Genomic DNA, 225,051 nt, shown 5'->3' on the forward strand with positions numbered 1-225,051 from the left:
GCCACGCCGTGGCCGCTGGCCTCCGCCGAGGACCTGCGCGAGCAGTCGCGCGACCTGTCCCGCGACCTCGGCCACAACCGCCTGGCCACGCTGCCCAGCACGGCGCCGCGCACCGGCAAGAGCCGGCGCAGGCCCGACGAGGACGACGGGATGTGGGTGCGCCGCGGGCGGCCGACGCCGCTCACGATCATCAGCGTGATCGTGGCGGTGGCCGCCGTCGTGGGCGCCGTCATGTTCCTCATGCCGGGCGGGTCGCCGCCCCCGCAGACGGCCACGTCGCAGGCCGCGACGTCCTCACCCGCCAAACCCGGGAACGCCGAGCCCTCGGCGATACCGTCGGGCTACACCGAGCACGGCACGGCCGGGTTCGCCGCCGCCGTGCCCGGGAGCTGGAAGCCGGCGACGTCGGGCGGGGTGACCACGTTCAGCGGGCCGAAGGACTCCGGCATGCGGATCATGGTGCAGAAGGTGAGCCCGCAGACCGACGGAGGGCTGTCCGAGCTGGGCCGCCAGGAGGCCAAGGGCGGCGTGGAGGGCTACATCCAGGTGCAGCTCCAGGCCGTCGACTACCGCGGCTGGCAGGCCGCCGACTGGGAGTACACCTACACCACGGCAAGTGGCGTCCCCATGCACGCGCTCACCCGGTACGTCTCGATCGACGACATCACCGCGTACAAGATTACCTTCGACCTGCCCGAGCTCAAGTGGGACGACCAGGCGGAGACCCGCAAGGTGTTCCTGGACACGTTCCGGCGGGATGGCTGACGTATTGCACCGTTCAGTCCAAAACGGGTAATGTTCGACATATGGGGCGACCGAGGAAGTTCGAGGAGGAACGCGCCGTCGAGGCCGCGATGCGCGCGTTCTGGTCCGCGGGCTTCGAGGCCACCTCGACGGCGGACCTGTGCGCGGCCACCGGGCTCGGGCGCAGCAGCATCTACAACACCTTCGCCAGCAAGCACGACCTGTTCGTGAAGGCCCTGACCCGCTACATGGACCAGCGCAACGCCACGCTCGCCGAGACGCTGGACGCCGACCTGCCGCTCAAGGAGAAGATCAGGACCGTCCTGTGGTGGGCCGTCGACCCCGAGCCCGGCGAGCCGCCCGGCTGCCTGGTGGTCAACTCGATGACCGAGCTGGCCCCGCACGACCCGGAGATCGCCGAGCTGCTGCGGCGCGACAACGACAGGCGCCGGCAGATGGTCCGGGCCGCCATCGAGACCGGCCGCTCGCGGGGCGAGATCGCCCCGGACAGGGACCCGCTCGCGCTGGCGCACTTCGTCTTCGCCACCGTCAGCGGCCTGCGCGTGGCCGCGCGGGGCGGGACGGACCGGGACGGGCTCGAGTCGATCGCGAAAACCGCCCTGGGCGTTTTCTGATCTTTTTTACGCCCTCATTTTGAACCGAACAATCCAAAAAGGAGAAGCACCATGCCCTTGGCCATCTACATATTGGGCCTTTCGATCTTCGCCCAAGGCACTTCGGAGCTCATGCTGGCCGGGCTGATCCCGGAGATGGCCGCCGACCTGCGGGTGTCCGTGCCGGAGGCGGGGCTGCTGATCTCGGCGTTCGCCATGGGGATGCTGGTGGGGGCGCCGGTGCTGGCCGTCCTCACGCTGCGCTGGCCACGGCGTACGGCGCTGCTGACGTTCATGGCGGTCTTCGTCCTGTCGCACGTCGCGGGCGCGCTGACGTCGAGCTACACCGTGGTGTTCGCCACCCGCGTCGTGGGCGCGTTCGTGTACGCGGGCTTCTGGGCCGTGGCGGCGAGCACGGCGATCGGCCTGGTACCCGCCAACGCCCGCGGCAAGGCGATGAGCGTGCTCGCCGGCGGCCTGACGGTCGCCACCATCGTCGGGCTGTCCCTGGGCACGGTCATCGGCCAGCACCTCGGCTGGCGGGCCGCGTTCTGGGCGGTCGCGGCGCTGTCGGCGCTGGCCGGGGCGGGCGTGCTCAGCACCATCCCGGGCGGCCGCCCGGAGGCCGGCGCGACCCCGCGCATGTCCGACGAGCTGCGCTCCATGATCAACCCCAGGCTCTGGCTCGCGTACGGCACGACCGCGCTGACCACGGGAGCCCTGCTGGCCTCCTTCAGCTACCTGAGCGTGCTGCTGGTCGACACCACGGGCCTGGCACCCGCCTGGGTGCCCGCGGTCCTGGCGCTCTACGGCGTCGGCTCGCTGATCGGGATCACCATCGGCGGCCGGACCGCCGACGCGCGGCCGTTCCCGTCCCTCTACCTCGGCGTCGCCGGCCTGATCGTCTGCTCGGTGGCGCTGGCCCTGACCGCGTCCGTCCCCGTGGCGGCCATCGCGCTGATCTTCCTGCTCGGCGCGTTCGGCTTCGGCATGAACCCCGCCCTGAACACCCGCGTCTTCTCCCTGGCCAAGGACGCCCCCACCCTGGCCGCCGCGGTGAACGTCTCCTCCTTCAACGTCGGCATCACCGTCGGCCCCTGGCTCGGCGGGCTGGCCATCGGCGCGGGCCTCGGCTACCCGTCCGTCGCCTGGATCGGGGCCGCGATCGGCGTGCTCGCCCTGGCCACCGTGACCGTGGCGGGTGCTCTGCACCGCTCGCCGGCGCCGGAGCGCAGTGGGGTACCTTCGGCCGTGTCAACGACCACCGGTTGAGGCCGGTGGCTTGCTCTCACGGTCCCGTCTGGCTGAAGGGAGGCCGGTAGCGTGTGGCTGGTTGACAGCAGCCCAGCCCGCAGCGCCGCGTGCGGCGATGTTGCGGGCCGCGATGTGATCGGCGTGCCCAGCGAGGCCACACCCAGTGCAGACGAACCGACCCCGCGTCGGCCTATTCGCCTTACTCATACACCCGCACTCTGGACAGCGCTGAGAGGTGTGTGCGGGGTCGACCAGTACGAAAGCGACCCCGGCCCGCGCGGCTTTGTAACGGGTGAATGCCATCTGCTGAGCAAACGCCCAGCTGTGCAGGGTGCGCCGCTGGAACCGATGAGCCCTTACCCGCCCGCGGATGCCCTGCAGATCCTCCAAGCCGATCCCGCGGCCGGTGCGTTCGGCTTCGCGCACCACGTGTTTCGAAAGCTGATGGTTGAGGTCGGTCATCATCCGATGCTCACGCCCGGCCAAGCGACGCAGGACCCGCCGCGCCGCACTCGTGCCCTTCCTCTGCAACCGTTGGCGTTGCCGATGCCGCCGCTCCCGCAGCGTACGGACGTGGCCGTTGCCGGTGATCGGCCCGGCCAGGGCGGAGCCGGGGAGCACGGCCCCGTCTGACGTGACCGCCAGGTTCGCCACCCCTTGATCCACCCCTAGAAAGCCGTGAACCGGCTCACGCGTCCGGGGCTTGGGCAAGGTGATGGCAACTTGCAGCAGCCATACGCCGCGCCGACAGATCAGGTCGGCCTCCCCGAGAGGCAGCGCGTTGACAGCCTGGAGGTCCTCTGGCCGACCTGTGTATGGCACGGCCACACGTCCCGTGGAGGTCCACAGCGACACGGTCCGGGCTTCACGGGACCAGCTCATCAGGCGCGCGTCGTACGGGATGGCGCCGTGCTGGCGGAAGGTGTGGGCCCGTTTCTTGGTGGCTCGCCGGTTGCCGTAGGCACCGGCCACCCGGGCTATCGCCCGCACCGCCGCCTGCGCGCCCAGCCCGGCGAACTGCGCACGCGCGGAATGGTAGGCCAGCCGATGCAACTGGAGGACGGTGAAGGTACGGTGCTGCCAAGCCAGACGGGAAACAAAGGTGGCCGCCTGATTACAGACCAGCACCGTCGCAGTCAGGGCGTCAGCCTGAGCAGGTGTAGGCATGAGCCGCAACCGCACCACCGACGGCAGGCCTGCCAGCTTGGCCGTGGAGCGGCGGATCGCCATTACACACTCCCTGTCGTGGAAGAGTCACTCACCACGAACACTATCGAGCGTTACTAAGGCTTTCCATACTGTTTTCGAAAGGAGGAGTGGCGCTCCCTCCCCATCCTGAAAGACCAGGGTGTCCGCGCCACAGCTCAGATGAATTTGGCGAGCATCCACTTTTACCCCGTCAAGTCCACCGCGGGACACCAGGTCCACGAGGCCGAGGTGCAGCCGTGGGGGCTCGCCGACGACCGCCGCTACCTGATCACCGACGAGCACGGCGAGCTCCTGACCGCCCGTCAGGAGCCCCGCCTGCTGGCCTGCGTGGCCCGGGTCGACGGCGGCTCGCTCACGCTGACCGGCCCGCACGCCGTCCCGCTGCGGGTCACGCCGACCGCCGTCATGTCCACGGTCAGCGTGGGCCGCACCCCCGTGGAGCTCACCGACTGCGGCGACGACGCGGCGGACTGGCTGTCCGGGCTGGTGGGCCGGCCCGTGCGGCTCAAGTGGCTCGACGACCCGACCCGCCGGCCGGTCAATCCCGAGTACGGGCGGCCGGACGACCGGGTGAGCCTGGCCGACGGCTATCCGCTGCTGCTCACGTCCAGCGCCTCGCTCGCCCTGCTGAACGACTGGATCGTGGAGACCGCGCTGGAGCGCGGCGAGGAAGCGCCGGAGCCGCTGCCCATGCACCGGTTCCGGCCGAACGTGGTGATCGACGGCGTCGGCACGCCGTTCGCGGAGGACGAGTGGAAGCGGGTACGCATCGGCGAGGTCGACTTCCGGGTGAGCAAGCGGTGCGACCGGTGCGTGCTGACCACGATCGACACGTCCACGTACACGAAGGGCAAGGAGCCCATCAGGACGCTTTCGCGGCACCGCAGGTGGGACGGCAAGGTGTGGTTCGGCATCAACCTGATCCCGGACATGCCCGGACGCATCGCCCAGGGAGATTCAGTCACCATTCACTGAAATATCGCCCTTTGGGGTGATGTCAGGGGCTATGCGAGACTTCACGAGTGACCAGTGCCCCCACAACGCCCACTGTCTCGTCCTCTGACCGAATTCGCGGCGTCCAGCGCCGCACCTTGACCGTCCTGTCCGCGACGCAGATCGTGAGCGGGGTGGGGGTCGCCGTCGGGCTCGCGCTGAGCTCGGTGGTCGTGGACGAGCTCTCGGGCTCCACGGTGATCAGCGGCTTCGCGGGCACCGCGACCGTGCTCGGCGCGGCGCTGCTGGCCCTGCCCACGGCCAAGGCGTCGGGCAGCGGCGGCCGCCGGGCGGGCCTGTCGCTGGCGTACGCGGCGGCGCTGGCGGGCTGCCTGATCTCGGCGCTCGCGATCAGCCTGCGTACGTGGCCGCTGCTGCTGGCGGGCCTGGTGCTGGTGGGCGGCGGGAGCGCGGGCAGCCTGGCCGCGCGTTACTCGGCCACGGACCTGTCGCCCAAGGGCCGCTCGGCCAGGCACCTGTCACTGGTCGTCTGGGCCTCCACGATCGGCTCCGTGGCCGGCCCGAACCTGGCCAGGCCCACCGACCAGATCGGCATGCGGCTGGGGCTGGTGGAGAAGGCGGGGCCGTTCGTGTTCGCGGCGCTGGCGTTCGCGGTGGCGCTGGCCCTGATCTTCTGCCTGCTGCGCCCCGACCCGCTCACGCTGGCCCGCTCCCTGAACGAGGGCCCGGACACCGGCCGCGGCCCCAAGGGGACGATCCGCACCGCCTGGCAGACCCTCCGCACCACCCCGACGGCCCGCCGCGCCCTCGTCATGATCGCGGTGAGCCACACGGCGATGGTGTCCGTCATGTCCATGACCCCGGTCAAACTCCACCACGACGGCTCGAACCTGGACGTCATCGGCCTCGTGATCAGCCTGCACATCGCGGGCATGTACGTGCTGTCGCCGGTGGTGGGCTGGCTGGCAGACAAGGCGGGCAAGGTGCCGGTGCTCGTGCTCGGCATGGCCCTGCTGCTGAGCGCCGCCACCCTCGCCGGCACGGCCGGGCATGCGATCTGGCAGGTGACGGCCGCGCTGGTGCTGCTCGGCCTCGGCTGGTCGTGTGGCCTGGTGGCGGGCTCCGCCCTGGTCACGGAGTCCGTCCCGCTCGAACGCCGCCCCGCCGTCCAGGGGCTCTCGGACCTGCTGATGAACGTCTGCGGCGCCACGGGCACGATCGTCGCGGGCGCCATCGTGGGGATGCTCGGCTACGGCGTGCTCGGCCTGGTCGTGGGCATCATGGTGGCGCTCGCGGGCATCTGGCTGACCATCACCTGGCGCGCCGACCGCCCTTAGGCACTCGACGCGGCCGTCACTTCGCCTCGGCGTAGGACGACACCGCCACCGCCTCCATGGGAAAGCGCACCGGCGTCGCCCCGAACAGCAGCCGGGTGGCCTCGACCGCGGCCGACGACACCGCGGCGATCACCTCCTCCGCCTGCTCCGCCGGGCAGTGCACCATCACCTCGTCGTGCTGGAAGAACACCAGCCGCGCCGGCTCCGGCAACAGCCCGCGCAGCACCGCCATCAGCGCCAGCGCCCACTCGGCCGCCGTGGCCTGCACCACGAAGTTGCGCGTGAACCGCCCCCGGTCCCGGGCCGCCCGCGTGCCCTCGGGCCCCGACACCAGCTCCTTCCACCGCGGCGAGGGCGGCGGGCTGGTGCGCCCGAGCCAGGAGCGCACGAGCCGCCCCTCCTCCCCGTCCTTGGCCGCGTCCTCCACGAACTGGTACGCCCTGGGGAAGCGCTGCCGCATCACCGCCAGCAGCTTGGGCGCGTCACCGCTGGTGCCGCCGTACATGGCGGACAGCATCGCGATCTTGGCATTGTCACGCTCGCCGCCGAACGACTGCGCCAGCGCCGAGTACAGGTCGATCTCCCCGGCGGCCCTGGCCAGCCCCACGTCGCCGGCCATCGCGGCCAGCACCCGCGGCTCCAGCTGGGCGGCGTCGGCGACGACCAGCACCCACCCCTCGTCGGCCACCACCACCCGCCGCATCACCTTGGGGATCTGCAGCGCCCCGCCGCCGCTGGTGGCCCAGCGCCCGGACACCACGCCGCCCACCACGTACTCGGGCCGGAAACGCCCGCCCCGCACCCACTGGTCGGCCCACACCCACCCGTGGAAGCTGTACAGCCGGGCCAGCTCCTTGTAGGCCAGCAGCGGCTTCACGGCGGGGTGGTCGATCTGCTTGAGCTCCCACGACCGGGTGGTCTTCAACGCCACCCCCGCCCCCTTGAACGCCTTGACGAGCTGCTGCACCGAGTCGGGGTTGACCGGCTGGCCGAGGGCCGCGGTCACCTCGTCGGCCAGCGCCTGCAGCTTGGCCGGGCGCATGCCGTGGACGGGCCGCGGCCCGAGCAGCTCGGTCAGCAGCTCGTCGTGCACGTCGCGCCGCCAGGGCATGCCGTCGTACGACATCTCGGCCGCGATGAGCGCCCCCGCCGACTCGGCCGCCACCAGCAGCCGGAACCTCCCCGGCTCGGGCAGCGCCTCGATCCGGCGCAGCTGGTCGGCCAGCACCTCCGCCACGGCCTCGGGCGCGAGCGGCTCGGGCGCGAACAGCGTGCCGGGCGCGTTCGGCTGCTCCTCCGGCACCGGCAGCCCGTGCAGCCGGGCGTGGGCGGCCCGGGCCGAGCGGCTCTCGCCGTAGCGGCCCTCGTACGCGAGCAGCAGCCCCTCGGTGAGCGCGACGTCGTGGCAGCGCGAGACTCGCGTGCCCGCGCTCAGCAGGTCGGGGTAGACCTCCCGCGCGTCGGCCCACACCCACCGCGGGCGCTCGGCCTCCTCCAGCTCGCGTACGGCCCCCGCCAGGTCGGCGGGACGCCGAGCCGAGCCGCCCACGGGCAGCAGCGTCTCTCCGGCGACCACGACATGCACGTGGTCAAGAGTGCCAAACGGCTACGACAAAGCGATGCGCACCTCGTCCTCCAGCGGCGGATCGACCTCCTGGGCCCGGCAGCCCGTGGCGGCGAAGCACCGCACGGTCAGCTCCTCGGGCGTGACCGACAGGTGCAGGAACTGCTTGAAGAACGGCGGCGTGTCCCAGTCGGACAGCTCCGACAGGTAGCGGTGGAACACCTTGTCCACCGGCAGCCTGAGCGGCCACGGCCACGCCCCGAGCAGCCGCGCCGCCCACCGCATCCTGCGGGTGATCGTGACCGGGCCCTGGGGGGTTCGGACGGGCTCGTTCTTGATCTGGTCCGACATGACGCACAGGGCCTCGGAGGGCGTCAGGTAGATCCACTTCATCCTCAGGCGGTGCGCGTACAGCTGGCTGTAGAAGGACAGGGAGTCGCCGCGCAGCGGGTAGCACCTGAAGTCGTCCTCGTGCACGCCCTTGACGTCGACCCTCTGGATCGTGTGCGTGGCGTGCATGAAGGCGCCGCCGCCGCCGGACACGATGTACTGGATCACCCGGTCGCCCACTTTGACCGGGTAGCGCTGGTAGTTGTGCACGTCTCCGCCGATGGCCGCGACGTACCGGTTCGCCGGATCGCGCACGATGTCGTCGATCGTGCCGCCTTCCTCCAGCGGTGAGGGCTTGTAGACGTTCCCGGTGTAGATGGGCTTGCCCGTGACGAGGATCTTCGGCCGCGGATCGCGCGAGACGCGCCGCAGCCACGCGGTCTGCCCCTTGTCGATGATGTTCTTGATGCCGGTGTCGACCCCGACGATCAGCAGGCTGTCGCTCTCGATCACCCAGTACGGCCCCGGCTGCGTGACCTGCTGGGACGGCTTGCCCCTGAGCTCGCGCGCCTGCGCCAGCCCCTCTTCGTCGATGGCCTCCGGCTTGCGCCACAGCAGGCCGCGCAGCCACCGGTCCGGCTTCGGCTTGAGCGCCGGCGCGTCGCAGAAGACCCGCATGAAACCGCCGAGCCCGTCGTACCAGTCGTGGTTGCCGGGGACGGCGTAGATCGGGGCGTCATAGTCCTTGTACGGACGGAAGAACTTGTCCCCGTACTCGTTTCCCGATCCCGTCGGATAGATCACATCACTCGCAATGACGGCGAACGACGTGTCTTCCCCCACTTTCAACATCCCCGGAACAACGGCGTACTGGGACGCGTCTCCCTCGCCGGTATCACCGAGCAGGAGGAAACTGAAATTTCCCCCGACCGGGGGCTTAATGCGAAATTCCGGATCAATCCCCCGCGCTTCCTGAGCCTCCACCCATCGCGCCCGAACCTCTCCCGACGGATCCCCGAACAACCCCGCGAGGATGTCGTTACGCGATCTCCACAGCGTCACCAAATTCAGCCAGGTAAACCCGTGATCGTTAGGTCTGAGCTGCGCGAACGTCCCCGTCTGTGTGCAGGCCCATCCTGCTCCCTCCTCTGACACCCTTGAGGAAAGTTGCTTTCCCCGCTCGGCCGCGACTTCCACCATGACCACATACTTACCGCGATCACCCATTCGTGCACCCGGAACGCTCCGTACCGTAAGGAACACAGAAGGTTCGCAATGGTGTACCCTCAACCCCCCAAGCAAGCGGTAGGGACGTCGAGGGGAGTGCTCCATGAGCCGTAACGGCCCTGATGACACGACCCGGAGCGGCACTTCCGACGTTGAGGCCATCGAGGGTCTGCTGGCATACGCGCAAACCCGGTCATCCCGCTGGAGCGGGGCGGCACTCAAACGGGTCAGCGAAGCGGTCGCGCGCAGCCGGGCCCTCGACGCGCGTGCTCCCGGCACGCACACGACCCTGCTGGCCCGCAGCCTGCTCGCCAAGGCGAAACTCCTGCTCAAGCGGGACCGGGCAGCGGAGGCGCTCCCCCTGGCGCAGGAGGCGGTGGCGCTCACCCGGCTGACGGGCGGCGCCCCGCTGGTGGTGGCCCTGAACTGCCTCGCCACCACCCTCGAGTCCCTCCACCGCTACAGCGAAGCCGCCGCCGCGATCGCGGAAGCCGACCGGATCCTCCCCCCGGACGAACCCTGACCCATCCGAGCCAACGGCGGCGGGTGGGTGGGAGTGGGCCGGGCTACGCGGGTGGGGGTGGGACGAGGGCACCGGGGTTGAGGATTCCGGCGGGGTCGAGCCGGTCCTTGACCGCCCGCAGGATGCCCATCCCCACCGGCCCCACCTCGGCCGCATAAGCGTCCCGGTGGTCGCGTCCGACCCCGTGATGGTGGGTGATCGTGCCGCCGGCCGCCACGATGGCCGCGTTCACCGCCTCCTTGGCGTGCTCCCACTGCGCCACCGGGTCCCCCTCCTGCGCGACGACGACCGTGAAGTACAGCGAGGCGCCGGTCTCGTACACGTGGGAGACGTGGCACATGACGAGCGGCGAGCCGAACGCGCCCGCCAGGGCAAGCCGCACCGCGTCGTAGAGCTGTGGCAGGTTCGCCCAGAAGCCGGCCGTCTCCAGCGTCTCGACGGTGGCCCCGGCCCCGAGCAGCGAGTCGCGGAGGTACGGCGCGGAGAAGCGCCCGTGCTCCCACGCCTCCCCCGGCCCGGCGCCCAGCGGCTCGCCTCCCATCCGGGTCAGCACGGCGGCGGCCCCGGCCTGCCGGGCGGCCGCCGAGCCCCATCCGGAGACCGAGGCGGGGGTGCTCTCGTAGCCGGCGATCAGGAGGCAGCCCGAGCCGCCCGACCCGATGGCGTCCGGCTTGGCGAGGCCGATCATGGTCTCGGTCTCGTCCGAGAGCCGGAGCACCGTCGGGAGCGGCCCCTCCTGGGCGAGTGCGCGCACCGCCGCCGTCCCCTCCGCGAACGTCCCGAACCGCCACCCCTCGTACCGCCGCTCGTCAGGAGCCCGCCGCACCCTCAGCCGCAGGGACGTGATGACCCCGAAGGCGCCCTCGGAGCCCAGCACGAGCTGGCGCAGATCGGGCCCGGCCGCCGACTTGGGGGCGCGCCCGAGGTCCAGGGTGCCGGTGGGCGTGGCCACCGTGAGGCCCACGACCATGTCGTCGAAGCGCCCGTACCCGGCGGAGGCCTGGCCGCTGGAGCGGGCCGCCGCGAAGCCGCCGAGGGTGGCGTACTCGAAGGACTGGGGGAAGTGGCCCAGCGTGAGGCCGTGCGCGGCGAGCAGCCGCTCGGCCTCGGGGGCGCGTACGCCGGGCTCGAAGGAGGCCACGAGGGACTCCGGGTCCACGGAGAGCAGGCGGTCGAGCCGGCCCAGGTCGAGGGCGATCAGCCCCGTGAAGCCCGAGCCGGAGCCGGTGAGGCCGCCCACCACGGAGGTGCCGCCGCCGAAGGGGATCACGGCGACGCGTTCGGCGGAGCACAACCGCAGCAGCTCGGCCACCTCCTCGTGCGAGCCGGGCAGCACCACCGCGTCCGGCGCGGCCGAGCCGTCCCCCGCGCGCATCCGCAGCAGGTCGGGGGTGGACTTGCCGCGCGTGTGGCGGACGCGGGCCTCGTGCGAGGTCAGCACGTACGCGGAGCCGACCACCCCGGCCAGCGCGCCGAGCAGCGGCTCGGGCAGGGCGACCGGCGGCAGGCGCACCGATTCGAGGCCGACGGCGGGGACGTCCGGGGCGCGGACGCCGAGGAAGTCGCGCAGGAGCGCGCGGACCTGCTCGGGCAGTTCGCGGGCGAGAGCCGGGTCGCCCCAGCCGGACCACAGCATCGGTTCTCCAGTCACGCTTACACTGTGACACATGACGTCGATTCGTCACAATGATGGGGTGCTGGACGCGGCCCGCGACTGCGTGCTGGCCTATGGCGTGCGCAGGACGACGCTCACCGACGTGGCGCGCCGGGCGGGGGTGTCGCGGATGACGATCTACCGCCGCTGGCCCGACGTGCGCACGCTGGTCGCGGACCTGATGACCAGGGAATGGGTGCGGGTGGTCGAGGAGCTCGACCTGGCGGACCCCGTGCGCGCGGTCGTCGAGGGGGTCAGGGGGCTGCGCGCCCACCCGCTGTGGCGGAAGATCGTGGAAGCGGATCCGGAGCTGCTGCTGCCCTACCTGCTCGACCGGCGCGGCGCCAGCCACGAGGCGATACTCGAGGTCCTGGAGCGCGCCGTCGGGGATCCGGGCAGGGCGCGGGCGGTGCTGCTGGTGGCGCAGTCGTTCCTGCTGTCGGCGCCCACGATGCTCGGCCCGGTGACCATGGACGAGCTCGACGGCGAGCTCACCGCCCTGCTGGAGGCCTATCTTGGATAGCTCGCATGGAGGCACCTTGGACAACGGCTCGCTGAACGCCCGCAGAAGATCCCGTGAGCTGCGCCGCGTCGCGGAGGAACGGCTCGACGTGCTGGTGGTCGGGCTCGGCGCGACCGGCGCCGGCGCCGCGCTGGACGCGGCTTCCCGGGGGCTCAGCGTAGCGGCGATCGACGCGCACGACCTGGCTTTCGGGACCTCCAGGTGGAGTTCCAAGATGATCCACGGCGGCCTGCGGTATCTGGCCAAGGGGCAGGTGGACGTCGCCTACGAGAGCGCCGTCGAGCGCGGCATCCTGCTCCGCACGACGGCTCCGCACCTGGTCGCGGCCCACCCGTACCTGCTGCCGCTGACGAAGGCGGTCTCGCGGCGGCAGGCGGCGCTCGTGATGAGCGGCTACCGGCTCGGCGACGGCCTGCGGGCCGCCGCTCGCACGCCGCGCCGGCTGCTGCCCGGCCCGACGCGGCTGAGCGCGGCCCGCACGCGCACGCTGGCGCCCGTGCTCGACGGCGACGGCCTGCGCGGCGCGCTCCTGTCGTGGGACGGCCGGCTGCTGGACGACGCGCGCCTGGTCGTGGCGATCGCCAGGACCGCCGCCGCGCACGGCGCCCGCGTGCTGACCCGCTGCCGCGCGCTGCGGCTCACGGACGGGCCCACGGACCGGGGCGCGCTGGTACGCGACGAGCTGACGGGCGAGGAGTTCGACGTCCGCGCCAGAGTGGTGATCAACGCGGCCGGGGTGTGGGCGGGCGGGCTGGATCCCGAGGTGAAGCTGCGTCCCTCGCGCGGCACCCACCTCGTGCTGACCCAGGGGACGCTGCCCGGGCTGATCGCCGGCATGCATGTGCCCATTCCCGGAGAGACCAACCGATTCGCGCTCGTACTCCCCCAGCGCGACGGCCGCGTGTACGTCGGCCTCACCGACGAACCGGTGGACGGGCCCGTCCCCGATGTTCCGGAAGTGCCCGAGGAAGACGTCAGAACGCTCCTGGAGGTGCTGAACGGGGTTCTTGAGACTCAGGTGACCCGGGGGGCGGTCGCGGGCGCGTACGCGGGCCTCAGGCCCCTTCTGGCGGCCGACGGCCACACGGCCGACATCTCGCGTAGACACGCCGTTCTCGCGCATGACGGGATCGTCACGGTCGTCGGCGGCAAGCTCACGACATATCGGCGGATGGCCGAGGACGCGGTGGATGAAGCGGTCTCGTCCGGGAAACTCCGGGCGCGCCGGAGTCGTACCAGAAAGATCCCGCTCGCCGGGGCGGGCCCGCGACCGTCCGGAGTGCCGCACCGGCTGGCCGAGCGGTACGGCAGCGAGGCCGGCGCCGTGCACGAGCTCGTCAAGGCGCACCCGGAGGAGGTCGGGCTCGGCATCACCGAGGGCGAGCTGGTCTGGTCGGTCCTACACGAGGGCGCGCTCGACGAGGGCGACCTGCTGGACAGGAGGACCAGGATCGGCCTGGTCAAGCAGGACAGGGACCGCGCACTGCCCGCGACACGGGACGTGTTGGACCGAACCGCCCGCGACTGACCCCACCAATCCGTTAGGTTAGTCTTACCTAATTCGGGTTGGAGAGGGAGAACAGGCGTTGGCAAGGGGCTGCGAGCATCCGAACGGGTGCCACACCGGAGGGGTTCCGACGTTGGCCAGCGCCACCGTGGGAGCCCGGCTGTGGCTGCTCGTCGAATACACCGGCGCCTGGCCGTCACACCTGGAAAACTTCGAACTTCCTGAAAAATTCTCCGAACTGGTCCGCCGGGCGCTCGAGCGCGGTATCAGGCCCCAGTTGATCCGCCGGCCGGGAAAGCGAACCCGCCCACAGGAGCAGGGGATCCGTGTGCTACTCGCGTACGCGGTAGGAGACCGGCCCTGGTTGGCGAGCGGTGTCGTCGCAGGTCCCGACGATCTTGACCTCGACGCGCTCGTGGCGGGAGTGGTCCCGGAGTCCTGCATACTTGAAGACGAGCCGGTATTTCTGGTCTGCACGCACGCCAAGCGCAATGCGTGCTGCGCCCGCATTGGACTACCCCTCGCTCGCACGCTGGCCGATTCTTTGCCGGACAGAGTGTGGGAAACGTCACACGTTGGCGGCGATCGCTACGCCGCCAACCTGGTGTGCTTGCCACACGGAATTTTCTACGGCAGCATGTCTCAGGCTGCTGCACTGGCAGCGGCTAACGCGTACCGGTCGGGCGAGGTCATTCTCGACCGCTACCGGGGACGCGCAGGCATCCCTGAGCCATTGCAAGCCGTGGAGCACTTCGCCCGAGCCCATACGGGAGAGTGTTCTGTCGGCGCGGTGGCCGTGGAATCCTCCAGGTCGGACGGTGACGTCACCGAAGCGCTCGTACGCTGCGGGGACGTCCGGTTCCAGGTTGTGGTTGAGCCATCGGCGTTCACAGCGCCGTGTGGTACGGCTTGCGCCGAGACGATCACCACCTACCGGCTGGTTTCGCTGGACAGGCTCACGCCTGTGCGGTACGCCACGCCCGCTCTCGCCTGAACAGGGAACATCGCGGCCCAACGTTGCGTTGGAACAGTGACGCCATAAGCGTCCAATGCGGCCCAATTACCGAAATACCTCTCACGAAGGTGGTTTTCTCATGTCTCAGGTACGTCGGCAGCTCGCCCGCCCGCGCCCCAGCTGGGGTTGGCAGGATGATGCCGCGTGCCGGGGTGAGGACCTCGTGCTCTTCTTCGGCCCCGACGGGGAGCGGCAGCCCGAGCGTGACGTACGTGAGCGGAAGGCCAAGGCGATCTGCGCCCAGTGCCCCGTTCGCAACGAGTGCCTTGACTACGCGCTGTCCCGTCCGGAGAAGTACGGCACGTGGGGCGGTCTCAACGAAGACGAGCGCGCCTCCGAGCGTCGTCGTCGCATGCGCCGCGCGGCCAGCGCCGGCATCTCCGCCGCCTGACATACCCGGCAGCGTCACCATCATCGCGTGATCAAGCAGTTGTCCCGATGAACCGGAGCCTGGCCCTCCATGCACAGGCTCCGGCGAACCCGGTCGGGACAACTGCCTGATCAGGCAGCACCTCCGAGAACACCGGCCCGCACGAGCAGCGGCACCACCTGGTCGCGCACGGCAGGCGCGAGACGCGGCACATAAGCGTCACGCCCGTCCGTCCACCCCAGCGCCGCCAGCTCCGCGGCCGGTCTCGGATCCCCCGAAACCCTGGCGGTGAAGACCGTCATGCGCATGGGCACGCCCTCCAGCGCCGCCACGTCCTCCACGTGGTCGAGCAGGGCCAGGTCGTGCGGGGTCACCCCGAGCTCCTCGGCCAGCTCGCGCGCGAGCGTCTCCTCCGGCTCCTCCCCCGCCTCGGGCTTGCCCCCCGGCAGGTAGAAGACGTCCGGAGCGGCCTGCTTGCTCACGACGAGCAGCCGCCCCCGGTCCACGACCGCCGCGGCGACCACGCGCAACACATCCATGCCCGACAGCATCCCACGCGCCACCGACAAACCGGGCTCTCCGGAGATTGTCGCACCCGGCCGATAGGGTGCCCGGCATGACAGAATCCGAGCTCTCCCCCGTGACGGCCGACGACCTCGACGAGGCCGTCCGGCTGGCCGTCGCCGCCCTCCGCGGGGCGCCCGAGACCGCGTGGGACCGCAAGGCCGGCACGCTGGAGTGGACGTGCTGGGAGACGGTCGAGCACCTGGCCGACGACCTGTTCGCCTATGCCGCCCAGCTCGGGCTCAGGATGCCGCCGCTGGACACGTACGTCCCGTTCATCCTGGAAAGTCGCAGGCCGGAAGGCCCCGCCAACACCATCCACGCCGATCCCAAGGCCGGTCCCGTCGGGCTGCTGCAGGTGCTGGAGTCGTGCGGCGCGATGCTGTCCGCCATGGTGCGGACCACGCCGCCGGAGGTCCGCGCCCACCACGGCTTCGGCGCGGCCGACCCCGAGGGCTCGGCGGCGATGGGCATCGTGGAGACGCTCGTCCACACCCACGACCTGGCCGACGGGCTCGGGCTCGGGTGGGCGCCGCCGGCCGGGATGTGCGCCCGGGTGCTGGGGCGGCTGTTCCCCGACGCCCCGCGCGACACGGATCCGTGGACGACCATGCTGTGGGTCACCGGGCGCGCCGACCTACCCGGCCGTGAGCGCCCGGTGAAATGGCGCTGGTACAGCGCGCCGCGGTCCTGAGCGGCGTGTGCTCCCCTAAACGTCAGACCTCAGACGATCAGATCGTCGAATTCGCCGTCCTTGGCCCCCAGGACGAACGCGGTGATCTCCGCCTGGGTGTAGACCAGCGCGGGACCTTCGGGAAAACGTGAGTTACGCATGGCTATCTCCCCCGTGGGCAGGTTCGCGACTTCGACGCAGTTGCCGTTGGGGTTGCTCCGCTTGCTCTTGCGCCAGACGACAGGAAGGCGGCCGGCGGACGTTCCGTTCCGGAACTCATGCATGGGGGCAGCTCCTCGCGATCTTACGGATGCACGTGCATCCGCGTTTGCGAGGAGACAATACGGTAACGCGTCGGTCTCCATATAGCGGACGACCAAAAAGCCAGATATGGGGTGGGTCACAGGGATATCAGCAGCTCATCGGGAAAGCAGGCGTTCCAGGAAGCGCCTGGTCTCCTTGGGCTCCTCGGCCTGGATGCTGAGCCGGTCCATGACTTCCATGTAGTTGTCGGAGTCGGCGGGTTTGTCCAGGTAGAGGGCGCTGGTGAGCTGCTCCATGTAGACGACGTCGGGCAGCTCGGGCTCGGGGAAGCGCAGGATGCTGAACGGGCCCCCGGCCGCCGCGTGGCCGCCGCGGTCGAACGGCATGATCTGCACGGTGACGTTGCGCTCGGCGGTGAGGTCGAGGAGATGGGCGAGCTGCGCGCGCATGATCTCGGAGCCGCCGATCGTACGGCGCACGACGGCCTCGTCGATCACCGCCCAGACCGTCAGCCCGCTCTCCAGCCGCCCCTGCCGGGTGGTGCGCACCGCCACGCGGCGGTCGAGCTCCACCCTCGGGGCCTTCTCGTGGGCCAGTTCGATCACGGCCCTGGCGTAGTCGGGGGTCTGGAGGAGGCCGGGCACGAACTGGTTCTCGTACGTACGGATGCTGGAGGCCGCGCCTTCGAGGCCGATGTAGACCTCGAACCAGGGCGGCAGCACGTCGCCGTACTTGTGCCACCAGCCGGGGGCGTTGGCCTGCTTGGCCAGGGCGAGCAGCGGCTCGCGCTCGGCGGGGTCGGTGACGCCGTACAGGGTCAGCAGGTCGGCCACGTCGCGCTGCTTGAAGCTGACCTGGCCGAGCTCCAGCCGGCTGATCTTGGCGTGAGATGCGCGAATCGAGTACCCGGCGTCCTCGCGCGAGATACCCTTCTCCGTGCGGAGCCTGCGCAGCTGAGTGCCCAGCAGGATCCGCAGCACCGTCGGGCTTCCCGGCGAATGGTTGAGAAGCTTCCCTTCCGCGCTCTCTGCGCTCACTCTGCCGCTCCTTGGTCATCTGCACGTGCAGATGCGATTCGCATCCGTAAACGACGAAAAGTCTTGCATCGGTCAGCACTCCCCGTAAAGATGGGCATTGGATCACCAGACCGCGCTTCGGGGGCCAGAATGACGACTTTCGACGCTCGGCCGCAAGCCGCCATCGGTTCCCGGCCACCAGGATGGCTTTTTTCCATTCTGGTCGAGGGGCATGCCTGGGAGTGCGACGCGGTGTTCCCCTTCCATCAGCGGGTCGCGCTCGAGCCCGCCTGCGTGGGGACGGCACGGCGGTTCGTCGACCAGACGCTGACCACGTGGGGGGTTCCGGGGCCGGCCTTCGAAGCTCAGCTGGTGGTGTCGGAGCTGGTGACCAACGCGATGCGGCACGGCGGCGGGGCGGCGCAGCTCCGGCTGCTGTCGCACGGGGCGGAGCTGGCGTGCGTGGTGACCGACCACAGCCGGACCGTGCCGGTGGCGACGGCTCCCGACGTGTTCTCCGAGTTCGGGCGGGGGCTGCGGCTGATCGACGCCCTCTGCACCGCCTGGGGCTGGTTGTCGCCCGGCGGCGCCCGCAAGCTCGTCTGGGCCGTGCTCGCCGCCTGACCCCCCGTACGTCCTCATCGCCGCGCCCGGTCGAGCAGTTCGAGCACGTCGGCGTCAGTGAGCTGGTCGAAGTGCTCGTACCACTGGCCGACCGCCCTGAAGTCGATCGGCGTCAGCAGGACCACCACCTCGTCGGCCTCCCGCCGCAGCGAGCCGACGGTCTCGCGGGCCCCGACCGGCACGGCCAGCGTCACCCTGGCGGGCTTGGCCGTGCGGACCGCCCTGAGCGCGGCGCGCGCGGTGCCGCCGGTGGCCAGGCCGTCGTCCACCACGATGACCTCGCGTCCCTCCAGCGAGGGCAGCGGGCGGTCGCCGCGGTAGGCGAGCACCCTGCGGGCCAGCTCGCGCCGCTCCTTCTCCACCACGTCCGCCACTGACTCGGGCGTCATGCCGAGGCGGCGCAGCAGCGTGTGGTCGAACACGGGTTCGCCGCCCTCGGCTATCGCGCCCACACCCAGCTCCGGGGTGGGCGGATAGCCGATCTTCCTCGTCACGAGGACGTCGAGGGGGGCGCCGAGCCTGCGCGCGATCGGCAGGGCCACCGCCACGCCGCCGCGGGGCAGGGCGAGCACGACGGGGTCGCGCACGTCCTCCAGGCGCTCGGCCAGCAGCTCCCCGGCCTGGGCACGGTCTGCGAAGAGCTCCATGACCAGTGCCCTACCCGCTCAAACGCGCTCCTCGCCTCACCCGCGGCGGCCGGGCCGCTAGGGCCGGCTGCGGCCCGAGCGGCGCATCTCCTTGGTGATGAGCTTCCACTTGCTCAGCTGCTCCTTGCGCAGGCGGGCATCGGTCCTGGAGGCCATCCAGGCCGCCTCCCGCTGCAGCTTGCGCCAGCTGTCCAGCCGCCGCTCCGGCAGCTCACCGGTCTCCAGGGCGGCCAGCACCGCGCAGCCCGGCTCGCCGGAGTGCCCGCAGTCGCCGAAGCGGCAGAGCCCGGCCAGCGCCTCGATGTCGGAGAAGACCAGGTCGACGCCGTCGGCGATGTCGTACAGGCCGATCCGCCGGATCCCGGGCGTGTCGATGACCAGCCCGCCGCCGGACAGCGGGATGAGCTCCCGGTGCACGGTGGTGTGCCGGCCCCGCCCGTCGGCGGCGCGCACCTGCTGGGTCTCCATGACGCTCTCCCCGGCCAGCGCGTTGACCAGGGTGGACTTGCCGGCTCCCGACGGGCCGAGGATCACGGCCGTACGGGACCCCTCCAGGTAGCCGGCGACCAGCGGGACCCCGTCGCCGTGCAGGGACGAGACCGCGTGCACGTCCACGCCGGGCGCGGCCACCCGGACGTCGTCGAGCAACTGGTCGAGACCGTCCTCGAACAGGTCGGACTTGGTGATGAGCACCACGGGCGTGCCGCCGGACTCCCAGGCCAGCGCGACGAGGCGCTCGATGCGGCCGAGGTCGGCGAAGTCCGTGGAGTGCATGGACGGCTCGGCCACGAAGACGACGTCGACGTTCGCGGCGAGCACCTGGCCCTGGCCGTCGCCGGACAGGCCGCCCACCGAGTCGCGGCTCACGCCGCCCCTGATGAACGCGGTCGTCCGCGGCAGGACTTCATCGAGCTCGTAGCGGCCCTCAGGGAGCAGCCTGAGCGCGACCCAGTCGCCCACGCACGGCAGCGCGACCGGGTCGGCGGCCGCCGCCCTGCGGACGCGGGCGCCGTACTTGACCTGAAGCTGACCCTCGGCCGCGATCACCTCGGCGGCGCCGCGGTCGACGCGGGCCACGCGGGCGGGGACGGTGTCAGCGGGCAGCTCGGCGGCGCGGAGAGCGGTCCAGCCGAGCAGGGAAAGATCGTGATTCAACGCAGTGAAACCTTTGATCGAGAAGGGAAACCCGGCAGCTCAGCGGAGCCCGGGGAGGTGGACGAAGGGCACACGGAACGCGATGACCCGCATAGTCCTCACCTCCTCGATCAGTTGCCGCAGACTCTACGCACCTCTCCGCAGGGACGCAATCGGATTAAGTATGGCGATCTGTTGAACCCTGCCTGGGCGGCTGGCCGTACCACCTGCCGACGGACCCGAGAAAGGGGAATGATGCACACCAGCACTTATCCCCCGCCCTCGGCCGAGGGAGCCGCCCCCATGGGGAAGCCGCGTTTTCGACACTGGATCCGCCGCGTACGGCCGGATGACGGGGTGCCAAATGACGGGGTGTCAAATGACGAGGCGGCAGTGTCCGCGCTCTACCGGGAGTATCACAGGCCGCTGCTGGCCTTCGTGATCAGGTTGACGGCGGGCGATCGGCAGTGGGCGGAAGACGTGGTGCAGGAGACCATGATCCGGGCTTGGCGCAGTGCGGAGCAGCTCGATCCCGAGTCGGTCTCGCTGATGCCCTGGCTGGCGACGGTCGCCAGACGTATCGTGATCGATGACCGGCGGCGCCGGGACGCCCGCCCTCGGGAGTCGGGTGACGGGCCGCTGGAGACGATGCCCGTGCCTGACGAGATGGAGGGCCTGCTGCACCAGGTGGTCGTGTCAGAGGCACTGAAGACGTTGTCGCCGGCACACCGCGAGATCCTCAACGAGACGATCTTGCGAGACCGGTCGGTCAACGACGCCGCCGAGGCGCTTGGCATCCCGGTCGGCACTGTGAAGTCCCGGGTCTATTACGCCGTTCGCGCGCTGCGGATCGCACTTGAGGAGAGGGGGGTGACGGCGTGACTTCGAGAGTCGAGCACACAGACGTGGGCGCGTACGCGCTCGGTCTGCTGGAGGAGGACGACAGGCACGCCTTCGAGGCCCATCTCCTGGGCTGCGCCCCCTGTCGCGCCGAGCTGTCCGATCTGTCCGGCATGGCCAGCGTGCTGAGCGGGATCGGCCCGGTGGAGGACTACGGGGCGCCGTCCCCCGAACCGGTGATCGACCTGCTCCAGCGCAAGAAGAGGACGGACAGGAAGACCCGCAGGGGGACGTTCGTGATCGGGATGGCGGCGGCGGTCACGCTGGTGGCCGGCGGCCTGACGGTCGGCACGCAGCTCTCCGTCGGCGACGTCCCCCCGATGGCCGCCCAGGGGCACGGCAGCCACATGGGCCCCGCCGAGCAGTTCTTCGCCGACGGCACGCCCATCGAGGGGAAGGGCGTCGACGGGGTCACCGGCGGGCTGGTGGTCGAGTCGAAGGCCTGGGGCACGCACGCCGCGCTCAAGCTGGCCGGGGTGAAGGGGCCGCTCGAGTGCGAGCTGGTCTCGGTCGGCAAGTCGGGTGAGCGCCGGGTGATGACCGGGTGGTCCGTACCTCCAGCCGGGTACGGAGTGCCGGGTTCGCCCGATCCGCTCTACATGCATGGCGGCAGCGCGACGCCGCTGAAGGACATCGATCATTTCGAGGTGGTCACTTCGGCAGGCAAGAAGCTGCTCACCATCACCGCCTGACCCGACAGGCGCTCCAAGCCCTCCCGCCGCTGGTGGGAGGGCTTTTTCATGCCTTCGGGCCTGTGTGCAAAATTACGGATTCGCGGGTTGAACCTCCCCCGATACCCGGCGCGTACTGCCTGCCGTACCAACCGGAATATCAAACCGTTTAAGAGGTTTAGCCATGTTCATCCGAAAGTTCGCGATTCCTGGCACGCTGCTCGCCGCCGCCCTGCTCGCCTCCCCCGCTTCGCCGGCGAACGCCTCCGGTGACGACGTCTATCTCGCCGCCGGCCTGCGCGGCGACAACGAGGTGGGTGTCAAGGGCGACGCCGACGGGCGTTCGACGGTCGTGATCAGGATCAGCGGGAACGAGGTCACGTTCGCGGCCCGCTGGAACAAGATCGGCACGCCCACCGCCGGCCACGTCCACCTGGGCGCGAAGGGCGTCAACGGGGACGTCAGGCTCGAGTTCTTCACCAAGCCGCTGCCCGCCGGCGTGCTCGGCGTCACCGGCACCGTCAGGGCCGACAACGAGCTGGTCAAGGCGCTCATCGACAACCCCGGCGGCTTCTACGCCAACCTGCACGACGCCGACCACCCCAAGGGCGCGGTCCGCGGCCAGTTCCACCGGCTGAACAAGCCGATCGACCTCAACGGCGTGCTGCAGGGCAGCAACCAGGCCACGCTCTCCACGCGCGCCGACGGGGCGCAGGAGGTGCCGGAGAACGACGGCAAGAAGCGCGGCGACCAGGACGGCCAGGCCGGCTGGTGGCTGCGTCCCGGCGGCTCGTCCATCGCGTACACGGCCTTCTGGTCGGGCCTCGGCGCGGTCACCAACGGCCACCTGCACAAGGGTTCCGCAGGCGGGAACGGTCCAGTGGTCGCCGACCTGTTCGCGGGCGCCCTGCCGGAGAACCTCACCGGCGTCGCGGGCGAGGCCCCGGTCGCCGCCGGCGTCGTCAAGCGCATCGCCGCCCACCCCGACCGCTACTACGCGAACCTGCACACCTCCGACTTCGACGGCGGTGCCGTGCGCGGCCAGCTGTCCGACCGGCCGTTCACCCACCCGCGCGCGCTCACCGCCGACGTGCTGCGCGGCGCGCAGATCTACTCCTGCACGGCGCAGCCGAGCGGCGGGTACGCCTTCACCCAGCTCGGCGTCTCGGCCAAGCTGCGGCGCGGGATCGACCACTCGTTCGTGACGCCCGCCGCCGGACCGCCGCAGTGGATAGCTCCAGACGGGAGCGCGGTGCGCGGTGCGGTCGTCACCAAGACGCCCAACGGCGACGGCAACATCCCCGAGCTCGTGCTGGACGCCACCCAGGCGGGCAAGGACAGCGGGCTCCTCGCGCACGCCACCCAGATCCTGCGCCTGAACACCACCGGCGGCGTCGCGCCGTCCGGCGCCTGCACGCCGGGCTCCGAGGCCCGGGTCCCGTACGGGGCCGACTACCTGTTCCTGGGCTGAGGCTTCCGGGGGACGATTCGGTCCCGTCCCCTGGAACGCCTTCCCCGGTCGATCCGGCCCACGTCCCCCGGGCCGCCGGTCGGCCGACCGCGAGCGGGGCACTCCGGCCCGCCCCGCTCGCACCGAACGCCCCGCCGCACTCCGGGAGCCCGTGCGGCGGGGCGTTCGCGTCTGCCCGCAGCCGCCCCTGGCACCGCCGTCCGCACATGGTCGCCCCGCAGCGCCGTCCGCACACCGCCGCCCACGCCGACGTCCCGCAGCGGGCTCCCCACATCGCCATCTCCACGGGGCGATTCGGGGGCAGCCGCCGATCGACGCGCACTGACGGCGCATCACGGGCCGACGGCGGATGGCGGGCCGACGGCGAGGAAGCCGCGAGGGCGCGGGCCGAGGAGCGAGATCGGGACCGACGAACCCCAGCCGTCCCTTCAGCACGCCGCGGTGGTGGAGCATAGGGCGGCTGGGTCGGCGGCGACTCGGAGGCGGTGCACCGAGTCGCCGGCGACCCCCGGAAGCCGTGCGCCGGGCCGGTGGCGTCGCCCCGGAGGAGACGCCGGCCCGGAGCGGCCGGGTGGGCCCGGCGGGAGGTGGGTCGGTTACAGGCCCGGGGCCGGGAACTGGGCGGTGAGCTCGCTGACCTCGTGGTGCACGCGCGTGATGACGTCCTCCGCGTCCCCCTTGGCCAGGGCCGTGACGACCTCGTCCATCCAGGCGCCGATCTGGCGCATCTCGGCCTCGCCCATGCCCCGGGAGGTGACGGACGGGGTGCCGATGCGGATGCCCGACGGGTCGAACGGCTTGCGGGGGTCGAAGGGGACCGTGTTGTAGTTGGTCTCCAGCCCCGCCCGGTCGAGCGCCTGGGCGGCGGGCTTGCCGCCGATGCCCTTGGGCGTGAGGTCGAGCAGGATCAGGTGGTTGTCGGTGCCGCCGGAGACCAGGTCGAACCCGCGGGAGGCGAGCTCGTCGGCCAGGGTCCTGGCGTTGGCGACGACCTGGTGGGCGTAGTCGCGGAACGACGGCTGGGCGGCCTCGTGGAGCGCGACGGCGATGGCGGCGGTGGTGTGGTTGTGCGGGCCGCCCTGCAGGCCGGGGAAGACGGCCTTGTTGAGCGCCGTGGCGTGCTCGTCGGCCGTGGCCATCAGCATGGCGCCGCGCGGCCCGCGCAGCGTCTTGTGCGTGGTCGTGGAGATCACGTCGGCGTGGCCCACCGGGGACGGGTGCGCGCCGCCCGCCACCAGGCCGGCGATGTGGGCGATGTCGGCGGCCAGCACGGCCCCGACCTCGCGGGCGATCGAGGCGAAGCCCTCGAAGTCGATGGTGCGCGGGATCGCGGTGCCGCCACAGAAGATCAGCTTCGGCCGGTGCTCGAGGGCGAGCCGGCGCACCTCGTCGAGGTCGATGCGGCCGGTGTCCTTGCGTACGCCGTAGCGGACCGGGTTGAACCACTTGCCGGTCGCGGAGACGGACCAGCCGTGGGTGAGGTGGCCGCCGAACGGCAGGCCCATGCCCATGACGGTGTCGCCCGGCTGCAGGAACGCCATGTAGATGGCGAGGTTGGCGGGCGAGCCGGAGTAGGGCTGGACGTTGGCGTGGTTGACGCCGAACAGCGACTTGGCCCGCTCGATGGCCACGGTCTCGATCTGGTCGATGACCTGCTGGCCCTCGTAGTAGCGCTTGCCCGCGTAGCCCTCGGAGTATTTGTTGGTGAGGACGGTGCCGGTGGCCTCGAGCACGGCCTTGGACACGTAGTTTTCGGACGCGATGAGCTTGACGGTGTCGGCCTGGCGGCGCTCTTCCGCCTTGATGAGTTCGGCGATCTGCGGGTCGACGCTCGCGAGAGAACTCATGATTCTCCTGTCATCGTTGACAATTGCGAAGACCCAGGCGCACGGCCTCCGCTCCTTTCGCTCCCCGGTGGTCGATCCCACCAAAATGCGCCAGTCGCGTCTCCTCGTAGACGATAGCGGATGTCACGGGGCCCATCCGTCGTGTCACGATGAGCTGACCGCCACGTTCCTGATGACCCCGAGCAGCACCAGATCGACGTCGACCCGGTCGGAGTCCTGCGGCACGCCCTCGAAGATCGCGTACATCCGGAGCCGCGCTCCCGCGGGGAACGACGCCATCGGCAGGTCCGTGCACGCGCAGGTCTTGTCCTTCCAGGCGGGGTAGATCGGCCGGCCGACGCCGGGCGGGATGAGGTTCACCCGCGAGACGGTGGAGTCGAGGGCGCTCCGGGCGGCCGGGGTCCCGGCGTCGTTGCCCGGCGGCTCCCACGGGCGCGTGGATGGCGGCCGGCGCGGTGGCCACGCCGACGGCCGGCGCCTCCAGGTTGGCGCCGGTCAGCGGGGCCTGCCTGACCACGGCGGCCAGGTCGGGGCCCTCGACGTATTCGGTGACCAGGTACGCGGTGCCGCCGTCGAACCCGGCGTCCAGCACGGGCGCGGTGCAGAACCTGGCGACCCGCCGCGCGGCCTCGGCTTCCTTGCCGAACCTGCTCCTGAACTCCTCCCGCGCGGCCGGCTCGGGCCGCATCGTCTTCACGGCGACCGCTGCGCCTCCATATCGGGGGGACTCTATTTGGTACGGCTGACGCCCGGCCAGAGCCGGTCCACCTCGGCGTTCAGGATGGCCCCGATGAGCACGGCCAGGGCGGTGATGTAGAGCCAGAGGAGCACGGCGATGGGCGCGGCCAGGGACCCGTAGACGGAGACGGGCGAGAACCAGGCGGCCAGCACGGCCCGCAGCACCGCCGCGCACACGATCCACAGGAAGAGCGCCAGGATCGCGCCGGGCAGCTCCCGGTACCACTTGGTCCGCACCGGCACGCTGACGTGGTAGAGCACGGTCAGGAACAGGACCGAGCCGATGATCACGACCGGCCAGTAGAGGATGTCGATGAGGACGCCGTACTGGGCGGGCAGGGCGTCCCTGAGCAGGGTCGGCCCGATGACCAGGATCGGCATGACGATGATGCCGATGATCAGGCCGACGACGTAGAGGCCGAACGACATCAGCCTGGTGCGGATGATGCCGCGCTCCTCGCCGAGCCCGTAGGCCACGGAGATGAGGTCGACGTACACGTAAAGAGCTCGGGAGCCGGACCAGAGCGACAGCAGGAAGCCGACCGAGATGATCGACACCTTGCTGGCGTCGTCGCTGAGGACGTCGGTGAGGAGCGGGTTGATCACCTTGTTCACGGCCTCTTCCGTGAACAGCACCCCCGCCTGCGCGATCACCCACGCCTTGACCTGAGCGACCACGCTGGAGCCCAGCCAGGTGCCGAGCTTGGCCAGCACGCCGATGAGGCCCAGCACGAACGGCGGCAGCGACAGCAGCGCGAAGAACGCCGCCTCACCTGCCAGGCCGGTGACCCGGTAGGTGACGCCGGCGTTGGTGGCCGCGCGGACGATCGCCCACGACTTCGTGTCGAGCACCCAGCTCAGCCTGGCCCTGGCGTTGGAGACGAGCCCTCTCTTCGGCCGGGGAGGCGCATCGGTGGACGTCATGGCACCCAACGGTATTCGCAGTGACTCTTCGGGACAGCTTACGTCCCGGAGACTGCCCTAGTCGTTGTCAACGATGCGTGCGCCCAGCGGAAGCAGGGAAACGGGGACGAGCTTGAGGTTCGCGATGCCCATCGGGATGCCGATGATCGACAGGAACAGCGGGATCGACGTCACGACGTGCCCGATGGCCAGCCAGACGCCGGCGACCACGCACCAGATGACGTTGCCGATCAGGGAGAACGCGCCCGCGTCGGGGTCGCGCACCACGGTCCTGCCGAACGGCCACAGCGCGTACGCCGCGATCCGGAACGACGCGACGCCGAACGGGATCGTGACGATCAGGATGCAGCAGATGATCCCGGCCAGCGCGTAGCCGGCGGCCAGCCAGAGTCCCGCGAAGATCAGCCAGATGACGTTCAGAATCGTGCGCATACCTGAAGGATCTCACCGGCCGGTCCGCCCGCGTCATCCGGCAAGACCCTGACTTCACCCTGACCTGGGCGCCCGCCCCTTGCCGGGCGGCCCGGCGAATGCCTGCGCGATCTCCATCCAGGCCCGCGCGGGCTCGCCGGTCAGCTCCAGCGCGGTGTCGGACAGGTGGACGCGCTGGGTGACGGCCAGGCAGAAGTCGAGGACGGTGCCGCGGACGAGGCCGTCGGCTCCCTCGGGCCCCGCCGTCCACGTGGTCCCGTCCGGCATGGCCAGCTCGGCGCGTACGGTCTCCTCGGGCACCGGCAGGCCGCGCACGGCGAAGCTGAAGGGCCGGGCGCGGAAGCCCATCATGGCCACGTGGCGCAGCCGGGCCGTCGGCTCACGGGTGACGCCGAGCGCGTCGGCCACGTCCTGGCCGTGCGCCCACGTCTCCATCAGCCGCGCGGTCACGAAGGAGGCGGCCGACATGGCGGGGCCGAACCACGGCACCCGTTCGCGCGCGTCCAGCCTCGCGAAGACCTCCAGGCTGCGGGAGCGGGCCGCGCGGAACCACGCGCGCAGCTCGGCCGGCGGCATCCCGCGCGACTCGAGGGCGAGGTCGTCCACGGACGTGAAGCCCGCCAGCGAGGCCTGGAAGCCGCCGGGGTCGGTGGCCGCGCGCACGGCGGCCTCGTCGAACCAGGCCAGATGGCTCACCTGGTCACGGATCGCCCAGCCCTCGGCGGGTGTGGGCCGCTCCCAGTCCTCGTCCCTCAGAGGATCGAGCAGGGCTTCGAGGGACGCGGTCTCGGCACGCAGGTCGTCGAGCAGCTCGGCCATGAGATCCACGCCCGCCAGCCTAACCCGAACAACGTTCTAGGAGAATAATCGTCATGTGATCTGTGAGAGCTGCAAGGACAAACGCCACGAGGACTGCCGCGGGGGCTCCTGGTGCGATTGCCAGCACCAGGTCCAGGAGAAGCCCCATGAGCCCGACCTCAGCTGGAAGAGCCAGGGCTGAGCGAGCTGGACAGTCCCACACTCTGGACCCTGTCTTGGACAAACGGGACGGCCAGAGTATCTTCTAGGTATGCCAGCGGACCCCATGCTCGTCGGTCGACGCCACGTCGATCTTCAGCGTGTCCGCAGTGCCATCTGTTGCGACGCCCGCCTGTAACCCCATCCTTTTCACCGCTGAGCGCGTCGCACACCTCCTCTCCACCCCTGCCCTCGATGACGAGGCAGGAGGAACCCTGCGCGCGCCCATGAACCGAAGGACGCGCAATGAGCACCCCTGCCAGCCGCACTCCTGCCAGCCGGCACCACAAACGCCCGCGCGGCGAAGGCCAGTGGGCTCTCGGTTACCGTGAGCCGCTCAACAAGAACGAAGAGAACAAGAAGAACGACGACGGCCTCAACGTCCGCCAGCGCATCATCGACATCTACTCCAAGCGGGGCTTCGACTCGATCGACCCGGCCGACCTGCGCGGCCGCATGCGCTGGTACGGCCTCTACACCCAGCGCAAGCCCGGCATCGACGGCGGCAAGACCGCCATCCTGGAGCCGGAGGAGCTCGACGACCGCTACTTCATGCTGCGGGTGCGCATCGACGGCGGCCAGCTCGACCTCGCCCAGCTGCGCACGATCGCCGACATCTCCAACGAGTACGGCCGCGGGACCGCCGACCTGACCGACCGCCAGAACATCCAGCTCCACTGGATCGAGATCGAGTCGGTGCCGGACATCTGGGAGCGCCTGGAGGCCGTGGGCCTGTCCACCACCGAGGCGTGCGGCGACACCCCCCGCGTGATCCTGGGCTGCCCGCTGGCCGGGATCGACGCCGACGAGGTGCTCGACGCGACCGAGCAGATCCACGAGGTGCAGGACCGGATCGTGGGCAACCCGGCGTACTCCAACCTGCCCCGCAAGTTCAAGTCGGCGCTGAGCGGCTGCACCGCCCACTGCACGGTGCACGAGATCAACGACATCGCGTTCGTCGGCGTGGTCAACGAGCAGGGTGAGGTCGGCTACGACCTGTGGGTGGGCGGCGGCCTGTCGACCAACCCGATGCTGGGCAAGCGGATCGGCGTGTTCGTCCGGCCGGAGCAGGCGGTCGACGTCTTCGAGGGCGTGGTCGGGATCTTCCGCGACTACGGCTACCGGCGGCTGCGGCACCGGGCCCGCATCAAGTTCCTGGTCAACGACTGGGGAGTCGAGAAGTTCCGCGAAGTTCTCGAACAGGAGTACCTCAAGGAGCCGCTGCCCGACGGGCCCGCCCCCGCGCTGCCGCGCGGCAGCCGCCGCGATCACGTGGGCGTCTTCCCGCAGAAGGACGGCAACTTCTACGTCGGCTTCGCGCCCAAGGTGGGCCGGCTCGACGGCGACAGGCTGCACCTGATCGCCGACATCGCCGAGCGGCACGGCTCCGGCCGGGTCCGCACGACCGTCGAGCAGAAGATGGTCATCCTCGACGTCGCGCCCGACCAGGTCGACTCGATCGTGGCCGAGCTGGAGGCCAACGACCTGCGGGTCCGGCCGTCCACGTTCCGCCGCCAGACGATGGCCTGCACCGGCATCGAGTACTGCAAGCTGGCCATCGTCGAGACCAAGGCCGCGGCCGCCGACCTGATCGACGAGCTGGAGCGGCGGCTGCCGGCGTTCGAGGAGCCGCTGACGATCAACGTCAACGGCTGCCCCAACTCCTGCGCCCGCATCCAGGTCGCCGACATCGGCCTCAAGGGCCAGCTCGTGGTGGACGAGAACGGCGACCAGGTCGAGGGCTTCCAGATCCACCTGGGCGGCTCCCTCGGCGTCAACGCCGGCTTCGGGCGCAAGGTGCGCGGCCTCAAGACCACCGCCAAGGCGCTGCCCGACTACGTGGAGCGCGTCGTCAAGCACTTCGACGCCCAGAAGAAGGAAGGCGAGTCGTTCGCCGACTGGGTGCAGCGGGCCGACGAGGCGGACCTCAAATGAGCGAGCGAGCGGTCCCGTTCCACTGCCCGTACTGCGGCGACGAGGACCTCGAACCCTACGAGGGGGACGGCGGCTGGTACTGCCGCGCCTGCGCCCGCGCCTTCAAGCTCAAGTTTCTCGGGATCGGAGTGAAGATATGACGCTCGTGGACATCGAGGTCGGCCTGAAACAGCAGCGCGGCGCCCTTGACCTGCAGGACATCGTCGAGTCCGCCGCGACGTTCCTCGAGGGCGCCCCCGCCCGCGAGATCATCCGCTGGGCGGCGGCGACGTTCGGCGACCGGCTGTGCCTGACCTCCTCGATGAGCGACGCCCTCCTGATCGACCTGGTGAGCAGGGTCAAGCCCGGCGTGGACGTGCTGTTCATCGACACCGGCTACCACTTCGCCGAGACGATCGGCACGCGTGACGCGGTGCGCCAGGTCTATGACGTCAACGTGATCGACATCAAGCCGTCACGGACGGTCGAGGAGCAGGATCGCGATCTCGGCCCGCGCCTGTTCGGCCGCAACCCCGACCTGTGCTGCTTCCTGCGCAAGGTCGAGCCGCTCAACCGGGCGCTGGAGCCGTACCTGGCGTGGATCTCCGGCATCCGCCGCGACGAGTCCTCCAGCCGCGCCGGCTCCAAGGTCGTCGAGTGGGACGCCAAGCGGCAGATGGTCAAGGTCAACCCGATCGCGGCCTGGACCCAGGAGGACGTCGACAACTACATCGCCGACAACGGGGTGCTGATCAACCCGTTGCACTACGACAACTACCCCTCGATCGGCTGCGCGCCGTGCACGCGGCAGGTCGCGGAGGGAGAGGATCCGCGCAGCGGACGCTGGGCGGGCCTGGGGAAGGTCGAATGCGGCATTCACCTGTGATCCCCAGCAGGGGACCCGTCCCGTTGGCAGGCGGGGCGGCCCCCGGCCGCGTGCCACTGGTGGCGGTGGCGCACGGGTCGCGAGATCCGCGTGCCGCCGCCACCGTGGCCGCGCTGCTCGACCGGGTACGCCTGGCGCGCCCTGAGGTGCCCGTACGGGTGGCGTACCTCGACCACTGCACTCCCGCACTGGGACAGGCGCTGAGCGGCCTCCAGGAGGCCGTTGTGCTGCCGCTGCTGCTCACCGAGGCCTACCACAGCCGGGTGGACCTGCCGGCGGCGCTGAACGAGGTCCGGGCGCGCGAGCCGCGCCTGCGCGTGCACTACGGCAGCACGCTGGGGCCGCACCCGCTGCTGCTGACGGCGCTGGAGCGGCGCCTGGCCGAGGCGGGCGTGCGCGCCGGGGACCCGGAGACCGCGGTCGTGCTGGTGTCGGCGGGTTCGAGCGACGCCAGGGCCAACGCGGTGATCGCGGGGCAGGCGCGGGCGTGGCGGCGTTCCGGCTGGTGGACGGTGTCCGCCGGCTACGCGTCGGCCGCCGATCCGTCGCCCGCCGAGGCCGTGGCCGCGCTCAGGCGGGCGGGCGCGCCGAAGGTCGTCGTCGCCCCGTACCTGCTGGCGCCCGGCTACTTCGCGGACAAGGTACGGCAGACGAGCCTGGAGGCCGGGGCCGCGGTCGTGTCGGACGTGCTCGGCCCGGCGCCGGAGCTGGTGGAGGTGCTCCTGGAGCGTTACGAGGCGGCCCAGCGGCAGCCGGTGTCCTCCCTGGTCGGCTGAGCCGGGGTCAGTAGCCCCACCGGTCGCCGCGGTCCCCGCGCGCCTGCCTGCCCAGCTCGCGGGCCTGCCGGTTCAGCTCGCGGGTCTCCTCCCGCATCTGCCGGCCCAGCGCCCGCCAGTCCTCGCCGTGCAGCCGCCGCCAGTGCTCCCGCCAGGCCGCGAACGCGCGCTGCACCGGCTGCGCCCGCGAGTCGCCGATCACCTTGACGTCCCCCATCACGGCGTACGCGCGCACGCGCACGACCGGGACGTTCATGCCGGGGGCCGCCTGGAGGACGTCCACCCGCTTGTCGCCCATGACGGCCACGCCGTCGAGGTCCACGTTCACGCCGTCGGGGACGATGATCTTGACGTCGCCCATCACGGAGACGGCCATGATGTCCACCATGTCCGTGCGCACCTCGGCCTCGCGCAGGTCGAGCACCACGTCGCCCATCACGGCGACCGCGCCGAGCTCCTGGTCGATCCGCCAGGTCCCGCGCCGCTTGGAGTCGCCCATGAAGCCCACGAACCACCGCCGCTTCCTGCCCGCGGGCACCGGGGCGGGCGCCGGCGCAGGCGCGGGCGTGGCTCCCCCCGGCAGGTCCTGGGTGAGCAGGGCCAGCTCGGCGTGCGTGGTCGCGGAATAGGCGGCCTCGGTACGGTCGGTCAGCTCGGCGAGCGTCAGCCTGCCCTCCACCGATGCGACACGCAGCTGCTCGACGACGGCCTCGCGCTCGGCGTCCGAGGCGCGGAGCCCACCGGGATCAGTCATACTCGCAACATATCGCGTCTTGCCGGGAATGCGACTCCTCCCCGAGAAGGAAAACATGTCATCCCTTGTAGGTGTTTGAACCTAGACGCCGCTTTGGCGCGTACCAAGCGATGACACGGGGCTCTGGCTTGGCCCGGGGCGCGGCCGGACCAGGCTAGGGTCCCTGTCATGCATGAGGAACAGCTCTACCGCGCGGCGTTGAACGGCGAGACCGAGACCGTGGGCAAGCTGCTCACCGGCGGCGCCGATCCCAACAGCCCAGGTGAGGAGGGGTTGCCGCTGTGCGCGGCCGCCGCCTGGGACCGCGTGGAGGTGGCCGGCGCGCTCCTGACGGCCGGCGCCGACGTGAACGGCCGGGAGGAGGGCGGCTGGACGGCGCTGCACTGGGCGGCCTCCAACGGCCACGCCGCCACCGCCAAGGCGTTGATCGAGGCTGGCGCGGAGGTCGACGCGGCCAATGAGTCCGGCGACACCCCGCTCACGCTGGCCGTCCGGCGCGGCGCGCTGGGCGTGGTGCAGGTGCTGCTCGAAGCGGGCGCCGATGCCGAGAAGTACGACGGCGACGGCGACACGCCGCTCGAGATCGCCGCCTCCTGGGTGGGCGTGCACCTGGAGAGCGCGCTGCTCGACCAGATCGAGAAGGAGGGCTGGGAGTACGTCGTGGCCCGCCAGTACGCCAAGGACGGCACCGAGCTGGTCACGGTGGCCGGACGCGCGGCCGACGGCTCGGAGAGCGAGCAGGTGCAGGCGCAGCGCGGCCACGCCGCCGTCGCGACCCTGCTGGAGGACGCGACGGGCACGTACACGCCGGTGGAGCAGCTCGTGGCGCGGGCCGTGGCGCACCGCGACATCGACGAGGACGCCGAGACCTGGTGGATCGTGGCCGACTCGCTGGGCAGGCGGGCGGACGACGAGACGTACGAGGCGCTGGTCCGGCTGTGCGGGAGCGAGGACGCCAGGGAGCGGGAGTTCGGGGTCGACGCGATCGCCCAGTTCGGGTTCGCGGAGGGGGAGAAGCCCTACCTCGACACGACGCTGCCGCTGCTGCAGAAGATGGTCACCACGGAGGGAAACCCGCAGGTGCTGCGGTCGGTCCTGGCCGCGCTCGGGCACCAGGGGGACGCCCGCGCGCTGCCGTACGTGCTGGACGTCATCGGGCGTCCGGGGCACAAGCGCACGATGACGGACGCGATCGCGCTGGCCGACGTGCTGCCGCCGGGCCACGAGGAGGGCCTGGCGCTGCTGATCGCGATGACGGAGGACGAGGACACGGAGGTGCGCGACTGGGCCACCGCCGGGCTCGCCGGGCTGTCCGAGGACACGCCCGTCATCCGTGAGGCCCTGGCCGCCCGCCTCGCCGACGCCGACCTGCGCACGGTGGCCGAGGCCACGCGCGGGCTGCTGACGCGGGGCGACGAGCGCGCTTCGCGGGGGGTGGAGCGGGTGCTGGCGGAGAGCGACGACGAGTACGAGCGGGACCTCGTCACCCAGCCCGTCACCGGCTGACCCGCACCCTCCCGCCGGACCGGGGAGCGCTCAGTCGCCGTTGAGCACGCGCGTCACCCACTCCAGAGTGCCGGTGCGCAGGGCCTCCTCGGCCAGCCGTTTCCCGGTCGGGGTCGTCAGGGCGTCCAGGGAGCTGTCGATCCAGCCCTGGACGTTCTGGTGCCCCTGCTCCCGGTATTCGAGCGCCTGGATGAGGCATTCCAGCTTGTCCGCGTCCCGGGCGCAGACGGCTTCGAGGCTGGCCTTCTCCTCGTACTCCCCCACCGCGTCGGCGACCATGTCCGCCACCTCCGCGGGCAGGCCGCGCATCTGGTCGGCGGTGACGTCCTCGTTGGAGGCCGCCTTGAGGTAGCGCTTGCCGATGTACGGGATGTCGGTGATGCGGGTCTCCTGGGTGTCGTGGAAGAGACTCATGAACGCGGCCCGCTCCGGATTCGCGCCTTCGAGCCTCGCGATCACGCCGGCTATGACGGCCGCGCGGAACGAGTGCTCGGCGATGCTCTCCGGGTCCCGTACGCCCGCCACCAGCCACCCGGTCCGCTTGTAGCGCTTGAGCAGCCCGAACTCGTACAGCAGCCCCGCCAGTCCCGTCGCGTCGTCCATCACGGGGACCCTCCTCTCCTACGGCAAATGCCGTGGCCGTTTCGCCGGCCACGGCATTTGTCATCGACCGTTTCTCCAAAAACGGGAGCTGTTTCAGCTCACCGGTTAATTCTCGGGCCCGAAGATATCCCGCCAGTCGTCCCCGTTGGGCCACCAGCTGTCGTTCTGGCCCGTCTCCTGGCCCGTCTCTTCGGGGGCCTCGTACTGGTCGTCGTCCTTGATCGGCTGCTTGACCGGCGTCTCCTTGACGGGAGGCGTCTGCACCGTCGGCGGCGTGTGGTGCACCGGACGGTGGTGCTCGCGGCGCGGTGTGCGGATGCGGATGATCTCGTCGTCATCACGGTGGTGGTGACGACGTCCCCAGCCGCCCCAGCCCCAGGGGCCACACCAGGGGCGCCAGCAGCCGCCTCCCCATCCGCGACGGCCGCAGTGCTTCCCACAGAGCGGCGGCTTCTCGTTCGAGATGACCCCGACGCCCGCGGCGCTGCTCGGCACCGCGCTCGCCGCGGCCGCCAGACCCGTGGGAAGGAGCAGGGAGCCGACGATGGCGCCGGCCAGCGTTAGTGTCGCGGCCCGCCCATGGCGAGGCGTCCGCGATTGCCGACTTTCAGTGTTCACGTGCATTCGTTTCCGTTCATGGGTAGATCGGCCCGAAATCCAGTGCCCACTATCTCCGCAGGCACTCAGACAGGGGCAGACGTACCCATGTGAATATTCTCGCCTAACTATGTAAACCCAAATAACCTGTCAAAACCATGCGGGGTCATTAAACGATGGTTTTGCGAGTTACTTAAAGGACCTCGCGCTATATCCCAGGGCATTTCCCGCCCAATTCCCCCAGAATGGACAGCGCCGCCGGTCAGGGGCCGGAAAGCGCCGGGGCCGCGGTCAGGACGTCCCTGGCCAGCGGCAGGTCGCCGGCCAGCTCGGCCGGGAACTCGGCGGGCTCTCCCCTGCCGCCCAGCAGGAAGCAGAACGCGACCACGTCCGCCGTGATGTGGGCGTCCGGCGGGCCGGGCCGGGTGTCCTCCACGCCCAGCGGCACCTGCCACTCGCCCCCGCCCGCGCCCGTCAGCGTGAGGTGGAGGGTGCGGCCGGAGCCGTCCATGCCCGACAGGAGCATCGTCCAGGGCAGCAGGCGCGCGCACAGGTCGGCGGTCGGGTGGATGTGCTCGGCGATGGGGTCGGGCAGGCGCAGCCGGGCGGTCCGGGCGGCGTCGGCCGTGTGGATCCAGGTCTCCAGGCAGCGCGCCAGGAGCTGGTCGCGGACCGGGACCTCCATGCCGTCCAGGGTGGCCGGGGTCGTGGGCGGCAGGTCGGCGAGGTGGCGGCAGAGGGCGTCGGCCTGGGCCCGCCAGTCCCTTCTGGTCTGCTCGGGGCTGCGGGTGCGCTCGTACGCCTGAACGTCGCTCGTCCGTCCCGTCGAATCGGTCGCGCCCATGGGCGGCCCCAGCACGGGGGCGCCGACGGAGGCGGCCAGGAGGCCGTCCTTGGCGGCCAGGTGGGCGACGAGCTCCTGGAGGGTCCAGCCCTCGACGATCACGCGTGACCAGTCGTCGTCCACGGCCGAGGCCAGCAGCGCGTCCATCGCGGCCACCCGGCCCGCGTACGGCTCCGCCCAGGTCGCGGTGGGGGCCGCGGGCCTGCGCCGGGCCCTGGCCCCGGCCAGGAGCTGGGGCCGCAACGAACGGGCCGGCACCTCCGGGTCCTCCATCATCGCGTCCAGATAGAGGCGCTCGATGGGGTCCATTACACCTCTTCCTCCGCAAGCGCGTCCGCCAGGCGTCTCAGCGCCAGCCGGATGCGCGATTTGGCCGTGCCCTCGGGCACGCCCAGCTCCTCGCTCACCTGCCGATAGGTCCTGCCGCCGAAGTAGGCGAGCTCCACCGCCTCCCGGAGGCCGTCGGGCAGCGAGGTCACCGCCTGCCGCACCCGTTTGGCCTCGTCCGAGGCCAGGACCGTGTCCTCCAGTCTGTCAGGTTCGCGCTCGAACAGCCTGGGTCCGAGTGCCGACACCCGCCGCCGCTCCTCGGCGCGCACGTGGTCGACCGCGCGGCGGTGCGCGATCGTCGCGAGCCAGGCGCGTAAGGTGCCGCGCTCCGGGTCATAGGACAGGGGGCGCTCCCAGAAGACCAGGAACACCTCCTGAGTGATGTCCTCGGCGATCACCCGGTCCCTGGTGACCCGCAGCGCGAGCCCGAAGATCAGCGAGGAGAGCCGATCGTAGACCTCGCCCAGCGCGGACTCATCGCCGCCGACCACCCGCTGGTGCAGCAGGCGGTCGTCGTACGGTGCCTCCACTGGCACCACACTCCCGTGTAATCCGGACCAAGGCGGCGGGTGCGCCGCGACCCGAGCATGTCATTATTCGCCGGAAAAGTAGAGCTGGATGACCGAGAGGCAGGGAGTTTGCCGGCGCGCGATAAGGTCGGAGGACCAATACGGAGGGAGCACGTCATGGCCACCACTCGCACCGCCACCACCCAGTGGAAGGGCAACCTGATCAACGGTTCGGGCACCGTGTCGCTCGACACCTCGGGCGTGGGCACGTTCGAGGTCTCCTGGCCGTCCAGGTCCCAGGAGGCCGGCGGCAAGACGTCCCCGGAGGAGCTCATCGCGGCCGCCCACTCCTCCTGCTTCTCGATGGCGCTCTCGCACGGGCTGGCCGGCGCCGGCACCCCGCCGGAGTCGCTGGAGACCAGCGCCGACGTGACGTTCCAGCCGGGTGAGGGCATCACGGGCATCGTGCTCACGGTGAAGGGCCACGTTCCCGGCATCTCGGCCGAGCAGTTCGCGGAGGCCGCCGAGACGGCCAAGGCCAACTGCCCGGTCAGCAAGGCCCTGACGGGCACCATGATCACGCTCAACGCCGAGCTGCTCTGACGGTCTCCGCGACCTGCCCGGCCCGGAGGCCGGGCACGTGGAGACCCCGGTACGGAGGGCGATCGGCGCATTGAGAGACCAAGAGCGTGTTCGCGTGCGACAATTGGGCCACATGCGCGAGGTCTGGCCGGGCGAGCCCTATCCACTCGGCGGCACCTGGGATGGCGTTGGCACCAGCTTTGCGGTGTTCTCCGAGGTCGCCGAGCGAGTCGAGCTGTGCCTTTTTCATGACGACGGCACCGAGGAGCGCGTCGACCTGCCCGAGGTCGACGGGTTCGTCTGGCACGGCTACCTGCCGGGCATCCAGCCGGGCCAGCGCTACGGCTACCGCGTCCACGGCCCGCACGACCCGTCGCAGGGCCACCGGTGCAACCCGGCCAAGCTGCTCCTCGATCCCTACGCCAAGGCCATCGACGGCGAGCTGACCTGGAACCAGGCGCTGTTCCCCTATTACTTCACCGATCCGACCCGGCGCAACACCGAGGACAGCGCCCCCTACATGCCGAAGAACGTGGTCATCAACCCGTTCTTCGAGTGGGGCAACGACCGGCCGCCGCGCATCCCGTACCACCAGACCGTGATCTACGAGGCCCACGTGCGCGGGCTCACCATGCGCCACCCCGACGTGCCGCCGGACCTGCGCGGCACGTACGCGGGCGTGGGGCATCCGGCGATCATCGACCACCTGCTGTCGCTGGGGGTGACGGCGGTCGAGCTGATGCCGGTCCACCACTACATCCCCGAGCACTTCCTGGTCGCCCGCGGGCTGACCAACTACTGGGGCTACAACACCATGGCCTACCTGGCTCCCCACGGCGGCTACTCCAGCGCGGGGACGCGGGGGCAGCAGGTGCTGGAGTTCAAGGCGATGGTGCGGGCGCTGCACGAGGCGGGCATCGAGGTCATCCTCGACGTCGTCTACAACCACACGGCCGAGGGCGACCACATGGGGCCCACGCTGGGGTTCCGGGGGATCGACAACGCCGCCTACTACCGGCTGCACGACGGCGACCGGCGCTACTACCTCGACTACACCGGGTGCGGAAACTCCCTCAACGTACGCTCGCCGCACGCGCTGCAGCTGATCATGGACTCGCTGCGTTACTGGGTCCTCGACATGCACGTGGACGGGTTCCGGTTCGACCTGGCCTCGGCGCTGGCCAGGGAGCTGCACGACGTCGACCGGCTGAGCGCGTTCTTCGACCTGATCCAGCAGGATCCGGTGATCTCGCAGGTCAAGCTGATCGCCGAGCCGTGGGACGTGGGGCCCGGCGGCTACCAGGTCGGGAATTTCCCGCCTTTGTGGACGGAGTGGAACGGCAAATATCGCGACATCGTGCGCGATTTCTGGAGAGGCACGCATTCCGCGCTCCCCGAGTTCGCCTCCCGCCTGACCGGCTCCGCCGACCTGTACGAGTCCTCCGGCCGCCGCCCGGTCGCCTCGATCAACTTCGTGACCTGCCACGACGGTTTCACCCTCAGCGACCTGGTCTCGTACGACCACAAGCACAACGAGGCCAACGGCGAGGACAACCGCGACGGCACCAACGACAACCGCTCCTGGAACTGCGGCGCCGAGGGCCCCGTGGAGGACCCCGGCATCGTCCAGCTCCGCCACCGCCAGCGCCGCAACTTCCTGGTCACCCTGTTCCTGTCGCAGGGGGTGCCCATGCTCTCCCACGGCGACGAGCTCGGCCGCACCCAGCGCGGCAACAACAACGCCTACTGCCAGGACAACGAGCTGGCCTGGGTCGACTGGTCGATGCTGCACACGGAGCCGGAGCTGCTGGAGTTCGTCAGGGCGCTGTCGAAGCTGCGCCGCGAGCACCCGGTCTTCCAGCGCCGCCGCTTCTTCCACGGCCGCCATCCCAAGGACGGCAAGCGCGACCTGGTCTGGCTCACCCCGGGCGGCACGGAGATGACGGCGAGCGACTGGCACATCGGCTACGCCAAGTCGCTCATGGTCTACCTCAACGGCGAGGCCATCACCGAGCCCGGGCCGCGCGGCGAGCGGATCGTGGACGACTCGTTCCTGCTGCTCATCAACGCCCACCACGAGAACATGTCGTTCACGCTGCCGGGCGAGGAGTGCGGCACCGGATGGGTGCCCGTGCTCGACACCAGCCACGAGACGATGGAGGACGCGTTCGTGGACGAGGGCTGGCAGGCCGGCGACCTGGTCGCCGTCACGGCCCGTTCCCTCCAGGTCCTGCGCCAGCCGCGCTCGCGGTGAGCAGCATCAGCGCGAACGTCGCCACCCCCGCCAGGCCGTGCAGCGTCACCGCCAGCACCGGGAACCGGCGCCCGCCTGTCGTGTGCCGCCCGGCCCCGAGCCAGCGCGTGGACATCGTGAACCCCAGCAGCGCGGCCACCGCCAGCCCTCCGAACGCGGCCCACGCCAGCGCCCTGCTCCCCGTGACCAGCCCGCCCACCCAGCACACCAGCGCCGACACGGCCAGCGTCGGGTGGGAGAACACCAGCGCGGCCGGGAAGCGGGTGACCTTGGCCCGGCGCAGCCCGTCCCCGGAGAGCCAGAAGTAGAGCAGGTACACTCCGGCCAGCGCGGCGATCGCCCATGCCACAGCGGTGATCAGACCCACAGGGCCTCCCTCCCCCGATCCCCTTCCGCCACGTAAGCACGTGAACGCCCGCGCGTCCTTGGATACACAAAAGTGCTATACGCCCCATATCCCGAAATGCCCGCTCGCATCTGCTAGCTTTACCTTTCCGGTCGGATGTTGATTCCGGCCGGAACGTGTTTGTATGACCATTTCTCAGGCAACCGTGCGGCCCGTATGCGCCGCCGACCACCCCACCGTCGAACGGCTCTGGCTCATGTTCCGCCACGACATGGCGGAGTTCCAGGGCGGGCTGCCCAACCCCGACGCCACCTATCACAGCGACCGGCTGCGCTCGGCGCTCGAGGACGACGACTGGGCGGCCTACCTGTTCACCAGCGACGACCGGCCCGTCGGGTTCTCGTTCGTGCGCGCGCTGTCCGGCCCGGCGCGCGTGCTGAACAGCTTCTTCGTGGTACGCGGCGCGCGCCGGTCCGGGATCGGGATGGAGGTCGTACGGGAGGTGATCTCCCGGCACCCCGGCCCCTGGAAGATCGCCTTCCAGGACTCGAACGCGGCGGCCGTCGCGTTCTGGCGGCGCGTCGCCATCGAGATCGCCGGTGAGGCGTGGACGGAGGAGCGCCTGGCCGTGCCGAACCGGCCCGACGTTCCCCCGGACGCGTGGATCTCCTTCACCACCGCCTGACCAGCCCAGGAACCGGGCGGGGCCCGCGACGAGCGGGCCCCGCCCCAGCGCGAGCTCCCGCGTGGGCCAACTGTCGGTGGGGTGTGCCAAGGTAGAGGAGTGCGGCGCATCTATCCCGACATACAGGACAACCCGGACATCGTGCAGGCGTACGCCTACCCCGAGGGGCGGCCGTGGCTGCGGCTCAACATGGTGGCCAGCGCCGACGGCGCGGCGTGGCTGAAGGGCCGCTCGGGCGGGCTGTCGAGCGCGGGTGACAAGCGGATCTTCCAGACCCTGCGCGGCCTGGCCGACGTCGTCCTCGCGGGCGCCGCGACCGTGCGCAAGGAGGGATACGGTCCCGTCCCCCCGCGTGACTGGTGGGGCGAGATCCGCGCGGGCAGGCCGGAGGTGCCGCCCATCGCGGTCATCACCCGCAGCCTGGACTTCGACCTCGACGACGAGCTGTTCACCGAGGCGCCCAGCCGGACGATCGTGATCACCTGCGAGGCCGCCCCGCAGGAGCGGCGCAAGGCGGCGGCCAGGCACGCCGACGTCATCGTGGCCGGGGGCGAGAGCGTCGACCTGGCGCCGGCCGTCACGGAGCTGCACGCGCGCGGGCTGACCAGGATCCTGTGCGAGGGCGGCCCCAGGATCAACGCCCAGCTCGCGGCCCACGACCTGGTCGACGAGATGTGCCTGTCCATCAGCCCGCTGCTGGTGGGGGGCGGCGCGGCGCGCATACTCAACGGCGAGCCCTCGGAGGTCTCGCTGCGCCTCAGCCAGGTGCTGGAGGAGGAGGGGGTCCTCTTCTGCAAATACGACAGGGAGCAGAGCCATGACCGAGCCGACTGAGCCCACGGAGCCGACCGGGCTCGCGGAGCCCGCCGAAGAGCAGCCGGTGCCCAACCTGCCGGTGCGCCCGCCGGTGCCGCCCATGCTGGCCAAGCCGGTCAAGGCCATGCCCAAGCAGAACGGCTCGCTGTTCTACGAGCCGAAGTGGGACGGTTTCCGGTGCATCGTGTTCCGTGACGGCGACGAGGTCTATCTGGGCAGCCGCAACGAGCGGCCGTTCACGCGCTACTTCCCGGAGCTGGTCGAGGCGGTCAGGGCGGAGCTGCCGGACAGGTGCGTGGTGGACGGCGAGATCGTGCTGCCGAGGGGGTCGCAGCTCGACTTCGACGCGCTGCAGCAGCGCATCCATCCGGCGGCCTCGCGGGTGAAGCTGCTGTCGGAGCAGACGCCGGCCCAGTTCGTCGCGTTCGACCTGCTGGCGCTGGGCGACGAGTCGCTGATGGAGACGCCGTTCTCGGAGCGCCGCGCGCGACTTGAGGGGATATTTTCGGAAAAGGGCGAGTCCATTCGGCTGACCCCGGTCACGATCGACGACGAGCAGGCGGCCGAGTGGTTCGAGATGTTCGAGGGCGCGGGGCTCGACGGCATCATCGTCAAGCCGGGCGACCAGCCGTACATCCCCGACAAGCGCACGATGTTCAAGGTCAAGCACGAGCGCACGGCCGACGTGGTGATCTGCGGCTACCGCGAGCACAAGTCGGGCCCGATCGTGGGATCGCTGCTGCTCGGCCTCTACGGTGACGACGGCCGGCTGCACCACGTGGGCGTGGCGGCCTCGTTCCCGATGGCGCGCAGGGCCGAGCTGGTCGAGGAGATCAAGCCGTACCTCGCGGAGCTGAGCGAGCACCCCTGGGGCCACTGGGCCCAGCAGGCGGCGGCCAACGTCGGCCAGCCCGCCGCCGGGCCCGCGACGGGCGGGCAGCGGGTGCCCGGCGCGGTGTCGCGGTGGAACGCCAAGAAGGACCTGTCGTTCATCCCGCTCAGGCCGGAGCTGGTGATCGAGGTGGCCTACGACCAGATGGAAGGCGACCGGTTCCGGCACACGGCGCAGTGGCGGCGCTGGCGGCCCGACCGCACGCCGGAGTCATGCACGTACGAGCAGCTCGAACGTCCCGTGAGTTACAACCTGGACGACATCCTTGCCCGGTAGCCATGCCACCCGTTATATCTCGACATATGAGTACAGGGGATGAGTTAAAGGCAGCTGTGTCCGCCCGCCGGGACCTCGGGCCGGAGTTCGAGGACGCCGTGGTCGAGTCCTTCCTCGACAAGATGGGGCAGGAGGTCGACCGGCGGGTGGACGAGCGCATCGCGCAGCGGGCGTCGAAGGCGCCGGCACGCGACCGGGCGCCCGACGGGCAGCGGCTCGCCCTGGCGATCGTCTCGCTCAGCCTCGGCACCATCTCCACCCTCCTGCTGGTCCTGCTGGGGGACGACAAGGCGGGCTACCTGGTGCCGATCTGGCTCGGGATCATCATCATCAACGCGATCTTCAACTCGGGGAGGTCGAACGACAAGAGCGGCTGACTCCGGCGGCCCGCGCCTGATCCCTCACTCCGGGGAGGCGTCGGTCTCCACCGACCAGCTCCGGCGTGCGTTCAGCGTGGCGGGCTCGAAGCCGGCCAGCTGCTTGTAGCGCAGGGCGATCTCCTCGCGCTCGGCCAGCGGCAGGACGTCCTCGACGTCGGCGAAACCTCGCGGGGCGCGCTGGTGGGCCAGCTTCAGGACGACCTCGGGCCCGTCCTTGCGGTTGGCCAGCACGACGTTGTTCGTGACGGGCCGGCGCTGCTCCTCGTAGAACTCCAGCCCCCGGCCGGTCGCCAGCGCGTAGGCCAGGACGCGGGCGTCGATGATGGCCTGGGTGCCGCCGTTGGAGCCGGTGGGGTACATCGGATGCGCGGCGTCGCCCATCAGCGTCACCTTCTTCGTCGACCAGGACGGTAACGGGTCCCGGTCCACCAGCGGATACTCGAACACCTTCTCCGCCGCCGCCATGAGCCCGGGGATGTCGAGCTCGTCGCAGTGCCAGTCCGCCACGTGCGGGAGGACCTTCTCCAGGCTCACCGGCCGGTTCCAGTCGCCCCGGTGCGTGGCCTCCGTGGCCCTGTGCTGGATGCCCCAGTTGATCAGCTGCCTGCCGTCGGGGTCCGGCGGCGCGATGGGATAGATGACGATCTTCTGTGCGCCGTCACCCGCCATGATCATGGACTTGCCGGTCATGAACGGCGTGCTGTACGAGGTGCCGCGCCACAGCACGTCGCCGCTCCATAACGGCTCGCCCTCCTCGGGGAACAGCGCCTGCCGGACGCCGGAGCGGATGCCGTCGGCGCCGATGAGCAGGTCCGCGTCGTGGTCGAGCTCGGTGACGGGCGACCCGGTCACCACCGCCTCCGCGCCGAGGCGCTCCTGGACCGCCCGCAGGAGCATGAACTGCAGCCGGCCCCGGTGTATCGAGTACTGGGGCCATTTGTAGCCGGCCGTCAGCCCGCGCGGTTCGGACCAGATGCGCTGGCCGTACCGGTTGACGAAGGTGAGGTCGGCGGTCTCAACGCCGATCTCCGCCAGGCGGTCGGCCAGGCCGAGTTCGATGAGCTCGCGTACGGCGTGGGGCAGGATGTTGATGCCCACGCCCAGCGGCCGGAGCTCGTCGACCGCCTCGTGGATGACCACATCGGTGACTCCCGCGGCGTGCAGGCTCAGGGCCGCGGTCAGCCCGGCGATGCCCGCCCCCGCGATGACGACGCGCATGGAGCGACATTAACCGAAGAAATGCGGAAAAAGGAGCCTATGTGAGCCAGATGAGCCCGGCGAAACGACCGCCCGGCTGCTCCCTGCGGTGCGAGTAGAGCTCCGCCGACTCGATCGTGCAGCGGGCGTCATGGCGTACGTCCTGGACCCCCGCGGCACGGAGCTGGGCCTCGATCCCGGCCCGCAGGTCGAGCGCGGGCGTCTCCCACGACGTCGTGGACCACGTCTCGGGGACGCGGGAGGCCACCCGCTCGCGCAGGTCGGCGGGCACCTCGTAGCAGCGGCCGCACGCGCCGGGCCCGACCAGCGCGACCATCCGGCCCGGCGCCGCGCCCTTGGCCGCCATGGCCGCCACCAGGGTGCTCGCGATGCCCGCCTCGGTGCCGGGGCGGCCGGAGTGCGCGGCGCCCACCATGCGGGCCACCGGGTCGGCCACCAGCACCGCCGGGCAGTCGGCCCCGAGCGAGGCCAGCGCCAGCCCCGGCTCGGTGGTGAACACGCCGTCGAGCGCGGGCGGATCGTCCCCGAAGGGCTCGCTCACGTACGCGACGTCGGCACTGTGGACCTGGCGCATGAACACGACGCCTCGCACGCCCAGCTCGGCGGCCACCCCCGCCCGGTTGGCCCGCACGGCCTCCGGGTCGTCGCCGACCATCCCGCCGAGGTTGCGCGACCCGAACGGCGGGACGCTGATCCCTCCGTGGCGATCGGTGACGGCGACACGCACTCCAGGGGCCAGCTCCATGGCTCGATCTTAGAGCGCGAGGCTCACCGGCCCTGCCAGGTGGCCCGCTCCTTGGCGAGGAAGGCGGGCACGGCGGCGTGGAAGTCGGTGCTGCCGAAGACCGTGGCCACGATGTCGTCGCCGTCCGGCAGGCCGGCCACGCGCAGCCGCCTGACCGCCTCCTTGGCCGCCCACATCGACAGCGGCGCGTGGGAGAGCAGCCGCTCCTCCACCTCCGCCTGCCGCGCGGGCAGGTCGTCGGGAGCGCACAGCTCGGCCACGAACCCGGCGGCGTGCGCCTCCTCGGCCGTGTACATGCGGGCCCGCAGCAGCATGTCCAGCGTGCGGGCGGGGCCGAGGTGGTGGACGAGCAGCGAGTACGTGTTCATCGACAGGCAGTTGCCCAGCGTCCTGGCGATGGGAGCCCCGAACCGGGCATCCGGCACGGCCAGCCGCAGGTCGCAGGCGGCGGCCACGACGAGGCCCCCGCCCACGCAGTAGCCCTGGACGACGGCCACGGTGGGCACCTTGACGCGTTCGAGCCGGTCGATGATCCGCTGGACCTTGCGCTCGTACGCGATCCCGTCGTCCCCATCGACAAAGGTGGAAAACTGCGAAATATCGGTGCCCGCCACGAAGGCCCGACCACCGGCCCCCGACAACACGAGCAGCTTGATGGCGGGATCCGCGTCGGCCCGCTCGCAGGCGTCGTAAAGGCCGTCCCACATCGCCCAGGTCAGCGCGTTGTGCTGCTCCGGCCGGTTGAACGTGACCCGCAGCACGGGCCCGTCGGCGACGACGACAAGCTCGGTCACACCGTCTCCTTGACTCTTCGTGGGATGAGCTTCAGCAGCGAGGGCCCGGCCGCCAGCAGGGCGGCCGACACGAGCACCGCCAGCGCGATCGGCCGGGTGAGGATGATCGTCAGATCGCCGTCCCCCATCGCGGACGTCTGCACGAGCGCCTTCTCGAACAGCGCCCCGATCACCAGCCCGAGCACGAGCGGCGCCATCGGCAGATCAAATTTTTTCATGAAATATCCGATCAGTCCGGAAGCGAACACGATCCACACGCTGAACATGTTGTTGTCGATCGAATAGGCCCCGACGAAGCTGGTGACCAGGATGAGCGGATACAAATACCCGTACGGGATCCGCAACATCTGCGCGAACAGCGGCGCCAGCGGCAGGTTCAGCACCAGCAGCAGCACGTTCCCGATGAAGAACGAGGCCAGCAGCCCCCACACCAGCTCCGGCTGCTCGTCGAAGAGCAGCGGCCCCGGCTGGATCCCGTACATCGTGAACGCCCCCAGCAGCACGGCCGTGGTCGCGCCGCCCGGGATGCCCAGCGCGAGGGTGGGCACGAAGTTGGCGTTCGCGGCGGCGTTGTTGGCGCTCTCCGGCGCCGCGACGCCCTCGATCGCACCCTGCCCGAACTCGTCCCGGTGCCGCGAGACCCGCTTCTCCACCCCGTACGCGAGGAAGGACGCCAGCGTGGACCCGGCGCCGGGCAGGCAGCCGAGCAGGTAGCCGATCACGCTCCCCCGGGCGATCGCCCCCTTGGAGCGGGACAGCTCCTCCCGGGTGATCACCAGGTCCCTGAAGCGGGCCCGGATGGGCTCGGCCGCACCCTGCCTGATCTGGTAGAGCACCTCCCCCACCGCGAACAGCCCGATCATCACCTGGACGAACGGCAGCCCGGACAGCAGGTCCACGTCCCCGAAGGTGTAGCGGGGCAGCCCGGTGGCCGCGTCCACGCCGACGGTCGCGAGCAGGACGCCGAGCACGGCCATGGCCAGGCCGCGCAGCCGCGCCCCGCCGGAGAAGCTCACGATGGTGGCCAGGCCGAGGATCATGACGGCGAGGTTCTCGGGCGGGCCGAAGTCGAGCGCCAGCTTGGCGAACGGCGGCGCCATCGCGACCAGCAGCACCAGCGAGACGATCGCGGCGGCGAACGACCCGATGGCCGCGATCGCCAGCGCCGCCCCGGCCCGTCCCTTGCGGGCCATCTGGTAGCCGTCGATCGCGGTCACCACGCTGGCCGCCTCGCCGGGCGTGGAGATCAGCACGGAGGTGATCGTGCCGCCGTACTGGGCGCCGTAGTAGATCCCGGCGAGCATGATGAGCGCGGTCAGCGGCTCGAACGACAGCGTCAGCGGCAGCAGCACGGCCACGCCGGTCGTCGAGCCCAGCCCCGGCAGCAGGCCGATGACGGTCCCGGCGAGCACGCCGACGAAGCACCACAGCAGGTTGGCGGGCGTGAGGGCCGCGCCGAAGCCCATGACCAGGTTGTCCAGCATCACCCGTCACCTCCGACGCCCAGCAGCCCGCCGGGCAGCGGGACGGCCAGGAACAGCACGAACACCGCGTAGATCACCACCGTGGCGGCCACGGCCACGCCCGCCGCCGGCACGACCCGCTGCTTCTCCACGAACGCCGACACGGCGAAGACCAGCAGCCCGAACGCCACCAGGAACCCGGTCAGCGGCACCAGCAGCAGCGCGACCAGCAGCATGGCGAACACGGTCCACAGAGTCCTGACGCGCCGCGGGTCGTCCGCCTCGGTGGCGGGCGCGGCACGGCGTACGGACTGCAGGAGGCAGGCGGCCGAGAGCACGGCCAGCGCCACGCCGCTCACCAGCGGCAGGAACCCGGGCCCCACCTGCCCGCCGTCCTTGGTGATGCCGTAGCCGAACGAGCCGGCGGCCATGGCCGTCGCCAGGCAGACCAGCACCGCCCAGACGACGGCCTCGCCGCGGAGCAGTTGCCTCATGACGACTTCTTCAGCACCGGCGCGAGCGCCGTGTCGAGCTGTTCGAGGTATTCGCCGAAGTCGGCGCCGTACAGCTCGGCCTGCTGCAGGTAGTTGTCCTTGAGCCACTTCTGGAACTCGGCGGTCTTGGCCACACCCCTGGCCGCCTGCTCCCAGTACGCCTTCTCCCGCGCGTCCAGCCCGCCCGGCCCGATGAAGCCTCTGAACTGCACGTACGAGACGTCGATGCCCTGTTCCTTGGCCGTACCCAGGGAGGCGAACTCGGGGTAGGTGTAGCGCTTGTCCGTGGTGACGCACAGGCCCCGGAGGTCGCCGGACCTGAACTGGCCGATCACCTCGCCCGGGTTGAGCAGGGCGACCTGGATCTGGCCGCCGAGCACGGCCGGCACCAGCTCGCCGCCCGACTCGAACGGCACCCGCTGGAACTTCACGCCGGTCTTCTGCTCGATCATCGTGAAGATCACGTTGTCCACGCCGTACGCACCCGACATGCCCACGCTCACCCGGCCGCTCCTGGCCGCGCCGACCACGTCGGCGCACGTCTTGAGCGGCGAGTCCTTCCTGACCACGACGATGCCGCCATCCTCGGCCAGCTTGGCGACCGGCGTGAAGTCCTGCCGGGTGAAGGACACCTGGCCGCTGAGCGGCAGCGACAGGATGGCGTTCTCGGTGGCGAGCAGGTACTTGCCGTCACCCTTCTTGCCGAGCAGGGCCGAGTAGCCGACCGCGCCCGAGCCGCCCTCGCGGTTCTCCACGGTGACCTTCAGCCCGGGCTGGGCCTTCTCCAGGGCGGCGGCGATGGCGCGGCCCGCCAGGTCGCTACCGCCGCCCGCCGAGAACGGCACGATCATGCGGACGTCGCCGCGCGGCTTCCACGCGCCGCCCCCGGCGTCGGCGTTCGTGCCGCAGGCGGCGACCCCGAGCAGGAGCACGGCGACCCACGCCCCCCTCATGACGCCTGCTCCGCGAGCTTGGCGGCGAACTTGTCCAGGTTGATGATGAAGCGTTCGTGAGTACCCTCGCCGACCTTCCCGTTGGCGTCCTCGGCGACCACGGCGAACACGACGCGCCGCCGGTCCACCTCGGTCACCGTGGCGGTCGCGGTCACCTCGCCCCCTTTGAGCGTGGGCGCCACGTGCGCGATCTCGACCTTGCTGCCGACGCTGCCCTCGCCGTCGGCCAGGTACGGGGCCAGCGCCTCGATGGCGGCGTCCTCGATCAGGTGGACCAGGTTGGGGGTCGAAAAGATGTCGTGGTCGCCGCGGCGGGTGCAGTGCCGCTCCGTCACGACCCAGGTGAGGCCGGCGCTCACACCCGGGGTCAGCTGGTCGCTCATGAACTCTCCAAGGGGGTGGGGGATTGGGCCGCCGCGCCTTCGGCGAGCAGCCGGTCGATCTCCTGCTCGGTCAGACCGCACTCGCGCAGCACCTCCACGGTGTCCGCGCCGAGCGACGGTCCGGCGGGGCCGCGTCTCGTCGGCGTGTCCGAGAAACGCATGGCCGAGCCGAGCTGGCGTACGGGGCCCATCTCGGGATGCTCGGCATCCCAGAAGAACCCGCGCTGGTTCAGGTGCTCGTCCTCGAACACCTGGGAGTAGTCGGAAATGGGGGCGCACGGCACGCCGTGCTCGTCGAGCGCGGCCACGACCTCGGCCGTGGTGCGCCGGGTGGTGGCCGCCTCGATGGCAGGGATCAGCTCGTGGCGCAGGCCGTGCCGATCGTGCGCGTCGGTGTAGCGCTCGTCGTCGAGCAGGGCGGTCAGGCCGAGCGCCACGCAGAAGCCGCGCCAGGTCTTGGGGGTGACGGCGCCGACCGTGCACCAGCCGTCGGAGGTGCGGACGGCCTGGTACGGCGCCGTGCTCTGGTGCGCGGACCCGAGCGGCCCGCCCACCTCGCCGGTGGCGAAATACTTGCCCGCCTCCCAGATGGCGAACGACACGGCCGACTCCAGCAGCGACACGTCCACGTGCTGGCCCTGGCCGGTCAGCGCGCGGGCGTGCAGTGCGGAGATCGCTCCGAGCGCGCCGTAGAGCCCGCACACCAGGTCCGCGATGGGCACGCCGACCTTGACCGGGTCGCCGCCCGGCATGCCGGTGACGCTCATCAGGCCGCCCCTGGCCTGGGCCATGATGTCCAGGCCGGGCAGGTCCGCGAGCGGGCCGTCCTGGCCCCAGCCGGAGGCGGAGACGTACACGAGGCCGGGGTTGAGCTCCTTCAGGTCGGCGAAGCCGAGCCCGAGCCGGCGCATGGCGCCGGGGCGGAGGTTCTCCACCAGGACGTCGGCGTCCTCGACGAGGCGGCGGAAGGCCGCCACGCCGAGCTCGGACTTCAGGTCCAGCGCGACCGACCGCTTGTTCCTGTTGAGCCGGGCGAACGGGGAGCTGTGCCCGGCCGCGAACGGGCCGACGGCGCGCACTCCGTCGCCTCCGTCGGGGTTCTCGACCTTGATGACGGTGGCGCCGAGGTCGGCGAGCTGCATGGCCGCGAAGGGGGCCGCCATGAACGCGCCGACCTCGACGACCCGGATGCCGGACAGTGGAGTGGTCATGTGTTACGAAAACCTCACTTCGGGCCGGATTGGTCTATTGTCTACAGAAGACAAGTGAGCTAGACAAGGGTTCTGCCGGAAGTTCTTCGGCACTATGGCGGCAGACGATGATCGCCTACGACAAGAGAGACCACGATGCGCATCGAGGCACCCCCCAGCATGGTTCAGCTCGCCACCGAGGCGCTGATGCGCATGCTGCTCAGCGGCAAGCTGCAGCCGGGCGACCGGGTCGTGGAGAACCAGCTCACCCAGGAGCTGGGCGTCAGCAGGCCGCCGCTGCGCGAGGCCATGCGCGTGCTGGAGCAGCAGGGGCTGATCACCCAGCAGCCGCGGCGGGGCGCGTTCGTCACGCAGCTCACGCTGCACGACATCTACGAGATCGTCACGCTGCGGCGGGAGCTGGAGCGGATGGCCGTGGACCTCGGCGTCCCGGTACGCGAGCCCGCCCGGCTCCGGCGCTGCCACGCCGCGCTCGACCGGCACGAGGCCGCCGCGCGATCCGGCGACTGGCTGGGGGTGCTGGAGCAGGCCGTCGAGTTCCACAGCTCGGTCATCGGGCTGTCCGGGCACCGGCGGCTGGAGGAGGCCTACCGGTCGATCCAGCTCCAGATGCTGCTCTGCATGGGCATGAACCGGCAGGTCAGGGCGTCCGGCGAGTCGCTCGTCGACGACTGGGAGCGGCATCGGCGGCTGCTGGAGGTGATCGAGGCCGGCTCGCCCGAGGCCGTGCACCGGGAGCTGGCCGGGCACGGTGACATGGCGTTCCTCGACGGCATCGAGGACCGGGTCGGCGGACACTCCCCCGAGTCGCTGGCCTGGCTGAAGCGGGTCAGGGAAGGAAACACATGATCGAGGCTCTCCAGGAGGCGGTGGGCTGGACGGGGCCGCCGCGCGAGGACGTCGTCGAGCGGCGGCACCTGGCTTTCTACCTGCGCGCCGTCGGGGCGTCGGGCGACGAGGTGCCGCCCACGTTCACGGCGTGCTTCCTCGACGAGCCGCCGTCGCTGCCGGCCGCCTCGTCGTACGGGTCCGGCTGGCTGAACGGCGGCGACCGGTTCGAGTACCACGCGCCGCTGCGCGTGGGCGACGTGATCGTGTCGCGGCCCCGGTTCACCGGGGTCGTCGAGAAGAACGGGTCGGCGGGGCCGATGGCGCTGCTGACGTTCGAGACGGAGTTCCGCCGGCCGGACGGCGAGCTGGTGGTCAGGCACATCGGCACCAGGATCAGGAAATGACCGACATTCCCCCACTGACGGAGACGACCACGCTGCGGAGGCTCGTCGAGTACGCCGGAGCGTCGGGCGACTTCTACGAGATGCACTACGACCTCGGCTTCGCCCGCTCGCTCGGCCACCCCGAGCTGGCCGTGCACGGGCTGCTCAAGGCCGCCTACCTGGGCAGGCTCGTCACCGGCTGGCTCGGCGGACGGGGGCGGCTGGCCGTGCTGGAGGTCAGCTACCGCGGCATGGACTTCCGCGACCGCGCCCACACGTGCCGGGGCCGGGTGGTGTCGACCGACGGCAACCGGGCGGAGCTGGAGCTGTGGGGCGAGGACGACACGGGCCGCCGCACCACGCTCGGACGCGCGGAAGTGGTCTACGACGAGGAGGTCAACGGCTGAGGCGGTGGACGGCGAGCGGGCCGCCGCCCCAGCGGCCGATCGCCTCGTCGTCGGCGAAGGCCAGCACGCGCATCATGTTGCCGCCGTCGCTGAGGTCCACGCTGCGGCGCAGCCTCCGCCGCAGCGGGCGGGGCAGGGCGGTCGTGCCGGCCTCGACCGTGTCGCCGTAGTGCGGGGCGAAGGAGACGCCCGCGAAGCCGGTACGGCTCAGCAGCCTGCGCACGGTCCACGGGGAGTAGAACATCAGGTGGTTCCTGGTGAAGCCGCTCCACGCCGGCCCGTACGCCTTGAGCAGGAGCGACTGGGCGTTCACGGTCAGGATGAGCAGCACGCCGCCGGGCGCCAGCAGGCGGCGGAAGCTTCGGAAGTCGTCCAGCGGCCTGGGCAGGTGCGCGAGCACCGACCAGAGCGTGATCACGTCGAACCCGCCCGCGGCGATCTCCGGGACGTCCTCGGGGGCGCCCAGATACGCGCGTGCCCTGCTCAGCCGCTCGTTGGCCTGGACGACGGACTCCGGCGACAGGTCCACGCCCCAGGCGTCGAACCCGCGCCGCTCGGCCAGCTCCAGGAACAGCCCGGTCCCAGACCCGAAGTCGAGCAGTCGGCGCTCCTTGCCCTCGTCGAACACCGGCGAGAACGCGTCCATGGTCAGCTCGTACCGGCGCTGCCGTTTTGCGGCGTACGAGCCGGTCAGGAAGGTGTTGTAGCCGGTGGCGTACAGGTCGCCGAGGCGTTCGGGCAGGATGTTGGGGTTGCGGTAGAGGAAGCCGCACGAGGGGCAGCGGACGACGTGATAGTGCCAGCCGTTGCCGGAGGGCTCGAACATCGGCTGCTGGCGCGACTCCCCGCACATCATGCAGGCCAGGAACTCCTCGTTCGCCTTCAGCGGCCTGAGCCTGCGGTAGTCCGTCAGCTCCATGACCGGGGCCCGCGTGGTCAGCAGCTGCCACTGCGCCTCGCGCACCAGGCGTTCCCCCGGACGGACGTACACGCGCTGCGCCCAGGGAATGCGGTCGTATCGGGAGCCATACACCAACCGGCTCAACAGTCGATATGCCATGCGAAGCGTCTTCCCCGACGCCAAGGACCGCTATGCGTGAAGATCCGGGCACTTTACGTGATCTTAGGGCTTCATGGCGAATGATGACAAGCAAGCATATGCTTGGTCCGTGTCTGACTATCGCAATCTCGTCGGCGGCGAGCTGGTCCCCGCAAGCGACGGCAGAACCCTCGACTCGGTCAACCCGGCGACCGGGGAGGTGTGGGCGCGGATCCCGGCGAGCGGGGCGCCCGACGCCGAGGCGGCCGTGGCGGCGGCCCGGCGCGCCTTCCCCGCCTGGTCGGCGCTGCCCGCCCTGGCCAGAGCGGGTTACCTGCGCAAGGTGTCGGAGGTGTTCGCCCGCAACGCCGAGGAGCTGGCCAGGCTGGAGACGCGCGACAACGGCCGCATCCTGCGCGACACGCTGAAGAAGGACCTGCCCGGGATGGCGTACCTGTGGCAGCTGGCCGCCGGGCAGTGCCTGGACGCGGCCAAGGGCGACACGGTCATCCTCGGCCCGGACACGCTCGGGCTGACGCGGCGGGAGCCGTACGGGGTGGCGGTCTGCATCATCCCGTGGAACTCACCTATCTCCACGTTCTCGGCCAAGGCGGCGTACGCGCTGGCGGCCGGCAACACGGTGATCGTCAAGCCGGCCGAGCAGGCGAGCGCGTCGGTGCTGCGGCTGGGCGAGCTGCTGGCGGAGGTGTTCCCGCCCGGGGTGCTGAACATCGTCAGCGGCCTGGGCGAGGAGGTGGGGGACGCGCTCGTACGGCACCGCGACGTCGCCAAGATCAGCCTCACCGGCTCGACGGCCACCGGCCAGGCCATCACCCGGGCGTCGGCGGACGCGCTGAAGCCGCTGACGTTCGAGCTCGGGGGCAAGTCCCCGAACATCGTCTTCCCCGACGCCGACCTGGACGCGGCCGCCCAGGGCGTCACCGTGAACTCCGTCTACACCGGCAACGCCGGGCAGGTCTGCGTGGCGGGCTCCCGCATCCTCATCCACCACTCGATCTGGGACGAGCTGCTGGAGCGCATCGCGCGCATCTGCGCCGAGCTGGTCCTGGACGACCCGCTCGACCTGCGGACGACCATGGGCCCGATCGTCTCCTCGGCCCAGTACGAGCACGTGAGGTCGTACCTGGAGCTGGCCGAGAAGGAGGGGGCGAGCCTGCTCTTCGGCGGACGGACGGGGGCGGAGGTCGTGCCCGGCCTGCCGGGCGGCTACTGGGTCTCCCCCACCCTCTACACGACCACGGACAACTCGCTCCGGCTCTGCCAGGAGGAGATCTTCGGCCCGGTGGCGGTGGCCATGCCGTTCTCCTCCGACGAGGAGGCCCTGGAGATCGCGAACGACTCCCGCTACGGCCTGGCGGCCGGCGTCTGGACGCGTGACCTGGGGCGGGCGCACCGTTTCGTGCGCGATCTGCAGAGCGGGACGGTGTGGGTGAACACGTTCCGGCAGATGCCGCCCGGCCTCCCGTTCGGGGGCGTCAAGGACAGCGGGTACGGGCACGATTCGGTCCTCGAGTACACCCGCGAAAAGGCGGCCATAATCCAGATTTAGTCGGATAGATTTACGCCTCATGAGCGAGGGGATCAAGGACGAATCCGAGCTGCCGGACGCAGCCGCGCAGTCCCGTGCGTCCGTACTACGCAGTCGCGCCGAATCGTACATCGCCCTGTCGAGGTATGACGCCGCGATCGCGGATCTGACGGAATCGATCGCGTTAGTACCGGACAACGCCCGCGCCTGGCGGCTGCGCGGCGAGAGCCATCGCGTCATCGAACGCTACGAGACCGCCCTGGAGGACTTCGACGAGGCGCTCAAGCTGGAGCCGGACAGCGCGTACGCGCTGGGCTCCCGGGGCCAGACGTACGCCGCGATGGGCCGCCTGGACGAGGCCATGACCGACTTCGAGCACGCCCTCACCCTCTCCCCCGACTCCCTGTGGATCCTGGAGGCGAAGGCCGACGTCCTGGTGGACCTGGACCGCCTGGACGAGGCCCTGGAGGAACACGCCAAGATCATCGCTCTGAACGCGGACCTGCCCTACTCCTGGGCCGCCCGGGGCGACCTGTACCAGCGCATGCACCTCTACGCCGAGGCCATCGATGACTACACGAAGGCGCTGGAGGCGAACCCGGAGTACGTGCGCGCGCTGAGCCGGCGGGGTGAGGCGTACCGCATGATCGACCGGTACGAGGAGGCGCTGGCGGACCTGAGCCGCGCGGTGGAGCTCGACCCCGAGAACGACCGGGCCTATGGCAGCCGGGGGGCGGTGCTGAGCGAGCTGGGCGACAACGAGGCGGCGCTGAGCGATCTGAACCGGGCGATCGAGCTGGATCCCGAGTACATCTGGGCGTTCCGCGTACGCGGGGAGATCCTGCAGGAGGCGGACCGCCACGAGGAGGCGATCTCCGACTTCACCCGGGCCCTGCACCTGGAGTTCGGGGACTGACCTCGCGGGCGGGAGTGGCGGCCAGGTGCGAGACCTGGCCGCGCCCCCGTCTATGCGTTGCGGGTCTCCAGCAACCGGTCGAGCCTGCGGCCGAGGTCGACCATGTCGTGCCGCAGGGAGTCGAATACCCCGAGGATCTCCGCGCGGGCGGAGATGAATTGATCGTTGGTCTGCCGTCGAAGACCTGTCAGTTCGTCGCCCAGGGCCGCGAAGTCCTGGGAGATCTCCAGCTGAACATCCGCGATCTCGGCCCGCATCTCGGCGACGGCGATGTCCGCCGAGGTGATCTTCGAGCCTTTCGCGCGTGTACGTCTCCCCGTTCGCAGGTGGGCATGGCTGTAGTCGTCAGAATCTGCGTCACCGGAACGCACGATCGCTTCGAACGCGTCGATGCGGAGCTTCAAAGCGCGGATCTCCGCCTCAATGTCCACGTACTCCTGCCTTTGCATGTACTCGGAAGGGATTCCGTGCCCCGATGACGCGAATCTCCGCTTCCCCTGAGACATCGTCGCAGGTAGCGCGAGATTGCGAGGCTCGGCGAGAACGCGCTGGGTGTGGTTTTCTCTGTCTCGGGAGTGCCAGAGATCTCTGCGGGGATGACGTATGTAAGCCGCGCGGTCGCAGGAAATGACCAACCATCCGATGACTCTCCAAGGAGGATAAATGCGGATGGATATGTGCATGATGGTCGGCATGATTGACAAGATCGCGTGGATCCACCTGGCGGACGGCAAGATCCTCAGTACCCGGTCACGGGGCAAGACCGTCTACTACCTCCCCGGCGGCAAGCGCGAACCCGGCGAGAGCGACCTCGACACCCTCGTCCGCGAGATCGACGAGGAGCTGTCGGTCGCCATCGTCCCCTCCACCGCCGTCCACCTGGGCACGTACCAGGCTCAGGCGGACAGCCACGCCGACGGCGTGATCGTGAAGATGACCTGCTACACCGCCGACCACGAGGGGACGCCGACGCCCAGCAGTGAGATCGAGGAGGTGGTCTGGCTCACCTACGCCGACCGCGACCGCGTGGCGCCCGTGGACCAGATCATCTTCGACGACCTCCACCAGGACGGCCGCCTGCGCTGACCCGATGTCCGTCCGGGGCACATCGGGCCGTCCGGGGGTCACCCCGGACGGCCGTCGGGTCGCCTACCCCGCCCAGGCGGGCAGGGGGAGGCGGGGCGCGGACAGGGGGCGCATGGCGACGCGGAGCAGGGCCAGCGCGTTGTCGTCGCCCGCGATGCGGTTGGCGCTGAGCTCGTCGCAGGACTGGCAGTGGTGGATGATCAGCCACTCCCCGTCCGGCCGGACGGTGATGCTCAGCGCCGCCATCCTGCCCCGGCAGGCCGCGCGGCGATCCCCCGGGATCCGGTGGTCGACGTGCAGGCTCGTCAGGCAGTGCGGGCAGTGGTTACGGTGGGCGGTGCCCGGCGCGATCATCGGGACGTCCAGCCTGCAGGAGACACAGCGGAACGCGTCCGGGTGATGCGCTTTCTTGCGTTGCCGGGCCCTGTCCCGGACCGGATTCCTCCTGGGCATGTCACAGACCGCCGAACGCCTCGAGCGGGAACGGCGGCTGCGCCAGCGGCCGTACGGCCATGCGCATGAGGATGAGCTGGTTGTCGTCCCCGCAGATGGGGTTGGACGTCAGCTCACCGCACCGGGTGCAGCGATGGATGAGCATCCAGTCGCCGGTGCGCAGGACCGCGATCGAGATCGGGATCATCCGCGCCCCGCACTCCGAGGGGCCGCCTTCCGCACGGTCGAGCACGTGCTGCGAGTGCAGGCAACTCGGACAGTGGTTGCGGCGGGTCCCGTCCGGCGCGGTCACGGCCACGGTCAGGCCGCAGCGCACGCACGGGAAGGTGTCGGTGTTCACGATGGAACGAGGTTTGCCGTTGGTGGACAACCTGGGTACTCCTTGCCGGAATGACTTTGTCGAAAGGCAGCAAGAGAGCGCCGAGCGAGCCTCGCGGTGTATGCGGGCATGCTGGTACGGCAGGCGGTCCGGCCGGTCAGAGGTGGTGTTTCAGAGGCAGGATCCGCCCACGGCACGACGAGGCGCGCAAGGCGCGGTGCCAGGCATTAATCCACCCCTCCCCAGATCATGAGTTCCATCGTCAGGACATCAGGGAGATTAGCGGGGCGAGTCCGGCGGCCGCCAATGGTTTTCCTGGCCGTCTGGTTTTCCTGGTCGTCTGGTTTCCTGGCCATCGACCGAATGATCTTCTAGGTTCGGACGTATGGGCATCGGGACCACCGAGGAACACCAGGCGCTGGCCGACTCCGTACGGGGGCTCGCCACGCGCACGACCGAGCACGCGGCTCTGGCGGGGCAGGGGATTCTGGGGCTGCATCTGCCCGAGGAGTGCGGCGGGCAGGGGTATGGGCTGCTGGAGCTGTGCGTCGCGCTGGAGGCGCTGGGTGAGCGGCGGGTCCCGGGCGCGTACCTGCCGACCGTCCTGACCTCGGCCGCGCTCACCTGGCCCGGACCGGCCCACCCGACCGCGCTCCCTCAGCCGGGAACGGGCCGCCCGGCCGGAGGCGCTGCGGTCGCCGGGCCGGGGGGCCAGTCGTCCGCAGTCGGAGCGTCGCTGATCGCGGGGCTCGCCGACGGGTCCATGACCGCAGCCGTCGCGTTCCCCGCCGAGGATGGCGCTCCGGGACGCGTCCTGGCGCTGGGCTCTCCGGAGGCCGACCTCTTCCTCGTGCCGGTGGACGCCCGGGGATGGGCGGTGCTCGACCGTGCCGACGTCGTCGCCGAACCCGCCGACGGCGTCGACCTCGACCGGCCGCTCTGCTCCGTCATAGCGCGCACCGTGCCCGCCGACCGGGTCCTCGGCGAGGTGCCGGTACGGGAGCTCGCCGCCGTACTGCTCGGGGCGGACGTGTGCGGCGTGGCGGCGTGGGCCGTGCGGACGGCGGCCGAGTACGCCAAGGTACGCGAGCAGTTCGGGCGGCCGATCGGGCAGTTCCAAGGGGTCAAGCATCGGGTGGCTGCCGCGCTCGTGACCCTCGAACAGGCACGCGCCGCCGTATGGGACGCCGCCAGAGCCCTGGACGCCACACCCGGGGGCGGGCTCGGGGGCGAGGTCAGGCTGGCGGTGGGGGTGGCCGGGGTGCTGGGGACCGAGGCGGCCGTGCGGTGCGCGGCGGACGCGATCCAGGTGCTCGGCGGCATCGGCTACACCTTCGAGCACGACGCCCACCGCTACTACCGCCGGGCCCTGTCCGACCGCATGCTGGCCGGCGACCCGGGACCGTGGGCCGAGGAGGTGGCCGGGCTGGCGGTGGCCGGGGTGCGGCGGGCGATGGAGCCGGACCTGCCCGAGGAGGCGGCCGCCGTCAGGGACGCCATCAGGGCGGAGGCCGAGTCGCTGCGGGCCGAGGAGCCGCTGGCGCGACTGGGCAGGTTCGCGAGGGAGGGGTGGATCATGCCGTACCTGCCCAGGCCCTGGGGCAGGGACGCCTCGCCGCTGGAGCAGGTGATCATCCACCAGGAGTTCCGCGACCTCAAGCGGCCGAACCTGGGCATCGCGGCCTGGGCCGTCCCCTCCATCGTCCGGTACGGCACGCGGGAGCAGCAGGAGCGGTTCCTGCCGAGGACGTTCACCGGGGAGATCGTGTGGTGCCAGCTGTTCAGCGAGCCCGGCGCCGGGTCGGACCTGGCCGGGCTGGCGACGAAGGCCACGAGGGTGGAGGGCGGCTGGTCGCTGACGGGTCAGAAGATCTGGACGTCCCTCGCGCAGTTCGCCCATTGGGGCATCTGCCTCGCCAGGACTTCTCCCGAAAAAGCGAAACATAACGGGATCACGTACTTCCTGGTGGACATGGCGTCCCCGGGAGTCACCGTCAGGCCGCTCAAGGAGATCAACGGGGACGAGGTGTTCAACGAGGTCTTCCTCGACGACGTCTTCGTACCGGACGACCTGGTCGTCGGTGCGGTGGACGAGGGCTGGCGGGTGGCCCGCGACACGCTCTCCCACGAACGCGTCGCGCTCGGCGACTCCTGGGGCCCCGGCTCGCAGCACACCGACATGGCCGAGCTGATCGCGACGCTGCCCCCGCTCCGGCAGTCGCAACGCGAGCAGGCCGGTCGGCTGTGGGCCGAGGGCCAGGCCATCTCGGCGCTCGGCCTGCGCGTGACGCTCTCCAAGCTGTCCGGCGTGGACGCCGCGACCGCGTCCAGCGTGCGGAAGTTGCTCGGTATGCGGCACGCTCAGGCAATCTCGGAGTTCTGCTGGTCGCTGGCCCCGGCGAGCCGCCGCTGGAACCGCATGATCCTCGCGACGCGGGCGTTCACGATCGGCGGCGGCACCACGGAGGTGCAGCTCAACATCATCGCCGAACGCGCCCTCGGCCTGCCGCGCGACCCGTGATCAGCTCTTGGGGTAGTACGGCGCCGCCAGGTGCGCGTACACGATCGTGTTGTCCCGATAGCTGTGCGCCTGCCGGTCGAACGTCCCGCCGCAGGTCACCAGCCGCAGCCCGGGATAGGCGAGCCTGCCGTACACCTTCTTGACGGGGAAGCTGCGCTTCGGCGTGTGCTCGACCTTGTCGACGACGAACACGGCCACCGATCGGTCGGCACGCAGCACCTGCACCTGGTCGCCGCGCTTGACGTTCTTGAGGTTGGCGAAGACGGCGGGGCCGGATCTGGTGTCCAGGTGGCCGGTGATCACGGCGGCGCCGCGCTGGCCGGGCACAGGGCCGTAGCGGTACCAGCCGGCCAGGTCCGGAGGGTCGAACGGCGGGTTCTCGATGGCTCCCGCCGCGTCCAGACCCAGCTCCATGAGCGAGGCGGCCACGCCGATGGACGGGATGTAGACGGCGGTCGGCTTGGCGGCCCGCATGGGCGCGGCCACCTTGCCGAGCGGCAGGCCGGTGACCGGGGCAGCACCCTCGACGGGTCCGCGCCGCGTGGCGGCGACGGGCTCCGGCTCGGGCTCCCCACCCACGATGCCGCTCAGCCCGAGCCCGACCAGCAACGCCCCGGCCAACGACACCGCACCGGCCACGACCAGCATCCCCCGCTGCCCGGACCTCCGGCCACCGCCCAGGTCCCGGCGCGCGGATGGGTCCCGGCTCGGGGTTTCCGCTGTGGCCAAGCTAGGCGACACCTCTGCGGCGTCGTACCGCGGCTCCGGCCAGCCCCGCGCCCGTCAGCAGCGCCACCCCGCCCAGCGCGAACGGCCACATCGGGTCGTCCGGGGCGAGCCCGCCGCCACCGGTCTCCGGGTGCCCCCTCGGCACTCGGTGCTCGTTCTCGGCCGCGGGCCGCCACGGCTGGGCGGACTCCTCCGGCCCCGGCCAGGATTCGCCGGGACCGGGCTCGGCGGAGGGCGGCGGGCTCGGCTCCTCAGGCTCGGGTTCGGGCTGCTCGTCGCAGAGCAGCGGCAGCGGAAGCAGGCAGGTCGGCAGATCGACCGGTAGGTCAACCGGCAGGTCGGGACCGGTGCGGGCGGAGGCATGGGACGGGCCCGCCGCCAGGGTCACTCCTCCGACCACGAAGACGGCCACCAGCGCCGCGAGATGTCGCGCTTTTGCCATGAGAGAAGGCTCCAGAATCGGTTGTCGCCCCCGATACACAAGAGAGCCTTGCGAATTATTAGATAACGAGTCAAGTAATGTGATCGAAGTGAAACCAGCCAGACACGGAGGGTTTAAGCACGTCCCCATGTGGCAGGACATAACCGCATAAAGGGGGACAAATGCCATGAGCAATCCACAGCAGCCCGAGATTCGCAGATCAGGCAAATCGCCCACCGAGTTCAAGTCCACCCACCTCGTCTCCGACAAGCAGCGCGGCGCCAGGCGCGCCGACAACCCGCACTCCACGGACAAGGGCAACAAAGGGGGCGGCAAGGGCGGAGGCGTGCCTCCCGACCAGCGCTCACCGTACCCGGGGTGAGCCGAGGTGAAAGGCAGCCTGCAGTTCATCGGCAACGCGACCACGCTGATCCGCTACAACGGCCTCACGCTGCTGACCGATCCCAACTTCCTGCACCGGGGCCAGCGGGCGTACCTGGGCTACGGCCTGTCCTCATGCCGCCTCACCGACCCGGCCCTGGAGATCGAGGACCTGCCGCCGCTCGACGGGGTGGTGCTGTCGCACCTGCACGGTGACCACTGGGACCGGGTCGCCCGCAGGAAACTGGACAAGGGCACGGTGATCGTCACGACGACCGCGGCGGCCCGCAGACTCCGGCTCCAGGGCTTCCGCCGCAGCGTGGGGCTGGAGGAATGGCACACGCACGAGCTACGCGGCCCGCACGGCACGGTCAGGATCACCGCGCTGCCCGCCAAGCACGCGCCGGGCCCGGCCGAGGCGCTGCTGCCGCCCGTGATCGGCACGATGCTGGAGTTCCGCAACCTGGACGAACGGCTGGAGCTGACCGTGCACGTCAGCGGCGACACGCTGCTCGACCGCCGCCTGGACGCGATCCCGCGCCGCTTCCCCGACATCGACCTGGCCATCGTGCACCTGGGCGGCACCCGGCTGCTCGGCCTCCTGCTCGTCACGATGGACGGCGAGCAGGGCGCGTCGTGGTGCGACCTGATCAACCCGCACGCGGTCGTACCGGTGCATTACGACGACTACGCCGCCTTCAGCTCACCGCTGGAGGACTTCCGCCACCACATCGAGCAGAACGGCCTGGCCGACCGGGTGGTCTACATGCGGCGAGGCGAGATCCGCGAACTCGCCCCGCACCACCTCGTCCGCTAGTCGGCGTTCCGGGCCCGGCTCGGCTGCACGCGCATGGGCTCGCCCGGCATCTTCGGGTAGTTGGGCGGGTACGGCATGTCGCCCCGGTCGTCCTTGGCGTAGAGCTCCAGCAGCGGCTCGATCGAGTACGCCACGTCGTCGATGGCCGCGTGCACGTCGCCCACCTCGGCGAACCGGGCCGGCACCGTACGGATGTCGAAGTCACGCGGGTCGGCGTCGACCAGCTCGTCCCAGGTCAGCGGGGCCGAGACGGGGGCGTGCGGCTGGGCCCTGACGGAGTAGGCGCTGGCGATCGTACGGTCCCGGGCGTTCTGGTTGAAGTCGATGAACACCCGCTCCCCGCGCTCCTCCTTCCACCACGCCGTGGTCACCAGCTCCGGGTCCCGGTCCTCGACGGCCCTGGCCAGGGCGATGCCGGCGTGACGTACCTGGATGAAGTCCCAGTGCGGCTCGATGCGTACGGCGATGTGCACGCCGCGGTTGCCCGACGTCTTCACGAACCCGGTCATCCCCAGCTCCCCCAGCACCTCCCTGGTGAGCAGCGCGGCCTTGCGGGCGGCGTCGAAGTCCAGGCCCGGCTGCGGGTCCAGGTCGACGCGCAGCTCGTCGGGATGCTCGACGTCGGAGGCCCGCACCTGCCAGGGGTGGAAGTCGATGGTGCCGAGGTTCGCGCCCCAGGCGATGGCAGCCACCTCGGTGACCCGCAGCGACTGCGCCGTACGGCCGCTCGGGAACCGCACCGTCACCGACTGGAGCCAGTCGGGGTGCTTGGGCGGCATCCGCTTCTGATAGATCGCCTCGGTCTGTACGCCGTCGGGGTGGCGCTTGAGGTTGGTGGGCCGGTCCTTGAGCGCGCGCAGGGCGCCCTCGCCGACGCTCACGTAGTACTCGACCAGCTCCCGCTTGGTGGCGCCGATCTCCGGGAAGTAGACCTTGTCGGGGTTGGTGACCTTGACGGTCCGCTCCCCCACCTGCAGCTCGATGTACGGCGATGCCATGCACCGAACATACTCTCCACTCGTGGAGGAGCGCTCGCGTGCCATGGCCGAGGTGGGCCCGTCCCGGAGCCGCCTCGGTGGCGGGACCGAGGGCTCGACGGGACGGGCCGCTAGATCACCCGCCGCCGTTCCGGGCGCTGGCGCGCCACCCGGCCGGCCGTGGCGATCCCCAGCGGCTCCAGCACGGGCGTGGGCTGTGCCGCCTGGCGGGATCTGCGGATGATCTCACCCCTGACAGGAGGCGATGACACCCCCTTGCCTACAAAGACGCGAATTCACCCCAGAACAGATGCTTCAGCCTGCGAAGATCTCTTTTTGCCTGATCTCTCATCGCCTCCGATCTCGTACGCTGGACGCATGGAGAAGGTGGTCAAGAGCGAGGCCGAGTGGCGGGTCCAGCTCTCGCCTGAGGAGTTCCACGTCCTCAGGGAGGCCGGGACCGAGCGCCCGTTCACGGGCGAATACGTGGACACCAAGGCGGAGGGCGTCTACTCGTGCCGCGCGTGCGGGGCGGAGCTGTTCCGGTCGGACACGAAGTTCGAGTCGCACTGCGGGTGGCCGAGCTTCTTCGCGCCGGGCGACTCCGACGCGGTCCGGCTGATCGAGGATCACAGCCATGGAATGGTGCGTACGGAGGTGCGGTGCGCGCGGTGCGACTCGCATCTGGGGCACGTGTTCCACGGAGAGGGATATCCCACTCCGACCGACGATCGTTACTGCATCAACTCGATCTCCCTTAGGCTTGAACCCAAGGGGTGATCGGCCAGCGACAGCGCGTACTGATCACCTGCCTCGGGTAGGAGTTTTGTGTGCGCTTTGTCCATCTGCGCCATCGCTGGGTGACGATTGAGGCCATCGGGCGGGTCGTGACGCAACGGTGTGAGGTGTGCGCCAAGACCCGCGTCCGGGTCCGTTAGTCAGGGGCGGGGTGGGTGACGCGACAGCTGGTGTCGGACGGGCCGAGGATGTTGGCGAGCACGGGATTGCCGTTCTCGCCGAACTCGGCCTGTACGAACACGACCGGATTGGCCGCGCCCCTCGCGCGCAGGTACGCCAGACCGCGCTCGCACAGCGTGATCGCCTGGGACGAGTTCCCCGCCGTTTCCGGTAGATCCGTGTAAATGCGCAAATATCCGCCGACCGTGCGGATGTCCTTGAGGCGTTTCAGCGCCTTGTCGTCCGGGCCCCAGTGCGTACGGAAATACTCGGCCGCCTGCTGATCGGTGTGCCGCGACGGGCCGTTCGCCTTGTACCCCTCCGCCTCGCCGGGGTCGGGACCGCCCGCCAGCAGGTCCTCCGCGTCGGTGGTGCCCGGCACCAGCCCCTGCTCGACCGTGCCGGGAGAAGCCGCACCCGGGCTCGGAGCGGCCTGGGACGGCGGCTCCGGCTTCGGCAGCTCACGCGTCCTGACCTCCGCGCTCACCTCCGCGCTGGTGGTGCCGCCGCCCTTTCCTGGCAGTGCCGCGGAGCCGTTCTCCGGCTCCACCCGAGCCTGCGGCGCCGCTCGCGCCTGCTGGGACGAGGCGGCGGTCATCGCCCCGCCGAAGGTCCCGTTCGCGCCGAGCACCGCGGCCACGCCGCCGGCCAGCGCCATGGCCCCGACCGCCCCGACCGCCCACCGCCGGCCCAGACCGCGCCGCCGCGAGCGCGTCGCCACATGACGGCCTGCCCCGCGCCGCCGGCTCCCCCGTTTTCCCGATCCACCCATCACCCCGCCCTCCCCGCCACCGTGGGACGCCGCCATCAAGCGCCTGGAGCGCCTTGGAACGTGCCACCGCAAGCCGCCCGTACGAACAGAGGATTTCCCTGATTGTGACAAAGCGGATAGATCAAGTCGCCTGGATCGCCAACTTCGGCCTCGCTCTTTCTGCCGTTATCCGGACAGCCCCGGGGGCAGCAAGGAAGAGCAGGGACAGTCCAGGCCGCTGGATGGGCAGGGGGTGGGCCCGTGGCTGAGGCAACTGGCAGGGTGGCGTTGGTGACGGGGGCCGGCAGCGGAATCGGCGCGGCCACCGCACGCCTTCTGGCCGAGCGAGGGATGCGCGTGGTGGTCAACTACCTCCGCAGCGCCAGGGCGGCCGAGGAGGTCGTGGCCGGCATCGAGGCCGCAGGCGGCCGGGCCATGGCCGCACAGGCCGACGTACGCGAGGCGACGGCGGTCGGGCGCATGATCCGGCAGGTCGAGGCGGCATGGGGCGGCATCGACGTGCTCGTGCACAACGCGCTCACCCCATATGTGATCAAGCATTTCCAGGACATGACATGGGAGGAGCTGGGCGGGAAGCTCGACGACGAGATGCGTGCGGCGTTCACGATCACCAAGGCCGTCCTGCCCGCCATGACCGAACGGAGCTGGGGACGCATCATCTATCTCGGCACCGGCCTCAGCCGCCGGCCCCGGGAGGGCATGGTCGCGCTGGGCACGGCCAAGGCGGCACTGGCGCAGTTCGCCCGCTACCTCGCCCAGGAACTGGGCCCGCGTGGCATCACGGTCAACGTCGTCGAGCCCGGCCCGGTCGCGGACACCCGGATGGCGAACGTGCTCGACGAGGAGCTCGTACGGCGGCAGGTGGCCGCCACCCCGCTGGGCCGCCTGGCGCACCCGGGCGACGTCGCCCAAGTGGTCGCCTTCTACGCGAGCGAGGACAACGCCTTCATGACCGGCACCACGGCCGCGGTCAACGGCGGGATGGCCATGTACTGATGTACACGATCGATCTCGCCTACGTCGGGCGCGGCCTGCACGAGGAACTGGTCGCCTACATCGCCGACCAGCAGGACTACTACGCCGACGAGGGCGTCCACGTCGCGCTGCACGACGGCTGCTCCTGGGACGAGGAGCGGCTGCGCCACGTCGCCACCATCGGGCTCGGCCGGGCGCTGCTGTCCCGGCTGGCCGACGGCGTGCCCTGGGTCGCGCTCAACGTCAACACCCACCGCCCGCTGTTCTGGTTCCTCGCCCGCGCCGGTCTGACCTCCCTGGCCGATCTGGCCGGCCGGCGGGTCGCGGTGCATGCCCCGCAGACCGCACCGGGGTGCTTCGCCCGGATCGTGCTGCGCCGGGCCGGCCTCGACCCGGACCTCGACATCCGCGCCATCGTCCGCCAGCCCGGCGACTACGGCATGGACCTGCGCCGGCTGCACGAGGGCAGGATCGACGCCGCCCTGGTCGGCAGCACCATGGCGCCGGAGGCGGTGGCCGCCGAGAACGGCTGGCGGGTGCCGGCCTGGGTCGGCGACCATTTCCAGATCCCCACCGTCGGGGTGGCCGTCGATCCCACCCACATCCCTCCGGACGACCCCGCGGTCCAGGCCGTCGTACGAGCCCACCGGCGCGCCCTGCGGGTGATCCACGACGAACCCGGCACCGCGGTGCGGCACCTCCGGACGTTCCTCGGCCGGCACACCGCGGACGAGGCCCGAGCCCACTACGAGACGTTCATCGCCCCGTATTTCACCACCGAGGGCCAAGCCGACCTCGCCGTCGGCGCCACCGCGATCACCGCGGTCGCCGCCGAACTCGGCGTCCCCGCCACCGTCACCGCGGCGGAGTTCTACCGCACCGCGACCACCGCACCTTAGGGCAGGGCCGCGATCAGCTCCCGCACCGGCTTGCGGGCGCCCGTGTAGAACGGGATCTCCACGCGCGTGTGGCGGCGGGCCTGGGCGCCCCGCAGCGTACGCATCAGGTCGACGATCCTGTGCAGCTCGTCGGCCTCGAACGCCAGCATCCACTCGTAGTCGTTGAGCGAGAAGCACGCCACCGTGTTGGCCCGCACGTCGGGGTAGTCGCGCGCCATCCTGCCGTGCTCGGCCAGCATGGCCCGGCGCTCGGAGTCCTCGAGCAGATACCACTCATACGACCGCACGAACGGATAGACGCTCACGTAGGCGCGCGGCTCCTCCTCCGCGAGGAAGGCCGGGATGTGCGACTTGTTGAACTCGGCCGGCCGGTGCAGCGCCATGGCCGACCAGACGGGCCTGCTGTGGCGGCCCAGCTCGGTGCGCCGGAACCTGGAGTAGACGTCCTGCAGGTCCTCGGCGGTGGGCGCGTGCCACCAGAACATGAAGTCGGCGTCGGCCCGCAGCCCGGCCACGTCGTAGACCCCCCTGGTCACGACGCCCTTGCCGGCGGCCTGGTCCAGCAGCTCCTCGACCTCACCCGCCAGGCCCTCGCGGTCGGTGGGACACGGCTCGGTCACCTGGAAGACCGACCACATCGTGTAACGGATCACCTGGTTGAGATCGCGGGCCTTGGGCCGCGGGGCTGCCTCTGTCATAGCCTCTATTGTCCTCTCGGGGACAGGTGGTCCAGAATCCGGGCCGCGGCCGTACGCGCCGTGCCGATGCAGGCCGGGATGCCGATCCCGTCGTACGCGGCGCCGCAGACGGCCAGCCCGGGCTGCACGGCCACCGCCGCGTGCACCCTGGCCACCCGGTCGAGGTGACCCACGTTGTACTGCGGCAGCGCGCCGCCCCAGCGCGTGACCCGGGTGTCCAGCGGCAGCCCGCTGGTGCCCATCACGTCGGCCATCTCGGCGGAGGCCAGCGACACCAGCTCGGTGTCGTCCCGCTGGAGCAGGTGCTCCTCGCCGACCCTGCCGATCGAGCAGCGCAGGATCACCATGTCCTTGGCCAGGTGCGGCCACTTGACCGAGCTGAACGTGACCGCCTTGACCGCCCGTCCCTCCACGGGCGGCACCAGGTAGCCGCTGGAGGCGGGCGGCTCGGGGAAGGCGTCGATCGGGTACGCGAGCGTGACGATGGCCATGCTGGCGTACTCGATCCTGGCCAGCTCGCTCGCCGCCTTGGGCACCTCGGCCTTGAGCAGCCGGGAGGCCGCGGGCCCCGGCGTGGCCACGATCACCGCGTCCGCCTCGATGACCTCGGGCCTCGGGACCGGGCCGGTGACGAGCTGCCAGCCGTCGCCGGTCCTGCGCAGCTCGCGTACGGTGACGCCGGTCCTGATGTCCGCGCCCGACGCCTTGGCGACCGCCTCCGCGAGGCTGCCGACGCCGTTCTTGAGGGTCGTGAAGACCGGCCCCGCGTCCTTCGGCGCCTCCTCGACGAGCTGCCTGGCCCCGGTCAGCAGCGAGCGCTCGGAGCGTGCCACCGCCGCCACCCGCGGCATCGTGGCCTCCAGCGACAACATGTCGGACCGGCCCGCGTAGACGCCGCCGAGCAGCGGCTCGACCAGCCGCTCCACGACCTCGGCGCCCATCCTGGCCCGGATGTACGCGGCCACGGACACGTCGGTGCGGACGAGCGTCGCCGGCAGGATCTGGTCGAGCGGCACGCGCAGCAGGCCGCCGGGCGAGACGATGCCGGACTTGGCCAGCTCGGTCAGGTCGGCGGGCACGCCCATGACCTGGCCCTTCGGCATCGGCCGCAGCGTGCCCCTGCTGTAGATGGCCGAGCCGGCGGTGCCGGGGAAGACCAGGTCGTCGCCGAGCCCCACCGCTCCGGCCAGCTCCTTGCCCTCGGGCCGCCTGGCCAGCATGGCCTCCGCGCCCGCGTCCACGCTCACCCCGGCGACCTCCGAGGCGTACAGCTTGCCGCCGATGCGCGAGGCGCCCTCCAGCACGGTCACCTTGACCCGCTTGCCCCCGCTCTGGCGGAGATACCACGCGGCGGCGAGACCGGAGATCCCCCCGCCGATGACGACCACGTGGGCCCGATTCCCTTCCACGCCTCCTGACGCTACCGCCTCAGCGCCCTGCCTCCCCCCTTGGGTGCGAGGGAGCGCCGTCTCCACGGAGTGGAGACCATAAGCAGGGTGACCGTAACGTGATTCATCCGCTCAAACCGGGGTTATCTCGCGTCCGTCTTATGGGCATGAGGAGAATCCGGTACGGAATCGCACTCGCGACCGCCTGCTCAGCCCTGCTCCTGGCCGGCTGCGGCGGCGGCAGCCGCTCGAACGTCCTCACCAGCGACGCGGGCGGCGGGGCGGCCGCACCCGCCGTGGCCTCCGCGGCGCCGGATCAGGCACAGGAGCAGGACGTCGGCAAGCAGCCGAGACCCCAGCGCAAGGACGACGGCGGGCTGGTCTCGAACGTCAAGCTCACCCAGCAGGACCGCCAGGTCATCTACACCGGCAGCATGACCGTGCGGGCCAAGCAGGTCACCGCCGCCGTGCAGCAGGCCAAGCAGATCGTGACGTCGGCGGGCGGCTACCTGTCCAAGGAGGAGACCAGCTCGGCCAGTGACAGCGAGGACACGGCCATGCTGGAGTTCAAGGTCCCGCCGGACAAGTACGCCGAGGTGCTCGGCCGGCTCGGCAAGGACCTGGGCAAGCAGCTGTCCATGAACCAGGGCACCCAGGACGTCACCATGCAGATGGCCGACGTCAACAGCCGGCTCAAGTCGGCGCAGCAGTCGCTGGACTCGCTGCGTACGCTGCTGAAGAAGGCCGACACGATCGGGCAGGTCCTGCAGGTGGAGCGGGAGATCTCCACGCGCGAGGCGGACCTGGAGTCGCTGCAGGCGCAGCAGAAGGAGCTGACCACGCAGGTGGCCATGGCCACGCTGACGCTCCGGCTGGTCGGGCCGGTCACCGAGGTCCAGGATCCCGAGGAGGAGCCCGCGGGCTTCCTGGGCGGGCTGAAGGCGGGCTGGAAGGCGCTGGTGTCGTTCACGAAGATCGCACTGACGGTGCTCGGCGCGCTGCTGCCGTGGCTGATCGCGTCGCTGCCCCTGATCGCGCTGGTGATCTACCTGGCGCGGCGCAATCGCGTCAGGCGTCCCACCGTCCCCACGCCCCCGCCGGGCCCCGGCCCCGAAGCGGCCTGACCGCCCAGAGACCGGGTACTGAGGCCTGAGGCTGGATACGCCGTCCGGGCCGGCCCGGCGTGGGCCGACCCGGACGTCGATCATCAGACCAGGTCGAACCGGTCGAGGTTCATGACCTTGTCCCACGCCGCGACGAAGTCCGTCACGAACTTCTCCTTCGCGTCGTCGCTCGCGTAGACCTCCGCGACCGCGCGCAGCTCGGAGTTGGACCCGAAGACGAGGTCGGCCCGGCTGCCGGTCCACTTGACCGCACCGGTGACGTCGTCCTTGGCCTCGAACGTGTTCGCGTCCTCGGACGTCGCCGTCCACGTCGTGCCCAGGTCGAGCAGGTTGACGAAGAAGTCGTTGGTCAGCGCCCCGGGGGTCGCGGTGAGGACGCCGAGCTGCGACTGCTGGTAGTTCGCGCCCAGGACGCGCAGGCCGCCGACGAGGACCGTCAGCTCGGGAGCGCTCAGGGTCAGCAGGTTGGCCCGGTCGATGAGCAGGTACTCGGCCGGCAGCCGGTTGCCCTTCCCGAGGTAGTTGCGGAACCCGTCGGCGGCCGGCTCGAGCGCGGCGAACGACTCGACGTCGGTCTGCTCCTGCGTGGCGTCCACGCGGCCCGGCGTGAAGGGCACCTGGACGTCGAAGCCGGCGTCCTTGGCGGCCTTCTCCACGGCCGCGGCACCGGCCAGCACGATCACGTCGGCCAGCGAGACCTGCTTGCCGCCGGTCTGGGCGCCGTTGAACGCCTTCTGGATCCCCTCAAGGGTGCCCAGCACCGCCGCCAGCTGGTCGGGGTCGTTGACCTCCCACCCGCTCTGCGGCTGCAGGCGGATGCGCGCGCCGTTGGCGCCGCCGCGCTTGTCGCTGCCGCGGAAGGACGCGGCCGACGCCCAAGCGGTGGAGACGAGCTGCGACACCGACAGGCCCGAGGCCAGGACCTGGTCCTTGAGGGCGGCGATGTCGGCGGCGTCGACGAGCTCGTGCGTCACCGCGGGCAGCGGGTCCTGCCACAGCAGCGTCTCGGACGGGACCTCCGGGCCGAGGTAGCGCACGATCGGGCCCATGTCGCGGTGGGTCAGCTTGTACCACGCGCGGGCGAAGGCGTCCGCGAACTCGGCGGGGTTCTCCAGGAAGCGCCGCGAGATCGGCTCGTAGACCGGGTCGAACCGGAGCGAGAGGTCCGTGGTCAGCATCGTCGGAGCGTGGCTCTTCGACGAGTCGTGGGCGTCGGGGACGGTGTCCGCGCCCGCGCCGTCCTTCGGCCGCCACTGGTTGGCGCCGGCAGGGCTCTGGAACAGCTCCCACTCGTAGCCGAACAGGATCTCGAAGAAGCTGTTGTCCCAGGTGATCGGGGTGTTCGTCCAGATGCCCTCGAGACCGCTGGTGATCGTGTCGCCACCCTTGCCGGTGCCGAAGCTGTTCTTCCAGCCGAAGCCCTGCGCCTCGATCGGGGCGGCCTCGGGGTCGGCGCCGACGCTGTCGGCCGGGCCGGCGCCGTGGGTCTTGCCGAAGGTGTGACCGCCGGCGATCAGGGCGACCGTCTCCTCGTCGTTCATCGCCATCCGGCGGAACGTCTCACGGATGTCGCGGGCCGCGGCCAGCGGGTCGGGGTTGCCGTTCGGGCCCTCCGGGTTGACGTAGATGAGGCCCATCTGGACCGCGCCCAGCGGGTTCTCCAGCTCGCGGTCGCCGGTGTAGCGCTCGTCGCCGAGCCAGGTGGTCTCCGGGCCCCAGTAGACGTCCTCGTCAGGCTCCCAGACGTCCGCGCGGCCGCCGGCGAAGCCGAAGGTCTCGAAGCCCATCGTCTCCAGGGCGACGTTGCCGGCGAGGATCATGAGGTCGGCCCACGAGAGCTTCTGGCCGTACTTCTTCTTGACCGGCCAGAGCAGGCGGCGGGCCTTGTCGAGGTTGCCGTTGTCGGGCCAGCTGTTGAGCGGGGCGAAGCGCTGCTGCCCGGCCCCGGCGCCGCCGCGGCCGTCGCTGATCCGGTACGTGCCCGCGCTGTGCCAGGCCATCCGGATGATGAACGGGCCGTAGTGACCGAAGTCGGCCGGCCACCAGTCCTGCGAGGTCGTCAGCACCTCCGCGATGTCCCGCTTGACGGCCGGGAGGTCCAGGCTCTTGAACGCCTCGGCGTAGTCGAACTCCTGGCCGAGGGGGTTGGTCTCGGCGGGGTTCTTGGCGAGGATCCTCAGGTTGAGCCGCTCCGGCCACCACTGGCGGTTTCCGCCGCCCTGAGTCGGATGCGGGGCGCGCTGGTGCGCGACCGGGCAGCCTGCGCCTTCCGCCTTCGCATCAGTGACGATTGCATCATGGTTCTCAGACATGGGAATCCTTCCGGACTAGATCACGGTGCTCAGGCACTGCGGGCGGTGGAACATTCGGGGCACAGGCCCCAGTAGATGACCTCGGCCTCGTCGATCGTGAAGCCGTGGGCGTCGGACGCGGTCAGGCAGGGCACCTCGCCCACCGCGCAGTCGACGTCGGCGACGACACCGCACGAGCGGCACACGACGTGGTGGTGGTTGTCGCCGATGCGCCCCTCGAACCGGGCCGGGCTGCCGGCCGGTTCGATGCGACGTACGAGTCCCGCTGCGGTGAGCGCGTGCAGGGCCTCGTACACGGCTTGAAGGGAGACATGGCCGACACGGTCGCGCACCCCGGAGGCGATCGCCTCGACATCGAGGTGATCGCCCTCCCGGACGGTCTCGAGCAGCGCGACGCGGGCGGCCGTCACTCTCAGGCCTACACCGCGCAGCTCCTCGGCGGTGGTCTTCATAAACACGAACTATACAAGATAACGAACGATCCAAGTCTAGTGACGCGCCGGGAAACATTCCGTGACATGCGAAAAGGCCTGCCCCGCGCGCTGCGGGACAGGCCTCGAATCTGCGGCCGGGTGTCAGCCGGTGACGCTCGCCTCGTGGACCAGGTCGGTGAGGCGAGTGAGCTGGTCGGGGTCGGTCGAGGGCAGCACGCCGTGCCCCAGGTTGAACACGTGCCCCTCGGCCGCCCGGCCCTGGCGCAGCACCTCGCGTGCCTTGCGCTCGACGACCTCCCAGGGTGCCAGGAGCACGGCCGGGTCGAGGTTGCCCTGGAGGGCCCTGCCGGGGCCGACCCGGCGGGCCGCCTCGTCGAGCGGCACCCGCCAGTCCACGCCCACCACGTCGGCCCCGGCCTCGCCGAGCACGCCGAGCAGCTCGCCCGTGCCGACGCCGAAGTGGATGCGCGGCACGTCCGTCACTCCCTCGAAGATCCGCCGCGTGTACGGCAGGACGAACTCCCGGTAGTCGGCCGGCGCCACCGCCCCCACCCAGGAGTCGAAGAGCTGCACCGCCGAGGCCCCTGCCGCGATCTGGATGCGCAGGTGCTCCAGCACGATCGTGGACAGCCGCTCCATGAGCGCGTGCCACAGCTTCGGCTCGCCGTACATCATGGCCTTGGTGTGGTCGTGGTTCTTGGACGGGCCGCCCTCGATCAGGTAGGAGCCGAGCGTGAACGGCGCCCCGGCGAAGCCGATCAGCGGCGTGCCGCCCAGCTCGCCGGTCAGCGCGCGGATGGCCTCGGTGACGTACGGCACGTCGTCCGGCTCCAGCGGGCGCAGCGCGTCGACGCCCTTGGCGTCGCGGATCGGGTCGGCCACGACGGGGCCGACACCCGGCTTGATGTCGAGGTCCACGCCGATGGCCTTGAGCGGGACGACGATGTCGCTGAAGAAGACGGCCGCGTCCACGCCGTAGCGGCGCACGGGCTGCATGGTGATCTCGACGATCAGATCGGGCCTCGCGCAGGCGGTGAGCATCGGCACGCCCCCGCGGACCTTATGGTATTCCGGCAGCGCCCGCCCGGCCTGGCGCATGTACCAGACCGGGGTGTGCGGGACGGGCTGGCGGCGGCAGGCACGCAGGAACGCTGAGTCGGCGAGGTTCACTCCACAAGGGTGCCATGACCGGGCGGCGGTCCCGACACTGGTGCGAGGTGTCGGAAAAACATCGATCGAACACCCCAAGTCATGATCAGATAGCCAGATGAAGGTTTACCGGTCTGCTCGGCATCGGCATCGCACGAGGGTCGAACACACCCCATGCCCGGCCAGAGTGCCGGTCTCGACTGGGCCAAATGTTCACCAACCCCCCGCGCGGCATCGATTCAGAGACCACTTTCGGGACACGCCGAGCGCGTTGCGGGGAAATGTCAGCGGCTCGTGCCAACGTCGGAGCCACGACCCGAAGAAAGGCCCCGGTTCGATGACTCGTGCGACTACCGCGTTGTGGACTTCCCCAGAGCGCCGCAATGAGCGCTGCCTGTCCTGTGCCGGCGAGCGGCTGTTCGAGCAGCCGCCGTGCCTCGACGGGCACGAGCCCGGCCACTGCCCGGAGTGGGCCTGCGTCGAGTGCGGTCACGCGATCGTCATCGGCACCGCCGAGTCCGTCCGACAGGTTCGCCAGCTGGTTACGGCAGCGGCTTGATCACGAAGGATGAGCACCCCTGTGGTCCCCTTCCGTCCGACTTCGACCTACGCTTCCGCTATGACACTCAGTGACCAGCCTCCTCCGCCCGCGGCGTTCACGCGCGCGGCGGAGAGCATGCGGTTGACCGAGGTCAGGCCGGAGATCGAGCTGGAGGAGCTGCCCGCGCCGCAGCGGCTGGCCCCCTACTCGTCGGCCATCGGCGCGTCGGTCTACCGCGACGACGAAGAGCTCGCCGTGGGCAGGCTGATCCTGCTCTACGACCCTGACGGCCAGCGCGGGTGGGAGGGCCCGTTCCGGCTGGTGGCCTACGTCAGGGCCGACATGGAGCCGGAGATCACCTCCGACCCGCTGCTCGGGCCGGTCGTCTGGAGCTGGCTGACGGAGGCTCTGGAGGCCCACCAAGCCGACTACTCCGCCGCTGGCGGTACCGTGACAAGAGCCGTGTCAGAGGGGTTCGGCAACAAAGCCGAAGACCCGGTCACGACCGAGCTCGAGCTACGGGCGTCCTGGTCACCCGCGCAGGAGGATCTCTCCGGCCACGTCGCCGCCTGGTGCGACCTCATGTGCCTGGCGGCGGGGATCCCGCCGCTCCCGCCCGACGTGGCCGCCCTTCCCCGCCGCCGCGATGATCCGGAGAGTGACCGTACGAAGTGAGGGCACCAGTCAAGACAGCACAAGCGTCATGAGGTCGGTGAACTCGTGACAGAAGAACATACCGTCGTGCCGCTCCTGGAGCCGCGCGAGGGCATTCCAGCGGTCATCGCGGACGCCGACGCGCTGACTGAAATCGTTTCGCGTTTCGCGGCGGGCAAGGGTCCCGTGGCGGTCGACGCCGAACGCGCCTCGGGCTATCGGTACGGCAACCGCGCCTACCTCGTACAGCTGCGCCGGGCCGGGGCCGGGACCGCGTTGATCGACCCGATCGCCTGCCCCGACCTGTCCGCGCTCGACGCGGCCGTGGCCGAGGCGGAGATCGTGCTGCACGCCGCCTCCCAGGACCTGCCGTGCCTGCTCGAGGTGGGCTTCAGGCCGCGGGAGATGTTCGACACGGAGCTGGCGGGGCGGCTGCTCGGCTACGAGCGGGTCGGACTCGGCACGATGGTCGAGACCGTGCTCGGGCTGCGCCTGGAAAAGGGACACTCGGCCGCCGACTGGTCCACCCGGCCGCTGCCGGAAGACTGGCTGCGGTACGCGGCCCTCGACGTGGAAGTGCTGGTCGAGCTCCGCGACGTGCTCCACCAGGAGCTGGCCGACAGCGGGAAGCTGGAGTGGGCGCGCGAGGAGTTCGCCGCCGTGCTCAACACGCCGCCGCCCGTGCCGCGGTCCGATCCCTGGCGGCGTACGTCGGGCATCCACAAGGTCCGGAACGTACGCGCGCTGGCGATCGTGCGGGAGTTGTGGACCATGCGCGACAGGATCGCCCGGGAGTCCGACCTGGCGCCGGGGCGGGTGTTGCCCGACGCGGCCATCGTCACCGCCGCGCTGGAGGGACCCCGCACCAAGAAGGCCTTGACCGAAATATCAGCATTCACCGGGCGTAGCGCACGCCGCTACATGGGCGACTGGCTCGCCGCCGTCACCCGGGCCCGCGGACTGCCGGACAACCAGCTCCCGCAGCCGAGCACCCCGGGCGACGGACCGCCACCGCCCAACCGCTGGGCCGACCGCGACCCGGCCGCCGCCAAACGCCTCGCCGCCGCGCGAGCGGTGGTGGCGGGGCTGGCCGAGCAGCACCACATGCCGACCGAGAACCTGCTCCAGCCGGACGCGGTCCGGCGGCTCACCTGGGAGCCGCCGGAGGAGATCACCGAGGAGACGGTGACGGAGCGGCTGCGCGAGCTCGGGGCCCGCGAGTGGCAGCTCTCCCTGACGGCCCACCCCATCACCAAGGCCCTGGGCCGCCTCGAGACCCGCGGCGACCTCTAGCGCCCCACGCCTCACCGCGACGCGCCCCGACCCACCCGAACCCGGGAGGGTCGGGGCGCGTCGCACACCCGCGGCCTGGCCCGCGCACGGCCCCCCGGCGCGCCGCAAGACGCCAACGACCCACGACGCCGACACCCGCCTCGCGCCCGACCGGCCACCGCACCCAAACGCCGGGCTGAGCGCCGCGCCCAAGCGCCCCTTGCGCCCCCGGGCGCCACACCCGAACGCACCGTGCCCGAGTGCCCTTGCGGGCCCGGATGCCGGGCTGGGGGGTGGGTTTTCGGGTGTGTGGGGGTTGGGGCTACTTGACGGGGTTGGTGGGGCGGCCGTACGGTTCGGGAAAGCGCTTTCCCCATGTTTGTCCTGAAGGGATCCTCAATGAGCGTGCGCACCATCGGCGTCGTGATGAACGGCGTCACCGGGCGGATGGGCTACCGTCAGCACCTGGTCCGCTCCGTCCTGGCCATCAACGAGCAGGGCGGGGTTACGCTCTCGGACGGCGGCAGGGTGAAGATCAAGCCAGTACTTGTCGGCAGAAATGCCGATAAATTGGCAGATATCGCGGCGAAGCATGGGATTTCGGATTTCACTACGGAGCTCGACTCCGCCCTCGCCGACGACGACAACCTGATCTACTTCGACGCCCAGGTCACCAGCGCCCGCGTCAAGGCCGTCTTGAAGGCCATCGAGGCGGGTAAGCACATCTACGCCGAGAAGCCCACCGCCGAGTCGACGCAGGAGGCGATGGCGCTGGCCGAGGCCGCCACGGCCAAGGGCGTCAAGAACGGCGTCGTGCAGGACAAGCTCTTCCTGCCCGGCCTGCTCAAGCTGAAGCGGCTGATCGACGGTGGTTTCTTCGGCCGGATCCTGTCGGTGCGCGGGGAGTTCGGCTACTGGGTGTTCGAGGGCGACTGGCAGGAGGCGCAGCGCCCGTCGTGGAACTACCGGGCCGAGGACGGCGGCGGCATCGTGCTCGACATGTTCCCGCACTGGCACTACGTGATGGAGAACCTGTTCGGCCGCGTCCAGTCCGTCTACGCCCGCGCCGTGACCCACGTCCCCGCCCGGGTGGACGAGCAGGGCAACACGTACCAGGCCACCGCGGACGACGCCGCGTACGGGATCTTCGAGCTCGAAGGCGGCATCGTCGCCCAGATCAACTCCTCCTGGACCGTTCGCGTGAACCGCGACGAGCTGGTCGAGTTCCAGGTGGACGGCACGCACGGCAGCGCCGTGGCCGGCCTGCGCAACTGCCGCGTGCAGCACCGCTCCGCCACCCCCAAGCCCGTCTGGAACCCCGACCTGCCCGCCACCGCCCGCTTCCGCGACGGCTGGCAGGAGGTGCCGGACAACGCCGAGTTCGACAACGGGTTCAAGGTGCAGTGGGAGGCGTTCATCAAGCACGTGCTGGAGGACGCGCCCTTCCCGAACGACTTCGCCTCCGGCGCCCGCGGCGTGCAGCTCGCCGAGCTGGGGCTGCGTTCGTCCGCCGAGGGCCGCAGGATCGAGGTGCCGCAGCTGTGACGACGATCGACCTGCCCGGGATCGGCGCCTACACCCTGCGCGAGCCCGTCACATGGGAGGCGCCCGGCGGGCCGCCCGCCGGCCGCGTCGTGTACGCGGCCGCGCACGTGGTGGCCGACCCGCTCGGCGACAACACGCCCGGCTCCCCCGCCGCCGTCGACTGGGACGCGACCCTGCGCTTCCGCCGCCACCTGTGGACGCACGGCCTGCGCGTCGCGGACGCCATGGACACCGCCCAGCGCAACATGGGCCTGGACTGGGCGGCGACCAAGGAGCTCATCCGGCGCAGCGCCGCCGAGGCCCGCTCGTACGGCGACCCGGCGACGCTGGTCGCCTGCGGCGCGGGCACCGACCACGCGCCCCAGGCCGCCGACCTCAACACGATCACGGCCGCGTACGCCGAGCAGATCGAGACCGTCCAGTCGGCAGGCGCCGGAGTGATCGTCATGGCCTCCCGCCAGCTCGCCAGGGTGGCGGCGGGTCCGCAGGACTACCACCAGGTGTACGGCAAGCTGTTCGGCCTGGCGGACCGGCCGGTGATCCTGCACTGGCTGGGCGAGATGTTCGACCCGCAGCTGGCCGGCTACTGGGGTTCGGGCGACGTGGCGGCGGCCACCGAGTCGTTCCTGGAGCTGATCCACGCGCACGCCCCGATGGTGGACGGCGTCAAGGTGTCGCTGCTGGACGAGGAGCACGAGGTAGGGCTGCGCGCCGCGCTCCCCGAGGGCGTCCGGCTCTACACGGGGGACGACTTCAACTACCCGTCGCTGATCAAGTCGGGCTCGCACGCGCTGCTGGGCATCTTCGACGCCATCGCCCCGGCGGCGACGGCGGCGCTGCAGGCCCTGGACGCGGCCGAGGCGGCGCAGGACGCGGACGAGGCCGCCCGGCAGCTCGCCCGCTACGACGAGATCTTCGCCCCGACCGTCCCCCTGTCCAGGAAGATCTTCGAGACGCCGACGTACAACTACAAGACCGGCATCGTCTTCCTGGCCTGGCTGAACGGCCACCAGGACGCGTTCGCCATGGTGAACGGCGCCCAGTCGGCCCGCTCGCTGCGGCACCTGGCGGAGGTGTTCCGCCTCGCCGACCAGGCCGGGCTCCTGTCCGACCAGGAGCTGGCCGTGGGCCGGATGAAGGCGCTGCTGGCGGTGAACGGCCTGTGAGCCTTGCGCTGAACCAGTGGACGACCCGGCGGTGGTCCGTGGCCGAGGCCGTGGACGGGTGCGTGCGGCACGGCCTGGAGGCGGTCGGGCTGTGGCGGGAGAAGGTCGCCGAGCAGGGCCTCGCGGAGAGCGTGAAGCTGGTGCGCGAGGCCGGCCTGCGGGTGTCCTCGCTGTGCCGGGGCGGCTTCCTCACGGCGGGCGGGCTGCCCGGCGAGGAGGGCCGGCGGGCCTTCGCGCAGGCGCTGGACGACAACCGGCGGGCCATCGACGAGGCGGCCGAGCTGTCGGCGGCCTGCCTGGTGATGGTGGTCGGCGGCCTGCCCGGGGTGAAGCCGGGCGAGGCCCTGCCCCGGAGCGGGTTCTCGCGGGACGTGGCCGGGGCGCGCGAGCGCGTGGCGGAGGCGCTGGCCGAGCTGGCGCCGTACGCCGGGGCGCGCGGGGTCAAGCTGGCCCTGGAGCCGCTGCACCCGATCTACTGCCCCGACCGCGCCGTCCTGTCCACCCTGGGCCAGGCGCTGGACCTGAGCCTGGCCCACCCGGAGGAGCAGGTCGGCGTGGTGGTCGACACGTTCCACGTGTGGTGGGACCCGAGGGTGTTCGAGGACATCGCGCGGGCCGGCCGCAGGATCGCCTCCTACCAGGTGTGCGACTACCTGCACCCGCTGCCGCAGGACATCCTGCTCGGGCGGGGCATGATGGGCGACGGCGTGATCGACTTCCGGCCGATCACGCGGGCCGTCCTGGACGCCGGTTACGCGGGCGACGTCGAGGTGGAGATCTTCAACGCCGACGTCTGGGCCGCCGACCCCGACGAGGTGGTGGCCACGATGAAGGCCCGTTACGAGGACGTGGTGCTCCCCGTACGGTGACGTCCGGCGCTACCTCGGCTTGTCCCAGACCAGCAGGTAGCGCCGCAGGAGGAGGCGGCGGAAGCGGCAGCCGGGCAGCAGCCGGCGGGCCGCCCGCCCCACCTCGCCCCACGACATGACGGGGTCCATGGCCGGCACGCCGGGACCGCGCTTGCCGCCGTGGAACAGCTTGAGCACGTGCGAGACCGCCTGGCCCGAGAGCCGGACGATCCCGTCCAGGAGCGTGCGGTCCCTGGCGTTGCCGACGATCACCAGCCGGCCGCCCGGCGCCAGCAGCCCCACCAGCGCGTCCATGGCCTCGCCGAAGTCCGCGTGGTGGACGACCGCGACGGCGGTGACGAGGTCGTACTTGCCCTCGGGGAGCCGGCCGTCGAGGTAGTCGCCTTCCAGGAAGGACACGTTGCCGGGGCGGCGCTCGCGGGCCATGGCGATCGCCTCGGCGGAGCGGTCGACGCCGGTCACGTAGGGGACGCGGGCCGCGAGCTTGCCCGCCAGCAGCCCGTCACCGCATCCGACGTCGAGCGCGTGCGCGCAGTCCTCGGGAACGAGCTTCAGGACGAGCCTCTGGTAATGAACGTTGTGATTCCAGTAGGTCTCGGGCATTTGATCACGATAGCGTCACGGTCCCCGCGGCGCCGTTCACTTCGATCTCCTGCCCCGTCGTGATGCGGTGGGTGGCGTCGGGGACGCCGACGACGGCCGGGATGCCGTACTCCCTGGCCACCACGGCGCCGTGCGACATCGCGCCGCCCATCTCCATCACCAGCCCGCCCGCCGTCAGGAACAGCGGCGTCCAGCCCGGATCGGTCGAGGGGCAGACCAGGATCTCGCCCGGCTCCAGGTGCGCGCCGATGGGGTCGAGCACCACTCTGGCCACGCCCTTGACGGTGCCGGCCGAGGCGGCGGTGCCCGTCAGCGCGCCTTCCACGGCACTGGTCGCGAGCGCTTCGGGCTCGGTGCCGTCGGACAGCAGGACCCTCGGGACGTGCCTGCGGCGCGACTCCCGCTCGTACGTCTCCCGCCGCTCCGCCACGACCGCGCGCAGGTCGCCCCCGTCCAGGGCGGCCCTGGCCTCGTCGAAGCCGAGGAAGTACACGTCCCGCGCCGAGTCCAGGACGCCGAGGCCCACCAGGTGCTCCCCCACCGCGAGCATGCTGCGCCGTACCCCGGCGAGGGTCTTGACCAGGTAGAACTTGGGCAGCTCGCGCAGCCCCGCGAACTCCCTGGTCCGCCGGAGCCCGAAACGCACGACGGCGGCCCGCCAGCGGCCCTTGCGGCGGGCCTCGGACGCCACGTGGGCGATGGCGGAGCGCGCCGCCTCGGCCCCCTTGGCGAACAGCGCGGAGGGCGCGAGGTCGGCGCCGCCGTCCATACGCAGGTAGTTGGCCAGCACGCCGAGGATGTGCGCGGGCTCCTCCGACCAGCGGGGCACGCCCAGGTCGATCTCGGCGACGCCGCGGTGGCCGTACTCGTCCAGGAACGCGGTGATCTCGCGCTGGGCGACCGGCGGGAGGTTGCCGGCCTCGAAGAGGCGGACCAGCTCGGCCACCGGCTCCTTCCTGAACGGCTCCGGCTCGATGCGGGTGGCCAGGTGCCACAGCTCCAGGTCCATCTCCGTGGTCGGGTTGTGCGGGACGCTGCGCAGGACGTCCTGCATGTCGGCGATCGGCACGCCGGAGAGCCTGGAGGCCAGCGCGAACAGGCCGTAACCGGTGAGCACCATGGGCATGATCGAGAGAATGACCGGGAAGGTGGCGGCGAGCAGGCGTTCGGCGTGGTCCAGGCGCTGGGCGGGGGTGGCCGCCTCGGGGAGCCGCAGGCGCCGGTCCAGCTGCTCGCCGATGCGGGCGGCGTACGCGAGGCCCTCCTTCGGCCGCGTGAGGGCGAGCAGGATCCGGGAGGGCGCGTGGATGCGGCGGGCGAACCTGCGCAGGCCGCGCAGGACCGGGCGGGGTGACGTGTGCACCACCGAGAGCCTCGGGTCCTCCATCAGCCGCTCGAAGACGGGGACGGTGCGCGCCTCGCCCAGCGCGAGCATGCGCGGCAGGACCGCGCGGCCGAAGCGGCTGCGTACGGCCGTGGTCAGGTCCAGCCACATGCGCTGGCCCGACACGGTCATGAACGGCGCGCCGTCCCGCGGGTCGGCCGGCCCGTAGCCGGGCAGCCCCGCCGCCCCGGAGGAGATCAGCCGGAACGCCGACAGGCCCATCGGGGTGAGCGGCCCCATGACGCCCTGGACGACGTTGACCGAGAAGTACACCCGCAGGCCCGGCCGGGTCTGCTCGGGCAGCGGGTAGAGGGTGGTGATCGGTCTCGCCTGGGTGAGCCAGAGCCGGCCGTCGCCGTCGATGGCCCACTCGGTGTCCTGGGGCGCGCCGTAGTGGTCCTCCACTCGGGCGCCCAGCTCGGCCAGCGCGCGCACCTCGCCGTCGGTCAGGCAGAGTCCGTCGTGCGCGGTCTCGACGCGTTCCGTGCCGCCGCCGGGCACGGAACGGATGGTCAGGCGCTTGTCGCCGGCGTGGCGTTCGAGGATCTCGCCGCCGTGCACGACGAACCGGTCGGGGTTCACGGCGCCGGAGACGACGGCCTCGCCGAGCCCGGGGTTGGCGTCGATGACGGCCTCGCGCCGCCGCCCGGTCACCGGGTTGGCGGTGAACATCACGCCCGCCACCCGCGCGTCCACCATCTCCTGCACGACCACCGCCAGCCGGACGGCGGCGTGGTCGAGGCCGTTGGACTCGCGGTAGGCGACCGCGCGGTCGGTCCAGAGCGAGGCCCAGCAGCGGCGCACGGCCTCGACCACCGCCTCGGCGCCGACGACGTTGAGGTAGGTGTCCTGCTGCCCGGCGAAGCTGGCGAAGGGCAGGTCCTCGGCCGTGGCGGACGAGCGCACCGCCACGGCCACGTCGTCACCGAGCGCGGCGTAGGACGTCACGATCGTCTCGCGCACGTCCTCCGGCACCGGCGCCTCCAGCAGGTGCCGCCTGGCCCGCTCGGCGAGCCCGTCGCCGCTCGTCTCCAGGCCCTCCGCGACCCGCCGGTACGCCTCCGTGGTGAGCACCCATCCCGGCGGGACGGGAAGGCCGGCCCTGGCCAGCTCGCCGAGGTTCGCGGCCTTGCCGCCCACCTCGGCGAGCATCCCGGCGTCGATCTCGGAGAAGGCCAGTGCCGTCTTCATCGTCTGCTCCCCTGCGGTTCAGCTTCCTGTCACCCAGTGTGGCTCTTCCGGGAGAGAAATTCAACGGTTGATGAAAAGATCCGCGCCGTCCAGATCCCAGGCGGGATCGACCCCGACGCCCAGCACGCCCAGCGCCGTCGGCCCCACGTCGACCAGCCGCGGCTCGCCGAGCGAGCGGCCGCCCAGGTCCTCCTCGAGCCGGTTCGCGATCACGAACACCGTGCGCTCCTCGTCCGAGATCCCGCCGTGGCCGCCCTCGTCCACGTGCCCGTGGTCGGTCGTGATCAGCACCGTCCATCGCTCGCCGGGGTACGAGGACCGCCCGCGGACGGTGTCGAGCAGCTGCCCCAGGTAGGCGTCCTGGGTCTGGAGCGCGTCGAAGTACTCGGGGCAATGGGGGCCGAGGTCGTGGGCCACCTCGTCGGTGTCGCCCAGATACACGAAGACGGCGTCGGGGTCGGCCGCGGCCAGGTGCCGCTCGGCGGCCTCGGCGACCCGCCTGTCGGCCTCGGCCCAGGAGCCGAACTCGTAGCCGTCCAGGACGAACCGGTGGTCGATGGCCCGGCTGAACGCGCCGTGCTCCTCCAGCGCCCCCCAGGAGAAGAACGCGGCGGTGCTCAGCTCCGGCCGCGCATGCTTCGCACGAGTCAAGAAGTCCGGATATTTCGTGAAACGGGGGTTGGCGAAGCCGTTGTCCACCACGCCATGTTTGTCCGGCCAGACCCCGGTGGCGATCGACGACCAGCCGGGGCCCGAGTCCGTCCGCGAGGCGATGACGCGACCGCCCGGCTCCGGAGCCTTGGGGACGACCTGGCCGGGCGACTCCGTACGCGGCGTTCCCGCCTCGCCGTAGGGGAGCTTGCTGGTGCCGTACGCGCCGGAGGACATGAGCGAGCCCAGCACGGGCGCGCCCAGAGCCTGGAGGCGGTCGAACCGCAGGCCGTCCATCCCGACGACCAGCACCTTGTTCCGCTTAGATAGGGGCATCCCCCTATCTAAGCGGCGAAAGGTATCTAAAGGGCGAAACGCCGCACCCAGTCAGCCGCGCCCGGGAGGATCTCCTCGACCGGGGCGACCTGCGGATACCAGGTGCGCTCCCATTCCAGCGACACCCATCCGTCGTAACCGGCCGCGCGCAGCAGCTCGCCCGACTCCTCCAAGGGCACCGAGCCCGTCCACATGGGCACCGGCGTGGTGTCCTCGGCCGAGACCGCGTCCTTGACCTGGACGTAGGAGAGGTACGGGCCCAGCGCGGCCAGCGTTTCGGCCGGGGGCTCGCCGTGGCGCCACGGGTGCAGCAGGTCCCAGATCGCGCCGGTGGACTCGGGGCAGCCCGCCTCGGCCAGCAGCCCGGCCACGGCGGCGCCGGTGGCCATGTGGTCGTGCGTCTCGACGAGGACGCGGGTGCCGAGCGCGGAGGCCGTACCGGATACCGCCTTGAGCCGGCGGGCACCGACGGCGGGATCGTCGCCGCCCGGGAACACCCGCACCGCGGGGGCGCCCAGGTCGGCGGCGAGCCGGAGGTCGGCGAGGAGCGCCTCGATGGCCGGTTCGTCCGGTCCAGGCGCACAAACCTTGACATATCCGGCGAGTGCGGCGATCTCCAGGCCCGCCCGCTCGACCCGTTCCCGCACCGAGCGCCGCTCCGCGGCGTCGAGGCCGGCGTGGACCCCGGTGTCCGGGTGCAGGCGCAGCTCGAGGCCCTGGCAGCCGCCTCCGGCCGCGATCCCGATCGCCCTGTCCAGCCCCTCGCCGGGCATCCCCAGGGTGCTGACGGCCAGCTTCACGCCATCCTCCGTACGCTCTCTCGCAGCACGACCTCGCCCGCGACCTGCTCGACCACGACCTCGTCCGTCTCACCCAGCGCGAGCTCCAGCGCCCGCGCGCCCATGTCCGTCAGGGGCAGCCGCACGGTCGTCAGCGCGGGCACATGGTCCCGCAGCGTCACGATGTCGTCGAACCCGGCCACCGAGACGTCCTCCGGCACCCGGACCCCGCGCTCCCTGTAGGCCGCCAGCGCCCCGACCGCCATCACGTCGTTGACCGCGAACACGCAGGTCGCGTCCTTGACCTGCTGGGCCGCCGCGTAGCCGCCGTCACGGTCGAACGGCCCGTGGATGACGTGCGGCGCGGGCAGCCCCAGCTCCTCCAGCGCCCCGGCGAACCCGGCGCACCGGTCGGCGGCCGTCACCAGGTGCGGCGGCCCGGCCAGCACCGCGAACCGCGTGTGCCCGAGCCCGGCCAGCGCGCGAGCGAGCTCGGCGGCGCCCGCTCTGTTGGCGGGCGCGACGGTGTCGACGCCGAGGAGATCCTGGCCCACGCAGGCGGCGCGACCGCCGCCCGACTGGTAGCGGGCGAGCTCGTCGCGCAGGCGCCCCGTGACGGCGTGGTCGGCGACGCGCGAGCCGACCAGCAGCACCGCCCGCACGCGCTGGGCGTTCAGCGTGGCCACGTAGGCGATCTCCTGCTCGGGGTCGCGATGCGTGGTGCCCACCATGACCAGCAGGCCCTCGGTGGCGGCCGCCCGCATCGCCCCGTCGGCCAGGGCCGCGAAGTAGGGGTCGGTCAGGTCGTGGACGACGATGCCGATGACGTTGCTGGCGCCGCGGGCGAGCGTCTGGGCGGCGATGTTGGCGCGGTAGCCCAGCTCGTCCGCGGCCTGCTCGACGCGCGCCCGCAGAGTCGCGCCCACCTGGCGGGTGCTGCCGTTGAGCACCCGCGAGGCTGTCGCGAGCGAGACGCCCGCCTGCTTGGCGACATCCTCAAGCGTGACCACGAGACCTCCCCGGAAAGCGGTTTCCAAGTCTGCCAGATCAGCACCTGGATCCGCATCCTCGCACGTCTCAGGCCCAGGGGAACAGGATGTCCAGAAGTCCCTTGCTCTCCTTGGTGGGTGTGGGCGCGGGCGCCTGGGTCTGCGGCGGCGCCTGCGTGGAGGGAGCCTGGGTGGACTTCGACTCCGGCGCCTTGGTCGACACCGTGTTGTCCCTGCTGTCCGTGTCGTTCGTCGTGCTCGTGCGGTCGTCGTTGTCGTTCGTCTGGTTCTGCGGGGCGCGGGTGGGCCTGGTGCTCGCCTTCGCCGTCGGCTGGCCGATGCGCGTGTTCGTCGGACGGGCCGAGGGCTCGCGCGTGGGCCGGGCCGCCCGCGTGGGCGCGGTCGTCGGGGTATCGGACTCGGTCTCGGTCGGCTCCGGGGTGTCCGTATCCTCGGTCTCGGGAGTCTCCTCCTCCGAGGTGGTGTCCTCGGGGGCCGCGCTCTCCGAGGGACGCGTCACCTCTCCCGCGCTGGCGCACTGACCACCCTTGCAGGGGTCGTCGGAGGAGTTGCCCGTGAGCATGAAGCCGGCGCCCACGCCGACCAGCACCACCGCGGCCGCGACCACCAGCAGCTTCCTGGTGCGCCGGCGCACCTCGCCGCCGTCGTCACCGTTGCCGCCGCCGGAACGGCCGCCCGAGCGCCTGTCCTGCGGGCGCTTGTCGTCCGAGTCCTCCGTCCAGCCCGAGCCGAGGAAGCCGCGCTTGGGCTTGTCGTCGTCGTGGTCGTCGTCGATCCCGGCGTCGTAGCTGCGGTCGAGCGGGAGGTACGGGTTGTCGTCATCGATGCGGTGGGAGCCGCTGGGTCCGCCCAGGTCGTCGGCGTCCAGGACGTGATGGGGACCGCTGGCCCCGCCGTACACGTCGCGGTGGCCCACGTCGAGCGGGTCGCCGGCCGCGTACACGTCGCGCTTGCTGCCGTCCAGGGGGTCGCCGGCCACGTACATGTCACGCTGGCCCCCCACGTCGAGCGGGTCGCCGTACAGGTCGCGCTGGCCCGCGTCGAGCGGATCGCTCTGACCGCCGAGGACATCGTGCGGGCCGTCGTCGAGCAGGTCACGGCCCCCGATGAGCTGGGGCTCGCTCTTGTCGAGGGGGAGGATGTAGGTCTCGTTGCCGACGACCTGGATGGCGGGCTGCTCGTCGGTGTCATCGGTGCTCCACCGTGGGGAAAGCACGTCGCCCGTCAGATCCGGGTTTAACGACCTCCCCTGCCCATCCTCATAAGGCCTGTCGTTCTCGTCGCGCGCCACGATGAACCTCTCTAGTACGAATTCGGACCGCGCCCTTCTTAACAGACCCGACCATCACTTGTCCGGAAATTTCACATGTTTCCCTAAAAACACTCTCTGTAACATTCGTCACTCTAAGAGATCGAAGGCACGCTGTTGGTGAGCCGATCGGCCCTCCAGAACCCCCTTTGACCACGGAGTTCACCCGCGCGGGCACGCTCCGGCGTCACGGGGCACGGCAGGCGAAAGGCCGCCCGGACCGGGTCCGGGCGGCCTGTCAAGAGCACAGTCAGGAGTCACAGGCAGGGGTTGGTGTCAGAGTCGACGACCTTGTCCTTGAGCGAGTCGGGGATCGCCGACACGACGCGCACGCCGGGCCAGTCCGCCCCGATCACGACCTGGATGATCGGCCCGCCGGGGACCTCGACGCCGGCCTTGGACTTGTACGGCTGCGTGGTGATCGGCTTGACCTTGCCGGCCACGGGCGTCTTCTTCTCCTTCGACAGCCGCGAGGCCACCGCGTCCCCGTAGGCGGGCCCGTCGGCGGCGTCCTTCTTGGCGTACCGGAGTGCGGTCTTCGGGGTGGCGGCGACGTTGCCGACCTCCGTGATCACGAACCCCTGGGCGGCCAGCTCGTCGGCCACCTTGAGCGCCTTGCCCTGCTCCCCCGTGCCGTTGAGCACCTGGACGCGCACCTGCTTGTTCTCGATCTTGGGCCCGGCCGACTTGCCCGGTGTGGGAGCCGCGGTGACCTCGACGTCGTTGCGCACGCTCTCGAAGAAGTCGCGCGCGGACGGCTGGCTGAACTGGACCCGGTTCTTGTCCGCCGGGTAGGGCTCGGTGGGCACCGTGATGCCCTTGAGCTCCTTGGTCGTCAGGCCCTTGACGCTGAGGGCGATGTCCACCATGCGGTCGAGGGTGAGCTGATCGTCCAGGGTGACGGCCTTGGTGGCGGCCAGCAGGAACGAGTTCAGCTTGACCGGGTCGGTGAGCAGGCCGCCGTCGGTGACCGCCTGCAGCACCTTGGTGAGGAAGACCTGCTGGCGCTGGATCCTGCTCAGGTCGCTGCCGTCGCCCAGCGAGTACCGGGCTCGCACGTACCCCAGCGCCTGCTCGCCGCTGACCACGTGCCGGCCCGCGCTGAGCACCAGCTTCGCCTTGGGGTCGTTGACGGGCTTGGGCAGGCAGATCTCGATGCCGCCGATGGCGTCGATGATGCCCTTGAAGCCGGTGAAGTCGACCTTCACGAAGTGGTCGATCCTGATGTTGGTGAGCGACTCGAGGGTCTTGATCGTGCAGTTGATGCCGCCGTCGTTGAAGGCGGCGTTGATCTGGCGCAGGCCGCCGGGGATCAGGCCGCCGGTACGGCTCTTGCACTCCGGAATCAGGACCATGGAGTCACGCGGGAAGCTGATCATGGTGGCCTTGTCCCGGTTCGGGGAGATGTGCAGCAGCATGATCGTGTCGGTGCGCTCGCCGATCTCCTTGAGGTGGGGGCCGTACTTCTTGTTGTCGCCCTCACGGGAGTCGGAGCCGACGAGCAGGACGTTGAGCGCGCCGGTGTCCGGCGGGCGGCTCTCGCCGACGGCGATGGGCTCGCGGGGGATCTCGCTCTCGATGTGCCGGTAGTACGCGTACGCCCCGACCGAGACGACCACCAGCACCAGCGTCATCCCGATGCCGACCCACCCCAGCACCGAGACCCGCCATCGCGGGCCGCGCTCGCGCCTCCTCCTGCGCCGCGGCGGAGCATCCCCCACGTGTTCCGGACTCTGCCTCACGCGCCCCCCTTCACCCACCCCACAAGAGAAACGCGTACCGCCAGGGGGCGGCGCGTAGCTCACCGAGTTACCGATGATTCCAGGACTGTCGCGCCTTGCAGATAAAAGTGGCAATCCTCGGGGCTGCCACTGTTGCGTGCCGGGCGAGGAGCTCCATCCAAAGCACGGGAATCCGGGGCGTCACCACGCAGAGTGACGCCATGATGACATTCATGCTGTTGACCGAGATGGCGCCCCCTCCAGGCGCCCAGGAACTGGCCGGGCTGCGGGCCAGAGCCAGAACCGCCCGCCGCCGGGCCTTCGTCGCGCTCTCCGCCTCGATCGCGCTGCTGGCCACCGCCCAGCTGCTCGCCGACCGGGCGCAGACGAGGGAGCAGACGCTGCCGCTGGCCGTGTTGTCGCTGGCGGTCTTCGCGGCCGCGGTGCCCGCGCAGGCGATCACCCAGTACGTCTGGGGCACCCACGCCCGGCACGTCCACCGCAAGGAGCGCGAGCTGTACGCCGCCCCCCGCACCGGACGCGTGCGCCCCCTCAGCAGGCTGGCCGTGGCCTGCTGCTGGGCGGTGACGCTGCTGCTCGGCTGGACGGCGCCGCGCCTGTTCCGGGAGGCCGCCCTATACGGCTTCGCCGACTCCCTGGGCTGGGCCACCGAGGCGCTGGCGCTGATGAGTCTCGCGACGGGGGTGTTGTTCGTCCTCTGGTGGGCAGGCGACGCGTTGGGGACACTGGCGCGCGCCCTGCGGTCGGGCGGGTCACCTGGCGATCCGTGGGACCCCGGCCGAGGCGCGCGCCGGCGAGAGGGCGCGGCGCTCTGGACGGGCGCGGCCGTGGCGGTCGCGGCCCTGGTCGGGGCCCGCGCCCATCTCTGGGAGCCGGCCACGGCGGTCGTTTACACATTGCTGACCGCCGCCCTCGTCTGCGGAGTAGTTACTGACGAGTAGCATAGGCACGGAACCCTATCAACGAGGAGCGAATCCGTGCCTTCCTCTCGTGACGTCGTGTTCGTCGACGGCGTGCGCACGCCTTTCGGCAGGTCAGGACCGAAAGGGCTGTACGCGGAGACCCGCGCCGACGACCTGGTCGTCCGCGTCATCCGCGAGCTCGTCCGGCGCAATCCCAACCTGCCCCCCGAGCGAGTGGACGAGGTCGCCATCGCCGCGACCACGCAGATCGGCGACCAGGGCCTGACCATCGGCCGGGCGGCGGCGGTGCTGGCCGGGCTGCCCAAGAGCGTGCCCGGCTACGCCATCGACCGCATGTGCGCGGGCGCGATGACCGCGGTCACCACGGTCGCGGGCGGCATCGCGTTCGGCGCGTACGACGTGGCCATCGCCGGCGGCGTCGAGCACATGGGCCGCCACCCGATGGGCGAGGGCGTCGATCCCAACCCGCGCTTCCTGTCGGAGAAGCTGGTCGACCCGAGCGCGCTGGTCATGGGCATGACGGCGGAGAACCTGCACGACCGCTACCCGCACATCACCAAGGGCCGCGCGGACGCGTACGCGGTGCTGTCGCAGGAGCGGGCGGCCAAGGCGTACGCCGACGGCCGGATCCAGCCCGACCTGGTCCCGACCGCGATCAGGACGGCCGAGAAGGGCTGGGGCCTGGCGGTCGAGGACGAGGCGCCGCGGCCCGGCACCACGGTGGAAGGGCTGAGCACGCTCAAGACGCCCTTCCGGCCGCACGGCAACGTCACGGCGGGCAACTCCTCCGGCATCAACGACGGCGCCACCGGGTGCGTCGTGGCCGCCAAGGAGGTCGCGGACGAGCTGGGGCTGGGCGCGAAGATGCGGCTCGTCTCCTACGCGTTCGCGGGCGTGGACCCCGAGGTCATGGGCGTGGGACCGATCCCGTCCACGGAGCGGGCGCTCCGGCTGGCCGGCCTGGACATCTCCGATATCGGGCTGTTCGAGATCAACGAGGCGTTCGCCGTCCAGGTGCTGGCGTTCCTCGACCACTTCGGGATCGCCGACGACGATCCCCGCGTGAACCAGTACGGCGGCGCGATCGCCTACGGGCACCCGCTCGCCTCCTCGGGCGTGCGGCTGATGACGCAGCTCGCGCGGCAGTTCGGCGAGCGTCCCGACGTGCGGTACGGCATCACCACCATGTGCGTCGGCATGGGCATGGGCGGCACTGTGATCTGGGAGAACCTCGCATGAGCAACGTCGAGAACTGGCGCGCGCTGCTGGGCGGGCGCAACGCCGACGAAGTCGTCACCAAGGCGCTCGTGCGCGACGTCCAGCTCCCCTACGGCGCCGGCACGATGGCGCTGATCACGCTGGACAACGGCTTCGACCACACCAAGCCCAACACGTTCGGCCCGAACGGCCTGTTCGCGCTCAACGGCGCGCTGTCGGAGATCGCCGAGCGCACCGACCTGGCCGCGGTGGGCGTGACGGGCAAGCCGTTCATCTTCGCCGTCGGCGCCGACCTCAAGGGCGCGGCCGCGCTGTCCACGCGCGAGGAGGCCCTGGCCATCGGCGCGCTGGGCCACCACGTGTTCCGCAGGCTGGGCGAGCTGGCGATCCCGTCGTTCGCGTTCGTGAACGGCGCCGCGATGGGCGGCGGGCTCGAGGTGGCACTGCACTGCACGTACCGGACCATCTCCTCGGGCGTGCCCGCGGTGGCGCTGCCGGAGTGCTTCCTCGGCCTGGTGCCGGGCTGGGGCGGCACGCAGCTCCTGCCCCGCCTGATCGGCCCGGCGAAGGCGATCAAGCTCGTCATCGAGAACCCGCTCTCGCAGAACCGCATGGTCAAGGGCAAGGAGGCGTACGAGCTGGGCGTCGCGGACGCGATGTTCGAGCCCGCCGACTTCCTGGAGGAGTCGCTGCGCTGGGCCGCCCGCGTGGTCAAGGGCGAGCTGGCCGTGGAGCGGCCGGCACACGACGAGAACAGTGACGAGGACTGGGACAAGACGGTCGCCGACGCGCGCTTCCTGGTGGACATGAAGCTGCGCGGCGCCTCGCCCGCCCCCTACCGCGCGCTCGACCTGATCGCCCAGGCCCGCACGGCCTCCCGCGACGAGGGCTTCGCCGCCGAGGACGAGGCGCTGGCCGACCTGCTGATGGGTGACGAGCTGCGGGCCGGGCTCTACTCGTTCGACCTGGTGCAGCGCCGTGCCAAGCGGCCCGCGGGCGCGCCCGACCGGTCGCTGGCCCGCAAGGTCACCAAGGTCGGCGTGGTGGGCGCGGGGCTGATGGCCTCGCAGATGGCGCTGCTGTTCGCGCGCCGCCTGGAGGTGCCGGTCGTGCTGACCGACCTCGACCAGGCCCGGCTCGACAAAGGCGTCGGGTACGTGCACGCCGAGGTCGACAAGCTCCTGGGCAAGGGCCGCGTCTCGGCCGACCAGGCCAACCGGCTCAAGGCCCTGGTGACCGGGTCGCTGACGAAGGACGCCTTCGCCGACGCCGACTTCGTGATCGAGGCCGTGTTCGAGGACATGGCGGTCAAGAAGCAGGTGTTCGCCGAGGTGGAGGCCGTGGTCTCGGCCGAGTGCGTGCTGGCCACGAACACCTCCTCGCTCTCCCTGACCGAGATGGGCGCCGGATTGGCGCACCCCGAGCGGCTGGTCGGGTTCCACTTCTTCAACCCGGTCGCGGTCATGCCGCTGCTGGAGATCATCCGCGGCGCCGCGACGGACGACGCCACGCTGGCCACGGCGTTCGCGGTGGGCAAGTCGCTGAAGAAGTCGTCGGTGCTGGTCAAGGACGCCCCGGCGTTCGTGGTCAACCGGCTGCTGACCTGCTTCATGGGCGAGGTCGTGACGGCCGTGGACGAGGGCACGCCGCTGGAGGTGGCCGAGCACGCGCTGGACGGGCTCGGGCTGCCGATGTCGCCGTTCGCGCTGCTGCAGCTCGTCGGCCCGGCCGTCGGCCTGCACGTGGCCGAGACGCTGCACGAGGCCTTCCCCGACCGGTTCGGCGTCTCGGAGAACATGGCCAAGCTGGTCGCCGCGGGCAAGCCGGGCGTCTACCGGCCCGACTTCACGCTCGACCCGGAGGCGGTCGCCCTCTTCTCGGGCGGCACGTCACCGTCCACCGCCGAGCAGGTGCGCGAGCGCGTCCTGGCGGCGCTGGCCAGGGAGGTCCGCATCATGCTGGACGAGGGCGTGGTCGCCGCGCCGCAGGACATCGACCTGTGCATGATCCTCGGGGCCGGCTGGCCGTTCCACCTGGGCGGGATCACCCCGTACCTGGACAGGACGGGCATCGCCCGGCCGCGGTTCCTGTCGCCCGGCGTGGCCTCGCTGCCCGCCTGAACCCTTTGAGGGAGGCCCGCCCCGGCGGGCCTCCCTGATCCTCACCGGCCTCCGTCGTAGCGTTGAGTACCGTTCTACGAACGGAGAGTAGTCATGATGAGAGCATTCGGTGCCATCGCGCTCTGCGGAGCCTTCATGGTGGGCGCGTCGTCGCCCGCGGTGGCCGCACCCCACCCGAAGGCGCAGCTCAAGATCGTCGACGCCGTCAAGGACGGCGTGACGAAGACGGTCTGGCTCAACTGCGGCCCCGCGGGAGGGGCCCACCCCAACGCGCGCGCGGCCTGCCGGCTGCTGGAGAAGGTCGACGGGCACCCCGAGCGGCTCAACGTCACACCGGACGCCATCTGCACGAAGGAACTGCAGCCGCACGTCGTCGTGGTGGCCGGCCAGTGGCAGGGCGCGACGGTGCAGTGGGCCAAGGTCTTCGGCAACGGCTGCACGACGAAGGCCGCGCTGGGAGCCCTCGTCTCGTTCTGACCGGCCGCGAGGGGGCGGGCGCCCGCCCCCTCAGCCGCCACTCTTGACGCGGACCTTGACCGTCCTGCTGTGGCGGTAGCCGTAGACGAAGTAGATGACGACGCCGACGATCATCCAGATGAGGAACCTCAGCCACGTCTGCACCGGCAGGTTGAGCATGAGGTAGAGGCAGGCCAGCACCGACAGGACCGGCAGCACCGGCACGAACGGCGCGCGGAACGCCCTCGGCAGGTCGGGCCGGGTGCGCCGGAGAATGACCACCCCGATCGAGACCACCACGAACGCGAAGAGCGTGCCGATGTTCACCAGTTCGGCCAGCTCGCCGAACGACACGAACCCGGCCAGCGCCATCGTCACCACGCCGATGATGATCGTGAGCCGGGCCGGCGTGCCGAATTGGGGGTGGACCTTGGCCAGCGGGCGCGGCAGCAGCCCGTCGCGGCACATCGCGAAGAGCACCCGGGTCTGGCCGAGCAGCAGCACGAGCACCACGGTGGTCAGGCCGGCGATGGCGCCGACGCTGATGATGGTGGCCAGCCAGCCGTAGCCGACCGAGGTGAACGCGTCGGACAGCGGCGCCGAGGTGCTGAGCCGGTCGTAGCGCTGCATGCCGACCACGACGAGCGAGACGGCCACGTACAGGGCCGTGCAGATGGCCAGCGAGCCGAGGATGCCGCGCGGCACGTCGCGCTGCGGGTGGATGGTCTCCTCCGCGGCGGTGGCCACGATGTCGAAGCCGATGAACGCGAAGAACACGATCGCCGCGGCGGAGAAGACGCCCAGCACGCCGAAGGCGACCGGCGTGACGCCGAACAGCACCTGGATCAGCGGCGCCTTCAGCCCCTCCACCCGCGGCGTGGACACCGCCTCGGGGATGAACGGCGTGTAGTTGGCCCCCTTGACGAAGAACAGCCCGGCCACGATCACCAGCAGCACGACCGTGATCTTCGTGATCACCAGGATGAGGTTGACCCGCGAGGAGACCTTGATCCCGATCACCAGGATCACGGTGAGGAGGAGGACGATGAGGATGGCGGGCACGTTCACCACGGGGTTCTCGCCCGCGATCGAGGCGGGCAGATGGATGCCGATCGACGCCAGCATCGAGGCGAAGTAGCCCGACCAGCCGACCGCCACCACGGCCGCGGCCAGCGCCAGCTCCAGGGTGAGGTCCCAGCCGATCACCCAGGCGGGGAACTCGCCCAGGGTGGCGAAGGCGAAGGTGTAGGCCGAGCCGGCGACCGGGATCGTGGAGGCGAACTCGGCGTAGCACAGGGCCGCCAGGCCGCAGACGATGCCCGCGACGACGAACGAGAGCGCCACCGCCGGGCCCGCCACCTCCTTGGCGACCTGTCCCGTGAGCACGAAGATCCCGGTGCCGACGATCACCCCGATGCCGAAGACCGTCAGGTCGGTGGCCGTCAGGCGTTTGCGCAGCTGATGCTCCGGATCCTCGGTGTCACGGATCGACTGCTCGACACTCTTCGTGCGAAAGATGTCCACGCCCGGTGATCCTTCCCACGCCCTGAGTGATCATGCGTGGTCGGGATCCAGTCTCACCTTCCGGATAGGAGCGCGACGCGGCGGTGATCGCCATGCCGGGGATCACCGCCGCGCCGCGCCGGGTGCTCAGTGGCGGGCGGGCACCTCGTGGGAGGTCCGCTTCGCGACCGCCTCGGTGATCTGCCGGGCGAGGTCCTGCGCGGTCAGGCCGATCTTGGCGAGGATCGCGGCCCGCTTGGCGTGGTCGAGGAACTCCTGCGGGATGCCGTACGTGCGCACCGGCACGTCGACGTCGGCGTCGCGCAGCAGGCGGGCCACGGCGTCGCCCACGGCGCCCACGCGGCCGTTGTCCTCGACGACGGCCACCAGCTTGTGGGCGCTCGCGGCCAGCACGAGCGCCTCGTCGAGCGGCTTGACCCAGCGGGGGTCGACCACGGTGGCCCCGATCCCCTGGGCGTCGAGCAGGACCGCGGCGTCCATGCAGAGCTGCGCCATCGGGCCCACGCCGACCAGCAGCACGTCGGGGTCGCCCTTGGGGGCGCGCAGCAGGTCCATCTCGCCCAGCTTGCCCACCGGCTCGACCGGCTCGGCGACCGGGCCCTTGGGGAAGCGCAGCACGGTCGGGCCGTCGGTGACCTCGACGGCCTCGCGCAGCAGCTCGGTCAGCCGGTCGCCGTCGCGCGGCACCGCGACCCGCAGCCCGGGGACGACCTGGAGGATCGACAGGTCCCACATGCCGTTGTGGCTGGCGCCGTCGTCACCCGTGACGCCGGCCCGGTCGAGCACCACCGTGACGGGCAGCCGGTGCAGCGCGACGTCCATGAGGAGCTGGTCGAAGGCCCGGTTGAGGAACGTGGCGTAGACGGCCACGACCGGGTGCATGCCGCCGAGGGCGAGGCCCGCGGCGCTGGTCAGCGCGTGCTGCTCGGCGATGCCGACGTCGTAGATGCGCTCGGGGTAGGCGTCGGCGAAGGCGTTGAGGCCCGTCGGGTGGAGCATGGCCGCGGTGATCGCGACGAGGTCCTCGCGCTCCTTGCCGAGCCGGACGAGCTCCTCGCTGAAGACGTTGGTCCAGATGCGCGGCTTGGGCTTCTCCGCGCCGGTGGCCCGGTCGAAGGCGCCGGGCGAGTGGAACTGGTCCTCGTCGTGATTCTCCGCCGGCGTGTAGCCGCGGCCCTTCTGGGTGAGGGCGTGGACGATGACGGGGCCGCGGAAGTCGCGCGCCTTGCGCAGCGCCGCCTCCATGGCCTGCTCGTCGTGGCCGTCGATGGGGCCGACGTATTTGAGCCCGAGGTCCTCGAACATCACCTGCGGGGCCAGGACGTCCTTGACGCCCTTCTTGAAGCCGTGCAGGGCGTCGTAGAGGACGGGAACGTTCCCCAACTTGTCCTTGACGTAGTCGAGGAAGTCCTCATACCTGCGGTTGACCCGCAGGTTGGACAGGTGGGAGGCCAGGCCGCCGATCGTGGGCGAGTAGGAGCGGCCGTTGTCGTTGACCACGATCACGAGCCGGAGGTCCTTGCCGGCGGCGATGTTGTTGAGCGCCTCCCAGGCCATGCCGCCGGTCAGCGCGCCGTCGCCGATCACCGCCACGACCGTGCGGTCCTGCTCGCCGCGCAGCTTGAACGCCTTGGCCAGGCCGTCGGCGTAGGACAGCGCGGTCGAGGCGTGGGAGTTTTCCACGAAGTCGTGCTCCGACTCGGCCTGGCTCGGGTAGCCCGACAGACCGCCCTCCTGCTTGAGGGCCTCGAAGCCGGAGGCCCGTCCGGTGAGGACCTTATGCACGTACGACTGGTGGCCGGTGTCCCAGACGACGGGGTCGTTCGGGGAGTCGAAGACCCGGTGGATGGCGATGGTGAGCTCGACCACTCCCAGGTTGGGGCCCAGATGGCCGCCGAACCTGGCGCACGAGTCGACCAGCAGGTCGCGGATCTCCCCCGCAAGCCGCGGCAGCTCCTCGACAGTGAGCCGTTTGACGTCGTGCGGTCCCTCTATCGAGCCCAGCAACCCGCTCACGGATCCGACTCCCCTCTGCTCTTGTGCGCCGTTGACCCGAGTCTAGTTCGCTCCCGCCTCACTGACTCCATCGAGTCAAATCCACCCACATATGTCTGATCTTGGGATAGTTTTTCGGAGCATATGAACTCTGCCCCCAAAAGCAAACTCGCGGCGCTGGCGGTCGCCATGGTGGCGCTTGCCCTGGCAGCGGCCGGTTTGGTGCTCGTGCTGGCCGGCGTGGCCACCCCCTCGTCGGAGTCGCTGAACGGGGCGGCCCAGCAGCTCTCCTCCCCGCCGGCCAAGGGCTCCAGCGAGTCGAAGAAGGGGCCCTCGATCGGCCGGGCGCTGGCGATGGCGAACCCGCTGTACCGGACCGGGCGCCTGGCCGACGTCAACTGCGCGCCCGGCGACCTGCCGGCCGGGAGCATGACCGCGTACCGGCGCTTCCTGACCCGCGTGACCAACTGCCTCAACAAGGCGTGGGCCGCGCAGTTCCGCAAGGCCGGGCTGCCCTTCGCCAAGCCGCGGCTGCGCATCATCACCACCAAGGTCAGGACCCCCTGCGGCACCTGGAACACCGGCGCGGACGGCGTCTACTGCTCCACGGACCGCACGATGTACCTGATGATCAGCAGGGACCAGCTGCGCAACCCGTTCCCGCTGGGCATCACCCGCCTGATCGCCCACGAGTACGGGCACCACGTCCAGCAGATCTCCGGCATCTGGAACTACTACTGGACCGCCAGGAATGTCGCGGGCAAGGCGAAGCGGCTGCAACTCTCGCGCAATTCGGAACTGCAGGCGGAGTGCTTCTCGTCGGTGTTCATGAGCACGATGAAGGGAACTGAACTGGTCACCGACGCCGACTGGGCGTACACGGTCGACTGGTTCAGGAAGAACGGCGCCAAGGGCTGGCCCCAGAACGACCACGGCAAGGGCCCGACGCAGGCGGCCTGGATGACGCGGGGCTTCAACCGCGGCGGTCCGGGCGCGTGCAACACCTGGTCCGCCACGGCCCGCAACACGCTTTAATCTTCCTTTACCTGGAACTCCCTATTCAATAGGGTGCCTTCTCATGCGTATCACCCGATTGGCGCTTATGGCAGGCACCATGGCGAGCCTGCTCTTCGCCGGAACGGCCCACGCGGCCACCGCTGCGCCGGCATACAAGCCTGTACTGGCGAAAAGCCCGATCTACAAGACGGGCAAGCTCGGCTTCGACTCGTGCCCGGAGCCGAAGGTGCAGTCCGGCACCCTGGATGAGGTCAAGGGCTACCTGGAGGTCGTGCTCGACTGCCTCAACGCCGCCTGGGAGCCGAAGGTCAAGAAGGCCGGCTTCACATTCACCAAGCCCACCATGCAGGTGATCACCAAGCCCGGCGCACAGACCGGGTGCGGCAAGTTCCCCGAGGGCGGCGTGCAGGCGCTCTACTGCTCGACCAACAAGAAGATCACCTATTTCGCCAGCTCCAACCTGGTCGAGGAGCAGAACGACCTGATGCTGATGCTGGTCCTGGCCCATGAATACGGCCACCACATCCAGCAGACGACGGGCATGTTCAAGGCTCTGACGCCGTACAACCGCAAGAACGAGGCCCGAGTGCTCGACGAGAGCCGGCGGCTCGAACTGCAGGCGGAGTGCCTGTCCGGCGTCTTCACCGGCAGCGTCTGGCACTCGCTGGGCCGCCAGGAGTCCGACTTCACCTACTGGGTCAGGAACGGGGGCACCGGCCTCGACCTGTCCGCCCTCGGCGTGAAGGTCGACAACTGGGGCGAGAAGACGCACGGCAACGCCAAGAACACCGGCGCCTGGCTCAAGCGCGGCTTCGACACCGAGTCGGCCGGGGGCTGCAACACCTGGAAGGCTCCGAAGTCCCAAGTGTCGTAAAACTCCTCTAAGATCCGCGATCGTGCGCATATCCCTCTTAGCGGGCATGGTCGCGGGTCTACTGCTGTTCTCCGGGCATTTTTCTGGGCCGGCCTGGGCGGCGTCGCGTATCGCGCAGGCCGGCCTTCTGGGAGAGATGGGCGGGGACGTGGTCGCGCAGACCTGCGAGGTCCCGGAGATCCGTCCGGGCAGCGTCGCCTCGCTCAAGACGTTCTACCGGGCGATGGCCGGATGCGCCGACCGCTTCTGGGCCGGGCGGTTCGCGCAGGCCCGGCTGCCGTACGCGCCGCCCGAGGTCACGATCACGACGGGGAGCGACTCCGTCTGCGGGGAGATCACCAGCAACGGCGCGCAGTACTGCCCCGAGCAGCGCACGATCGCCATCCGCATCATGAAGCACGACCTGCGCGACCCCTTCAGGATGAACATCGCGCACTCCGTCGCCCACGAGTGGGGACACCACGTGCAGCAGCTCATCGGGGTGCTGGACGCGCAGAACGCGCTGTCCTGGCAGGCGTCCGGCAGCGCGCGGACCCTGCTGAGCCACCGGCTGGAGATGCAGGCCGAATGCTTCGCCGGCGTCCTGTACAGCGCCACGCTGAAGTCGATCAGGCCGGGGATCGAGTGGGACGACTGGATCGACGCGGTGCGCAGGGCCGACGAGAGCGAGATCCACGGCAAGCCCCGCAACCTCGCCTTCTGGCAGGAGCGCGGCTACCGCGGCGGGGCCACGGGCTTCTGCAACACCTGGACGGCCGCCAAGTCGAAGGTCGGCTGACGGGGGTCTAGGCGGTGGCGCGGGCGAGGACCTCCAGGGGGTCGGCGAGGACGTTGGCGAAGGCCAGCTCGGCCGCGCCCACCAGCGGGGCGGCGTCCTTGAGCGACGCCGTGCGCAGCCGCAGCCGCTCCCGCTGCGGCGCCATCGCGTGCAGCGCGAGCTGGGAACGCACCCGCGCGGCGGACCCCAGGTAGATCTCCCGGAGGATGCCCCCGAAGATGACCATCTCGGGGTTGAAGATGTTGACCAGGTTGGCCACGCCGAGGCCGAGCCAGTCGCCGACCTTCTTGAGCGCGTCCTGCGCCTCGATGTCGCCCCGGTCGGCGGCCTCCACCACGGCGCGCACCGCGTCGCGTCCGTGCTGCCCGGGGCCGATGCGGCCCGCGGCCTCCAGCAGCGCCCGCTCCCCCACCTCCGCCTCCAGGCACCCGTGGGACCCGCAGCCGCAGGCGCGCCCGCCGGGGTTGACGACCATGTGGCCGACCTCGCCGCCGTAGCCGTCGTGGCCGCCGAGCAGATGGCCGCCCGCGATGATGCCGCCGCCGATGCCCACGTCGCCGTGCAGGTAGATGAGGTCCCTGACGGCGGCGCCGACGCCCCGGCTGTGCTCGGCGAGGGCGGCCAGGTTGGCGTCGTTGCCCACGCTGACCGGCAGCCCGAGGCCGAGCCGGCGGCCCAGCTCCTCGCCGAACGGGATCTCCTCGGCCAGCAGGTTGGGCGAGAACCGCACCACGCCGTCGGCCTTGCGCACGCCGCCGGACACGGCCGCCGCCGCGCCCACGCAGACGGTGTCGTCCCTGGTCTTGCGCCGCATCTGCCGGGCGAAGCCGGACAGCACCCCGGTCAGCTCGTCCAGCTCGAACTTGCCGCGCTCGCGGGTCGTCTCACGGCGGTCGAGGATCACCCCGCCCAGCCCCACGCGGGCCACCGCCAGCCGGTCGGGGCCCACGTCGAACGCGAACACGTAGACCCGGGCCGACTCCGGCCGCACCACGAGCGAGGGCCGTCCCGCGCGGCCCGTCTCGCGGGGCAGCTCCTCGCGCACCAGCCCGGCCGCGGTGAGGTCCGAGGTCAGCGCCATGATCGTGCTGCGGTTGAGCCCCATCCTCGAGGTCAGCTCGGCGCGCGAGATCGGCCCGCCCAGATGGACATGGCGAAGCAGCGCGCCGAGATTGTGGCGCCTGATGTCCTCTTGGGAAGGGCCGGCACGCATCGTCTGGTATTCCTTCGGGGGCTGAGAGTCGCTGATCACCTTAGACCAGCGGCCGACGCCCGTTTGCGGGCCAGGGCGTCGACGCCCGCGGCGAGCAGCAGGACGGACCCCGTGACCAGGTACTTCACACTGGCCCCGTACCCCATCAGACCCATGCCGTTCTCGATGACCGCCACCACGGCGCCGCCGAGCACGGCGTCCAGCACCCTGCCCTTGCCGCCGAACAGGCTCGTGCCGCCGATGACCGCCGCGCCGACCGCGTACAGCAGGACGGAGCTGCCGCCCGTGTTCGGGTCGACCGAGCTGGCCCTGGACGCGGCCACGATCCCGCCGATCGCGGCCATCGAGGAGCAGATCACGAACGCGCTGATCCTGATCCGGTCGACCGGGATGCCGGCCCGGCGCGCGGCCTCGGTGTTGCCGCCGACCGCGTAGATGTGGCGTCCGAACGCGGTACGGCGCAGCACCATCGTCCACGCGACCAGCAGCACCAGGATGATCGGCACCACGATCGGCACGCCGGTGAGCGAGACCAGCGCCGGGTTGCGGCTGCGCTCCAGGTTGAGCACGTAGACCGCGAGCCCGGCCAGCACCGCCAGCGCGCCCACGCGGGCGGCGATCAGCGACATCGGGTCGGCCACCAGCCCGCGCTTGGTGCGCTTCCTGGCCCGCAGGAGCTGGACGGCGGCGTAGACCGCCACGCTGGCCGCGTAGAGCACCCAGCCCAGCCAGGGCGGCAGGTTCTTGTTGGCGATGGCGACGATCATGCTGTCGCGGATGGAGATGTTCGTGCCCTCCTGGACCAGCACCAGGACCAGGCCCTGGAAGGCGAGGAAGGCGGCCAGCGTGACCACGAACGACGGGATCCCGACCTTGGCGACGAGCGTGCCGAGCACCGTGCCGATGATCACGCCGGTGACGATGGCGGCCAGCGCGCACACGTACCAGGGCAGGCCCAGGCTGGTGAGCGTGACGGCCAGCACCGCCGCGCACACGCCGCTGGCGAAGCCGGCGGACAGGTCGATCTCGCCGAGCAGCAGCACGAACACCAGGCCCATCGCGATCAGCGTGATCGCGGCGCCCTGGGTGAAGAGGTTGGCGAAGTTGATCGAGGTGACGAAGGCGGGCCGGGCGACGGCGAAGACCGTGCAGAGCACGACCAGCCCCAGCACGGCGGGCAGCGCGCCCATGTCGCCGCCGCGTACCCGCTCGACGTAGGCGAGGAAGCTGTTGCCGATCGACGGCGACTGCGTCGCGGCGACGATGGCCTCGCCCGGGAGTTCTTTGACCTTGCTCATGGGGTGACCCCGTTCTTGAGGCCGAGTTCCCCGCTGCGGCCTGAGGTGATCAGTTCGACGACCTGGGCGTGCGTCAAGTCGGCGGTCTTGACCTGGGCGGCCATCCTGCCGAGGTAGAGCGCCGCGATCCGGTCGGAGACGGCGAAGACGTCGTTCATGTTGTGCGAGATGAGCACGACGGCCAGGCCGGTGTCGGCCAGCCTGCGCACCAGTTCCAGCACCTGCGCGGTCTGGGCCACGCCCAGCGCCGCGGTCGGCTCGTCGAGGATGACGACCTTGCTGTTCCACAGCACGGCCTTGGCGATGGCCACGGTCTGCCGCTGCCCGCCGGACAGGCTGGAGACCTGCTGCCGGATGGACTTCACCGTGCGTACGGACAGGCCGCTGAGGGTCTTCTCGGCCAGTTCCTCCATGCTGTCCTCGTCGAGCAGGAGCCCGTTCTTGCGCTCCCTGCCGAGGAACATGTTCTGGACGATGTCGAGGTTGTCGCACAGGGCCAGGTCCTGGTACACGATCTCGATCCCGAGCTCGCCCGCGTCGCGAGGGCTGTGGACGTGCACCTGCCTGCCGTCGAAAAGGATCTCGCCGGCATCGATCGGATAGATGCCGCCGATGCACTTGACCAGGGTCGACTTGCCCGCGCCGTTGTCTCCGACCAGGGCCGTCACCTCGCCGGCGTACGCCTCGAACTCGACCTTGTGCAGCACCTTCACCGGGCCGAAGCTCTTGTCGATCCCGCGCACTTCAAGGAGGGGGGTCATGGGGCTCCCTAAAAGGGGGCACGACCGGTCCGGCCGCGCCCCCTTTGGTCTTATTGAATACCTGCCTCGGTGCACTTCTTGGCGAAGTCACCCGTGCACAGTTCCTCCTTGGTCACGTAACCGTCGGCCACCACGTCCTTGACGTTGTCGAGGTAGATGGCCTGCGGCTCGAGCAGTTCGGAGGGGACGTCCTGACCGCTCTCGGGGTCCTTGACGCTGCCGCTCGCCGTGGGCTTCTCACCCTTGGCCAGCGCCACCGCGAGCTTGGCCGCCGCGTCGGCCTCCTTCTTGACGGCCTTGTAGACGGTCATGCACTGGTCACCCGCGAGGATGTTCTGCAGGCCCTGGACGGTGGCGTCCTGGCCGGTGACCGGCACCTTGCCGTTGAGGTTCTGCTTCTTCAGCACGGTGATGGCGGCGTTGCCGAGGCCGTCGTTGGCGGCCAGCACGCCGGCGATCTTCGGCTGCTGGGTGAGCATCTGCTCGAAGATCGTGCCGGCCTGGGTGTTGTCCCAGTCGGGCACGGCCTGGTCGGGGCCCTTGACGTAGTCGCCAGAGTCGAACTTGGGCTTGAGCACCCCGTCGTACCCCTGCTTGAACAGGGTGGCGTTGTTGTCCGTCGGCGAGCCGTTCAGGTAGGCCACGATGGGCTTACTGGCCTTCTTGTCGGTCAGGCACTTGCTCAGGCCCTCGCCCTGCAGGGTGCCGACCTTGGTGTTGTCGAAGCTGACGTAGTAGGCGGCGCCGCCGCCGAGCGTCAGCCGGTCGTAGTCGATCGTGGCCACGCCCTGGGACTTGGCCTTGTCGATGACCGCCTTGCCGCTGCCGCTGTCCAGGTTCACGATCATCAGGACGGTGGCGCCGTTGGTGATCATCTGGTCGGCGATGGTCTGGAATGCCGTCTTGTCGTTCTGTGCGTTCTGGATGTCGTACTGGACACCGGCGGCCTTGAACGCCTCTTCGAGGTATTTGCGGTCCGCCGTCTCCCACCGGGCCGAGGACTTGCTGTCCGGCAGGATGACGCCGATCTTCCCGGCCTTCGCCGCTGAGGCCGTGGCCGACGCGGTCGACGAGGTCGACGTCGTGTTCTGACCGCTGTTGCCCCCGCAGGCGGTGAGACCGAGGGCGAGCGTGGCTGCCGCGGCGGTCAGGCTGAGGATCCCCTTGCGCATGGTGCAGGGTCCTTTCTTCCGGAGGCGCCCGGATGAATGTTGTTTGCGGCAACGTATTCCGGGATGGCCTGCTTTGGAAGACCCTGTGGGCCGGGAGTTTGTTGTTTCGGGTAACAATCCAGAAACGTCACCGGAATCTTCGGGGGCTCCGGTCCTGTGACCGAGCGCGGTGCCGGGCGGGACGATCCCGTCGATCCGGCCCCGGACGGGTCAGCTTCGGCCGAGCATTTCAGCGGTGAGGATATTGCCGCCCAGGCCCCAGCCGCCGTCCGGAACCTCCTCCAGGAGGACCAGGGTGGTGGCGCGGGCTCGTTCTCCGTAGACGTCGGCGTAGGCGTCGGTGACGGCGTCGATGAGCTTCTTCTTGGACTCGGGGGTCAGGGTGTCGGCGGGCACCTTGAGGTTGGCGAACGGCATGCCGGCTTCCTTCCACATCGGGGATTCAGAGGGTTGGTAGAACTCGGTACGGAGGCGGTGGGCGGCGGTCGTCAGATGATCCCGCCGTTCGCGCGTACGACCTGCCCGTTGACCCAGTGCCCCGCCGGGCTCGCCAGGAAGGCGACGACCTCGGCGATGTCCTCGGGGGTGCCGAGCCGCTCCAGCGGCGGCTGCTTGGCGAGCCGTTCGACGGTGGCCTCGTCCTTGCCGTCGAGGAACAGTTCGGTGGCGGTCGGGCCGGGCGCGACCGCGTTGACCGTGACGTCCCGCCCTCGCAGCTCGCGGGCGAGCACGAGCGTCATCGCCTCGACGGCCCCCTTGCTGGCGGCGTACGCCCCGTAGTGCGGGAACTGCAGACCGACCACGGAGGTGGAAAGGGTGACGATCGCGCCACCGGCGCGCACGCGACGCGCGGCCTCCCGCGCCATGACGAAGGCGCCGCGGATGTTGGTGCGGTGCAGGGCGTCCAGGTCGTCGAGGTCGAGCTCGGCGATGGGGGACAGCGACAGCCGCCCCGCCGAGTTGACGACCACGTCGACCCCGCCGAAGGCCTTCTCCACCGTGTCGAACATCGCCGCGACGGCGTGCTCGTCCGCCACGTCGGCCTGAACCGGGATCGCCCGGCCGCCGGACGCCGTGATCTTCTCGACCACCTGCGCCGCGGCCGAGGCCGACCCTTGGAACCCCACCGCGACCGGGCAGCCTCGCGCCGCCAGCGCCATCGCGATCGCCTTGCCTATCCCGCGAGAGCCGCCGGCGACGACGGCAACATGCTGATCACTCACGGAAGCTCCTTATCTTCGATACGGCTTTTCCATATCGCTGCTACAAAGTGACCATAGCACAGATCCGTATCATCGCTATCGAATGGCAGTATCATTGATTCCATGGCAGCGACAGACCCGCTTCGCACGGCGATGATCGAAGCCGCGGTGCGGCAACTGGCGACGTCCGCGAACCACGAGATCGCCACGCGCGCGGTCTGCGAGGCGGTCGGCGTGAGCCAGCCCGTGCTCTACCGGTTGTTCGGTGACAAGCACGGGCTTCTAGACGCCGTCGCCGACCACGGGTACGAGCGGTACGCCGCGATCAAGGCCGCTCAGGAGCGGACGCACGACCCGGTCGCCGATCTGCACGCCGGCTGGGACGGTCACATGGCGTTCGCGAAGGAGAACCCGGCCCTCTACCAGCTCATGTTCGCTCCCCGGCCGTGGTCCCACTCAACGGCGCGAGATCGCGTGATGGACCTGCTGGTGGCGGCGCTCACCCGGTGCGCGGCGGCGGGCGCGTTGACGGTCGCGCCGCGGACCGCCGCTCAGCTCATCCTGTCCGCGAACGTCGGGACCGCCCTCGACCACATCTCCAGACCGGCTCTGTTCGACGACCCCGCACTGTCCCACCGCATGCGAGACGCCGTATTTTCGTACGTACTCACCGCAACGACCGCTCACAACGACGCCGACCCCGTGCGCGCCGCCGCACTACGCCTTCACGCGCAACTCGATCTCGTCGGGACCGAGGCCCTCGAACCGGCCGAGACCGCCCTCCTGCGGCGATGGCTCGAACGCATCACGCAACCTCATGACCCATGAGTTGCGCCGGTACGTCCCGTCGCTCAGATCGATTCGGGCGGAGGCTCGTCGGCCGGGAGCGGCAGTGCCACGATGCGGCGGGCCTCCGATTCGGCCATGCCGAACATCCGCAGGACGTTGAGCACGGTCTGGGCGGCGACGTCGTCGACCGAGGCCTTCGGGTCGGTGAAGCAGAGGTGCATCGTGGGCATCCCGCGGTGCAGGCGAGCGCAACCCCGACGTCGTCGATGACGAAGCGGCCGGCGGAGATGGCCGCCTCGATGTCGTTGCGGGCGTGCACCGCATGGCCGTACGGCGCTTCCAGCAGCGCTCCCCTGCTGTTCAGCATCACCTGCGCCGGCCGGGGGCGGGTGCGGACGAGCCGGCCGGTGAGTCGCATCGACGTCGCGAAGACCACAGCCGGGTCGCCGACGTCGGCGAGCAGCTGCTCCAGCCAGGCGGCGTGGGTCTCGAGCGCCTCGGCGATCGCCGCGTCGAGCAGCGTCCCGTTACGTCCGCCATCCACCGCCCACAGCCTCACGGTCTCAGGCGAGCTGCGCGATCACGTTCTGCGCGAGCAGCGCCAAGGCGGAGGCGGCGGCCACCACGAGCACGGCCACCCGCACCTTGCCGCCGTCGAGATACCTCCGCAGCGGCCCCGACACCAGGAAGCCGAGCACCATCGGCACGATCAGGATCGCCCCCGTCGTCAGCGCCCGGGCCGGGAGCTCGTCCACGACGGCGAGGATGACCAGCGACTGGGCGGCGCTCAGGAAGAAGAACATCGCCAGCGTCGCCCTGAGATGCGGCCCCTTGGCGTGCTGGTACACCAGCCCCATGGGCGGCCCGCCGATGCCGGTCGCCGTTCCGGTGATCCCGGAGACGAACCCGGCGGAGGCGAGCGTCACCCCGTTGCGCGGCACGCTCAGCGCTCTGGCCGTCAGGGCCACCGCGACGAGCACCATGACCGCGACGAAGACGCCTCTGGCGTATGCGGAGACGTAGACCACGATGACCGCGCCGATGACACTCCCGGGCAGCCTCCCCAGCACCGCGAACCCGAGCCCGCGCCAGTCCACCGTCCGCCATTCGGCGGCCAGCGTGAACAGCGGGAGCGTCACGTTGACGACCTGGATGGCGCCGGGCATGAGGTCGGGGTCGAGCATGGTGAGCACGGGAGCGGCGACCAGTCCGAGACCGAAACCCACACCACCTTGGACAATCGCCCCAACGAAGACCGCCAAACCGCCAACAATCAGCACCAATGCCGCATCAGTCATGGGCGAGAGTCAATCACCTTCACCCTCTGTCGCCGTTTCCCCCTGCGGGAGTGACCGAGCTCGAGACGCTCCCGCCGATCGTTAAGCTGCCCTCCGTGCAGTCCCTCCCGCTCACGCGCGTCCTCGCCCTCGCCGCGGTCCTCGCGGCCGTCTGCGTGCCCGCTCAGATCGCCCACGCCGCCCCCGTCACCAGCCCGTTCGCCAAGAAGGCCGGGAAGCTGCGTGACACCGCCTGTCCCGAGACGGCGATCACGCACGGGGGGATCCCGCGGGCCCGGGAGTACCTCGCAGCAGTCGTGAAATGTCTGGACGCGTCGTGGGGTGCTTACTTCGGGCGGGCCGGATGGTCGTTCGGCAAGCCCGTCGTGCGCTACTACGAGGAGCCCGAGACCACCGTGTGCGGGGTGCCGTGGCCCGAGCAGGCGGCGGCCTTCTACTGCATGGAGCGCGGCACGCTGGTGTTCCCCCTCACCGGCCGGTGGATCGAGGACAGGACCGATCTCTACCCGTTCAAGGTGGCCGCCCACGAGTACGGGCACCACCTGCAGAGCCGGCTCGGCGTCTGGCGGCAGTACAAGGCGAAGATCCCCGCCGACCGCCAGGGCGAGCTGAAGCGGCGTTTCGAGCTGCAGGCCGACTGCCTGTCCGGGGTGTTCCTCGGCAGCGTGTGGGGGTCGCTGCGGCGCGGCAAGGACGACTGGGCGGCGCTGCTCGACGCCACCCGGGCCGGCGGCGACGAGGACGGCTACCGCAGCCACGGCAAGGGCGCCACCCGCGTCTACTGGCTCCAGCGCGGCTACCGCGCCGTCTCCCCCTCCGCCTGCGACACCTGGTCCGCGCCCGCCGCCAAGGTGTCCTGAGCCTTCAGGCGCAGCCCCATCCCGTCGAGGATCAGCTGCAGCCCGCCCTCGAACGACAGGTCGCCCTGCGGGTCGCCCACCTCCGCCAGGCCCGCCATGAGCCGCGGATAGGCCGCCTGGAACTCCTCCATGTCCGGCATGCCGCGCTCCTCGTCCGTACGCGTCCGGTCGGCCTGCTCCTCCAGCACGAAGCCGGCCACGTACCCGCTCACCGTGAACAGCCCCCGCGCCGCGTCCCCGGGGCCGAACCCCGCCGCCTCCAGCCCCGCCAGCGCCCGCTCCACCACGGCGAACAGCTCCGACGACGGCCGCGTGCCCGCCACCAGCTTGGCCCCGTCGCGGTAGGAGTTGAGCATCGCGCGGTCGGCGCGCGCGTAGCCGGCGACCCACTCCCGCCACTTGCCCGGCTCCGTCAGCGTGGGGCGGGACGTGTGCGCGGACATCATCGCCGCCGCCATCGCGTCCAGCAGTTCCTGCTTGTTCTTGAAGTGCCAGTAGAGGGCCGGGGCCTGCACGCCCAGCTCGCCCGCGAGCCGGCGCAGCGTCAGCCCGTCGAGCCCGACCTCGTCCAGGAGCCGTAGCGCGGTCGCGACGATGGTGCTTTTTTCGAGTGCCACGGTTGACAGCTTAACAACGTTCAATGCATCCTTAACGCTGTTAGATTTAACACTGTTAAGGGGGATCTTCATGATCCACGCGGAAGGCTTACGGAAGCGGTACGCGGCCACGGAAGCGCTCAAGGGCATCGACCTGGACGTCCCGGCCGGCACCGTCTGCGGCCTGCTGGGGCCGAACGGGGCGGGCAAGACCACCGCCGTACGCATCCTCGCCACGCTCCTGCGTCCCGACGCGGGCCACGCCGAGGTCGCCGGGCTGGACGTCGTGCGCGACGCGGCTCCTCTGCGCTTCCGCATCGGCCTGGCCGGGCAGCACGCGGCCGTCGACGAGCTGCTGACCGGGCGGCGCAACCTGGAGCTGTTCGGGCGGCTCTACCACCTGAGCAGGGCCGTGGCGCGGCGCAGGGCGGTCGAGCTGCTGGAGCGGTTCGAGCTGGCCGAGGCGGGACAGCGGCCGGTCAAGGAGTATTCGGGGGGCATGCGGCGCCGGCTCGACCTGGCGGCGAGCCTGATCGTGTCGCCTCCGGTGCTGTTCATGGACGAGCCGACCACCGGGCTCGACCCGCGCAGCCGGATGCAGCTCTGGGAGCTGATGCTCGACCTGGTGAAGGAGGGCACGACCCTGCTGCTGACCACGCAGTACCTGGACGAGGCCGACCGGCTCGCGGACCAGATCGTGGTGCTGAGGGAGGGCGTGGTGGCCGCGGCGGGGTCACCGGCCGAGCTGAAGAGGCAGATCGGCGGCGACCGGGTCCAGATCGTCTTCCGGGAGCCGGGGGACGTGGACGCGGGGCTGCGGCTGCTGCGCGGCGCCGGATCCCCGGAGATCGAGAGCGCCGAGGGGCGGCAGGTGACCGTCCCCGCGGCCGACGGCGCGCAGTCGCTCGTCCGCATCGCCGGCGCGCTGGACGCGGCCGGCATCCCTGTGGAGGACCTGGCGCTGCGGCGGCCGACCCTCGACGAGGTCTTCCTCCACCTGACGGCCTGAGAAGGAGCCGGAGAGATGTACGAGACGCTGCGCTGGACCCTGAACGACTCCCTCACCATCGCAGGCCGCACCTATTCGCGGCTGAAGGCCCAGCCGGGCGAGATCGCGGGGTTCCTGGTGTTTCCCGTGATCATGACCGTGCTGTTCGGCTACGTCTTCGGCAGCGCGATCACCCTGCCCAACGGCGGCGACTACCGCGACTACCTCATGCCCGGCATCTTCATGCAGGTCATGGCCATGACGGCCACCTCTGCCGCCACCACCGTGGCCGAGGACATGGCCCGCGGGATCACCGACAGGTTCCGCGCCCAGCCCATCGCCCGCAGCGCCGTGCTGGTCGGGCGGAGCGTGGCCGCCCTGTCGCTGCACCTGCTGTCGCTGTCCGCCATGGTGCTGACCGGAGTGCTACTGGCCGGGTGGCGGGCGCACGGGAGCCTGGGGGCGACGGCGGGGGCGTTCGGGCTGCTGGCGCTGTTCGGGTTCGCGATGATCTGGATGGGCACGTACATCGGCCTGTGGGTCAAGAGCGGCGGGCAGGCGGACGCGGCCACGTTCGGCTGGCTGATGCCGATGACGTTCCTGGCCAACACGTTCGTCCCCACCGAGGGGCTGCCGGCCTGGCTCAAGCCCGTCACCGACTGGAACCCCATGAGCGCCGTCGCGGCCGCCACCCGCGGCCTGTTCGGCAACCCCACCTCGGTCTCCTCGGCCTGGCCGCTGCAGCACCCGGTGGCCGCGAGCCTGATCTGGTCGCTGGCGATCCTCGCGGTGTTCCTGCCGCTGTCCGTCCACCGCTACCGGACGATGTCCCGATGACGAAGAGCCGCCCGGCGGGGGTTGTCCCGCCGGGCGGCTCTTCTTTGTGTCGGGTGGTTCCCCCGATACGGGCGCGTGAGGATCACGCCCCACCCCCGGCTTCAACGAGCGGCCAAGGGATCCCGGCCCCCGCGCGGCTCATGACCGCGCGCGAGCCCGGGAAGTCACTTCGCGAGCAACGAGCGAAGAACGTACTGCATGATCCCGCCGTGCCGGTAGTAGTCGGCCTCGCCCGGCGTGTCGATGCGCACCACAGCGTCGAACTCGACCTCGCCGGCCTTGACGTGGACCGTGCTCGGGATGCCGCCGGAGTTGAGCTCCTCGACACCCGTGATGTCGAAGGTCTCCTCGCCGGTCAGCCCGAGCGACTCCGCCGTGGCGCCCTCGGGGAACTGCAGCGGGAGCACGCCCATGCCGATCAGGTTGGAGCGGTGGATGCGCTCGTACGACTCGGCGATGACCGCGCGCACGCCCAGCAGGGCCGTGCCCTTGGCCGCCCAGTCGCGCGAGGAGCCGGAGCCGTACTCCTTGCCCGCCAGCACCACCAGCGGCGTCTCGGCCGCGGCGTAGTTGACCGAGGCGTCGTAGATGAACGACACCGGCCCGTCGGGCTGGGTGAAGTCGCGGGTGTAGCCGCCCTCGGTGCCCGGCGCGATCTGGTTGCGCAGGCGGATGTTGGCGAACGTGCCCCGGATCATCACCTCGTGGTTGCCGCGCCGCGAGCCGTAGGAGTTGAAGTCCTTCACCTCGACCCCGTTGGCCTGCAGATATTGCGCGGCCGGGGTGCCGGTCTTGATGGAGCCGGCCGGCGAGATGTGGTCGGTGGTGACCGAGTCGCCGACCTTGACCAGCACGCGGGCGCCGGCGATGTCGGTGACGGGCTCCGGCTTCGACGGCATGCCGTCGAAGTAGGGGGCCTTGCGCACGTAGGTCGAGGACGGGTCCCACTCGAACGTGTCGCCGGTCGGGATCGGCAGCGAGCGCCAGTGGTCGTCGCCCTTGAACACGTCGGCGTAGTCGCGCTCGAACATGTCACGGCCGATGGAGGAGTTGACCACCGCGGAGATCTCCTCCGGCGACGGCCAGATGTCCCTCAGGTAGACGGGCTTGCCGTCGTTGCCCAGGCCCAGCGGCTCGGTGTCGAGGTCGACGTCCATGGTCCCGGCCAGCGCGTACGCCACCACGAGCGGCGGCGAGGCCAGGTAGTTCATCTTGACGTCGGGGTTGATGCGGCCCTCGAAGTTGCGGTTGCCCGACAGCACGGCCGTGACCGCGAGGTCGTTGGCCTGCACGGCCTCGGAGATCTCGGGCGGCAGCGGGCCCGAGTTTCCGATGCAGGTGGTGCAGCCGTAGCCGACGAGGTTGAAGCCGATCTTGTCGAGGTACGGCTGGAGCCCCGAGCGCTCGAAGTAGCCGGTGACGACCTGCGAGCCGGGGGCCAGCGAGGTCTTGACCCACGGCTTGCGGGTCAGGCCCTTCTCGACGGCGTTGCGGGCCAGCAGCGCCGCGCCGAGCATGACGTACGGGTTGGAGGTGTTGGTGCACGAGGTGATCGCGGCGATCGAGACGATGCCGTGGTCGATCTCGAACGAGGTGCCGTCGGCCAGCGTGACCGCCACCGGCTTGTGCGGCCGGCCGCCGTTGGCGCGGGCGTTGGAGGCGGGCGCGTCGGAGGCCGGGAAGGTCTCCTGGCCCGCCTCGTCGACGCCGTCCTCGACGTAGTTCTGGACGTCGTGGCGCCAGGTGGCCTTGGCGGCCGACAGCGCGATGCGGTCCTGCGGGCGCTTGGGACCGGCGATGGACGGCACGACGGTGCCGAGGTCGAGCTCGATGTACTCGGAGAAGACCGGCTCGGGCGCGGACGGGTCGAGCCAGAGGCCCTGGGTCTTGGCGTACGCCTCGACGAGCGCGATCTGCTCCTCGGAGCGGCCGGTCAGGCGCAGGTAGTCGACGGTCTGGCCGTCGATCGGGAAGATCGCGCAGGTGGAGCCGAACTCGGGGCTCATGTTGCCGATCGTGGCCCGGTCGGCCAGCGGCACGGACGAGACGCCCTCGCCGTAGAACTCCACGAACTTGCCGACGACGCCATGCTTGCGCAGGATCTCGGTGATCGTGAGCACCAGGTCGGTGGCGGTGGCCCCGGCGGGCAGCTTGCCGTTGAGCTTGAAGCCGACCACGCGCGGGATGAGCATGGAGATCGGCTGGCCGAGCATCGCGGCCTCGGCCTCGATGCCGCCGACGCCCCAGCCCAGGACGCCGATGCCGTTCTCCATGGTGGTGTGGGAGTCGGTGCCGACGCAGGTGTCGGGGTACGCCTTGCCGTCGCGGATCATCACCACGCGGGCCAGGTGCTCGATGTTGACCTGGTGGACGATGCCGGTGCCGGGCGGGACGACCTTGAACTCGTCGAAGGCCGTCTGGCCCCAGCGCAGGAACTGGTAGCGCTCGCGGTTGCGCTCGTACTCGCGCTCGACGTTGCGCTGGAAGGCGTCGGGGTGGCCGAAGAAGTCGACGATGACCGAGTGGTCGATGACCATCTCGGCCGGCGCGAGCGGGTTGATGCGGGCCGCGTCGCCGCCGAGGTCACGCACGGCCTCGCGCATGGTGGCCAGGTCGACCACGCAGGGGACGCCGGTGAAGTCCTGCATGATGACGCGCGCGGGCGTGAACTGGATCTCCACGCTCGGCGCCGCCTTCGGGTCCCAGCCACCCAGCGCCCGGATGTGGTCGGCGGTGATGTTCGCGCCGTCCTCGGTGCGGAGGAGGTTTTCCAGCAGGATCTTCAGGCTGTACGGGAGGCGTGCGGCGCCCTCGACGGCATCCAGCCGGAAAATCTCGTACGACGCGTCGCCGACGCGTAGCGTGTCACGGCTGCCGAAGCTGTTCGCGGACACGGTGATTCGCCTCCTCCATCAGACTTTTTCCTCAGACCAAATCCTGCCGCACTCTTCGCACGACCAGCACGTTAGGTGACCCTAACTGGCGAGCTCCGCGGCGGATGTCTCGACGTCAAGATATCCCTAGGTTATCTCGACATCAAGTTAACCGGGTGCCAGCCGCCAGAACAGCAGGCCGACGATGGCCACCGACAGGATCGGCGCGAGGATCTTCTGCTCGAACGTCTTGCCGGTCTTGATGCCGATCTTCCACGGCAGCACGAACTTGGCCCCCAGCGGCCACAGCACCGGACAGCCCCGTTCGGTCATGCAGTCGCCGACGACATGGATGAGGCACCCGATCGCCACCGCGAGCCCCAGCCAGGCGTAGCCCACGCCGAGCGAGAGGAAGACGGCGTAAAGCCCGGCGGTCAGCCCGATGTTGATCATCGCGGAACCCGCCTTGTTGCCGGGGATCCCGACGCCGATCGCCCGCAGGGCCAGGCCGATGAGCAGCACGACCATGATGTCGCGCCCGATGGGATAGGTGTTGGCCAGCCAGTGGGCCCCGAATCCGAGCGCCGCCGCGAACACCAGCGAGTGGGTCGCGCCGCGGTGGCCGCCGCTGATCCAGCACACGGCCTTGCTGAGCGCCCACGTGACCGGCCCGAACGTCTGCGCGATCGTCGCGCTCGGATGGTCGAGGTCGGGCAGCATCGCGGCGCCCGCGCAGATGAGGGCACCGGCGATCAGCTCCGCCGGGCTGAGCGCGGTGGCCATGATTCCCGTCTCGACGAACCGGGACGACTCGTTCAGCAACGGAAGTGCGGCGAGGGGCGGCGCCAGCCCCAGCCAGGCGATGGCCCCGGTCATCGCGTGCGTGTGCCCCATCATGATCCGGACTGTACGGCAAAGAAGTCCTTTACGCGCCGAGACCCGCCTGGCGGGGCCTTCACGATGGCCTGGGGCCGATCCGCGACGCGTTACTTGGCGAAAATATGGGGATACGTGGTCACGCACGGTCTTCGCGGCCGGCCGGCTCGCCGACCCGCTCCCCCGCGCACGCGAGCGGGAAGGAGCGGGCGCGCGGTCCCGAAAAGTCCCCGCAAACGCAGACGAGGCCGTCTCCGCGGCGACAGCACCCCCCAGCCCTGCCGACGCGGAACGACCTCGTCTGCTGTAGATAACGAGCCTTTCCTCAATCCTGTTCCCGGATTCCGCAACTTTTTCGTGATCTGGCTCACTCCCGCACCGGCCTTGCTAACGACACACTATCGATATATCGTTGACGCATCGAGAACAGATCACGATATAGGGGGAGAAATGGATTCCGCACAGGCAGCAGGCGGGCACTGGCCCGGCGCGCACGAGTACCGGCAGGCGGCCCGTGAGGCCAAGCAGGCCGCCCGCGAGGCGTTCAGGGCCGTTTCCGAGGCCTTCGACGACATGGGTGGCCGCCGCCACCATCACGAGCACCGCCAGCGCGGCAGGCGTGGCGGCCCCGGCGGGCCGTTCCCGTTCGACTGGGGGCGCGGCCCCTGGGGCGGCCCCGGCGGGCCGTGGGGCGGCCAGCGGGGCTGGGGCGGCCGGGGCCGCAAGGCCAAGCGGGGCGACGTCCGCGCCGCGATCCTGGCCCTGCTCTCGGAGGAGCCGCGCAACGGCTACCAGATCATCCAGGAGATCGCCGAGCGCAGCGAGGGCGGCTGGAAGCCCAGCCCCGGCGCCGTCTACCCGGCGCTGCAGCAGCTCACCGACGAGGGCCTGGTGATCTCGGAGGAGAGCGAGGGCCGCAAGACCTTCCGCCTCACCGAGGCGGGGCGCAACTACATCGAGTCGCACGCGGACGAGGTCCGGGCCCCGTGGGACGAGATGCGCCCCGACATCGACGACAACACCGCCGATCTCTGGCACATCGCCCGGCAGTCGGCCTTCGCCATGATGCAGGTTTTGCAGACCGGGAACGACGCACAAATCCGAGAAGCGCGTAAGACTCTTATAGAGACCCGGCGCAAGCTCTACCAGATCCTGGCGGACGACGAACCGGGCGAGGAGTGAGCGCGAGCTTCCGGAAGGATTCGGGATCAGGTATGGACTCGCACGACCTTCGCATCGGCGACGCCGAGCGTGAGCAGACGATGGCCGTCCTGCGCGAGCACTTCGCGCAGGGCCGCCTGACCCACGAGGAGCTCGACGAGCGACTCGACCAGACGCTGGCCTCGAAGACGGCCCGTGACCTGGCAAAGGTGACGGCCGACCTACCGGGGCCGCAGCCCGCGCCCGGCTACCGCGAGCCCGCACCCCACTACGACCCCCACCATGACCCCCACCATGACATGGACGGCTGGCGGGAGGCGATGTCGGCGCACCGCCGGCAGATGCAGTCCATGCACCAGGCCCACCATGACATGCGCCACTCCATGCACCAGGCCCGCCGGGATATGCGCCGTCAGTGGCGCGAGCAGGGCGGCAACCACCCGTGGCGGCGCCATCGCGGGCCGCATCCGTTCATGGGCGTGCTGTTCGTGTTCCTGCTGCTGGGGCTGATCTTCGGCGGCTTCGGGATCTTCAAGGTGCTCTTCGTGGTGTGGCTGGGAGCCATGGTGTTCAGCCTCATCCACCGGCGCTTCCACTACCGGCGCTGACGGTCCGCCCGGATCGTTTTGGGCCTTGACCCTGTCAGGGGCTCATTTCATGATCAGGGCGGATCTTCAGAGTCGAAGGGACGCCGCATGACCCAGCAGGGCGCTCCGGCCCGCCGCACGAACCCGTTCGCCGCCGTCGCCCCGGCCGACGGCCTCGCCCTGGACGTGCCGGAGTACCAAACCGGTTTCGACCGCGACCACGCGATCTGCCCCGAGCCGATGTGGAAGCTGGAGCGCGCCCAGCACTTCTACGAGCCGGACGTGGCGAGCTGGCGGGCCATGATGGACGGCGACTGGGAGCGTTCGCTGGCCCTGACCGCGCACATGGCGGCGACCGTGGCCGACTATTTCCGGCACCGCGTCCCGGTCAAGCGGGTGCGGGTCGTCGAGTTCCCGATCACCTCGTACCTGCAGTGGGAGATGCACATCCTGGCCTTACGCGCCAGGGCCGGCTCCCCGTGCCGGGTGGTGCCGGCCGAGCGGGTGGCGGGGCTCGACCCGATGCCGGAGCTGGTGATCTTCTCTCCGTCCCTGATGTACGAAGTGCTGTACGACCGGTACGGCGGGTGCATGGGCGGGCGGCGGATCACCGATCCCGCCGTCGTGGGGCCGTGCCTGCGGACGGTCCAGGAGCTGTTCGCCGAGGGGGAGAACGTGCTCGACTTCCACGAGCGGGAGATCGTGCCGCTGCCGCCGCCGCAGGTCACCGACGAGATGCGGGCCGCGCTGCCCGCCTACGCGCACCGTACCGAGGAGTTCCGGGTCTGAGCGCCCCCTTCACATTCCTCAGCAGGCCGGGAACCGGGCGCACGCCACGAGGTGGCCGGGTTCGGCCTCCAGCAGCGCTCCCGTGCCGCCGCGCTCGTGGTAGAGGCAGGTTTCCACGGGCGTGGCGTCGTCCCAGGCCTGGTGCAGGCGCGGCACGGCGGACAGCAGCTCGCGGGTGTACGGGTGCAGCGGATCGCCGAAGACCTTGTCCGTCAGCCCCATCTCGACCACGCTCCCCTGGCGCAGCACCACCGTGCGCTCGGCGAGGTAGTTGCCGAGCGAGAGGTCGTGCGTGATGTAGAGCACGCCGAGGCCCCGGGTCTTCAGCTCGGCGAGCAGGTTGAGCACGTCGATGCGGGTGGAGGCGTCCAGCATGCTGGTGATCTCGTCGGCCACCAGCAGCTTGATGTCGAGCAGCAGCGCGCGGGCGATGAGCAGGCGCTGGAGCTGGCCGCCGCTGAGCTGGTGCGGATACTTGCCGAGCACCTGGTCGGGGTTGAGCCGCACGTCGCGCAGGCACGCCGCGACCCGTCCGGCCCACTCGGCCGCCGGGACGGACGGGTGGTACGCCTCCTTGACCAGGTCGAACACCCGGTCGGCCTTGAACACCGGGTTGAACGAGCTGAACGGGTCCTGGAAGATGCCCTGGATGTGGCGGTAGTACGCCTTGCCGCCGCGCACGGGCCGCCCGTCGAAGGTGATCGTGCCGCTGGTGACCGGGTTCAGGCCGAGGATCATCCGGCCGATCGTGCTCTTGCCGCTGCCGCTCTCCCCGATGAGGGAGACGACCTCGCCGGGCACGACCTCGAAGCTCACGTTCCGTACGGCCGCGACGCTCTTGCCGCCGAACGCGCCGATCCTGAATTCCTTGGTGACGTCGTCGAGTTTCAGCATCAGGCCTTCCAGCAGGCGACGTGATGGTCGGAGGCGAGCTCGACCACGGGCGGTTCCTCGGCGCACTCGTCCCCCGCGATCGGGCAGCGGTCGCGGAAGCGGCAGCCGGCGGGCGGGTCCAGCAGCGACGGCGGGCTGCCGGCGATGCCCTCCAGCCTGCGGTCGGCGTAGCGGACCCCGACCTCGGGCAGGGAGTCGAGGAGCAGCTTCGTGTACGGGTGGCGGGGTGCCTTGACGATCACGTCGGCGGGCGCCTTCTCGGCCAGCTTGCCCGCGTACATGACCATGATCGTGTCGGCGATGTGGTGGGTGAGCGCGATGTCGTGGGTGACGAAGATCATGCTCTTGACGTAGCCGCTCTCGCGGAAGCCGAGCAGCGCGCGGGCGACGGCCTTCTGGGTGGAGACGTCGAGCGCGGAGGTGACCTCGTCGGCGATCAGCAGGGACGGGTCGAGCAGCGTCGAGATGACCATCACCATGCGCTGCTTCATGCCGCCGGACAGCTCGATCGGGTAGCGGTCGAGCACCTCGCGGGGCAGGCCGACCTGGTCCATCCGGCGTTCCAGCTCGGCCGCGTCCACCTCCGCGCCCCTCGACCGGAGCAGCTCGCCGACCATCCTGCGGATCTTGCGGGTGGGGTTGAGCGCGCTCATGGCGTACTGCGGGATGAGGGAGACCTCCTTGAAGCGGAAGTCGTTCATCCCGCGGTCGTCGGCGATGGGCAGCTCCCGGCCGTCGAGCACGACCCGGCCGCCGACGTGGCGCATGCGGCCGTCCATGCGGATGAGGCTCTTGCCCAGCGTGCTCTTGCCGCAGCCGGACTCGCCGACCAGGCCGAGGATCTCGCCGTCCGACAGCTCGAAGGACATGCCGTCGAGGGCGCGGACCTCGCCCCTGAGCGTGCGGTAGTGCACCCTCAGCTCGCTGACCTGCAGGCTCATGTCTCCCTCAGTTTCGGGTTGAAGACCTCGTCGAGGCCGACGTTGGCCACGTACAGGGCACCCACGATGGCGGTGATGGCCGCGCCCGGCGGCACGAACCACCACCACATGCCGAGCTGGAGCGCGCTCCACTGGTTGGCGTTCTGCAGCATCAGGCCGAGCGAGACCCCCTCGGTCGGGCCGAGGCCGATGAAGTCGAGCGAGGAGGCGATGAGGATCGAGCCGCCGAACAGCAGGATGAACGTCATGAACAGGTAGGAGCTCATGTTCGGCGCGATCTCCCTGGTGATGATCTTCCAGGTGCTCGCGCCGCTCATCCTGGCCAGGTCCACGAACTCCCTCGTACGCAGCGAGAACGTCTGCGCCCTGATCGCCCGCGCCGCCCACGGCCACTGCGTCAGGCCGATGAACAGGCCCTGCACGGCCACGCTCCTGATCCCCAGGTACGCGTTGATGATCAGCAGCACGGCCAGGGTCGGGATGACGAGGATGACGTTGGTCAGCATGTTGAGCACCTCGTCGACGATGCCGCCGCGGTAGCCGGCCACGAACCCGACGAGCATGCCGATGGCCGCCGCGATGCCGCCGCCGACCACGCCTACGGCGAAGGTGCTGCGCAGGCCGTGCACGAACTGCAGGAAGATGTCCTGGCCGAACGTGGTGGTGCCGAGCCAGTGCCCGGCCGAGGGCGGGCTCATGGGCTGGGGGCCGTACTCGTTGGGCGTGCCGCCGGTCAGCACCGGCCCGATCAGGCCGAGCAGGAGCAGCGCCAGCACGAGGCCGAAGCCGAACATCAGCTTGCCGTTGCGCACCGCGAAGTAGAGCGCCTCGCGCCGGACCCCGGCGCGCTCGCGCGGGGCGACTTCCTGGAGTGCCGTCATGCCCGCGCACCCGCCATTCCCGCCCTGGTACGCGGATCGACCACGACGTAGACGATGTCGATGATGAAGTTGGCGATCAGCACGCCGAGCACGATGAACAGGAACGTGCCCTGGAGCAGGAAGAAGTCCTTGTTCTTGATGGCGTTGAGGATCAGGCTGCCCAGGCCCGGGTAGGCGAAGACGATCTCGGTGACCAGGGCTCCGGCCACGATCACGCCGAGTTGCAGGGCCAGGCCGGTGATCTGGGGCAGGACGGCGTTGCGGAAGGCGTACCTGCGGATGAGCCTGGCCGGCGCGCCGAGCGCGGCCAGGTAGTTGGAGTAGTCGGACTCCAGCTCATAGATGATCATGTTGCGCATGCCGATGGCCCAGCCGCCCAGCGCCACCAGGAACAGCGACAGGAACGGCAGTGTCCAGTGGTGCAGCAGGTCGAGCAGGAACGCCCACGACCAGTTGGGCCGCATCGAGAAGCTGTAGCCGCCGGCCACCGGGAACAGTCCGGCGATCACGCCGAGCGCCCAGGCCAGGAGCACGGCCAGCCACATGTACGGCATCGCGGTCAGGACGTACCCGACCGGGAGCACGGTGTTGTCGAGCAGCTTGCGCCGGGCCGCGTACGCGCCGAACCAGTTGCCCACCACCCAGCTCAGCAGCACCGACGGGACGATCAGCGCCAGCGTGTACGGCACCGCGCTCATGATCACGGAGCTGACGGGGGAAGGGAACAGCCAGATGCTGATCCCGAAGTCGCCCCTGAACAGCGCGGCCCAGAAGTTGAGGTACTGCGTGATCAGCGGCTGGTCGAAGCCGAAGAGGTTGCTGTAGTAGACCCGCATCGCCTCCGCGGCGGCGGGCTGGGTGACGTTGGCCCTGGCCACCATGCTCGCCACCGGGTCGCCGGGCATGAAACGCGGGATCAGCCAGTTGACGGTGACAGCGACGAAGAAGGTCAGCCCGTATATGAGCAGTTTTCTGCCGAAATATCGACGCACGTGATGCTTTCTCCGTGAGAGCCGTGAAAGTCCCCCGCTCCTGCGGGAGCGGGGGACGATGGGGTCAGGAGCCGGAGGGCTGGAGCTGCGTGAGGGTCTCGAAACCACCCAGTTCGAGCCAGTTGTGCCACATCACGGCCGGGGTCTTGGGCGTGCTGCCCGCCGCGGCCGGCCAGTTCTTCCAGACCTGGTTGCTCGACTGCGCCCAGAGGCCGTTGTACCAGAGCGGGATCACCGGCAGGTCGTCCAGGTGGATCTGCTGGAGCTGGGAGATGATCTTCTTCATGCCCTCGACGTCGTCGGTCTTGACCTGGTCGAGCTGCTTGGTCAGGTCCCAGGCCCGCTTGTTCTCGTAGCGGGCGAAGTTGACGGTGTTCTGCTGTTTCTGGATCGGGAGCTGGAAGAGGTACTCGTAGTAGGTGTACGGCGAGTTGGACAGCTGCCGCTCGTTGTTGATCAGCAGGTCGAAGTCGCCCTTGGCACGCTTCTCCACCAGGGCGTTGAAGTCGGGGAAGTCCGGGGTGATCTGGATCCCGGCGGTCTTGGCGCTGGCGGCGATGGACCTGGCCGACTCCATCCAGTCCGTCCAGCCGGACGGCACGATGATGGCCAGGCTGATCTTGGAGCCGTCCTTGTTCTCGACGTACCCGTCGCCGTCGGTGTCCTTGTAACCGGCGTCGGCCAGCGCCTTCTTCGCCTTGGCCGCGTCGAAGGCGAACCCGGATTCGGCCACCACGTTCTGGTCGACGTACTGCTCCCACTGCGGCAGCAGGCCGGTCGGGCTGGCGGCCTTGACGAGGTTGCCGTACACGCCTTCGACGATCTTCTTGACGTCGATCGAGGCGGCGAGCGCCTTGCGGAAGGCGGGGTCGTCCATCGGCTTCTTGGTGGTGTTGGGCACCAGCCACGCGGTGTTGGCCGACAACATGTACGGCGGCTCGCTGTAGTAGGTCGTCAGGCCGAAATTGCCCTTGACCAGGTTGGCCACGCCGGGCAGGAAGTTGTTGCTCAGGTCCATGCCCTTCTGCAGCAGCAGGCCCATCGCGACCTCGTTGCTCGGGGTGGCGATGTCGACGATGTAGCGGGGCTTGGGCTCCATGTTCAGCGCGGTCTTGCCCCACCAGTCGTCGCGCCGCTGCAGCACGACGCGGTCCTGGTCCTTGGCCATGAACGTGTATGCGCCCGTGCCCACCGGGTTCTCGTTGATCCCGTCGAGCACGTCCTTCTCCGAGCGGCCCTTCCAGATGTGCTCGGGGACGATCGACCGGCTGTACAGGTTGAAGTCCCACTGCTGGTAGTTGGCCGTGGAGAAGCTGAACTTCACCGTCTGGTCGTCGACCGCCTCGACGCTCTTCAGCCAGGTCCACAGGTTGTGGTACGGGATCGTCTCCATCTTGCCGAGCTCGAAGGAGTACGCCACGTCCTTGGCCGTCAGAGGCTGGCCGTCGGCCCACTTGACGCCCTGGCGGAGCTTGACCTGGTACGTCTTGTCGTCGGCCCACGAGCCGCTCTCGGCCAGCCAGGGGGTCAGCTTGCCGGCGGTCGCGTCATAGTGGAACAGCGTCTCGTACACCAGGCCCTTGGTGCCCGTGGCGTGGTCCCATTCCCTGATGGGGTTGAAGTTGACGGGCGGCCCCCACTGGGTGCCGGTCGTGTAGAGGGTCTCGTTGCGCGGCAGCGAGTCGGGGTTGGCGCTCGCCACCGCGCCCTGGCTCTGCGGCTGGGAGGCCGGTGGGGTCGGCGTGGCTCCGCCGCCGGTGCAGGCCGCGGCGAGCAGGCCCGCCGCCACGAGCGGAATCATGATCCGAGCCCGGTTTCGCATCGCTTCTCTCCTTCCTCCGCGCGGGGCGCGAAGGTTCGCACGTCTTCCATCGACCCCCGATGGGCCGGCTTGCTCTCGAACGGGCGGCGGGAGCTCCCACCTGGGAGCGCTCCCAGCAAGGACGCAGAACGCGCCCCCGCCCTGGAGACCGGTGAGCGATTCACTGAGGAGTAGTCACAGGCCGTGAGGGCCTGCTGAACCGGATAAGTACCGCGAACGTAAGTTCACGATGTCCGTGCCGTCAATACCCGTGACTCTTTCGAGACGCGCCCCGCAAACGCTCTCACCGGTTGACCTCGACCGCGATTGAGGTTGCACGGTGGAGCGCATGAACAGCTTCACGATCGGCGTCATCCTGCCGGGAGTCTCCGTGCAGCGGCGCGACGGCATCGACCTGCCGGCCGCCGCGCGGCACGCCGAGGACGCCGGGCTGGACGGCGTGTGGCACGGCGACCACCTGGCCATCGGCGGGCCGACCCTGGACGGGCCCATCGCCCTGGCCGCCGCCGCGGCGGGCACCCGGCGGATCAAGGTGGGGATGAGCGTGTTCGTCCCCGCCATCCGGCCCCTCGCGTGGGCCGCCAAGCAGATCGCGACCCTGCAGCACGTCACCCGCGACCGCCTCGTCCTGGGGGTGGGCTCGGGCGGCGGTCCCGGGCAGTGGGCCGCGGCGGGGGCGCCCTACCGCTCGCGCGGCCGGCGTACCGACACGGCCCTGGAACTGCTGCCCCGGCTGCTGGCGGGCGAGGAGACGCGGCTGCGGGACGAGCCCGGCGAGCCGCCCGTACGGCTGGCGCCCGCCGCCACGATGCCGCCGGTGTGGGTCGGCAACGCGTCCGAGGCGGCGATCCGGCGGGCGGCGCTGCTCGGCGACGGGTGGTTCCCGTCCCTGGTCCCGCCCCGGGAGGTGGCCGAGGGCCGGGCCCGGCTCGCGGAGCTGGCCGCGGGCCGGGGCCGTCCCGTACCGGTCGTCGCGATCGGCGGCACGGCGGCCCTGGGGAGCGGCGACGGCATCCCGTCGCGGGAGGAGATCGCGTCAGGCGTCGCCGCCGCCTACGGCCGCCCCTTGGAGGAGGTCCTGCCGATCCCGCTCACCGGCCCGCCGGAGCGAGCCGCCGAGGCGCTCGCCGCCTACCGCGACGCCGGGGCGGGCCACGCGGTCATCGGCATTGCGGGCGGCGACTGGCGTACCCAGGTGGACCTGCTGGCGAAGGTGCGCGACCTGCTGCGGTGAGGTCCCCGGCCGGGTTCAGAGCCAGCCCATGCGCTGGGCCGTGCGGATGGCCTCCAGGCGGTTCTGGGCGTTGAGCTTGGTCATCGCGCTCGACAGGTAGTTGCGTACGGTGCCCTCGGTCAGGTGCAGCTCGGCCGCGATCCGCGAGATCGTGGCCCCGTCGCCGGCCAGCCGCAGCGCGTCGCGCTCGCGCTCGGTCAGCGGGCTGTCGCCGGCCGCCATCGCGGCGGCGGCCAGCTCGGCGTCGAGATAGCGGCCGCCCGCCTGGACCTTGCGGATCGCCATGGCCAGCTCCTCGGCCGAGGCGTCCTTGCCGAGGAAGCCGCTCACCCCCGCCGCCATGGCCCTGCGCAGGTAGCCGGGGCGGCCCAGGCTCGTCAGGATGACGATCTTGCACTGCGCGCTGATCTGCTCGGCCGCGCTGAGGCCGTCCATGCCGGGCATCTCGATGTCGAGCACGGCCACGTCGGGCCGGTGCTCGGCCACGGCGGCCACGACCTCGTCGCCCCTGCCCACCTGGGCGACGACCTCGATGCCCTCCTCCAGGTCCAGCAGGGCTGCGATGGCGCCCCGGATCAGGTGCTCGTCGTCGGCCAGTAACACCCTGGTCGTCATGCCGGCACCGCCGCCCGCAGCAGGTAGCCGCCCTCGTGCGTCGGCGCGGCCTCCAGGGTGCCGCCGACCGCGCGTACGCGCTGGGCCAGCCCCGCCAGGCCGTTCGGCGCGTGCTCGCCCGCCGGCCCGCTCACCCCGTCGTTGGACATCTCCAGCACTCCATCCTCGATCGTGATCGTGCAACGTCCGGCCGTGCTGTGCTTGAGCACGTTGGTGGTCCCCTCGCGCACGACCGTGGCCAGCAGCGTGCGGGTCTCCGGCGGCAGCGAGCCCGTCTCGGCGCGCACGGTGCATCGTACGTCCGCCGCCTCCAGCACGGCCCGCACGCTGGCGAGCATCTCGTCCAGGTCGACGGCCCGGTAGCTCTGCACGACGGAGCGCACCTCGCGCAGCGACCGCCGGGCCAGGTCGCGGACCGCGAACATCTCCTCGGCCGCCGCCGCCGGGTCGACCGGCAGCGTGCGCGACGCGCCCTCGGTGCGGGCCGCGATGTCGGTGAGGCTCTGCCCGAGCAGGTCGTTGAGGTCGCGGGCGAAGCGCAGGCGCTCCTCCGAGACCGCCAGCCTGGCCTGCGCCTCCTGCCCCTCGTACGCCTCCTTGGCCACCCGCCAGAGCCACAGGTTCGTCAGCACGCCGACCACGCTCACGGCGGTGAACACCGACTGCACCAGGAGCGTGCCCCAGATGGGCGCGCCCTGCAGCGCCACGTACAGGTTGAAGAGCACGACGGACAGGACCGAAAGGATCACGATGGTGCGCCTGCGCACGAAGGGCCCCAGCATGCCCAGCCACGTCGGGATGGCCCACATGAAGAAGGCGACGGACATGACCAGGATGATCACGCCGGTCACCGCCAGGATCGCGGTGGGCCGCCTGCCGCCCCTCATGGCCACCCGGTGCGGCCGCGTCGCGAGCACGTTGAAGACCACCAGCAGGGCGACACCGGCCAGGACCACCGGCCACGGCACGCCCATCTGCCAGCGGACATAGAGGTCGTAATAGCCGAAGAAGGAGAACAGATTGATGAAGTCGGTCGAGTAGACGATCACCCAGCGGATCTTGTCCAGCTTCGTCGCGCGGCGGATCACGCGGGCACCGCCGCTCGCAGCAGGAACTCGCCCGCCGGGGTCGGCCGGGCGGAGAAGGAGCCGCCCGCCGTGGCCAGCCGCTCCGAGAGGCCCCGCAGGCCGCTGCCGGAGGCGGAGGGGTGCCCGTCCACGCCGTCGTTGATCATTTCGAGCACGCCGCCGTCGATCGTGATCGCGCAGCGGGTGGCCGCGCTGTGCTTGAGCACGTTGGTGGTGCCCTCGCGGACCGCCCAGGCCAGCAGCGTCCGGGCGGCCGGCGACAGCCCGTCGGCCCTGGCGTCGATCAGGCAGCGCGCGCCGGCCGCCTCCAACGCCACCCGCGCGCCGGCCAGCTCCTCGTCGAGGTCGAGCGTCTGGTAGCCGTGCACCGCCTGCTGCACCTCGGCCAGGGACTCGCCGGCCAGCCGGTGCACCTGGGCCATCTCGGCGTCCGCCCGCCCGGCGTCCTTGGTCGCCAGCTTGGCGGCCAGCTCGCTCTTCAGCGTGATCACCGACAGGCTGTGCCCGAGCAGGTCGTGCAGGTCACGGGCGAAGCGCAGCCGCTCCTCCGACACCGCCAGCCGGGCCTTGGCCTCCTTGCTGTCGTGGGCGTCCCTGATCGTCCACCAGATCCAGCGCCAGACCAGCATGGCCACCGTCAGCGCGACGGCGCTGAACGTCTCGGGGACGAGCACCCCGTACCACGGCTCGCCGGTCACGGCCATGACATAGCCGCCGGCCAGGCCGACCACGGCCACGCCGAGGCAGAGGGTCACGGCCCACGGCAGGTAGAGGGCGGCGATCGACAGCCACAGGACGCCGATCTCCAGCCAGGTGGGCACGTTCTCCAGCGGCTGGCGCGGGACCAGCGCCACCGCGACCGCCGCGGACAGCCCCGCGACCACCAGCTTCGGCGTGGGCCGGGGCCTGGCGTCGTAGGCGTCCCTGAGCAGGGAGGGGAAGAGGCCGAAGCAGACAAGCAGGCATGTGAGGACGGCCGCGGCGTGGAGCGTGGAGATCCGGCCGTCCGCCAGGTAGATGACGATGACCACCACGAACATGACGCCGAGGAGCATGACCGCGGCGTCCATCCAGTAGAGCAGGATCTTTCGCGCCGTCTCCGGACGCGCCGCCATCACGCCATCCCCCTGCCGCTGGAAACCTCGCCCGTCGCGGAAATCCTATAGTCAGGGAGAGGTCTGCCAAAGAATCCGTGACACGTCCGGTTTCGGGGCGACTCCGCGCAGCGACAGCCAGGCCAGGCCGTGGCGGGCGGCGTAGGCGGCCAGGGTCCGGGCGTCGACCTCGTTCAGATCGCCCTCGCCCACCAGCACCGGGGTGAGCGCGATGTGCGGCCACGCCTCCTCGGGGTCGTCCAGGCCCTGGGCCCGCGCGATCTGGTCCCTGGCCGCCAGCACGGCCTCCGCCACCCGGCGCAGGCGGCCGTCAGGGGCGCCCCGCGGTTCGATGTCGGCCAGCAGGTTGACGGTGCCGATCTCGGCGCCCGCCTGGCGGGTGGCCCGCAGCATCGCCACGTCGCCGGAGCCCAGCCCGTCCGACTTCAGCGGCAGCGTGAAGCTGACCTGGAGCGGCCGCTCGCGCTGCATGGCGTAGATGGCCCGCGCCCGGCGCAGCACGGCGGCCTGGTCCCGGCTGTCGCTGACCTCGAAGTCGATGGTGTCGGCGTCGAACGCCCCGACCACCCTGCGGTAGGCGGCCGCGAGCCCGCCCGGCCTGGTGCAGGTGTCGGCCAGCTCCCGCCCCTCCGGGCCGCCGAACACGGGCGCGGCGTCGCCGCCCAGCGCCCTGAGCCGGCCGATCCGGTTGGCCACGGGGTTCTTGCCGGGATCGAGCGGGTCGGACTGGGACGGGCCATTCCATTTGGGCGCGCAGCCGTCGTCGCCCGAGACGAGGTGGCCGAGCGCGTACCGGCGCACACCGGTGCGCCGGGTCTCCTTGGTCAGGTCGAACTCGGGCTCCCGCGCGGTGTCGACGAACTCCACGAACGCCGCCTGCGGCTCCACCGCCACCGGCGGCGAGACGGCAGGGGTGTGCCTCACCACCGGCGGCCTCGGCGCGAGCGTGGCACCCGCGGGAAGCATGCGCACGATCGCTCCGGTGGCGGCGGTGAGAGCGAGGGCCCCGAGGATCGCGAGCGGGCGCGGGAGCATGCCCGGCTCCCTCTTGTGCCGCGGCATAGGCCACCTCACGTGGTCATTCGGCTACTCTCCGGCGCTGACTCGAACGGTAGCAAGCGCGCGAGCCGCTGTGCGGTCCTTTTCCGGCACGCGTCCGTTGTGTGCGGATAATGTCGTCATGAAGCTGCGGATCTTCACCGAGCCCCAGCAGGGCGCGACATATGACGACCTGCTCACCGTCGCCCAGGCCACCGAGCGACTGGGTTTTGACGCTTTCTTCCGTTCCGACCACTACATGCGCATCGGCCCCGGCGACCCGGGGGTCGGCTCGACCGACGCGTGGATCACGCTGGCCGGCCTGGCCAGGGAGACCTCGAGGATCCGGCTGGGCACCCTGGTGACGCCGGCCACGTTCCGGCTGCCCGGGCCGCTGGCGATCAGCGTCGCGCAGATCGACCAGATGAGCGGCGGCCGGGTCGAGCTCGGCTTCGGCACGGGCTGGTTCGACACCGAGCACGCGGCGTACGGCATCCCGTTCCCGCCGCAGAACGAGCGGTTCGGGCGGTTCGAGGAGCAGCTCGAGATCATCACGGGCCTGTGGACCGCGGAGAAGAGCTTCTCGTTCGAGGGCAGCTACTACCGGGTGGCCGACTCGCCCGCGCTGCCCAAGCCGGTCCAGCGGCCCAGGCCGCCGATCATCATCGGCGGGTTCGGCGCCAAGCGCACGCCGAGGCTGGCGGCTGCGTACGCCGACGAGTACAACCTCCCGTTCCACACCCTGGCCGACACGGAGCAGGCGTTCGCGCGGGTGCGCGCGGCCTGCGAGACGACCGGGCGCGAACTGACGTACTCGGTGGCGCAGACGACCGTCGTGGGCGCGGATCGGGCGGAGGTCGAGCGACGCGCGGCCGCCATCGGCGAGAACCCCGAGACCCTGCCCGCGGGCGGCCTGTGCGGCACCCCGGCCGAGATCGTGGAGAAGATCGGCAAGTTCGCCGAGCTGGGCGCCGAGACGGTCTACCTCCAGATCATGGACCTGAACGACCTCGACCACCTGGAGCTGATCGCCGCTGAGGTGCTTCCGCACGTGTAAGTAATCATTGGCGGCGCTTCGTGGCGGTACGGCAGACTTGGGGCGTGCTGCTGACGATCACGACCACCGCGAGGCCCGCCACTGACCTGGGTTTCCTCCTGCACAAGCATCCCGGGCGCGTGCAGGAGTTCGGCCGGTCGTTCGGCACGGCGACGGTGTTCTACCCCGAGGCCGAGGAGGAGCGCTGCACGGCGGCCCTCCTGCTCGAAGTCGATCCGATCGCGCTGGTCAGGTCGCGCGGCAAGAGCTCGCCCGACTTCAGCCTTTCGCAGTACGTCAACGACCGCCCCTACGCGGCCTCCTCGCTGCTGGCCGTGGCGCTGGCCGACGTGTTCCGGACGGCGCGGGCGGGCCGGTGCGCGGCCAGGCCCGAGCTGGCGGGCACGCCGCTGCCGCTGGAGCTGCGGCTGCCCGCGCTGCCCTGCCGGGGCGGCCCCGAGCTGGCCACCAGGCTCTTCGAGCCGCTCGGGTGGGAGGTGGACGCGCAGGCTCTGCCGCTCGACGAGGGCTTCCCCGAGTGGGGTGATTCGCGCTATGTCCGGCTCACCCTGCGCGGCACGGCGCGCCTCGCCGACGCGCTCAACCACCTGTACGTGCTGCTGCCGGTGCTCGACGACGGCAAGCACTACTGGATCGCGCCCGACGAGGTCGACAAGCTGATCAGGGCGGGCGAGGGCTGGCTGGCCGGGCACCCGGAGCGGGGCCTGATCACCCGGCGCTACCTGGGGCGGCGCTGGGCGCTGGCCCGCACCGCGCTGGCGCGCCTGGCTGAGCTGGGCGACGAGACCGAGGAGGAGCTGGAGCCCGCGGTCGAGGAGGACGCGCCCGCCGGGGAGACCGCCGCCGACGAGGCGGCCGCCGCGGAGGCCGAGGCCCAGGGCGACGCTCCCCAGGAGGAGGCCGCCCAAGATGAGGCCACCCAGCAGGCGCCCAAGGCGAAGCCGCTGAACCTCCGGCGGCGCGAGGCGGTGCTGGCCAAGCTGGAGGAGCTCGGCGCGGTCAGCGTGATCGACCTGGGCTGCGGCCAGGGCGAGCTGGTCGGCGCGCTGCTGGCCAGGCCCAGGTTCGCCAGGGTCGGCGGCATGGACGTCTCGTCGATGGCGCTCACCATCGCCGCCCGCAAGCTGCGGCTGGACCGCATGCCCGACAGCAAGCGCGGCAGGCTCACCCTGTTCCAGGGCGCGCTCACGTACACCGACAAGCGGCTGTCCGGCTACGACGCCGCGGTGCTCATGGAGGTGATCGAGCACGTCGACCCGCCGCGCCTGACCGCGCTCGAACGCGTCGTGTTCGGCCGCGCCCGGCCCCAGCACGTGCTCGTCACCACCCCCAACGTCGAGCACAACGTCCGCTACGAGTTCCTGACCGGCCTGCGCCACCCCGACCACCGCTTCGAGTGGACCCGCGCCGAGTTCGCCGCCTGGGCCACCAGGGTCGCCGGCGAGTACGGCTACCAGGTCGCTTTCGCGCCGGTCGGCGACGATGACCCCGAGGTCGGCCCGCCGACCCAGATGGGAGTGTTCACCCGTGATCAGCGTTCCTGAGCTCTCGCTGGTGGTGCTCGTCGGCGTCTCGGGCAGCGGCAAGTCGACGTTCGCCAAGAAGCACTTCAAGCCCACGCAGGTCATCTCCTCCGACTTCTGCCGCGGCCTGGTCTCCGACGATGAGAACGACCAGTCGGCCACGCCCGCGGCGTTCGACCTGCTGCACCACATCGTCGGCGTACGGCTGGCCAGGGGCCTGTTCACCGTGGTCGACGCCACCAACGTCCAGTACGCGGCCCGCAGGAGCCTCCTCGACCTGGCCAGGAAGTACGACGTGCTGTGCGACGCGATCGTGCTCGACGCGCCCGAGGAGGTGGCCATCGAGCGCAACGCCGCCCGGCCCGACCGCGACTTCGGCCCCGGCGTGGTCATCCGCCAGCGCAAGGAGCTGCGGCGCTCGCTGAGCAAGATCTCCAACGACGGGTTCCGGCGGGTCCACGTGCTGCGCGGCCTCGACGAGATCGACGACGCGGAGATCACGTACGAGAGGGCCTGGTCCGACAGGACCGAGCTGACCGGCCCCTTCGACATCATCGGCGACGTGCACGGCTGCCGCTCGGAGCTGGAGACGCTGCTGCGCAGGCTCGGCTGGGAGGGGCTCACGCACCCGGAGGGGCGCACGGCCGTGTTCGTCGGCGACCTGGTCGACCGCGGGCCCGACACCCCCGGCGTGCTGCGCCTGGTGATGGACATGGTCGAGGCCGGCACCGCGATCTGCGTGGCCGGCAACCACGAGCAGAAGCTGGTGCGCGCGCTCAACGGCCGCAAGGTCACGGTCGCGCACGGCCTGCAGGAGTCGCTCGACCAGCTCGCGGCGCAGGAGCCCGAGTTCGTGGAGCGGGCCAGGACGTTCATGGACGGCCTGCTCAGCCACTACCGCCTCGACGGCGGCCGGCTCGTGGTCGCGCACGCGGGCCTGAAGGAGGCCTACCACGGCCGCGCCTCGGGCCGGGTGCGCGCGTTCGCCCTGTACGGCGACACGACCGGCGAGACCGACGAGTACGGCCTGCCCGTCCGCTACCCGTGGGCCGACGAGTACCGCGGCCGGGCGATGGTCGTCTACGGCCACACCCCCACGGTCCGCCCCGAGTGGGTGAACAACACGATCTGCCTCGACACCGGCTGCGTCTTCGGCGGCCACCTGACCGCGCTGCGCTACCCGGAGCGGCAGATCGTCCAGATCCCGGCAGAGAAGGTCTGGTACGAGCCGGCCAAGCCCCTCGGCACCGGCTCGGCCCGCGATCCCGGCATGCTGGACATCAACGACGTGATCGGCACCCGGCACGTCGAGACCAGGTTCGGCACCAGGGTCAAGGTCCTGGAGGAGAACGCGGCCGCGGCCCTGGAGGTCATGAGCCGGTTCGCGGTGGACCCGCGCTGGCTGGTCTACCTGCCGCCCACCATGGCGCCGCCGGAGACGTCCCGGCTGGACGGCTACCTCGAGCACCCGCACGAGGCGTTCGAGGAGTTCGCCGCCGCCGGGGTGCGCGAGGTCGTGTGCGAGGAGAAGCACATGGGCTCGCGGGCCGTCGCCGTGCTGGCCAGGACGCCGGAGGTGGCGGCGGCCAGGTTCGGCGTGACGGACGGCAGCACCGGCGCCGTCTACACGCGTACCGGACGGCCGTTCTTCGACGACACGGCGCCGCTGGTCGCCCGGCTGCGCGAGGCGTGCGAGCCGCTCTGGGCGGAGCTGGACTCCGACTGGGTGGTGCTCGACTGCGAGCTGCTGCCCTGGTCGGCGAAGGCCGGCGAGCTGATCCGCTCGCAGTACGCCTCCGTCGGCGCGGCCGCCCGCGCCGCGCTGCCCGAGGCGGTCGCGGCGCTGGAGGCGGCGGCCGGGCGGGGAATGGACGTGGGCGGACTGCTGACCCGCACCCGGCGCCGCTCCGACAACGCTGCCCTGTTCCGCGACGCTTATGCACGCTACTGCTGGCCGGTCGACGGCCTGGAGGGCATCCGGGTGGCGCCGTTCCAGATCCTCGCCTGCGAGGGGCGGGCCACGGCGCTGGAGCCGCACGCCTGGCACCTGTCCACGCTGGCGCTGCTCGACTCGCCGCTGATCGCCCCCACCCGGCACGTCTCCGTCACGCTCGACTCGCCCGGGTCGAGGGCTTCGGCGACCGAGTGGTGGGAGTCCCTGACGGCGGCGGGCGGCGAGGGCATGGTGGTCAAGCCCGCCGCGTACGCTCCCGGGCGGGTGCAGCCCGGGGTGAAGGTGCGCGGGCGCGAGTACCTGCGCATCATCTACGGCCCTGACTACACCGAGTCGCTCGACGTGCTGCGCCGGCGCTTCCTGGGCAAGAAGCGCTCGATGGCGCTGCGCGAGTACGCGCTGGGGCTGGAGGCGCTGTCGCGGCTGGCGGACGGCGAGGCGGCCTGGCGGGTGCACGAGCCGGTCTTCGCGGTGCTGGCCCTGGAGTCGGAGCCTGTGGATCCCCGGCTCTGACTAACGCCATGACCTGCGGGTATGTCCCCACACCACGGGGAAGGACCTGCATGGCAACGAAGTTCGCGCACCACGAGCACCTCGGCCACGTCATCTTCATCACGGCGGCCGCGGCCATCGGGGGGTTCTTGTTCGGCTACGACAGCGCCGTGATCAACGGCGCCGTCGTCGGCATCCAGAAGTACTTCCACGTGGGTCCGGTCGAGATCGGGTTCGTGGTGGCCATCGCGCTGCTCGGGTCCGCCGTGGGGGCGTGGGCGGGCGGCGGGCTGGCCGACCGGCTGGGGCGCACCAGGACGATGCAGGTGGCGGCGCTGCTGTTCGCGGTCAGCTCGATCGGTCAGATGCTGCCGTTCGCCATCTGGGACCTCGCGTTCTGGCGCGTGATCGCGGGCTTCGCGATCGGCATGGCGTCGGTGATCGGGCCCGCGTACATCGCCGAGGTGGCCCCGCCCGCCTACCGGGGACGGCTGGGCTCGTTCCAGCAGCTGGCGATCGTGCTCGGCATCGCGGTCTCGCAGCTCGTCGACTACGTGATCGTCCAGCTGGCCGGCGGCAACGTGAACAACCCCCTCTGGGGCCTGCAGGCGTGGCAGTGGATGCTGGGCGCCTGCGTCGTGCCCGCCCTGTTCTACCTGACGTTCGCGCTGATCATCCCCGAGTCGCCGCGCTACCTGATCATGTCGGGGCGCACCAGGAGGGCCCGCGAGGTGCTGTCCGAGATCGAGCCCGAGGACGTGGACATCGAGGCCCACATCGCGGAGATCCAGCACGTGCTGCGCACCCAGCGGGTGCCGGGGCTGAAGGACCTGCGCGGGCCCGCGCTCGGGCTGCTGCCGATCGTCTGGATCGGGATCGGCCTGTCGGTCTTCCAGCAGTTCGTCGGCATCAACGTGATCTTCTACTACTCGTCCGTGCTGTGGCAGTCGGTCGGCATCAACCAGAGCGCCTCGCTGCTGATCAGCTTCTCCAGCTCGATGATCAACATCGTGGGCACGTTCATCGCGATCTCGCTGGTGGACAGGATCGGGCGCAAGCCGCTCCTCCTGATCGGCTCCGCGGGCATGGCGATCTCGCTGGCCACCGCGGCGTGGGCGTTCAGCGCGGCCAGGGAGGTGGGCAAGACGGTCACGCTGCCCGACCCGCAGGGCCTGATCGCGCTCGTGGCGGCCAACGTGTTCGTGCTGTTCTTCGCCCTGTCCTGGGGTGTGGTGGTCTGGGTGCTGCTGGGGGAGATGTTCCCGAACCGCATCCGCGCCGCCGCCCTGGGCGTCTCCGCCGGGGCCCAGTGGATCGCGAACTGGGCGGTCACGGTGACGTTCCCGGCGATGGCGGCCTGGAACCTGCCGCTCACCTACGCCATGTACGCGTTCTTCGCGGTGCTGTCGTTCCTGTTCGTCGTCAGGTGGGTGCGTGAGACCAAGGGCCGCAAACTCGAAGAGATGGGCTAATCTCCGGCACGTGATCGACGACGTCCTGGCCCCCGAGCTCGACGTGCTGTTCTGCGGCATCAATCCCGGCCTCATGTCCGAGGCCACCGGCCACCACTTCGCCCGGCCCGGCAACCGCTTCTGGCCCGCGCTGCACCTGTCCGGCTTCACCCCGCGCCTGCTGGCCCCGGCCGAGCAGCACCTTCTCCCCTCGTACGGCCTGGGCATCACGAACATCGTCGCCCGCCCGAGCGCCAAGGCGTCGGAGCTGACCCGGGAGGAGCTGGTGGAGGGCGGCCTGGCCCTGACCGCGAAGGTGGCGGCCGCGACGCCGACGGTCCTCGCGGTGCTGGGGATCTCGGCGTACCGCATGGCCTTCGCCCGCCCCAAGGCCCGCATCGGCCTCCAGGAGGAGCTCGTCGGTGGGGCCAGGGTGTGGGTGCTGCCCAACCCGAGCGGGTTGAACGCCCACTGGACCCTGGCCACCATCGCCGACGAGATGGGACGGCTGCGCGGTCACTTGGCCTGATCGGCCTGCCTGGCCTACTTGGCCTGCCTGGCCTACTTGGCCGCGAAGTCCTGGGTCCAGTAGATCCGGCCCTGGGAGTTCTTGGCCACGCCGACGCCGATCAGGTTGTACCGGCAGTTCATGATGTTGGCCCGGTGGCCCTCGCTGTTCATCCAGCCCTGGACCACGGAGGCCGGGGAGGGCTGGCCGAAGGCGATGTTCTCGGCGAAGGCCGTGCCTCCGCTGAAGCCGGCCCCCCGGATGCGGTCCATGAAGCTGCGGCCGTCCTTGGAGGTGTGGTCGAAGTAGCCCTGCTTCGCCATGTCGTCGGAGTGGCCGAACGCGGCGGTGCGGAGCTGCGGGTCGTGCTTGAGCGGCTGGCAGCCGCCCTTGGCCCGCTCGGCGTTGGTCAGCCTGAGGACCTCGTTCTCCTCGGCCGTGCCGACCGTCCCTCCGGACGACGGGGGCGGCGCGGTGGGCGTCGGGGTCGACGTGCCGCTGGGGCCGGGAGTGGTGGGAGTGGGCGTCGGCGTGCTGTCAGGGGTGCAGGTCAGCCGGACGGCCCGGGACTTGGCGGCGCCGCCGCGATAGTCGGTCGCGACCGCGTAATAGGTGCCCGGTTTGCAGGCGAGTGTCAAGGTGATGCGGCCGTCCTTGGAGGCCCCGCTCTTGACGACGGGGTCGGGACCCGGGACGGCGCGCTTGATGCGGATGCGCAGGAGTGCGCTGTCGTCGCAGTTGCGACGGGTGGCGAACGACTTGATCTTCAATGCGTTGGTCAGGCTGGGCTTGGCCACGTTCACGCGGCACGAGGCCTGCGCCTCGACCGAACTCTGCGCCGCGGCCTCGGCCGCACTGATCGGCGCGCAGAGCGCCGCCAGGCCGATGAGCCCGGCAAATACCCCAATGGGTCTACGCATAGGGGATTCCCTCCAGTTGCCATAGACGCTGGATGGCAAGGCATTCTGTCGGGAACGAGACCGACTTGTCACTAAATTGCGATATAAATCTCGCAACTCGGGTAAACCAGAGTGCCACCTGAGGCGTCAGTGCCCCCGCTGCCACAGGCTCGAAACTCCTGTCCCACCGGGTTTTGCACGCCCCATGGCCCCCATGGGAGCCACCTGGAGATACGCGGAGGATCGCTTGAGGGTTCACGAAGAAGCCCGCGGCGCATCGTGCGCCGCGGGCTGAGACGGACCCGGCTCACCCGCGAGGCGGGCCGGGACGACGGATCACTGCTTGGCCAGCAGGGCAGTCCTCCACCGCATCAGGAGGTGAGGGAGCCCAATGGCGAGGAGGAGGATCAGGCCGACGTTGCCTCCCGCCGTGTCGAGGGTGCCGGCGGGCGCCACTCCTCAAGCCGCGACGGCACCCTGGAGGTAGCCGCGTGCAATCTCCGCTGACCAGCCTGAGACAACGCCTGAGCCAGCGTGGTGCCTGCCTCATCTGGCTCGCAGTGGGCATCCTCTGCCTCGGACAGGCGTGGACCATCCACGACCGCCTCGCCTACACCGTCGCCGCATTGACGATCCTCTGGACCCTGCTGCGCCTCTTCGTGAGGCGGGGCGGGGCTTTCGTCGTGTCTACGCCTCCGGAAAGTGCTCCAAAGCGGACGCCGCGGGGCGTCAGGCTATGTGCTGTGCCTGCCAGCCGTCGAGGCTGAATGCCTGGTCATGTCGGTACGCGTCGATACCAGTACGGATGTAGGTGACGACGTCGTCGGGAAGGTCGTCGAGCGCGAACCAGTCGATCTTGTCGCACTTGGCGGGTTCGGCGTTGGTGGGCTCGCCTCCCCATCGCGTGGCCGCGAAGAACACGCCGATGCGGGCCTGGCCGTCTGGATCGGCGTGATGGCACATGCCCGCGAATGCGAGATCTGCGGGGTCGATGACGACGCCGAGCTCTTCGCGGGCCTCACGCGCTGCGCCCTCAGGCAGGGTTTCGCCGGCGTCGAGGCAGCCGCCGGGTACCGACCAGGAGCCGTCGGCGAAGCCGGTGTTGGCTCGCAGCAACAGCAGGACCTTGCCTGCCGCGATGAGGATCAGGTGGACGCCGACGTGGGGCCGGAACGGTTCGGATGGTGTGGCCATGGCCGTGCTCCCGCAGTGGGCGATGCGTCGTGGGTGTCACGCTACGCGGCCGTACGGGGAGCACGGGTCTGTTTGCCAGGACGAACTTCTAGGCGTCGGTGCGAGGCTGCTGGACGCCGGTCATCGCGTGGACCATGTCGGCGAGGTGGACGGCGAGCCGCTCCGGGGTGCGGCCGTCGGTGTGCAGATGGTACGCGGTGGGGTCGCTGCCGGCGATCTGGTCGTAGTGCTCCTGCAGCCGTCGCAGCAGGGCGCGGTCGGCGATCAGGTCGCGGTCGGAAGCAGTCTGGCCGGGCTTGGCGGTCATCCGCGCGGTCAGCTCGTCCAGGTCGGTGTGCAGGTAGACCGTCAGGTCCGGCTGGGCCAGGTAGCCCACGAAGGATGCGATGGTCGCCTCGACGGTGGTGTTGTCCAGGCCGTGCACGGCGGAGTGGTTGGCGATGACGGAGTTGACGTACCGGTCGGCCACCACGTGCCCGCTCTGGAGCGCCTGGCGGGCCAGGTCCGAGGCGTGCAACGCCCCGGTGAGGTAGAAGGCCAGCTGCGGCAGCGCCTGGGCGCGAGCGTTGATGTACGGCTGCAGGTCCGACACCGGGGCGGGCACCGTGTGGAAGAAGCGGCAGTCCAAGCGCTCGGCGAGGTTCCGGGCGAGCGTGGACTTGCCTGATCCGCTGATCCCTTCCAGGACCACGAAGACGCCCGATCGTGGCGTCTGGGCCGGCTGGTAGGCGGCGGGCAGCTGGTTGCCGATGCTGGGGCGGGGGGCGGCGATGGTCATTGCAACGTCCCTTCGGTGAATCCAGGTGGGCGGAGACGGCCGCCAGCAGGCCGGCCGGGTCTTGCGCGTACGGGGTGACGTCCAAGCGGAGATCGGGGCGGAGCAGGCACGGGCTGAGCTCGCCGGCCGAGTCCAGGCGCAGCGCCCAGAACCCCTCGATGCACTGCGCCCACTTGGGGCAGGTGGCGCACTGGCCGATGTGGTGGCGGCCGAGGGAGGCGTCGATGACCTCGATGGTCATCTCCCCGCGCCGACCGGGGACGGTGAAGACGCGGCGGCCCTGCCCGGTGCCGGAGGTGACCACCTTCTCGGCGGTGGCGATGGAGCGCAGGTAGACGCTGATGTCACCGGAAGCAACCTTGACGCCGCCAAGGTCGGCGTTGTGGTCGGCGCCGACCAGTTCGATGATCTGCAGGCCCGTTCCGAGTTCGCGGGTGTAGGCGATGATGTCCATCACCTCGTGGGCGTTCTGCTCTTGCAGCAGCAGGTTCAACTCGACGATCGGGATGGCGTTGGTGGCGGCCTCGATCCCGGCCTTGATCTTGGCGATGTCGCCGGGTTTGCCCTCGGCGATGGTGGCGACGGAGGTGTCGGAGAAGTAGTGCAGCGAGACCTTGATCCGGTCCAGCGCGGTGGCCGCCAGCCAGTCGAGGTCCTTGGTGAGCGTGAGCCCGTTGGTGATCAGCGTGGTGGTGTAGTCGCTCATCTGGTGCTGGGGCAGGCCCTGAAGGATCGGGCGGGCGAGCGGGGACAGCAGCGGTTCACCGCCTGTGAAGAAGACGCGGCTGATCCCGGCGGCGGTCATCGTGTTGATCGCGGACAGGAAGTCGTTGGCGTCCAGTGCCCGGCGGCGGGGCTGAATGGTGCGGTCGTGGTGGGTGATTCTGGGTGGGATTTCGCCTTCGTTGTGGCAAAACCAGCAGCCCAACTGGCAGCGCGGGGTGAGCGAGACGCGCAGCTGGCCGCCGCGGCGAGCGAAGTCGGCGCCGCCGCCGGCGAATCGAGGCATGGGTAGATCGGTAGGCACGTCGTCCTCCGACAGGGGTTGAGGGCCGCCCGGGTTGGGGCGGCTGTGGCGGCTCGTACCTCCGAGCCGTCGGCTTCCAGCAGGCCCGACTGTCGGGCGTTCTTGCCGGTCAGGTAAGTATGTACTACGTACTTCATAGATCTCACGCGAGGCCAGGTCAATGAGTATGTAGTACATACTTCCGCTAAGGTGAGATCGTGATCACATCAGGAAGCAGCTATCGCGATGTGGCGGACACCATCCGCCAGGCCATCCATGAGGGCGTCTACCCCCGCGGCTCTTTGCTCCCCAACGAAGATCAGCTTGCCGAAGAGCTCCACGTGAACAGGGCCACCGTGAACAAGGCCTTGCGAATCTTGAAAGGCGAAGGACTGGTCTACGTGCACATGGGCGTGGGGACCTACGTCCACAAGTTGCCGCCCCTGCTGCGCGACGCCGCCGTACGGCACAGCCGCGCCCACCGCGAACGCGGGGGCGTTCGAGGCTCCCTGGCCAGCGAACTCGCCCAGTTCGGCTACGAGTTGAACTCCGCCAACACGGTCGGCCCCGGCCATCCTCCACCGGATGTGGCCGACGTCCTGGGCGTCGACGCCGACACCGACAGTGTCATCATCCGCGCGCGACGGATGAAGGCCGAAGACGTCCCCATCCAGATCGCCATCAGCTACATCCCGCGCTCCATCGCCGATGGGACACCGATAGCCGAACTCGACCCGGGAGTCGGCGGGATCAGCAGCCGCCTGGCCGAACTCGGGTACGCGCAGGTCGAGCTTGAGGAGAACATCAGTATCCGGCCGCCCACGCCTGACGAAGCTCGCTTCCTTCGCATGATCCCAGATCAGTGGGTGTACGAGATCTTCCATATCGGATGGACCGCGAGCGACCAGGCCGTCAAGGTCACCACCTACGTCATGCCGACGTACCAGTGGAATCTGCGCTACCGCTACCCCGCGGACCCTTCGTGACCCGCGGCCCCGCCCTGGTCTCCTCCGAGCGGAGCAACTGTTTACGGGGGAATCCGCTCACCCTCCGGGCCGGCATCGGACCTCACCTCGGCTGCGACGCCACGGCTCCTCAGCCGGGTGTGCAGAAACTCCATCTCCGCCAGCGTCCCGACCAAGCCGGCGTGAGTGAGCTCGTCGGCGAGTTCACGAGCCTGGGGAAGTGGCACCTCCCAGACCTCCCGCAGAACCTTCAAGACCGAGACCAGGTTCGGCACCGGACCGACCACACGCAGTCGGCTTGGGCCATGCGCCGCCAGGAGGGCACTGCGGACCTCTTTCGGCGGCTTGCCTGAATCTGGATGCTCCCACCAGCCATCACCGCAGGACGTGCAGGAGGCCTCGGCATCCCACCACAGCTGCCCGCGGTCGATGAACTGGTTCACCTGGCGGACCAGGGTGCCCCCGCAACCATCACAACGCGATTCGATCTTTGCCGTCTGCCCCGTCATCCCGACACCAACGCTCCCCGCGCCGCCACGAGCTGATGGGCCCGGTAGCCAAATACTCATTCACGTCACACCGTACAGATCGCTAACTGAGGCCAGACGATCAGGATCCGTGACGAGCTGGGAGCGCTGTTCGCGGATGAGGACTTGGCCGAGGATTGATCGCGCGCCCTCGACGAACACGCCCCGTCACCGGTTTCGGTGGCGGGGCGTTTCGTGATCGTGCGTCAGTGGTGCGTCATGATCTTGAGAATCCGCTGCTGGTCAGAGCCATGATCTATGCCTTGGCCAGCAGGGCCACGCACTCCACGTGGTGGGTCATCGGGAAGGCGTCGAAGGCCCGCAGGTCGGAGAGCGGGTAACCGAGCTCCGCCAGCCAGGCCAGGTCCCGCGCCAGCGTGGCCGGGTCGCAGGAGACGTACACGATCCGCTGCGCGTCCAGCGCGGCGATCCGCTCCACCACCTCGCGCCCCAGCCCGGAACGGGGCGGATCGACGACCACGAGGTCGGCGCGTTCGATCTGGAAACGGTCCAGCGCCTCCTCGACCCGTCCCCGCTCCACCCGGGCCTGCGGCAGGTCGCGGAGGTTGGCGCGGGCGTCGCGGACGGCGGCCGCCTCCGACTCCAGCCCGAACACCGCCCCCTCGGCCCCCACGGCCTCCGCCAGCCCGGCGGCGAACAGCCCCACCCCGCAGTAGAGGTCGAGCGCCCACTCCCCCGGCTCCGGCGCCGCGTAGGCCAGCACCGCGTCCAGCAGCGTCTCGGCGGCGCCCGGGTGAACCTGCCAGAAGCCGCTGCCCGCGACCCGGAAGCCGCGGTCGCCGACCTGCTCGTGCAGCACCCCCGAGCCGCGGCGCGGCACCGTACGGCCCTTGCCCTGGTCGAGGAGGATCGAGGCGGGCGCTTCGAGCTCGGGCACGGTGACGCTGCGGCGCGGCCTGGGCGAGACGACCACGGCCCGGTCGCCGGACGAGGACGCGATGACCTCGACGCCGGCCGCGCCCGGCCAGGAGTGCTGCTCCGCCCCGACCGCCTCCACCTCCGGGTGGGCGATCAGGCAGGCGTCCACGACCTCGATGTCGTGCGAACGGTGCCGGCGGAAGCCCAGCTCACCGCCGGGCCGGGCGGCGAACTGGACGCGGGTGCGCCAGCCGAGCCCGTCCTTGGCGCCCGGCACCTCCTCCACCACGACCTCGCGCGACAGGCCCGCGAGCCGCTTGAGCTGCTCGGCCACGACCTGCGCCTTGAGCCGCCGCTGCGCCTCCAACGTGGCGTGCTGCCAGTCGCACCCGCCGCACCGCCCAGGGCCGGCGTACGGGCAGGGCGGGACGACGCGGTCGGGCGAGGGCTCCAGGATCTCCACGGCGTCGGCACGCAGGAACCTGGCGGTCTCCTCGGTGACGTCGGCGATCACCCGCTCGCCTGGCAAGGCGTGGCGTACGAACACCACGCGCCCTTCGTGGCGCGCCACACACCAGCCGCCGTGCGCGACCGGACCTACCGTCAGCTCGAGAGATGCCTGTTCCACAGGGACACCCTATGCCCGAGCCTGCTCCCCATCCTTGGCGGTCTGGTCCCAGGGACGGCGCACCGCGCCCGGCGCGAACGGCTCCGGCCTGCCCTTGAGGCGATCGGAGGAGTGCAGCTGCCAGGGCACGCTCGTCACCATGACCCCCGGCTTGAACAGCAGCCGCGCCTTCAGCCTGAGCGCGCTCTGGTTGTGCAGCGCGTGCTCCCACCAGTGGCCGACCACGTACTCGGGGATGAACACGGTCACCACGTCGCGCGGCGAGCGCCGCCGCAGGGTCTTGACGTAGTCGAGGATGGGCTGCGTGATCTCGCGGTACGGCGAGTCGAGCATTTTGAGCTGCACCGGGATGCCCCGCCGCTCCCACTCCTCCTGCAGCTTGCGCGCGTCCTCGCCCTCGACGCCCACCGTGATGGCCTCCAGCGTGGACGGCCTGGTGGCGCGGGCGTAGGCCAGCGCGCGCATGGTCGGCTTGTGCAGCTTGGAGACGAGCACGATCGCGTGGTTGCGCGCGGGCAGCATGGTCGGCTCGTACTCCTCGCTGATCTCCAGCTCGGCCGCCACGTTGTCGTAGTGGCGCCTGATTCCCTTCATCATGAGGAACAGGATCGGCATCGCGATGCACACGATCCACGCCCCGACCAGGAACTTCGTCAGCAGCACGACCACCAGCACGAGACCCGTCATGATCCCGCCGAAGAAGTTGATCACGCGGGAGCGGTGCATCTGGTGGCGCACCTTGGGGTCGGTCTCGGTCTTCAGGTGGCGGGTCCAGTGAATGACCATGCCGATCTGGCTGAGCGTGAACGAGACGAAGACGCCGACGATGTAGAGGTTCAGCAGGCGGCTGACGTCGGCCTGGAAGCCCCACAGCAGCAGGCACGCGCCGAGCGCGAGGATGATGATGCCGTTGGAGAAGGCCAGCCGGTCGCCGCGGGTGTGGAGCTGGCGCGGCAGGTAACGGTCCTGCGCCAGGATGGAGCCGAGCACCGGGAAGCCGTTGAAGGCCGTGTTGGCGGCCAGGAAGAGGATCAGGGCGGTCACCGCCGAGATCACCACGAACGGCAGCGACCCACCGCCGAACACCGCGTCGGCCACCTGGGAGATGATCGGCTGCTGGTAGTAGCCGGGGCCGACGGGGGTGCCGTTGGGCAGGTGCAGGTCGGTGGCGACCACGGACGGCTCGGCGATCTTCACGCCCGACGCGAGGCCGAGCGCGATGATGCCGCCGAACATGGTGATCGCGACCAGGCCCATCATCAGCAGCGTGGTGGCGGCGTTCTTGCTCTTGGGCTTTCTGAAGGCGGGCACGCCGTTGCTGATGGCCTCGACGCCCGTCAGGGCGGCGCAGCCGGAGGAGAACGCGCGCAGGATCAGGAACGCGGCGGCGAAGGTGGTCAGGTTGGTCTGCTCGGCCTCGATGGTGAAGTGGGCGCTCGGCGCCTGGAGCTGCTCACCCAGCACCAGCAGCCGGAACCCGCCCCAGGCGATCAGGGCCAGAACGGCGATCATGAACGCGTACGTGGGAACGGCGAAGGCGGCGCCGGACTCGCGGATGCCGCGCAGGTTGATCACCGTGAGGAGGATCACGATGGCGATGGCGATGGCGGGCTTGTGCTGGCCCACGAACGGAATTGTGGCGCCGACGTAATCGACGCCGTTGGCGACGGACACCGCGACCGTGAGCACGTAGTCGACCATGAGCGCGCTGGCGACGGTGAGCCCGGCGTTCTTGCCGAGGTTGGTGGTCGCCACCTCGTAGTCCCCGCCACCGCTCGGATAGGCGTGCACGTTCTGCCGGTACGACGCCACGACGGTGAGCATCACGACCACGACGGCGATCGCGACCCAGGGACTGTAGGTGTAGAAGGAGACTCCGGCCAACGACAGGATGACCAGAATCTCTTGGGGCGCATACGCCACAGAAGAGAGCGCGTCACTCGCGAAAACCGGCAGTGCTATCCGTTTTGGGAGGAGTTGCTCGTGAAGCTGCCCGCTACGCAGGGCGCGCCCCACGAGCAAGCGTTTGACAAGATCCGTTACCTTCGCCACGTAACGAGATGCTAGCCCCATGCCGAGGCCTTAAACGAGGCGCTCCCCCCTCGGGCCATACTGGTGTCCAGCAATGGGCCGACCGCGAAAGTGCGGGGGGAAATGCATATAGTGATCATGGGGTGTGGCCGAGTCGGTTCGACTCTCGCTCATATCCTCGAGGACAGCGGCCATTCCGTCGCCATCATCGACCGCGACCCGCAGGCGTTCCGGCGGCTTCGCGCCGGGTTCCGAGGGCGGCGGGTGACGGGCGTGGGCTTCGATCGCGACGTGCTCACCGAGGCCGGCATCGAGTCCGCCGCCGCGTACGTCGCGGTCTCCAGCGGCGACAACTCCAACATCATCTCCGCTCGCGTGGCCCGCGAGACGTTCGGCGTGGACAACGTGGTGGCCCGCATCTACGACCCCCGCCGCGCCGAGGTCTACCAGCGGCTCGGCATCCCCACGGTGGCGACCGTACGGTGGACGGCCGACCAGATCCTGCGCCGCATCCTCCCCGAGGGCGCCGAGCCGCTCTGGCGCGACCCCACGGGCACGATCATCCTGGCGGAGGTCACCGCCAACCCCGAGTGGATCGGCACCCGCGTCGTCGACCTCGAGCACCGCGTCAAGACGCGCGTGGCCTTCATCAACCGCATGGGCGAGGCCCTGACCATCACGGAGGACACCGTGGTGCAGGAGGGCGACGTGCTCCACGTCATCGCCGCGGAGAACGACATGGACCGGATCAACAAGGTGCTCGCCGCGGCACCGGAAGAGGACGAGTGATGCGCGTCGCCATCGCCGGAGCGGGCGCCGTGGGCCGCTCCATCGCGGCCGAGCTCCTGGAGAACGGCCACGAGGTCCTGCTCATCGACGTGGACCCCCGGGCCATCAAGATCGACAGCGTGCCGCGCGCCGAATGGCTCCTCGCCGACGCCTGCGAGATCGCCTCCCTCGACGAGGCCGGGCTCAACAACTGCCACGTCGTGGTCGCCTCCTCCGGCGACGACAAGGTCAACCTGGTGGTCTCCCTGCTGGCCAAGACCGAGTACGGCGTACCGCGCGTGGTGGCCCGCATCAACCACCCCAACAACGAGTGGCTCTTCAACGAGTCCTGGGGTGTCGACGTGGCCGTCTCGACCCCGCGCCTGCTGAGCGCCCTGGTGGAGGAGGCGGTCAGCGTCGGCGACCTCGTACGCCTGATGACCTTCCGCCAGGGCCAGGCCAACCTGGTGGAGCTCACGCTGGCCGAGGACGCCCCGGTCGTGGGCCAGCGGGCCGGCTCGGTGCCGTGGCCCGTGGACTCCGCCCTGGTCGCGATCCTCAGGGAGGGCCGGGTCCTGGTGCCGACGGCGGACGATCCGCTGGAGGCGGGGGACGAGCTGCTGTTCGTCGCGAACCAGGAGGTGGAGCAGGAGCTTGCCCACCTCCTCTCCCAGCACTAGCCGGTACGAACCCGGGCCCCTTGGGGGGTTCCGGGGCTGAAGGCAAGGCCCTCGCACCGGGAGGCGCTTCGCGCCATGAGAGCCCTCGGGCTCCGCCCCTTCGACCCCGCAACGGCGCGGTCCTCGCTTGAAGGCGCGCTGCGCGCGACGAGAGCTCGGGCAGCGCCCCTGTGGGGGCAGACCCCCACACCCCCAGGCGGGGACCTGCCGGCCCCCGCACCCCCGGACGCGACCCCGATTACCATGGCGCCAAGCTATTTCGGCAGATAACGGCGGGAAGGGCAGCCCCTTCGGCTCGAGGTAATCAGAAATCGAGCAGCGCAAACCGGTGCCTGCGCCCCGGTCTGATTCAACTCACCGCGGCTCACGCCCTCGGGAAGCTAGGACTGCCGGCAGATCTTCGGCGAAGAGAGCCGAGTGCGACCAGCGTGTCAGACGAGCTGGACGCGACCGGACTGAATGCCATCCAATGCATGTGCTGCAAGGAGATCGTTGGAATGATGGCTCCGATGCGGGTTCTCGATCGAGAAGAGGGAGGGGGCGGAGCCTATGTCCTACAGTCCGAAGCTTGCGGCGGCGTTGTCGGGTGCCACGCTTCGCCAACTCGCGCATCGCGATCGCAACCGTTGCGGCCGGAATGCCTGGTGCGTTGGCCCTGCTGGAGGAGTCTGACGGTCAGCGGTTGATCAGCTTGCGTGGGATCGATCCGACTGCGGCAAGCCGCCTCCGTCTCATCGATCCAGCCAAGACGCCGCCGAAGTTCTGGCCCTCGCTTCTGTAGGCATGGCCGCGCCAATTCACGCGAACGCCCTATGCCTCGTCCAGGTCATCCCACGCCTGGCCCCTGTACTGCAGTGCGCTGCTCGCCTCTGCCGACGAGATCGCCCCAGCTTCACCAGCCCCGCCGTCTGTTCACCCACGCCGACGCGAACGGCTGCCCGTGACCCATGAGCAAACAGCACGAAGACCCCTCACCACGGGCGGCGAGAGGTCTTTCCGGAGCGGAACCGGCGCTCAGTCGAAGGTCACGCTGAAGCGCCTGGCATCATCCGCGTCCATGCAGTTGAAGACGACACTCATGGGCAGCACGACGGAGCCCCTGTCCAGGCTCTCGAGGAACCGTTCGCACAGAGTGTCATCCGGCCCCCTCCAGTCGTCGTCGGCGACGGCCGGCCCCGCTGCCAGGAGCAGGGCGGCGGCGGTCGTGGCCAGGGCGGTGACGGCACGTGCGTACATTGGGGCCCCCGATTGGCTCGAAGTGATCCTTCGCCAGCCTTCGTACCCGCGCAAGTGGATCAGCTCTTCTAGGAAATGATCCGGAGATCTTTACCAGGGATCGTCAGGCGGGAGCCACCGGGGGTTTGATCGGGGTGCGGCCGCGGCCCAGGACCCAGAGCATGGCGCCGAGGGCGGCCACCTGGAGCGGCCAGCCCATGGCGATCTTGGCGACGCCGAGGGCGGCGACCGCCTCGTTGCCGCCTCCGAACCAGTAGACCGGCCCCTGCACGGCCACCCGGACCGCGCACGGCAGCAGGAGCAGCCAGGTCAGCCGCGTGCACAGCTTCACGATGCCCGGGTCCTTGTGCCAGGCGGTCGGGTCGCCCGTGACCGAGCCGATCAGGAAGCCCACCACCGGCCACCGGGTGACGATGGACAGCAGCATCGCCACCATGTAGCCGGCGTTCCACAGGATGCCGGGCAGGAAGTAGTCCTTCGCGTCGCCGGTGCGGCTGGCGAAGAACGCGCCGATCGCGATGCCGATCAGGCTGTTGATCACGAACTGCGGCGTGGACCGCTGCACGATCCTGACCAGCAGCAGCACCACCGCGATCGAGACGCTCACGATGAGCGACAGTTTCAGCTCCTCGGTGGTGACCCAGCACACCGTGAACGCGATCGTCGGGATCGCCGCCTCGATGATGCCGCGCACCCCGCCGAAGGCCTTGGCGAGCTGGGCTCGCACCGCCGCCTCAACGGTGTCGTGGGCGACCTCTTCCGCCTCAGCACTCACGTGTCAACTCCCTGGGCGCAGCTCGTAACGCGGATTGAACATCACCTTGCGTCCGTCCTGCATGCTGACCAGGCCCTCGGCCTTGACCGTGCGGCCGGGCTCGATTCCCGCGATCTTGCGGCGGCCGAGCCAGACCAGGTCGATCACGTCGGACCCGTCGTAGAGCTCGGCCTCGAGGGCGGGGGCGCCGCCCCTCGGACGGAGTGTCACCGTACGTAGCGTACCTGCCACGCAGAAGCGCCGACGGCCGCCACACGAGACGATGGGGGTCGCGCCGACCTCGTCGGCGTCTTCTCGCAGTTCTTGGGCCTCGATCTCGGACTGGGGTGAGGCCAGCCGACTGAAGAACCCGCGCAATCCCCCGCGTTTCGGAGGCTCTGCCGTACTCATGATGAATCAGCCTATGTGATGTCGGCGCGATGTCAGCCCTCAGCGAATCTCGCTGATTTCGGGTCCCCGTTTGAACGGGTTGAACCCGGGCCGATCGTCGCCCGTCTCGCCTGCTTGTTCGTTGGGGCGGCGCAGCGGGATGGGCTCCTCGCGGGCCATCGGGTCGCTGCCCCGGACCACCACGACGTCCTTGACGAAGTCGATGTACGCCGCCGCCACGGCCTCGTCCAGCGCCGCCTTGCCGGAGATCACGGCGAGCAGGAACCAGCGGGGCCCGTCGATGCCGAGATATCGGGCGGGACGGGAGCCGTCCTCGACCTTCATCTCGCCCCTCAGCTCGCTGCCGAACGGGCCCTCCCGCTCCTCCAGATGCTGCGCCTGGGCCAGGATCTTGGTCTTGACCTCGTCCCACAGGCCCGAGCTGCGCGGTGCGGCCAGGGCCTGGAGCTGCAGCGAGCTCTCCTCGTAGAGCACGACGACACCGACGTGCTGGTCTCCGACGGAGGCCAGCCGCACGTCGAAGTCGGGATTGTGCGGCAGCCGCAGGCCGCCCAGGTCGATCCTGTCGGTCTCCGGGTGGGGCTCGTCGGCGTCCCACGGGCCGGAATCTCGCGCAAGGGCGGCAGGATCCTGCTCGACGACCTGCTCCGGCTGCTCACGACGACGACGTCGGAACACGTTCCTCACTCTCCTCGCTCGCGGGCCGTCAGCGCGGCCCGATGCTCATCGTCCTGTAGATCCGAACCCGTTGGCGCCGCGCACCGAACCCGGCAGGCTCTCCACCTCGTAGAAGGCCGCGCGCTCCACCCGCTGGACCACGAGCTGGGCCACCCGGTCGCCCCGCTGGAGGCGGAACGGCTCCTTGGCATCGGTGTTGATCAGCGTCACCCTGATCTCGCCGCGGTAGCCCGCGTCGACCGTGCCCGGCGCGTTGACCAGCGTGACACCGTGCTTGGCGGCCAGCCCGGACCTCGGGTGGACGAACGCGGCGTAGCCGTCGGGCAGGGCGATCGCGACGCCCGTCCCGATGACGGCCCGCTCGCCGGGCAGCAACTCGACGTCCTCGGCCGCGTAGAGGTCGGCGCCCGCGTCTCCCGCGTGGGCGTAGGACGGCATCGGCAGCCCGGCGTCGAGCCGCTGGATGAGGACCTCTGCGTTGCTCAAGGGTTCACCTCGTAGTCCTGGGTGTTCTGTACGGTGGCGTGCTTGGCGAAGTGTCCCATGCTCACCTCGACGAACAGCGCCGCCGCGCGGACGGGCGGACGGACCGTCGGAGGGCTGTTTCGCCCCTCAGCCTCAAGGTACGCCTTCCCGCCCGCATTGCCGTCGCACCCGGCACGCAAGTGGAGTGTCGTGCCCACGGGAGCGGAGAGGAGACAGGGAGTCACGGCTGACGAGGTTACTCGGTGTCCACCCGCCGGCCGTTCTCGCCCTGGCTTCCGGGCTCGGCGCCTCTCCCGCCGGGCTCCGCGCCGCGCGATCCGGATACGTCGTCGCGGGGAGCGGCCCCCTCGCCGCGCGGCCGGGGAACCTCGCCGGGCCCTCCCCCGGCGTCCCCTCTGGGCCCCTTGTCCTCGCCGGGGCCATGGCTGGGCGGTGGCAGGGCGGGTGGTTGATGCATGAGCTCGGGCAGCGCGCGGTAGATCACCGCGGCCACCGGCACGGCGACGGCGGCCCCCGCGATGCCGGCCAGGATGCCGCCGATGGCCAGCACCAGGATGATCGCCAGCGGATGGAAGTTGAGCGCCCGGCCCACGATCAGCGGCTGGAGCACGTGATTTTCCAGCTGCTGCTCGACGATGAGGATGCCGAGGAAGATCAGCGCGTAGACGAGCCCCTTGGCGCCCAGCGTGACGAGGGTGGCGACCGTGCCGGCGAAGAAGATGCCGACGATGGGGATGAAGCTGGCGAAGAAGATCAGCACGGCCAGCGGCGCCCACAGCGGCACGCCCATGCCCGCCAGCACGATGCCCATGATCAGCCCGTGCACCGCGGCCACGGCCACGGTGCCCTGCACGTAGTGGGAGAGCGTGGCCCAGGCGGCCCGCCCGGCCCGGTCCACGCGCGGCGCGACGTTGCCGAACCCCCGCAGGACCCACGACCAGATGCGCTCGCCGTCCTTGAGCAGGAAGAACGTCACGAACAGCAGCAGCACGATGGACGCGAGCACCTCGAAGGCGACCGCCCCGGCCGTCAGCACGGTGCCGGTGATGGCCGTGCGCTGCGTGTTGACCATGGTGGCGATCTCGTCGACGTAGCTCGTGATCTGCGCCTCTTTGAGGTGCAGGGGGCCGGTGATCAGCCAGTCCTGCACCGATCGGGCCGTCGCCTGCACCTGCTGGACGAGGTTGGGGAACTCGTCGCTGGCCCGCGCCCCCACCAGCCACCCGGTGCCGGCGAGCACGGCCAGGGCCACCAGCATGGTGATCCAGGTGGCGTAGATGGGCCGCATGCCCGCCTGGCGCAGGCTGTTGGTCAGCGGGAACAGCAGCGCGGTCAGCAGCAGCGCGATCGCCACGGGCAGCGCCACGAACGTGAGCCGGGCGATGACGAGGGCGAAGAAGTAGACGACCACGCCGACGAGGATCAGGCACGCGCACCACGCGGCCATCTTGGCCAGCACGGGCGGCACGAGCTTGGTAGGGCGGTCGGGAAACACATATTCCAGACTGGCATGTCCGCGGCCCGGATGCGCGCCCATAAATCATGGGGCGGCTGACCACAGAGCGACGCGAAGGCCGCGCGACCAGCACAAGCCCACCTCGCCAAGGTCGGGCCTGTGCAAGGGATGGACGGCGTGTCACCGTCATGGTCATGAAGGCTGTGGTGGTCCTCGCCGTGCTCGCGTCGCTCTTGCCCGCCCCCGCGTACGCCTCCCGCGCCGACCTGGCGCTGGACGTGCTCTCCAGCCGCCCCGACCAGGTCACCGGCGGTGACGCCCTGCTCAGGGTCCGCCACCGCGAAGGCACGCGGCTCCGGGTCACGCGCGACGGCGAGGACGTCACGGCGGCCTTCAAGCAGACCAGGGACGGCCTCACGGCCCTGGTCACCGGCCTGAGGACGGGAGCGAACACGATCGTCGCCACGGCGGGCCGGGAGCGGCGGACGCTGACGTTGCGCAACCATCCCATCGAGGGGCCGGTCTTCTCGGGTCCGCACCAGTACCCGTTCCTGTGCAAGACCGAGCGCAGCGGGCTGGGCCCGCCCGCGGCGGACAACCAGGACGGCCAGGGCATGCGCGTCGCGGGCGGCTGGAGCAGGGACTGCTTCGCGCCGGCCGTCACCGACCGCCTCTACCGGTCCACGGACGGCACGTTCAAGCCCATGCCGACGAGCGGATCTACCGGGCGGCCCGCCGACATGTCCACGACCACGCTGCAGGACGGCCGAACGGTCGACTTCGTGGTACGCAGGGAGCGCGGCGTGATCAACCGCTTCCTCTACTCCATCGCCATGGTCGAGGACGGCTGGACCGGCCGGGCGATCTACCGGTTCGACGGCGGCGTGGGGATCGGCCACGACCAGGGCACGCTCGGCGGCAACGCCCTCGACCCGTACGGGCTGGGCCAGGGCTACGCGATCATGTACTCGTCGGGCACCCGCACCTCCACCCACTACAACCTGATCCTGGGCGGCGAGACGGCCCTCATGGTCAAGGAGCGCTTCATCGAGCAGTACGGCGTCCCGCTCTACACGGTGGGCGTGGGCGGCTCGGGCGGGGCCATCCAGCAGTACATCTACGGCCAGAACCTGGGCGACCGGCTGATCGACGCCGCGATCCCGCAGTACTCCTATCCGGACATGGTCACCCAGACCATCCACGTGGGCGACTGCGAGCTGCTCGAACGCTACATGGACCGCAATCCGCGCTGGGCCCGGTGGGACGACAGGACCGCCCTCATCGGCATGAACGCCAGCGATACGGTCGCGAACCCGTACACCGGTGGACAGGGCTCCGACGAGTGCGTCAACGGCTGGCGCGGCCTGACCCCGCTGACCATGAATCCTCGGTGGACCTCGAACAACGACCCCGAGTGGCAGCGCATGGACCCGCCGGGCGTCAAGGACACCGTGCAGTGGACGCACTGGGACGACGCGCGCAACGTCTACGGCGTGGACGAGCACGGGTACGCCCGCTCGACCTGGGACAACGTGGGCGTCCAGTACGGGCTGAAGGCGCTGGCCGAGGGCGTGATCACCCCGGCCGAGTTCCTGGACGTCAACGCGAAGGCGGGCTCGTGGAAGGAGGCGGCGGACATGGTCCAGGAGGGCTGCCCGTTCGTGCAGTCCGCCTGCCCGGCCGACTTCGACCCCTGGAGCGCCCGCAACGTCAACCTGGGCGACCCGGCGCCCAGGCGCGCGGGAGACCCGATCGCGATCAGGAACGTGCGGCGCAGCGGCCTGGTGTTCAGGGGCGACATCGACATCCCGATCATCGACTGGCGGCACTACCTGGAGGACCGGCTCGACATGCACGACTCGCACCAGTCGTTCGCCTCCAGGCAGCGGATGCTCGACCACGACGGCCGGGCGGGCAACCAGGTCATCTGGTTCACGGACGCGCGGCCCGACGGGCCGAAGTTCGACCAGACGCCGCAGGCGCTGCAGGTGATGGACGCCTGGATGGCCAACATCCGGAAATATCCGGCGCGCGGCGTGGTCGGCAACAGGCCGCCGGAGGCGGTGGACCGCTGCTTCGCCACGGACGGCACGCAAATCGCGGCGGGCCCGCACGTCTGGGACGGCATCCTCGACCGCCGCTCCCCCGGCGCCTGCACGCAGCGCTTCCCGCTCTATTCGACGAGCCGCGTGGTGGCGGGCGGCCCGCTGGCGGGCGGCGTCTACAGGTGCCGCCTCCAACCGGTCGATCGGGCCGTCGCGAGGGGCCTGTACGGCTCCTGGCACCCGACCGAGGAGGAGCGGGCCAGGCTGAAGCAGATCTTCCCTACCGGAGTGTGCGACTACTGACGGGCAGTTCGCGCATCGAGCGCAGGGGCGAGGTGACCAGCGGCAGGAACGCCAGGCAGGCCCCGGCAGCCGCGACCAGGAGCGTGTTCCGCACCCCGATCGCCCCGCCCAGCGCGCCACCGATCAGCCCGCCCAGCGGCAGCGTGCCCCACACCAGGAAGCGCATGGTGGCGTTCACCCGCCCGAGCAGCGGCTCGGGCGTGATGGCCTGGCGGAAGCTGAGCTGCGTGACGTTGTAGATCACCACTCCCGCCCCGACGCAGAACTCGTAGGCCACGAACAGCCCCAGCCGCCAGTCGGCCGCCATCCACGGCAGCACGAACGTCAGCGGCGCGGGCACGGCTATGCCCAGCCACATCGCCGGCCCCTGCCCGAGCCGCCTGACGACCCGGGCGTTGACCAGCGCGCCGACGATCCCGCCGAGGCCGCCCGAGGCCATGAGCAGCCCGATGGTGCCCGCGTCCAGGCCGAGCTCCCTGGCCAGGAGGAGCAGGAGCATGGGCTGGGCCACGGAGACGAAGAAGTTCGCGGTGGCGGTGCAGCCGGCGATGCGGCGCAGCAGCCGGTGCCCGAGCACGAATCGCACGCCTTCGGCGATCTCCTGGCCCAGGTTGGCCCGGCCGGGCTCCGGACGGGCCTCGTGCCTGCGGATCGTGCCCAGGCACAGCGCCGACCAGGCGAACCCGGCCACCGTGGCGACCAGCGCGAACGGCGCGGTGAGGAGATGGATCAGGTAGCCGCCCCCGCTCGGCCCGCCGACCTGCGCCACCGTGCGGACGATCTCCAGCGTGGAGTTGCCCTCGACGAGCCGCTCGCGTTCGACCAGGCAGGGCAGGTAGCTCTGGTACGCGACGTCGAAGAACACGGTGAACACGCCCAGCACCAGCGCCACCGCGTACAGCTGGTGGATCGTCAGCACGTCCAGCCACCACGCGACCGGCACGGACGCGAGCGCCAGCGCCCTCGCCCAATCGCTGACCACCATGACCACGCGCTTGCGCAGCCGGTCGACGAGGGCGCCGGCGGGGAGCCCGATCACCACGAACGCCAGCGTCTGGCATGCCGCCAGCAGGCCCACCTCGAACGCGGAGGCCCGCAGCGCCGACACGGCCACCAGCGGCAGCGCCAGCACCAGGAGCTGGCTGCCCGCCTGGCTGGCGACGTCGGCGAGGAACAACCGGCGGAAGTCGTGATCGCGTAACAGGCTCACCCGTCAGAGCATCCCTGACCGATTGAGAAAAATCAACCGGTTATAGGGTGGCGGTCCATGGGCACCCAACGCCGCCCCGCCACCGAGGCCGAGGCCCGCGCGCTGGCCTCGGCCGTACGGCTGCGCATCCTGCGGCTCTGTCTCGACCAGGCGCTCACCAACAAAGAGATCGCCGGCCGCCTCGACGCCAACCCCGCCACCACCCTCCACCACGTGCGCAAGCTCGTGGAGACGGGTTTCCTGTCCGCCGAGCCCAGCCGGCCGGGGCCGCGCGGCTCCACGGAGATCCCCTACCGGGCCACCGGCAAGTCGTGGGAGATGGACGTCCGCGAGAGCGGCGTGGGCGGGGGCAGCGCGGCGATGCTCGACGCGTTCCTGCAGGAGAGCAGGCTCATCGACATCGAGCGGGCCGACCTCGTCAGGCTGGGGCTCAGGCTCACCTCCGACGGGCACGCGGAGCTGCGCAGGCGGCTGGAGGAGCTGTTCGACGAGTTTCGCGGGCGGCCGGCGCCGCCGGACGGGCAGGCGTACTCGATCTTCCTGGCCATGCACCGCGACGTCACCCGGGACCCCTGAGGACCCCTGGACGCACGGACGCCGGGCGCCCCGCAGAGGGGGGCGGCCCGGCGTCCTGCCATCCGGACGTCAGCCCAGGTGGACCTCGACTTTCAGCTCGTCACCATACTCCAAGACGAACTCCTCCACAGTGCCTGCGGCACAAAGGTCGTCCTGAGCTTGGCGGACAAGCCCGACTTCGGGCGCCCAAACGGTCAGCCTGGAGACCTCGGCCCGCATCGACTGCTTGGCCTCGGACTTGGCCTTGCGCACCTGACCGAGCACCTCGGACGCCACGGCCAGCACGGCCGGGTCGCCGGCCCCGCGCGGGAGAGCGGGCCACGGGGCCCGGTGCACCGACCCCTCGCGCCACCACGACCACACCTCTTCGGTCACGAAGGGTAGGAACGGCGCGAACAGCCGCAGCAGCACGTCGAGCGCCTGCCGCAGCGCCGCGTGGGCGGAGGCGGCGGCCGGACCGGACTCGTAGGCCCTGGCCTTGACCAGCTCCAGGTAGTCGTCGCAGAACGCCCAGAAGAAGCGCTCCACGGCCTCCAGCGCCCTGGTGTGGTCGTAGGCCTCGAACGCCTGGCCGGCCTCGCGCACGGCGTCGGACAGGCCCGCGAGCATCGACAGGTCGAGCGGCTCGGTGACCGTGTTTGATCCTGGCCCGTCGTTCACAGCCAGTCCGAGGACGAACTTGGACGCGTTGAGGATCTTGATCGCGAGCCGCCGCCCGATCTTGAGCTGCCCGGCGTCGAACGCGGTGTCCACGCCGTAGCGGCCGTTGGCCGCCCAGTAGCGCACCGCGTCGGAGCCGTGCTGCTTCAGCAGGTCGAGCGGGGTGACCACGTTGCCCTTGGACTTGGACATCTTCTTGCGGTCGGGGTCGAGGATCCAGCCCGAGATCGCGACGTCGCTCCACGGCAGCCGGCCGAACTCGTAGTGCGACCTGACCACGGTCGAGAACAGCCAGGTGCGGATGATCTCGTGCGCCTGCGGCCGCAGGTCGGCCGGGTAGACCCGCTTGAACAGGTCGTCGTCGGTCTCCCAGCGGCCCGCGATCTGCGGCGTCAGCGACGAGGTGGCCCAGGTGTCCATCACGTCGGGGTCGGCCATGAACCCGCCGGGCACGCCGCGCTGGTCCTCGGTGTAGCCGGGCGGCACGTCGGAGGACGGGTCGACCGGCAGCATGTCCTCCGTGGGCACGATCGGCGCGTCGTGGACGGGCTGCCCCGACTCGTCGATCGGATACCACACCGGGAACGGCACGCCGAAGAAGCGCTGGCGCGAGATCAGCCAGTCGCTGGTGAGCCCCTCGACCCAGTTGTCGTAGCGCACGCGCATGTGCGGCGGGTGCCACGTCAGCTCGCGCCCGCGCCCCAGCAGCCGATCACGCAGCTCCTCGTCGCGCCCGCCGTTGCGGATGTACCACTGGCGGGTGGTGACGATCTCGAGCGGCCGGTCGCCCTTCTCGTAGAACTTGACCGTGCGCGAGACGGGCCTCGGCTCGCCCTCGAGGTCGCCGGACTCCCGCAGCAGCTCCACGATCCGCTCGCGGGCGCTGTGCACGGTCTTGCCGGCCAGCTCCTTGTACGGCTCCGCCTCCACGCCCTCCGGCGGCTCGGCCAGCAGCCGCCCGTCCCAGCCGATGATCGGCCGGGTCTCCAGGTGCAGCTCCCGCCACCAGGTGACGTCGGTGATGTCGCCGAACGTGCAGATCATGGCGATGCCGGTGCCCTTGTCGGGCTCGGCCAGCCGGTGGGCCAGCACCGGCACCTCCACCCCGAACAGCGGCGTCAGCACCGACGTGCCGAACAGCGGCTGGTAGCGCTCGTCGTCGGGGTGGGCGACCAGCGCCACGCACGCCGGGATCAGCTCGGGCCTGGTCGTCTCGATGAAGACCGGGCCCTTCTCGCCGTAGAACGAGATCTTGTGGAAGGCGCCGGGCCACTCCCGGTCCTCCAGCTCGGCCTGGGCGACGGCGGTGCGGAAGGTGACGTCCCACAGCGTCGGCGCCTCGGCGAGGTAGGCCTCGCCGCGCAGCAGGTTGCGCAGGAAGGCGCGCTGCGAGACCGCCTGCGCCTCGTCGCTGATCGTGGTGTAGAGCAGCGACCAGTCGACCGACAGGCCGACCCGCCGCCAGACCTCCTCGAACGCCTGCTCGTCGAGGGCGGTCAGCTTGTGGCACAGCTCCACGAAGTTACGCCGCGAGATGGCGATCTCACGTTTGCCGGGCTTGTCCGGTGGCACGAAGTCAGGGTCATAGGGCAGCGACGGGTCGCAGCGCACGCCGTAGACGTTCTGCACCCGGCGCTCGGTGGGCAGGCCGTTGTCGTCCCAGCCGATCGGGTAGAACACCGACTTGCCGATCATCCGCTGGTAGCGGGCCATGATGTCGGTGTGGGTGAAGGAGAAGACATGACCGACGTGCAGCGAGCCGGACACGGTCGGCGGCGGCGTGTCGATGGCATAAACCTGCTCGCGCGGCGCGGACCGGTCGAAACGGTAGGTGCCCTCGTCCTCCCAGCGAGCTACCCATACCTGCTCCAAGCCGTCGAGGGTCGGCTTTTCCGGCATGGATGCATGGCGTAGTCGCTGTTGAGTCATGCCTCCATATGGTACGGCTTCGCAGGCCCGGCAAGCGGTGCAGACTAGTGTTCGTTACAGAGGGGAAGGGAGATCGACATGGCGGAGGACAAGCCCGATGTCGCCTGGCGTGTGATCGGCGGCCTGGTCGGTCTGGCCACCGGCTGGGCGGCAAGGAAGGTCCTCGGGTTCGTCTGGGTGAAGGCGACCGGGAAGGAGCCGCCGCTCGACACAGACTCGCCCGAGGTCAGCATGGGGGAGGCGATCGGCTACGCCGTGCTCATGGGCGTCGGCATGTCGGTGGCGCAGATCGTGGTCAACCGGACCGCCAAGAAGCGTTACGACGCGTGGAAGTCTGTGAAGCAGGTGACTCAAGGGCAGTGAGAAACTCGTTGGCCCAGCGGTCCACGTCGTAGGTGGCTACCCGGCGGCGCATCGTGCGCATCCGCCGGGCCAGCTCGTGCGGCGTGGCCCGCATCGCGGCCACCATCTGCCGCTTGACGTCCTCCACGTCGTACGGGTTGACCAGGTAGGCCTGGCGCAGCTCGTCGGCCGCCCCGGCGAACTCGCTGAGCACCAGCGCGCCGTGCAGGTCGTGGTGGCAGGAGACATACTCCTTGGCGACCAGGTTCATCCCGTCACGCAGCGGGGTCACGACCATGACGTCGGCGGCCAGGTAGAGGGCGGCCAGCTCGGCGTGGTCGTACGACTGGTGGAAATACTGGACCGGCTGGTAGCCGAGCTGCGCGTGCTCGCCGTTGATCCGCCCGACCTGCAGCTCGATGTCGTCGCGCAGCCGCTTGTACTCCTCCACCCGCTCCCTGCTGGGCGTGGCGATCTGCACGAACACGGCCTCGTTCGCCTTCAGCCGCCCGTCCTTGAGCAGCTCGCCGAACGCCTCCAGCCGCTGCCCGATGCCCTTGGTGTAGTCGAGCCGGTCGACGCCGAGCAGCACGTGCTCGGGATCGCCCAGCTCCGCCCTGACCTCCTTGGCCCGCGCCATGATCTGCGGGTCGCGCACCAGCGAGTCGAGCTGCCCGAAGTCCACCGAGATGGGGAACGCCTGCGTCGTCACCACCCGGTCGTCGAGGAAGATCTCGTTCCCCTTGTACGGCAGCCCGAGCAGCCTGCGGCACAGCCGCCGGAAGTTGGAGGCCCCGCCGGGCAGCTGGAAGCCCACCAGGTCGGCCCCGAGCAGCCCTTCGACGAGGTCCTTGCGCCACGGCAGCCGCCAGAACAGCTCGGTCGGCGGGAACGGGATGTGCAGGAAGAACCCGATCCGCAGGTCCGGCCTGAGCCTGCGCAGCATGGCCGGGACGAGCTGGAGCTGGTAGTCCTGCACCCAGACCACCGCGCCCTTCTCGGCGGCGTCGGCGGCGGCGTTGGCGAAGCGCTCGTTGACGGCGCGGTAGGTGTCCCACATCGCCCGGTCGAACACCGGCGGCGCCACCACGTCGTGGTAGAGCGGCCAGAGAGTGGCGTTGGAGAAGCCCTCGTAGTACAGCTCCACCTCGCCGGCCGACAGGGGGATCGGGATGAGGTTCATGCCGTCCTGCTCGAACGGCTCCAGCTTCTCGTCGGGGGCTCCGTGCCAGCCGAGCCAGGCTCCGTGCCGGCGCTTCATCACCGGTGCGATCGCGGTCACGAGCCCGCCAGGGCTCCTGCGCCACGAGGCCGTTCCGTCAGGCTCGAGCATCCGATCCACCGGCAACCGGTTCGCGACGATCAGAAACGAGCTACGGCCAGTCACGCAGTTCCTCCTATTGTTCGCCGAGCATGCGGCGGACGGCGTCCGCCACCGAGTCGGGACCCGCATGGGGGATGATCGCGGCGATGTGGGAGTCGGGCCTGATGAGCCATGCCTCATCCGGTCCGGCGCCGAGCCTTTCAGCGAGCGAGCCGGTCCCATCCATCTCCGCGAGCCCGCGCACGGCGAGCGGCGCCGTAATGACCTTGCCCAAGACCTGCGCAAACAAACGCGAATCGCACATATCACCCAACAACACGAGAAAACCGTCACGACAGAACTCCCGCAACCTGCCGCCCGAAAGTCCCACGTCCGGAAGGATCACGCCGGGCGCCGGAGCGCACAGCGCGCCCTTGGGCGGCCTGCCCCCGAACGGCCGCGTCGGCTCGGGGGTCGTCAGCGGCGAGTCCACGTACCAGAACGGCTCCGCGAACCGCCCCGAGTCCACCTCCGCCACCACCCCGCCCTCCAGCACGGCCCGCCTGCGCATGCGCTCCGCCACGGTCCTGGGGGCGAGGAAGCGCATCGTGGCGGCGGTGATCTCGAGGTTCTCCCGCGCGGCCGCGTGCCGCTCGGCGTGGTACGACTCCAGCAGCCCCTCCCCCGCCCAGCCGTTGAGCACGAAGGCCAGCTTCCAGGCCGCGTTCTCGGCGTCGGGCACGCCGGAGTTGAGCCCTCTGGCGCCGAACGGGGCCACCAGGTGGGCGCTGTCGCCGGCCAGCAGGACCCGGCCGACGCGCATGCGGGAGGCGATGCGGGAGTGGAAGCGGTACGTGCTGTGCCAGAGCAGGTCGTAGGGCCGGCCGCCGATGATCTGCCCAATTTTTCTGGAAATATCGGCTTTTGTTGGGATGAAGTCGGGCGCGATTTGCCAGTCGATCCGGAACGTGCCGCCCGGGCAGGGATGGATCAGGACCTGGCGGCCCGGGTTCCACAGCGGGTCGAAGTAGAAGCGGCGCTCGTTCTCCCAGCCGGGCAGGTCGGCCCTGATGTCGCAGATGAGGAACTGGTCGTCGAACGTCTCCCCGTCGAACGAGACACCGAGCGCCTGGCGTACCTGCTGGGCCCTGGCGCCCGCGCAGACCAGCGCGTAGGACGCGCGCAGCGACCGCTGACCGCAGCGGACCGTCACCCCCGAGGGGTCCTGGTCGAGGCCGGTGACCTCGTGGTCCCAGCGCACCTCGATGAGCGGCTGGGCCGCGATGGCCTCGTCCAGGATCTGCTCGGTGCGGGTCTGGGAGATGTTCACGCACGCCGGCAGCGGGCCCTCGCGCTCGAACGACCAGGAGAACAGCTCGCGGTCGCGGTAGTAGGTGCGGGCGGTGGTCCAGGCCAGGCCCTCCTCGGCGATCTTGCCCGCGCCGGCGGCGGTCCAGATGTCGAGCACGTCGCGCTGCTGGCAGATGGACTTCGACCCGGTGGAGTCGCGCCCGGCCCGCCGGTCGAGCACCAGCACCTGGATGCCCCAGCGGGCCAGCAGCAGCGCGGCACTCTGCCCGACCGGCCCCGCCCCGACCACGATGACCTGCGCACTGGCTGGGGCGTTCATGACTGGAGCTGGTCCCAGACTTCGCGGTCGCGCTCGGCGGTCCAGATGCGCGGGCGCTCGACGCCGTGCAACTCGTCCCAGAGCCTGGAGACGTTGAACGGCAGGCAGTGCTCGAAGATCGGCCAGGACCCGTACCGGGGCGCCAGCGCCCGGTGCGTGCGCTCGAACGCCTCCTTGAGCGAGCCCGCCGCGCCGACCTCGCGCAGCATCACGGTGAGGAAGTCACGCGTCTGCGCGATGGCCGCGTCCACCCCCCGCCGGCCGCGCGCCACCGCGCCCCTGCCCCCGACCAGCGTCTCCGCCCCGAACGACGCGACCTTGTCGAGCGTCGCGGCGGACCAGTCGAGGTGGAAGGCGTCGCCGGTGTAGAGGGCGGCCTGGGACTCGACGAGGTCGCCGGCGAACATGATCCGTCGCTTCGGCAGCCAGGCCACCAGGTCGCCCTCGGTGTGGCCGCGCCCGCAGTGGGCCAGCACCAGGTCGCCCCGGTCGCCGCCCAGGTCGATGGTGAACGTGTCGCTGAACGTCGCCGTCGGCCACGTCAGCCCAGGGATCGACCCGGGCTCCTTGAACAGGCGGGGCATCCTGGCGTACTCGCTGGCCCAGTCCTGCTCGCCGCGCTCGGCGATCAGCTCGCGGGTCTTGTCGTGCGTCACGATCACGTCCGCGCCGAACGCCGACGCGCCCAGCACCCGGACGGCGTGGTAGTGCGACAGCACCAGGTACCTGATCGGCTTGTCGGTGTGCTCCCGCAGCCTGGCCAGCCATTCGCGGGCGGCCACGGGCGTGGCGAGCGCCTCGAAGCAGACGAGGAAGTCCTCGGCCTCGATGGCGCCCACGTTCGGATCGCCTTCTGCCGTGAGCGCGTACACGCCCTCGGCCAGCACCTCCAGGGACTGCTTCTTCTCGCCGAGATCGGCCGACGAGGCGAACGGTCTGGCCATCACCACTCCTCCCGCGACGGGGTCAGCACCCGCCAGAACCTCTTCCCCCTCCGACGGCACCTCTCCCAACGCCGTCCCACGTCACGCCGGGCGCCTGGTCTGGACGATGTGGAAGCGGCCCGCCACGTAGCCCGGGTCCGTGAGCGAGGCCGTGGCGGCCGGGTTGGCGCCCGTGCCGTGGTAGTCGCTGAACGCCGCCGACTGGTTGACGAAGACGCCGCCCGTCAGGTTGCACGACAGGTTCACCCCCGCGTCGAGGGCGGCCCGTTCGGCCTGGTCGAGCACCTCGTCGGAGGTGGAGTAGGCGGCGGCCGTGAGCGCCCCGCGGGCCTTGATCGTGCGGCGCAGCACCTCCAGGCTCTCCTGCGTCGACCCCGTCGGGATGACGAACGCGATCGGCCCGAAATGCTCCCGCCCGTAGACGTCGGAGTCGTCCGGCGAGACCTTCACGATGACCGGCGTCCGCACCACCGCGTCCGGGAACCCCGGGTGTTTCACCGCGCGCGACTCCAGCACCACCTCGCCCAGCGACGGCGCCGCCTCCACCCGGGCCAGCACGTCGGGGTTGACGATGGCCCCGGTCAGCTCCACCGCGCGGGCGTCGTCCCCGAGCAGCCTGCCGACGGCGCCCGCCAGCCCGGCGCAGACCTCGTCGAAGCTCTTGTGCCCCTCGTCCGTCTCGATCCCGCCGGCCGGCACGAGGAGGTTCTGCGGCGCCGTGCACATCTGGCCGCTGTAGAGCGACAGCGAGAACGCCAGGTTGCCCAGCATGCCGCGCCAGGAGCCGGTCGAGTCGACGACGATCGTGTTGACCCCCGCCTTCTCGGTGTGCACGAGCGCCTGCCGCGCGTTCTGCTCCAGCCAGTCGCCGAACTCCGTGGAGCCGGTGAAGTCGACGATGCGGACGTCGGGGTGGGTGGCGAGCGTCCTGGCCAGCCCCTGCCCCTCCTCCACCGCGAGCGAGACCAGCCCGGGGTCGAAGCCCGCCTCGGCCAGCACCTCGCGGGCGATCCGCACGGTGATGGCGAGCGGCAGGACCGCGCGCGGATGGGGCTTGACGATCACCGGGTTGCCGGTGACGAGCGAGGCGAACAGCCCCGGGTACGCGTTCCAGGTCGGGAACGTGTTGCAGCCGATCACCAGCGCGACGCCCCTGGGCACGACCGTGAAGCGCTTGTCCATGACCAGCGGCTCGCCCTTGGCCGGCTTCTCCCAGCGGGCGCTCGCGGCCGAGGAGGTCATGGCCGCGTAGCCGTAGGCGACGGCCTCGAGCGCGCGGTCCTGCGCGTGCGGCCCGCCCGCCTGGAAGGCCATCACGAACGCCTGCCCGGTCGTGTGCTGCACCGCATTGGCCAGCTCGAAGCTGCGCCGGTTGATCCGGTCGACGATCTCGACGCAGGCCAGCGCGCGGGCCTCGGGCCCGGCGTCGCGCCAGGCGGGCAGCGCCGCCCGGGCCGCGGCGATCAGGTCGTCCACGAGCGGCTCCGGGTAGGTGACGCCGAGGTCGATGCCGTACGGGGAGCGCTCGGCGCCGATCCAGGACCCGGTGCCCGGCTGGTCGAGGGGGAACGGCTTGCCGAGGTAGGACTCGAACGCCTCCTTGCCCCGCTCGGCCGCCCCCTCACCGTAGACGCGCGGGCTCGGCGACTCGGGATAGGCGCTCCAGTATCCCCGCTCGGCGATGGCCGACAGCGCCTTCTCCAGAGTCTCGCGGTGCTGCTCGAACATGGTGTTCATCCTCTTGACAGGGATGGTCCGGACGGTGAAGTGTTTACCGAACATTCGGTCAGTTGACAAGGGAGACCTGCGTTGGAGAGCGCGCGTCGCATGATGGACGCCGACACCGCCTCCGCCGCCCTGGGCATCGAGCTGACGGAGCTCGGCGAGGGCCGGGCGGTGTGCCGCATGACCGTGACCGACCAGATGATCAACGGGCACGACCTGTGTCACGGCGGCTACGTGTTCCTGCTGGCCGACACCGCGTTCGCGTGCGCCTGCAACAGCCACGGGCCGGTGACGGTGGCGGCGGGCGCGGAGATCACGTTCGTCTCCCCGGCCCACGCGGGCGACGTGCTGGTGGCCGAGGCCGCCGAGCGCACCCGCTACGGCCGCAGCGGCATCTACGACATCACGGTGCGCGGAGCGGCCGGCCGGGTGGTCGCCGAGTTCCGCGGCCGCAGCCGAGAACTGAGACAGGTGGAGGGCTGATGAGACTCGGCGATCCCCCCGCGCCGGAAGATCTCGATCCCATCGAGCGGGCGTCCCGCGACGAGCTCATGTCGATCCAGCTGGAGCGGCTCCAGCGGACGCTCACCCACGCCTACCAACATGTCCCGATTTATCAGCAAAAATTCGACCAGGCGGGCGTGCATCCGAGCGACTGCAAAGAGCTCGCCGACCTGGCGAAGTTCCCCTTCACCACCAAGCAGGACCTGCGCGACACCTACCCGTTCGGCATGTTCGCCGTCCCGCGCGAGCAGGTGGCCAGGATCCACGCCTCCAGCGGCACCACGGGCACGCCCACCGTGGTCGGCTACACCAGGCACGACCTGGACGTCTGGGCGGACGTCGTGGCCCGCTCGATCCGCGCCTCCGGCGGCCGGCCGGGCGACATCGTGCACGTGGCCTACGGGTACGGCCTGTTCACCGGCGGGCTGGGCGCCCACTACGGGGCCGAGCGGCTGGGCTGCACGGTGGTGCCGGTCTCCGGCGGCATGACGCCCCGGCAGGTCCGGCTCATCACCGATCTGCGGCCCGACATCGTCATGGTCACGCCGTCGTACATGCTGGCCCTGCTGGACGAGTTCGAGCGGCAGGGCCTGGACCCCCGCGCGTCCTCCCCGCGGATCGGGATCTTCGGCGCCGAGCCCTGGACCGAGCGCATGCGCGCGGAGCTCGAGGACCGCTTCGACCTGCACGCCGTGGACATCTACGGCCTGTCGGAGGTGATCGGCCCCGGCGTCGCGAACGAGTGCGTCGAGACCAAGGACGGCCTGCACGTCTGGGAGGACCACTTCTACCCGGAGACCGTCGATCCCCTCACCGGGGAGCCCGCGCAGGCGGGCGAGCTGGTCTTCACCAGCCTCACCAAGGAGGCCATGCCGGTCATCCGCTACCGCACCGGCGACCTGACCAGGCTGCTGCCGGGCACCGCCAGGCCCGCGTTCCGGCGCATGGAGAAGGTGACGGGCCGCACCGACGACATGATCGTCCTGCGCGGCGTGAACGTGTTCCCGACCCAGATCGAGGAGCTGGTGCTGCGCGTGGAGGGCCTGTCACCGCACTTCCAGCTCCACCTGACCCGCCCGGGGCGGCTCGACGTGATGACGGTCAGGGTCGAGGCCCGCCCCGGCCTCGCGAGCCGTGGGGAGGCCGGGGAGGCGCTGCGCCGGGCCGTCAAGGACACCGTGGGCGTGAGCGTGGAGGTCGAGGTGGTGGATCCGGAGACGCTGGAGCGCTCGGTCGGCAAGCTCAAACGAGTCATCGACAAGCGGGATAATTAAGACATGGCCTCTCCGACCCCCACCCGCCAGCGCAAGCGCGGACACGACCCGGAGTCCGTGCTGTCCACCGCCGTCGGCGTCTTCAACGAGCGGGGCTACGACGGGACGAGCATGGAGGACCTGGCCAGGGCTCTCGGCGTGACCAAGTCGGCCATCTACTACCACGTGCCGGGCAAGGAGCAACTGCTGGCGCGGGCGCTGGACCGGGCGCTCGACGGGCTGTTCGCGGTGGTGACCGACGAGCGCGCCGCCTCGGGGCCCGCGATCGACCGCCTGGAGTGGGCCGTCCGGCAGAGCGTGCGCATCCTCGTGGACCGGCTGCCGTACGTGACGCTGCTGCTGCGGGTGCGCGGCAACAGCAGCACCGAGCAGGCCGCGCTGGAGCGGCGGCGGGAGTTCGACAGGTTCATCAGCCACCTGGTCAAGGAGGCGGCGGCGGAGGGCAGCATCCGGCCGGACGTGGACCCGGCGCTGGTGACGCGGCTGCTGTTCGGCGCGGTGAACTCGATCACCGAGTGGTACCGACCGGCGCGCGGGGCCTCGGCGGACGACCTGGCCGACGCGCTGCTCAAGATGACCTTCACCGGCCTACGGGTCTAACGCGTCCCGCCGCGGAGGATCGACCTCGGGGGTCTCGGCGCCGCGGGGCAGCTTGACGCGCAGGTCGTTGCGTACGGCCTCGCCGAGTTTCTTGGTGGCGATGCGGTTGAGCGCGCCGCCGGCGATCGCTCCCGTGAGGAACGGGCCGAGCGTGGTCAGGTGGCGGCCGAGCGTCCGGAGGAGGCGGTTGCGCAGGGCGGTCTTGGTGGCCGCGCCGAGCGCGAGCGAGACGGACGTGGGCGTGAGGGGGTCGATGCCACGTTGTCTGGCCCATGCGGCCGTGAACGCGACCGCGCGCTGGGTGCCCGAGCCCTCGACGCGTACGCCGTAGACCTCGTGCAACTCGGCCAGGAGCTTGACCTCGATGGCGGCGACGACGATGGTCTCGGCGACGAGTTGCGCGGGGGCGGAGAGCAGAAGGGGCGGTGCGGCGAACTCTGCCGCCGCGAGCGCTCCGCCGATGGCGCCGACCGTCATCGTGGCCTTCTGGGCGGTACGCACCAGGTCGTCGGCGAGTTGCTCGCCGGTCAGGCCGTGATGGTGCTCGGAAAGGGTGTGCAGGTCCCTGATCGGGATGCGCGGCGCGATGTTGAGAAAGACGTCCGCCAGCCAGCGGCCCCGGCCCGCGCCCGTGGCGCGTGCCTTCTTGGCCCCCTCGGACAGCGCGCGGGCTAGTCGGCCGAGCAGCCTGCGCCGCTCGGCCGGCTCCAGCTCGCCGGGCGCGGTGAGCTTGCCTACGAGCTCGCCGACCTCGCGTTCGGGGCCGGCGACCTCGTTGTCTGGTTGCTTGTCCTGCTCAGGTACGGCCACGCGTTGCCTCCGTCCTCATGGTCGCGATCACTCACGGTCGGGCTTCGTCTCCCTACCCCGAGCTTTTCGCTCCAGTCGATTAGGCGGCGCACTCCCGGCAGACCTGCTGGCCGTTCTTCTCGGAGGCCAGCTGGCTACGGTGGTGCACCAGGAAGCAGCGCGAGCAGGTGAACTCGTCGGCCTGACGGGGGATCACCCGCAGGGAGAGCTCTTCGTTCGACAGATCCGCACCGGGCAGCTCGAGCGACTCGGCCAGGTCGGTCTCGTCGATGTCGATGCTGCCAGACGACTTGTCGGTGCGCCGCGCCTGCAACTCCTGGAGGCTGTCCTCCCCCAGGTCGTCGTCTGTCTTGCGTGGGCTGTCGTAGTCGGTAGCCATTGTGCTTACTCCATCCCCCTCATCTATATGTCCTCGCGCTCATCGCGCGTCTTCTAACGTCCAGGAAGCCCATCTTGTGCCCGTTCCGCCGGGGAGATTTCCCATGGGTACCCCGCGGGAACGGACGACGAACCTCCCAACACGTCAGGGCCTGCTGCCGTCGGCAATGGTTAGCCAAATATGGCGAAACCCACAGCCTTGGCGCCATGCACCACCGTGTTCGACGGCACATCCAACCACATGTGCGGCGTGAATGAGACGCCCCCCACGCCTCAACACGGGCACCAACACACGGACGAACGAGCCGGAGCAAGACGATCTCAGCGTCTCGGGAGCCGAATGGTCACGACGAGCCCTCCACCATCACGTGGCACCGCGGCCACATTTCCACCGTGAGCCTGAACCACCGCACGAACGATGGACAGCCCCAGCCCCGATCCCTTCGCCGAATCCACGCGGTCCGCGTGGAGCCTCCTGAAGGGCTCGAACAGGCTGTTCACCTCGTACGCCGGGACATGCTGCCCTGTGTTGGCCACCTGAACAACCAAGGCACCGTCCGCCATTCCCGTCCGGATCCATACTTTTCCGTTTTCAGGAATGTTGTACTTGACCGCGTTCTCCAGGAGGTTGCTGACCGACCGCTCCAGGAGCACCGGATCGCCTATGGTAGGCGCGCTGACCAGTTCGGCCGTCACGGTTACCCCGTGCTCCTCGGCGAAGGCCGTCACCTGTTCCACGGCCGTCTGAGCGACTTCCCGGACATCGACCGGTTTGCGTACGGCGAGTTCGCGCTCGCTCCTCGCCAGCAGCAGCAGTCCCTCGATGAGCTTCTCGTTACGCGCGTTGACTTCGAGAAGGGTACGGCCGAGCGCTTTGAGATCCTCGGACGCCTCGGGATCGGACAGGGCGATCTCCAGGACGGTCCGGTTAATCGTGAGGGGAGTTCGCAATTCGTGGGAGGCGTTGGCCACGAATCTGCGCTGGGTGTCGAAGGCGACGTTGAGCCGGGTGAGCATGGCGTCGAACGTGTCGGCCAGCTCCTTCAGCTCGTCGTTGGGGCCCTGCAGGTCGATGCGCTGGTGGGCCAGGGTGCTCTCGGACAGCTTGCGCGCCGTCGCCGTCATCTGGGCCACCGGCCGCAGCGCCCGGTCGGCCACGAAGTAGCCGATGATCAGCGCCAGGATGCCGACGCCCATCAGCGCGAGCAGGGAGTTGCCGAACAGCGCGTCCCGCGCACGCTGGATCGCCAGCGCCTGCATGTTGTGCCAGGCGTTCTGGAGCTGCTCGTCCGCGCTGGGAGGCAGTCCCAGATCGATGGTCGGCCAGGCCCAGGTGATCGCCGATCCGACGATCATGTAGACCGACCCCAGCAGCACGGCGGCCGCCACGAAGACGAGCGCGCCGTACGTGAGCGTCAGCCGCCACCGGATGCTGACCTTGGCGGGCAGCTCCCTCATCCGCTCCAGCGGCGTGCGCTGGGTCTGCTCCGCGGGCGGCGGCGGGCCGTCCCAGGCGGGCGGCCCGCTGGGTGGTGGCGCCTGCTGCACGCGCGTCGCCTTCCTCGCCGAATGCGGGCTGATCATCGGATGCGTCGGCCCCGCCTGGAGCTCCTCCGACCTCTCCATCACGGGGCCTCCCCCGCGACGGCCGTGCGGCGTTCAATGGATCGCCGTTTTCTCACAGTTTGTACCCAACCCCGGGCACAGTCTCGATCACCTGAGGCTCGCCCAGCTTCTTCCGCAGCGTCATCATGGTCACGCGGACCACGTTCGTGAAGGGATCGATGTTCTCGTCCCATGCCTTGTCCAGCAGGTCCTCCTGGCTGACCACGGCGCCCTCGGCCCGCATCAGCTCCTCGAGCACCGCGAACTCCTTCTTGGTCAGCACGACCTCCTTGCCGTCGCGCTCCACCAGCCGCTTGCCCGGGTCGAGCCGGATGCCGCCGCGCTCCAGGACGGGCGGCAGGGCGGGCGCGGAGCGGCGGCCGAGCGCGCGCACCCTGGCGACCAGCTCGATGAACACGAACGGCTTGGCCAGGTAGTCGTCGGCCCCCAGACCGAGACCCTCCACCTTGTCGTCCACGTCGCCCGACGCGGTCAGCATCAGGATCCGCGAGGCGCTCCGCTGCTCCACCAGGCGACGGCACACCTCGTCGCCGTGGACGACCGGCAGGTCGCGGTCCAGCACGATCACGTCGTAGTCGATGTAGGAGGTCCGCTCGAGGGCGCCGCCCCCGTCGTAGGCGACGTCGACCGCCATGGCCTCGCGCCGCAGCCCGGTCGCGATCGCGTCGGCGAGCACCCGCTCATCCTCAACCACCAGCACCCGCACGCCTGATGCACCTCTCTCCGATTCTGGTCACTCATTCTGTCCACAGCCTCGATAAGCGCACGGTAAGGCATGTTCAGAGGTGGGTGACCCCCCGGTCAGGGAGAGGAGCACAAAATTCATGTTTCGGGGTGCGACGGGCCGGGGTATGCCTGCGGGACACCCATCGCCCGGACATCACCCGGCAATGGGCGTACTTCGCCCAAGAGCATGGATCGGACCCCAGAGAGTAGGTGAGATGGGCGAGTTCACGACTACGATCGAACACCGCCTCGACCAGGCTTATAAGGGCCTTCGGGAGGCCCGTAGCGTCGGCGACGAATATCTCGCTGACACGCTCACCGCCGAGATCGAGGACCTGCGCAGGCTGGCCGACGATCACGGCATCCCGTTGCCCCGCTGACCAAGCGCGAACGGCCGGAGCCCGCGGGGGCTCCGGCCGTTCGCGTTCAGGCGTCCCGTTCCGGGTTCTGCGCCGCCAGCAGGTCGTGCAGTTCCTCGAAGAGCCCCGGCGCCGCGCAGAGCGCGAACTCCGGGCTCACCGGCCTGCCGTGCAGGCCTTCGAGCCTGGCTCCCGACTCGGTCGCCACCAGGCCGGCCGCGCCGTAGTCCCACGGGTTGATGCCGCGCTCGTAGTAGGCGTCCACGCGGCCCGCCGCGAGCGAGCACAGGTCGATCGCGCACGAGCCGCCGCGCCTGATGTCCCGCACCCGGGGCAGCACCTCCGCGACCACCTGGCCTTGGACCGCGCGCCTGCTCACCGCGTAGCCGAACCCGGTCGCCACCAGCGCCTGCGCGAGCGGCACGCCCGTGTTGCAGCGCAGCCGCTCGGCGCCGAGCCAGGCGCCCTCGCCGACCGCCGCGGTGTAGACCTCGCCGCGCGCCGGCAGGTTGACGACCCCGGCCACGACCTGTCCGTTCACCTCGACGGCGATCGACACCGCCCACTCCGGCAGGCCGTACAGGAAGTTGACGGTGCCGTCGATCGGGTCGACGACCCAGCGCACGTCCGAATCGCCGGGCTTCTCCCCGCCCTCCTCACCGAGGATCCTGTCGCCGGGCCTGGCGGCCAGGATGCGCTCGCGGATGAGCTCCTCCGACGCCTTGTCCAGCGCGGTGACCACGTCGGTGGGGCTGGACTTGGTCTCGATCTCCTCGGACATCGTGGGCCGCTTGGCGAGCAGCATGTCGCCCGCCTCGCGCGCGATGTCCTCGGCCAGTCTCAGGAAATCCGTCATCAGGCCACCGAGTCCGGACGCTTCCACTCCTCGCCGAGCACGTGCTGGGCGAGGAAGGCGAAGACGGTCTCGTACCAGGCGACGATGTTGCCCGGCTTGAGGATCCAGTGGTTCTCGTCGGGGAAGTACAGGAACTTCGACTCGACCTCGCTGCGCCGCAGGTCCCACCAGAGCCGCAGGCCCTCGCCGATCGGCACGCGGTAGTCCTTGTCGCCGTGGATGACGAGAAGCGGCGTGGTGATCTTGCCGAGGGAGTTGTGCGGCGACAGGAGCTGGTACCGCTCGGAGCCGGGCTCGCCGAACTCGCGCTGCCAGTACATGGAGGCGTCGGTGGTGCCGGCGAACTGGTCGAGGTTCCACAGCGACGCGTGGGTGACGATGGCCCTGTAGCGGTCGCTGTGGCCGGCGAGCCAGTTGGCCATGTAGCCGCCGTACGAGCCGCCCATCGCGCCGATGCGCTCGCTGTCGATGTCGTCCCTGGCCAGGGCCACGTCGACGATCGCGTCGAGGTCGGCCTGGGTGCGCGGGCCCCAGTTGCCCCAGCCGCGGTCGATCATCTCCTGCCCGTAGCCGGTGGACAGGCACGGGTCCGGCATGAGCACGGCGTACCCGCGCTGGGTCATGAGCCACACCTGCCAGCGCCACTGCCAGTCGTTCCACGAGGCGACCGGGCCGCCGTGGATCCACAGCACGAACGGCGCCGGCTCGTCGGCCGAGGCGCCTTCGGGCAGCGCGAGCCAGCCGCGGATCGTGGCGCCGTCGTCGGCGGTGGCGGAGATCTCGGTCAGCGTGCCCGGCGCCTCGGGGCGCGGCCCGGGCGAGGGCAGGTCGACGATCTCGCCGCCGGCCACGTCGATCCTGGCCGGGCCGGGGGCGAGGGCGATGCCGCTGCGCAGCGCGTAGACGGAGCCGCCGTCGAAGGAGACATTGAGCCCGGTGTACGCGGCGTCGTCCAGGGTGAGCCTGGTGCTCTCCCCGTCCAGCGGGACGCGGAAGATCGGGCGGCGGCCCTGGTGGTCGGCCACGATGTAGACGGCCGAGGAGTCCGGCGCCCACTCGATGTCCGCGGGGAACAGGTCGGGCGCGTAGGCGCGGCCCTCGCCGGTGGCCACGTCGGCGATCCACAGCTCGCTGCGCGCCGAGACCTCCAGCCCGGTGAACCGGTCGCGGGCGCAGGCCACCCTGGAGCCGTCGGGCGAGATCGCGAGCGGGCCCGTGAAGTCGAAGCCGTCCTCGGTGAGCACCGTGCGCCGCTCGCCCGAGGCCACGTCGATGGCCACCAGGTCGGTACGGCTCTCACCCTTCGGCAGGTACGTGCGCCAGGTCGTGAACACCGTGGCGCCGTCCGGGCTCAGCTCGAACGAGGCGTCCCGCAGCCCCTCCCCCGCGTCGGGGGTCAGCTCACGCACGTCCTCCAGGCGGTCGCCGCCGAGCCTGGCGGCGAACAGCCTGGTGCGGCCCGGGCCGAGGTCGTGGTCCCAGAAGCGGATCGGGTAACCCTCGTGCAGGATGGCGCTGATCCCGGCGTCCTTGCGGGCCTTGCGCCTGTCCTCGTCGGCCGCCTCCTCGCCGTCGAGCACGTCGGCGGAGAACACCACGACGTCGGCGGCCGTACGCACCGCGCCGATGCCGCCGGGGCGGGTGACCACCTGGCGGGCCTCACCGCCCGCGCGGGGCAGCAACCAGAGCGCGGGCACCTCGTCGGAGGAGTCCTTGACGGTGGGGTCGGGGCGGGCGGAGGTGAACAGCACGTCGCCCGCGGCCGTGAAGACCGCGGCCGACTCGCCCTTGGCCGAGCGGGTCAGCCGGTAGGGCTCGCCGTCGACCGGAATCGCCCAGAGCGCGGTGCCGTAAGACTTGCCGTCGGGGTTGAGTGACTGGACTGTGGAGATCAACCTGGAGCCGTCGGGGGAGAGCTTCAGCGAGAGAACCCGGGGGATGGCCACGTAGTCGCGTATGTCATTGAATGCGCTCACTCCACCGAACCTACCTCGCAGCATAGACCGCCCGCATACCCCAATACTGTGGTCACGTGGGAACTTACGACGCGTTGCTGGTTCTGTCGTTCGGCGGGCCCGAGGGGCCCGAGGACGTGCTGCCGTTCCTGGAGAACGTCGTGCGCGGCAGGGGGGTGCCGCGCGAGCGGCTGCTCGAGGTGGCCGAGCACTACCAGGGCTTCGGCGGGGTCAGCCCGATCAACCGGCAGAACCGCGACCTGGTCGAGGCGCTGCGCCCGATCGCCGGCGTGCCCGTCTACTGGGGCAACCGCAACTGGCACCCGTTCGGCGAGGACACCGTCCGCCAGATGAAGGCCGACGGGATCAGGAAAGCGGCCGTGTTCGCGACCTCGGCGTTCGCGGGCTACTCGAGCTGCCGCCAGTACTACGAGGACATCGCCAGGATCTCCGTCGAGGACGGCCCTGAGCTGGTCAAGATGCGCCACTTCGGCGACCACCCGGGGTTCGTGGCCGCGATGGCCGACCACACGCGGGCCGCGCTCGAACGGCTCGGCCGCGACGACGCCAGGCTGGTGTTCACCGCCCACAGCATCCCCGTCTCCATGGCCGAGACCGCGGGCCCCTCGGGCGGCCTGTACGAGGCGCAGCTCCGCAGGAGCGCCGAGCTGGTCAGCCAGGCGCTCGGCCGCACGCAGCCGTGGGACCTGGTGTGGCAGTCGCGCAGCGGCCCGCCGCAGGTGCCGTGGCTGGAGCCGGACGTCTGCGACTTCCTGCGCAAGACGGACGCCGGTTCGGTCGTGCTGGTGCCGATCGGGTTCGTCTCCGACCACATGGAGGTCGTCTACGACCTCGACACCGAGGCCAGGCAGGTGGCCGCCGAGCTGGGGCTGCCCATGGAGCGGGCGGCGACCGCCGGCACGCACCCGCGCTTCGTCCAGATGGTGCGCGAGCTGATGGACGAGCCCGAGCCCGTCCCCTGCGCGCTCACCTGCTGCCCAGCTCCCCGCAGGCGCCCTCAGGCGTAGGTGCGGGCGTAGGCCTGGGCGATCCCCATGACCTTGTTCACGTAGTCCCACGAGTGGTTGTAGAACCAGATCGCCTTGCGTAGCTTCTCGCCGCCCTGGCCGGCGCCGTTGGCACACAGGTAGTTGGCGGCGCCGGGCACCGCGTCGTACGGGCTCCAGATGTCGGACTTGCCGTCCCCGTCGCCGTCCACGCCGTAGTGCTTCCAGGTGGCGGGCATGAACTGCATGGGCCCGAGCGCGCCCGCGCTGGACGGGCCGTTGTTGCGGCCGTGGCTGCTCTCCACCTGCCCGATCGCCGCCAGCACCGTCCACGACAGCCCCGGGCAGCGGGTGGCCGCCGCCTTGTACAGGTCCAGGTAGCTGCCCGGGCGGCCCACGTTCACCGTCGTCTGGGGCTTCTGCTGCTTCGGCGTACGGTGCGCCGCGTCCAGCATGACGACCTGCGAGCCCTTGCCGAGCACCTTGCGCACCCCCGCCTCGCTGATCTTGCCGGCCTTGCCGTGCAGCAGCACCGCGACCCCCGGCGCGAACCCCAGCGACCTGCCCAGGTCCGCGCTCACCAGCCCGTCCACGCCCATGAGCCCGAGCGTGGCCGAGGCCGCCACGCGCAGCCGGGGACCGCCGTCCACCTGGTACATGCCGCCCAGGATCATCCCGAACTTGCGCATCGCGCCCGCGTCGGCCACCAGCTCGCCCCTGGCCAGCGCGCTCCACACGGCGGGCTGGTCGGCGACGGGCTGCGGCGTCCAGGAGCGGAAGTCGGCGGGATCGACGGCCAGCAGGTTCAGGCCGGTGCCGGCAACCTTGACCGCGCCCGCGTCCACCACGGCCACCTTCTGCACGTACTTCAGCCCGCTGAGCGCGAACCTCGTGCTCTTGGGGACCGTGCCCGCGGCGATGGCCAGCACGCGCGGCGGCGTCGCGGTCACCCCGGCGCCGCCCTGGCCGAAGTCCTTGACCGGCGCGGCCGTGGGCACGAGCTGGTCGAGGCGCGGCGAGGGCTGCTGCGGCCGCTGCGTGGGCTTCCTGCGCACCGGCTCGTTCGCGGTTTTGACCAGGTCGTCGCCCAGGATCACGACGACTCCGCCGGCCGCGGCCGTGACCACGAGCACGGCGGCGACCATGAGGATGACCGCGCGGAACGAGGGAAGACCGGACACTCGGGACACGTTAACCCACTCGGCCGCTAAATCACTTGCCATACGGACATACGGTGCGCCATGGTTACTTGGCTCAAGTAAGGGGGAAACGGCGTGGTCGGGCCTTACCGAGGATTGTTCGACGGGCCCGGCGTCAAGGGGTTCGTCCTGGCGGGATTCATCGGCCGCATGCCGATGTCCATGCTCGGCATCGGGGTCGTGCTGCTGGTCTCCGCGCTCACCTCGTCGTACGCCACCGCCGGCGGCGTCGCCGCCATGACCAACCTGGCCTTCGCCGTGGCCGCCCCCATGTCGGGCCGCCTCGTGGACAGGTTCGGGCAGGGCCGGGTGATCCCGCCGTTCGCCGTCGTCAACGCGCTCGCGCTGGTCGCCCTGATGCTGTGCGCCGGGTTCGGGCTGCCCGACTGGACGCTGTACGCCTCGGGCCTGCTCGTGGGCGGCACCTCGCTGTCGCTGGGCTCGATGGTGCGGGCCCGCTGGTCGGTCATCCACGGCGGGTCGGGCAGGCTGCACACCGCGTTCGCCTTCGAGTCGGTGGTGGACGAGGTCATCTTCGTCACCGGGCCCGCGCTGGTCACGGTGCTGGCCACCGCCGTGAACCCGTACGCGGGGCTGGTCGTGGCCCTGGTCTGCATGCTCCTCGGCACCTTCGCGCTGGCGGCCCAGCGGCGCACCCAGCCGCCCGTGCAGCCGGTCAAGTCGGTGGCGGGCACTCCCATCCTGATCCCCGGCATCGCCCTGCTGGCGTGCGTCTACCTGGCGCTGGGCGCCGTTTTCGGCTCGGTCGACCTGATCACGGTGGCCTTCGCCGAGGAGCACGGCGTGAAGGGCGCCTCCGGGTTCCTGCTGGCGGCGTTCGCGGGCGGGTCGATGGTGTCGGGGCTGTGGTTCGGGTCGCGGGACTGGAAGATCTCGCTGCGCGGGCGGTTCGTGCGGACGCTCGCGCTGTTCGTGGTGGGGCTCATACCGATCATGTTCATCGGTGACGCGCGGATCATGGCGCCGGCCCTGTTCCTGGCCGGATTCGCCATCTCGCCGACGCTCATCACGGGCTTCTCGCTCACCGAGCGGCTGGTGCCTCCGTCCCTGCTCACCGAGGGCATGGCGTGGATCTCGACGTCGATCGGGTTCGGCGTGGCGGTCGGGGCGTGGGCCGGCGGGCGGCTCACCGAGATGTTCGGCGCGTCCAACGCGTACGCCTTCTCCTGGGGCGCGGCGATCCTGGCCGCGGCCGTGGGTATCGGAGGTTCGGGTTTGCTGAGACTTCCCGGGGCTCCTTCACCCGCCAAGAGTTGATCCGCTACGGTCGGGACATCCCTCGCAACACCCATCTCATTGGAAGCATTACCTATGTCCCGACAAATCAGTTCACTTCTAGCTATCGCGGCTGTCTGCGTCACCCTGGCCCCGGCGCCCGCCTTCGCACAGGCGCCGAAGAAGGCCGCGCCGGTCGACTGCGAGCAGGTCAAGTGCCTCGCGCTGACGTTCGACGACGGGCCCGGCCAGTACGCGGGAACGCTCCTCGACACACTGAAGAAGTACGACGCGAAGGCGACGTTCTTCCTCGAGGGCCAGTACGTCAAGAGCCGCCCCGCGTTCGTCAAGCGCATGGTGGCCGAGGGCCACGAGGTCGGCAACCACAGCTACAGCCACCCCGACTTCACCAAGTCCGACGCGGGCGCCATCAGGAACGAGATCAAGAAGACCCAGGACGCGGTCAAGAAGGCTTCGGGCGTCGAGCCCAAGCTGCTGCGTCCGCCGTACGGGCTGGCCGACCTGCAGGTCGCCGACGTCGCCACGGAGTTCGGCATGCCGATGATCCTGTGGACCGCCGGCTCCGAGGACTGGTCCAGCAAGAACGTCGACGCCATCAAGAAGAAGACCATGGAGGTCGCGCAGCCCAACGGCATCATCCTGATGCACGACTGGGTGAAGCAGACCGTGGACGCGATGCCGGCCCTCATCAAGTCGCTCCAGAAGAAGGGCTACCACCTCGTGACGGTCTCCGACATCGTCAAGCAGCAGAACCTGCAGCCCGGCGACATCTTCCCGGTTCCCGCCGGCTGGGAGAAGTGAGTATCGTTCGCGTCTAACCGAACGATGCTCTGGAGGGGTGCTCATGACGTTCGCGAATTGGGCGCGTAACCAGTCGGGCACCCCTGCCGAGGTGCGTACGCCGGCCTCGGTCGAGGACGTCGTACGCGCCGTGCGGGACGCCGCCGCCTCCGGGCGGCGGGTCCGCATGGTGGGCACGGGCCACTCCTTCACGGGGGTGGCCCTCACCGACGGCGTCATGCTGCGCCCCGGCGCGCTCACCGGGATCAGGTCATGGGGCGACGACCGCGTGACCGTGCTGGCCGGCACCCCGCTCCGCGTGCTGAACGAGCTGCTCGACGAGCGCGGCCTGGCCCTGGCCAACATGGGCGACATCACCGAGCAGACCGTCGCGGGAGCGATCCAGACCGGCACGCACGGCACCGGCCGCGACAGCGGCGGCCTCGCCGACCAGGTCGCCGAGCTGGAGCTGGTGCTGGCCGACGGCTCGGTGACGACGGCCGGGCCGGGCGAGGACCTGTTCGACGCGGCCAGGGTCGGGCTGGGGGCGCTCGGGGTGCTGACGGCCGTGACGCTCCGGGTGGAGCCCGCGTTCCTGCTGCACAACCGGCGGCGCAGGCTGTCCCTCAGCGAGGTGCTCGGCTCGCTCGACGAGCTGACCTCGGCGAACGAGCACCTCGACTTCTTCTGGCTGCCGCACACCGACGCCTGCCTGGTCAAGACCAACAATCGCAGCCCGGGCCCGGCCCGGCCGCCGGGCGCGTTGCGGCACTGGCTGGACAACGTCTTCCTGGAGAACACCGTCTTCGGCGCGGCCTGCGCGCTAGGGGGCCGCTTCCCCGACCTGATCCCGCGGATCAACGCCGTCAGCGCGGCGGCGCTCGGCGACTCGGAGTCGGTGGACGCGTCGTACAAGGTCTTCACGGCGCGGCGGGACGTGCGCTTCCTCGAGATGGAGTACGCGGTGCCGCGCGAACGCCTCGGCCAGGCGCTGCGCGAGACCAGGGACCTGATCGACCGAATGGACTGGAAGATCACGTTCCCGGTGGAGGTGCGGGTCACGCCGCCCGGCGACGCGTGGCTGTCCACCGCGTACGGGCGGTCGTCGGCGTACATCGCGTGCCACATCTACCGGCCGACGCCGAACCCCGCGTACTTCGAGGGTGTGGAGGAGATCATGACGCGGCTGGACGGGCGGCCGCACTGGGGCAAGCTGCACACCAGGGACGCTTCCTACCTGACCAAGGTCTATCCCCGCTTCGCGGACTTCACGGCCCTGCGCGACCGGCTCGACCCGGGGCGCCTATTCGGCAATGAGTACCTGGATCTAGTGCTCGGCTAACGCATCGTTAGGTAAAGAGCTTGCTCGAAAACGTGTCCTGGGATCCGCGCGGGCCTCGTGGCGGGCATCCTCGTAACTCGTGCCCCGACGACTCGGCCTGCCCTCCGTGTACCTCGCCGCGGCCGTGGCCACCGCCGCCACGACCGCCGTTCCTCTCGCCATGACGCCCGCGTCAGGACTCGCCCTGCGGCCCGCCCCCACCGAGCCGACCCGGCCCTTCATCGTCACGGCACGCAGCCGCGGCGCCGCCCGCGATCTCGTCGGCGAGGTGCGGTGGCGGGTGCGGCGCTATTACACCGCCGCACTGCCCGGGTTCGCCACCTTCCTCACCGCCGCCGAGCTGGCCGAGCTCCGGTCGGACCCGCGGGTGCTCGCGGTCGAGCCCGACCGCGAGATCCGCCCCATGGCGCTCGGGAAATCCCGCCCGCGCTCCCGCTGGGCCACCGGCGCCGGCGCCACCGTGTACGTCGTGGACAGCGGCCTGGACGCGGCCCGGGCCGAGCTCGGCGACCGGGCCTGGCGCGCCTTCGACGCCACCGGCGGCACCGGGCACGACTGCGCGGGCCACGGCACCGAGGCCGCGCGGCGCGTCAACGTCATGGCGCCCAAGGCCAGGATCGCCTCCGTGCGGGTGCTCGGCTGCGCCGGCTACGGCACCCTGGCAGATCTGCTCGCCGGGCTGGACTGGATCGGCAGGCACGCCCACGGCCCCTCAGTCGCGAACCTGGCCGTCGACGGGTCCGACTCCCCCGCGCTCGACGCCGCCACGCGGTCGCTGGTGCGGTCGGGCGTCTTCGTGGTCGGCGCGGCGTCCTCCGGCGCCTGCCGGGCCGTGCCCGGCGCTCAGGCCTTCTCCGCTCACTCCCCGTATCTGGCCGGGGTCGCCGCCCAATACCTGGAGCGCCATCCTGGCGCCGCCCCATCCGTTCTGGCCTCTTGGCTCAAGTGCACGACACCACGCGCCGCGATTCGTCAGAATCCGTCAGGGGCCTCTAACCTCCACTTGCACAACGGCGGGCTCTAGAGGGATGGATTCGACAAATGTGACCGGCGTCACACCGTCCCGGGAGTATCCCAGGAAGGCGATGTTCGGACATGCCGGGTACGGTGCTGGCAGGCAACCGGCACACGCGAGAGACTCAAGGGTCCGGGGGAAGAATGGCGACGCTGACGAAGGGACTCGCATGCAGGAGCTCCGACTCGTCGCGGTGAGTGAGGACGGCACCTATCTCGTGCTGGCTACTGCCGGGCGAGGTACGCGCTTCACGCTTCCCGTGGACGACCGGCTCCGTGCTGCCGTCCGCGGCAACTTCTCCCGTCTCGGCCAGTACGAGATCGAAGTGGAGAGTCCGTTGCGCCCCAAGGAGATCCAGGCTCGCATCCGCGCCGGAGAGACGGCGGAGGAGATAGCCGCGACCGCCGGGATCCCGGTCGAGCGTGTCCGCTGGTTCGAGGGTCCGGTGCTGCAGGAGCGGGAGTACGTCGCCCAGCAGGCGCAACGTGTGGCCGTCCGGATGCCCGGTGAGTCGGCGCCCGGGCCCACCCTGGGCGACCTCGTCGCCGAGCGGCTGACCAGGCGGGGCGTGCCCACCGACGAGATCGACTGGGACTCCGCCAAGCGCGACGACGGGCTGTGGCGCGTCAAGCTCGGCTACGTGTGGAACGGTCACACGCGCCACGCCGAATGGCTGTTCGACCCGCGCAAGCGGCACGTGACGCCCCATGACGACGAGGCCATGCGGCTGTCGTCGGCCGACTTCGACCCGGATCCCGTCGTCGTGGAGGACACGACGGTGACGCCGTTCACGCCGCGGGTGGCCAAGCTGCAGCCGGTGCCGCCGCTCGCCTCCGACCCGCTGCCGTTCCCGTCGGTGGTGCGCCGCGAGCCGGAGGAGCCGGCGGTCGGCTACAACCCGCCGCCCAGGTCGCCGGAGACGGCGTACGGCCGCGCCCCGGAGGCGGCGCCCCCGTTCGAGCGCGGCGCGCCTCCACGTGAGCCTGACACCTCCAGAGAGGTGTCTTACGACACGCCCGACCCCGGCGAGCACTACCGGCCGGAGCCGCCCGCCCGCGAGACCGGCTATGCCCGCCCCGGCGACACCTCGACCCGCCGCGGCGGGTCTTCGCCGTGGCTGCCCGATTTCGGTTCCGGCCGTCCTGCCGGGCGCGAGGCCGACTCCTCCATCTACGCCCCTGCCGGCACGCCCGCGGACTCCCGCACCTCACCGCCGCCCGCCGTCGAGGAGCCGCCCGCCCAGGAGCGCCCGGTGGCCTGGCGCGAGCAGAGCCCTGCCCCGCAGGCCCCCGCACCGTCCCAGCCCGCCGCGGCCACACCGCCCGCACCCCAGCCCATCACCGAGCCCCACCACCAGCCCACCACCCACGACCAGCACACCACCCCGGCCCAGCCCGCGCCCCAGGCCCAGCCCGCAGCCCAGGCTCAGCCCGCTGCTGAGACCCAGCCCGGCGCTGACGTCCAGCTCGCCGCTGAAGCTCAGCGTGTCGACCAGGGCCAGGCGAGCGCCGCCGTGGAGTCACCCGCGCAGCCCGAGGCCGCGAAGCCCGAGGCCGCGAAGCCCGAGGCCGCAACGCCCGCTGCCATGGAGCGGCCTGCCGCACCAGCGTCGTCCACGGAGCCCGCTCAGGACGCCCACTCCGCCGGGACCAGCCGGCCGAGCACGGCCCCGGCCCCGATCGCGACCTCCGAGCCGGCCGCAGCCCCTGAGCCGGTCGTGGCCCATGGGGCGACGGCGACCGCACAACCCGTGGCATCCGCAGACCCCGTGGCACCCGCGAGGGCCGTAGCGACCACCGAGCCGACGTCGGCCACCGAGCCAGCGACACTCGCGGAGCCGACCCCGGTCGCCGAGCCCGCAGCATCCGCGGAGCCGACCCCGGTCGCCGAGCCCACAGCGACCACGGAGCCGAGCGCAGCCGCCGAGCCCACGGCGACCTCCGAGCCGCCCGCGATCACCGAGCCCACGGCGACCTCTGAGGCGACGGCCGTCACCCAGCCCGCAGCGACCTCCGAGACGACCGCGGTCAGCGAGCCCGCAGCGGTCTCCGAGCCGACGGCCGTCACCCAGCCCGCGGCATCCGCGGAGCCGACCGCGGTCGCCGAGCCGGTGGTTGCCTCGGAGTCGGCGGCATCTGCGGCGCCGGTCGCGTCCGGGGAGCCGACCCCGGTCACCAAGTCGGCACCAGCCACGGAGCCGGTCACTTCTTCGGCCACCGAGCCGGTCGCGTCCTCGGCCACCGAGCCGGACACGTCGTCGGCCGGCGAGCCGGTCACGTCGGCCAGCGACGCCGAGCCCACTCCTGAGCCCGCTCCCACGCCGGTCTCCGAGGCCGTCTCCGAGGCCGTCTCCGCGCCTGCCGACGCGCCCGCCGATGGGGACACCACACCCACCACGGACGCCCAGGCTGCCGACGCCGTAAAGGCCGAGACGTCCAAGCCGGCGGCAGACGCGCCCACCGCCGAGCCGACGGCCGCCATGCCCGAGCAGAAGGCGGCCCAGGCCGTACCGGACGCCCAGCCGCAGCCCGAGGCGGCCCCTGAGGTCGCCACACCGGAGGCCGCCAGCACCGCCACGACGGAGCCCGCCAGCGGTGCCGCAGCCGCGACCACTGCTGCGACGAAGCCTGCCGAGGCCGCCGCGCCGGAGCCCACGGCTCAGCCCGCTGCGCCGAAGCCCAAGAGCGCGCCCGAGCCCGAGCAGCCCGCTCAGGAGGCCAAGCCGCCGGCGCCCGCTCCCAAGCCCAAGCCCACGGAGCCCAAGACCGCCCCGGCGGTCCCGGCGGCGCGGTCCGGCAAGGACGCGCCCAAGGAGGAGCCGCCCGTGCCGGTGCCGTCTCCCCCGCCCGCTCCGGCGGCCCGCCAGGCGCGCAAGGGTTCGCGGGGCCGCCGCGCCTCGGTCCCGACCTGGGACGAGATCATGTTCGGCGCCCGCCGCCAGGACTGACCCGCCCCAGGCGCGGAGACCGACCTCGGCGGCCCACCGCCAGCCACGGTGCCACGACCTCAGCGGCACCACACCGGCGCGAGGGCCGTGACGAAGGCCGGGGCCTCCCGGTCCGCCGCCGAGGGAAGGGGGATCGATGCCTCGGCACGGACCTCCCGGTCCACCGCACAGAGTCCACCGCGCAGAGGAGAGGGACCGGGGGCTCGGGCTGTGCCGGGGGTCAGACCGTGGGCGGTGTGACCACCGCGCAGAGGAGAGGGACCGGCGGCTCGGGCGGCGCCGGGGGTCAGACCGTGGGCGGTGTGCCGGGGGACTCGAGGAAGGGGGCGAGCCACTCCGGCGTCACCTCACCGGGGAACGCCGCCCCCTGGGCCACCGACACGTCGATCGCCGAGTAGCCCCCCTTGCCCGCCCCGACTCCGGCGATCAGCGTGAGCACTCCGGCCCGCCGCTGGAACCACGTCTGCCGCAGCCGCCACCCCACCACGGCCCGGCGTTCGATCACGGCGTGGGAGCGCCGCAGCGACCCCGACCGCACCGCCACGCGTACCCCGTCGTAGCCGTGCCCCAGTGACCGGTACCGGTCGAGCCCGAGCGGAATCCCGGCCCCGGCCAGCAGCAGCGCGAGCACCAGCAGGACCCACCAGAGGATCATGCCCGTCGCCCAGATCCCCACGGCGCTCGCCACCGCCAGCACGGCCCACGGGAAGACGGCGCGGAACAGGCGACGGTTGCGCGCCACGGGCGGGTGGCGGCGGAGTTCGGCCTGGTGGGGGCCGATGGCCTCCGCGGTCACCTGGTACGCCACGGCCCGGGGCACGTCGGGCAGGAGCTGCCCGCGCGTCTCGGAGTCGCCGAGCCCCGTGACGATGGCCCAGGCCCGTACGACCCCGGCCCAGCGTTCGGCGAGCCCGTCCACGATCTCGTAGCCGCGCACCCGGGCGGACTCCAGCGACACGCTGCGCCGGTTGATCAGCCCTCGTTCGGCGACCAGGTAGCCGTCGCGGTGCTTGAGCTTGAAGTCCCAGTTGAAGACCGCGTACATCAGCCCGCCCACGACCGGCATCGCCAGCACGAGCAGCACCGCCACGGCCACCAGCAGGTAGGGATGGTCCCAGACCCATTCCCCGGCGCTCCAGGCGGCGTCCTGGTCGAGGCCCAGGTCGTCGCCCCACTGGAAGGCCAGGCCCACGGCGCCGCCCGCGAGGGCGAAGGGGGTGAGCAGGTACGCGCCGGACAGCGGCCCGTACAGCAGCCACTTCCGCGGCACCCCGATGATCACCCGCTCCTGAGGGGCCGCCGCCTCGGAAACCTGAGCCTCGGGCCGGGGCGCGCGCCGCAGCAGCACCGACTTGAGGCGGTCGGCCTCCTCCGGCGTGACCCCGTCGAGCTCGGCCTCCTCGTCGCCGCCGCTGGCCCCGGTGTCGATCTTGAGCACGGTCAGGCCGAGCAGGCGGTGCAGGGGCGGCGTGGACACGTCGACGCCGCGGATCCGCTCAAGCGGGATGGTACGGACGGAACGGCTGATCAGCGACCGCTTGGTCTCCAGCCGGTCGCCGACGATCTCGTAGCTGAAGGTGGCCCACCTGATGATCGCGAACACCACGGTACCCGCCACGCCCAGGGCCGCCCATACGTACGAGTGGGCCGAGAACCCGCCCACGAACAGCACGCCGACGAGGGGCAGGAGGAGGGAGGGCAGCATGCGTACGGGGTCGATGAGCAGCACCTTGGGGCTCAACCTCAGCGGCACCCGGACCGGAGGACCCGGCGGCCCTCCCATCGGGCCGGGCGGACCGCTCCACGGCTCGGACGCCTGCCCGCTCCCATCGCCGCCGCCCGGGTGCGCGGCCCAGGGCGGAGCGCCGTCCCGGGGGTACGGCTGCGGAGGACCGGCAAGAGGACGCGGCTCGCTCAGAGGCGGAGGACCAGGATCGTTTCGAGGGGCGGGATCCGGCTGAGGACGCGGGTCTCTCCAAGAGGGCTGAGGGGGCGGGTCGCCTTGCGGGTGGTGGGGGTCGGTCATGTCGCGTCGTCCCTGAGCGCCTCGGCGCGGTGCGCGAGCTGCTCGGCGAGCCCGGCCGCCACCGCGTAGTCAAGACCCTTGATCGTCGAGGACCCGGCGTGGGACGCGGTACGGATCTCGAGCGTGGCCAGCCCGAGCAGCCGCTCCATCCACCCTTGCCCCTTGTCGACGGTCTGGATGCGGCTCACAGGCACGAACACCCACTCCCTGGTCAAGAACCCCGACCTGGCGTAGACGACGTCCCCTGAGAGCTCCCAGCGGTGCACGGCGTACCGTACGAACGGCTCGGCCACCAGGAACGGCGCCGTCAGCAGCACGACCGCGGCCGGCAGCAGCCAGGAGTTGTCCGCGAACCAGCCGGGCACCCACGACCAGCCGCTCCCGCCCACCCACCGCGCCACCAGAAGCGAGCCGCCGAGGAAGAACACGAAGGCGACCAGCGATTCGAGCAGCCACAGGCGGACGGCTTTCGGCGAGACGCGGTTCGCCGGATCGCGCAGTGGGCCAGTTGACGTCACAAGGCCAGCTTAGGGCGCGCGGAGGCAGGGCGATCAGCCCGCGAGCCGCTAAAGATCGACCGAGACCCTCGGCGTGTCGGCCGTCGCGCCCCTCCGCCCCGGTGCCATGCTCGGTGGCGGCCGGCCGCAGGCTGTCGAGCTTGGCCACGTCGGCGGCGCCACGTACGTGCCAACCAGGCTCGGCCAGCGCATGACCGCACCACCGCGCAAGCGCCTCACGCAACGTGGCAGCCGCCGTCACCCGCTCGAACCACCACCGGCCGTGACTCCCGGTCCCCGACCACCGCGCCACCGGCTGTCGCGCCGGCACCCCTCACCCCGCGAACCACCACCGCCCGATTCGGGCCACCAGAGCCGCCCGAATCACCACGAGCTCCTACATCCAGGGGCCAATCCGGCGCACCTGGTTTTTGCGGCATCACCGTGACCGAAAATGGTGTCCGTTTTGTCGGATCCGGGCGCATGGCGCCACTCCCGTCCCACCGCATCGAACCAGCAGGCCAGGCCGGGTCCCGGGGCGCGACCCGATCCGGTCCCCCAACAGACACGCAGGCCACTCCTGTGGCCAAGGTCACTCCACGGATCCCGCGATTCTGACCCGTTTCGGATCCTTTACCGAGCACCGACCATCGAGAAACGGTCTGCGCACCGCCGAGAGCCGCGTAGCATCGTCCGGCATGGGGCTGTGTAACGCGGCAACACGCATGCGGCGCATCACCGTCAGTGTGACGGCGGTGACTGCGGCGTTCGCGTTGGCCGGTTGCGGCAGCTTCATCGGCAGATCTCAGGCCAAGGACATCGCGGAGATCAACGTCTCGAGCCCGGAGTTGGGGGAAGGCAAGCCGCTCCCCGCCGAATACTCCTGCCGGGGTGGCGAGGGCAGTCCTCCGCTGCGCTGGTCGAGCCAACCGTTGTCCGAGGCGAAGTCGATCGCGATCGTGGTCGACTCCCACACACCGTCCGATTCGGCCGTCAACTGGGTGCTCTACAACATCCCGGCGACCACGACCGAGCTGGGGCCCAACGCCGCGGCGGACCCGCCCGAGGGGTCCGGCCAGGCGAAGGTCACCGGCGGCAAGGAGGGCTATGAGCCGCCTTGCACAAGCCCGGGCAGCTATCGCTTCACCGTCTACACGCTGAACGGACGGGTCGACCTCAAACAGGGTGACGAGCTCCCAGACATCCTGAAGGAGATCGCGGACAAGACGATCGCCCGGGGTCGGCTCACAGCGGTCGACATCCAGTGAGAGAGCGATCACAGCAGGTAGTCCGGTGTACCTATTCTTCACGTAGGGTGTGACAACGCTCATAGTGGTCCGACACAATCAGATCCAATCGTTAGGCACTGGTGATCAAAGGGGGCAGGTCGCGTCGATGGCCGCGCGATCTCACCGGCGCCGAAGGGAGGCCATGGCTTTGAGGGTGGTGCAATGATCGCGGTCGTAGTGAGCTTGGTCGCCGTCGTGCTCCTCGTGCTCGTCGTCGTGGCACTGGGCATGCGTTCCATGAGCCGCCGGGAGAGCTCTCTCCCTCCGGAACGCCTGAAGGAGATGGCCGAGAAGGAGGAGAGGACCCAGACGCGGTCCACCGACGAGTTCGCCTCGCACGAGCCTCGCATGGCCAATTTCAGCCCCGATTTCAGCCCCATCGGCGAGCGGGAGCCCAAACCGGTGCGCACCGGTCAGCGTGGCAGGCGCGGCGTCGACGAGTGGGGCAACCCGAGCACGGATGACGACGACGAGGAGTTCTGGGCCAACATCCGCAGCGACGCGGAAGAGGGCGGCTTCGGCGCGGGTGGCACCGTGGCGGCCAGGAAGGCCTCCTCCCGTCCGGTCGAGCGTGAGAAGCCCGCCGAGCGCCCCGCGGCCCCCAAGCGCCAGCAGCGCACCGCGAAGCCGCGGCCCGCTGCCGCCGCCGTCGACCCCGACGCGACCACCGTCCAGGCCCCCCTGCCGCAGCGCCAGCCGGCCTCCGCCGCGGCCAACCTCGCCGACCTGGTGGAGCCCGCCAAGCGCCCCGCTCCGTCGCAGTCGGAGATGGCCGACCAGCGTACGGTGACGTTCGCGGCCCCCACGGCCGACGTGATGAGCATCCTGGGCGCGGGCGCCCAGCCGGTCCCCTCCCCCCGCCCCGACTCCCTGTCGTCCAACAACTCGCCCAGGAGCGGCACCGGCTCCTTCCCGGCGGCCCCCGCCGCCGGCGGCACCTTCCCGGCCAGCCCCGTGAGCCAGCCCGGCGGGAGCGGCGCCTACCCCGCCACCCCCACCTCGAGCGGCTCCTTCCCCGCCCAGCCGGCCCCCATCCACGGCGCGCCCACGAGCGACCCGTTCCCCGCCTACAACAACGCGGCCGAGACCACCTGGACCAACCCGCCCGCGACGCCCTCCTCGTCCGGCTCATGGCCCGCGCAGCCCGACATCCTCGACGACCCCGCCCCCGCCGCCGGTTACGGCTCGGGGACGTCCTGGCCGGCGTTCGAGCAGCCCGCCGCGCGCTCCTCCTACCCCGCCTCGTACGAGGTGCGCTCCGGTTGGGCCGTGGCCGACGACACCGACCCGCTCACCGGCCCCTCCCCCGCCACCGGCACCCCGACCGTGCCCGGCAGGGCGGTCTCGGCCTACGACGACGTGCTGTCCACGTCGACTCCGGTGCCTCCGACGCCGCAGGGCGCGCCGTTCGCGTACGAGACGGGCGACATCACCACCGCCCCGGCCGCCGCCTGGCCGGAGCCGCCGTCGAGCGCGACCGCGTGGCCGACGTACGGCTCCCAGAACGGCAACGACGGCGGCAACCACCGTCGCGGGTCCGACCAGGAACACCCGCACGACTACTACCGGTGAACGCACGCGCCCATTAATGGGTAAAACCAGCGTGAGACACCCCTAAAGCAGGGTCGACGGAGCAATAGGGTTTGCTCCATGATCCCCGACACGAAGAGTAGCTGGCTGAGCACCCTCCGGCATGACGTGCCAGCCTCGCTCGTGGTTTTCCTCGTCGCGGTGCCCCTGTCCCTGGGCATCGCGATGGCCTCCGGCGCGCCACTGGCCGCCGGTCTGATCGCCGCCGTGGTCGGCGGGATCGTGGCGGGCGTCCTGGGCGGCTCCGCCGTTCAGGTCAGCGGACCCGCCGCCGGGTTGTCGCTGGTGGTCGTGGATCTCGTGCAGACGTACGGATGGCGCGCCACCTGCATGATCACCCTGCTGGCGGGCGCCGTACAGCTCCTGCTGGGCGTGTTCAAGGCGGCCAGGGCGGCACTCGCGGTGTCGCCGGCGGTCATCCACGGCATGCTGGCGGCCGTCGGCGTGATCATCGCCCTCTCCCAGCTCCACGTGGTGCTGGGCGGCAGCTCGCAGCGTTCGGCCGTGGCCAACCTGATCGAGCTGCCCGGCCAGATCGCGAACCTGCACGGCCACAAGGTCGCCGTCGGACTGCTCACGATCACGGTGCTGGCGCTGTGGACGCGGCTGCCCAAGCGGGTCAAGGTCGTGCCCGCGCCGCTGGTGGCGCTGGTCGTGGCGGCGGTGACGGCGTGGGTGTTCGAGTGGGACGTCACGCGCGTGGACCTGTCCCACAGCGTCACCGAGTGGGCCTTCCCGGTCCTGCCGCACGGCGACTGGCACCTGATCGTGGGGGCGGTGCTGCTGGTGGCGCTGCTGGCCGGGTGCGAGTCGCTGCTGTGCTGCGTGGCGGTGGACGGGATGCACGGCGGCCGCCGCGCCGACCTCGACCAGGAGCTGACCGGCCAGGGCGTCGCGAACATGGTCACCGGCGCCCTCGGCGGCCTGCCGGTGGCGGGGGTGATCGTGCGCAGCACCGCGAACGTGCAGGCCGGCGCGCGTACCCGCTGGTCGGCGATCCTGCACGGGGTGTGGGTGCTGGTGTTCGCGATCGGGTTCGGCTGGACGATCAAGCTGATCCCGCTGGAGGCGCTGGCGGCGTTGCTGGTGTTCATCGGCGTGCAGATGGTGAACCTCGGTCACATCAGGAAGGTGCACGGCCACGGCGAGGTGCCCGTCTACGTGGTGACGATGCTCACCGTGATCGCGCTCGGGCTCGCCGAGGGCGTCGTGGTGGGTCTGATCCTGGCCGCGCTGCTCGCGCTGCGGCGCCTGACCTGGGTCACGGTCCTGAAGCGCGACGGCGGCGACGGGCGGCTGCACGTGACGGTGTCCGGTTCGCTGACGTTCCTGGGGGTGCCCAGGCTCACGCACGAACTGCGGACGATCGCCCCGGCCACCGCCGTGGACCTCGACCTGAACATCGACTTCATGGACAACGCCGCCTTCGAGGCCATCCACTCCTGGCGGCTGGACCACGAGCGCATGGGCGGCACGGTCGACATCGACGAGCTGCACGACGAGTGGTACACGCTGGCGGCCAGCGGCGCGCGCATGTTCCCGGTGAAGTCGCCGCCCAAGGTGCCGGACCGCTGGTGGCTGCCGTGGTCGCACCGCCGTCATCCCGTCCGTCCCTCGGCCCCCGACTCCACCGAGGCGGAGTGCCTGCTGACGGCGGGGGCGCGCGAGTTCCACCGGCGTACGGCGCCGCTGGTCCGGCCCATCTTCACCGAGCTGGCCCGCAAGCAGCAGCCCTCGCACCTGTTCATCACGTGCGCCGACTCCCGCATCGTGCCCAGCCTCATCACCGCGAGCGGGCCCGGAGACCTGTTCACAGTGCGCAACATCGGCAACCTGGTGCCGCGCCGGGGCTCCGAACCGCACGACGACTCGGTGGTGGCGGCGATCGAGTACGCCACGCAGGTCCTCGGCGTACACACGATCACGGTGTGCGGGCACTCCGGGTGCGGCGCCATGGCCGGGGTGCTGAGCGGCGGGGTGCAGGCGGGCAGCCTGCCGGGGCTGAGGAGGTGGCTGCGGCACGGAAACCACAGCCTGGCCACGTTCATCGAGACCGAGGGTGACCGGCTGCACAGCGGCGCTCTGGACGTGCTGTGCCGGGTCAACGTGCAGCAGCAGCTGGAGAACCTGCGCACCTACCGGAAGGTCGACGAGCAGGTGCGCGCCGGGAAGCTGGAGCTGGTGGGGCTGTTCTTCGACATCGGCTCGGCCAGGGTGCACATGGTGCCGCCGCTGCGCCCCGCACCGGCCGAGCGGATGATGAGCTTCTGAGTAATCCTGCGCAGACGCGGCGCCGGGGGGCCGATTAGTGTCGCGGGGGCCGGCGAGGTTCTCCATATGCCCATGGCGCTCCTCGCGACGCCGGTCCTGACTCCCAGGGGCCGGAGGGGCGGAGGTGTCGATGCCTCCGCCCCTCACTTTGCGTTACATAATAACTGAATGGGTACATAGGCTCACGTAGAGTAATGAATCGCCCGAAACAGGGGGAATGGGCGGTGACGGCACTTCGGAGAGCAGCGGTAGCCGCGGCGACGGGGATGCTCGCGGTCGCGTGCGCCGGCGCGCAGAGCATGACGATGACGGCGACCGCGCCGGCATCCGGCCTTGAGCCGTTTTACCAGCAGAAATTGTCGTGGTCGGACTGCAGAGAAGGCTTTCAGTGCGCCACGTTGAAGGTGCCACGGGACTACGCCCGTCCCGAGGGTCACCAGCTGAAGATCGCCGTCATCCGGCTGCCCGCGAAAGACAGATCCCGGCGCATCGGCTCACTGGTGACCAACCCTGGAGGACCCGGCGCATCCGGCGTCTCTTTCCTCCGTACCTCCAGCCAGGCGTTCGGCGAGGCACTGCGAGATCGCTTCGACCTCGTCGGGTTCGACCCCCGCGGCGTGGGGCGGAGCGATCCGGTGCGCTGCCTCGACTACCGGCAGGCCGAGCAGCGCCTCTTCTACGATCCGCCCACCACGCGCGCCCAGGTCAACGCCGAGGCCACGTTCTGGCGGGCGTTCGTGGCGGCCTGCGAGGCCAGGTCCGGGGCCAACCTGCCGTACGTCGGAACGGTCAACGCCGCCCGCGACATGGACGTGCTGCGGGCGGCGCTCGGCGACAGGCGGCTGACCTACCTCGGATTCTCGTACGGCACGTACCTGGGCGCCTTCTACGCCGACCAGTTCCCCCGGAACGTGCGGGCCCTGGTCCTGGACGGCGCGTCCGACCCGAAACTGACGGGTGAGGAGTTCCTCCTCGGTCACGCCGAGGGCTTCGAGACGGCACTGCGCGCCTTCGCCGCCTACTGCGTCAGCACCGCCGGCTGCCCGTTGGGCACCGGGAGCGTGGACCGGGCCGTCGGCAAGATCTCCGACCTGCAGGAACGGGCCGCCCGCGAACCCCTGAAGAACCGGGCGGACGGCCGCGTCCCGGTGGACGACGACGGGGTGACGCAGGGGATCTACACGGCCCTCTACAACCGGAACTACTGGCCCACGCTGCGGCAGGCGCTGATACAGGCGATCGACGACCGTGACGGCACCGGCCTGTTCAAGCTCGGTTATGCGCAGGAGATGATCGCCCCGTTCGGGGCGCTGCAGGCGGTCAACTGCGTCGACAAGCCGTTTCCCGCCGATCTCGCGGCCGTTCAGGACCTGGCCGACCGGGCCGGGAAGGTCGCGCCGCACTTCGGCTCGTTCGTCGTGTGGCCGTGGCTGGCATGCGCGTACTGGCCGGTCAGGCCCACCCGGCAGCCCAGGGCGGTGACCGCGACCGGAGCGCCGCCGATCCTCGTGATCGGCACCACTCGCGACCCCGCGACCCCGTACAAGTGGGCTCAGAGCCTGGCGGACCAGCTCACGTCCGGCGTCCTGCTCACCTACGACGGCGACGGACACACCGCCTACCTGACCAACACGGAGAAGTGCATCCGCGAGCCGGTCGAGCAGTACCTGATCAGCGCTCAGCCCCCGACGCGCGGCACCACCTGCAAGCAGACGCCGCTGGACCCGGAAGGCAAGGGCTCGCCGAGCTGAGCCCGCCCTGGCTAACACCGGAGAAACAGCTGCGCCGCAATGCTGCCTGCCATGGCTTCGCGCTCTTTGTCGCTTTTCTCCCCCATGTAGGCCACCGTGCCGTCCCAGCCCGGGACGCGACCGCTCCGGCGAACCCTGGCGGCGTCCGTCCTCTCGTCATCCCTGCTCATCTCATGCAGCCCCGCCCCCGCACCCGTACCCGCCCCGCTCGTCCCCCGCCCGGTCGCCGCGACCACGCCGTCAGCGCCTGCTCCGCGCGGTCCGTCGTACAGGAAGGCGCTGACCCGTTCCCTGCACCGCTACCTGGACGACCTCCCCGGTCAGCTCTCGGTGTCGGTACGCGAGCTCTCCACCGGCCTGTCCTACACCTACAACCACCGCCTCAGAACGGCCACCGCCAGCATCGTCAAGGTCGACCTCGTGGTCGCGCTGCTGCTCAAGGCCCAGCGCCGGCACCGTGGCCTCACCGACTGGGAACGGCGGTCGGCGGCGCGGGCCGTCAAGGTCAGCGACAACGCCGCCGCGTCCACGCTGTGGTCCGCGATCGGCGGCGCGCCGGGCCTGGCCGCCGCCCACCGGAAGCTCGGCCTGCGCGACACCACCCCCGGCCCCGGAGGAGCGTGGGGAGCGACCACGACCAGCGCCGCCGACCAGCTCCGCCTCCTGACCGCGCTCACCTCCCCCAAGAGCCCCCTTTCCGCCAAGAACCGCCGGTACGTGCTCGGCTTGATGAGCGAGGTGACGCCGGAGCAGTCGTGGGGCGTCAGCGCGGCCGGGCGCGGGGACGTGGCCCTCAAGAACGGCTGGCTGCCACGGCCGCGCGACGGGGGCCGGTGGACGGTCAACAGCATCGGCCGGGTACGCGACCGCCACGGGCACACGTACCTGATCGCCGTCATCTCCCACCGGCACCGCACGATGGGGGCCGGGGTGAAAGCGGTCGAGCACGTCGCCGAACTCGTCACCAAGGCCCTCTCCAAGGTTGCGGACCGCACGTGAGGCCGAGCGGGTCCGTCTCGGCCCCGCCCATTCCTCCGCTCCACCCCGCCCCGGCGGGGAAGGGCGGCGGGGCGCTGCGGCGTGGGATGGACGAGGGCGCGTCACGTCGCGGCGGTCATGCGTCCCAGGTGACCGGGAGGCTCTTGACGCCGTAGATGTCGGCGGTCTCCGGGCGCAGGCTGACCTCTTCGGCCGGTACGGCCAGGCGCAGCGTGGGGAAGCGGTTGAGCAGCGCGGGGAGCGCGACGCGCATCTCGACGCGGGCCAGCTGCTGACCCAGGCACTGGTGGATGCCGTGGCTGAAGGCCAGGTGCCCGCCGTCCTGCCGGCGCAGGTCGAGAGCGTGAGGATCGGCGAAGCGCTCGGGGTCGCGGTTGGCGGTGTTGCCCGACAGGATGACCGTCGAGCCGGCCTTGATGGTCTGCCCGCCCAGCTCGACGTCCTCCAGCGCCACTCTCTGGAACTGCTTGGCGACGGTCAGATACCGCAGCAGCTCCTCCACGGCCTTCTCGGTGAGCGTGGGGTCGGCGCGCAGCGCGGCCAGCTGGTCCGGGTTCTGCAGCAGCGCGAAGGTGCCCAGCGCCAGCATGTTCGCGGTGGTGTCGAACCCGGCCGACAGCAGGATCAGGGCCATCCCCCGCAGCTCCTCATCGGTCAGGTCGCCGTCCATGAGGTCGCTGAGCACGTCGTCGGTGGGATTGGCGCGCTTGGCGACCACGAGCTCCGCGAGGTACTGCTGGACCGCGGTGTAGGCCGCGATCAGGTCCTCGTCGCTGACCTCCCCGCCGAGGAACTTGTCGATGTTGTCCTGGAAGCGGCCCCGGTCCTCGTACGGCACGCCGAGCAGCTCGCAGATGATGATGGCGGGGATGGGCTTGGCGAACGCGGTCACCAGGTCGGCCGACGGTCCGGCCTTCTCCATGGCGTCCAGGTGCTCGGCGGTGACCAGCTCGACGCGCTCGGTGAGCAGCCGCATCCGCCGGACGGTGAACTTGCCCACCAGCGGTTTGCGGTAGCGGCTGTGCTGGGGCTCGTCCATGAGCAGGAACTCGCCGGGCGGCGCCGGAGGGACCTCGATGTCGCCGTAGTCGATGGTCGGGTGGTGGCGCATGAGCTCCTTGCGCGAGCTGAACCGCGGGTCGGCCAGGACCGATCGGGCCAGGTCGTATCCGGTGATCAGCCAGCCCTGGTGTCCGCTGGGGAAGGGGTAGGGGGTGATCGGGCTGTGCTCGCGGGTCCGGATCAGCTCCTTGGGCGGGTCGAAGGGGCAGCCGGGCCGACGCGCGGTCGGCATCTTGGTGAGGGGGATTTCCATGGTCATTCCTCTCATCGGCCTAGGTTCAAGTCGGGACATCGCGATCAGGGCTGAACGGAAGCGATGACGCTGGGTCTGCCATCAGCAAGGGGTTTTCCTCGCCGGTGAGCCGGTCGTGCGGGCGCAGCGGCGCGGGTCAACACGTTCGCTGCCGCGGACTTCCCAGGGCCGTCGGATCCGAGCCGTGCCGGTCCGGGCATCCGGGTCGATGCCGTCGAGGACGGGGCCGTGATGGCTGAGCCGTTCATGGGACCCACCATCGCCGACCGCGCTGATATCGGACCGTCGCCGAGCTGACACGGTCTCTGAACACGTCACCGCATCAGCCCTGATCGCCGCCGGGACCTCCACTGCGGCACATGCGCGCACAAGACAGCAGAGCCACCGTCACCTCGGCGGCATCCCAAACCTCGACAGTATCTCCGGCCCCGACAGCCTCGACGCATCCACCGGCCTGGACGGCATCTTCCGCCTCAACGGCCTCGATACGGCATCCACCGCCGCCTTGTCGGCCTCTACAGCGTCTCCCGCCCCAACAGCCTCGGCGGCATCCGGGCCTCAGCTCGGCAGCATCCCGGCCTCAGCTGCCTTGGCGGCATCTCCGGCCGTGCCTCCAACCACGCCGACGCCAAAGCCAACCAGCCCATCAACCAACCGGCTCGGCACCGTCGAGGAGATCGCCCAAGCCGCCCTACGGCCACTGGGACGAACAGTCCTACGGCCGCCGGGACGAACACCTCGGGTCACACGGCAAGGACACCCACGCTCACGCCCCGCCACGGACGGCTTCGATCAGGGCGCGGAGGAGGGCGGTGCGCCGGGGCATCTCGGCGACGATGACGTGCTCGTCGTCCGCGTGCGCCCCGCCGCCCACGGCACCCAGCCCGTCGAGGGTCGGGCAGCCGACTCCCGCCGTGAAGTTGCCGTCCGAGGCGCCGCCCACCGAGGCCGAGATCAGCGGCCCCACTCCCAGGTCCGATGCCAGCTCCTGCGCCAACGCGTACAACGAGGCCGACATCGCGCTCTCGAGCGGCGGCCGGTTGGGGCCGCCCAGGACCTCCAGGCGGGTGCCGGGCAGGACCGGCCGGAGCGCGCGGAAGGCCGCGTCCACCCGATCCTGCTCCGACATCTCAGCCACTCGCACGTCCACCGAGACCGAGGCCGCGGCGGGGACGGTGTTGCGTGCCGTGCCGGCCGACAAGACCGTCGGCGTGACAGTGGTGGCCCCCGCGCCCATGGCGGCGATGGCCAGGACCTGGTGAGCCAGCTCTATCGCGGAGTTCAGCCCCTTCTCGGGCTCCAGCCCGGCGTGCGCGGCCCGGCCGCGGACGTTGACGGTGTAGAGGGCGGTGCCCTTGCGGGACGTCTTCAGCGCGCCGCCGTCGGCGCTCGCCTCCATGACGAACGCGGCGGCCAGCCCGCGGGCGGTCTCCTTGATCAGCTCGGCCGACGTACGGGAACCGCACTCCTCATCACCGTTGATCAGCAGAGTGATGCCGTCGAGCGAGTCGAGCCCGGCCAACGCGTGGAACGTCTGCACCAGCCCCGCCTTCATGTCGAACACCCCGGGTCCCCGTGCGACGCCGTCCACCACGGACCAGGGGTGGGTGGCGAGGGTGCCGATCGGCCAGACGGTGTCGTGGTGGCACAGCAGGAACACCTTGGGGGTGCCGAACGTCCAGCGCAGGTGCGTGACGCCGTCGATCACGAGGAACTCGGGCTGCGTGCCCAGGTAGCGGGCTCCCATCGCCGCCACGACCTTCGCGCTGCGGGCAACGGCTTCCAGGTCGTGGGTGAAGGACTCGCACAACACCAGCTCTTCGAGATCCTCGATCATGCCGTCCCTCCGTAGAGCTCGTGCTTCATTCCGTTTCCTCTCCGCAGCCGTGAGCTCGCACCGGCCCGATCGCCGTCCGAGAAGGGGTGATGAAGGGGGTCATGCGCATGCCGCGCACTTAGATCCTCTGAAAGCGGTGCATGCTGCCGCCGACCGAACCGGCTCCCGCCCAGGAACCGGCGCACGCTGCCGCCAACGCCGTCAATTGCTCACTCAGGAGATCGCGAACGCCGCCGCCCACTCCACCGACCACTCGCCCAAGCAGCACGCCCGCTGCCACCGACCCAACCAGTTCCCCACCCAGGAACCAGCACACCTTGCCGCCAACGCCATCAATCGCTCACCCAGGAGGCGGCGCCGGCCGCCGCCCCCCACTCCACCTGCTACTTACCCGGAAAACGGTGCACGCTGCCGCCAACCGGCCCAGCTATTTGCCGGAAAAGCGTGCGCGCGGTCGTTAACCGACCGAGTTACCTGGCCGGAGAGCGGTGCTCGCCGGCGTTAGCCGACCCGGCTATTTCCCGGAAGGCGGTGCACGCCGGCGTTGACCAGCTCAGCTGTTGCCCGAAGGCGATGCACCCTGCCGCTGACCGGACCACGGCTGCCGCTGACAAACCTCTACCGCATGTCGCCGATCACGCCAGTTGCTCGCTCAGGAAGCGGTGCACGTTGCCGCCGATGATCTTCGCGACGTCCTTCTCCGGGAGGCCGCGGGCGAGCAGGCCCTCGGTGACCATGGGCAGGCCGGAGGGACCCGCCAACCCCGGGACGGCCGACTTCGGGTTGACGCCTCTCGTGTTGAGGCCCTCGCAGCACGGCGGCGTCAGGTCGTCCATGACCTCGCGGATGAAGTCGGGGCCGAGCCCGACGTGGTCGATCCCGGCGACGGACACGATGTGCTCGATGTGGTCGAGCAGGCGGTCGAGGGTCATGTCCTCCTCGCGCTCGGCGAGGAAGGGGGCGAAGAAGTTGACGCAGATCACGCCGCCCGTGGCGGCCACCGCGCGGAGCTGGTCGTCGGTGAGGTTGCGGTGGTGGTCGCGCAGCGCCCTGGCGGCGGAGTGAGTGGCGATGACCGGTCTGGTGGCCAGCTCCAGGACGTGCGCCACGCCGGAGGCGCCCAGGTGGGAGACGTCGAAGACGATGCCGAGCCGCTCCATCTCCTCCAGCGCCGCGATGCCGTGGGAGGTCAGGCCGCTGCCCGTGGCGTCCTCACCGCTGCCGTCGGCCAACGCCGTGCGCCCGAAATGCGCGATGGACGCCACCCGTACGCCAAGGCGGTGAACGGTCGAGATCAGCTCGACGTCGGCGTCGATGCCCGGCATGCTCTCCAGCGCGATCACCAGCGCGATCTTGCCCTCTTCGAGCGTGCTGTCGATGTCGGCCGCGTTCAGACAGATCCGGACATGGTCGGGATTTCCCTCGGCCAGCACGTGCGCACACTCGATCATGCGCAACGTCTGCCTCAGCGCGCCCTCCGGCCGATATTGGTCGTCGATGAAGACCGGCAGGACCTGCAGATCGACCCCGCCCTCGACGAGCTGGGGCAGCCATCTCTCCCGGAAGAACGAGGCCCACTGCTCAGGTGGCCGCGCGGAGACGGCCATGAGCAGATCGTTGTGTGTGTCGGCCACGACTGCGCGTCGGTGGAGGGAAAGCGTCATGCGATGGACGTTATCGCGAGGGCTGGACCTGCTCCAATGCGCCCTGAGTCCGATTTTTTGGATCACTTGTACGACTGTGGGTTGAGTTTCAAGTGTGCCCTGTGGGGAAACGCGTGCACCCGGTCAGGCACCCACCGCGCGCGGCGACGGGTAACGGCCGAGTCCGTGGTGGTGGCCGAAGGCACGCGGCCAGGCTGAGCGGTGACGACGCCTCGGGCCGAGCCGAGTCGCCTGGGCCACGACGGGATGGGTGCGCCGTGCTGGAGGGGCCCGCGAGGCGGGCGCCATGCTTGGGGAGCAACGGGGGTGGGCGGCGACGGGGTGGGGGCACCGTGCTGCAGCGTGTGGCAGCGGGAGTGGCCTCGCCGCTGGAAATGGCCTCGCCGTCCAGAGCGGCTTCACCGTCGGGAATGGCGTCGCCGTCGGGAGTTCACCCCAGGATCGGCGGAGCCGGTCAGGTGTCCTCGTGCGACTCCGGCCAGCCGGATTCGAGCAGGTCGAAGATGGCGTTCATCGCGGCCAGGGGGTCGGCCTCCACACCCGCGAGCTCAGGAATCTCCAGGACATAGCGGGCGAGCGCGCGGACGGTCATGTCGGACGGTTCGCGGCTGCTCTCGGCGGCGATCGCCTCGGCCAGGGGCCCCTCACCGGCTATCCAGAGCCTGCGCGAGTACTCCCGCAGGGCGGGCGTACTGACGATCAGGTCACGCTTGGCCCGCAGCTCGGGTGGGAGATCGTCGGTGAACGGCCCCCGACCCGCCAGGCACCGGCGCAGAGCTTCCAGTACGGACTGACCGGCGGGCCGGTCGCGGACCGCGGCGGCCAGCCAGACGTGCCGTTCCGCGCCATCGTCGAAGATCAGCGCTTCCTTGCCGTCCGGCACGTGCGCGAACAGCGTGGCGATGGAGACGTCCGCCTCGTCGGCGATCTGGGCGACGGTGACGCCGTCGTACCCGTGCTCGGCGAACAGCCGCAACGCGGCGTCCGACAACGCCCGGCGGGTCTGTGCCTTCTTGCGCTCCCGGCGCCCCATCTCCACGCCCTCATCGTAGCGAAACCTGGAACGCCTACGAATCCATAATGACTATAGTTTCAGAGTCAGTTCAGAAATCATCGAGCCAAGGAGCCGACCATGTCCCCCTGGGACGTACGACGCCTGCCGCCCGCCGAGGGCAAGCACTTCCTCGTCACCGGCGGCAACGCCGGCATCGGATACTTCGTCGCCGAACAACTCGCCGGCACCGGCGCCACCGTCATCCTCGGCAGCCGCGACACCGCCAAGGCCGAAGCCGCGCGGGCCTCGATCCGCGCCCGCGTCCCCGGCGCCGACGTACGGCACATCCGCCTGGACCTCGCCGACCTCTCCTCGCTCAAAGCCTCCGTGGACGCCCTGAGCCTGGAGAGGCTGGACGCGGTCGTCTGCAACGCCGGAGTGCTGCTCGACCAGCCACAACGGCGGGTCACCGGGGACGGAAACGAGCTGATGTTCGCCACCAACCACCTGGGGCACTTCGCGCTGATCCACTGGCTCTCGCCCCTGCTCACGGCCACGCCCGCGAGCCGCGTCGTCACCACCGGCAGCTTCACCGCCAAGTCCGAGAGCCTGGACCTCGACGATCTCCAGAGCACGCGCGACTACCGGCCCAAACGCACCTACGCGCGATCCAAGCTCGCGCAGATGCTCGTCGGCTTCGAACTCGACCGCCGCCTGCGCGCCGCCGGCAGCACGACACTGAGCGTGGTCACCCACCCCGGCGGCGCACTCGACTCCCTCACACCGGCCCGCCCGCCGGTCCACCTGCCCACCACCGGCGAACGGCTGCGCGGCCTGCCCGCCGGCCTCCTCCTCCAGGGCAAGGAAGCCGCCGCCTGGCCCGCCGTCCGGGCCGTCCTCGACCCGTCCGTACGCGGCGGCCAGCTATGGGGACCCCGGGTCTTCGGGATCCGCGGCCTGCCCACCCTCGAACACGTACGCGGCCACCTGGCCGACACCGAACTCGCGGCCCGCGTGTGGACCGCCAGCTCCGCTCTGACCGGCCTCGACCCGAGCCCTCCGGCGGCATTGCGATAGCGGACCACAGTCCGATAATGTCCTCCCGGCACCGACCGGCACCAGAAGAACGCCCCTCCAGCGAACCTCACCCGGCGAGGGCCGCACCGTTTCCCCCCGCGCGAGAGTGAAGGTCAGCTTCCCATGAGGAAAATCCTCAACGTCGCTCACGTCTACATGATCCTTGGGCTGGTCAGCGGCCTGTACTACCGCGAGCTGACCAAGCTGACGGGCTTCACCGGCGACACGCAGCTGGGCGTCGTCCACACGCACCTGCTCGCGCTCGGGATGCTGTTCTTTCTCGTGGTCCTCGCTCTGGAGAAGCTGTTCGCGCTGACCTCCGTCCGGCTCTTCGGCTGGTTCTTCTGGATCTACAACGCCGGCCTGGCGGTGACCGTCGCCACGATGACCCTCCACGGCACCCTGACCGTCCTGGGCCGCCCCAGCGGTGAAGCCATCGCGTTGATCTCCGGACTGGGTCACGTCCTGCTGACCGTGGGCCTGATTCTGCTGTTCGTCACCTTGGGCAAGCGCATCCCCGCCAAGCCCGCTCCCGCGACCGACCCCGTCCCGGCCGACGCGGCACCGCGGAACGCCGAAGCCTGACGAGGGCTCATGGTCGCGCCCGGGCCTGACCCTCGACCAGGGTTGCGAATCCGTCGAGATGGCGCGCCAGGCTGTACTCGAACAGCCCGTCCAGGTCCGACACCGTCTCCTCCGGGATCGTGGCCAACAGCGGAAATCGTCCGCTGTCGAGGAGTTCGTCGGCGCGGTTCCGTTGCGCGAGCCACCACCGGTCGAGGGTCACGCCGGTCTCCTGCTCGGCCTCGACCTCGTCCGCCATCGACAGGGCGACGGTGATGACCAGTCCGTGCAGCGCGAGCGCCTCCCGGATGCAGGTCTCCATGGGCAGGCCGAGCCCGTCGAGTGCGCGCAGGGTCCATTCGGTGTGGGCCATCATGTTGGGCACTAGCAGCGGGCGCGTGAACGAGACGGCCCTGGGCAGCCAGAGGTGCCGCCGTACCAGCTGCCATTGCGCGCGGGAGATCAGTTCGAGCTTGGCCCGCCAGCCGTCCGGCCCGGGCACGGGGAGCTCCGGTTCGCCGAAGACCTCGTCGACCATCTGCGTCACCAGCTCGTCCTTGTTCTCCACGTGCCGGTAGAGCGACATCGGACCGGCGCCGAGCTCGGCCGCGAGCCGCCGCATGGACACGGCGTCGAGCCCTTCGGCGTCGGCGATCTTGATAGCGGTGCGGAGCATCTGCTCGCGATTGAGCGCCTGCTTGGGGACACCGGCCTGCCGCGGCCTCGGCGGCACGACCGGCTGCTTGAGGGTCGTACGTGAGCTGACCACCGCGCCGGAGCCGACCTTCGTCTCGACCAGCCCCTCGTCGCGCAGCGCCGCCATCACCTTGGTCGCGGTGGCGAGCGCGACGCCCCATCGCTGGGCGATCTGCCGGATGGACGGCATCCGGTCGCCGGGCCGCAGGGCGCCGCTCAGGATCCGGGCACGGATCTCCGCGACGATCCGCTGGTAGGGCGGATCCGTTCGCTGCATGGGGACCTCCTATCCATCGACAAGTGCACTAGTTCACTCTATACAGTACTAGTTCACTTCTTTCCCTTAAAACCGCGAGGAGAGCGGCTATCTGAATACTCTGTACGCATGACAGTTGATACGCCGTACGCATCCGTGCGGAAGGCGGATGGAGCAGACGAGCAGGCGGTGCTGGACGTCCTCACCGAGGCGTTCATGAACGACCCCCTCGCCTGCTGGCTCTTCCCCGAGGCGAGCGAACGAGGTCGGCTCCAGTCGTACTTCTACCGCTCCCTGCTGGCCCATCCCACCGCCGAGGCGTACCTGATCGGCGGTCGCGAAGGCGCCTCGTTGTGGCTGGCGCCGGCCACGGGCCGGACGTCCCACGAGGAGCCTCCGGGGGCCGACCAGGTCTTCGGCGAGAACGGAGCACGGCTGCAGGCCGTGGGCGAGGCGCTGGCCCAACGGCACCCCGGCCACGAACCTCACCTCTACCTCGCGTGCATGGGAGTGGTCGGCGGGCGGCAGGGCGCCGGACTCGGTACGGCGATGCTGCGGCACCGGCTGGAGCGGGCGGACGCCGACGGGCTCGCCGCGTACCTCGAGGCGAGTTCGCCCCGCAGCCGCGACCTCTACCTGCGGCACGGCTTCGAGGATCTCGGCGAACCGGTACGCGTGGCCGACAGCCCGCTCCTGTGGCCGATGTGGCGCCGGCCACGGCCTTGACCACCCACACAAACCCGCCGCGGCCTTGACCACCCACACAAACCCAACGAACAAGGAAGAGAGCGACGATGACCAACCATGAAGCAGGACGCGCGCCGACCCTGGTGTTCGTCCACGGGACCAACTCCTCCTCGGCCCTTGGCACGGGGCTGATCCGCGAACTCACCCTGCGCGGGCACCGAGCCCTGATGGTCGACCTTCCGGGACACGGCGACGAGGCGTTCTACCCCCGCGCGTACCAGGCCCCGCAGGACCTCCAGGCGCTGGCGACCGAGCCGTCGCCGCTCGCCAAGATCACCATTGACGACTACGTCGAACGCGTCGTGGACGTGGTCCGCCGCGCCCACCGCCTCGGGCCCGTGATCCTGGCCGGCGCCAGCCAGGGCGGCGTCACCGTGAGCAGGGTCGGCAACGCCATCCCCGAGCTGCTCGACCGGGTCGTCTATGTCGCCGCGTACTGCTGCGTGGACCTGCCGAACCTGACCGCCTACCTCTCCACCCCCGAGAACAGCGACAGCCTCCTCCCCCAAGTGACCCAGGCGCTGGTCGCCGACCCCGCGGTCCTCGGGGTGACCCGGCTCAACTGGCGCTCGGCCGACCCGGCGGTGTTCCGCGGCGTCAGGGAGGCCCTGGCCGGCGACTTCACCGACGAGGGGGTGAGCCGGCTGCTCAACCTGCTCGAACCGGATGAGACCGCCGGCATCCCCATGGCCGACGCCCGGGGCGAGGCGCACACGTGGGGCCGCATTCCCCGGACCTACGTACGTTTCACCCTCGACCGGCTGATCCCGCCGGCGCTGCAGGACCGGTTCATCCAGGAGGCCGACCGCCTCACGCCGGACAACCCGACCGACGTGCGAAGCGTTGCGGCGCCCCACGTCGGCCCCTTCGACCGGCCCGAAGTGGTGGAGATCTTCAGCGAGCTCCTCAGCCGTTAGTCCCGCGCGCGCGAGGTCTCAGGGGGTACGGACGTCGCGCGTGGTGCCATCCGCGATGGCCTGGAGTTTGTCCGGGTTGGCGATGTTGTGGATGGTGAAGATGCGGCCCTCGGCGTCGAAATCAAATGTGACGGTGGCGATCACCCGGCCCAGGCCGCTGAACACCACGCCCGGGCCGCCGTTGATCTCGACCAGTGCGGCGTTCATGTCGGCGGGCTCGACGCCCTGGTAGGTGACCTCACCGATCGCGGCGAACCAGGCGGCCACCGTCTCCGCGCCCACCACCGGCCGCAGCGCCTGGCGAACCTTGCCGCCGCCGTCGGTCCACAGGGTGACGTCCGGGGACAGCAGTTCCATGAGGGTGTTGATGTCGCCGCCGGTCGCGGCGGCGAGGAAGCGTTCGGTGACGTCGCGTTGCCGCGACCGGTCCGCGGTGAACCGGGGCCGCCGGGCCCGTACGTGCTCGCGAGCACGGTGCGCGGCCTGGCGCACCGCGGACTCGGAGCGCTCCACCGCCTCCGCGATCTCGGCGTGGCTGAAGCCGAAGACCTCCTTCAGCACGAAGACCGCGCGCTCGAGCGGGCTCAGGGTCTCCAGCACCACCAGCATCGCCGTCGACACCGACTCGGCGTTCGTGACGTCGTCGGCGGTGTCGCCGCTGGTCAGGATCGGCTCCGGAAGCCACGGCCCGACGTAGGTCTCGCGCTGGTGCTGCGTGGAGCGCAGCCGTTGCAGCGCCAGGTTCGACACGATCCGCGCCAGATAGGCCTTGGGATCGGTCACCTGCGAACGGTCGGCGGCCGACCATTTGATCCAGGCCTCCTGGACCGCGTCCTCAGCGTCCGCCACGGTGCCGAGGATGCGGTAGGCCACGGAGAACAGCAGGTTGCGATGCTGGTTGAAGACCTGCTGGTCGCGATCGGAGTACGGCTGCGTCACCGCATACCCCTGGTGAAGCGGCCGCCGCGGGGCCAGAACGCGCCCGAGGCGGGCAGCTTCTTCATGCGGCCATAGGTCGGCCAGGGCGAGGCGGTCACCGTCTCCTTATACCGTGCCGCCGTCCGGCCGGTGAGATAGACCCGTCGGGGGCTGTCGTCGGGGTGGGTGAACTGGACGACGGCATCGTGCCGCCCCAGGCTCACCGGCGTGTGGTAGTAGCCGAAACGGAACGGCTTGGGCCGCCTGCCGTCCAGCGTGCGGACGATCGACACCGCGGCGTGCACACCGGTCGGCATGCCGCTCTGGCACGTGCCGTGCATGACGCCGTACTCCTGCCGGATCGCGGCCGCGTCGCCCACGGCGTACACGTCCGGGTGCGACACCGACCGCAGCGCGGCATCGGTGACGACCCGGCCACGCTCGTCGACGGTCAGCCCGGCCGCGGCCGCCAGCGGCGACACCCGCGTACCGCTCGTCCACAGCACGACGTCGGCGGCGACGAGCTCCCCGCCCGCCAGCTCCACCGCGTCCGGCAGCACCTTCACCACCTCGGCCCCACTGAGCACCCGGACGCCCAGGCGCGCGAGCGCGGCCTGCAGATACGCCCTCGGCTTGGGACTCATGGCCGCGCCGGGCTCCTGCCGGCCCAGCAGCACGACGTCCAGCTCCGGGTACTGCTCGGCGATCTCCGCGGCCGACTCGACGCCGGTCAGCCCGCTGCCGCCGACCACGACCGTGCCACGGCCCAGCCGAGCCAGCCGATCGGCCAGCAGCTCGGCGTCCTGCGCGCTGTTGAGCGTGTACGCGTGATCCTCCACGCCCGGCACCGCCGACGTGTCGGCCAGGCTGCCCAGCCCGTACACCAGCGTGTCGTAGTGCAGCACCCGGTCGTCGTCGATCCGTACGAGCTTCGCGTCCGCGTCCACCGCCGTCGCCCAGCCCCGCACGAACCGCGCGCCCGTGCCCTCCAGCAGCTCCGGGATGCTCAGCTCGGCGACCCGCTGCCCGGTCGCCGACATGTGCAGCCGCAGCCGCTCGGTGAACCGCTCCTGCGCGTTCACCAGGGTCACCCGCACGTCCTCGCGCCGCGTACCCCGAGCCGCGAGCTGGATCGCCGCGGCCATGCCCGCGTACCCCGCCCCCAGAATCAGCACCCGATGTTCGGTCATCTTTGCGCCCTTCTCCTCGCACTGACGACCACGTGATGCAAGCTGCTCGCCGATACGTGACACGGGCCGGATGTGACGTGCGCCACACCCCGCCTCACGAACGGACTACGGAGACTTTCGCCTGGTCAGCGGTCACGAGAGGGCGCGAACGAGGGCGCTATCGCGGGCTCAGAACACAGAACTCATGGCCATCGGGATCGGCCATGACCACCCAGTCGACCTCGCCCTGACCGATGTCGACGCGCGTCGCCCCGAGGGCGACGAGCCGCTCGACCTCCGCTTGCTGATCACCGCCGGCGGGCGGAGCGAGGTCGAAATGCAGCCGGTACTTCCCGGTCTTCGGGTCCAGCGGCGGACCGCCCCAGGTGATCTTCGGGCCGCCCTGCGGCGAGCGGATCGCGGTCTCCTGGTCCTGATCCCAGACCAGCGGCCAGCCCAGCGCCTCGCTCCAGAAGTAGCCGACCTCCTGCGAACCGTCGCACGCGAGCGCCCCGACGAATCCGCATTCGGCGAGGAAGTTGTTGCCCGGCTCGATCACGCAGAACTCGTTGCCTTCGGGGTCCGCGAGCACGACATGCTCATCCTCCGGACCTTGACCGACGTCGATGTGCCGGGCGCCGAGCCCGAGCGACCTCGCCACTGTCTCCCGCTGATCCTCGAGGGACTTGCTCGTCAGGTCGAAGTGCATCTGGTTCTGGCTGATCTTCTGCGCCTGGGACGGCAGGAACCGGATCCGGAACCCGGTGTCATCGCTCGGCAGGAGCGCGACGCCGTCCCGAGGGTCGTCGGCCAGCTTCCAGTCCAGGACGCCGGCCCAGAAGCGCGCGAGACGGAGCGGGTCGTGTGCGTCGAAGCAGAGCGCGTGGAGGCGACAAGCCATTCCGCTCCGCACCTCCGATCTGCTGATTCAAAGCCGCAGAAAAGGCACGTCCGCCGCGCCCATGGAGAAAATAACGTCTGGCACACGGGCCCCGCCACGCATTTTCTCCCGCGCCCGTCGCCCCACCACGGAGCGGCGGATCGCGCGCAACCTCGTTTGAACTGCAGAAACACTATGGTCGGCTAGTGGTGCGATATGCCCTGGAAGTGCCCTGCGAGGAGGCGCGGTTCTGCCCCGGCCACGTGCCCGGTGCCCGGTGCGTGATGGAGTCGTCTGCTTTGATCCCAGCCATGGAATATGAAGCGGCAGCCTACGAGCCGATGACTCCGGCGCATCATGCGGTCGAGCACAGCGACCTGGCGGAGCTGACTCGGTTACTCGACGCCGGTACCGATCCAAATGAGGTGTGGTCCAACATGACCTTGCTCTTGCATGCGATCGACGTGGAAGCCGATGGAGCAGCCCAGACCGGGCAGTCACTGGACGCTGCATGTACCGCAGTGCTTTTGGCCTACGGCGCTGATCCCGAACGTCCGGGCCCTGACGGGGACGTCCCGCAACTCTTCGCCTTCCACTACGGTCACGGACCGGCCGTTCGGCTGCTTGAGGCTCATATCGCTCGTCTTCACGGCGGCACGGTGCCGATCCTCTGTCCCGAGCTTCCTCCGGCGGAACCACGTCCGTGGCCAATGTGAACCTGCGACTTCTTGCTCCCAAAGCAGCCCTCGCGATCGGGAGGAGCGGTCTTTGCCGAAGTCGATGGACTGGCTAGTGTGCCGCACTGTGCACTGACGGGCCGAAGAATGCCTTCCGATGTCACTCAGTTCGTCGCTGAGGCGTGGAACCAGAGCGGAACTGAGGATCTGTGCTGAGATGTGCTGAGACCGGACCGGACGAAGGGATCCTCAATGAGCGATCGGGGCACGGCTTCGTTCGAGGACAATGTGGCCCACGAAGAGGTTGAGCAGTTCTCGGACGAGGCTCGGGAGCGGTTACGAGAGGCGGCCGAAGCGTTCGCGGCAGAGGTGCTTCAGCACACCGAGACCTTGTGTGGGATGGAGGGGCGCCAACGGGAAATTGCGGAGATCTTCGCGATGGACAGCCCGCTCTCGGAGGCAGCTCGTCGCTTCGGCGATGCCCAGTTCGATCTCACCGGGATCTCCCCGTCCCTCGATTACCGCATTGAGGACGACGAAGAAGAGGAGCCTGTGGAAACGGGGGCCGCGGAAACGGAGTCCGCGGAGCGGATCGCCGTACTCATTCGCCACGACTTCCTGATCAACGACCGGGAGGCGCTGATGGCTGCCGGCCGGGCTGCCTACCTGCATGTGTGGCCGGACGACGTCGAGGATGACGCCGAATTTGACGTGCAGACCGTGAGCCGGGCCGTCTACCAGCTCATGCACGCCTCGGGTGAGGACACTATCCTCGATGATGTCCCGGGTCTTAGGCCCACCAGAAGCATTCAGCTCACGCTTGACGTGAACGAACCCCTCGACTTCGACGACCCCTTCTCCATCTACTACGGCGACGACAAGTGACTCATGCTCGTCGCTCGGCCTGGAACTGTGTATCGCTCAGCTTTATCAAAGCCGGTGATACGACTCCAACCAGAATCCCATGGTTTCGATCAGCCCACGGCGATTCGGCGGCAGCGCCGGCCAGTCAAGCGGGTTCACCTTCGTTCAGCCCAGTTCATCCAGCGTGGCTCCTGATCTGGCTCCCTTTCAGGCTGTCAGCCGATCGCGTCCTTCCCGCCACACGGGAGAGGTGGTTTGCTTGGTTCCCGCACGTTGCACACCGCCGGAAGAGGGACTGATGAGGTCAGCGAGGCGTGCCTCCCGGAACGGGCTGGCCGCTTTCTTCATCATGGCCATGCTTACTGCCTGTGCTCCTGCGGTTGCTGTATCGAAGGTTCCATCTCCAGAGCCGACCTGGTACGGAACGGGAACGAACGAGAAGGTCGCAGCTGATGAGATATGCCCTGAGGGCGACGGGCCCAGAGGGCTGGACTGCCGCAAGACAGATTCCACATACAAGGCAGCTCCTAGATTCGACGCATGCATGGAGCAGCACCAAGTCAAGAACGCGAACATCCTGTGCCATCGCACTTTGATCGCCTGGTTCGAATGCAAATATGGCGCACAGTCGAACGGCGTTACTTCTAGGATGTGCGACGCTTCGGCCGACTCCTATCTGTCCTGCCGTACACGAACTCCTGCCCGTTCTGACCATGTCTGTGCGGCTGGCGAACGAGAGCACCTGCGGTGCCCCGGATCGTATGGTGACCCCTTCGTCGACTGTGGAGACTTACGGCATTCTTATTATGAATGTCGCGATGATCCCAGAGGGAGTGACCCGTTCTGTGCCACGTATCTTGAGGTTCTGAGCGTCTGCCGCACACTAAAGGTCGGGTGTGCCGACCTGCTCGACAAGTTCCTCACCTGCACAGACGTGCAACTATCCCCCAATGAATGCGCTTTCGGCCAGCGGATGAGGATCTATTGCCTCCGCGACATCAATGAAGGCGTTTTCCACAAGGCGGACACATGTGACGGTCAATGGCGTCAGGCGATGACTGAATGCCTGGATGAGGACCAACGCACTGTTCTGTGTTCGATGGGTGCGGGCTGGCGAGATGCGAGCTATTCGATCTGCGAGGGTCAGACAGGTGTCGCCTATCTGAAAGGTCGAGCGACAGAGACGCACATTTGTTGGACGGGTGGCGATGCCGCCGAACTCATGGATGAGGTGGCGGCAGGCATCTCGGAAGACACGTACCTGCGCGTGGTCCACTTGAATGGCGAAATCAGCTACGAGGTCATGCACCCTAAAGTCCAAGGAACCCTGTAGAAGTCTTACGCTCGTCAAGCGACGTCCTGCTCTTTGGCCTGCGGTAACACCCTGAATCACCAACCTCGGTGCACCCCTTGCCTGTCCATCCCGCCCGCCCACTACGGAGCGGCAGCGAGCCGGATGGATCCCATGACCCGCATATGTCCGGGCGCCATCCCGGAGCCGGAGCGCCCCCGCCTGCACATCCCCATGTGCAGGCGGGAACCGGCGGCTGTTCCCAGTCCAGCCCGGCGCCTGCTGAGCGGAATCGTACTGTCGCGCGGCGCGGGCCCGTTCGAGTCGTCCGCGCCAGCCGTCCGGCGTCGTTCTCAGCCGGCCGCCGGGAGGGTCAGCGGGAGGCGGGGGCGTGCCTGCCGTGACGGCGGCGCGTGCGGCCAGTCGACGCGTTGTTTCGTACGGCCCTGCGTGACAACCTGATCCGCCGCGATTACGTCAACGCGAAGATCTGGAAGCCCTCCATTACGGCGGCGGGCCTGCTTCCTGACACGACCTGCGTCACACCTTCGCCAGTACGCCTCCGGCGTCCCCATTTCGGAGGTCTCCAGGTGGCTCGGTCATGAGTCGATTGCCACCACCGTGGATCTGTACGGTCACCTCGTACCGGATCCGCTAGAGCCAGAGAAGCGCTGGACAGGGTGTTTGGCGCCCCTGGCCTTGGGGCATCCCCGTTCCCTCCCAGGTCAGAGAGGGATTGGGTGACGAGTCGGCCTGTAGGCCGGGTTCTGTCCTTCGTGAGAAGGGGCGACCATCCATCTAGGGCCGCCGTTGCCGGCGGCCTCGAGCGGTCTACCCGCGCGGCTCGGGCGGGCAGCCCTCGAACGTCGCGCGCGGGACGCTCCGGAGAGCGTCCCTTCTTGACCTTGCTCCGGGTGGGGTTTACCTAGCCGCCCACGTCACCGTGGGCGCTGGTGGTCTCTTACACCACCCTTTCACCCTTACCTCCCGTCAACCGGGAGGCGGTCTGCTTTCTGTGGCACTGTCCCGCGGGTCACCCCGGGTCGGTGTTACCGACCACCCTGCCCTGTGGAGCCCGGACCTTCCTCGGCGGGCCGGATGGCCCGACGCGGTCGCCCGGCCGACTCGTCTGCAGCATTTTACCAAGCTCCGGGGCGTTCCCGGTCAACGCCGCAGGTGTGAGGTGTCGTTGAACGACTTCACCACGGCCGGGCCGTCCGCGTAGTACTCGATCAGCGACATGCAGGCCACGTCGAGGTGCATGCGGTAGAGGGACTCCAGCGGGGCCATCAGGGCCAGCCGCAGCAGCATCTTGATGGGTGTGACGTGGGAGACCGCGAGGACGGTCTTGCCCTCGTAGCGCTCCACCAGCCGCTCCCCCGCCGCCTGGACGCGCCGGGCGACCGTGGCGAAGCTCTCGCCGCCGGGCGGGGCGGTCTCCGGGTCGGCGAGCCAGGTGGAGAGCTCGGCGGGCCAGCGGCGCTGGACCTCCGTGAACGTGTGGCCCTCCCAGTCGCCGAAATCGAGTTCCCTGAGGTCCTCGTCCACCTCGACGTCGAGCCCGGTCCGCCGCGCGACCGCCTCCGCGGTCTGCCTGGCGCGCTTGAGGGGCGAGCTGACGATCACATCCAGCCGGTACGGCTCGCGCGACAGCCGTTCGGCGGCCGCCGCGGCCTGGGCCAGGCCGTTGGCCGTGAGCTCGGCGTCGCCCCTGCCCGAGAACCTGCGCTCCACGGACAGCGCGGTCTCGCCGTGCCTGAGCAGGAGCAAGGACGTGGCCACGCGGGTGGGCGGGGCCCAGCCGGTGCCCTTGGCGGGCGCCTTGGCCGTGCGTTGCTGGGCCGCGGCGGTGGAGGCGGTTGGGGCGGATATTTCGGAGATGGTGCCCGTGGCGCCGATAGCGCCTATGTCGAGGAGGTCTGTCTGCTGGGCGATGGCAGGCGGTGTGGTGGTGGGTGCCGTGGCGCGGGCCGTGGAGGGCTCTCCCGCTCCCGCTGCGGTCGGGGGCTCTTCCTGGAGCTCCGGTTGGGTGGTGCCGCCGGCCTTCCAGGTCAGGCCCTTGGCGGCCGCGTCCATGGCCTCGTTGGCCAGGCGGTCGGCGTGCTTGTTGCGCTCGCGGGGGATCCAGGTCCACTCCGTCACCCGCAGCCGTCTGACCAGGGATCCGGCTTCCATCGCGAGCGGCCGCAGCCCCTCGTTCTTGATCTTCCAGCGGCCCGCCATCTGCTCGATGACCAGCTTCGAGTCCATCCGGACGGCCACCGGCGCGCCCTCGCCGCCGAGCCGGAGCACGGCCTGCAGGCCGGCGATCAGGCCACGGTATTCGGCGACGTTGTTGGTCGTGACGCCGATGGCCTCAGCCGCCTCCGCCAGCACCTGGCCGTCGGAGGCGTCCATGACCACCGCGCCGTAGCCGGCGGGCCCCGGGTTGCCGCGGGATCCGCCGTCCGCCTCGATGACGTAGGAGGTCACAGGCCTGACTCTGCCGTACGTACGAGGATGCGCCGGCACTCCTCACAACGGAGGACGTCGTCGTGGGGCGCGGCCTTGATGCGGTTCATCTCGGCGATGGACAGGGCCACCTTGCACCCCTGGCACCGGCCGCCCCGCAGCATCGCGGCGCCCACGCCGTACTGGTCCTTGAGCTTCTCGTAGAGCGCCAGCAGGTCGGCGGGAATCTCGCCGGAGACGCCGCCCCGGCGACCCTGGACCTCCGAAGCCTCCTTGTCGATCCCCTGGAGTCCCTCGTCGCGGCGGGCCTCGGCGGTGGACAGGGCGGCGGCGAGCTCGTCACGCTGCGCGATCAGGTCGGTGACCTTGGTGTCGGCGGCCTCCCTGCGCTCCATGATCTCCAGCACGACCTCTTCCAGGTCGCCCTGGCGCTTGTGCAGCGAGGCGATCTCGGACTGCAGGCTGGAAAGGTCGCGCGGCGAGGTCACGGCGCCGGAGTCGAGGCGCTTCTGGTCACGGTCGGCACGCGTGCGCACGGCGTCGACGTCGCTCTCCGCCTTGGCCTGCTCGCGGGCCAGGTCGCCCGCCTCGGTCTCGGCCTCGATCACCTGGGTGGCGACCTTGGCGAACAACTTCGACCGCTCGTCGATCTCGGCCAGCTCGGGCAGGGTGCGGCGGCGGTGGGCCAGCCGGTCAATCACGGAGTCGAGCTCTGCCAGGTCGAGCAGTCTCTTCTGTGCCTCAGGGGCTGCTTTCATGATCAATATCCTTTTGTCCAAGCATCGGTGACCGTGGCGGAGACGCGCGTTTCAACGGTAACGCCACTCGAGTGCAGGATGGACGCCGCGCTGTCCAGCCAGGGCCACTCGGTCGCCCAGTGCGCGGCGTCGATGAGCGCGGGCCCGCCCGACTCCACGAACTCACTCGCCGGATGATGCCGCAGATCCGCCGTCAGGAACACATCGACCTCGGCCGCCTTGGCCGTGCCGAGCAGGGAGTCGCCGGCGCCGCCGCTGACCGCGACGCGGGTGACGGGCCGGTCGAGGTCGCCTGCCACGCGGATCCCCCAGGACGTACGGGGCAGGCCCTTGGACGCCTGCGCCGCGAAGTCGCCCAGCGTCATCGCCGAGGGCAACTCGCCGATGCGGCCCAGACCCCGCCACGGGTCGTCCGGGAACGGCTGGAGCGGCACCAGGTCGCCCACCAGGCCCACGACCCTGGCCAGGGCGTCCGACACGCCGGGGTTGGCCACGTCGGCGTTCGTGTGGGCGGTGTAAAGCGATATGTCGTTCTTTATCAGGGTGTGGATCAGGCGGCCCTTCGGCGTGGTCGCGGCCACGCTGGTGGTGCCGCGCAGGTACAGGGGGTGATGGGTGACGATCAGGTCGGCCCGCCACTCCAGGGCCTCCTCGGCCACGGCCGCCACCGGGTCGACCGCGAACAGCACCCGGCGCACCTCCTGCGCCGGATCCCCGCAGACCAGCCCCACGGCGTCCCACGACTCGGCCCGGGCGGGCGGGTAGGCCGCCTCGAGCACCTCGATCACGTTCTTCAACGACACAGCAGCCACCTGCGCAGACTATCGGCACGGGAGAGGGTGTCGGTGGTACGGCGTTCGGCGTAATGTAAGTGAATCCTGACCTGCGGAGGGCGGCATGTCACCAAGCGTCGCGATCGTCGGAGCGGGGTTCGGCGGGCTGTGCATGGCGATCCGGCTCGAACGGGCCGGGATCCGCTCGTACACGGTCTTCGAGAAGGCGGACGACCTCGGGGGCACCTGGCGCGACAACAGCTATCCCGGGGCGGGGTGCGACATTCCCTCGCATCTTTACTCGTACTCATTCGAGAAGTACGCGAGCTGGACCCGCCGTTACCCAGAACAGCCCGAAATTCTTGGATATCTTGAACATTGCGCCGATAAATACGACGTCAGGCGAAAAATCCGGTTCGGCGCGGAAGTCCAGCGCGCCGACTTCGACGGCACCAGGTGGCAGGTGACGAGCGGCGGCCGCACCGAGCCGTTCGACATGGTCGTCACCGGCGCGGGCCAGCTCAACCGCCCCCACCTACCCGATATTCCGGGAATGCCGGACTTCGGGGGCGTCTCCTTCCACTCCGCCCGCTGGAACCACACCCACGACCTCACCGGCCGCCGCGTCGCCGTGATCGGGAACGGGTCGTCGGCGGCCCAGCTCATCCCGCGCATCGCCGAGCAGGTCGAGCGCCTGTACGTCTTCCAGCGCACCCCGAACTGGGTCATCCCCAAGCCGGACACCACCTTCGGACCGCTGGCCAGGCTGGGGTTCCACTACGTGCCCGGCCTCCAGCGCGCCTACCGCGAGTGGCTCTACCGGTACGCCGAGGCCACCCTCTATCCCGCGCTCGCCCAGGGTTGGAGCGCGGACCTGCTCAGGAAACGCGCCCTGCGGCACCTGCACGACCAGGTGCCCGACCCGGCGCTGCGGGCCAAGCTCACGCCCGACTACCCGCCGGGCTGCAAGCGGGTCGTCATCGACAGCTCCTTCTATCCCGCGCTGACCAGGCCCAACGTCGACGTGGTGACGGACAGGATCGTACGGATCACGCCCACGGGCGTCGAGACCACCGAGGGCCCGCACGAGGTGGACACGATCGTCTACGCCACCGGCTTCCGGACCACCGAGTTCCTGGCCCCGATGGAGATCACCGGGCGCGACGGCCGCACGCTGGAGGAGCAGTGGAAGGGAGGGCCCGAGGCGTACCTGGGCATCTCCGTGCCGAACTTCCCCAACCTCTTCCTCCTGTACGGCCCCAACACCAACCTCGGCCACAACTCCATCGTCTTCATGATCGAGTGCCAGGTGGAGCACATCATGTCCTGCCTGCCGTACCTGTCCGCCAACGGGCCGATCGAGGTGCGGCCCGAGGTGATGGCGGCCTGGCGCGGGCAGCTCGACGCGGCGATGGCGCGGATGGTGTGGGGCGGCGGCTGCCGGAGCTGGTACAAGACGGCCGAGGGCCGCGTGACGAACAACTGGCCGGGCCCTACCACCCTCTACCGCCGCCTCACCGCCAGACCCCCGGCCCCCGCCTACCGCCCCGTCGGCCTGAGGACGCTGTAGCCGCGACAGTGCGGGCCCGGATCTGCGGTCCCGGATCCGAGGCCCCGGGCTCCCACGACGCCAGACGCCGAGCACGCGGTACCGCGGAGCGCGCCGCGCCGTGGGACGACGATCCGCCGGCGATCCCGCCGGGGACGTCCGGCGGGGCCGCGCAGGCGAGCGTAAAGGGACGTCCGGCGGGGCCGCGCAGGCGAGCGTAAAGGGACGTCCGGTGGGGACTCGTGGACGTGCGTAAGGGGACGTCCGGCGGGGCCGAGCGGGCGTGCGTAAATGGAGGGGTGAACGGTGGTGTGAAGATCAGGGAGTTGCGGCAGATCGACGAGTTCGAGGAGGTCTACCGGCTCTTCGACGACATCTGGCACCCGGCGCCGCACAACCCGCCCGTGACGATGGAGCTGATGATCGGGTTCGCGCACACGGGCAACTACGTGGCGGGCGCGTACGACGAGGGCGGCACGCTCGTGGGCGCCTCGGTCGGGTTCAGGGCGGCGGAGCGGACGCTGCACTCGCACGTGACCGGCGCGGTCATCGGCAGGGGCATCGGCCACGCGCTCAAGTCGCACCAGCGCGAGTGGTGCCTGGGTCAGGGGCTGGAACGGATCACCTGGACGTTCGACCCCCTCGTACGCAGGAACGCGCGGTTCAACCTGGTCAAGCTGGGCGCCATGCCGGAGGAGTACCTGGAGGACTTCTACGGGAAGATGGCCGACGCGATCAACGAGGGTGACGCGTCCGACCGGCTGCTGGCCGCGTGGCGCCTTACAGAAACGGCGAAACCCGGCGAACCGCCCGCCGCCGAGGCGCTCCTGTCGGACGAGGGCGGGTGGCCCGTGGCCAAGGAGGCGCGGGGCGGCACGGTGCTCGTGGGGACGCCGGCGGACGTCGAGCGACTGCGGCGCGAGAACCCGGCGGCGGCCGCGGCGTGGCGGCTGGCCGTGCGTGACGCGCTCGGCCGGCGTATGAAAGCGGGCTGGCGCGTCGTGGGTTTCACCGAACGCGGAGAATACGTGGTCAAGCAGGCTAACTAGGTATTCCACCAGAGTTTGCGGTCTCTGTAATGTGGCGGCTAGGCAACGCTTAGCAAGGAGATTCGCATGGCGGAGTTCACCCCGACCGTTCCCGCGCGAGTCCTACCGTCCGTCACCGTCCGCGACCTGCCCGACCCTCCCCGATCGACCTGGCGCATCATCGGCCCGGGGCTGGTCGGCGCGGGTGTGGGGCTGGCGTCGGGCGAATTCATTCTCTGGCCGTACATCGCCTCCCAAGTCGGGCTCATTTTCGTCTGGGGAGCCGCGATCGGCATCATCACGCAGTGGTTCCTGAACATGGAGATCGAGCGTTACACGCTGGCCACCGGCGAGACCGCGCTCACCGGCTTCAGCCGGATGTGGAAACACTGGGGCCTGGTCTTCGTGGTGATGACGCTCTGCTCGAACCTCTGGCCCGGCTGGGTCACCACGTCCGCGACGATGGTGACGTACCTGACCGGGTCGGGCGCGGGCAGCGTGCGGTGGATCGCGATCGGCATGCTCGTCGTGATCGCGCTCGGCCTGACGCTGGCGCCGGTGATCTACACCGCGCTCGAACGGGTCATCTTCGTGAAGATCATCCTGGTGGCCACGCTGATCCTGGTCGCCGTCCTGTTCGCGATCAACGCGGAGAGCTGGGTCCAGCTGGGCAAGGGCCTGACCGTCGGCGCCCGGATCCCGGTGCCGCCGCTGGAGTTCTCGCTGCTGATGGGCGCCATCGCCTACGCCGGCGCGGGCGGCGGCCAGAACCTCTGCCAGAGCAACTGGATCCGCGACAAGGGCTTCGGCATGGGCCAGTACGTGCCGCGCCTGGTCAGCCCGGTGACCGGCCAGGAGGAGGCGGCCGCCTCGACCGGCTTCCAGTTCGCGCCCACCAAGGAGAACCTGGCGCGCTGGCGGCAGTGGTGGCGCTTCGCGAACATCGAGCAGGCCTGGACCTTCGCCGTGGTGTCGTTCCTGACGATCGCGTTCATGTCGATGCTGGCCTACTCCACCGTGTTCGGCCGGGAGGGGCTGGCCAACGGCATCCAGTTCCTCAAGGTCGAGGGCGAGGTACTGCAGGAGGTCGTCGGGCCGTGGTTCGGCGTGCTGTTCTGGGTGATCGGGGCGCTGGCGCTGTTCGCCTCCGCCATGGGCATCGTCGACTACACCTCGCGGCTGGCCTCCGACACGATCAAGACGGTCTACCTGCGTGACAAGCCCGTCTCGGTGAACCGCGTCTACTTCTACACCGTCTGGGCGATGGCGCTGATCGGGATCGCCTTCCTGCTGGCGGGCTTCGACCAGCCGCTCATCCTGCTGGTGCTCTCGGCGTGCTTCGCGGCCGTGATGATGTTCGTGTACTCGATCCTGCTGATCATCCTCAACCGGCGGTCGCTGCCCGAGCCCATCAAGGTGCGTTCGTACCGGCTCGGCGCGCTGATCTGGTCGGTGGCGTTCTTCGGCACGCTGACCGTGATGGTGCTCATCCAGCAGGCGGACAAGCTGTTCGGCTGATCGTCAGGGAGTGACCTGCCCCGGAAGTTGACCTCAACCTCGCTTGAGGTTACAGACTCGGCCGCATGAACGTGATCGAGGTGACGAGGTTCGGCGGTCCCGAGGTGCTGGAGGTCCGGCAGGCGCCGGAGCCGGAGGCCGGCCCGGGGCAGGTGCTCATCGGCGTGTCGGTGGTGGACGTGATGTCGCTCGACGCGCAGCTGCGGGCCGGGTGGGGACGGGAGTGGTTCCCCGGCGAGCCGCCGTTCGTGCCCGGCACCGGCGTGGCCGGCCGGGTGCTGTCGGTGGGCGACGGGGTGGACGGCGCGTGGGCGGGGCGGCGGGTGGCCGCGTTCCTGCCCGGTGGCGGCGCGTACGCCGAGCGGGTCGTGGCCGACGTCGAGACGGTGGTCGCGGTGCCCGACGAGGTGCCCCTGTGGCGGGCGGCCGCGCTGATCCAGGTCGGGCCCGCGGCCCTGAGCCTGGTCGAGGCGGCCGAGCTGAAGCCAGGGACGCGGGTGCTGGTCACGGGGGCCGGTGGCGCGCTGGGGCTGCCGATCGTGGGGCTGGCGCATGCGGCGGGGGCGCAGGTGACGGCCGCCGCCCGCGGCGCGGCGAAGCGGGCCGCGGCCCTGGGCATGGGCGCGGCGCGGGCCGTCGGCTACGACGAGCTCGGCGGGCCCTTCGACGTGGTGTTCGACGGGGTCGGCGGGGAGGTCGGCGGCGCCGCGTACGAGCTGGTCGAGCCCGGCGGCACGTTCTTCGCCTACGGCGTGCCCAGCGGCTCGACCGCCCGGATCGAGCCCGGGGCCGCGCGGGTGGTGGGCATGGAGCAGGTCCAGTTCGCCCCGGACGAGTTCCGGCGGCTGGCCGGGCGGGCCCTGGAGCACGACATCCTGACGACCGTCGTGGGGCTGGCCGTGCCGCTGGAACGCGCGCACGAGGCCCACGCCGCCCTGGGGAGCCGCGAACTGGTCGGCAAGGCGGTCCTGCTGGTCACCGCCCAGGCCGTCCGCTACCGCGCCCACGGCGGTCCGGAGGTGCTGGCGCTGGAGGAGATCCCGCTCCCCCAGCCCGGCCCGGGACAGCTGCGGATCGCGGTCAGGGCGGCCGGGGTCAACCCCATCGACTGGAAAATCCGCCGCGGCCTCATGGGCGCGCCCCTCGGCGAGCCTCAGGGCACCGGGCTCGAACTGGCCGGGACGATCGACGCCCTCGGCCCCGGGGTGACCGGGTGGCGGCTGGGTGACCCCGTGTTCGGTCAGGTCGAGGGAGGTGCCGCCGCCACGCACGCGATCGCGGACGCGGGCCTGCTGGCGGCCAAGCCGGACGATCTGACGTACGAGGAGGCCGCCGCGCTGCCCGTCGCCGTCGAGACGGCCCGGCGCGCGCTGGGCGGGCTGGGCCTGGAAAAGGGCCAGACGCTGCTGATCCACGCGGTCGCGGGCGGCGTCGGGCTGGCCGCCGCACAGCTCGCCCTCGCCGCGGGCGCCCGCGTCGTCGGGACGGCCGGCGAGCGCCACCACGCCTTCCTGCGCGGCCTCGGCGTCCACCCGGTCACGTACGGCGAGGGCCTGGAGGAGCGCCTGCCCGGCCCCGTCGACCGGGTGCTGGACGCCTCCGGCAGAGGCGAGCTGGAGCTGTCGGTGAAGCTGGCCGGCGACCCCGCCAACGTGATCACCATCGCCGACCGGGCCGGCGCGGCCGAGCTCGGCGTGCGCTTCTCGTCCGGCGGCGCGAAGGGGCCGGTGGACCACCAGAACGTCCGGATCCCCATCGCGGAGGCGTTCCCCCTGGAGCGGATCGCCGACGCGCACCGGCTCAGCGAGGACGGCCACTTCCTGGGCAAGATCGTGGTGAACACGGAAGGGACCTTGCCGCGATAGCGCGGCACACTGGTCTCATGCTGGAAACCTCGGCCCGCCTGCTGAAGCTCCTGTCCCTGCTCCAAGCGCGCCGTGACTGGACCGGCCCCGAGTTGTCGTCCCGGCTCGGGGTATCCACCAGGACGATCCGCAACGACGTCGAGCGCCTGCGCACGCTCGGCTACCCCGTGCACGCCACGCCCGGGGTCGCGGGCGGCTACCGGCTGGGCGCCGGGGCCTCGCTGCCGCCGCTGCTGCTCGACGACGAGGAGGCCGTCGCGGTGGCGGTCGGGCTCGGCCGGGCGGCCGGGGGCGGCGTCGAGGGCATCGAGGAGACCTCCGTGCGGGCCCTGGCCAAGCTGGAGCAGGTGCTCCCGTCCCGGCTGCGCCGCCGGGTGAACGCGCTCAACACCTACACCGTGCAAATACCGGGGCAAGTACCGGGCGACGGGCCCGCCGTACCCCCCGAGGTGCTGACCACGATCGCGAACGCGGCCCGCGACCACGAGCGGCTGCGCTTCGACTACACCGGCCACGACGGCGCGACGGCGGTGCGGAACGTGGAGCCGCTCCGCCTGGCGCACCGGCGCGGCCGCTGGTACCTCGTGGGGTACGACGTCGAGCGGCAGGGCTGGCGCACGTTCCGGGTGGACCGGGTGCGCCCGCGCACCCCGGCCGGGCCCAGGTTCACCCCGCGCGAGCCGCCGGAGGGCGGCGACGTGGCGGCGTACGTGGAGAAGGGCGTCAACACGGCGACGTGGCGCCACCGGGGCACGGTGCTGGCGCACGCCCCGGCCGACCGGCTGCCCCGCCTGCCGCTGGGGCTGGAGGTGGAGCCGGTGGACGAGGCCACCTGCCTGGTCAGGCTGGGCGGCGACGACCCGGACAGCATGGCCAGGTGGATCGGGTTGATGGGCGTGGACTTCGAGGTGCTCGACCCGCCCGAGCTGGCCGAGGCCGTGCTGAGGCTCTCCGAGCGCTACCGGCGGGCGGTCAGCGAACGGTAGGGCTCCGGTCAGCGGGCGGCCCCAGGCTCGGCGGCATGAAGAACATGACGCGGGTGGCGGGCGGCAAGGACGATTTCCAGCTCGTGCACCACCTCACGCTCACGGGCAGCCAGTTCGAGATCGGCAGGGCGCTCACCGAGGAGGCCCGCCGGCTGGGCTGGGCCCCCATACCGGCCGACCCGGCGGTGAACCGGGCCCGCAGGACGTGGTTCGAGCGGCACTGGCCGCAGCACCACGCCCGCATGGACGGCGCGGCGGCGGTCCTCGGCCTCGACCCCGACCAGGACGATCTGGCCCTCGACGGGCTGAACTACGTCCCCGAGGGCACCGGCTGCTCGGCCCTGTGGATCCCGCCGTCGGCCGCCGCGGACGGCCACGGCCGGGTGGGCCGCAACTACGACTTCTTCCCGATGACCAGCAGCGAGGTGATGGGCACCGCGCCCAGGCCGGGCGAGCTGCCGATGGCCTCGCGGCCCTACGTGATCACGACGGTGCCCGACGAGGGGCTGGCCTCCACCGTGATCACCATGTCGGACCTCGACGGCTGCATGGACGGCATCAACTCGGCCGGCCTGGCGGTCGTGCTGCTGGTGGCCGACTTCGAGCACGCCGCGCCGCCGGAGCACGTCGCGCCGCAGGTCGGGGTGGGGAGCGTGCAGCTGCCCAGGTTCCTGGTCGACACCTGCGAGAACGTGGAGCAGGCCAAGCAGGCGCTCCTGGGCGCCAAGCAGTACGACCACGGCACCTCCCTGCACTACCTGGTGGCCGACGCCCACGGGCAGGCGTTCGTGTGGGAGCGCGGCAGGGACGGCAGCGAGCACATCGTCCAGCTCGGCGACGGCCCGCTCTGCGTCACCAACCACCTGCTGCACCGCCACCCCGATCCGATGAACCTGCCCGAGGACACCCCGGGCAGCTTCAGGACCTACGAGCGGCTGCGCACGCTGTACGAAGGCAGCAAGGGCGCCGCCGTGTCACCGCGGGAGCTGCGCGACCACCTGCGCGCGGTCCGGCAGTCCGAGGACCCGGCCCTGCCGTTCCGCACGTTGTGGACGACCGTCTTCGACACCGCCGACCGCACCCTGTCGGCCCGCTTCTACCTGGGAGACGGCCGGACCTACAGCGAGGAGCTGGTCTTTCACCCCTCCGACAGGTAGTCCTCGCGCACCTTGGAGCGCGACAGCTTGCCCGTGGGCGTGCGCGGCAGCAGGGAGCGGTATTCGATCTCCTTCGGGTGCTTGAACCTGGCGATGCGCGGCCCGCAGTGCTCCAGCAGCTCGGCGGTGAGTCCGGGGCCGGGCGTGACCCCTTCGGCGGGCTGGACGAGGGCCACCACGTGGTGGCCCCACTCCTCGTCCGGCACCCCGATGACGGCCACGTCCGCCACCGCCGGGTGCTCGAGCAGGGCGGCCTCGATCTCGGCGGGGTAGATGTTGACCCCGCCGGAGACGATCAGGTCGGTCCGCCGGTCGCACAGGAACAGGTAGCCGTCCTCGTCCAGGTAGCCGATGTCGCCCGGCGAGTACCACTCCCCCAACATGCTGGCGGCCGTCTTCGCCGGGTCCTTGCGGTACTCGAACGTGCCCATGGCCGACTTGACGTAGATCAGGCCGGGCTCGCCGGCCGGCAGCTCGGCGCCGTCCTCGTCCACGATCTTGGCCTCGAACGTGGGCACCGGCCGCCCCACCGTGCCGGGCCTGGCCAGCCAGTCGTGCGGCTTGACCGCGAACGCGATCGTCGACTCGGTGGAGCCGTAGTACTCGTACAGCACCGGCCCCCACCAGTCCATGATCTGCTGCTTGACCGCGACGGGGCAGGCGGCGGCGGTGTGGATGACCTGGCGCAGGCTCGACACGTCGTACTTGCCCCTGACTTCCTCCGGCAGCTGCAGCATGCGGTGGAACATGGTCGGCACCATCATCGCGTTGGTGACCCGGTATCGCTCGACGAGCTCCAGGATCGTCACCGGCTCGAACTTCGGGGCGACGACCACGGTGTGCCCGAGGTGCAGCGCGAACTGGGTGTGCGCGCACGGCGCCGAGTGGTACATCGGCGAGGTCACCAGATGGACGTCGTCGCCCGGCCTGAGGTCCACGACCTCGCCGAGGAACCACTGGTAGGCGGGCACCATCTGCTCGGGCGCGACGCCCGGCAGCGGCCGCTGCACGCCCTTGGGGAAGCCGGTGGTGCCGGAGGTGTACCACATGACCGCCCCGGACGTCCGCTCGCCGGGCGCGTCGGAGGGCTGCCCTTCGGCCAGCCCCGCCGTGCCGATCTCCCCGCCGGGTACGGCGTGGTCAGGCCCGGTGACCACGACCTTGGCGTCGCAGTCGGCCAGGATGTATGCCACCTCGGACGCCGTCAGGTGCCAGTTGATCGGCACGTAGTAGAGCCCGATCTGCGCGGTCGCCATGACCATGACGATGGCGTCGATGCCGTTGGGCAGCACGCCCGCCACCACGTCGCCGGTGCCGAGCCCGCGGGCCCTGAGACCGTGCGACACCTGGTTGACCCGGGCGAGCAGCTCGCCGTAGGACGTCCTCGTGCCGTCGGCGTCGATCACCGCGAGGCGGTCCGGGTCGGCGGCGGCGATGGCGTAGAAGCCGGGCAGCTGGCTGACGTCCATTTAGAGCTCCAGCAGTTGAGCCAGGCGGGCGCGGTGGATGCGGGGCGGGCCGAGCAGCACCTCGTCCGCCTTGGCCCGTTTGTAGAACAGATGCGCGTCGTGCTCCCAGGTGAAGCCGATGCCGCCGTAGAGCAGCAGGTGGTCGCGGGCCACCTCGAAGCAGGCGCGGCCGACGTACGCCTGGGCGAGGGCGGCGGCGCCGGGCAGTTCCTCCGGCGACTCGTCGGCGGTCCAGGCGGCGTACCTGACGATGGACTCGGCCTGTTCGAGCTTGCAGTGCATGTCGGCCAGCTTGTGCTTGACGCCCTGGTAGGAGCCGATGTACCGGCCGAAGGTGACGCGGATCTTGGCGTAGGCCACGATGGCGTCCAGCGCCGCCCGCATCACGCCGAGCTGCTCGGCCGCCAGCGCCACGCACAGGCGGTCGCCGACCTCCGGCGCCGGCCCCAGCACGCGGGCGGGCGCGCCTTCCAGGACCACCCGCGCCTGGCCGCGTGTCAGGTCGAGCGTCTCCAGCGGGGTCCTGGTGACGCCGGGCCCGGCCAGCTCGACGGCGACCAGGAGCTCGCCGTCGCCGCCGCGCGCGGGCGCCACCAGCACGTCGGCCTCCATGCCGCTGAGCACCTGCGTCAGCGTGCCGCGCACGGCCCCGCCGTCGAGGTCGACGGGGGCCTGGGCGAGCGTGGCCGTGGTGCGGCCCTCCGCGACGGCGGCGAGCAGCTCCTTGTCGGGGGTGCGGGTCAGGGCGATCGTGGCGAACGCGGTGGCCAGGAACGGCCCGGGCAGCAGGGCCGCGCCCGTCTCCTCCAGCGCGACCGCCAGCTCGGCCAGGCCCGCGCCCGCGCCGCCGTACTCCTCCGGAATGATCAGGCCCGCCAGGCCCAACTCGCCGTTGAGCCTGGCGTACACCTGCGGGTCGTGGCCCTGCCGCGCCTTGGACAGCGGCGAGGCGGCGCCCAGGAAGGCGCGTACGGCCTCGCGCAGCTGCCGCTGCTCCTCATCGAGTACGAGCTTCACCCCTGCGTCCCCACCTTCAGGTCCTTGAACGGCACGGTCTTGTCCATCCGGGGCTCCGGCGGCAGGTTGAGCACGCGGTCGCCCACGATGTTACGCATGATCTCGTTGGTGCCGCCGCCCAGCGACATGGCCGGGGCCATCGAGATCGCCTGCGCGAGCGGGGAGTCGCCCAGGACGGCCTCCGGGCCGGCGAGCCGCGTGGCCAGGTCGGCCTGGAACATGGTCAGCTCGGCCAGCAGCAGCTTGGCGGCGCTGCCCCGGGCGCCGGGGAAGATCCCCGCCTCGGTCTCCTGGGCCAGCCGCTGGTTGAACAGCGCCAGGGCGCGGCTGCGGATGTGCAGCTCGACCAGCTCGTCGCGGACCAGCGGGTCGCCGGTGTCGACCACCCGGCGCAGCGCCTCCAGCGAGGTCGGGTCCTCCTTCTGGCCGCTCATTCCGACGCCCGCCGAGATCGACAGCCGCTCGTGCAGCAGGGTCGTGACGGCCACGCTCCAGCCGTCGTTGACCTCGCCGACGCGGTGCTCGTCGGGGATGGGGACGTCGTCGAAGAAGATCTCGTTGAAGTTGGACCTGCCGGTCATGTCCTTCAACGGCCTGACCGTGACCCCGGGGTGGCGCATGTCCACCACGAACATGGTCAGCCCCTTGTGCTTGGGCACCTCCACGTCGGTGCGGGCCAGCAGCAGGCCCCAGTCGGCGTGGTGGGCGACCGAGGTCCACACCTTCTGGCCGTTGACGATCCAGTGGTCGCCGTCGCGCTCGGCCCTCGTCTGCAGGCTGGCCACGTCGCTGCCCGCGCCCGGCTCGGAGAAGAGCTGGCACCAGATCTCCTCGCCGCGCAGCAGCGGCCGGACGAACCGCTCGCGCTGGGCGTCGGTGCCCCGGTCGACCAGCGTGGGCCCGGTCATGCCGAGGCCGATCGAGAAGACGTACGTGGGGAGGGTGAAACCGCGGGCCTCGGCGGCGAACGCGCGCTCCTCCGCCTGCGTCAGCCCCTGGCCGCCCCACTGCCGCGGCCACGTGATGCCGGAGTAGCCGGCGTCGTGGAGCTTGGCCATGAATTCCTTGGCCCGGGCGATCGGGTCTCCCCCGGGCCGGTCGTCCGCCGGGACATTTTCCTGCAGCCAGGTCCTGGCGGACCGCCGATAGTCAGCAAGGTTCACATCGACTCCTTGGCATCAGTGCTCACTTACTCTAGTCAGGCGACCGGATGCCGCATAGAGCACTGTTCTGCAGGTCTTTTAGCGTGATTTGTCACTGAATCTCCGCTAATTGGATGCAGGGGCACGTACTGTGATCATCTGGTCACGGGGGGATTGGGTGTGATCGAACGGCTGGGCCGGTCCATTCGCGCGCGCCTGGCGCTGTTCGCCAGCGTCGCCATGGCACTGCTGTGCCTGGCGGCGGGCTCGTTCTTCCTGTGGGTGGGGCACAACACCGCCGTCGACATCCGCACGAGGGAGGTGACCACCGCGGCGCTGCACGTGGGCCACGACATCCAGCGCGATCACCGGCGCTCCCTGACCAACTTCGATCTGAAGGGCATCCAGGTCATCGACGCGACCGGTCGCGTGGTGGCCTCGACGCCGAACCTGGAGGGCAAGCCGCGCCTGACCGCCGTGGTGCCCGACCCGAACAGCCCCAGCCGCACCGACCTGCTGTGCGAGCTGCCCGAGCTCGGCGACGAGTGCCACATCACGGCCGCCGTCCGGGTCTACGACGAGGCCGGCGACTGGTTCGTCTACGCCTACGACTCCACGGTGCCCTGGTACATCCACCCCTCCGTGATCGCCGCGCTGATCGTGCTGACCGTGCTGCTGGTCGCGATCACCTGGTTCGGCGTGTCCAAGGTGGTGGCCAGGACGCTCGCGCCGGTGAACCAGATCACCCGGCGGCTGACCGACATCAACTACGGCGACGAGATCATGCGCGTGCCCGTGCCGGAGAAGGCCGAGGAGATCAAGGCGCTCGCGGATGCCGCCAACTTCATGCTCGCCCGGCTGGAGGCCGCGATGGAGCAGCAGCGCCGGTTCGCCTCCGACGCCTCGCACGATCTGCGCAGCCCGATCACCGCCATGCGCGCCGAGCTCGAGGCGGCGATGCTCGCACCCGAGGAGACCGACTGGTGCGAGACCGGCGGCAAGCTGATGGCCAGCCTCGACCGGCTGCAGAACATCGTCGGCGACCTGCTGACGCTGGCCAAGCTCGAAGCGGGCGCCCCGTCGCGGCTCGAGTCCGTCGACCTGGCCGAGCTGGTCGCCGCCGAGACCACCAGGCCGCGGTCGAAGAAGATCGTCACCGCGCTGCAGCCCGGCGTGGTCGTCACGGGCAACCGGCTCAAGCTGGCCCGCCTCCTGACGAACCTGCTGGACAACGCCGAACGGCACGCCGAGAGCACGATCATCGTGACCCTGCGCCGGAACGAGCAGGCCCTGCTCGAAGTGCTCGACGACGGCGCGGGCATCGCGCCGGACCAGCGCGAGGTGGTCTTCAGGCGGTTCACCCGGCTGGACGCCTCGCGCAGCCGCGACGCCGGCGGCACCGGACTGGGCCTGCCCATCGCCCGCGAGATCGCCCAGGCCCACAACGGCACCCTCACGATCGAGGACTCCGACATCGGCGCGCGCTTCGTGCTGCGATTGCCGATACGAAAGGAGTGAATGTGGGTATGAGAAATTTTCCGCCCCTTGATGGATCTCTGGGCGCACACGATTACTATGCATCGGAGGTGAGTTACTCGCTGTGACTTCAGGGTTCAGCCGATTACGGCGCGAGGATTTGCTGAAGACGGCCTGCGAGGTCATCGCGGAGCGCGGGTTCGGGCATACCCGGACCATTGACATCGCCAGGGCCGCCGGGGTGAGTCAGGCGCTGCTGTTCTACCACTTCGAGACCAAGGATCGGCTGTTCGCGCAGGCCTTCACCTACGCCGCCCGCCAGCATCTCCACTCGCTCGAACACATCGAGGAGTCCAAGGGCACGCCGCTCGAACGGCTGCGCACCCTGCTCAGGCTCTCCTCCCCGGCGGTCCCCACCGAGGGATGGCGGCTGTGGATCGACGCGTGGTCCGAGGCAATGCGCAACCAGGAACTGGAGGAGATCTCGCGCCGCCTCGACTCCCGGGGCCGGCTGGTCATGCGCGCGATCATCGAGGCG

215 protein-coding genes, 1 other RNA gene, 3 pseudogenes and 1 riboswitch (2 of these 220 only partly in view) are annotated in these 225,051 nt (G+C 70.5%); of the genes and pseudogenes, 103 read left to right on the top strand and 116 right to left on the bottom strand.

Translation table 11 applies throughout. The features are described from left to right. The 3 genes in view from AB0J87_RS15565 to AB0J87_RS15575 are tightly spaced (at most 51 nt apart) and all read left to right on the top strand, a layout consistent with a single transcriptional unit that may run on beyond the window. Positions 1-765 carry the end of a protein kinase gene (locus AB0J87_RS15565; protein ID WP_363965727.1) on the top strand. Its footprint begins 1,272 nt before the window's first position, so only the last 765 of its 2,037 coding nucleotides appear in the window; its start codon lies off the left edge, out of view; the stop codon is at positions 763-765. 41 nt (positions 766-806) lie between these two features. After that, complete coding sequence (locus AB0J87_RS15570; protein WP_363965729.1) at positions 807-1,379, top strand: TetR/AcrR family transcriptional regulator; 573 nt, start codon at positions 807-809, stop codon at positions 1,377-1,379. 51 nt (positions 1,380-1,430) lie between these two features. After that, complete coding sequence (locus AB0J87_RS15575; RefSeq protein ID WP_363965731.1) at positions 1,431-2,630, top strand: Cmx/CmrA family chloramphenicol efflux MFS transporter; 1,200 nt, start codon at positions 1,431-1,433, stop codon at positions 2,628-2,630. Here AB0J87_RS15575 and AB0J87_RS15580 read toward each other — a convergent pair. Next, complete coding sequence (locus tag AB0J87_RS15580) at positions 2,613-3,842, bottom strand: transposase (RefSeq protein WP_363965732.1); 1,230 nt, start codon at positions 3,840-3,842, stop codon at positions 2,613-2,615. The two genes, AB0J87_RS15575 and AB0J87_RS15580, sit on opposite strands and share 18 nt — an antisense overlap. 138 nt (positions 3,843-3,980) lie before the next feature. On the opposite strand from AB0J87_RS15580, the gene AB0J87_RS15585 reads away from it, so the two are divergent. After that, positions 3,981-4,796 (top strand): MOSC N-terminal beta barrel domain-containing protein, encoded by an 816-nt coding sequence (locus tag AB0J87_RS15585; protein ID WP_363965734.1) that lies wholly within the window; start codon positions 3,981-3,983, stop codon positions 4,794-4,796. A gap of 116 nt (positions 4,797-4,912) precedes the next feature. Then, positions 4,913-6,112: an MFS transporter gene (locus AB0J87_RS15590; RefSeq protein WP_363965736.1), complete on the top strand. Its 1,200-nt coding sequence runs from the start codon at positions 4,913-4,915 to the stop codon at positions 6,110-6,112. 16 nt (positions 6,113-6,128) lie between these two features. Here the strand turns inward: AB0J87_RS15590 and AB0J87_RS15595 are convergent, their stop codons facing one another. Then, complete coding sequence (locus tag AB0J87_RS15595; protein ID WP_363965738.1) at positions 6,129-7,697, bottom strand: bifunctional 3'-5' exonuclease/DNA polymerase; 1,569 nt, start codon at positions 7,695-7,697, stop codon at positions 6,129-6,131. 21 nt (positions 7,698-7,718) lie between these two features. After that, complete coding sequence (locus AB0J87_RS15600) at positions 7,719-8,966, bottom strand: metallophosphoesterase (protein ID WP_363966594.1); 1,248 nt, start codon at positions 8,964-8,966, stop codon at positions 7,719-7,721. 370 nt (positions 8,967-9,336) lie between these two features. Between AB0J87_RS15600 and AB0J87_RS15605 the strand changes: the two genes are divergently transcribed. Beyond that, positions 9,337-9,756, top strand: a complete 420-nt coding sequence (locus tag AB0J87_RS15605; RefSeq protein ID WP_350722641.1) for a hypothetical protein — start codon at positions 9,337-9,339, stop codon at positions 9,754-9,756. Positions 9,757-9,799: 43 nt separating this feature from the next. Here the strand turns inward: AB0J87_RS15605 and AB0J87_RS15610 are convergent, their stop codons facing one another. Beyond that, positions 9,800-11,392, bottom strand: coding sequence for an FAD-binding oxidoreductase (locus AB0J87_RS15610; protein ID WP_363966596.1), 1,593 nt, complete (start codon positions 11,390-11,392; stop codon positions 9,800-9,802). Between the two features lie 31 nt (positions 11,393-11,423). Between AB0J87_RS15610 and AB0J87_RS15615 the strand changes: the two genes are divergently transcribed. The 4 genes from AB0J87_RS15615 (at position 11,424) to AB0J87_RS15630 (ending at position 14,846) form a co-directional block, all read left to right on the top strand. Further along, a complete protein-coding gene (locus AB0J87_RS15615; RefSeq protein ID WP_192786458.1) occupies positions 11,424-11,933 on the top strand; it encodes a TetR/AcrR family transcriptional regulator in 510 nt (169 codons plus the stop codon). Positions 11,934-11,949: 16 nt separating this feature from the next. Next, complete coding sequence (locus tag AB0J87_RS15620; RefSeq protein ID WP_363965741.1) at positions 11,950-13,461, top strand: glycerol-3-phosphate dehydrogenase/oxidase; 1,512 nt, start codon at positions 11,950-11,952, stop codon at positions 13,459-13,461. 112 nt (positions 13,462-13,573) lie between these two features. After that, positions 13,574-14,434 carry a sucrase ferredoxin gene (locus AB0J87_RS15625; RefSeq protein WP_363965743.1) on the top strand — a complete coding sequence of 287 codons (861 nt, stop codon included), beginning with the start codon at positions 13,574-13,576 and terminating at the stop codon, positions 14,432-14,434. Positions 14,435-14,534: 100 nt separating this feature from the next. Further along, positions 14,535-14,846, top strand: coding sequence for a WhiB family transcriptional regulator (locus AB0J87_RS15630; RefSeq protein WP_080036407.1), 312 nt, complete (start codon positions 14,535-14,537; stop codon positions 14,844-14,846). A 110-nt stretch (positions 14,847-14,956) separates the two neighbouring features. Here AB0J87_RS15630 and AB0J87_RS15635 read toward each other — a convergent pair whose 3' ends face one another. Beyond that, entirely contained in the window at positions 14,957-15,364 is a 408-nt protein-coding gene (locus AB0J87_RS15635; protein WP_350722646.1) for an NUDIX domain-containing protein, read from the bottom strand. A 77-nt stretch (positions 15,365-15,441) separates the two neighbouring features. On the opposite strand from AB0J87_RS15635, the gene AB0J87_RS15640 reads away from it, so the two are divergent. Further along, a complete protein-coding gene (locus AB0J87_RS15640; protein ID WP_363965745.1) occupies positions 15,442-16,083 on the top strand; it encodes a DinB family protein in 642 nt (213 codons plus the stop codon). Positions 16,084-16,112: 29 nt separating this feature from the next. Here the strand turns inward: AB0J87_RS15640 and AB0J87_RS15645 are convergent, their stop codons facing one another. Then, a complete protein-coding gene (locus AB0J87_RS15645; protein WP_138698722.1) occupies positions 16,113-16,346 on the bottom strand; it encodes a DUF397 domain-containing protein in 234 nt (77 codons plus the stop codon). A gap of 135 nt (positions 16,347-16,481) precedes the next feature. Continuing rightward, positions 16,482-17,363, bottom strand: coding sequence for a helix-turn-helix transcriptional regulator (locus tag AB0J87_RS15650; protein WP_363965747.1), 882 nt, complete (start codon positions 17,361-17,363; stop codon positions 16,482-16,484). A 231-nt stretch (positions 17,364-17,594) separates the two neighbouring features. Here AB0J87_RS15650 and AB0J87_RS15655 point away from each other — a divergent pair, with 231 nt between their 5' ends. Continuing rightward, positions 17,595-17,966, top strand: coding sequence for an ATP-binding protein (locus tag AB0J87_RS15655; RefSeq protein ID WP_363965749.1), 372 nt, complete (start codon positions 17,595-17,597; stop codon positions 17,964-17,966). 14 nt (positions 17,967-17,980) lie between these two features. Here the strand turns inward: AB0J87_RS15655 and AB0J87_RS15660 are convergent, their stop codons facing one another. Together AB0J87_RS15660 and rsgA are read right to left on the bottom strand one after the other, a co-directional pair. Further along, entirely contained in the window at positions 17,981-18,613 is a 633-nt protein-coding gene (locus AB0J87_RS15660; RefSeq protein WP_355194576.1) for a phosphoribosyltransferase, read from the bottom strand. 57 nt (positions 18,614-18,670) lie between these two features. After that, entirely contained in the window at positions 18,671-19,768 is a 1,098-nt protein-coding gene (rsgA, locus tag AB0J87_RS15665) for a ribosome small subunit-dependent GTPase A (RefSeq protein WP_363965751.1), read from the bottom strand. Positions 19,769-20,050: 282 nt separating this feature from the next. Here rsgA and AB0J87_RS15670 point away from each other — a divergent pair, with 282 nt between their 5' ends. The 3 genes from AB0J87_RS15670 (at position 20,051) to AB0J87_RS15680 (ending at position 22,789) form a co-directional block, all read left to right on the top strand. Beyond that, complete coding sequence (locus AB0J87_RS15670) at positions 20,051-20,629, top strand: sigma-70 family RNA polymerase sigma factor (protein ID WP_350722658.1); 579 nt, start codon at positions 20,051-20,053, stop codon at positions 20,627-20,629. After that, positions 20,626-21,339 (top strand): zf-HC2 domain-containing protein, encoded by a 714-nt coding sequence (locus tag AB0J87_RS15675; protein ID WP_363965753.1) that lies wholly within the window; start codon positions 20,626-20,628, stop codon positions 21,337-21,339. Before AB0J87_RS15670 ends, AB0J87_RS15675 begins: the two co-directional genes overlap by 4 nt. A 163-nt stretch (positions 21,340-21,502) precedes the next feature. Beyond that, complete coding sequence (locus AB0J87_RS15680; protein ID WP_363965755.1) at positions 21,503-22,789, top strand: CHRD domain-containing protein; 1,287 nt, start codon at positions 21,503-21,505, stop codon at positions 22,787-22,789. A 596-nt stretch (positions 22,790-23,385) separates the two neighbouring features. On the opposite strand, the gene glyA is transcribed toward AB0J87_RS15680, so the two are convergent. After that, on the bottom strand, positions 23,386-24,636 hold the full coding sequence (glyA, locus tag AB0J87_RS15685; RefSeq protein WP_350722663.1) for a serine hydroxymethyltransferase: 1,251 nt from the start codon (positions 24,634-24,636) through the stop codon (positions 23,386-23,388). Between the two features lie 24 nt (positions 24,637-24,660). Further along, a riboswitch (ZMP/ZTP riboswitch) is annotated at positions 24,661-24,737 on the bottom strand. 43 nt (positions 24,738-24,780) lie between these two features. Continuing rightward, positions 24,781-24,996, bottom strand: coding sequence for a hypothetical protein (locus AB0J87_RS15690; RefSeq protein WP_363965758.1), 216 nt, complete (start codon positions 24,994-24,996; stop codon positions 24,781-24,783). 80 nt (positions 24,997-25,076) lie between these two features. Between AB0J87_RS15690 and AB0J87_RS15695 the strand changes: the two genes are divergently transcribed. Further along, entirely contained in the window at positions 25,077-25,382 is a 306-nt protein-coding gene (locus AB0J87_RS15695; RefSeq protein ID WP_363965759.1) for a hypothetical protein, read from the top strand. On the opposite strand, the gene AB0J87_RS15700 is transcribed toward AB0J87_RS15695, so the two are convergent. The 3 genes from AB0J87_RS15700 to AB0J87_RS15710 are packed head-to-tail and all read right to left on the bottom strand — an operon-like array spanning position 25,366 to position 27,549. Then, a complete protein-coding gene (locus AB0J87_RS15700; protein ID WP_350722668.1) occupies positions 25,366-26,298 on the bottom strand; it encodes a YihY/virulence factor BrkB family protein in 933 nt (310 codons plus the stop codon). The two genes, AB0J87_RS15695 and AB0J87_RS15700, sit on opposite strands and share 17 nt — an antisense overlap. 57 nt (positions 26,299-26,355) lie before the next feature. Then, a complete protein-coding gene (locus AB0J87_RS15705; protein WP_350722670.1) occupies positions 26,356-26,730 on the bottom strand; it encodes a YccF domain-containing protein in 375 nt (124 codons plus the stop codon). A gap of 54 nt (positions 26,731-26,784) precedes the next feature. Beyond that, positions 26,785-27,549, bottom strand: a complete 765-nt coding sequence (locus AB0J87_RS15710; protein WP_363966598.1) for a TIGR03084 family metal-binding protein — start codon at positions 27,547-27,549, stop codon at positions 26,785-26,787. Positions 27,550-27,799: 250 nt separating this feature from the next. Here AB0J87_RS15710 and AB0J87_RS15715 point away from each other — a divergent pair, with 250 nt between their 5' ends. From AB0J87_RS15715 to AB0J87_RS15735, 5 genes are all read left to right on the top strand, one after another. Further along, positions 27,800-27,886, top strand: a complete 87-nt coding sequence (locus AB0J87_RS15715; RefSeq protein ID WP_350723228.1) for a putative leader peptide — start codon at positions 27,800-27,802, stop codon at positions 27,884-27,886. A gap of 107 nt (positions 27,887-27,993) precedes the next feature. After that, positions 27,994-29,682 (top strand): nitrite/sulfite reductase, encoded by a 1,689-nt coding sequence (locus AB0J87_RS15720; protein ID WP_363965762.1) that lies wholly within the window; start codon positions 27,994-27,996, stop codon positions 29,680-29,682. Further along, the gene (locus AB0J87_RS15725; protein WP_185077756.1) at positions 29,679-29,822 is read left to right on the top strand and encodes an Insertion element protein; all 144 of its coding nucleotides are present in this window, start codon (positions 29,679-29,681) and stop codon (positions 29,820-29,822) included. Before AB0J87_RS15720 ends, AB0J87_RS15725 begins: the two co-directional genes overlap by 4 nt. Further along, positions 29,819-30,547: a phosphoadenylyl-sulfate reductase gene (locus AB0J87_RS15730; RefSeq protein ID WP_363965764.1), complete on the top strand. Its 729-nt coding sequence runs from the start codon at positions 29,819-29,821 to the stop codon at positions 30,545-30,547. The genes AB0J87_RS15725 and AB0J87_RS15730 overlap by 4 nt, the downstream gene beginning before the upstream one ends. After that, the gene (locus AB0J87_RS15735) at positions 30,529-31,323 is read left to right on the top strand and encodes a sirohydrochlorin chelatase (RefSeq protein WP_363965766.1); all 795 of its coding nucleotides are present in this window, start codon (positions 30,529-30,531) and stop codon (positions 31,321-31,323) included. The genes AB0J87_RS15730 and AB0J87_RS15735 overlap by 19 nt, the downstream gene beginning before the upstream one ends. 7 nt (positions 31,324-31,330) lie before the next feature. Here AB0J87_RS15735 and AB0J87_RS15740 read toward each other — a convergent pair whose 3' ends face one another. Continuing rightward, positions 31,331-32,077 (bottom strand): DUF1707 domain-containing protein, encoded by a 747-nt coding sequence (locus tag AB0J87_RS15740; RefSeq protein WP_350722677.1) that lies wholly within the window; start codon positions 32,075-32,077, stop codon positions 31,331-31,333. A 168-nt stretch (positions 32,078-32,245) separates the two neighbouring features. On the opposite strand from AB0J87_RS15740, the gene AB0J87_RS15745 reads away from it, so the two are divergent. After that, entirely contained in the window at positions 32,246-33,583 is a 1,338-nt protein-coding gene (locus AB0J87_RS15745; protein ID WP_363965768.1) for an ankyrin repeat domain-containing protein, read from the top strand. Between the two features lie 30 nt (positions 33,584-33,613). On the opposite strand, the gene AB0J87_RS15750 is transcribed toward AB0J87_RS15745, so the two are convergent. From AB0J87_RS15750 to AB0J87_RS15765, 4 genes are all read right to left on the bottom strand, one after another. Then, positions 33,614-34,186, bottom strand: coding sequence for an HD domain-containing protein (locus AB0J87_RS15750; protein ID WP_363966600.1), 573 nt, complete (start codon positions 34,184-34,186; stop codon positions 33,614-33,616). A 105-nt stretch (positions 34,187-34,291) separates the two neighbouring features. Beyond that, positions 34,292-34,804 (bottom strand): hypothetical protein, encoded by a 513-nt coding sequence (locus AB0J87_RS15755; protein ID WP_363965770.1) that lies wholly within the window; start codon positions 34,802-34,804, stop codon positions 34,292-34,294. A gap of 241 nt (positions 34,805-35,045) precedes the next feature. Next, positions 35,046-35,936: a maleylpyruvate isomerase family mycothiol-dependent enzyme gene (locus AB0J87_RS15760; protein ID WP_363965772.1), complete on the bottom strand. Its 891-nt coding sequence runs from the start codon at positions 35,934-35,936 to the stop codon at positions 35,046-35,048. Further along, the gene (locus AB0J87_RS15765; RefSeq protein ID WP_350722683.1) at positions 35,936-36,493 is read right to left on the bottom strand and encodes a sigma-70 family RNA polymerase sigma factor; all 558 of its coding nucleotides are present in this window, start codon (positions 36,491-36,493) and stop codon (positions 35,936-35,938) included. The genes AB0J87_RS15760 and AB0J87_RS15765 overlap by 1 nt, the downstream gene beginning before the upstream one ends. Positions 36,494-36,643: 150 nt before the next feature. Here AB0J87_RS15765 and AB0J87_RS15770 point away from each other — a divergent pair, with 150 nt between their 5' ends. Together AB0J87_RS15770 and glgX are read left to right on the top strand one after the other, a co-directional pair. Further along, positions 36,644-37,069: an OsmC family protein gene (locus AB0J87_RS15770; RefSeq protein ID WP_363965774.1), complete on the top strand. Its 426-nt coding sequence runs from the start codon at positions 36,644-36,646 to the stop codon at positions 37,067-37,069. A gap of 112 nt (positions 37,070-37,181) precedes the next feature. Then, positions 37,182-39,302 (top strand): glycogen debranching protein GlgX, encoded by a 2,121-nt coding sequence (glgX, locus tag AB0J87_RS15775; RefSeq protein ID WP_363966602.1) that lies wholly within the window; start codon positions 37,182-37,184, stop codon positions 39,300-39,302. Here glgX and AB0J87_RS15780 read toward each other — a convergent pair. Then, positions 39,256-39,669 (bottom strand): hypothetical protein, encoded by a 414-nt coding sequence (locus AB0J87_RS15780; protein ID WP_363965776.1) that lies wholly within the window; start codon positions 39,667-39,669, stop codon positions 39,256-39,258. The two genes, glgX and AB0J87_RS15780, sit on opposite strands and share 47 nt — an antisense overlap. A gap of 163 nt (positions 39,670-39,832) precedes the next feature. Here AB0J87_RS15780 and AB0J87_RS15785 point away from each other — a divergent pair, with 163 nt between their 5' ends. From AB0J87_RS15785 to AB0J87_RS15800, 4 genes are all read left to right on the top strand, one after another. Then, complete coding sequence (locus AB0J87_RS15785) at positions 39,833-40,333, top strand: GNAT family N-acetyltransferase (protein ID WP_363965778.1); 501 nt, start codon at positions 39,833-39,835, stop codon at positions 40,331-40,333. Positions 40,334-40,432: 99 nt separating this feature from the next. Continuing rightward, a complete protein-coding gene (locus tag AB0J87_RS15790) occupies positions 40,433-41,167 on the top strand; it encodes a pyrimidine reductase family protein (protein ID WP_363965780.1) in 735 nt (244 codons plus the stop codon). Further along, positions 41,151-42,317, top strand: a complete 1,167-nt coding sequence (locus AB0J87_RS15795; protein WP_363965782.1) for an ATP-dependent DNA ligase — start codon at positions 41,151-41,153, stop codon at positions 42,315-42,317. Before AB0J87_RS15790 ends, AB0J87_RS15795 begins: the two co-directional genes overlap by 17 nt. Before the next feature lie 56 nt (positions 42,318-42,373). Next, entirely contained in the window at positions 42,374-42,694 is a 321-nt protein-coding gene (locus AB0J87_RS15800) for a hypothetical protein (protein ID WP_363965784.1), read from the top strand. A 24-nt stretch (positions 42,695-42,718) separates the two neighbouring features. Here the strand turns inward: AB0J87_RS15800 and AB0J87_RS15805 are convergent, their stop codons facing one another. From AB0J87_RS15805 to AB0J87_RS15840, 8 genes are read right to left on the bottom strand one after another with little or no spacing between them, the layout of a single operon-like run. Continuing rightward, positions 42,719-43,915 (bottom strand): flavin-dependent oxidoreductase, encoded by a 1,197-nt coding sequence (locus AB0J87_RS15805; protein ID WP_363965786.1) that lies wholly within the window; start codon positions 43,913-43,915, stop codon positions 42,719-42,721. A 37-nt stretch (positions 43,916-43,952) separates the two neighbouring features. Further along, entirely contained in the window at positions 43,953-44,660 is a 708-nt protein-coding gene (pgeF, locus tag AB0J87_RS15810) for a peptidoglycan editing factor PgeF (RefSeq protein WP_363965788.1), read from the bottom strand. Between the two features lie 23 nt (positions 44,661-44,683). Next, complete coding sequence (locus tag AB0J87_RS15815; protein ID WP_363965790.1) at positions 44,684-45,454, bottom strand: enoyl-CoA hydratase/isomerase family protein; 771 nt, start codon at positions 45,452-45,454, stop codon at positions 44,684-44,686. Continuing rightward, a complete protein-coding gene (locus tag AB0J87_RS15820) occupies positions 45,451-46,938 on the bottom strand; it encodes a tripartite tricarboxylate transporter permease (protein WP_363965792.1) in 1,488 nt (495 codons plus the stop codon). The genes AB0J87_RS15815 and AB0J87_RS15820 overlap by 4 nt, the downstream gene beginning before the upstream one ends. After that, positions 46,938-47,411, bottom strand: coding sequence for a tripartite tricarboxylate transporter TctB family protein (locus AB0J87_RS15825; protein WP_363965794.1), 474 nt, complete (start codon positions 47,409-47,411; stop codon positions 46,938-46,940). Before AB0J87_RS15825 ends, AB0J87_RS15820 begins: the two co-directional genes overlap by 1 nt. Continuing rightward, a complete protein-coding gene (locus tag AB0J87_RS15830; protein ID WP_363965796.1) occupies positions 47,408-48,364 on the bottom strand; it encodes a tripartite tricarboxylate transporter substrate binding protein in 957 nt (318 codons plus the stop codon). The genes AB0J87_RS15825 and AB0J87_RS15830 overlap by 4 nt, the downstream gene beginning before the upstream one ends. Continuing rightward, the gene (locus AB0J87_RS15835) at positions 48,361-48,747 is read right to left on the bottom strand and encodes a thioesterase family protein (RefSeq protein ID WP_350722707.1); all 387 of its coding nucleotides are present in this window, start codon (positions 48,745-48,747) and stop codon (positions 48,361-48,363) included. Before AB0J87_RS15835 ends, AB0J87_RS15830 begins: the two co-directional genes overlap by 4 nt. After that, positions 48,744-49,958 (bottom strand): CaiB/BaiF CoA-transferase family protein, encoded by a 1,215-nt coding sequence (locus tag AB0J87_RS15840; RefSeq protein WP_363965798.1) that lies wholly within the window; start codon positions 49,956-49,958, stop codon positions 48,744-48,746. The genes AB0J87_RS15835 and AB0J87_RS15840 overlap by 4 nt, the downstream gene beginning before the upstream one ends. A 135-nt stretch (positions 49,959-50,093) precedes the next feature. On the opposite strand from AB0J87_RS15840, the gene AB0J87_RS15845 reads away from it, so the two are divergent. Genes AB0J87_RS15845 through AB0J87_RS15855 form a run of 3 tightly spaced genes read left to right on the top strand, consistent with a single transcriptional unit; the run spans position 50,094 to position 51,579 of the window. Next, positions 50,094-50,807, top strand: a complete 714-nt coding sequence (locus AB0J87_RS15845; RefSeq protein ID WP_363965800.1) for a GntR family transcriptional regulator — start codon at positions 50,094-50,096, stop codon at positions 50,805-50,807. Then, entirely contained in the window at positions 50,804-51,193 is a 390-nt protein-coding gene (locus AB0J87_RS15850; RefSeq protein ID WP_363965802.1) for a MaoC family dehydratase N-terminal domain-containing protein, read from the top strand. The genes AB0J87_RS15845 and AB0J87_RS15850 overlap by 4 nt, the downstream gene beginning before the upstream one ends. After that, positions 51,190-51,579 (top strand): MaoC/PaaZ C-terminal domain-containing protein, encoded by a 390-nt coding sequence (locus AB0J87_RS15855; protein ID WP_363965804.1) that lies wholly within the window; start codon positions 51,190-51,192, stop codon positions 51,577-51,579. Before AB0J87_RS15850 ends, AB0J87_RS15855 begins: the two co-directional genes overlap by 4 nt. Here AB0J87_RS15855 and AB0J87_RS15860 read toward each other — a convergent pair. Then, positions 51,569-52,612, bottom strand: a complete 1,044-nt coding sequence (locus tag AB0J87_RS15860; protein WP_363965806.1) for a class I SAM-dependent methyltransferase — start codon at positions 52,610-52,612, stop codon at positions 51,569-51,571. The two genes, AB0J87_RS15855 and AB0J87_RS15860, sit on opposite strands and share 11 nt — an antisense overlap. Positions 52,613-52,748: 136 nt before the next feature. On the opposite strand from AB0J87_RS15860, the gene AB0J87_RS15865 reads away from it, so the two are divergent. Beyond that, positions 52,749-54,188, top strand: coding sequence for an aldehyde dehydrogenase family protein (locus tag AB0J87_RS15865; protein ID WP_363965808.1), 1,440 nt, complete (start codon positions 52,749-52,751; stop codon positions 54,186-54,188). Between the two features lie 19 nt (positions 54,189-54,207). Further along, on the top strand, positions 54,208-55,083 hold the full coding sequence (locus AB0J87_RS15870; protein WP_363965810.1) for a tetratricopeptide repeat protein: 876 nt from the start codon (positions 54,208-54,210) through the stop codon (positions 55,081-55,083). A gap of 50 nt (positions 55,084-55,133) precedes the next feature. Here AB0J87_RS15870 and AB0J87_RS15875 read toward each other — a convergent pair whose 3' ends face one another. Further along, positions 55,134-55,514, bottom strand: coding sequence for a hypothetical protein (locus tag AB0J87_RS15875; protein ID WP_350722722.1), 381 nt, complete (start codon positions 55,512-55,514; stop codon positions 55,134-55,136). A gap of 262 nt (positions 55,515-55,776) precedes the next feature. Between AB0J87_RS15875 and AB0J87_RS15880 the strand changes: the two genes are divergently transcribed. Continuing rightward, on the top strand, positions 55,777-56,169 hold the full coding sequence (locus AB0J87_RS15880) for an NUDIX domain-containing protein (protein ID WP_350722724.1): 393 nt from the start codon (positions 55,777-55,779) through the stop codon (positions 56,167-56,169). A 63-nt stretch (positions 56,170-56,232) separates the two neighbouring features. On the opposite strand, the gene AB0J87_RS15885 is transcribed toward AB0J87_RS15880, so the two are convergent. Together AB0J87_RS15885 and AB0J87_RS15890 are read right to left on the bottom strand one after the other, a co-directional pair. Continuing rightward, positions 56,233-56,622 (bottom strand): RNHCP domain-containing protein, encoded by a 390-nt coding sequence (locus tag AB0J87_RS15885; protein WP_363965813.1) that lies wholly within the window; start codon positions 56,620-56,622, stop codon positions 56,233-56,235. 1 nt (position 56,623) lies between these two features. Next, on the bottom strand, positions 56,624-56,992 hold the full coding sequence (locus AB0J87_RS15890; RefSeq protein WP_350722726.1) for an RNHCP domain-containing protein: 369 nt from the start codon (positions 56,990-56,992) through the stop codon (positions 56,624-56,626). Between the two features lie 334 nt (positions 56,993-57,326). Between AB0J87_RS15890 and AB0J87_RS15895 the strand changes: the two genes are divergently transcribed. Further along, positions 57,327-59,462, top strand: coding sequence for an acyl-CoA dehydrogenase (locus AB0J87_RS15895; RefSeq protein ID WP_363965815.1), 2,136 nt, complete (start codon positions 57,327-57,329; stop codon positions 59,460-59,462). On the opposite strand, the gene AB0J87_RS15900 is transcribed toward AB0J87_RS15895, so the two are convergent. After that, entirely contained in the window at positions 59,463-60,191 is a 729-nt protein-coding gene (locus tag AB0J87_RS15900) for a class F sortase (protein WP_363965817.1), read from the bottom strand. A 1-nt stretch (position 60,192) separates the two neighbouring features. Beyond that, entirely contained in the window at positions 60,193-60,633 is a 441-nt protein-coding gene (locus tag AB0J87_RS15905; RefSeq protein WP_363965819.1) for a hypothetical protein, read from the bottom strand. 166 nt (positions 60,634-60,799) lie between these two features. On the opposite strand from AB0J87_RS15905, the gene AB0J87_RS15910 reads away from it, so the two are divergent. Together AB0J87_RS15910 and AB0J87_RS15915 are read left to right on the top strand one after the other, a co-directional pair. After that, a complete protein-coding gene (locus AB0J87_RS15910) occupies positions 60,800-60,994 on the top strand; it encodes a hypothetical protein (protein WP_363965821.1) in 195 nt (64 codons plus the stop codon). Positions 60,995-61,000: 6 nt separating this feature from the next. Next, the gene (locus tag AB0J87_RS15915; protein WP_363965823.1) at positions 61,001-61,810 is read left to right on the top strand and encodes an MBL fold metallo-hydrolase; all 810 of its coding nucleotides are present in this window, start codon (positions 61,001-61,003) and stop codon (positions 61,808-61,810) included. On the opposite strand, the gene ligD is transcribed toward AB0J87_RS15915, so the two are convergent. Together ligD and AB0J87_RS15925 are read right to left on the bottom strand one after the other, a co-directional pair. Then, entirely contained in the window at positions 61,807-62,808 is a 1,002-nt protein-coding gene (ligD, locus tag AB0J87_RS15920; RefSeq protein WP_363965825.1) for a non-homologous end-joining DNA ligase, read from the bottom strand. The genes AB0J87_RS15915 and ligD overlap by 4 nt on opposite strands. A 110-nt stretch (positions 62,809-62,918) precedes the next feature. Then, positions 62,919-63,059 (bottom strand): hypothetical protein, encoded by a 141-nt coding sequence (locus AB0J87_RS15925; protein WP_350722739.1) that lies wholly within the window; start codon positions 63,057-63,059, stop codon positions 62,919-62,921. 106 nt (positions 63,060-63,165) lie between these two features. Between AB0J87_RS15925 and msrB the strand changes: the two genes are divergently transcribed. Then, positions 63,166-63,567, top strand: coding sequence for a peptide-methionine (R)-S-oxide reductase MsrB (msrB, locus tag AB0J87_RS15930; RefSeq protein WP_350722740.1), 402 nt, complete (start codon positions 63,166-63,168; stop codon positions 63,565-63,567). A 154-nt stretch (positions 63,568-63,721) separates the two neighbouring features. Here msrB and AB0J87_RS15935 read toward each other — a convergent pair whose 3' ends face one another. Continuing rightward, positions 63,722-64,465, bottom strand: coding sequence for a hypothetical protein (locus AB0J87_RS15935; protein ID WP_363965828.1), 744 nt, complete (start codon positions 64,463-64,465; stop codon positions 63,722-63,724). Positions 64,466-64,756: 291 nt separating this feature from the next. Here AB0J87_RS15935 and AB0J87_RS15940 point away from each other — a divergent pair, with 291 nt between their 5' ends. Together AB0J87_RS15940 and AB0J87_RS15945 are read left to right on the top strand one after the other, a co-directional pair. Beyond that, on the top strand, positions 64,757-65,512 hold the full coding sequence (locus tag AB0J87_RS15940) for an SDR family oxidoreductase (RefSeq protein WP_363965830.1): 756 nt from the start codon (positions 64,757-64,759) through the stop codon (positions 65,510-65,512). After that, positions 65,512-66,390 (top strand): ABC transporter substrate-binding protein, encoded by an 879-nt coding sequence (locus tag AB0J87_RS15945; protein ID WP_363965832.1) that lies wholly within the window; start codon positions 65,512-65,514, stop codon positions 66,388-66,390. Before AB0J87_RS15940 ends, AB0J87_RS15945 begins: the two co-directional genes overlap by 1 nt. Here AB0J87_RS15945 and hemQ read toward each other — a convergent pair. Both hemQ and hemG read right to left on the bottom strand, forming a co-directional pair. Beyond that, positions 66,387-67,088, bottom strand: a complete 702-nt coding sequence (gene hemQ / locus AB0J87_RS15950) for a hydrogen peroxide-dependent heme synthase (protein ID WP_363965834.1) — start codon at positions 67,086-67,088, stop codon at positions 66,387-66,389. The two genes, AB0J87_RS15945 and hemQ, sit on opposite strands and share 4 nt — an antisense overlap. Positions 67,089-67,093: 5 nt before the next feature. Further along, positions 67,094-68,497: a protoporphyrinogen oxidase gene (gene hemG / locus AB0J87_RS15955; protein ID WP_363965836.1), complete on the bottom strand. Its 1,404-nt coding sequence runs from the start codon at positions 68,495-68,497 to the stop codon at positions 67,094-67,096. Between the two features lie 146 nt (positions 68,498-68,643). Between hemG and AB0J87_RS15960 the strand changes: the two genes are divergently transcribed. Beyond that, entirely contained in the window at positions 68,644-69,600 is a 957-nt protein-coding gene (locus tag AB0J87_RS15960) for a DUF4349 domain-containing protein (RefSeq protein WP_363965838.1), read from the top strand. A gap of 83 nt (positions 69,601-69,683) precedes the next feature. On the opposite strand, the gene katG is transcribed toward AB0J87_RS15960, so the two are convergent. From katG to hemE, 3 genes are all read right to left on the bottom strand, one after another. Next, entirely contained in the window at positions 69,684-71,912 is a 2,229-nt protein-coding gene (katG, locus tag AB0J87_RS15965) for a catalase/peroxidase HPI (RefSeq protein ID WP_363965839.1), read from the bottom strand. 29 nt (positions 71,913-71,941) lie between these two features. Beyond that, the gene (locus AB0J87_RS15970; RefSeq protein ID WP_363965841.1) at positions 71,942-72,364 is read right to left on the bottom strand and encodes a Fur family transcriptional regulator; all 423 of its coding nucleotides are present in this window, start codon (positions 72,362-72,364) and stop codon (positions 71,942-71,944) included. Positions 72,365-72,487: 123 nt separating this feature from the next. After that, positions 72,488-73,492 (bottom strand): uroporphyrinogen decarboxylase, encoded by a 1,005-nt coding sequence (gene hemE / locus AB0J87_RS15975; RefSeq protein WP_363966604.1) that lies wholly within the window; start codon positions 73,490-73,492, stop codon positions 72,488-72,490. 622 nt (positions 73,493-74,114) lie between these two features. Here hemE and AB0J87_RS15980 point away from each other — a divergent pair. The 5 genes from AB0J87_RS15980 (at position 74,115) to AB0J87_RS16000 (ending at position 79,542) form a co-directional block, all read left to right on the top strand. After that, entirely contained in the window at positions 74,115-74,711 is a 597-nt protein-coding gene (locus AB0J87_RS15980) for a DUF3000 domain-containing protein (protein WP_350722757.1), read from the top strand. Positions 74,712-74,756: 45 nt separating this feature from the next. Further along, the gene (locus AB0J87_RS15985) at positions 74,757-75,983 is read left to right on the top strand and encodes a ribonuclease D (RefSeq protein ID WP_363965844.1); all 1,227 of its coding nucleotides are present in this window, start codon (positions 74,757-74,759) and stop codon (positions 75,981-75,983) included. A 378-nt stretch (positions 75,984-76,361) separates the two neighbouring features. After that, on the top strand, positions 76,362-77,507 hold the full coding sequence (locus AB0J87_RS15990; protein ID WP_192786504.1) for a Gfo/Idh/MocA family oxidoreductase: 1,146 nt from the start codon (positions 76,362-76,364) through the stop codon (positions 77,505-77,507). 35 nt (positions 77,508-77,542) lie between these two features. Next, complete coding sequence (locus AB0J87_RS15995) at positions 77,543-78,673, top strand: dihydrodipicolinate synthase family protein (RefSeq protein WP_363966606.1); 1,131 nt, start codon at positions 77,543-77,545, stop codon at positions 78,671-78,673. Further along, entirely contained in the window at positions 78,670-79,542 is an 873-nt protein-coding gene (locus tag AB0J87_RS16000) for a sugar phosphate isomerase/epimerase (RefSeq protein WP_363965846.1), read from the top strand. Before AB0J87_RS15995 ends, AB0J87_RS16000 begins: the two co-directional genes overlap by 4 nt. 9 nt (positions 79,543-79,551) lie before the next feature. Here the strand turns inward: AB0J87_RS16000 and AB0J87_RS16005 are convergent, their stop codons facing one another. From AB0J87_RS16005 to AB0J87_RS16035, 7 genes are all read right to left on the bottom strand, one after another. Continuing rightward, complete coding sequence (locus AB0J87_RS16005; protein WP_355194481.1) at positions 79,552-80,145, bottom strand: class I SAM-dependent methyltransferase; 594 nt, start codon at positions 80,143-80,145, stop codon at positions 79,552-79,554. A 4-nt stretch (positions 80,146-80,149) separates the two neighbouring features. Continuing rightward, positions 80,150-82,720 carry a PEP/pyruvate-binding domain-containing protein gene (locus AB0J87_RS16010; RefSeq protein ID WP_363965849.1) on the bottom strand — a complete coding sequence of 857 codons (2,571 nt, stop codon included), beginning with the start codon at positions 82,718-82,720 and terminating at the stop codon, positions 80,150-80,152. 60 nt (positions 82,721-82,780) lie between these two features. Continuing rightward, positions 82,781-83,707 (bottom strand): alkaline phosphatase family protein, encoded by a 927-nt coding sequence (locus AB0J87_RS16015; RefSeq protein WP_363965851.1) that lies wholly within the window; start codon positions 83,705-83,707, stop codon positions 82,781-82,783. 26 nt (positions 83,708-83,733) lie between these two features. Next, complete coding sequence (locus AB0J87_RS16020) at positions 83,734-84,507, bottom strand: sugar phosphate isomerase/epimerase (protein WP_363965853.1); 774 nt, start codon at positions 84,505-84,507, stop codon at positions 83,734-83,736. Continuing rightward, positions 84,504-85,496 (bottom strand): LacI family DNA-binding transcriptional regulator, encoded by a 993-nt coding sequence (locus AB0J87_RS16025; protein ID WP_350722770.1) that lies wholly within the window; start codon positions 85,494-85,496, stop codon positions 84,504-84,506. The genes AB0J87_RS16020 and AB0J87_RS16025 overlap by 4 nt, the downstream gene beginning before the upstream one ends. 67 nt (positions 85,497-85,563) lie before the next feature. Next, positions 85,564-86,712 carry a hypothetical protein gene (locus AB0J87_RS16030; protein ID WP_363965855.1) on the bottom strand — a complete coding sequence of 383 codons (1,149 nt, stop codon included), beginning with the start codon at positions 86,710-86,712 and terminating at the stop codon, positions 85,564-85,566. A gap of 350 nt (positions 86,713-87,062) precedes the next feature. Then, the gene (locus tag AB0J87_RS16035) at positions 87,063-88,547 is read right to left on the bottom strand and encodes an LCP family protein (RefSeq protein WP_363965857.1); all 1,485 of its coding nucleotides are present in this window, start codon (positions 88,545-88,547) and stop codon (positions 87,063-87,065) included. Between the two features lie 212 nt (positions 88,548-88,759). Here AB0J87_RS16035 and AB0J87_RS16040 point away from each other — a divergent pair, with 212 nt between their 5' ends. The 4 genes from AB0J87_RS16040 to AB0J87_RS16055 all read left to right on the top strand — a co-directional run bounded on the left by AB0J87_RS16040 (position 88,760) and on the right by AB0J87_RS16055 (position 93,285). Next, positions 88,760-89,488, top strand: coding sequence for a hypothetical protein (locus tag AB0J87_RS16040; RefSeq protein WP_363965859.1), 729 nt, complete (start codon positions 88,760-88,762; stop codon positions 89,486-89,488). 36 nt (positions 89,489-89,524) lie between these two features. Next, positions 89,525-90,709, top strand: a complete 1,185-nt coding sequence (locus tag AB0J87_RS16045; protein WP_350722778.1) for a thiolase family protein — start codon at positions 89,525-89,527, stop codon at positions 90,707-90,709. Further along, positions 90,706-92,808, top strand: a complete 2,103-nt coding sequence (locus AB0J87_RS16050) for a 3-hydroxyacyl-CoA dehydrogenase NAD-binding domain-containing protein (protein ID WP_363965861.1) — start codon at positions 90,706-90,708, stop codon at positions 92,806-92,808. Before AB0J87_RS16045 ends, AB0J87_RS16050 begins: the two co-directional genes overlap by 4 nt. A 93-nt stretch (positions 92,809-92,901) precedes the next feature. After that, positions 92,902-93,285, top strand: a complete 384-nt coding sequence (locus AB0J87_RS16055) for an SSI family serine proteinase inhibitor (RefSeq protein ID WP_363965863.1) — start codon at positions 92,902-92,904, stop codon at positions 93,283-93,285. Between the two features lie 30 nt (positions 93,286-93,315). Here AB0J87_RS16055 and AB0J87_RS16060 read toward each other — a convergent pair whose 3' ends face one another. Together AB0J87_RS16060 and dxs are read right to left on the bottom strand one after the other, a co-directional pair. Next, the gene (locus AB0J87_RS16060; RefSeq protein WP_355194460.1) at positions 93,316-94,788 is read right to left on the bottom strand and encodes an amino acid permease; all 1,473 of its coding nucleotides are present in this window, start codon (positions 94,786-94,788) and stop codon (positions 93,316-93,318) included. Positions 94,789-94,914: 126 nt separating this feature from the next. Continuing rightward, complete coding sequence (gene dxs, locus AB0J87_RS16065) at positions 94,915-96,795, bottom strand: 1-deoxy-D-xylulose-5-phosphate synthase (protein WP_363966608.1); 1,881 nt, start codon at positions 96,793-96,795, stop codon at positions 94,915-94,917. Between the two features lie 132 nt (positions 96,796-96,927). Here dxs and AB0J87_RS16070 point away from each other — a divergent pair, with 132 nt between their 5' ends. The 3 genes from AB0J87_RS16070 (at position 96,928) to AB0J87_RS16080 (ending at position 99,452) form a co-directional block, all read left to right on the top strand. After that, a complete protein-coding gene (locus AB0J87_RS16070) occupies positions 96,928-97,818 on the top strand; it encodes a neutral zinc metallopeptidase (RefSeq protein WP_363965866.1) in 891 nt (296 codons plus the stop codon). Positions 97,819-97,897: 79 nt separating this feature from the next. Further along, positions 97,898-98,674: a neutral zinc metallopeptidase gene (locus AB0J87_RS16075; RefSeq protein ID WP_363965868.1), complete on the top strand. Its 777-nt coding sequence runs from the start codon at positions 97,898-97,900 to the stop codon at positions 98,672-98,674. A 22-nt stretch (positions 98,675-98,696) separates the two neighbouring features. Beyond that, positions 98,697-99,452 (top strand): neutral zinc metallopeptidase, encoded by a 756-nt coding sequence (locus tag AB0J87_RS16080; RefSeq protein WP_350722789.1) that lies wholly within the window; start codon positions 98,697-98,699, stop codon positions 99,450-99,452. Positions 99,453-99,459: 7 nt separating this feature from the next. Here AB0J87_RS16080 and AB0J87_RS16085 read toward each other — a convergent pair whose 3' ends face one another. The 6 genes from AB0J87_RS16085 to AB0J87_RS16110 all read right to left on the bottom strand — a co-directional run bounded on the left by AB0J87_RS16085 (position 99,460) and on the right by AB0J87_RS16110 (position 105,119). Next, positions 99,460-100,665, bottom strand: a complete 1,206-nt coding sequence (locus AB0J87_RS16085; RefSeq protein ID WP_350722790.1) for an ROK family transcriptional regulator — start codon at positions 100,663-100,665, stop codon at positions 99,460-99,462. A 35-nt stretch (positions 100,666-100,700) separates the two neighbouring features. Then, the gene (locus AB0J87_RS16090; RefSeq protein ID WP_363965870.1) at positions 100,701-101,963 is read right to left on the bottom strand and encodes an ABC transporter permease; all 1,263 of its coding nucleotides are present in this window, start codon (positions 101,961-101,963) and stop codon (positions 100,701-100,703) included. After that, positions 101,960-102,724 (bottom strand): ATP-binding cassette domain-containing protein, encoded by a 765-nt coding sequence (locus AB0J87_RS16095; RefSeq protein ID WP_350722794.1) that lies wholly within the window; start codon positions 102,722-102,724, stop codon positions 101,960-101,962. The genes AB0J87_RS16090 and AB0J87_RS16095 overlap by 4 nt, the downstream gene beginning before the upstream one ends. Positions 102,725-102,774: 50 nt before the next feature. Next, complete coding sequence (locus AB0J87_RS16100) at positions 102,775-103,896, bottom strand: substrate-binding domain-containing protein (protein WP_363965873.1); 1,122 nt, start codon at positions 103,894-103,896, stop codon at positions 102,775-102,777. 210 nt (positions 103,897-104,106) lie between these two features. After that, positions 104,107-104,313 carry a 4-oxalocrotonate tautomerase family protein gene (locus AB0J87_RS16105; protein WP_350722797.1) on the bottom strand — a complete coding sequence of 69 codons (207 nt, stop codon included), beginning with the start codon at positions 104,311-104,313 and terminating at the stop codon, positions 104,107-104,109. Positions 104,314-104,384: 71 nt separating this feature from the next. Continuing rightward, on the bottom strand, positions 104,385-105,119 hold the full coding sequence (locus AB0J87_RS16110; RefSeq protein ID WP_363965875.1) for an SDR family oxidoreductase: 735 nt from the start codon (positions 105,117-105,119) through the stop codon (positions 104,385-104,387). Between the two features lie 102 nt (positions 105,120-105,221). Here AB0J87_RS16110 and AB0J87_RS16115 point away from each other — a divergent pair, with 102 nt between their 5' ends. Continuing rightward, positions 105,222-105,926, top strand: coding sequence for a TetR/AcrR family transcriptional regulator (locus tag AB0J87_RS16115; protein WP_363965877.1), 705 nt, complete (start codon positions 105,222-105,224; stop codon positions 105,924-105,926). Positions 105,927-105,949: 23 nt separating this feature from the next. Here the strand turns inward: AB0J87_RS16115 and AB0J87_RS16120 are convergent, their stop codons facing one another. The 3 genes and pseudogenes from AB0J87_RS16120 to AB0J87_RS16130 all read right to left on the bottom strand — a co-directional run bounded on the left by AB0J87_RS16120 (position 105,950) and on the right by AB0J87_RS16130 (position 107,185). Beyond that, positions 105,950-106,117, bottom strand: coding sequence for a hypothetical protein (locus AB0J87_RS16120; RefSeq protein ID WP_363966633.1), 168 nt, complete (start codon positions 106,115-106,117; stop codon positions 105,950-105,952). A 59-nt stretch (positions 106,118-106,176) separates the two neighbouring features. Further along, positions 106,177-106,305, bottom strand: a pseudogene (locus tag AB0J87_RS16125) (TetR/AcrR family transcriptional regulator); the annotation flags it as partial. Between the two features lie 145 nt (positions 106,306-106,450). Further along, a complete protein-coding gene (locus tag AB0J87_RS16130; RefSeq protein WP_363965879.1) occupies positions 106,451-107,185 on the bottom strand; it encodes a TSUP family transporter in 735 nt (244 codons plus the stop codon). A 95-nt stretch (positions 107,186-107,280) separates the two neighbouring features. Between AB0J87_RS16130 and AB0J87_RS16135 the strand changes: the two genes are divergently transcribed. Beyond that, complete coding sequence (locus AB0J87_RS16135) at positions 107,281-108,045, top strand: neutral zinc metallopeptidase (RefSeq protein WP_363965881.1); 765 nt, start codon at positions 107,281-107,283, stop codon at positions 108,043-108,045. Here AB0J87_RS16135 and AB0J87_RS16140 read toward each other — a convergent pair. Then, positions 107,982-108,662, bottom strand: coding sequence for a TetR/AcrR family transcriptional regulator C-terminal domain-containing protein (locus AB0J87_RS16140; RefSeq protein WP_363965883.1), 681 nt, complete (start codon positions 108,660-108,662; stop codon positions 107,982-107,984). The two genes, AB0J87_RS16135 and AB0J87_RS16140, sit on opposite strands and share 64 nt — an antisense overlap. A gap of 70 nt (positions 108,663-108,732) precedes the next feature. Here AB0J87_RS16140 and AB0J87_RS16145 point away from each other — a divergent pair, with 70 nt between their 5' ends. Further along, positions 108,733-109,650: an ATP-binding cassette domain-containing protein gene (locus AB0J87_RS16145; protein ID WP_363965885.1), complete on the top strand. Its 918-nt coding sequence runs from the start codon at positions 108,733-108,735 to the stop codon at positions 109,648-109,650. A gap of 15 nt (positions 109,651-109,665) precedes the next feature. Continuing rightward, on the top strand, positions 109,666-110,466 hold the full coding sequence (locus AB0J87_RS16150) for an ABC transporter permease (RefSeq protein ID WP_363965887.1): 801 nt from the start codon (positions 109,666-109,668) through the stop codon (positions 110,464-110,466). Between the two features lie 164 nt (positions 110,467-110,630). Here the strand turns inward: AB0J87_RS16150 and acnA are convergent, their stop codons facing one another. Continuing rightward, positions 110,631-113,360, bottom strand: a complete 2,730-nt coding sequence (gene acnA, locus AB0J87_RS16155; protein ID WP_363965889.1) for an aconitate hydratase AcnA — start codon at positions 113,358-113,360, stop codon at positions 110,631-110,633. A 147-nt stretch (positions 113,361-113,507) separates the two neighbouring features. Further along, the gene (locus tag AB0J87_RS16160) at positions 113,508-114,236 is read right to left on the bottom strand and encodes a metal-dependent hydrolase (RefSeq protein ID WP_355194437.1); all 729 of its coding nucleotides are present in this window, start codon (positions 114,234-114,236) and stop codon (positions 113,508-113,510) included. A gap of 429 nt (positions 114,237-114,665) precedes the next feature. Here AB0J87_RS16160 and AB0J87_RS16165 point away from each other — a divergent pair, with 429 nt between their 5' ends. The 3 genes from AB0J87_RS16165 (at position 114,666) to AB0J87_RS16175 (ending at position 116,752) form a co-directional block, all read left to right on the top strand. Beyond that, positions 114,666-115,397, top strand: coding sequence for a PadR family transcriptional regulator (locus AB0J87_RS16165; protein ID WP_363965891.1), 732 nt, complete (start codon positions 114,666-114,668; stop codon positions 115,395-115,397). Positions 115,398-115,429: 32 nt separating this feature from the next. Then, positions 115,430-115,984, top strand: coding sequence for a DUF1707 domain-containing protein (locus tag AB0J87_RS16170; protein WP_363965893.1), 555 nt, complete (start codon positions 115,430-115,432; stop codon positions 115,982-115,984). Between the two features lie 87 nt (positions 115,985-116,071). Then, positions 116,072-116,752, top strand: coding sequence for a DUF6879 family protein (locus AB0J87_RS16175; RefSeq protein WP_363965895.1), 681 nt, complete (start codon positions 116,072-116,074; stop codon positions 116,750-116,752). A gap of 18 nt (positions 116,753-116,770) precedes the next feature. On the opposite strand, the gene AB0J87_RS16180 is transcribed toward AB0J87_RS16175, so the two are convergent. The 5 genes from AB0J87_RS16180 to AB0J87_RS16200 all read right to left on the bottom strand — a co-directional run bounded on the left by AB0J87_RS16180 (position 116,771) and on the right by AB0J87_RS16200 (position 122,282). Beyond that, positions 116,771-117,646, bottom strand: a complete 876-nt coding sequence (locus tag AB0J87_RS16180) for an ATP-binding cassette domain-containing protein (protein WP_363965897.1) — start codon at positions 117,644-117,646, stop codon at positions 116,771-116,773. Beyond that, a complete protein-coding gene (locus tag AB0J87_RS16185) occupies positions 117,646-118,587 on the bottom strand; it encodes an ABC transporter ATP-binding protein (RefSeq protein WP_350722825.1) in 942 nt (313 codons plus the stop codon). Before AB0J87_RS16185 ends, AB0J87_RS16180 begins: the two co-directional genes overlap by 1 nt. Then, on the bottom strand, positions 118,584-119,468 hold the full coding sequence (locus AB0J87_RS16190) for an ABC transporter permease (RefSeq protein WP_185077827.1): 885 nt from the start codon (positions 119,466-119,468) through the stop codon (positions 118,584-118,586). Before AB0J87_RS16190 ends, AB0J87_RS16185 begins: the two co-directional genes overlap by 4 nt. After that, a complete protein-coding gene (locus AB0J87_RS16195) occupies positions 119,465-120,460 on the bottom strand; it encodes an ABC transporter permease (RefSeq protein ID WP_363965899.1) in 996 nt (331 codons plus the stop codon). Before AB0J87_RS16195 ends, AB0J87_RS16190 begins: the two co-directional genes overlap by 4 nt. A gap of 64 nt (positions 120,461-120,524) precedes the next feature. Further along, positions 120,525-122,282 (bottom strand): ABC transporter substrate-binding protein, encoded by a 1,758-nt coding sequence (locus AB0J87_RS16200; protein ID WP_363965901.1) that lies wholly within the window; start codon positions 122,280-122,282, stop codon positions 120,525-120,527. 328 nt (positions 122,283-122,610) lie between these two features. On the opposite strand from AB0J87_RS16200, the gene AB0J87_RS16205 reads away from it, so the two are divergent. Beyond that, positions 122,611-123,516, top strand: a complete 906-nt coding sequence (locus AB0J87_RS16205; protein ID WP_363965903.1) for an LLM class flavin-dependent oxidoreductase — start codon at positions 122,611-122,613, stop codon at positions 123,514-123,516. A gap of 15 nt (positions 123,517-123,531) precedes the next feature. Here the strand turns inward: AB0J87_RS16205 and AB0J87_RS16210 are convergent, their stop codons facing one another. Genes AB0J87_RS16210 through AB0J87_RS16225 form a run of 4 tightly spaced genes read right to left on the bottom strand, consistent with a single transcriptional unit; the run spans position 123,532 to position 127,369 of the window. Beyond that, a complete protein-coding gene (locus AB0J87_RS16210; RefSeq protein ID WP_192786541.1) occupies positions 123,532-124,131 on the bottom strand; it encodes a response regulator transcription factor in 600 nt (199 codons plus the stop codon). Continuing rightward, positions 124,128-125,219 (bottom strand): histidine kinase, encoded by a 1,092-nt coding sequence (locus AB0J87_RS16215; RefSeq protein WP_363965904.1) that lies wholly within the window; start codon positions 125,217-125,219, stop codon positions 124,128-124,130. The genes AB0J87_RS16210 and AB0J87_RS16215 overlap by 4 nt, the downstream gene beginning before the upstream one ends. Beyond that, the gene (locus AB0J87_RS16220) at positions 125,216-126,334 is read right to left on the bottom strand and encodes a histidine kinase (protein ID WP_363965905.1); all 1,119 of its coding nucleotides are present in this window, start codon (positions 126,332-126,334) and stop codon (positions 125,216-125,218) included. Before AB0J87_RS16220 ends, AB0J87_RS16215 begins: the two co-directional genes overlap by 4 nt. A 51-nt stretch (positions 126,335-126,385) precedes the next feature. Then, positions 126,386-127,369 carry a hypothetical protein gene (locus AB0J87_RS16225; RefSeq protein ID WP_363965907.1) on the bottom strand — a complete coding sequence of 328 codons (984 nt, stop codon included), beginning with the start codon at positions 127,367-127,369 and terminating at the stop codon, positions 126,386-126,388. A 145-nt stretch (positions 127,370-127,514) separates the two neighbouring features. Here AB0J87_RS16225 and AB0J87_RS16230 point away from each other — a divergent pair, with 145 nt between their 5' ends. From AB0J87_RS16230 to mug, 5 genes are read left to right on the top strand one after another with little or no spacing between them, the layout of a single operon-like run. Beyond that, a complete protein-coding gene (locus tag AB0J87_RS16230) occupies positions 127,515-128,429 on the top strand; it encodes an LLM class F420-dependent oxidoreductase (RefSeq protein WP_363965908.1) in 915 nt (304 codons plus the stop codon). 44 nt (positions 128,430-128,473) lie between these two features. Further along, complete coding sequence (locus AB0J87_RS16235; RefSeq protein ID WP_363965909.1) at positions 128,474-129,973, top strand: 3' terminal RNA ribose 2'-O-methyltransferase Hen1; 1,500 nt, start codon at positions 128,474-128,476, stop codon at positions 129,971-129,973. Beyond that, positions 129,912-132,419 carry a polynucleotide kinase-phosphatase gene (locus AB0J87_RS16240; protein WP_363965910.1) on the top strand — a complete coding sequence of 836 codons (2,508 nt, stop codon included), beginning with the start codon at positions 129,912-129,914 and terminating at the stop codon, positions 132,417-132,419. The genes AB0J87_RS16235 and AB0J87_RS16240 overlap by 62 nt, the downstream gene beginning before the upstream one ends. Positions 132,420-132,469: 50 nt before the next feature. Continuing rightward, on the top strand, positions 132,470-133,870 hold the full coding sequence (locus AB0J87_RS16245; protein WP_363965912.1) for a sugar porter family MFS transporter: 1,401 nt from the start codon (positions 132,470-132,472) through the stop codon (positions 133,868-133,870). 10 nt (positions 133,871-133,880) lie between these two features. Further along, a complete protein-coding gene (gene mug / locus AB0J87_RS16250; RefSeq protein ID WP_363965914.1) occupies positions 133,881-134,378 on the top strand; it encodes a G/U mismatch-specific DNA glycosylase in 498 nt (165 codons plus the stop codon). A gap of 32 nt (positions 134,379-134,410) precedes the next feature. Here the strand turns inward: mug and AB0J87_RS16255 are convergent, their stop codons facing one another. From AB0J87_RS16255 to AB0J87_RS16270, 4 genes and pseudogenes are all read right to left on the bottom strand, one after another. Beyond that, positions 134,411-135,277 (bottom strand): CAP domain-containing protein, encoded by an 867-nt coding sequence (locus tag AB0J87_RS16255; RefSeq protein WP_363965916.1) that lies wholly within the window; start codon positions 135,275-135,277, stop codon positions 134,411-134,413. A 708-nt stretch (positions 135,278-135,985) separates the two neighbouring features. Then, complete coding sequence (locus tag AB0J87_RS16260) at positions 135,986-136,450, bottom strand: NUDIX domain-containing protein (protein ID WP_355194405.1); 465 nt, start codon at positions 136,448-136,450, stop codon at positions 135,986-135,988. 88 nt (positions 136,451-136,538) lie between these two features. After that, the gene (locus AB0J87_RS16265; RefSeq protein ID WP_363965918.1) at positions 136,539-137,228 is read right to left on the bottom strand and encodes a deoxynucleoside kinase; all 690 of its coding nucleotides are present in this window, start codon (positions 137,226-137,228) and stop codon (positions 136,539-136,541) included. Between the two features lie 499 nt (positions 137,229-137,727). Beyond that, positions 137,728-138,432 (bottom strand): annotated as a pseudogene (locus tag AB0J87_RS16270) (radical SAM protein); the annotation flags it as partial. A 20-nt stretch (positions 138,433-138,452) separates the two neighbouring features. Between AB0J87_RS16270 and AB0J87_RS16275 the strand changes: the two are divergent. Continuing rightward, positions 138,453-139,220 carry a GntR family transcriptional regulator gene (locus AB0J87_RS16275; protein WP_355194399.1) on the top strand — a complete coding sequence of 256 codons (768 nt, stop codon included), beginning with the start codon at positions 138,453-138,455 and terminating at the stop codon, positions 139,218-139,220. Between the two features lie 41 nt (positions 139,221-139,261). Here AB0J87_RS16275 and AB0J87_RS16280 read toward each other — a convergent pair whose 3' ends face one another. The 3 genes from AB0J87_RS16280 to AB0J87_RS16290 all read right to left on the bottom strand — a co-directional run bounded on the left by AB0J87_RS16280 (position 139,262) and on the right by AB0J87_RS16290 (position 143,285). Next, positions 139,262-139,708: a hypothetical protein gene (locus tag AB0J87_RS16280; RefSeq protein ID WP_363965920.1), complete on the bottom strand. Its 447-nt coding sequence runs from the start codon at positions 139,706-139,708 to the stop codon at positions 139,262-139,264. A 274-nt stretch (positions 139,709-139,982) separates the two neighbouring features. Beyond that, entirely contained in the window at positions 139,983-141,233 is a 1,251-nt protein-coding gene (locus AB0J87_RS16285) for a class I SAM-dependent RNA methyltransferase (protein WP_363965922.1), read from the bottom strand. A gap of 9 nt (positions 141,234-141,242) precedes the next feature. Beyond that, positions 141,243-143,285 (bottom strand): APC family permease, encoded by a 2,043-nt coding sequence (locus AB0J87_RS16290; protein WP_363965924.1) that lies wholly within the window; start codon positions 143,283-143,285, stop codon positions 141,243-141,245. 102 nt (positions 143,286-143,387) lie between these two features. Between AB0J87_RS16290 and AB0J87_RS16295 the strand changes: the two genes are divergently transcribed. Both AB0J87_RS16295 and AB0J87_RS16300 read left to right on the top strand, forming a co-directional pair. Then, on the top strand, positions 143,388-144,053 hold the full coding sequence (locus AB0J87_RS16295) for a TrkA family potassium uptake protein (RefSeq protein WP_350722857.1): 666 nt from the start codon (positions 143,388-143,390) through the stop codon (positions 144,051-144,053). After that, positions 144,053-144,712 (top strand): TrkA family potassium uptake protein, encoded by a 660-nt coding sequence (locus AB0J87_RS16300; RefSeq protein ID WP_350722859.1) that lies wholly within the window; start codon positions 144,053-144,055, stop codon positions 144,710-144,712. Before AB0J87_RS16295 ends, AB0J87_RS16300 begins: the two co-directional genes overlap by 1 nt. A 1,014-nt stretch (positions 144,713-145,726) precedes the next feature. Here the strand turns inward: AB0J87_RS16300 and AB0J87_RS16305 are convergent. The 7 genes from AB0J87_RS16305 to AB0J87_RS16335 form a co-directional block, all read right to left on the bottom strand. Further along, a complete protein-coding gene (locus AB0J87_RS16305) occupies positions 145,727-145,948 on the bottom strand; it encodes a hypothetical protein (RefSeq protein WP_363965927.1) in 222 nt (73 codons plus the stop codon). Between the two features lie 103 nt (positions 145,949-146,051). Beyond that, complete coding sequence (locus AB0J87_RS16310; RefSeq protein ID WP_318786963.1) at positions 146,052-146,723, bottom strand: DUF3159 domain-containing protein; 672 nt, start codon at positions 146,721-146,723, stop codon at positions 146,052-146,054. Positions 146,724-146,726: 3 nt separating this feature from the next. Then, positions 146,727-147,113 (bottom strand): OB-fold nucleic acid binding domain-containing protein, encoded by a 387-nt coding sequence (locus AB0J87_RS16315; RefSeq protein WP_090929309.1) that lies wholly within the window; start codon positions 147,111-147,113, stop codon positions 146,727-146,729. Between the two features lie 39 nt (positions 147,114-147,152). After that, a complete protein-coding gene (locus AB0J87_RS16320) occupies positions 147,153-147,791 on the bottom strand; it encodes a DUF3710 domain-containing protein (RefSeq protein WP_363965930.1) in 639 nt (212 codons plus the stop codon). A 45-nt stretch (positions 147,792-147,836) separates the two neighbouring features. Then, positions 147,837-148,277 (bottom strand): dUTP diphosphatase, encoded by a 441-nt coding sequence (gene dut / locus AB0J87_RS16325; protein ID WP_363965932.1) that lies wholly within the window; start codon positions 148,275-148,277, stop codon positions 147,837-147,839. After that, the gene (locus AB0J87_RS16330; protein ID WP_363965934.1) at positions 148,274-148,501 is read right to left on the bottom strand and encodes a hypothetical protein; all 228 of its coding nucleotides are present in this window, start codon (positions 148,499-148,501) and stop codon (positions 148,274-148,276) included. The genes dut and AB0J87_RS16330 overlap by 4 nt, the downstream gene beginning before the upstream one ends. Positions 148,502-148,512: 11 nt before the next feature. Next, the gene (locus AB0J87_RS16335; RefSeq protein WP_363965936.1) at positions 148,513-149,772 is read right to left on the bottom strand and encodes an AI-2E family transporter; all 1,260 of its coding nucleotides are present in this window, start codon (positions 149,770-149,772) and stop codon (positions 148,513-148,515) included. A 155-nt stretch (positions 149,773-149,927) separates the two neighbouring features. On the opposite strand from AB0J87_RS16335, the gene AB0J87_RS16340 reads away from it, so the two are divergent. Continuing rightward, positions 149,928-152,081, top strand: a complete 2,154-nt coding sequence (locus tag AB0J87_RS16340; RefSeq protein WP_363965937.1) for a DUF6351 family protein — start codon at positions 149,928-149,930, stop codon at positions 152,079-152,081. Here the strand turns inward: AB0J87_RS16340 and AB0J87_RS16345 are convergent. After that, positions 152,059-153,291 (bottom strand): MFS transporter, encoded by a 1,233-nt coding sequence (locus AB0J87_RS16345; protein WP_363965939.1) that lies wholly within the window; start codon positions 153,289-153,291, stop codon positions 152,059-152,061. The genes AB0J87_RS16340 and AB0J87_RS16345 overlap by 23 nt on opposite strands. Positions 153,292-153,348: 57 nt before the next feature. Here AB0J87_RS16345 and AB0J87_RS16350 point away from each other — a divergent pair, with 57 nt between their 5' ends. Then, entirely contained in the window at positions 153,349-153,867 is a 519-nt protein-coding gene (locus tag AB0J87_RS16350) for a winged helix-turn-helix domain-containing protein (protein WP_363965941.1), read from the top strand. 69 nt (positions 153,868-153,936) lie between these two features. On the opposite strand, the gene valS is transcribed toward AB0J87_RS16350, so the two are convergent. After that, positions 153,937-156,426: a valine--tRNA ligase gene (gene valS, locus AB0J87_RS16355; protein WP_363965943.1), complete on the bottom strand. Its 2,490-nt coding sequence runs from the start codon at positions 156,424-156,426 to the stop codon at positions 153,937-153,939. 108 nt (positions 156,427-156,534) lie between these two features. Here valS and AB0J87_RS16360 point away from each other — a divergent pair, with 108 nt between their 5' ends. Then, the gene (locus AB0J87_RS16360) at positions 156,535-156,819 is read left to right on the top strand and encodes a DUF4235 domain-containing protein (protein WP_185077851.1); all 285 of its coding nucleotides are present in this window, start codon (positions 156,535-156,537) and stop codon (positions 156,817-156,819) included. Here AB0J87_RS16360 and AB0J87_RS16365 read toward each other — a convergent pair. From AB0J87_RS16365 to paaN, 4 genes are all read right to left on the bottom strand, one after another. Beyond that, complete coding sequence (locus AB0J87_RS16365) at positions 156,752-158,185, bottom strand: trehalose-6-phosphate synthase (RefSeq protein WP_350722881.1); 1,434 nt, start codon at positions 158,183-158,185, stop codon at positions 156,752-156,754. The two genes, AB0J87_RS16360 and AB0J87_RS16365, sit on opposite strands and share 68 nt — an antisense overlap. A 10-nt stretch (positions 158,186-158,195) precedes the next feature. Next, a complete protein-coding gene (locus AB0J87_RS16370; RefSeq protein ID WP_363965945.1) occupies positions 158,196-159,731 on the bottom strand; it encodes an FAD-dependent monooxygenase in 1,536 nt (511 codons plus the stop codon). Next, entirely contained in the window at positions 159,728-160,675 is a 948-nt protein-coding gene (locus tag AB0J87_RS16375) for an MBL fold metallo-hydrolase (RefSeq protein ID WP_363965947.1), read from the bottom strand. The genes AB0J87_RS16370 and AB0J87_RS16375 overlap by 4 nt, the downstream gene beginning before the upstream one ends. Before the next feature lie 81 nt (positions 160,676-160,756). After that, positions 160,757-162,403, bottom strand: coding sequence for a phenylacetic acid degradation protein PaaN (gene paaN, locus AB0J87_RS16380; RefSeq protein WP_363965949.1), 1,647 nt, complete (start codon positions 162,401-162,403; stop codon positions 160,757-160,759). A 99-nt stretch (positions 162,404-162,502) separates the two neighbouring features. Here paaN and paaI point away from each other — a divergent pair, with 99 nt between their 5' ends. From paaI to AB0J87_RS16395, 3 genes are read left to right on the top strand one after another with little or no spacing between them, the layout of a single operon-like run. After that, a complete protein-coding gene (paaI, locus tag AB0J87_RS16385; RefSeq protein ID WP_350723237.1) occupies positions 162,503-162,883 on the top strand; it encodes a hydroxyphenylacetyl-CoA thioesterase PaaI in 381 nt (126 codons plus the stop codon). Continuing rightward, positions 162,883-164,178, top strand: coding sequence for a phenylacetate--CoA ligase PaaK (gene paaK / locus AB0J87_RS16390; protein ID WP_363965951.1), 1,296 nt, complete (start codon positions 162,883-162,885; stop codon positions 164,176-164,178). The genes paaI and paaK overlap by 1 nt, the downstream gene beginning before the upstream one ends. Before the next feature lie 3 nt (positions 164,179-164,181). Then, positions 164,182-164,778 carry a TetR/AcrR family transcriptional regulator gene (locus AB0J87_RS16395; protein ID WP_363965953.1) on the top strand — a complete coding sequence of 199 codons (597 nt, stop codon included), beginning with the start codon at positions 164,182-164,184 and terminating at the stop codon, positions 164,776-164,778. Here the strand turns inward: AB0J87_RS16395 and AB0J87_RS16400 are convergent. The 4 genes from AB0J87_RS16400 to AB0J87_RS16415 form a co-directional block, all read right to left on the bottom strand. Then, entirely contained in the window at positions 164,767-165,588 is an 822-nt protein-coding gene (locus AB0J87_RS16400) for a hypothetical protein (RefSeq protein WP_350722893.1), read from the bottom strand. The genes AB0J87_RS16395 and AB0J87_RS16400 overlap by 12 nt on opposite strands. Before the next feature lie 79 nt (positions 165,589-165,667). After that, the gene (locus AB0J87_RS16405) at positions 165,668-165,967 is read right to left on the bottom strand and encodes a DUF4193 domain-containing protein (RefSeq protein WP_020542847.1); all 300 of its coding nucleotides are present in this window, start codon (positions 165,965-165,967) and stop codon (positions 165,668-165,670) included. A 320-nt stretch (positions 165,968-166,287) separates the two neighbouring features. After that, entirely contained in the window at positions 166,288-167,592 is a 1,305-nt protein-coding gene (locus tag AB0J87_RS16410; RefSeq protein ID WP_363966610.1) for a HAMP domain-containing sensor histidine kinase, read from the bottom strand. A gap of 52 nt (positions 167,593-167,644) precedes the next feature. Beyond that, complete coding sequence (locus AB0J87_RS16415; RefSeq protein ID WP_350722895.1) at positions 167,645-168,298, bottom strand: response regulator transcription factor; 654 nt, start codon at positions 168,296-168,298, stop codon at positions 167,645-167,647. Between the two features lie 235 nt (positions 168,299-168,533). Here AB0J87_RS16415 and AB0J87_RS16420 point away from each other — a divergent pair, with 235 nt between their 5' ends. Next, entirely contained in the window at positions 168,534-168,698 is a 165-nt protein-coding gene (locus AB0J87_RS16420) for a hypothetical protein (RefSeq protein ID WP_165959788.1), read from the top strand. A 46-nt stretch (positions 168,699-168,744) separates the two neighbouring features. Here the strand turns inward: AB0J87_RS16420 and AB0J87_RS16425 are convergent, their stop codons facing one another. Both AB0J87_RS16425 and AB0J87_RS16430 read right to left on the bottom strand, forming a co-directional pair. Beyond that, a complete protein-coding gene (locus AB0J87_RS16425; RefSeq protein ID WP_363965955.1) occupies positions 168,745-169,533 on the bottom strand; it encodes an inositol monophosphatase family protein in 789 nt (262 codons plus the stop codon). Beyond that, entirely contained in the window at positions 169,533-171,509 is a 1,977-nt protein-coding gene (locus AB0J87_RS16430) for a S9 family peptidase (RefSeq protein WP_363965957.1), read from the bottom strand. The genes AB0J87_RS16425 and AB0J87_RS16430 overlap by 1 nt, the downstream gene beginning before the upstream one ends. Before the next feature lie 56 nt (positions 171,510-171,565). On the opposite strand from AB0J87_RS16430, the gene AB0J87_RS16435 reads away from it, so the two are divergent. Beyond that, a complete protein-coding gene (locus AB0J87_RS16435) occupies positions 171,566-172,516 on the top strand; it encodes a ferrochelatase (RefSeq protein WP_363965959.1) in 951 nt (316 codons plus the stop codon). Here AB0J87_RS16435 and AB0J87_RS16440 read toward each other — a convergent pair. Then, complete coding sequence (locus tag AB0J87_RS16440) at positions 172,507-173,676, bottom strand: lytic murein transglycosylase (RefSeq protein WP_363965961.1); 1,170 nt, start codon at positions 173,674-173,676, stop codon at positions 172,507-172,509. The genes AB0J87_RS16435 and AB0J87_RS16440 overlap by 10 nt on opposite strands. A gap of 93 nt (positions 173,677-173,769) precedes the next feature. Here AB0J87_RS16440 and AB0J87_RS16445 point away from each other — a divergent pair, with 93 nt between their 5' ends. The 5 genes from AB0J87_RS16445 (at position 173,770) to sepH (ending at position 181,035) form a co-directional block, all read left to right on the top strand. Then, on the top strand, positions 173,770-174,972 hold the full coding sequence (locus AB0J87_RS16445) for an MFS transporter (RefSeq protein ID WP_363965963.1): 1,203 nt from the start codon (positions 173,770-173,772) through the stop codon (positions 174,970-174,972). Between the two features lie 54 nt (positions 174,973-175,026). Continuing rightward, complete coding sequence (locus tag AB0J87_RS16450; protein WP_350722907.1) at positions 175,027-175,752, top strand: polysaccharide deacetylase family protein; 726 nt, start codon at positions 175,027-175,029, stop codon at positions 175,750-175,752. 43 nt (positions 175,753-175,795) lie between these two features. Then, the gene (locus AB0J87_RS16455) at positions 175,796-177,073 is read left to right on the top strand and encodes a D-arabinono-1,4-lactone oxidase (RefSeq protein ID WP_363965965.1); all 1,278 of its coding nucleotides are present in this window, start codon (positions 175,796-175,798) and stop codon (positions 177,071-177,073) included. 79 nt (positions 177,074-177,152) lie between these two features. After that, entirely contained in the window at positions 177,153-178,097 is a 945-nt protein-coding gene (locus AB0J87_RS16460) for a S8 family serine peptidase (RefSeq protein WP_363965967.1), read from the top strand. A 160-nt stretch (positions 178,098-178,257) separates the two neighbouring features. After that, entirely contained in the window at positions 178,258-181,035 is a 2,778-nt protein-coding gene (sepH, locus tag AB0J87_RS16465; protein ID WP_363965969.1) for a septation protein SepH, read from the top strand. 286 nt (positions 181,036-181,321) lie between these two features. Here sepH and AB0J87_RS16470 read toward each other — a convergent pair whose 3' ends face one another. Together AB0J87_RS16470 and AB0J87_RS16475 are read right to left on the bottom strand one after the other, a co-directional pair. After that, the gene (locus AB0J87_RS16470) at positions 181,322-182,776 is read right to left on the bottom strand and encodes a PH domain-containing protein (protein WP_363965971.1); all 1,455 of its coding nucleotides are present in this window, start codon (positions 182,774-182,776) and stop codon (positions 181,322-181,324) included. Between the two features lie 281 nt (positions 182,777-183,057). Next, complete coding sequence (locus AB0J87_RS16475) at positions 183,058-183,579, bottom strand: PH domain-containing protein (protein WP_350722916.1); 522 nt, start codon at positions 183,577-183,579, stop codon at positions 183,058-183,060. Positions 183,580-184,283: 704 nt separating this feature from the next. Here AB0J87_RS16475 and AB0J87_RS16480 point away from each other — a divergent pair. The 5 genes from AB0J87_RS16480 (at position 184,284) to AB0J87_RS16500 (ending at position 191,458) form a co-directional block, all read left to right on the top strand. Continuing rightward, a complete protein-coding gene (locus AB0J87_RS16480; RefSeq protein WP_363965973.1) occupies positions 184,284-184,826 on the top strand; it encodes a YbhB/YbcL family Raf kinase inhibitor-like protein in 543 nt (180 codons plus the stop codon). Between the two features lie 183 nt (positions 184,827-185,009). Further along, positions 185,010-186,419 (top strand): hypothetical protein, encoded by a 1,410-nt coding sequence (locus tag AB0J87_RS16485; protein WP_363965975.1) that lies wholly within the window; start codon positions 185,010-185,012, stop codon positions 186,417-186,419. 78 nt (positions 186,420-186,497) lie between these two features. Beyond that, positions 186,498-188,708, top strand: coding sequence for a bifunctional SulP family inorganic anion transporter/carbonic anhydrase (locus AB0J87_RS16490; RefSeq protein ID WP_363965977.1), 2,211 nt, complete (start codon positions 186,498-186,500; stop codon positions 188,706-188,708). Positions 188,709-189,112: 404 nt separating this feature from the next. Next, positions 189,113-190,459 (top strand): alpha/beta hydrolase, encoded by a 1,347-nt coding sequence (locus tag AB0J87_RS16495; RefSeq protein WP_363966612.1) that lies wholly within the window; start codon positions 189,113-189,115, stop codon positions 190,457-190,459. A gap of 96 nt (positions 190,460-190,555) precedes the next feature. After that, on the top strand, positions 190,556-191,458 hold the full coding sequence (locus tag AB0J87_RS16500) for a serine hydrolase (RefSeq protein ID WP_363965979.1): 903 nt from the start codon (positions 190,556-190,558) through the stop codon (positions 191,456-191,458). Between the two features lie 115 nt (positions 191,459-191,573). On the opposite strand, the gene AB0J87_RS16505 is transcribed toward AB0J87_RS16500, so the two are convergent. From AB0J87_RS16505 to AB0J87_RS16520, 4 genes are all read right to left on the bottom strand, one after another. Continuing rightward, positions 191,574-192,773, bottom strand: coding sequence for a cytochrome P450 (locus AB0J87_RS16505; protein WP_363965981.1), 1,200 nt, complete (start codon positions 192,771-192,773; stop codon positions 191,574-191,576). Positions 192,774-193,539: 766 nt separating this feature from the next. Beyond that, positions 193,540-194,610: a M20 family metallopeptidase gene (locus AB0J87_RS16510; protein WP_363965983.1), complete on the bottom strand. Its 1,071-nt coding sequence runs from the start codon at positions 194,608-194,610 to the stop codon at positions 193,540-193,542. Between the two features lie 635 nt (positions 194,611-195,245). Further along, a complete protein-coding gene (locus tag AB0J87_RS16515; protein ID WP_363965985.1) occupies positions 195,246-196,274 on the bottom strand; it encodes a dipeptidase in 1,029 nt (342 codons plus the stop codon). 454 nt (positions 196,275-196,728) lie between these two features. Continuing rightward, positions 196,729-197,307: a TetR family transcriptional regulator gene (locus AB0J87_RS16520; RefSeq protein WP_363966614.1), complete on the bottom strand. Its 579-nt coding sequence runs from the start codon at positions 197,305-197,307 to the stop codon at positions 196,729-196,731. A 99-nt stretch (positions 197,308-197,406) separates the two neighbouring features. On the opposite strand from AB0J87_RS16520, the gene AB0J87_RS16525 reads away from it, so the two are divergent. After that, entirely contained in the window at positions 197,407-198,345 is a 939-nt protein-coding gene (locus AB0J87_RS16525) for an SDR family NAD(P)-dependent oxidoreductase (RefSeq protein WP_363965987.1), read from the top strand. A gap of 123 nt (positions 198,346-198,468) precedes the next feature. Further along, positions 198,469-198,930, top strand: coding sequence for a DUF2871 domain-containing protein (locus tag AB0J87_RS16530; RefSeq protein WP_363965989.1), 462 nt, complete (start codon positions 198,469-198,471; stop codon positions 198,928-198,930). 7 nt (positions 198,931-198,937) lie between these two features. Here the strand turns inward: AB0J87_RS16530 and AB0J87_RS16535 are convergent, their stop codons facing one another. Continuing rightward, on the bottom strand, positions 198,938-199,882 hold the full coding sequence (locus AB0J87_RS16535) for a GntR family transcriptional regulator (protein WP_363965991.1): 945 nt from the start codon (positions 199,880-199,882) through the stop codon (positions 198,938-198,940). Between the two features lie 108 nt (positions 199,883-199,990). On the opposite strand from AB0J87_RS16535, the gene AB0J87_RS16540 reads away from it, so the two are divergent. Together AB0J87_RS16540 and AB0J87_RS16545 are read left to right on the top strand one after the other, a co-directional pair. Beyond that, entirely contained in the window at positions 199,991-200,587 is a 597-nt protein-coding gene (locus AB0J87_RS16540; protein ID WP_363965993.1) for a GNAT family N-acetyltransferase, read from the top strand. A gap of 68 nt (positions 200,588-200,655) precedes the next feature. Further along, entirely contained in the window at positions 200,656-201,525 is an 870-nt protein-coding gene (locus AB0J87_RS16545; protein WP_363965995.1) for an alpha/beta hydrolase, read from the top strand. 18 nt (positions 201,526-201,543) lie between these two features. Here the strand turns inward: AB0J87_RS16545 and AB0J87_RS16550 are convergent, their stop codons facing one another. The 3 genes from AB0J87_RS16550 to AB0J87_RS16560 all read right to left on the bottom strand — a co-directional run bounded on the left by AB0J87_RS16550 (position 201,544) and on the right by AB0J87_RS16560 (position 204,513). Beyond that, positions 201,544-202,464, bottom strand: a complete 921-nt coding sequence (locus tag AB0J87_RS16550) for an RNA polymerase sigma-70 factor (protein WP_363965997.1) — start codon at positions 202,462-202,464, stop codon at positions 201,544-201,546. Further along, positions 202,461-203,633 (bottom strand): FAD-dependent oxidoreductase, encoded by a 1,173-nt coding sequence (locus AB0J87_RS16555; protein ID WP_363965999.1) that lies wholly within the window; start codon positions 203,631-203,633, stop codon positions 202,461-202,463. The genes AB0J87_RS16550 and AB0J87_RS16555 overlap by 4 nt, the downstream gene beginning before the upstream one ends. 157 nt (positions 203,634-203,790) lie before the next feature. Further along, positions 203,791-204,513 (bottom strand): VOC family protein, encoded by a 723-nt coding sequence (locus AB0J87_RS16560; protein ID WP_363966001.1) that lies wholly within the window; start codon positions 204,511-204,513, stop codon positions 203,791-203,793. Between the two features lie 290 nt (positions 204,514-204,803). On the opposite strand from AB0J87_RS16560, the gene AB0J87_RS16565 reads away from it, so the two are divergent. From AB0J87_RS16565 to AB0J87_RS16575, 3 genes are all read left to right on the top strand, one after another. Then, positions 204,804-205,208, top strand: coding sequence for an ankyrin repeat domain-containing protein (locus AB0J87_RS16565; protein ID WP_363966003.1), 405 nt, complete (start codon positions 204,804-204,806; stop codon positions 205,206-205,208). A gap of 213 nt (positions 205,209-205,421) precedes the next feature. After that, complete coding sequence (locus tag AB0J87_RS16570; protein WP_363966005.1) at positions 205,422-206,054, top strand: hypothetical protein; 633 nt, start codon at positions 205,422-205,424, stop codon at positions 206,052-206,054. A 523-nt stretch (positions 206,055-206,577) separates the two neighbouring features. Beyond that, a complete protein-coding gene (locus tag AB0J87_RS16575; RefSeq protein WP_363966007.1) occupies positions 206,578-207,366 on the top strand; it encodes a hypothetical protein in 789 nt (262 codons plus the stop codon). Between the two features lie 698 nt (positions 207,367-208,064). Here AB0J87_RS16575 and rnpB read toward each other — a convergent pair. From rnpB to AB0J87_RS16595, 4 genes are all read right to left on the bottom strand, one after another. After that, positions 208,065-208,452, bottom strand: an RNA gene (gene rnpB / locus AB0J87_RS16580) — RNase P RNA component class A. Positions 208,453-208,488: 36 nt separating this feature from the next. Further along, the gene (locus tag AB0J87_RS16585) at positions 208,489-209,796 is read right to left on the bottom strand and encodes a bifunctional RNase H/acid phosphatase (protein WP_363966008.1); all 1,308 of its coding nucleotides are present in this window, start codon (positions 209,794-209,796) and stop codon (positions 208,489-208,491) included. Then, a complete protein-coding gene (locus AB0J87_RS16590) occupies positions 209,793-210,533 on the bottom strand; it encodes a C4-type zinc ribbon domain-containing protein (RefSeq protein ID WP_363966010.1) in 741 nt (246 codons plus the stop codon). The genes AB0J87_RS16585 and AB0J87_RS16590 overlap by 4 nt, the downstream gene beginning before the upstream one ends. Before the next feature lie 2 nt (positions 210,534-210,535). After that, positions 210,536-211,336: a Nif3-like dinuclear metal center hexameric protein gene (locus tag AB0J87_RS16595; protein WP_363966012.1), complete on the bottom strand. Its 801-nt coding sequence runs from the start codon at positions 211,334-211,336 to the stop codon at positions 210,536-210,538. Between the two features lie 94 nt (positions 211,337-211,430). On the opposite strand from AB0J87_RS16595, the gene AB0J87_RS16600 reads away from it, so the two are divergent. The 7 genes and pseudogenes from AB0J87_RS16600 to AB0J87_RS16630 all read left to right on the top strand — a co-directional run bounded on the left by AB0J87_RS16600 (position 211,431) and on the right by AB0J87_RS16630 (position 219,409). After that, positions 211,431-212,876: an NAD(P)/FAD-dependent oxidoreductase gene (locus AB0J87_RS16600; protein WP_363966014.1), complete on the top strand. Its 1,446-nt coding sequence runs from the start codon at positions 211,431-211,433 to the stop codon at positions 212,874-212,876. A 278-nt stretch (positions 212,877-213,154) separates the two neighbouring features. Beyond that, complete coding sequence (locus AB0J87_RS16605) at positions 213,155-213,904, top strand: GNAT family N-acetyltransferase (RefSeq protein ID WP_350722952.1); 750 nt, start codon at positions 213,155-213,157, stop codon at positions 213,902-213,904. A 66-nt stretch (positions 213,905-213,970) separates the two neighbouring features. Then, positions 213,971-215,401, top strand: coding sequence for an Nramp family divalent metal transporter (locus AB0J87_RS16610; RefSeq protein ID WP_363966016.1), 1,431 nt, complete (start codon positions 213,971-213,973; stop codon positions 215,399-215,401). A 182-nt stretch (positions 215,402-215,583) separates the two neighbouring features. Beyond that, a pseudogene (locus AB0J87_RS16615) lies at positions 215,584-216,360 on the top strand (zinc-binding dehydrogenase); the annotation flags it as partial. A gap of 12 nt (positions 216,361-216,372) precedes the next feature. Then, on the top strand, positions 216,373-217,266 hold the full coding sequence (locus AB0J87_RS16620) for an NADP-dependent oxidoreductase (protein ID WP_363966616.1): 894 nt from the start codon (positions 216,373-216,375) through the stop codon (positions 217,264-217,266). A gap of 17 nt (positions 217,267-217,283) precedes the next feature. Then, complete coding sequence (locus tag AB0J87_RS16625; protein ID WP_363966018.1) at positions 217,284-218,252, top strand: YafY family protein; 969 nt, start codon at positions 217,284-217,286, stop codon at positions 218,250-218,252. A 35-nt stretch (positions 218,253-218,287) separates the two neighbouring features. Continuing rightward, the gene (locus tag AB0J87_RS16630; protein WP_363966020.1) at positions 218,288-219,409 is read left to right on the top strand and encodes a C45 family peptidase; all 1,122 of its coding nucleotides are present in this window, start codon (positions 218,288-218,290) and stop codon (positions 219,407-219,409) included. Here the strand turns inward: AB0J87_RS16630 and AB0J87_RS16635 are convergent. The 3 genes from AB0J87_RS16635 to AB0J87_RS16645 are packed head-to-tail and all read right to left on the bottom strand — an operon-like array spanning position 219,391 to position 223,058. Further along, a complete protein-coding gene (locus AB0J87_RS16635; RefSeq protein WP_363966022.1) occupies positions 219,391-220,878 on the bottom strand; it encodes an AMP-binding protein in 1,488 nt (495 codons plus the stop codon). The two genes, AB0J87_RS16630 and AB0J87_RS16635, sit on opposite strands and share 19 nt — an antisense overlap. Next, positions 220,879-221,895: an acyl-CoA dehydrogenase family protein gene (locus tag AB0J87_RS16640; RefSeq protein WP_363966024.1), complete on the bottom strand. Its 1,017-nt coding sequence runs from the start codon at positions 221,893-221,895 to the stop codon at positions 220,879-220,881. Next, entirely contained in the window at positions 221,892-223,058 is a 1,167-nt protein-coding gene (locus tag AB0J87_RS16645; RefSeq protein ID WP_355194287.1) for an acyl-CoA dehydrogenase family protein, read from the bottom strand. Before AB0J87_RS16645 ends, AB0J87_RS16640 begins: the two co-directional genes overlap by 4 nt. A 159-nt stretch (positions 223,059-223,217) precedes the next feature. On the opposite strand from AB0J87_RS16645, the gene AB0J87_RS16650 reads away from it, so the two are divergent. Then, a complete protein-coding gene (locus AB0J87_RS16650) occupies positions 223,218-224,555 on the top strand; it encodes a HAMP domain-containing sensor histidine kinase (RefSeq protein WP_363966026.1) in 1,338 nt (445 codons plus the stop codon). Between the two features lie 82 nt (positions 224,556-224,637). Further along, on the top strand, positions 224,638-225,051 hold the 5' portion of the coding sequence (locus AB0J87_RS16655; protein WP_363966028.1) for a TetR family transcriptional regulator C-terminal domain-containing protein. The gene runs 186 nt beyond the window's last position; 414 of the gene's 600 nt are visible here — the first part of the coding sequence; it begins with the start codon at positions 224,638-224,640; its stop codon lies beyond the right edge, outside the window.

Source organism: Nonomuraea sp. NPDC049625 (assembly GCF_040675285.1).
Taxonomy (GTDB): Bacteria; Actinomycetota; Actinomycetes; order Streptosporangiales; family Streptosporangiaceae; genus Nonomuraea; species Nonomuraea angiospora_A.

What these genes read in the sequence shown, in the direction of transcription:
- AB0J87_RS15760 (WP_363965772.1), bottom strand. Translation starts at nt 35,936, where the DNA reads ATGGACCCCATCGAGCGCCTCTATCTGGACGCGATGATGGAGGACCCG.
- AB0J87_RS15980 (WP_350722757.1), top strand. Translation starts at nt 74,115, where the DNA reads ATGACACTCAGTGACCAGCCTCCTCCGCCCGCGGCGTTCACGCGCGCG.
- AB0J87_RS16545 (WP_363965995.1), top strand. Translation starts at nt 200,656, where the DNA reads ATGACCAACCATGAAGCAGGACGCGCGCCGACCCTGGTGTTCGTCCAC.
- AB0J87_RS16185 (WP_350722825.1), bottom strand. Translation starts at nt 118,587, where the DNA reads ATGAGCCTGCAGGTCAGCGAGCTGAGGGTGCACTACCGCACGCTCAGG.
- AB0J87_RS15700 (WP_350722668.1), bottom strand. Translation starts at nt 26,298, where the DNA reads ATGACGTCCACCGATGCGCCTCCCCGGCCGAAGAGAGGGCTCGTCTCC.
- AB0J87_RS16085 (WP_350722790.1), bottom strand. Translation starts at nt 100,665, where the DNA reads ATGCGTGCCGGCCCTTCCCAAGAGGACATCAGGCGCCACAATCTCGGC.
- AB0J87_RS16255 (WP_363965916.1), bottom strand. Translation starts at nt 135,277, where the DNA reads ATGCGTAGACCCATTGGGGTATTTGCCGGGCTCATCGGCCTGGCGGCG.
- AB0J87_RS16055 (WP_363965863.1), top strand. Translation starts at nt 92,902, where the DNA reads ATGATGAGAGCATTCGGTGCCATCGCGCTCTGCGGAGCCTTCATGGTG.
- paaI (WP_350723237.1), top strand. Translation starts at nt 162,503, where the DNA reads ATGATGGACGCCGACACCGCCTCCGCCGCCCTGGGCATCGAGCTGACG.
- AB0J87_RS16280 (WP_363965920.1), bottom strand. Translation starts at nt 139,708, where the DNA reads ATGACGGGGCAGACGGCAAAGATCGAATCGCGTTGTGATGGTTGCGGG.
- sepH (WP_363965969.1), top strand. Translation starts at nt 178,258, where the DNA reads ATGCAGGAGCTCCGACTCGTCGCGGTGAGTGAGGACGGCACCTATCTC.
- AB0J87_RS16490 (WP_363965977.1), top strand. Translation starts at nt 186,498, where the DNA reads ATGATCCCCGACACGAAGAGTAGCTGGCTGAGCACCCTCCGGCATGAC.
- AB0J87_RS16600 (WP_363966014.1), top strand. Translation starts at nt 211,431, where the DNA reads ATGTCACCAAGCGTCGCGATCGTCGGAGCGGGGTTCGGCGGGCTGTGC.
- AB0J87_RS16340 (WP_363965937.1), top strand. Translation starts at nt 149,928, where the DNA reads ATGAAGGCTGTGGTGGTCCTCGCCGTGCTCGCGTCGCTCTTGCCCGCC.
- AB0J87_RS16295 (WP_350722857.1), top strand. Translation starts at nt 143,388, where the DNA reads ATGCATATAGTGATCATGGGGTGTGGCCGAGTCGGTTCGACTCTCGCT.
- paaN (WP_363965949.1), bottom strand. Translation starts at nt 162,403, where the DNA reads ATGTTCGAGCAGCACCGCGAGACTCTGGAGAAGGCGCTGTCGGCCATC.
- AB0J87_RS16505 (WP_363965981.1), bottom strand. Translation starts at nt 192,773, where the DNA reads ATGGAAATCCCCCTCACCAAGATGCCGACCGCGCGTCGGCCCGGCTGC.
- AB0J87_RS16015 (WP_363965851.1), bottom strand. Translation starts at nt 83,707, where the DNA reads ATGCCCCTATCTAAGCGGAACAAGGTGCTGGTCGTCGGGATGGACGGC.
- AB0J87_RS15640 (WP_363965745.1), top strand. Translation starts at nt 15,442, where the DNA reads ATGACAGAATCCGAGCTCTCCCCCGTGACGGCCGACGACCTCGACGAG.
- AB0J87_RS16115 (WP_363965877.1), top strand. Translation starts at nt 105,222, where the DNA reads ATGGCAGCGACAGACCCGCTTCGCACGGCGATGATCGAAGCCGCGGTG.
- AB0J87_RS16305 (WP_363965927.1), bottom strand. Translation starts at nt 145,948, where the DNA reads ATGTACGCACGTGCCGTCACCGCCCTGGCCACGACCGCCGCCGCCCTG.
- AB0J87_RS15830 (WP_363965796.1), bottom strand. Translation starts at nt 48,364, where the DNA reads ATGAGGGGGGCGTGGGTCGCCGTGCTCCTGCTCGGGGTCGCCGCCTGC.
- AB0J87_RS15825 (WP_363965794.1), bottom strand. Translation starts at nt 47,411, where the DNA reads ATGAGGCAACTGCTCCGCGGCGAGGCCGTCGTCTGGGCGGTGCTGGTC.
- AB0J87_RS16165 (WP_363965891.1), top strand. Translation starts at nt 114,666, where the DNA reads ATGGATTCCGCACAGGCAGCAGGCGGGCACTGGCCCGGCGCGCACGAG.
- AB0J87_RS16265 (WP_363965918.1), bottom strand. Translation starts at nt 137,228, where the DNA reads ATGACCATCGCCGCCCCCCGCCCCAGCATCGGCAACCAGCTGCCCGCC.
- AB0J87_RS15730 (WP_363965764.1), top strand. Translation starts at nt 29,819, where the DNA reads ATGACGCTCGTGGACATCGAGGTCGGCCTGAAACAGCAGCGCGGCGCC.
- AB0J87_RS15855 (WP_363965804.1), top strand. Translation starts at nt 51,190, where the DNA reads ATGACCGACATTCCCCCACTGACGGAGACGACCACGCTGCGGAGGCTC.
- AB0J87_RS16205 (WP_363965903.1), top strand. Translation starts at nt 122,611, where the DNA reads ATGAACAGCTTCACGATCGGCGTCATCCTGCCGGGAGTCTCCGTGCAG.
- hemQ (WP_363965834.1), bottom strand. Translation starts at nt 67,088, where the DNA reads ATGACAGAGGCAGCCCCGCGGCCCAAGGCCCGCGATCTCAACCAGGTG.
- glgX (WP_363966602.1), top strand. Translation starts at nt 37,182, where the DNA reads ATGCGCGAGGTCTGGCCGGGCGAGCCCTATCCACTCGGCGGCACCTGG.
- AB0J87_RS16525 (WP_363965987.1), top strand. Translation starts at nt 197,407, where the DNA reads ATGTCCCCCTGGGACGTACGACGCCTGCCGCCCGCCGAGGGCAAGCAC.
- AB0J87_RS16530 (WP_363965989.1), top strand. Translation starts at nt 198,469, where the DNA reads ATGAGGAAAATCCTCAACGTCGCTCACGTCTACATGATCCTTGGGCTG.
- ligD (WP_363965825.1), bottom strand. Translation starts at nt 62,808, where the DNA reads ATGGCATCGCCGTACATCGAGCTGCAGGTGGGGGAGCGGACCGTCAAG.
- AB0J87_RS16230 (WP_363965908.1), top strand. Translation starts at nt 127,515, where the DNA reads ATGAAGCTGCGGATCTTCACCGAGCCCCAGCAGGGCGCGACATATGAC.
- AB0J87_RS16240 (WP_363965910.1), top strand. Translation starts at nt 129,912, where the DNA reads ATGACCCCGAGGTCGGCCCGCCGACCCAGATGGGAGTGTTCACCCGTG.
- AB0J87_RS16565 (WP_363966003.1), top strand. Translation starts at nt 204,804, where the DNA reads ATGGAATATGAAGCGGCAGCCTACGAGCCGATGACTCCGGCGCATCAT.
- AB0J87_RS15715 (WP_350723228.1), top strand. Translation starts at nt 27,800, where the DNA reads ATGCCAGCGGACCCCATGCTCGTCGGTCGACGCCACGTCGATCTTCAG.
- paaK (WP_363965951.1), top strand. Translation starts at nt 162,883, where the DNA reads ATGAGACTCGGCGATCCCCCCGCGCCGGAAGATCTCGATCCCATCGAG.
- AB0J87_RS16190 (WP_185077827.1), bottom strand. Translation starts at nt 119,468, where the DNA reads ATGACGGCACTCCAGGAAGTCGCCCCGCGCGAGCGCGCCGGGGTCCGG.
- AB0J87_RS16455 (WP_363965965.1), top strand. Translation starts at nt 175,796, where the DNA reads ATGACGTTCGCGAATTGGGCGCGTAACCAGTCGGGCACCCCTGCCGAG.
- AB0J87_RS15635 (WP_350722646.1), bottom strand. Translation starts at nt 15,364, where the DNA reads ATGGATGTGTTGCGCGTGGTCGCCGCGGCGGTCGTGGACCGGGGGCGG.
- AB0J87_RS16515 (WP_363965985.1), bottom strand. Translation starts at nt 196,274, where the DNA reads ATGACGCTTTCCCTCCACCGACGCGCAGTCGTGGCCGACACACACAAC.
- AB0J87_RS15880 (WP_350722724.1), top strand. Translation starts at nt 55,777, where the DNA reads ATGATTGACAAGATCGCGTGGATCCACCTGGCGGACGGCAAGATCCTC.
- AB0J87_RS15580 (WP_363965732.1), bottom strand. Translation starts at nt 3,842, where the DNA reads ATGGCGATCCGCCGCTCCACGGCCAAGCTGGCAGGCCTGCCGTCGGTG.
- AB0J87_RS16180 (WP_363965897.1), bottom strand. Translation starts at nt 117,646, where the DNA reads ATGCTGAAACTCGACGACGTCACCAAGGAATTCAGGATCGGCGCGTTC.
- AB0J87_RS15615 (WP_192786458.1), top strand. Translation starts at nt 11,424, where the DNA reads ATGACGTCGATTCGTCACAATGATGGGGTGCTGGACGCGGCCCGCGAC.
- AB0J87_RS16635 (WP_363966022.1), bottom strand. Translation starts at nt 220,878, where the DNA reads ATGGACGTCAGCCAGCTGCCCGGCTTCTACGCCATCGCCGCCGCCGAC.
- AB0J87_RS15910 (WP_363965821.1), top strand. Translation starts at nt 60,800, where the DNA reads ATGAGCAATCCACAGCAGCCCGAGATTCGCAGATCAGGCAAATCGCCC.
- AB0J87_RS16360 (WP_185077851.1), top strand. Translation starts at nt 156,535, where the DNA reads ATGGCGGAGGACAAGCCCGATGTCGCCTGGCGTGTGATCGGCGGCCTG.
- AB0J87_RS15720 (WP_363965762.1), top strand. Translation starts at nt 27,994, where the DNA reads ATGAGCACCCCTGCCAGCCGCACTCCTGCCAGCCGGCACCACAAACGC.
- AB0J87_RS16610 (WP_363966016.1), top strand. Translation starts at nt 213,971, where the DNA reads ATGGCGGAGTTCACCCCGACCGTTCCCGCGCGAGTCCTACCGTCCGTC.
- AB0J87_RS15960 (WP_363965838.1), top strand. Translation starts at nt 68,644, where the DNA reads ATGAGGAGAATCCGGTACGGAATCGCACTCGCGACCGCCTGCTCAGCC.
- AB0J87_RS15740 (WP_350722677.1), bottom strand. Translation starts at nt 32,077, where the DNA reads ATGACTGATCCCGGTGGGCTCCGCGCCTCGGACGCCGAGCGCGAGGCC.
- AB0J87_RS16005 (WP_355194481.1), bottom strand. Translation starts at nt 80,145, where the DNA reads ATGCCCGAGACCTACTGGAATCACAACGTTCATTACCAGAGGCTCGTC.
- AB0J87_RS16575 (WP_363966007.1), top strand. Translation starts at nt 206,578, where the DNA reads ATGGAGCAGCACCAAGTCAAGAACGCGAACATCCTGTGCCATCGCACT.
- AB0J87_RS15885 (WP_363965813.1), bottom strand. Translation starts at nt 56,622, where the DNA reads ATGCCCAGGAGGAATCCGGTCCGGGACAGGGCCCGGCAACGCAAGAAA.
- AB0J87_RS15570 (WP_363965729.1), top strand. Translation starts at nt 807, where the DNA reads ATGGGGCGACCGAGGAAGTTCGAGGAGGAACGCGCCGTCGAGGCCGCG.
- katG (WP_363965839.1), bottom strand. Translation starts at nt 71,912, where the DNA reads ATGTCTGAGAACCATGATGCAATCGTCACTGATGCGAAGGCGGAAGGC.
- AB0J87_RS15575 (WP_363965731.1), top strand. Translation starts at nt 1,431, where the DNA reads ATGCCCTTGGCCATCTACATATTGGGCCTTTCGATCTTCGCCCAAGGC.
- AB0J87_RS16625 (WP_363966018.1), top strand. Translation starts at nt 217,284, where the DNA reads ATGCTGGAAACCTCGGCCCGCCTGCTGAAGCTCCTGTCCCTGCTCCAA.
- AB0J87_RS15610 (WP_363966596.1), bottom strand. Translation starts at nt 11,392, where the DNA reads ATGCTGTGGTCCGGCTGGGGCGACCCGGCTCTCGCCCGCGAACTGCCC.
- AB0J87_RS16070 (WP_363965866.1), top strand. Translation starts at nt 96,928, where the DNA reads ATGAACTCTGCCCCCAAAAGCAAACTCGCGGCGCTGGCGGTCGCCATG.
- AB0J87_RS15850 (WP_363965802.1), top strand. Translation starts at nt 50,804, where the DNA reads ATGATCGAGGCTCTCCAGGAGGCGGTGGGCTGGACGGGGCCGCCGCGC.
- AB0J87_RS16150 (WP_363965887.1), top strand. Translation starts at nt 109,666, where the DNA reads ATGTACGAGACGCTGCGCTGGACCCTGAACGACTCCCTCACCATCGCA.
- AB0J87_RS16130 (WP_363965879.1), bottom strand. Translation starts at nt 107,185, where the DNA reads ATGACTGATGCGGCATTGGTGCTGATTGTTGGCGGTTTGGCGGTCTTC.
- AB0J87_RS16105 (WP_350722797.1), bottom strand. Translation starts at nt 104,313, where the DNA reads ATGCCGTTCGCCAACCTCAAGGTGCCCGCCGACACCCTGACCCCCGAG.
- AB0J87_RS16200 (WP_363965901.1), bottom strand. Translation starts at nt 122,282, where the DNA reads ATGCGAAACCGGGCTCGGATCATGATTCCGCTCGTGGCGGCGGGCCTG.
- AB0J87_RS15705 (WP_350722670.1), bottom strand. Translation starts at nt 26,730, where the DNA reads ATGCGCACGATTCTGAACGTCATCTGGCTGATCTTCGCGGGACTCTGG.
- AB0J87_RS15895 (WP_363965815.1), top strand. Translation starts at nt 57,327, where the DNA reads ATGGGCATCGGGACCACCGAGGAACACCAGGCGCTGGCCGACTCCGTA.
- msrB (WP_350722740.1), top strand. Translation starts at nt 63,166, where the DNA reads ATGGAGAAGGTGGTCAAGAGCGAGGCCGAGTGGCGGGTCCAGCTCTCG.
- AB0J87_RS16425 (WP_363965955.1), bottom strand. Translation starts at nt 169,533, where the DNA reads ATGACGGATTTCCTGAGACTGGCCGAGGACATCGCGCGCGAGGCGGGC.
- AB0J87_RS15660 (WP_355194576.1), bottom strand. Translation starts at nt 18,613, where the DNA reads ATGGAGCTCTTCGCAGACCGTGCCCAGGCCGGGGAGCTGCTGGCCGAG.
- AB0J87_RS15970 (WP_363965841.1), bottom strand. Translation starts at nt 72,364, where the DNA reads ATGAAGACCACCGCCGAGGAGCTGCGCGGTGTAGGCCTGAGAGTGACG.
- AB0J87_RS15870 (WP_363965810.1), top strand. Translation starts at nt 54,208, where the DNA reads ATGAGCGAGGGGATCAAGGACGAATCCGAGCTGCCGGACGCAGCCGCG.
- AB0J87_RS15585 (WP_363965734.1), top strand. Translation starts at nt 3,981, where the DNA reads ATGAATTTGGCGAGCATCCACTTTTACCCCGTCAAGTCCACCGCGGGA.
- AB0J87_RS16410 (WP_363966610.1), bottom strand. Translation starts at nt 167,592, where the DNA reads ATGGAGAGGTCGGAGGAGCTCCAGGCGGGGCCGACGCATCCGATGATC.
- AB0J87_RS16175 (WP_363965895.1), top strand. Translation starts at nt 116,072, where the DNA reads ATGACCCAGCAGGGCGCTCCGGCCCGCCGCACGAACCCGTTCGCCGCC.
- AB0J87_RS16555 (WP_363965999.1), bottom strand. Translation starts at nt 203,633, where the DNA reads ATGACCGAACATCGGGTGCTGATTCTGGGGGCGGGGTACGCGGGCATG.
- AB0J87_RS16630 (WP_363966020.1), top strand. Translation starts at nt 218,288, where the DNA reads ATGAAGAACATGACGCGGGTGGCGGGCGGCAAGGACGATTTCCAGCTC.
- AB0J87_RS16350 (WP_363965941.1), top strand. Translation starts at nt 153,349, where the DNA reads ATGGGCACCCAACGCCGCCCCGCCACCGAGGCCGAGGCCCGCGCGCTG.
- AB0J87_RS16090 (WP_363965870.1), bottom strand. Translation starts at nt 101,963, where the DNA reads ATGAGCAAGGTCAAAGAACTCCCGGGCGAGGCCATCGTCGCCGCGACG.
- AB0J87_RS15680 (WP_363965755.1), top strand. Translation starts at nt 21,503, where the DNA reads ATGTTCATCCGAAAGTTCGCGATTCCTGGCACGCTGCTCGCCGCCGCC.
- AB0J87_RS16210 (WP_192786541.1), bottom strand. Translation starts at nt 124,131, where the DNA reads ATGACGACCAGGGTGTTACTGGCCGACGACGAGCACCTGATCCGGGGC.
- AB0J87_RS16075 (WP_363965868.1), top strand. Translation starts at nt 97,898, where the DNA reads ATGGCGAGCCTGCTCTTCGCCGGAACGGCCCACGCGGCCACCGCTGCG.
- AB0J87_RS15735 (WP_363965766.1), top strand. Translation starts at nt 30,529, where the DNA reads ATGCGGCATTCACCTGTGATCCCCAGCAGGGGACCCGTCCCGTTGGCA.
- AB0J87_RS16395 (WP_363965953.1), top strand. Translation starts at nt 164,182, where the DNA reads ATGGCCTCTCCGACCCCCACCCGCCAGCGCAAGCGCGGACACGACCCG.
- AB0J87_RS15710 (WP_363966598.1), bottom strand. Translation starts at nt 27,549, where the DNA reads ATGGCCGAGCTGCTCGACGACCTGCGTGCCGAGACCGCGTCCCTCGAA.
- AB0J87_RS16405 (WP_020542847.1), bottom strand. Translation starts at nt 165,967, where the DNA reads ATGGCTACCGACTACGACAGCCCACGCAAGACAGACGACGACCTGGGG.
- valS (WP_363965943.1), bottom strand. Translation starts at nt 156,426, where the DNA reads ATGCCGGAAAAGCCGACCCTCGACGGCTTGGAGCAGGTATGGGTAGCT.
- AB0J87_RS16450 (WP_350722907.1), top strand. Translation starts at nt 175,027, where the DNA reads ATGTCCCGACAAATCAGTTCACTTCTAGCTATCGCGGCTGTCTGCGTC.
- AB0J87_RS16315 (WP_090929309.1), bottom strand. Translation starts at nt 147,113, where the DNA reads ATGAGTACGGCAGAGCCTCCGAAACGCGGGGGATTGCGCGGGTTCTTC.
- AB0J87_RS15805 (WP_363965786.1), bottom strand. Translation starts at nt 43,915, where the DNA reads ATGCGCGTCGTCATCGCGGGGGCGGGCATCGCCGGGCTGACCGCGGCC.
- AB0J87_RS16590 (WP_363966010.1), bottom strand. Translation starts at nt 210,533, where the DNA reads ATGAAAGCAGCCCCTGAGGCACAGAAGAGACTGCTCGACCTGGCAGAG.
- AB0J87_RS16170 (WP_363965893.1), top strand. Translation starts at nt 115,430, where the DNA reads ATGGACTCGCACGACCTTCGCATCGGCGACGCCGAGCGTGAGCAGACG.
- AB0J87_RS15905 (WP_363965819.1), bottom strand. Translation starts at nt 60,633, where the DNA reads ATGGCAAAAGCGCGACATCTCGCGGCGCTGGTGGCCGTCTTCGTGGTC.
- AB0J87_RS15990 (WP_192786504.1), top strand. Translation starts at nt 76,362, where the DNA reads ATGAGCGTGCGCACCATCGGCGTCGTGATGAACGGCGTCACCGGGCGG.
- AB0J87_RS15835 (WP_350722707.1), bottom strand. Translation starts at nt 48,747, where the DNA reads ATGAGCGACCAGCTGACCCCGGGTGTGAGCGCCGGCCTCACCTGGGTC.
- AB0J87_RS15820 (WP_363965792.1), bottom strand. Translation starts at nt 46,938, where the DNA reads ATGCTGGACAACCTGGTCATGGGCTTCGGCGCGGCCCTCACGCCCGCC.
- AB0J87_RS16560 (WP_363966001.1), bottom strand. Translation starts at nt 204,513, where the DNA reads ATGGCTTGTCGCCTCCACGCGCTCTGCTTCGACGCACACGACCCGCTC.
- AB0J87_RS15785 (WP_363965778.1), top strand. Translation starts at nt 39,833, where the DNA reads ATGACCATTTCTCAGGCAACCGTGCGGCCCGTATGCGCCGCCGACCAC.
- AB0J87_RS16370 (WP_363965945.1), bottom strand. Translation starts at nt 159,731, where the DNA reads ATGAACGCCCCAGCCAGTGCGCAGGTCATCGTGGTCGGGGCGGGGCCG.
- AB0J87_RS15605 (WP_350722641.1), top strand. Translation starts at nt 9,337, where the DNA reads ATGAGCCGTAACGGCCCTGATGACACGACCCGGAGCGGCACTTCCGAC.
- AB0J87_RS16040 (WP_363965859.1), top strand. Translation starts at nt 88,760, where the DNA reads ATGCTGTTGACCGAGATGGCGCCCCCTCCAGGCGCCCAGGAACTGGCC.
- AB0J87_RS16160 (WP_355194437.1), bottom strand. Translation starts at nt 114,236, where the DNA reads ATGATGGGGCACACGCACGCGATGACCGGGGCCATCGCCTGGCTGGGG.
- AB0J87_RS15770 (WP_363965774.1), top strand. Translation starts at nt 36,644, where the DNA reads ATGGCCACCACTCGCACCGCCACCACCCAGTGGAAGGGCAACCTGATC.
- AB0J87_RS16050 (WP_363965861.1), top strand. Translation starts at nt 90,706, where the DNA reads ATGAGCAACGTCGAGAACTGGCGCGCGCTGCTGGGCGGGCGCAACGCC.
- AB0J87_RS16260 (WP_355194405.1), bottom strand. Translation starts at nt 136,450, where the DNA reads ATGGCCACACCATCCGAACCGTTCCGGCCCCACGTCGGCGTCCACCTG.
- AB0J87_RS16540 (WP_363965993.1), top strand. Translation starts at nt 199,991, where the DNA reads ATGACAGTTGATACGCCGTACGCATCCGTGCGGAAGGCGGATGGAGCA.
- AB0J87_RS15725 (WP_185077756.1), top strand. Translation starts at nt 29,679, where the DNA reads ATGAGCGAGCGAGCGGTCCCGTTCCACTGCCCGTACTGCGGCGACGAG.
- AB0J87_RS16480 (WP_363965973.1), top strand. Translation starts at nt 184,284, where the DNA reads ATGCGGCGCATCACCGTCAGTGTGACGGCGGTGACTGCGGCGTTCGCG.
- AB0J87_RS16220 (WP_363965905.1), bottom strand. Translation starts at nt 126,334, where the DNA reads ATGGCGGCGCGTCCGGAGACGGCGCGAAAGATCCTGCTCTACTGGATG.
- AB0J87_RS16145 (WP_363965885.1), top strand. Translation starts at nt 108,733, where the DNA reads ATGATCCACGCGGAAGGCTTACGGAAGCGGTACGCGGCCACGGAAGCG.
- AB0J87_RS15745 (WP_363965768.1), top strand. Translation starts at nt 32,246, where the DNA reads ATGCATGAGGAACAGCTCTACCGCGCGGCGTTGAACGGCGAGACCGAG.
- AB0J87_RS16100 (WP_363965873.1), bottom strand. Translation starts at nt 103,896, where the DNA reads ATGCGCAAGGGGATCCTCAGCCTGACCGCCGCGGCAGCCACGCTCGCC.
- AB0J87_RS16485 (WP_363965975.1), top strand. Translation starts at nt 185,010, where the DNA reads ATGATCGCGGTCGTAGTGAGCTTGGTCGCCGTCGTGCTCCTCGTGCTC.
- AB0J87_RS16375 (WP_363965947.1), bottom strand. Translation starts at nt 160,675, where the DNA reads ATGGCCAGACCGTTCGCCTCGTCGGCCGATCTCGGCGAGAAGAAGCAG.
- AB0J87_RS15750 (WP_363966600.1), bottom strand. Translation starts at nt 34,186, where the DNA reads ATGGACGACGCGACGGGACTGGCGGGGCTGCTGTACGAGTTCGGGCTG.
- AB0J87_RS16535 (WP_363965991.1), bottom strand. Translation starts at nt 199,882, where the DNA reads ATGCAGCGAACGGATCCGCCCTACCAGCGGATCGTCGCGGAGATCCGT.
- pgeF (WP_363965788.1), bottom strand. Translation starts at nt 44,660, where the DNA reads ATGGAGCTGGCCCCTGGAGTGCGTGTCGCCGTCACCGATCGCCACGGA.
- glyA (WP_350722663.1), bottom strand. Translation starts at nt 24,636, where the DNA reads ATGAGTTCTCTCGCGAGCGTCGACCCGCAGATCGCCGAACTCATCAAG.
- AB0J87_RS15845 (WP_363965800.1), top strand. Translation starts at nt 50,094, where the DNA reads ATGCGCATCGAGGCACCCCCCAGCATGGTTCAGCTCGCCACCGAGGCG.
- AB0J87_RS16010 (WP_363965849.1), bottom strand. Translation starts at nt 82,720, where the DNA reads ATGAAGACGGCACTGGCCTTCTCCGAGATCGACGCCGGGATGCTCGCC.
- AB0J87_RS16225 (WP_363965907.1), bottom strand. Translation starts at nt 127,369, where the DNA reads ATGCTCCCGCGCCCGCTCGCGATCCTCGGGGCCCTCGCTCTCACCGCC.
- AB0J87_RS15645 (WP_138698722.1), bottom strand. Translation starts at nt 16,346, where the DNA reads ATGCATGAGTTCCGGAACGGAACGTCCGCCGGCCGCCTTCCTGTCGTC.
- AB0J87_RS15695 (WP_363965759.1), top strand. Translation starts at nt 25,077, where the DNA reads ATGGCGGCCGGCGCGGTGGCCACGCCGACGGCCGGCGCCTCCAGGTTG.
- AB0J87_RS15945 (WP_363965832.1), top strand. Translation starts at nt 65,512, where the DNA reads ATGTACACGATCGATCTCGCCTACGTCGGGCGCGGCCTGCACGAGGAA.
- AB0J87_RS15795 (WP_363965782.1), top strand. Translation starts at nt 41,151, where the DNA reads ATGACCGAGCCGACTGAGCCCACGGAGCCGACCGGGCTCGCGGAGCCC.
- AB0J87_RS16520 (WP_363966614.1), bottom strand. Translation starts at nt 197,307, where the DNA reads ATGGGGCGCCGGGAGCGCAAGAAGGCACAGACCCGCCGGGCGTTGTCG.
- AB0J87_RS15840 (WP_363965798.1), bottom strand. Translation starts at nt 49,958, where the DNA reads ATGACCACTCCACTGTCCGGCATCCGGGTCGTCGAGGTCGGCGCGTTC.
- AB0J87_RS16420 (WP_165959788.1), top strand. Translation starts at nt 168,534, where the DNA reads ATGGGCGAGTTCACGACTACGATCGAACACCGCCTCGACCAGGCTTAT.
- AB0J87_RS16245 (WP_363965912.1), top strand. Translation starts at nt 132,470, where the DNA reads ATGGCAACGAAGTTCGCGCACCACGAGCACCTCGGCCACGTCATCTTC.
- AB0J87_RS16510 (WP_363965983.1), bottom strand. Translation starts at nt 194,610, where the DNA reads ATGATCGAGGATCTCGAAGAGCTGGTGTTGTGCGAGTCCTTCACCCAC.
- AB0J87_RS15670 (WP_350722658.1), top strand. Translation starts at nt 20,051, where the DNA reads ATGGGGAAGCCGCGTTTTCGACACTGGATCCGCCGCGTACGGCCGGAT.
- AB0J87_RS16300 (WP_350722859.1), top strand. Translation starts at nt 144,053, where the DNA reads ATGCGCGTCGCCATCGCCGGAGCGGGCGCCGTGGGCCGCTCCATCGCG.
- AB0J87_RS16570 (WP_363966005.1), top strand. Translation starts at nt 205,422, where the DNA reads ATGAGCGATCGGGGCACGGCTTCGTTCGAGGACAATGTGGCCCACGAA.
- AB0J87_RS15630 (WP_080036407.1), top strand. Translation starts at nt 14,535, where the DNA reads ATGTCTCAGGTACGTCGGCAGCTCGCCCGCCCGCGCCCCAGCTGGGGT.
- AB0J87_RS16095 (WP_350722794.1), bottom strand. Translation starts at nt 102,724, where the DNA reads ATGACCCCCCTCCTTGAAGTGCGCGGGATCGACAAGAGCTTCGGCCCG.
- AB0J87_RS16120 (WP_363966633.1), bottom strand. Translation starts at nt 106,117, where the DNA reads ATGCCCACGATGCACCTCTGCTTCACCGACCCGAAGGCCTCGGTCGAC.